150 protein-coding genes, 1 tRNA gene and 3 rRNA genes (1 of these 154 only partly in view) are annotated in these 184,362 nt (G+C 56.3%); 64 read left to right on the forward strand and 90 right to left on the reverse strand.

The features are described from left to right. Window positions 1-404, forward strand: the end of a protein-coding gene (locus tag B1C80_RS12965) for a flavin reductase family protein (protein ID WP_077921555.1). Its footprint begins 493 nt before the window's first position; only the last 404 of its 897 coding nucleotides appear in the window; the start codon falls outside the window, past its left edge; it ends in the stop codon at window positions 402-404. Between the two features lie 199 nt (window positions 405-603). On the opposite strand, the gene B1C80_RS12970 is transcribed toward B1C80_RS12965, so the two are convergent. Beyond that, the gene (locus tag B1C80_RS12970; RefSeq protein WP_139361650.1) at window positions 604-1,215 is read right to left on the reverse strand and encodes a hypothetical protein; all 612 of its coding nucleotides are present in this window, start codon (window positions 1,213-1,215) and stop codon (window positions 604-606) included. Between the two features lie 356 nt (window positions 1,216-1,571). On the opposite strand from B1C80_RS12970, the gene B1C80_RS12975 reads away from it, so the two are divergent. Together B1C80_RS12975 and B1C80_RS12980 are read left to right on the forward strand one after the other, a co-directional pair. Then, window positions 1,572-2,159, forward strand: a complete 588-nt coding sequence (locus tag B1C80_RS12975) for a DUF4142 domain-containing protein (RefSeq protein ID WP_161492759.1) — start codon at window positions 1,572-1,574, stop codon at window positions 2,157-2,159. Then, window positions 2,146-2,763 (forward strand): DUF4142 domain-containing protein, encoded by a 618-nt coding sequence (locus B1C80_RS12980; RefSeq protein ID WP_077921559.1) that lies wholly within the window; start codon window positions 2,146-2,148, stop codon window positions 2,761-2,763. Before B1C80_RS12975 ends, B1C80_RS12980 begins: the two co-directional genes overlap by 14 nt. An 81-nt stretch (window positions 2,764-2,844) precedes the next feature. Here B1C80_RS12980 and ggt read toward each other — a convergent pair whose 3' ends face one another. Then, a complete protein-coding gene (ggt, locus tag B1C80_RS12985; protein ID WP_077921560.1) occupies window positions 2,845-4,647 on the reverse strand; it encodes a gamma-glutamyltransferase in 1,803 nt (600 codons plus the stop codon). A 71-nt stretch (window positions 4,648-4,718) separates the two neighbouring features. Here ggt and B1C80_RS12990 point away from each other — a divergent pair, with 71 nt between their 5' ends. The 7 genes from B1C80_RS12990 to B1C80_RS13020 all read left to right on the forward strand — a co-directional run bounded on the left by B1C80_RS12990 (window position 4,719) and on the right by B1C80_RS13020 (window position 14,504). After that, a complete protein-coding gene (locus B1C80_RS12990; protein WP_077921562.1) occupies window positions 4,719-5,549 on the forward strand; it encodes an alpha/beta fold hydrolase in 831 nt (276 codons plus the stop codon). Window positions 5,550-5,672: 123 nt separating this feature from the next. After that, window positions 5,673-6,914 carry an ABC transporter permease gene (locus B1C80_RS12995; RefSeq protein WP_077921564.1) on the forward strand — a complete coding sequence of 414 codons (1,242 nt, stop codon included), beginning with the start codon at window positions 5,673-5,675 and terminating at the stop codon, window positions 6,912-6,914. A gap of 319 nt (window positions 6,915-7,233) precedes the next feature. Continuing rightward, window positions 7,234-8,826 (forward strand): response regulator, encoded by a 1,593-nt coding sequence (locus B1C80_RS13000; protein ID WP_077921566.1) that lies wholly within the window; start codon window positions 7,234-7,236, stop codon window positions 8,824-8,826. A gap of 20 nt (window positions 8,827-8,846) precedes the next feature. Next, entirely contained in the window at window positions 8,847-12,464 is a 3,618-nt protein-coding gene (locus B1C80_RS13005; RefSeq protein WP_077921567.1) for a response regulator, read from the forward strand. Window positions 12,465-12,729: 265 nt separating this feature from the next. Then, window positions 12,730-13,095 (forward strand): response regulator, encoded by a 366-nt coding sequence (locus B1C80_RS13010; RefSeq protein ID WP_077921569.1) that lies wholly within the window; start codon window positions 12,730-12,732, stop codon window positions 13,093-13,095. A gap of 9 nt (window positions 13,096-13,104) precedes the next feature. Continuing rightward, a complete protein-coding gene (locus B1C80_RS13015) occupies window positions 13,105-13,914 on the forward strand; it encodes a protein-glutamate O-methyltransferase CheR (RefSeq protein ID WP_077921571.1) in 810 nt (269 codons plus the stop codon). Next, on the forward strand, window positions 13,896-14,504 hold the full coding sequence (locus tag B1C80_RS13020) for a chemotaxis protein CheB (RefSeq protein WP_077921572.1): 609 nt from the start codon (window positions 13,896-13,898) through the stop codon (window positions 14,502-14,504). The genes B1C80_RS13015 and B1C80_RS13020 overlap by 19 nt, the downstream gene beginning before the upstream one ends. 3 nt (window positions 14,505-14,507) lie before the next feature. Here B1C80_RS13020 and B1C80_RS13025 read toward each other — a convergent pair whose 3' ends face one another. The 6 genes from B1C80_RS13025 to B1C80_RS13045 form a co-directional block, all read right to left on the reverse strand. Then, complete coding sequence (locus B1C80_RS13025) at window positions 14,508-15,644, reverse strand: DUF692 family multinuclear iron-containing protein (protein ID WP_077921573.1); 1,137 nt, start codon at window positions 15,642-15,644, stop codon at window positions 14,508-14,510. Window positions 15,645-15,653: 9 nt separating this feature from the next. Continuing rightward, window positions 15,654-15,818, reverse strand: a complete 165-nt coding sequence (locus B1C80_RS28415) for a hypothetical protein (protein ID WP_161492760.1) — start codon at window positions 15,816-15,818, stop codon at window positions 15,654-15,656. A gap of 184 nt (window positions 15,819-16,002) precedes the next feature. Beyond that, window positions 16,003-18,093, reverse strand: coding sequence for an alpha-1,4-glucan--maltose-1-phosphate maltosyltransferase (locus B1C80_RS13030; protein ID WP_077921575.1), 2,091 nt, complete (start codon window positions 18,091-18,093; stop codon window positions 16,003-16,005). Window positions 18,094-18,283: 190 nt separating this feature from the next. Then, a complete protein-coding gene (locus B1C80_RS13035) occupies window positions 18,284-19,792 on the reverse strand; it encodes a phosphatase PAP2 family protein (RefSeq protein WP_077921577.1) in 1,509 nt (502 codons plus the stop codon). Between the two features lie 63 nt (window positions 19,793-19,855). Further along, window positions 19,856-20,758: a hypothetical protein gene (locus B1C80_RS13040; RefSeq protein WP_077921579.1), complete on the reverse strand. Its 903-nt coding sequence runs from the start codon at window positions 20,756-20,758 to the stop codon at window positions 19,856-19,858. A 300-nt stretch (window positions 20,759-21,058) separates the two neighbouring features. Beyond that, the gene (locus B1C80_RS13045) at window positions 21,059-22,141 is read right to left on the reverse strand and encodes a YafY family protein (protein WP_077921581.1); all 1,083 of its coding nucleotides are present in this window, start codon (window positions 22,139-22,141) and stop codon (window positions 21,059-21,061) included. A gap of 135 nt (window positions 22,142-22,276) precedes the next feature. Between B1C80_RS13045 and B1C80_RS13050 the strand changes: the two genes are divergently transcribed. The 4 genes from B1C80_RS13050 to B1C80_RS13065 all read left to right on the forward strand — a co-directional run bounded on the left by B1C80_RS13050 (window position 22,277) and on the right by B1C80_RS13065 (window position 24,218). Next, the gene (locus tag B1C80_RS13050) at window positions 22,277-22,669 is read left to right on the forward strand and encodes a hypothetical protein (RefSeq protein ID WP_077921583.1); all 393 of its coding nucleotides are present in this window, start codon (window positions 22,277-22,279) and stop codon (window positions 22,667-22,669) included. Window positions 22,670-22,972: 303 nt separating this feature from the next. After that, window positions 22,973-23,221: a hypothetical protein gene (locus B1C80_RS13055; protein ID WP_077921585.1), complete on the forward strand. Its 249-nt coding sequence runs from the start codon at window positions 22,973-22,975 to the stop codon at window positions 23,219-23,221. A gap of 236 nt (window positions 23,222-23,457) precedes the next feature. Further along, window positions 23,458-23,910 carry a hypothetical protein gene (locus B1C80_RS13060; protein ID WP_077921586.1) on the forward strand — a complete coding sequence of 151 codons (453 nt, stop codon included), beginning with the start codon at window positions 23,458-23,460 and terminating at the stop codon, window positions 23,908-23,910. A gap of 59 nt (window positions 23,911-23,969) precedes the next feature. Further along, a complete protein-coding gene (locus B1C80_RS13065; protein WP_077921587.1) occupies window positions 23,970-24,218 on the forward strand; it encodes a hypothetical protein in 249 nt (82 codons plus the stop codon). A 131-nt stretch (window positions 24,219-24,349) separates the two neighbouring features. Here the strand turns inward: B1C80_RS13065 and B1C80_RS13070 are convergent, their stop codons facing one another. The 7 genes from B1C80_RS13070 to B1C80_RS13100 all read right to left on the reverse strand — a co-directional run bounded on the left by B1C80_RS13070 (window position 24,350) and on the right by B1C80_RS13100 (window position 36,615). After that, window positions 24,350-25,261 (reverse strand): PD40 domain-containing protein, encoded by a 912-nt coding sequence (locus B1C80_RS13070; RefSeq protein WP_077921590.1) that lies wholly within the window; start codon window positions 25,259-25,261, stop codon window positions 24,350-24,352. Window positions 25,262-25,292: 31 nt separating this feature from the next. Then, entirely contained in the window at window positions 25,293-27,131 is a 1,839-nt protein-coding gene (locus B1C80_RS13075) for an SLC5 family protein (RefSeq protein WP_077921592.1), read from the reverse strand. 39 nt (window positions 27,132-27,170) lie between these two features. Further along, window positions 27,171-27,530, reverse strand: coding sequence for a four helix bundle protein (locus B1C80_RS13080; protein WP_077921593.1), 360 nt, complete (start codon window positions 27,528-27,530; stop codon window positions 27,171-27,173). Window positions 27,531-27,569: 39 nt separating this feature from the next. Then, window positions 27,570-28,739 carry an LLM class flavin-dependent oxidoreductase gene (locus B1C80_RS13085; RefSeq protein ID WP_077921746.1) on the reverse strand — a complete coding sequence of 390 codons (1,170 nt, stop codon included), beginning with the start codon at window positions 28,737-28,739 and terminating at the stop codon, window positions 27,570-27,572. Then, the gene (locus B1C80_RS13090) at window positions 28,732-30,579 is read right to left on the reverse strand and encodes an alpha-glucosidase (protein WP_236648751.1); all 1,848 of its coding nucleotides are present in this window, start codon (window positions 30,577-30,579) and stop codon (window positions 28,732-28,734) included. Before B1C80_RS13090 ends, B1C80_RS13085 begins: the two co-directional genes overlap by 8 nt. A gap of 76 nt (window positions 30,580-30,655) precedes the next feature. Further along, window positions 30,656-33,529: a TonB-dependent receptor domain-containing protein gene (locus B1C80_RS13095; protein WP_077921594.1), complete on the reverse strand. Its 2,874-nt coding sequence runs from the start codon at window positions 33,527-33,529 to the stop codon at window positions 30,656-30,658. Between the two features lie 230 nt (window positions 33,530-33,759). After that, window positions 33,760-36,615, reverse strand: coding sequence for a TonB-dependent receptor (locus B1C80_RS13100; RefSeq protein ID WP_077921596.1), 2,856 nt, complete (start codon window positions 36,613-36,615; stop codon window positions 33,760-33,762). Between the two features lie 200 nt (window positions 36,616-36,815). Between B1C80_RS13100 and B1C80_RS13105 the strand changes: the two genes are divergently transcribed. After that, window positions 36,816-37,553, forward strand: coding sequence for a DUF2490 domain-containing protein (locus B1C80_RS13105; protein ID WP_077921597.1), 738 nt, complete (start codon window positions 36,816-36,818; stop codon window positions 37,551-37,553). Between the two features lie 18 nt (window positions 37,554-37,571). Here the strand turns inward: B1C80_RS13105 and B1C80_RS13110 are convergent, their stop codons facing one another. From B1C80_RS13110 to B1C80_RS13160, 11 genes are all read right to left on the reverse strand, one after another. Beyond that, window positions 37,572-38,165: a YbhB/YbcL family Raf kinase inhibitor-like protein gene (locus B1C80_RS13110; protein WP_077921599.1), complete on the reverse strand. Its 594-nt coding sequence runs from the start codon at window positions 38,163-38,165 to the stop codon at window positions 37,572-37,574. 141 nt (window positions 38,166-38,306) lie between these two features. Continuing rightward, window positions 38,307-39,008 (reverse strand): hypothetical protein, encoded by a 702-nt coding sequence (locus B1C80_RS13115; RefSeq protein WP_129606996.1) that lies wholly within the window; start codon window positions 39,006-39,008, stop codon window positions 38,307-38,309. Between the two features lie 191 nt (window positions 39,009-39,199). Continuing rightward, entirely contained in the window at window positions 39,200-41,365 is a 2,166-nt protein-coding gene (locus B1C80_RS13120; protein ID WP_077921602.1) for a xanthine dehydrogenase family protein molybdopterin-binding subunit, read from the reverse strand. Window positions 41,366-41,367: 2 nt separating this feature from the next. Beyond that, window positions 41,368-41,847, reverse strand: coding sequence for a (2Fe-2S)-binding protein (locus tag B1C80_RS13125; protein ID WP_077921604.1), 480 nt, complete (start codon window positions 41,845-41,847; stop codon window positions 41,368-41,370). Between the two features lie 108 nt (window positions 41,848-41,955). Next, window positions 41,956-42,066, reverse strand: a 5S ribosomal RNA gene (gene rrf, locus B1C80_RS13130). Between the two features lie 120 nt (window positions 42,067-42,186). Continuing rightward, window positions 42,187-45,023 (reverse strand): 23S ribosomal RNA (locus B1C80_RS13135). Between the two features lie 121 nt (window positions 45,024-45,144). Then, window positions 45,145-45,218, reverse strand: a tRNA-Ala gene (locus tag B1C80_RS13140). Window positions 45,219-45,388: 170 nt separating this feature from the next. Further along, a 16S ribosomal RNA gene (locus B1C80_RS13145) occupies window positions 45,389-46,729 on the reverse strand. The 16S, 23S and 5S rRNA genes sit together here with 1 tRNA gene alongside, the layout of an rRNA operon. A 434-nt stretch (window positions 46,730-47,163) precedes the next feature. Continuing rightward, on the reverse strand, window positions 47,164-48,462 hold the full coding sequence (tyrS, locus tag B1C80_RS13150; protein WP_077921606.1) for a tyrosine--tRNA ligase: 1,299 nt from the start codon (window positions 48,460-48,462) through the stop codon (window positions 47,164-47,166). Between the two features lie 94 nt (window positions 48,463-48,556). Further along, window positions 48,557-49,771: an S-adenosylmethionine:tRNA ribosyltransferase-isomerase gene (locus B1C80_RS13155; protein WP_077921608.1), complete on the reverse strand. Its 1,215-nt coding sequence runs from the start codon at window positions 49,769-49,771 to the stop codon at window positions 48,557-48,559. After that, window positions 49,764-50,273 (reverse strand): hypothetical protein, encoded by a 510-nt coding sequence (locus B1C80_RS13160; protein WP_077921610.1) that lies wholly within the window; start codon window positions 50,271-50,273, stop codon window positions 49,764-49,766. Before B1C80_RS13160 ends, B1C80_RS13155 begins: the two co-directional genes overlap by 8 nt. A gap of 150 nt (window positions 50,274-50,423) precedes the next feature. Here B1C80_RS13160 and B1C80_RS13165 point away from each other — a divergent pair, with 150 nt between their 5' ends. Together B1C80_RS13165 and B1C80_RS13170 are read left to right on the forward strand one after the other, a co-directional pair. After that, on the forward strand, window positions 50,424-50,975 hold the full coding sequence (locus B1C80_RS13165; RefSeq protein ID WP_077921612.1) for a cob(I)yrinic acid a,c-diamide adenosyltransferase: 552 nt from the start codon (window positions 50,424-50,426) through the stop codon (window positions 50,973-50,975). 105 nt (window positions 50,976-51,080) lie between these two features. Then, window positions 51,081-52,151, forward strand: a complete 1,071-nt coding sequence (locus B1C80_RS13170) for a branched-chain amino acid aminotransferase (protein ID WP_077921614.1) — start codon at window positions 51,081-51,083, stop codon at window positions 52,149-52,151. Between the two features lie 70 nt (window positions 52,152-52,221). Here B1C80_RS13170 and B1C80_RS13175 read toward each other — a convergent pair whose 3' ends face one another. Continuing rightward, the gene (locus tag B1C80_RS13175; protein ID WP_077921616.1) at window positions 52,222-52,815 is read right to left on the reverse strand and encodes a hypothetical protein; all 594 of its coding nucleotides are present in this window, start codon (window positions 52,813-52,815) and stop codon (window positions 52,222-52,224) included. Between the two features lie 126 nt (window positions 52,816-52,941). On the opposite strand from B1C80_RS13175, the gene B1C80_RS13180 reads away from it, so the two are divergent. Further along, window positions 52,942-53,397, forward strand: coding sequence for a DUF2147 domain-containing protein (locus B1C80_RS13180; RefSeq protein ID WP_077921618.1), 456 nt, complete (start codon window positions 52,942-52,944; stop codon window positions 53,395-53,397). A gap of 54 nt (window positions 53,398-53,451) precedes the next feature. On the opposite strand, the gene B1C80_RS13185 is transcribed toward B1C80_RS13180, so the two are convergent. Then, a complete protein-coding gene (locus tag B1C80_RS13185; RefSeq protein ID WP_077921620.1) occupies window positions 53,452-55,416 on the reverse strand; it encodes an SPFH domain-containing protein in 1,965 nt (654 codons plus the stop codon). A 244-nt stretch (window positions 55,417-55,660) separates the two neighbouring features. Beyond that, the gene (locus B1C80_RS13190) at window positions 55,661-57,097 is read right to left on the reverse strand and encodes a BamA/TamA family outer membrane protein (RefSeq protein ID WP_077921622.1); all 1,437 of its coding nucleotides are present in this window, start codon (window positions 57,095-57,097) and stop codon (window positions 55,661-55,663) included. Between the two features lie 122 nt (window positions 57,098-57,219). Between B1C80_RS13190 and B1C80_RS13195 the strand changes: the two genes are divergently transcribed. Next, window positions 57,220-58,605, forward strand: coding sequence for an MFS transporter (locus B1C80_RS13195; protein WP_077921623.1), 1,386 nt, complete (start codon window positions 57,220-57,222; stop codon window positions 58,603-58,605). A gap of 69 nt (window positions 58,606-58,674) precedes the next feature. Beyond that, on the forward strand, window positions 58,675-59,610 hold the full coding sequence (locus tag B1C80_RS13200; RefSeq protein ID WP_077921624.1) for a carbohydrate kinase family protein: 936 nt from the start codon (window positions 58,675-58,677) through the stop codon (window positions 59,608-59,610). A gap of 107 nt (window positions 59,611-59,717) precedes the next feature. Here the strand turns inward: B1C80_RS13200 and B1C80_RS13205 are convergent, their stop codons facing one another. Next, window positions 59,718-60,335 (reverse strand): transposase, encoded by a 618-nt coding sequence (locus B1C80_RS13205; RefSeq protein WP_077921626.1) that lies wholly within the window; start codon window positions 60,333-60,335, stop codon window positions 59,718-59,720. Window positions 60,336-60,501: 166 nt separating this feature from the next. Then, window positions 60,502-61,335, reverse strand: a complete 834-nt coding sequence (gene lgt / locus B1C80_RS13210; protein ID WP_077921627.1) for a prolipoprotein diacylglyceryl transferase — start codon at window positions 61,333-61,335, stop codon at window positions 60,502-60,504. Between the two features lie 98 nt (window positions 61,336-61,433). Between lgt and yidD the strand changes: the two genes are divergently transcribed. From yidD to B1C80_RS13225, 3 genes are all read left to right on the forward strand, one after another. Then, window positions 61,434-61,643, forward strand: a complete 210-nt coding sequence (gene yidD / locus B1C80_RS13215; protein ID WP_206445598.1) for a membrane protein insertion efficiency factor YidD — start codon at window positions 61,434-61,436, stop codon at window positions 61,641-61,643. 103 nt (window positions 61,644-61,746) lie between these two features. Then, window positions 61,747-62,124: a co-chaperone GroES family protein gene (locus B1C80_RS13220; protein ID WP_077921631.1), complete on the forward strand. Its 378-nt coding sequence runs from the start codon at window positions 61,747-61,749 to the stop codon at window positions 62,122-62,124. A gap of 68 nt (window positions 62,125-62,192) precedes the next feature. Next, on the forward strand, window positions 62,193-62,594 hold the full coding sequence (locus B1C80_RS13225) for a DUF4174 domain-containing protein (protein WP_236648752.1): 402 nt from the start codon (window positions 62,193-62,195) through the stop codon (window positions 62,592-62,594). 75 nt (window positions 62,595-62,669) lie between these two features. Here B1C80_RS13225 and B1C80_RS13230 read toward each other — a convergent pair whose 3' ends face one another. Further along, window positions 62,670-64,628: a sialate O-acetylesterase gene (locus tag B1C80_RS13230; RefSeq protein ID WP_077921635.1), complete on the reverse strand. Its 1,959-nt coding sequence runs from the start codon at window positions 64,626-64,628 to the stop codon at window positions 62,670-62,672. A 111-nt stretch (window positions 64,629-64,739) separates the two neighbouring features. Here B1C80_RS13230 and B1C80_RS13235 point away from each other — a divergent pair, with 111 nt between their 5' ends. Beyond that, window positions 64,740-65,645 carry an SDR family oxidoreductase gene (locus B1C80_RS13235; RefSeq protein WP_077921636.1) on the forward strand — a complete coding sequence of 302 codons (906 nt, stop codon included), beginning with the start codon at window positions 64,740-64,742 and terminating at the stop codon, window positions 65,643-65,645. 5 nt (window positions 65,646-65,650) lie between these two features. On the opposite strand, the gene B1C80_RS13240 is transcribed toward B1C80_RS13235, so the two are convergent. After that, window positions 65,651-66,517, reverse strand: coding sequence for a hypothetical protein (locus tag B1C80_RS13240; protein ID WP_077921748.1), 867 nt, complete (start codon window positions 66,515-66,517; stop codon window positions 65,651-65,653). Window positions 66,518-66,733: 216 nt separating this feature from the next. Then, on the reverse strand, window positions 66,734-67,267 hold the full coding sequence (locus B1C80_RS13245) for a DUF2911 domain-containing protein (protein WP_077921637.1): 534 nt from the start codon (window positions 67,265-67,267) through the stop codon (window positions 66,734-66,736). Window positions 67,268-67,418: 151 nt separating this feature from the next. On the opposite strand from B1C80_RS13245, the gene B1C80_RS13250 reads away from it, so the two are divergent. The 7 genes from B1C80_RS13250 (at window position 67,419) to B1C80_RS13280 (ending at window position 75,057) form a co-directional block, all read left to right on the forward strand. Beyond that, complete coding sequence (locus B1C80_RS13250) at window positions 67,419-69,224, forward strand: acyl-CoA dehydrogenase (RefSeq protein WP_077921639.1); 1,806 nt, start codon at window positions 67,419-67,421, stop codon at window positions 69,222-69,224. A gap of 290 nt (window positions 69,225-69,514) precedes the next feature. After that, window positions 69,515-70,504 carry a YheT family hydrolase gene (locus B1C80_RS13255; RefSeq protein WP_077921641.1) on the forward strand — a complete coding sequence of 330 codons (990 nt, stop codon included), beginning with the start codon at window positions 69,515-69,517 and terminating at the stop codon, window positions 70,502-70,504. 7 nt (window positions 70,505-70,511) lie between these two features. Then, a complete protein-coding gene (locus tag B1C80_RS13260; RefSeq protein WP_077921643.1) occupies window positions 70,512-70,799 on the forward strand; it encodes a nucleotidyltransferase family protein in 288 nt (95 codons plus the stop codon). Next, the gene (locus B1C80_RS13265; RefSeq protein ID WP_077921645.1) at window positions 70,792-71,163 is read left to right on the forward strand and encodes a DUF86 domain-containing protein; all 372 of its coding nucleotides are present in this window, start codon (window positions 70,792-70,794) and stop codon (window positions 71,161-71,163) included. Before B1C80_RS13260 ends, B1C80_RS13265 begins: the two co-directional genes overlap by 8 nt. A 3-nt stretch (window positions 71,164-71,166) precedes the next feature. Beyond that, a complete protein-coding gene (serA, locus tag B1C80_RS13270) occupies window positions 71,167-73,101 on the forward strand; it encodes a phosphoglycerate dehydrogenase (protein WP_077921646.1) in 1,935 nt (644 codons plus the stop codon). Window positions 73,102-73,208: 107 nt separating this feature from the next. Further along, the gene (locus tag B1C80_RS13275; protein ID WP_077921647.1) at window positions 73,209-74,285 is read left to right on the forward strand and encodes an aminotransferase class V-fold PLP-dependent enzyme; all 1,077 of its coding nucleotides are present in this window, start codon (window positions 73,209-73,211) and stop codon (window positions 74,283-74,285) included. Between the two features lie 79 nt (window positions 74,286-74,364). Then, complete coding sequence (locus B1C80_RS13280; RefSeq protein ID WP_077921648.1) at window positions 74,365-75,057, forward strand: hypothetical protein; 693 nt, start codon at window positions 74,365-74,367, stop codon at window positions 75,055-75,057. 360 nt (window positions 75,058-75,417) lie between these two features. Here B1C80_RS13280 and B1C80_RS13285 read toward each other — a convergent pair whose 3' ends face one another. Then, window positions 75,418-76,119 carry a LytTR family DNA-binding domain-containing protein gene (locus B1C80_RS13285; protein WP_077921649.1) on the reverse strand — a complete coding sequence of 234 codons (702 nt, stop codon included), beginning with the start codon at window positions 76,117-76,119 and terminating at the stop codon, window positions 75,418-75,420. Between the two features lie 922 nt (window positions 76,120-77,041). Between B1C80_RS13285 and B1C80_RS13290 the strand changes: the two genes are divergently transcribed. From B1C80_RS13290 to B1C80_RS13325, 8 genes are all read left to right on the forward strand, one after another. After that, a complete protein-coding gene (locus tag B1C80_RS13290) occupies window positions 77,042-86,137 on the forward strand; it encodes an SdrD B-like domain-containing protein (protein ID WP_161492761.1) in 9,096 nt (3,031 codons plus the stop codon). A 439-nt stretch (window positions 86,138-86,576) separates the two neighbouring features. After that, window positions 86,577-87,335: a Fe-S cluster assembly ATPase SufC gene (sufC, locus tag B1C80_RS13295; RefSeq protein WP_077921651.1), complete on the forward strand. Its 759-nt coding sequence runs from the start codon at window positions 86,577-86,579 to the stop codon at window positions 87,333-87,335. Window positions 87,336-87,405: 70 nt separating this feature from the next. After that, window positions 87,406-88,731 (forward strand): Fe-S cluster assembly protein SufD, encoded by a 1,326-nt coding sequence (gene sufD / locus B1C80_RS13300; RefSeq protein ID WP_077921652.1) that lies wholly within the window; start codon window positions 87,406-87,408, stop codon window positions 88,729-88,731. A gap of 134 nt (window positions 88,732-88,865) precedes the next feature. Continuing rightward, window positions 88,866-90,104 carry a cysteine desulfurase gene (locus B1C80_RS13305; protein ID WP_077921653.1) on the forward strand — a complete coding sequence of 413 codons (1,239 nt, stop codon included), beginning with the start codon at window positions 88,866-88,868 and terminating at the stop codon, window positions 90,102-90,104. A gap of 283 nt (window positions 90,105-90,387) precedes the next feature. After that, window positions 90,388-90,531 carry a hypothetical protein gene (locus tag B1C80_RS29000; protein WP_369822700.1) on the forward strand — a complete coding sequence of 48 codons (144 nt, stop codon included), beginning with the start codon at window positions 90,388-90,390 and terminating at the stop codon, window positions 90,529-90,531. A gap of 3 nt (window positions 90,532-90,534) precedes the next feature. Next, window positions 90,535-90,963, forward strand: coding sequence for a SufE family protein (locus B1C80_RS13315; RefSeq protein ID WP_077921655.1), 429 nt, complete (start codon window positions 90,535-90,537; stop codon window positions 90,961-90,963). A gap of 11 nt (window positions 90,964-90,974) precedes the next feature. Then, the gene (locus B1C80_RS13320; protein ID WP_077921656.1) at window positions 90,975-91,289 is read left to right on the forward strand and encodes a DUF59 domain-containing protein; all 315 of its coding nucleotides are present in this window, start codon (window positions 90,975-90,977) and stop codon (window positions 91,287-91,289) included. A 72-nt stretch (window positions 91,290-91,361) separates the two neighbouring features. After that, window positions 91,362-91,793: a BrxA/BrxB family bacilliredoxin gene (locus tag B1C80_RS13325; protein WP_077921657.1), complete on the forward strand. Its 432-nt coding sequence runs from the start codon at window positions 91,362-91,364 to the stop codon at window positions 91,791-91,793. Between the two features lie 200 nt (window positions 91,794-91,993). On the opposite strand, the gene eboC is transcribed toward B1C80_RS13325, so the two are convergent. The 11 genes from eboC to B1C80_RS13380 form a co-directional block, all read right to left on the reverse strand. After that, on the reverse strand, window positions 91,994-92,869 hold the full coding sequence (gene eboC, locus B1C80_RS13330; protein ID WP_077921658.1) for a UbiA-like protein EboC: 876 nt from the start codon (window positions 92,867-92,869) through the stop codon (window positions 91,994-91,996). 9 nt (window positions 92,870-92,878) lie between these two features. After that, entirely contained in the window at window positions 92,879-95,218 is a 2,340-nt protein-coding gene (locus B1C80_RS13335) for a metallophosphoesterase (RefSeq protein WP_077921659.1), read from the reverse strand. Between the two features lie 83 nt (window positions 95,219-95,301). Next, complete coding sequence (locus B1C80_RS13340) at window positions 95,302-95,712, reverse strand: hypothetical protein (RefSeq protein ID WP_236648753.1); 411 nt, start codon at window positions 95,710-95,712, stop codon at window positions 95,302-95,304. A gap of 765 nt (window positions 95,713-96,477) precedes the next feature. Next, window positions 96,478-99,960 carry an isoleucine--tRNA ligase gene (gene ileS / locus B1C80_RS13345; protein WP_077921661.1) on the reverse strand — a complete coding sequence of 1,161 codons (3,483 nt, stop codon included), beginning with the start codon at window positions 99,958-99,960 and terminating at the stop codon, window positions 96,478-96,480. A 157-nt stretch (window positions 99,961-100,117) separates the two neighbouring features. Further along, on the reverse strand, window positions 100,118-101,428 hold the full coding sequence (locus B1C80_RS13350) for an Rpn family recombination-promoting nuclease/putative transposase (protein WP_077921662.1): 1,311 nt from the start codon (window positions 101,426-101,428) through the stop codon (window positions 100,118-100,120). Window positions 101,429-101,487: 59 nt separating this feature from the next. After that, complete coding sequence (locus B1C80_RS13355; protein WP_236648754.1) at window positions 101,488-101,946, reverse strand: hypothetical protein; 459 nt, start codon at window positions 101,944-101,946, stop codon at window positions 101,488-101,490. A gap of 154 nt (window positions 101,947-102,100) precedes the next feature. Next, window positions 102,101-102,658 (reverse strand): hypothetical protein, encoded by a 558-nt coding sequence (locus tag B1C80_RS13360; RefSeq protein ID WP_077921664.1) that lies wholly within the window; start codon window positions 102,656-102,658, stop codon window positions 102,101-102,103. Window positions 102,659-102,697: 39 nt separating this feature from the next. Further along, on the reverse strand, window positions 102,698-104,086 hold the full coding sequence (locus B1C80_RS13365; RefSeq protein WP_077921665.1) for an alkaline phosphatase family protein: 1,389 nt from the start codon (window positions 104,084-104,086) through the stop codon (window positions 102,698-102,700). Window positions 104,087-104,129: 43 nt separating this feature from the next. Then, a complete protein-coding gene (eboE, locus tag B1C80_RS13370) occupies window positions 104,130-105,359 on the reverse strand; it encodes a metabolite traffic protein EboE (protein WP_077921749.1) in 1,230 nt (409 codons plus the stop codon). Window positions 105,360-105,440: 81 nt separating this feature from the next. Continuing rightward, window positions 105,441-106,604, reverse strand: a complete 1,164-nt coding sequence (locus B1C80_RS13375) for a 3-dehydroquinate synthase (RefSeq protein WP_077921666.1) — start codon at window positions 106,602-106,604, stop codon at window positions 105,441-105,443. A gap of 114 nt (window positions 106,605-106,718) precedes the next feature. Next, a complete protein-coding gene (locus tag B1C80_RS13380) occupies window positions 106,719-107,705 on the reverse strand; it encodes a glycosyltransferase family 2 protein (protein WP_077921667.1) in 987 nt (328 codons plus the stop codon). 389 nt (window positions 107,706-108,094) lie between these two features. Here B1C80_RS13380 and B1C80_RS13385 point away from each other — a divergent pair, with 389 nt between their 5' ends. Together B1C80_RS13385 and B1C80_RS13390 are read left to right on the forward strand one after the other, a co-directional pair. Continuing rightward, on the forward strand, window positions 108,095-108,841 hold the full coding sequence (locus B1C80_RS13385; protein ID WP_077921668.1) for an SDR family NAD(P)-dependent oxidoreductase: 747 nt from the start codon (window positions 108,095-108,097) through the stop codon (window positions 108,839-108,841). Between the two features lie 16 nt (window positions 108,842-108,857). Next, window positions 108,858-109,553: a hypothetical protein gene (locus B1C80_RS13390; RefSeq protein ID WP_077921669.1), complete on the forward strand. Its 696-nt coding sequence runs from the start codon at window positions 108,858-108,860 to the stop codon at window positions 109,551-109,553. Between the two features lie 26 nt (window positions 109,554-109,579). Here the strand turns inward: B1C80_RS13390 and B1C80_RS13395 are convergent, their stop codons facing one another. The 8 genes from B1C80_RS13395 to B1C80_RS13430 form a co-directional block, all read right to left on the reverse strand. Beyond that, window positions 109,580-111,151, reverse strand: coding sequence for a HAMP domain-containing sensor histidine kinase (locus B1C80_RS13395; protein WP_161492762.1), 1,572 nt, complete (start codon window positions 111,149-111,151; stop codon window positions 109,580-109,582). Window positions 111,152-111,153: 2 nt separating this feature from the next. Further along, the gene (locus B1C80_RS13400; protein ID WP_077921671.1) at window positions 111,154-111,954 is read right to left on the reverse strand and encodes an alpha/beta fold hydrolase; all 801 of its coding nucleotides are present in this window, start codon (window positions 111,952-111,954) and stop codon (window positions 111,154-111,156) included. Between the two features lie 229 nt (window positions 111,955-112,183). After that, on the reverse strand, window positions 112,184-112,858 hold the full coding sequence (locus B1C80_RS13405; RefSeq protein ID WP_236648755.1) for an alpha/beta hydrolase: 675 nt from the start codon (window positions 112,856-112,858) through the stop codon (window positions 112,184-112,186). 80 nt (window positions 112,859-112,938) lie between these two features. Next, a complete protein-coding gene (locus tag B1C80_RS13410; protein WP_077921672.1) occupies window positions 112,939-113,469 on the reverse strand; it encodes a DUF4442 domain-containing protein in 531 nt (176 codons plus the stop codon). Further along, the gene (locus tag B1C80_RS13415) at window positions 113,466-113,939 is read right to left on the reverse strand and encodes a DinB family protein (protein WP_077921673.1); all 474 of its coding nucleotides are present in this window, start codon (window positions 113,937-113,939) and stop codon (window positions 113,466-113,468) included. Before B1C80_RS13415 ends, B1C80_RS13410 begins: the two co-directional genes overlap by 4 nt. 35 nt (window positions 113,940-113,974) lie before the next feature. Then, window positions 113,975-114,391, reverse strand: a complete 417-nt coding sequence (locus B1C80_RS13420) for a MarR family winged helix-turn-helix transcriptional regulator (protein WP_236648756.1) — start codon at window positions 114,389-114,391, stop codon at window positions 113,975-113,977. 78 nt (window positions 114,392-114,469) lie between these two features. After that, window positions 114,470-115,465 (reverse strand): bile acid:sodium symporter family protein, encoded by a 996-nt coding sequence (locus B1C80_RS13425; RefSeq protein ID WP_077921674.1) that lies wholly within the window; start codon window positions 115,463-115,465, stop codon window positions 114,470-114,472. Window positions 115,466-115,601: 136 nt separating this feature from the next. Then, complete coding sequence (locus B1C80_RS13430; protein ID WP_077921675.1) at window positions 115,602-116,549, reverse strand: phosphatase; 948 nt, start codon at window positions 116,547-116,549, stop codon at window positions 115,602-115,604. 57 nt (window positions 116,550-116,606) lie between these two features. Between B1C80_RS13430 and rpsU the strand changes: the two genes are divergently transcribed. From rpsU to B1C80_RS13445, 3 genes are all read left to right on the forward strand, one after another. Then, a complete protein-coding gene (gene rpsU, locus B1C80_RS13435) occupies window positions 116,607-116,804 on the forward strand; it encodes a 30S ribosomal protein S21 (RefSeq protein ID WP_077921676.1) in 198 nt (65 codons plus the stop codon). Window positions 116,805-116,988: 184 nt separating this feature from the next. Then, window positions 116,989-117,888: a tyrosine-type recombinase/integrase gene (locus tag B1C80_RS13440; protein ID WP_077921677.1), complete on the forward strand. Its 900-nt coding sequence runs from the start codon at window positions 116,989-116,991 to the stop codon at window positions 117,886-117,888. Window positions 117,889-117,949: 61 nt separating this feature from the next. Continuing rightward, on the forward strand, window positions 117,950-118,624 hold the full coding sequence (locus B1C80_RS13445) for an EboA domain-containing protein (RefSeq protein WP_077921678.1): 675 nt from the start codon (window positions 117,950-117,952) through the stop codon (window positions 118,622-118,624). Between the two features lie 22 nt (window positions 118,625-118,646). Here B1C80_RS13445 and B1C80_RS13450 read toward each other — a convergent pair whose 3' ends face one another. Both B1C80_RS13450 and B1C80_RS13455 read right to left on the reverse strand, forming a co-directional pair. Beyond that, window positions 118,647-119,318, reverse strand: coding sequence for an OmpW family outer membrane protein (locus B1C80_RS13450; protein WP_077921679.1), 672 nt, complete (start codon window positions 119,316-119,318; stop codon window positions 118,647-118,649). 109 nt (window positions 119,319-119,427) lie between these two features. Further along, the gene (locus B1C80_RS13455) at window positions 119,428-120,096 is read right to left on the reverse strand and encodes a DUF4136 domain-containing protein (RefSeq protein WP_077921680.1); all 669 of its coding nucleotides are present in this window, start codon (window positions 120,094-120,096) and stop codon (window positions 119,428-119,430) included. Between the two features lie 150 nt (window positions 120,097-120,246). Here B1C80_RS13455 and B1C80_RS13460 point away from each other — a divergent pair, with 150 nt between their 5' ends. Then, entirely contained in the window at window positions 120,247-121,179 is a 933-nt protein-coding gene (locus B1C80_RS13460; RefSeq protein WP_077921681.1) for a TatD family hydrolase, read from the forward strand. A 269-nt stretch (window positions 121,180-121,448) separates the two neighbouring features. Here the strand turns inward: B1C80_RS13460 and B1C80_RS13465 are convergent, their stop codons facing one another. From B1C80_RS13465 to B1C80_RS13480, 4 genes are all read right to left on the reverse strand, one after another. Then, complete coding sequence (locus B1C80_RS13465) at window positions 121,449-122,357, reverse strand: 1,4-dihydroxy-2-naphthoate polyprenyltransferase (protein ID WP_077921682.1); 909 nt, start codon at window positions 122,355-122,357, stop codon at window positions 121,449-121,451. A gap of 79 nt (window positions 122,358-122,436) precedes the next feature. Continuing rightward, a complete protein-coding gene (locus tag B1C80_RS13470) occupies window positions 122,437-123,057 on the reverse strand; it encodes a glutathione peroxidase (RefSeq protein ID WP_077921683.1) in 621 nt (206 codons plus the stop codon). A 23-nt stretch (window positions 123,058-123,080) separates the two neighbouring features. Next, a complete protein-coding gene (argS, locus tag B1C80_RS13475; RefSeq protein ID WP_077921684.1) occupies window positions 123,081-124,895 on the reverse strand; it encodes an arginine--tRNA ligase in 1,815 nt (604 codons plus the stop codon). Window positions 124,896-125,028: 133 nt separating this feature from the next. Then, on the reverse strand, window positions 125,029-126,501 hold the full coding sequence (locus B1C80_RS13480; RefSeq protein WP_236648757.1) for an MFS transporter: 1,473 nt from the start codon (window positions 126,499-126,501) through the stop codon (window positions 125,029-125,031). A 102-nt stretch (window positions 126,502-126,603) separates the two neighbouring features. Here B1C80_RS13480 and B1C80_RS28420 point away from each other — a divergent pair, with 102 nt between their 5' ends. Together B1C80_RS28420 and tnpA are read left to right on the forward strand one after the other, a co-directional pair. Beyond that, a complete protein-coding gene (locus B1C80_RS28420) occupies window positions 126,604-126,759 on the forward strand; it encodes a hypothetical protein (protein WP_161492763.1) in 156 nt (51 codons plus the stop codon). 840 nt (window positions 126,760-127,599) lie between these two features. Beyond that, window positions 127,600-128,061: an IS200/IS605 family transposase gene (gene tnpA, locus B1C80_RS13485; protein WP_077921686.1), complete on the forward strand. Its 462-nt coding sequence runs from the start codon at window positions 127,600-127,602 to the stop codon at window positions 128,059-128,061. A 225-nt stretch (window positions 128,062-128,286) separates the two neighbouring features. On the opposite strand, the gene B1C80_RS13490 is transcribed toward tnpA, so the two are convergent. Continuing rightward, a complete protein-coding gene (locus tag B1C80_RS13490; protein ID WP_077921687.1) occupies window positions 128,287-128,565 on the reverse strand; it encodes a hypothetical protein in 279 nt (92 codons plus the stop codon). Window positions 128,566-128,643: 78 nt separating this feature from the next. On the opposite strand from B1C80_RS13490, the gene B1C80_RS13495 reads away from it, so the two are divergent. From B1C80_RS13495 to B1C80_RS13505, 3 genes are read left to right on the forward strand one after another with little or no spacing between them, the layout of a single operon-like run. Continuing rightward, window positions 128,644-129,801 (forward strand): cysteine desulfurase family protein, encoded by a 1,158-nt coding sequence (locus tag B1C80_RS13495; RefSeq protein WP_077921688.1) that lies wholly within the window; start codon window positions 128,644-128,646, stop codon window positions 129,799-129,801. A gap of 48 nt (window positions 129,802-129,849) precedes the next feature. Next, window positions 129,850-131,022, forward strand: a complete 1,173-nt coding sequence (locus B1C80_RS13500) for an ATP-binding protein (RefSeq protein WP_077921689.1) — start codon at window positions 129,850-129,852, stop codon at window positions 131,020-131,022. Window positions 131,023-131,044: 22 nt separating this feature from the next. After that, complete coding sequence (locus tag B1C80_RS13505; RefSeq protein WP_077921690.1) at window positions 131,045-131,299, forward strand: DUF2442 domain-containing protein; 255 nt, start codon at window positions 131,045-131,047, stop codon at window positions 131,297-131,299. Window positions 131,300-131,306: 7 nt separating this feature from the next. Here B1C80_RS13505 and B1C80_RS13510 read toward each other — a convergent pair whose 3' ends face one another. The 3 genes from B1C80_RS13510 to B1C80_RS13525 all read right to left on the reverse strand — a co-directional run bounded on the left by B1C80_RS13510 (window position 131,307) and on the right by B1C80_RS13525 (window position 133,473). Continuing rightward, window positions 131,307-131,717, reverse strand: a complete 411-nt coding sequence (locus B1C80_RS13510; protein ID WP_077921691.1) for a PIN domain-containing protein — start codon at window positions 131,715-131,717, stop codon at window positions 131,307-131,309. Continuing rightward, a complete protein-coding gene (locus B1C80_RS13515) occupies window positions 131,717-131,986 on the reverse strand; it encodes a hypothetical protein (RefSeq protein WP_077921692.1) in 270 nt (89 codons plus the stop codon). Before B1C80_RS13515 ends, B1C80_RS13510 begins: the two co-directional genes overlap by 1 nt. Window positions 131,987-132,507: 521 nt before the next feature. Further along, the gene (locus B1C80_RS13525) at window positions 132,508-133,473 is read right to left on the reverse strand and encodes an HNH endonuclease (protein WP_077921693.1); all 966 of its coding nucleotides are present in this window, start codon (window positions 133,471-133,473) and stop codon (window positions 132,508-132,510) included. A gap of 105 nt (window positions 133,474-133,578) precedes the next feature. Here B1C80_RS13525 and B1C80_RS13530 point away from each other — a divergent pair, with 105 nt between their 5' ends. From B1C80_RS13530 to B1C80_RS13550, 8 genes are all read left to right on the forward strand, one after another. Then, window positions 133,579-135,048 carry an amidohydrolase gene (locus tag B1C80_RS13530; protein ID WP_077921694.1) on the forward strand — a complete coding sequence of 490 codons (1,470 nt, stop codon included), beginning with the start codon at window positions 133,579-133,581 and terminating at the stop codon, window positions 135,046-135,048. Window positions 135,049-135,169: 121 nt separating this feature from the next. Continuing rightward, window positions 135,170-136,951, forward strand: a complete 1,782-nt coding sequence (aspS, locus tag B1C80_RS13535) for an aspartate--tRNA ligase (protein WP_077921695.1) — start codon at window positions 135,170-135,172, stop codon at window positions 136,949-136,951. A 566-nt stretch (window positions 136,952-137,517) separates the two neighbouring features. Beyond that, a complete protein-coding gene (locus B1C80_RS13540; protein WP_077921696.1) occupies window positions 137,518-140,499 on the forward strand; it encodes a sialate O-acetylesterase in 2,982 nt (993 codons plus the stop codon). 169 nt (window positions 140,500-140,668) lie between these two features. Beyond that, a complete protein-coding gene (locus tag B1C80_RS28710) occupies window positions 140,669-141,550 on the forward strand; it encodes a sialate O-acetylesterase (protein WP_236648758.1) in 882 nt (293 codons plus the stop codon). Window positions 141,551-141,838: 288 nt separating this feature from the next. After that, the gene (locus tag B1C80_RS28715; protein WP_236648759.1) at window positions 141,839-142,138 is read left to right on the forward strand and encodes a hypothetical protein; all 300 of its coding nucleotides are present in this window, start codon (window positions 141,839-141,841) and stop codon (window positions 142,136-142,138) included. Then, window positions 142,056-142,532, forward strand: a complete 477-nt coding sequence (locus B1C80_RS28720; protein WP_236648760.1) for a hypothetical protein — start codon at window positions 142,056-142,058, stop codon at window positions 142,530-142,532. The genes B1C80_RS28715 and B1C80_RS28720 overlap by 83 nt, the downstream gene beginning before the upstream one ends. Then, entirely contained in the window at window positions 142,522-143,628 is a 1,107-nt protein-coding gene (locus B1C80_RS28725) for a DUF11 domain-containing protein (protein ID WP_236648761.1), read from the forward strand. Before B1C80_RS28720 ends, B1C80_RS28725 begins: the two co-directional genes overlap by 11 nt. 181 nt (window positions 143,629-143,809) lie before the next feature. Further along, a complete protein-coding gene (locus tag B1C80_RS13550) occupies window positions 143,810-146,293 on the forward strand; it encodes a CotH kinase family protein (protein WP_077921697.1) in 2,484 nt (827 codons plus the stop codon). Window positions 146,294-146,352: 59 nt separating this feature from the next. On the opposite strand, the gene galU is transcribed toward B1C80_RS13550, so the two are convergent. The 8 genes from galU to B1C80_RS13590 all read right to left on the reverse strand — a co-directional run bounded on the left by galU (window position 146,353) and on the right by B1C80_RS13590 (window position 160,160). Continuing rightward, window positions 146,353-147,219, reverse strand: coding sequence for a UTP--glucose-1-phosphate uridylyltransferase GalU (gene galU, locus B1C80_RS13555; RefSeq protein WP_077921698.1), 867 nt, complete (start codon window positions 147,217-147,219; stop codon window positions 146,353-146,355). 36 nt (window positions 147,220-147,255) lie between these two features. Beyond that, window positions 147,256-148,251, reverse strand: a complete 996-nt coding sequence (locus B1C80_RS13560) for a mevalonate kinase (protein WP_077921699.1) — start codon at window positions 148,249-148,251, stop codon at window positions 147,256-147,258. A 161-nt stretch (window positions 148,252-148,412) separates the two neighbouring features. Further along, entirely contained in the window at window positions 148,413-148,889 is a 477-nt protein-coding gene (locus B1C80_RS13565; RefSeq protein WP_077921700.1) for a hypothetical protein, read from the reverse strand. A gap of 117 nt (window positions 148,890-149,006) precedes the next feature. Further along, window positions 149,007-150,776 carry a RagB/SusD family nutrient uptake outer membrane protein gene (locus tag B1C80_RS13570; RefSeq protein ID WP_077921701.1) on the reverse strand — a complete coding sequence of 590 codons (1,770 nt, stop codon included), beginning with the start codon at window positions 150,774-150,776 and terminating at the stop codon, window positions 149,007-149,009. A gap of 18 nt (window positions 150,777-150,794) precedes the next feature. Next, window positions 150,795-154,322: a TonB-dependent receptor gene (locus tag B1C80_RS13575; RefSeq protein ID WP_236648763.1), complete on the reverse strand. Its 3,528-nt coding sequence runs from the start codon at window positions 154,320-154,322 to the stop codon at window positions 150,795-150,797. A 276-nt stretch (window positions 154,323-154,598) separates the two neighbouring features. Next, window positions 154,599-156,386, reverse strand: coding sequence for a RagB/SusD family nutrient uptake outer membrane protein (locus tag B1C80_RS13580; RefSeq protein ID WP_077921702.1), 1,788 nt, complete (start codon window positions 156,384-156,386; stop codon window positions 154,599-154,601). Window positions 156,387-156,422: 36 nt separating this feature from the next. Beyond that, the gene (locus tag B1C80_RS13585) at window positions 156,423-159,572 is read right to left on the reverse strand and encodes a TonB-dependent receptor (RefSeq protein ID WP_236648765.1); all 3,150 of its coding nucleotides are present in this window, start codon (window positions 159,570-159,572) and stop codon (window positions 156,423-156,425) included. A 222-nt stretch (window positions 159,573-159,794) separates the two neighbouring features. After that, window positions 159,795-160,160: a helix-turn-helix transcriptional regulator gene (locus tag B1C80_RS13590; protein WP_077921704.1), complete on the reverse strand. Its 366-nt coding sequence runs from the start codon at window positions 160,158-160,160 to the stop codon at window positions 159,795-159,797. A 242-nt stretch (window positions 160,161-160,402) separates the two neighbouring features. On the opposite strand from B1C80_RS13590, the gene B1C80_RS13595 reads away from it, so the two are divergent. The 5 genes from B1C80_RS13595 to B1C80_RS13615 all read left to right on the forward strand — a co-directional run bounded on the left by B1C80_RS13595 (window position 160,403) and on the right by B1C80_RS13615 (window position 164,504). After that, entirely contained in the window at window positions 160,403-161,056 is a 654-nt protein-coding gene (locus tag B1C80_RS13595; RefSeq protein WP_077921705.1) for a hypothetical protein, read from the forward strand. 66 nt (window positions 161,057-161,122) lie between these two features. Next, window positions 161,123-161,917 carry a PD-(D/E)XK nuclease-like domain-containing protein gene (locus B1C80_RS13600; RefSeq protein ID WP_077921706.1) on the forward strand — a complete coding sequence of 265 codons (795 nt, stop codon included), beginning with the start codon at window positions 161,123-161,125 and terminating at the stop codon, window positions 161,915-161,917. A 43-nt stretch (window positions 161,918-161,960) separates the two neighbouring features. After that, window positions 161,961-162,308 (forward strand): hypothetical protein, encoded by a 348-nt coding sequence (locus B1C80_RS13605; protein ID WP_077921707.1) that lies wholly within the window; start codon window positions 161,961-161,963, stop codon window positions 162,306-162,308. A 126-nt stretch (window positions 162,309-162,434) separates the two neighbouring features. Next, a complete protein-coding gene (locus B1C80_RS13610; RefSeq protein WP_077921708.1) occupies window positions 162,435-163,202 on the forward strand; it encodes a pentapeptide repeat-containing protein in 768 nt (255 codons plus the stop codon). A gap of 111 nt (window positions 163,203-163,313) precedes the next feature. Then, on the forward strand, window positions 163,314-164,504 hold the full coding sequence (locus B1C80_RS13615) for a DUF748 domain-containing protein (protein WP_077921709.1): 1,191 nt from the start codon (window positions 163,314-163,316) through the stop codon (window positions 164,502-164,504). A 74-nt stretch (window positions 164,505-164,578) separates the two neighbouring features. On the opposite strand, the gene B1C80_RS13620 is transcribed toward B1C80_RS13615, so the two are convergent. From B1C80_RS13620 to B1C80_RS13705, 18 genes are all read right to left on the reverse strand, one after another. Continuing rightward, window positions 164,579-164,893 carry a hypothetical protein gene (locus B1C80_RS13620; RefSeq protein ID WP_077921710.1) on the reverse strand — a complete coding sequence of 105 codons (315 nt, stop codon included), beginning with the start codon at window positions 164,891-164,893 and terminating at the stop codon, window positions 164,579-164,581. Window positions 164,894-164,932: 39 nt separating this feature from the next. Next, window positions 164,933-165,214: a hypothetical protein gene (locus tag B1C80_RS13625; RefSeq protein WP_077921711.1), complete on the reverse strand. Its 282-nt coding sequence runs from the start codon at window positions 165,212-165,214 to the stop codon at window positions 164,933-164,935. Window positions 165,215-165,263: 49 nt separating this feature from the next. Continuing rightward, window positions 165,264-166,445: a CaiB/BaiF CoA-transferase family protein gene (locus B1C80_RS13630; RefSeq protein WP_077921712.1), complete on the reverse strand. Its 1,182-nt coding sequence runs from the start codon at window positions 166,443-166,445 to the stop codon at window positions 165,264-165,266. A 102-nt stretch (window positions 166,446-166,547) separates the two neighbouring features. Then, a complete protein-coding gene (locus tag B1C80_RS13635; protein WP_077921713.1) occupies window positions 166,548-167,249 on the reverse strand; it encodes a DUF1080 domain-containing protein in 702 nt (233 codons plus the stop codon). Window positions 167,250-167,364: 115 nt separating this feature from the next. After that, the gene (locus tag B1C80_RS13640; protein WP_077921714.1) at window positions 167,365-168,447 is read right to left on the reverse strand and encodes a hypothetical protein; all 1,083 of its coding nucleotides are present in this window, start codon (window positions 168,445-168,447) and stop codon (window positions 167,365-167,367) included. Window positions 168,448-168,568: 121 nt separating this feature from the next. After that, window positions 168,569-171,565: an FAD-binding and (Fe-S)-binding domain-containing protein gene (locus B1C80_RS13645; protein ID WP_077921715.1), complete on the reverse strand. Its 2,997-nt coding sequence runs from the start codon at window positions 171,563-171,565 to the stop codon at window positions 168,569-168,571. Window positions 171,566-171,730: 165 nt separating this feature from the next. After that, entirely contained in the window at window positions 171,731-172,798 is a 1,068-nt protein-coding gene (locus B1C80_RS13650; protein ID WP_077921716.1) for a DUF4097 family beta strand repeat-containing protein, read from the reverse strand. Window positions 172,799-172,865: 67 nt separating this feature from the next. Next, complete coding sequence (locus B1C80_RS13655) at window positions 172,866-173,804, reverse strand: winged helix-turn-helix domain-containing protein (protein WP_077921717.1); 939 nt, start codon at window positions 173,802-173,804, stop codon at window positions 172,866-172,868. 12 nt (window positions 173,805-173,816) lie between these two features. Then, a complete protein-coding gene (locus B1C80_RS13660; protein WP_077921718.1) occupies window positions 173,817-174,275 on the reverse strand; it encodes a hypothetical protein in 459 nt (152 codons plus the stop codon). Between the two features lie 22 nt (window positions 174,276-174,297). Next, window positions 174,298-174,705, reverse strand: a complete 408-nt coding sequence (locus tag B1C80_RS13665) for a hypothetical protein (protein ID WP_077921719.1) — start codon at window positions 174,703-174,705, stop codon at window positions 174,298-174,300. Window positions 174,706-174,950: 245 nt separating this feature from the next. Beyond that, window positions 174,951-177,368 carry an ABC transporter permease gene (locus tag B1C80_RS13670; protein ID WP_077921720.1) on the reverse strand — a complete coding sequence of 806 codons (2,418 nt, stop codon included), beginning with the start codon at window positions 177,366-177,368 and terminating at the stop codon, window positions 174,951-174,953. Window positions 177,369-177,400: 32 nt separating this feature from the next. Then, window positions 177,401-177,961 carry a hypothetical protein gene (locus B1C80_RS13675; RefSeq protein WP_077921721.1) on the reverse strand — a complete coding sequence of 187 codons (561 nt, stop codon included), beginning with the start codon at window positions 177,959-177,961 and terminating at the stop codon, window positions 177,401-177,403. A gap of 439 nt (window positions 177,962-178,400) precedes the next feature. Further along, a complete protein-coding gene (locus B1C80_RS13680) occupies window positions 178,401-179,228 on the reverse strand; it encodes a DUF4097 family beta strand repeat-containing protein (RefSeq protein WP_077921722.1) in 828 nt (275 codons plus the stop codon). Between the two features lie 5 nt (window positions 179,229-179,233). Further along, window positions 179,234-180,100 carry a hypothetical protein gene (locus B1C80_RS13685; RefSeq protein ID WP_077921723.1) on the reverse strand — a complete coding sequence of 289 codons (867 nt, stop codon included), beginning with the start codon at window positions 180,098-180,100 and terminating at the stop codon, window positions 179,234-179,236. Between the two features lie 71 nt (window positions 180,101-180,171). Further along, entirely contained in the window at window positions 180,172-181,014 is an 843-nt protein-coding gene (locus B1C80_RS13690; protein ID WP_236648766.1) for a HEAT repeat domain-containing protein, read from the reverse strand. After that, the gene (locus B1C80_RS13695; protein ID WP_077921753.1) at window positions 180,998-181,528 is read right to left on the reverse strand and encodes an RNA polymerase sigma factor; all 531 of its coding nucleotides are present in this window, start codon (window positions 181,526-181,528) and stop codon (window positions 180,998-181,000) included. Before B1C80_RS13695 ends, B1C80_RS13690 begins: the two co-directional genes overlap by 17 nt. A gap of 186 nt (window positions 181,529-181,714) precedes the next feature. Then, complete coding sequence (locus B1C80_RS13700) at window positions 181,715-182,401, reverse strand: LytTR family DNA-binding domain-containing protein (RefSeq protein ID WP_077921724.1); 687 nt, start codon at window positions 182,399-182,401, stop codon at window positions 181,715-181,717. A gap of 79 nt (window positions 182,402-182,480) precedes the next feature. Then, on the reverse strand, window positions 182,481-183,431 hold the full coding sequence (locus B1C80_RS13705) for a sensor histidine kinase (RefSeq protein WP_077921725.1): 951 nt from the start codon (window positions 183,429-183,431) through the stop codon (window positions 182,481-182,483). On the opposite strand from B1C80_RS13705, the gene B1C80_RS13710 reads away from it, so the two are divergent. Continuing rightward, on the forward strand, window positions 183,430-184,206 hold the full coding sequence (locus tag B1C80_RS13710; protein WP_236648768.1) for a hypothetical protein: 777 nt from the start codon (window positions 183,430-183,432) through the stop codon (window positions 184,204-184,206). The two genes, B1C80_RS13705 and B1C80_RS13710, sit on opposite strands and share 2 nt — an antisense overlap. Window positions 184,207-184,362: the final 156 nt, after the last annotated feature.

A 184,362-nucleotide genomic window follows, 5' to 3' on the forward strand; every position in this document is an offset into this window, starting at 1 on the left:
TGGCCCACGTACAGGACGGCTTTTTGAGCGCAGCAGGCGCCGTTGACCCGCACCGAATGGACCTCGTTGGTCGGCTGGGGGGCGACTGGTACGTTCGGGCGCAGGGCGATGCTCTCTTTGAAGTAAGTCGTCCGCAGATGGGTATCGGTATCGATCAGCTGCCAGCCGCCGTACGAAACAGCGCTATTCTGACCGGTAACGATCTGGGCAAACTGGGCAGCGTTCTCAGCCTGCCCACGCCCGACGAGGTCAACGAGTACCGCCTGTCGGGCACGCTGACCGAGCTTTTCAACGAAGCCCGAACCGGTTGCCAGTACCTGCCCGACCTGCTTCACCTCCGCGCCAGACAACTTCTCGCCCAGAACAACGTCCGCGAAGCCTGGCTAACCCTGTTGTCGGCCTGACCCACCCGATCAGTGGCCGCAGGCCCTGATCGTGGTGGAGCGGGGTGATCGGTGCGACGCAGGTCCTGATCGTGGTGGGGCAGTGGGAAAGTGCAACGCAGGCCCTGATCGGGGTGGTAGGGGTGAGAGAGAAAGTGTGAGTTGGTCTCTCTAACCACGGGCAGGGCCTGCGGCCACTGGCCGGGTTAGAGAGACCAACTCACATTTTCTCGTCCAGGAAATCAGAAAACGCTTCGCGGGTCATACCGGTGTGGAAGTCGATGTATGATTGGTGCCCACCGAACCAGTCGAGTACAAACTGGCGCTTTAGCAGAGTTGGTTTTGTTGACAGATGCGACTGGTAAGACGAATGTGGGTACGTGGTAAAATCTGAGACAAAACCGTGCTTCAGCGGGTTGCTGTGGATGTAAAAAACGAGCTGACTGAAGTACGTATCCCGATCGACCCACTCCCGATGAAAAGGCCCCTCAAATAAGCCGCCTGTCCGGCCCGTCAACGCGTTGACCGTTTGAGCGTGACTGTTGAACGCATGCCCCAGCAACCGGGATGGCTCCGATAGCTTCGTCCAGCCGCGCTCCGTGCGCCATCGTTGGCTATCTACTTCGTGCGGTTCTTTGATGCGGACCAGTATATGAAAGTGATTGTTTAGCAGGCAGTAGGCGTATGTATCGAAGAGTGGCTCCGTGAAATAGGCATAATCGTTCAGGAAAGACCGGTACAACTGAGGCCTCGGGAAGAGTGACGTGCCGTTGATACCCCGGTTGTAAATATGGTAGAACCTGCCTGGCTCCAACGGAATAACTTTCTCCATGTGTCGCAGTGAAGGAAAAGGCTTGGCAGTGCATACGAGCCACTGTCAGGACCTGCGGCCACTGGCAGGGCTCGTATGCACTGCCAGTGGCTCATATGGCCCCGCCAAAAAAATGACTCCAAACTGAGTGGACTACCCTGACAGGGCCTGCAGCCACTGTCAGGGTAGTCCACTCAAGACATCTTACCGTACTCAGACGGTGCGCTGACTGCTGAAGTTACCGAGCGTATGACTTTTGCCGGCTTATGACCCGAGCGCTGGGCCAGTAGATGGAAGGTTGGCGGGTGGCACAGTGTCTTAAAACCAAACAAGCGTTGACCAATCGGGTTCTGTTAGGTAGAGAATCTATGAACGCTATGAAACCAACGCTTATATCTGCCGCACTCCTGGCAGTTCTTTTGATAAACGTAGGCTGCGCATCCGACGACAGCACCAGCAAAGCCAATAAAGTCAACGAAGAACGCATCGATAAACAGGCGATTGCCATCAGCGAAGACGATAAAGACAAGGCGAAAGACGTCTCAAAAAGCCTCGTCGATCTGGCCAGTATGAGCATGACCGAATACGAGCTGAGCAAGGTAGCTTTTCAGCGAGCCACCAATCCGCAGGTCAAAGCGCTGGCCCAGCAGGCCATGAACGAACATCAGCAGTCGGAGCGGGACCTGCGGGCGCTGGCCCGTCAGCTGAACGTCACCCTGCCAACGGCTATGGCCCGGGAAGGCAAGAACCGGATCGATGACTTACAGGATGCCCAGGCAGGTACCGCGTTCGACATCGACTACCTCTCCGAAATGGCCAAAGTCAACGATAAGGCCCTCGACGTGGCCGACGATCTTGAAGATAACGCCCCCAACGACGCGGTAAAGGAGCTGGCCAAAAAGGTCCAGACCAACGACGGGAAGCATAAGGACCAGGCCAAACAGCTCAAAAATGTACTGGAATAACCACGCCCTGCGAAGACTGGCCTGTCTGCTGCTCACGGCGACGGTCCTGTGGCTGGGGGGCTGCTCGGCCCGGAAAGATAGTACGAAAGTGGCCGAAGCCACCAACGACAGCCTGATCGAACAGGTGAGGCCCGATCAGGAATCGCGTTTGCCCGCCGACTCCAAAGCCAATGCCAAAGACGTAGCTGAATTTATGGGAACCGTCGCAAACGCCAGCCAGACGGCCCGAACGCTCAGCGAACTGGCGCTGAAACGGACTACCGATCCAACCATAAAAGCCCTGGCCCAGCGGTCTGTCGATCAGGAACGTCGACACAAGGCCAGCCTCGACAGCGTGGCCCGGACCTACGCCATTGTGCTGACCCAAGCGTTATCGACGGATAGTGAATCGATGGTCAATGCGCTGCGGGACGAGAAAGCCGGTGCCGATTTCGACAAGCGCTACCTGCGCTACCTGGCCGATCTGTACGATCAGCTGGTTAGCAAAACCAAGAACCTCAACCAGAACGCCAGCAGCCCGACGGTTAAGAACCTGGCCCTCAGCATCTCCGCCCACGCCGACGACCTCATGACCGAAGCCGAAAAAGCGAAGAAGCAAGAATGATAAGCGATGAGTGGCGTAGCCCCCCATGTCCGTGAGGACAGTGACACGGGCAACTCCCCCACTCATCGCTCATCATTAAAATCAATATCCTCGGGCGGTGTTGTCGGCGCGGGGGTCGGATGCGCCTTCGTAGCTGCCATCGGGCCGAATCAGGACGCAGTCCATGCGTCCGAGGGTGTTGGTCATTAGTTCGAGCACGTAGCCCCGGTTTTGTAGCGACTGAACGGTGGCGTCTGAAAAAGCGCCATTCTCGAAGGTCGTTTTGTCGGGGAGCCACTGGTGGTGAAATTTCAGGGCGTTAACGGCCTGCTGCATCGTCATACCGTGCTCGATCACGTTCAGGATGGTCTGATATACCGATGTGATGATGGTAGACCCGCCGGGCGTACCGACAACCATAAACAGTTTACCGTCTTTTTCCAGAATAGTGGGGGTCATGCTCGACAGCATCCGCTTGTTGGGCGCAATGGCGTTGGCCTGATTGCCGATCAGCCCGAACATATTGGGAACGCCCGGCTTTACGCTGAAGTCGTCCATCTCGTTGTTCAGGAAGAAGCCGGCTCCTCCCACGACCACACGGCTGCCATACCCCCCGTTCAGGGTCGTCGTGATACTGACCGCACTACCGTCTTTGTCAACGACCGAGAAGTGGGTGGTTTCGAGGCTCTCGTAGCCCGGAATCGTGCCGCCCCGTACGGCTTTGCTGTCGGTTGCTTTGGCAAACGAGAAGTCGGTCCAGCGGCTGCGCAGGTAGTCAGGGCTCATCAGCTGCTGGGTTGGCACTTTTATGAAATCAGGATCACCCAGGAATTTGGCCCGGTCGGCATACACGCGCCGTTCGGCTTCGATCATCACCTGCACCGTGCTGTCGCGGTTCCAGCCCCACCGACGCAGCGGAAACGGCTCCGTAAACCGCATCAGCTGCACCAGCGCTACCCCACCACTCGACGTAGGCGGCATGGTGATAACGGTATACTGTTTATAGGCTGCCTTGATGGGCTCGCGCCAGACCGAGTGGTAGTTGCGCAGGTCGGCTTCGGTAATCAGGCCACCCCCGCGCTGCATCTCTTCGGCAACCAGCCGGGCCGTTTCGCCTTCGTAGAAACCCGCCCGCCCCTGCGCCTGTATGCGTTGCAGGGTTTGGGCCAGATCGGCCTGCACCAGCCGGTCCCCTTTGTGCCAGGTGAGGGTATCGGTCGGAACGGTGCTTTTCAGGAAATAGGTCTTACCGGGATTGATCCGGTTCAGGTCGTTTTTGATCCGATTGAGTCCCAGCGCATCGCGTTCGGTAAGTGCGAAACCCCGGGCCGCCAGATCGATAGCCGGCTGGAGCACCTGCGTCCACGACAGTTTGCCGAAGCGTTTGTGGGCTTCGACCATACCATCTACCGAACCCGGTACCCCGCTGGCCAGATGACCACTGATGCTCAACCCCGCCCGTACGTTACCGAGCGAGTCGAGGTACATGTTCTGCGTGGCCTGGCCCGGCGCTTTTTCGCGGTAGTCGAGCGTGTAGGCCTTGCCGTCGCGGTCGCGGTAAACCATGAAGCCGCCCCCGCCAATGTTGCCCGCACCCGGATATACCACCGCCAGCGCAAACTGCACCGCCACGGCTGCGTCGACGGCGTTGCCCCCCGCCTGCAAAATAGCCAGCCCGACCGCCGACGCTTCGGGATGCGCCGACGCCACCATGCCGTTACGCCCAATTACTCCCTGCCGATCCGAATAGAACGGCCTGACGGTCGGGTCTTCGTCGCGGTACTGGTAAACGCCCTGGCTTTCCTGAATACGGGTTGTCGATGCAGTCGTACCGGGCGACTGGGTTTTACAGGCCGCCAGCGATACAGCCAGCAGTAGAGCATGGGGTAGGATACGTTTTATCATGGAGCCAACAGGTTGTATGAGCATATTGGGACAATAACAAAAGAAACCACAGAATCCGTAGAAACCAAACCATGCCCTATTTCACAGCAAACGGCGTTCGCCTGTATTACGAAGACAGTCAGGAAGGACAAACGGCCTCCCCGGCGGAGACCCTGGTTTTTTCGCATGGTCTGCTCTGGAGCGGCCATATGTTTCACAAACAGGTAGCCGCCCTGCGCAGCCAGTACCGGATCATCACCTACGATCATCGGGGGCAGGGCCGCAGTGAGATAACCGCCGATGGCTACGACATGGATACGCTTTATCAGGACGCGGTAGCCCTGATCGAGGGGTTGTCGCTGGGCCGCGTTCATTTTGCGGGGCTGTCGATGGGGGGCTTTATCGGGATGCGGCTGGCGGCTCGCCGGCCCGACCTCATCCGGTCGCTGCTGCTGCTCGAAACATCGGCCGAGGGAGAACCCCTCGAAAACGTGGGCAAATACCGAACGCTCTGTACCGTAGTAAACTGGCTTGGCACCTGGGCCGTAGCAGGTCCGGTCATGAAGATCATGTTCGGCCAGACGTTCCTGAACGACCCCGCCCGCGCCGACGAACGACTGTACTGGACGAAGCAGCTGCGGCAAAACAAACGAAGCATCACCCGGGCCGTCAACGGGGTTATTGACCGCAACCCCATTCTGCCCGAACTGGGCCAGGTAACTGCCCCGACGCTGGTGGTTGTGGGCGACGAAGATGTAGCCACCAGGCCGCCCAAAGCGCAGCGTATCCACGAAGCCATTGCCGGATCGCAGCTGGTCATCGTTCCGCGCGCGGGCCACAGTTCGAGCGTCGAAGAGCCGGAAGCGGTTACCCACGCCATCCGCTCGTTCCTGGAATCGGTCGGTCCGGACGGCTCCCGATGAACCACTTATCCGCCCAGGCTGCGCATCCGTCCGAAAACCGTTGGTAGTCGGCTAAAGACGCCGTATATTCATACACTCGTTTTTTCCATCCGGCCCGCTCCGGCGGTTTGTCCTCTATACAACGTGCAGTTTATTCGCCAGACGTTCGAAAGTTTCCGGTTTGCGTGGCAGGCGCTACGCTCGAATCTGCTTCGTACCACGCTCTCTCTGCTGGGCGTTACGATTGGCATCTTTGCCATCATTGCCGTTTTTACGCTGGTCGACTCGCTGGAGCGTAACATCAAAGACAGTCTGTCGTTCATCGGCGACAAAGTCGTTTACGTAGAAAAATGGCCGTGGTCGTTCGGGGGCGAGTATCAGTGGTGGAAGTATTTCCAGCGGCCCGAGCCGAGCATGAACGAATACAAATTTCTGGCCGAGCGACTCGAAACCGCCCAGGCCGTTGTAGCGCTCGACTTTAAGGGACGCGTAACCATAAAGCAGGGGAACAACAGCATGTCGTCTCTAATTCAGGGCACCACCTTCGATTACAACAAGATTTCGGACGTGCCTATCGAACAGGGCCGTTATTTTACCCAGCAGGAGATAGACAACGCCCGCAACGTAGCCATTATCGGGTCCGACGTAGCCGACAATCTGTTTCCGGGTCAGGAGCCGGTTGGCCAGTCCTTTAAACTGAACGGACTCAACTACGTGGTCATCGGGGTTCAGGAGCGTAAAGGCGAAAGTATTCTCAACGTGGGGGGCAATCCGGATATCAAATGCCTGATTCCGATCGGCGCGTTTGCCAAGATGTTCCACTCCATCAACCCGAGTATCAGCATAGCCATTAAAGGGTACGACGACGACCAGGGACTGCTCGAACTGGAGAGCGAAATTCGGGGACTGATGCGTACCCGCCGGGGTGTGCGGCCTACGCAGGATGATAACTTCGCCATCAACCGGCCCGAAGCGCTGGCCCAGGCGATCGGCGGTATTTTCGGCGTACTGACCGTAGCGGGCTGGGTCATTGGCGGGTTCTCGATCCTGATTGGCGGGTTCGGCATTGCCAACATCATGTTCGTCAGCGTACGGGAGCGGACCAATATTATCGGCATCCAGAAATCGCTGGGCGCCAAGAACTACTTTATCCTCTTCCAGTTTCTGTTCGAAGCCGTGCTGCTGAGCCTGGTGGGCGGACTGGCGGGGATTTTCTTCGTGTATCTGCTTTCCTTCATGAATCTGGGCAGCCTGGACCTTCAGCTAACGGCTAGCAACATCATTCTCGGCCTGGGCGTATCGAGCGTGATCGGGATTCTGTCCGGTATCATTCCGGCCTTTTCGGCCGCCCGTATGGACCCCGTTATCGCCATCCGGGCCAAGTAAGCCCGGTTACCTGTTCGTCACGACCACGGTCAGCTCCTGTCGGCGGCCGGCGTCCTGGCAAAGCCAGGCATGCAGAGCCGGGACCTAGTGCTTTATTAATCAAAACCTTACCAATGTGGTTTAGGTCTATATGGGCTACCGATTTGGAAGCACCTGACTTTGGCTTTTATCTTCACGCCGGAATTACACAGCCGCATTCGGTTCAATTGGCTCTTTGATAGATCCGTTGGATATAAGCCGTCTGGACTTACCTACCGTATACACCGTAACGTAATGACTAAGCGCCTTCGATATCCTCGTTCTAACTAGTAGCTTTTACATGATTCTCATCGTTGATGACAGGCCAGAAAATATTCTCCCCCTCAAGAAGATTCTCGAACTGCATCGTTTTTCGGTCGATACAGCCGGTTCGGGGGAAGAAGCCCTGAAAAAAGTGCTTAAAAACGCCTACTCTGTCATCATCCTCGACGTTCAGATGCCAGGGATGGACGGCTTCGAGGTGGCCAATGCCATTGCCGGTTTTAGCAAAGCCCGCGACACCTCCATCATTTTTCTGTCGGCGGTCAACACCGAGAAGCGGTTTATCACCAAAGGCTATACCGCCGGGGGCGTCGACTACCTGACCAAACCCGTCGACCCGGATATTCTGGTGCTGAAAGTAAAGACCCTCCGCAAGCTGTACGAACAGCAGCAGGAGTTACGCACCATTCAGGATTCGCTCCGCAAAGAAGTCGACGTTCGCAAGCGCGCCCAGGAAGAGCTGGCAGCCCGGGTTCAGGAACTACAGACCGTGCTGGCCACTCTGCCGCAGATGGCGTTTACCATCACCCCCGACGGCCAACTCGAATACGTAAACGAACACTGGTTCCGGTACGCAGCCAGCCCAACCACCTTCCCCGACATCCACGCCGACGATGACATCTGCCCCGGCTGGGAATCGTGCCGCGATGCGGTTACCGAGTTTACCCGCGAGGTACGGCTCAAAAACGTCAGTACCGGCGACTACCGCTACCACCTGCTGCGCATTCTGCCGATCCGGCAACAGGACGTGCTGACCCGCTGGATCGGGACGTTCACCGACATTCACCCCCAGAAGCAGGCTGCCGAACTGCTCGAACAACAGGTCGAAATCCGGACAAACGAGCTGCTGCTCAAGAACGCCGAGCTGGAACGCACCAACCACGAACTGCAGCAGTTTACGTGGGTGGTGTCGCATGACCTGAAAGAGCCGCTCCGGAAAATTCAGCTCCTCAACGATACGATCAAGGAGAAATACCTCAAGGACAACGACGAAGCGGTTTCCTACCTCGACCGCTCCATTCGGTCGTCGGCGCGGATGTCGGCGCTGATCAACGACCTGCTGGCGTACTCGCAGCTGTCGGCCCCCGAACCGTTTCAGCCTACCGACCTCAACGACCTGCTCGACGACCTGCTGCTCGACTTCGACGATGTGATCAGCCGCCGGTCGGCGCTCGTTACGGTGGCGCCCCTGCCCGTTCTTGAGGTCATACCGACCCGCATCCGGCAGGTTTTCCAGAACCTGATCAGCAACGCGCTCAAGTTTTCGCAGCCCGATCAGCCGCCCGTCATCAGCATCTTCGGCGAGCGCATCGACCGGAAAGCCATCGATGCCGACCCGGCCGACGAGGGTCCGTTCTGCCGGATTGTCGTCCAGGATAACGGCATCGGCTTCGACGAGAAATTCCTCGACCGGATCTTTGTTATTTTTCAGCGACTCCACAGCCGCACCAGCTACGAAGGCACGGGCATCGGGCTGGCCATTGCCAAAAAGAACATCGACAAACACAACGGCCTGATCTCGGCCCGGAGCCGCCCCAACGAAGGCACGCGGTTTATCCTGGTCCTGCCGGTTAACCAACCCCACCGGCTCTCTGATTCCAGTTCACTGTAAGTCCCTTTTTATTTGCACACATGCCACCAACCTCAACGTCGAACTCGGTAATCCGGCAGCTACAGCTCGTTTTTTCCTTATCAACGCTGCTGCTGCTGATTAGCCTGACCGCTTCGTTCTACAGCATCCAGAAACTGATCAGCAACTCGCAGCTGGTCAACCGCACCAACCAGGTCCTGATTGAATCGGAGAATATTATCTCGTTCATGAAAGACGCCGAAACGGGGCAGCGTGGCTATCTGCTGACGCTCGACCCCCTGTTCCTGCAACCCTACGAGGGCAGCCGGCAGAAAGTACTGGCCAGCCACGAACGACTCCGCGACCTCACCAGCGACAATCCCGCGCAACAGAAAAACCTGACGCAGGCGAAAGGGCTGTACGAGGCCAAGTTTGCGCAGATGCAGCGGATTATCAACATGGTCGTTCGCAACAGAGAGTTCAGCCGGGATACCGTAGCCCGCCATCGGGAGATGGTACGCGGCAAGCAGGTGATGGATGAACTACGGGTCGTTGTGGAGCGGATGAAAGCCGAAGAAAACGCCCTGCTGCGCAACCGCACCCAGCAACAGCAGGTCTACATTACCTATACGCCCTTCCTGCTGGTTATATCGGCCATTATCTCCATGCTGATTACCGCCTTCACCTACGTCCGTATCAAAAAAGATATGGACGACCGGATTACCCGGCAGCAGGAGGCCGAAGAGAAATACATTGAAACGGCCGGGCGAATTGCCGTCATGGAAGACATTACCGAGAGCATTGCGGCTGGTAACTACGCCGTCAGAAGTCAGGATACCAAAGACGATGAGCTGGGCCGTATTGCGCGGGCGCTGAACCAGATGGCCGGCGCCCTCGAACAGACCTTTACCGACCTCAACGCCAGAAACTGGCTGCAGAGCGGAGCCGTCCGCATCAGCGACGCCATTCGGGGTGAACGCGACATCAACCGGCTGGCTACCCGCCTGATCGATACCATGGCCGACTACCTCCGGGCTCCGCTGGGTACGATCTACCTCCTCGATAACAACCTCACCTTCTCGCTGGCCGGCAGTTTTGCCGCCAAAAACGTGCCTGTCACCGTCAAATCCGGCGAAGGGCTGATTGGCCATGTTATCGAGCGCAAGAAAACGATGGTTATCGACAACGTACCCGCCGACTACAGCCGGATCAGCTCGTCGCTGGGCGAAGCGGTACCCAACACGCTGGTGCTGACTCCGCTCGTATACGGCGATACCTGCCTGGGCGTGCTGGAACTGGGCCTGCTGGACAAACCCGACCCGCTGACACTCGAATTTGTAGAAGCCAACCGCGAAGCAATGGCCATGGGCGTCAATGCCGCACTGGATTACGTCAAACTCCAGAATTTCCTCGAAGAAACCCAGGCCCAGGCCGAGGAACTACAGGCGCAGCATAGCGAGATGGAGAACCTGAACGCCGAGCTGGAAATGCAGGCCCAGAAGCTGCAGGCGTCGGAAGAGGAGCTGCGGGTCCAGCAGGAAGAGCTCCAGCAGACCAATACCGAACTCGAAGAGCGGGGCCTGCTGCTGGAAGAAAAGAACAACGACATCCAGAAAAAAGCCGACGAGCTGGAGCTGGCTACGCGCTACAAATCCGAATTCCTGGCCAATATGTCGCACGAGTTGCGGACGCCCCTCAACTCGATTCTGCTGCTGAGCCGCCTGCTGGCCGAAAATACCGAAGCCAACCTGAACGACGATCAGGTCGAGTACGCACGGGTCATCCAGTCGTCGGGCAACGGGCTGCTGGGGCTGATCGACGAAATCCTCGACCTGTCGAAGATCGAAGCCGGGCAGATGAAACTCGAATACCAGGAGGTAGCCCTGACCGACATCACCGACGAGCTGCAGGCCCTGTTCGGTATGCTGGCCCGCGAAAAAGGGCTCGACTTCACCATTACGACGGCGCCCGACGTACCCGCCCTGATAGAAACCGACCGGACCCGACTCGGGCAGATCCTGAAAAACCTGCTGTCCAACGCCCTCAAGTTTACGGCTACGGGCAGCGTGTCGCTGTCTATCGAGCGGGAAACGTCGCGGTCCAACGCGCTCTGTTTCGTGGTAACCGATACGGGCATTGGCATACCTGCCGAGAAGCAGCCGCTGATCTTCGAAGCCTTCCAGCAGGCCGACGGGTCGACCAAGCGCAAGTACGGCGGCACCGGACTGGGTCTGTCGATCAGCCGCGAGCTGGCCAAGCTGCTGGGTGGCGAGATCACCCTCCGGAGCCAGGTCGACGAGGGCAGTACCTTTACCATCCACCTGCCCATTTCGCCGAACCAGCCGGTCGGTTTGGCCAGCCCATCACCGGCCCAGCCCGAGCCAATGCCCAGCCCGGTAGCGACCCCGGCCCGACGCCCGGCCGCGGAGCCTGGCCGGTACATCAGCACCGTTATTCCGGAAGCCATCCCCGACGATCGGCACACCATTACGGAGCAGGACAAAACCCTGCTGATCGTTGAAGATGATACCAGCTTCGCCAAATCGCTGCTCGACTACACCCGCAAGAAAGGCTACAAGGGGATTGTGTCGGTGCGGGGCGACGAGGGCCTCCAGCTGGCCATCACGTACAAACCAGTGGGTATTCTGCTCGATATTCAACTGCCCGTTATGAGCGGCTGGGAGGTGATGGACGCGCTGAAAGCCAACCCGCAGACCCGCCCCATTCCGGTACATATCATGTCGTCGCACAAGCTCAAAAACGAGAGCCTGATGAAAGGGGCCATCGATTTTGTCGATAAGCCGATGGCGTTTGAACAGATGCAGGACGTGTTCAAAAAGATCGAATACGTCCTCAACCGCGACCCAAAAAAGGTACTGATCATCGAAGATAACCCCAAACATGCCAAAGCTCTGGCCTATTTTCTGGAGACCTTCGATATCAGCTCGGAACTGAAGAGCAACGTGACGGAAGGGATCGATGCGCTGAAGCGACGGGAAGTCGACTGCGTCATTCTGGACATGGGCATTCCCGACCATAAAGCCTACGAGACGCTGGAAGAAGCCAAAAAGAACCCTGGTTTCGAGAACCTGCCCATCATCATTTTCACCGGCAAAAGCCTGTCCATGGCCGAGGAGCTCCGAATCAAGCAATATGCCGACTCGATCATTGTCAAGACGGCCCACTCGTACCAGCGCATGCTCGACGAGGTGTCGCTGTTCCTGCACCTGGTCGAAGAGAACAAAGCCGCCAGCGGCTCCAACGGCGCGGGCAAAAAGCTCGGGGGCCTAAGTCAGGTGCTGACCAACAAAACGGTGCTGGTCGCCGACGATGATGTTCGGAATATATTTTCGCTGTCGAAAGCCCTGGAGCAGTACAACATGACCGTCATTGCCGCGCTGGATGGCAAAGAAGCCCTGCAGAAGCTGGCCGAAAACCCCGACGTCGACGTGGTGCTGCTCGACATGATGATGCCCCAGATGGATGGTTACGAAACCGCCCGCCAGATTCGGGAGCAGTATCAGTGGCGTAACCTGCCCGTCATTGCCGTAACGGCTAAAGCCATGACCGGCGACCGGGAAAAATGCATTCAGGCGGGCGCATCGGACTACATCACCAAACCCGTTGACATCGACCAGCTCGTCTCCCTGCTGCGCGTCTGGCTTTACGACCGGGCCTAGATGGGTCGATTTGCTGACGCGGAGGAGACGCGAGGGCCGGGGCGCCGGAGCGGTCGCGTCTCTACACACCCTGGTGCGTGCGGTCGGCGCCCCGATCCTGTCACCGTGGTGCGTGTCCTCACGGACCACTTATCCGGATGGTGTTGCTGACGCAAATGTGGTCCGTGAGGACACGCACCACGGTGACGAAGAGATGTACCGCCTGGCAGTAAACCCCCGCTACACACATAAACTCAACTAGCTTTTCCCTCAAACATCCTGTTACATGCCGAAAAAACGAATCCTGATTATTGACGATGACGCCCGAAATATATTCGCCCTGACCGCTACGCTGAAGGCCAGATCGTTCGAGTGTGTGTCGTGCCTGAACGCCCACGACGCCCTGGATATCCTGAAAACCGACACCCCGATCGATGCCATCCTGATCGATATGATGATGCCCGACATGGACGGTTACGAAGCCATTCCACGCATCAAAAACCTCGACAGCCGACGCCACACCCCTATTTTTTCGGTGACGGCGCAGGCTATGGTCGGCGATCGGGAAAAATGCCTGCGCGCGGGCGCTACCGACTACATTGCCAAGCCCATTGATGTAGACCGGTTACTACAACTGCTGTCGACTATCTGATGAATGACTATGATTGAGGAGGAAGAAATCGATTTGTTGTTGAAAGACCTGTATGAAGTATACGGTTATGATTTTACGCAATACGCCCGGGCGTCGCTGAAACGACGCATCAACCGCCTGTGGACGCTGGACAAGTTTCCGAGCTTTGCCGAACTGCGCTACCGGGTCCGCTCCGACCCCGATTACCTGAAACGGTTCGTGGAGGAACTGACCGTAAACGTAACCGAGATGTTCCGCGACCCCACCTATTACCGGACCCTGCGCACCGAGGTACTGCCAACCCTGACGGCCAAGCCTTTTATCCGGATCTGGCACGCGGGCTGCTCAACGGGCGAAGAGGTGTTCTCGATGGCTATTCTGTTGAAAGAGGTCCGGCTGCTGCATAAGTCGATTCTGTACGCCACCGACCTCAACCCGGAAGTACTGGAATCGGCCCGCAAAGGTATTTTCTCGATGAGCGCCATGAAGCAGTACTCCGAAAACTACATCCTGTCGGGCGGCACGACCGATTTTTCGACCTACTACACGGCGCATTACGGACGGGTGAAGTTCAACGAAGAGCTGGCCGAGAAAATGGTTTTTTCGACGCATAACCTGGTATCTGACCGGTCGTTCAATGAGTTTGACCTGATCCTGTGCCGGAATGTGCTGATCTATTTTACAAAGACATTACAGGAGCGGGTGCTTACGCTGTTTGATGAGAGTCTGGCCCCGCTCAGCTACCTGGGCCTGGGCAGCAAGGAAACCCTGAAGTTTTCCAGCATCCAGTCCCGCTACAAACAACTCGAAGGCGAAAAAATATGGCGAAAAATAGGCTAAACGCGGGTCATTCTGTCGACTGTAGTGTTGTCGTTATTGGCGGCTCTACCGGTAGCATCGATGTGCTGCTGCGGTTGCTGCCTGCTTTACAGCCCCCCCTGTCGTTTGCGCTCATCATTGTGGTGCATCGCCGGAATACGGCCGACTCCACGCTGGCCCATCTGTTCTCCCTCAAAACGTCCGTTCCGGTCAAAGAAGTAGACGACAAAGACGTTATCCGGCCCGGCACGATCTACCTGGCCCCGGCCGACTATCACCTGCTGCTCGAACGCGACGGCACCTTCTCGCTCGACGATTCCGAGAAAATCAACTACAGCCGCCCGTCCATCGACGTTACCTTCGAGTCGGCAGCCGATGTATGCGGGTCGCAGCTGGTAGGGGTGCTGCTGTCGGGGGCCAACGCCGACGGGACCGCCGGGCTGAAGGCCATCAAAAGCACGGGCGGTTTTACGGTTGTTCAGGAGCCCGACACGGCTCAGGTTGGGTTCATGCCGCAACAGGCTATATCGGGCGGAGTGGCGGATAACGTGCTCGACATTCCGGGCCTGATCCGGTTCATCAACGACCTTAACACGACTCGTAGTCGCTGAGAGTCAGTCGAAGCCGTTTTTCCACGTCTGCGCAATGGCCAGGGCCGTTTCGAGCATGGCAGGCTGCCACGTTTCTACCGCCCAGTCTGACCGGGCCAGCCCCGACCCGGCCAGCCGTTGCTGCGCCTGGGCGTAACTCACCGACGTTTCCAGAATGTCTGACAGTTCGAGTTGCTGCGCATACAGCAGCGGGTCTTCCAGTGGGCTGGGGTCGGGCACGTGGAACCGGCGCGGCAGGAACGAGTGATTGATCAGGGGGTTACGGATCTGGTTGGCAGCCTGTACGATATGGTCCATCCACAGAAAATCCTGCTGAAACTGGCTCTGCTGCCCGTCGGTTTGCAGGCCCGCGCCCAGCTGCTCCAGCACGACATACTGGAGGTTCGGGCACAGGTCGATGGCTTGTTTCAGCAGCCGGAAAACGTCGGCCGGCACCGCATCGTCGTGCGTATCGCGCCGGATGGTTCGACCCGGCTCAACCGCCGACGGCGCCCAGCTCCCGCCCGAGAGGTGAATTTCGCGCACCCGATAGAGCGGGTACAGCGACAGCAACCCGTCCGGATCAACGCCAAAATTCCGGCTCTGGCAGTAGAGGTTGTGTAAGTCGAGGATGATGAACCCGTTGACGGGCTCGATCAGCTGGTTCAGAAAAGCACCGTGCCGGTCAACCTCATCGACCGTATAGGCGAACGCCAGATTTTCGAGGCCAACCGGGCAGTGGCAGGCATCCTGCAAGCGCAGCAGCCGGTCGCGGCCGATGGCCAGTGTCGACTCGGTAAACGAAATACTCATGGGTGCCCCCTTGTGGAAGTCGGCCCCGGTCATGAACCCGAAATGTTCGGTAACATGGTCAAACCGGTAGGTCCGGCTAAGCGATTTCAGCTGATCCAGCCATTGCTGCTGCGCCCCCGTCCACCGGCCCGAAAACAGGGAATAGAAAACGCCATGGCCCAGCAGTCGGCCTGCTCCGCTGTAGGTGCGCAGCAGCTCGGCAAACCAGTCAGGCATGGACCGCGGGTTAACCAGCGCATCGAACGACCACTCGATGGCGCCTACTTTTTCGTCGGCAAAGAGCGGCAGCGCAGCCCGCAGTATATGGCTGTCGAGGTTGCAGGCTACCGATGAGCGAATGTCGGTCATAGTTGGGGCTTATCCCATGCCGCAGGCCGGGCAATTGTCGGGCAGTTTCCGTTGCTGCTCTTTCTTCGCTTCTTCTTTTTTGGGTTTCACAAGGCCGTCTTTGCAGCTGCTGCCAACGGTCGTTACGGCCACGGCCAGCGCCATAGCCTGCAGAAGTGGTTTGGAAATTTTCATACGTCCAGGAACAGGAATGGGTGAAACAACAGGCCACCTGCCCATCGGCAAGCGGTTCTGTTCTCCAGACCCGCTTGCCGGCTCCGCGGTTGGAAAAGCAACCGTTTTTTTTACGGAGACGCGCCAAAAAAAGCGCCGACAACCCGAAGTCGCCGGCGCTTTGGACGTTGTACAAAAAATCCGTTTACCGTTCAATGCGGAAGATGTGCATGGGCAGCACGTAAGGGTCCAGCTCCACGTAGTTCCATTCGCCCTTCCAGGTGTAGTAGGCGCCCGTCAGCAGATCGTGGACCTGATACGACTCGTCGCCACCGATGCCCAGCTGCCAGATCGGCACCTGAACCATGCCGGCCCGGCGCTGGTACGCATCCGTATTGACCACGATCAGCAGGCGGTTGCTGGCGGCCGTTTTCAGATACGCCATAATCGCATCGTCGCTAACGGTGCAGAAGGTCAGGTTGTTGGTCTGCTGCAGGGCGGCATTCTCGCGCCGGATGCGGTTGGTTAGCCCGATGAGGTAGGTCAGCTTGTTGGTTTTGTTCCAGTCCCAGTACCGGATTTCGTACTTCTCGGAATTCAGGAATTCTTCCTTGTTGGGGAACGGCACATGTTCCATCAGCTCGAACGACGGGCCGTAAATACCGTAGTTGCTCGACAGCGTAGCCGCCATGAAGTACCGGATCAGGAACTGCGGCTCGTGGCCTCCCTGCAGGCTGTACGGGTTGATGTCGTGCGTGGTTGGCCAGAAGTTAGGCCGGAAATAATGCCGCATCTCACCCTGGGTCAGCTCCGTCAGGTACTCCTGCATCTCGGCTTTTGTATTCCGCCAGGTGTAGTAGGTATACGAATGGGCAAACCCGCGCTTGGCCAGCTCCTGCATCACTTTGGGCTTGGTGAAAGCCTCGGACAAAAACAGCATATCCGGGTACTCTTTCTTCACTTCGGCAATGAGCCACTCCCAGAACGCAAACGGCTTGGTATGTGGATTATCGACGCGGACGATGCGCACGCCCCAAGACCCCCACACGAGCAGTATGCGTTTCAGTTCCAGCCACAGGTTCTGCCAGTCTTCGGTTTCGAAATAAACGGGGTAGATATCCTGGTATTTCTTGGGCGGATTTTCGGCGTACTGGATACTGCCGTCGGGCCGTTTTTTGAACCACTCGGGGTGCTCCTTAGCCCAGGGGTGATCGGGCGAACACTGAATGGCGAGGTCCATGGCTACCTCCATGTCGTAGTTGGCAGCAATGGCAATCAGGTGTTTAAAATCCTCGACCGTACCCAGTTCGGGGTGGATGGCGTCGTGCCCGCCCAGCTCCGATCCGATTCCGTACGGTACCCCCGGCTCGCCCGGCTGGCAAATTACCGAGTTGTTTTTGCCTTTGCGGTGCGCCATCCCGATCGGGTGAATGGGCGGCAGGTACAACACGTCGAAACCCATGCCGGCAATGCGCGGCAGCAAAGCCTCTACATCGCGGAAGGTGCCATGCTTGCCTTCTTCCCGCGCGGCCGAGCGGGGAAACAGGCAGTACCAGGTGCTGAATCCGGCCCTGGCCCGGTCTACCTCAACGCCCAGCTCGGGACTGTAGCGCGTAGGGTGCTGGCGCTCGGGATATCGTTTGGCGAAGAAAGTAAACTGGTCGCTTTCGGCTACCGACACCGCTTCGTCGTAACGGCTCTCGTCGCGGAACAGGGCGGCCATCTCGCGCAGCGCTTTCAGGTCGGCTGATTCGTCGGCGGCTTTGCCCCCTTTCCGGGCGGGTTTCGTGTCGCCACCGGCCCGCCGAATGAGCCCGTCTACGTACTGCGCGCCCGCCAGCAGTTCGCTCGTGATGCGCTGGCCGTCGGCTACTTTCAGGTGTATTTCGTGCTGCCAGGAGGCCAGGTGGTCGACCCAGCCTTCGATGGTGTAGGTATAACGGCCCTGCTTCTCAACCACAAACGACGCTCCCCAGCGGTCGTTGCCCAGCAGCGCCATGGCCGTTTCGCGGTAGCTTTCGTCGTCGGTATGTTTATAAAGCAGCCGGACCGACAGGTAATCGTGTCCGTCGGCAAACACATCGGCCTCTACCGCGATCACATCGCCCGGCACGGCTTTGATGGGGAAGCGCCCCCCGTCGAGTTCAGGGCTGACGCGTTCGATCACCACTCGCGATTGTCCGTCGATGAGCGGCAATGCGACAGTTACGGGTAGTGTCGCATCGGCAGATACAGTTGGAGCCACGGCCGACGCTTTACTGCGCGAACGGGCAGGGGCTGTTTTGGGACTATTCATTCGTGATACACGTAAGTTAGTTGACGTACAAAGTGGTTTTTCAGGCCAGAACCGTGCTGCAAAGAAACAGTGCAGCCGCCGTTTTATGCTAAAAACCCGGCGTCCGAATTTACGGACGGGAACAAAACGGCCTTACTTCGTAACGCACAACACCCGGCAATTGTCACGAACGATCGCCAACTATTCAAACTTATCGGGCTCCATCGGCACTGGCCCAGCCAACGGCCAACTGCCCTACAGCCACCCCCGAGCGAGCCCCCGCATCAACATCGAACCGGTACTGAACGCCCCCGTAGAGTTGCGAGAGGGTAGCTTCGGCCGCCTGGGCTTTCAGCACCTCGGCTTCGTTCGGAAAAAGATACACCAGCACCGTAGTAGCCGCATTGGCCAGCAGGGCATGGGTAGACGGATAGCCCGGCATGTTCGGAATCCGTACGGCCGTTTTAATGGTTGGGTCAACCTGCGACGGGCGGGGTACAAAATAGGTGAAGCTGGTTCGCCAGCCTACGGTAGCGCCATCCTGCATGGCCCGGTTCATGAGCGCATACGTCCGCGCCGAGCGCAGTTCGTTCTGCCCATACTGCCGTACGAGGTCTTCGGCAATGCGGTTCCAGTGGCCGGGGGTGGTGTAGGTACCGCTGCCATCGGACCAGAACTCGGCTATTCGCCACTGGTCGCGGGTGCGGGTGTTGGCCAGGTCGCGCACGTCGGCCAGCGCCTGCTGAAAAGCGGGGGTCGTGGTGGCGGGAGGAGCAGCGGGCAGCGCCCGGACTATGGCCGTCGAGTCGAACCAGGTTCGGGTTGTACCGGCCAGCGGGAGCATGGGCGACCGGGCCGGTATGTCCAGACTTTTCCAGGTCAGGTCGTAAGGCGCGCGGCTCCGCAGGCTTTCCCAGGTATTGTTGGGGTCACGAGCCCGATCGAACCGGTCGGTGCGGGCGTAGGTGATGGCTTTGGCGGCTACCGCAGCGGCCAGTTCTTCACCGGCTTTAAGATCGCTCGGTACGCAGGCGCCCGCCCAGACCCGGCTCTGTTTGTGTTCTGCCGCTTTGGCTTTCAGCCAGGCCGTTTCGGCCGGAAAGAAATACGCCAGCACCTGACACGAGGCTTCGGCTACGGCCGCATCTTCTGACGGATACGACGGCACGTCGAGAATCGGCACCCGCGCCAGGATTCCCTGCCGCTCCAGCGACGGGCGGTTGTAGCGAAACTTGGCCCGCCACGATACGACCAGCGCATCGTACTGGGCTACGCTGAGCAGGGCATAGAGCCGGGCGGCATAAGGCGCACTGGCCACCGGTTTCGTGGCATCGTAGGGCGCATACTGGCCCGTAGTTTCGTCATAAGCCGCATCGACATTGTACTTGGAAACCAGCAGTCGGGCAATCTGATTCCAGCGCTGCACACTCCCGGCAGCCCAGTAGTTGACAGCCGTATTCTGCTCGGGTGTGGCGCTGAGCAGTCCATTCTTAACCGCCGTCAGCTCACTCTGGTAGGCGTCGGAAGTGATGGCGGCTGGTTGCGGGACGGCAATCTCAGCCGCTGACGTCAGGAGTACCGTTCGCCAGGTACCGCCCGTCGAGTCGGTCGAGGTGGGGGTTACGAATGGCAGAATACCCTCATCGATGGTTGGCTCCTTACAGGCCGACAGTCCCGTGAGCAGCGAGAGGGTAACGAATAGACAGGCGTATGTTTTCATCGGTCGCGTTCGCCCGGTGGGCCGGGTGAGGTTATAGAAAAGCCGAAAGGCCGATTGGTCTGGTTATAATCCGATAATAAAACCTCCGCTGAGTCGCGTCGATTTTCCGACGTTGCGGCCGTCGAGGGTGGTGCTGTAGGCGCCCGTCAGCCCAAACTTCCGAATCAGCGGCATGTAGAGGCTAGCCCCGGCCCGCGTAAACCCAACGGCGTTGGTTGGATAGGGAATACCGGGCGCAATGTCGGTTCCTTTGCTGTAGGGCGACTGCTGCTGCCACCACCCGTCAACGTAGAAATACTTCGTGGAGAAGCCCGACCGAACCACGATGTCTGTCACGTCGGGCACGTTGACTTTCGAACCGCTGTTGGGGTTGAGGTTGTCAGGCTGGTAGTAATTGGCCACCCGATCGAGGGAAACCGCTCCCCGCCGGATGTAGCCGTACTGGCCGGTCAGGAAGAACGCACCGGCTTTGAAATGCAGCATGGTGCGGCCGTCGAGGTTCCGGGACCCGTGGCCGATGGTGACGGGGGCGTCGATGACGTAGTTCTGCAAGGGAAGCGAATACCCCAGCGCGAAGAGCCACGACAGCCGGGTTTTTCCGAACTTATAATCGTAGGCTTCCCAGCGGAGCGCAGCCGTAAGATCCTGAAATCCCTCCTGTTTGGGCCAGTAGCCCGCGCTGGCTTCGGTGCGGACGTAGGGGGCATTGACGATCAGGTCGAGGTCATAGCCCAGCCCATAGGTGGCGTAGAGGTTCAGCGACTGGGTGCTGACGGTACCGAGGTTCGGATCGCGGATTTCGCGCGTGCCTACGTAATACCGATCGAAGGATTCCTGCGAATAAGTCAGGGCCAGACTGGCTTTGCGCTGCCCGCGCATGAACCCATCTACCAGCCCCTGGGCACGGACAAACGGATCGACAAAAAGAGTGAGCAGAAAAATTGCAATGGGTACGATTCGACGCATGGCTACGGTTTAGTATCGTAAAGATAAACGGCCAGTCCCCCCGCCCATTGTAAAAATCGATATTCCGCGTCAACGGCCAGCCCATTTTTCGACTATCCGGCCTACCGAATTAACGTTTTGCGCTTCCGGTTATCTGTAGAGACGCGACCGCCCGGCGACCCGGCCATCGCGTCTCCTGTGCGTCAGCAACAAACCATCCGAATAGGTGGTCCAACCCATCGCGTCTCCTGTGCGTCAGCAATAAACCGTCAGGATAGGTGATCCAACCCATCGCGTCTCATGTGCGTCAGCAGCGAACCGTCAGGTTGGGGAGCTATAACGGGCCAGCATCGCCACCAGCGATGCCTTCATCTCCTCGACCAGGCTGGCGGGTTGCAGTACGGTCAGGTGTTCGCCGTACGAGCGCAGGTGCATCAGCAGATCGCGGTTGGGGGCCAGCCGGAGCCGCACGACGCAGGCCTCGTCGGTATCGCTGATCACCTCCTGAGTCTGGTGGATAGGCTTGGCTTTTACGTACCGACCAAACAGCGGACTAAACGACAGCACGATATTCTCGACCGGGCCGTGACTGTCGGTGATGCCGTAGATGTGTTCGAACAGGTCGCTGACACTGGCCAGCACGGCGGGCGGCACATCGCAGGGATCGTCGAGGAGTTCGAGATCGCTCATGCGGTCGAGGGCAAACGTCCGCTCGCTGCCGCTGGCCGCGTCGTAGCCGATAACATACCAGCTGTCAGCCACTTCGCGCAGCAGAATAGGGTGCAGAATACGAAGTTTGGGCCGCTCGGGTTCGGTCATGCGCGCCCCCCGCCGGAGCCGCGCTGGAGTGCCGCGCTGGGCCGATACAGCCTCTTCGTGTTTGAGATACCGGAACGCCACCTGCCGGTTCTGGTTCACGGCCCGAATCAGCATGGGTACGTACTGGCGGTTGCCGCCAAGAATCTTTTCTTCGACGTATACGATCCGGCGCGACGGTGCCGGGGCACTGCCGTCGCTCTTCACCTCGCGGATAATATCCAGACTTTGCCGGACTTTCTGGAGGGCGTTGGTCAGTTCATCGGCCACGGTAGCGCCCTGGGTAGCGGCCAGCACCTCGCGGGCGTAGTCGAGCGCTTCCATATCGTCGGGGCTCAGCATCAGGTTCAGGAGCCGGAACTGCGGGTTGCTGTAGTAATAGCCGTTGGCCCGCTTGTCGTATTCGATGGGTGCGTCGTGGTCTTCGCGCATCCGTTGGATGTCTTTTTCCAGCGACGAGATGGACCGGATGCCGCACTTATCCTGACAGAGTTCGAAAAGTTGCTGTTTGGAATACCGGCGGGGGTACCGGCTGATTACCTCGTCGATGAGTCGGTAGCGTTGAAAGGCAGAACGGGTTATAGGCATATCGGAGTCGTTGGCAGCAGGAGCGCTGATATAGCGACAAAGCAACCAAAACATTTTTTCAGAAAAAAGAGAGAACGTAAATAGTTTACGTTTACGGTACAGCAACTTTGAGTCGGACAATCACATACGACGATCATGAACCATACGCAACGTCCTCGCTCAAACGCCCCCGCTTACCACCGCCCGTCGCTCTCGACCCGGCAACTCGTTGACCTCGAACTAGGCCTCTACCTGCTCGGTCAGTTACGTCCGTCAGCCCCGCCAACGGCGCTCCCCGCCCTGCTCTCGGCCGACACCAGCACCCGCGCCAGCCTCACCCCGCAGCAGCATAAATACCTCAACCGGGCCCGGCTGCTGCTGGCTCATTTTGCCAACCCCAGCCACTGGCAGGACCTGCTCGACGCCTACGCGACCGCCCCCACCCACCGGCTCGCCTACGACATCAGCCGTGACCTGAGCCGCTTCACAGAAAAGACCGTTGGCTTCTCGCGCAACCGCATCGGCGTACTTCGGAAAATGCTGGCCTGACCCTGAGTCATCATTCATGACTCAACGGCTCCAGCAGGCGCTGGGCTGGTTTTATCGTGCCATCATGCGCTGATCACTGCGCCCGTCGGCCCACCTGGCTCCGTACCGGAAACAGCACCAACCGTCTCGCCCCGATGCTGGTGAAACTCATTATGGTGACGGCCGTAACCAATCCTGCTGGCGACGAAATACGGGAGCACGATGCCCCCATGTTGTCATGAGTTATATACAGAAGAACGAATACACAGTTTATCACCCGGCCCCGTGTACGATCCGGTACAGGGTCCGCATCAAAACCCACGCATGAACGCCACACTCCGGCAATTGACCCCCGCGGCTGTACGGCTGGCCGCTACGACGCTCATTCTGGCCGAGGGCTATACGACGACCCTTTGCGTGAAGCAGTTTCTGCGCAACCGTGGGTACCGGGCCTATCAGGCTGAAGTTTCGCAGTGGCTGTTTGTGATAGCCGGCCAGCAGGGCTGGTCCGTTCACGACAATGGCCTGTTTCGGGTCTATTATTTTCCGAGGCTACCGCTGCTGCCGCAGTAGATCGACCGGCGCTCGCTGGCTTCCATCAGCTCGCTTACCCACCCCCACAGCCGCTCCTGTCGACCCGTACGGAGCCGCTGTGGGGGCTTCGGTTTGTGGCCCCTGTGCGCCCAGGCCGCATGGCAGGTGTGGCCGGGGCGGGTTCACCGAAAATAAATTTCACAAAAAATGTACAACGTAAAAAGATTACGTTCTTCTAGTGTGAAATTTGATATGAACAACGAACAACGATACTAATGAACGCTCTTTTGACCACCGCTCCTGTTGCCCGCCCGGTTCTGGCCAGTCAGCTTCGCTGGCAGGAGCCGCTAGCCACCCGGCTTCGCTTCCGTCATGCCCTGCCGGGTATGGTTGCCAACCGGTTGCTGAACATCGAACTGGGCTTATTTCTGATGGCCGAGCTGCTGCCGCTGGCTCCGCCGGAGTCATTGCCCGACCTGCTGAACGGGCAGGGAGCTGCTTTCCGGCAGCGGCCCATCTGGTCGCCCCGCCAGCATCGGATGCTGAGCCAGGCCCGGATGCTGCTGGCCCCCTACCAGAACCGCAACGTCTGGTACAACGCCCTGATCAAGTACGCCGGTCTGCGGTCCGATCTGCGCGCTTTCACGCTCAAAGGAAACCTCAACGCTCAGGTCGGCAGCACGATCCTGCGTGAGCGTGTTACCCTGTTTCGGCAGGCGCTGGGCTAGTCCAACTCCCCATTACATCGGGTACTTACGATGTACCACATAACCAAACAACCTGACTAATGAACGTAACGCATCGAAAACTAGACCAGCAGGCCGTACGGATGGCCGCCACCACGCTGATCCTGGCCGAAGGCTGCACAACCACCCTGATGGTACAGCAGTTTCTGCGTAACCAGGGTTACAGCACCTATCAGGCCGACATTTCGGACTGGCTGAACGAGGTAGCGCAGCAGGAAAACTGGAACGTCGATCAGAACCCGCTCTTCCGGGTCTACCATTTCCCGACGTTCAGCACCTTGCCACAGTAAGCGCCCATACATCAGTAAACACAGCGGAGCCGCTGACCCATCTCTGGGTTAGCGGCTCCGCTGTATATAGGCTGTTTCAGCGAATAGGCTGCAACCAGAAGCGTCGAGCCAGCCGATTCGCCCCGCGCTTCTCACTGACCTACAAACACCAGCGTTTTGCCCCGAGGGTCTATGGCCAGACGGGTAATCTGGGTGATGCCGGCCGCGCTGAAGTCGGCCAGTTTTGTCCAGCCGGTGCCGTTGCCCGGCCGACACTGATACAGCGCGGCTCCCTGGCCCATCAACAGGGTACCGTCGGGTGTCCAGACAAAGTCTTCGCTACCCGGCAGAGTCGGCACCATGGGGCTGATCTGACGGGTTTGCCGATCGAGCTGGCTGATGGTCCAGTCGGTGGTGGTTCGCTTGTGTACGAAGCTGACCGCTTTTTTGCCCGGCACGTTGTGCAAAGACCGGCCGATGTTTCCTGCCAGCCGGACCGTATCGCCGGTGCTGACGCGGGCCAGTTGCCGCGAATTGGGTTTACCCAGGATGAACAGTGCCAGCGAGTCGGGCGTGAGCCAGCAGTGAAAGCCGACGGGTTTTACATTCCCGAGTACCAGCACCGGGTTGCCCGCGCCCGAGATCGGGAATTTCCACAGCCGCTGCGTCTGGTCTTTCTCGACCCGAATGACGGAAAAATAGTTCCGATCGGGGGTAACGGTAGGTGAGTATTCGCTTTCGGGCGTCCGGGTGAGCGGGGTGTTTGTTTGCTGCCGGAGATCGTAGCGGTAGATGTCGGTCTGCCCATCTTCGCGAGCCGATGTATACAGCACCGCCCGACCATCGGGTGTAAACGAGGGCTGATTGTCGTAGCCCTTCCGCTGGGTAATGTTGCGGGGAGAACCGACCTGAAGCGCCTGCCCGCTCCGGGTCAGGTCGACCAGAAACAGTTCCGTATCGGGCGGGGCCTGCCCCCAGGCCATCAGATGGCCGGATAGCGTAAGCACAGCCAGCCAGGCCGCGAAAAACAGAGGACGAAAAGCAGCGCGATAGAGCCGTGGCATACAGGGTGGGATAGTCCGGGAGTAACAGACCTCACGCAAAATAATACAATATGCCCACACTACCGGCGGTTAAAGCGCCCGCCCAGCGCAGATCCCCCCTGAGCGATAACGACGGCTTTGTACCGGTCTCGTCGGGGCCAGCCGCTGCCGGCTCATTTACGGCCTGATTGGGCAGCAGGAACAGCCCCAGCGTAGCCAGAGCCGCCCAGGGCGCCAGGCTTTTCGGCGAGAAACCGCCCCAGAAAACCAACCCGACAAACACCGCCTGCACAAGCAGAAACAACCCCACCGCCCGCGCCAGCTGTCCGGCGTTCAGGTTCACGCGCAATCGCTCGAAACCCGCCAGATTCTGGTTGGGGAACAGCGTCCGGCTGAGTGCAACGAGCGTAGTCAGACTCAGTACGAAGGTCAGAAAGACCCGATGCATGAAGTTGAGTTTCTGGCCAAATACCGCTGCCACGGCCGGGCTGGTACCCAGAAAGTTATCGTAGATAAACTCGGCCAGCAGGCCGTAAAAGGGAGCCATCGCCATAGCGATTACAGCCGCCCGCGCGGAAGCACCCCGCCACAACACCCCGACAAAAAACGCAACCATAATGCCCGGTGTGAAGTACGACAGCTGCGCCGATACCTTCAGCATGAAGTTGTTCGTTCGGTCGGGCGTGTAAGTATAGAGCGCCAGCGCGATGCTGGCCACGACCATCACCACGATCATCAACCGGCCGAACCGCACAATCTGCCTGTCACTGGCCCCTGGGTTCACGTATTTCTGGTACACATCGACCGTCAGCAGAGTCGTCGCGGCATTCATCATCGAGTCGACGGACGAAAACGTGGCGGCCGTCAGCCCGGCCAGAATCATGCCAACCAGACCGGTACCGGGCGGGATAACGGTTTCGACCAGTTTCAGAAACGCATTGTCTGAGTTGAAGTCGATCGTACCGAAGCGGGCCCGAAACAGGTAAAAGGCCGCCACGCCCGCCGAAATGCTGAAGAACGGAATGGTCAGTTTCAGAAAGCCGCTGGCAATAACTCCCCGCCGGGCGTCGTGGTCGGAGTTAGCCGCCAGGACGCGCTGCACCAGAAACTGGTTGGTGCTGAAGTTGAAACAGTGCTGCAGCAGCAGGCCCGTAAAAATACCCGTCCAGGGCAGGTTAGGGTGATTACTGGGCAGGTAGAGATGCATTTTCTGGACCTCGCGGGGCTGGGCCGCATCCAGGTCGAGCAAACCCATGAACCCGCCAATTTCGGGCTGGCTCAGGGTGAAATAAGCCACCGCAGTGCCGGCCGCGAGCATCATAACGGTCTGGATGGTGTCGGTCACGACGATACTTTCCATACCGCCCCAGATGGTATAGGAGCAGGTAATGAGGCCGATCAGGAGGAGGCCCGCCGGGTACGACATGGCAAAACTGGTGCCGCCGAAGAGCCATTGCAGGGTAATACTTCCGACATAGAACGAGCCGACCAGCTGGACCAGAATGATCAGGATCAGCAGGATGGTGTACAGCAGTCGCGCTTTGTCGTTGTAGCGTACTTCGAGATACTGCGAGAGGGTAAAGACATCCAGTCGCCGGTACGAACTCAGGAATACGAAACACAGCAGCAGTATGGCCGGAAATACAATCTCGTAATGGGCCTGTACGAACCCGATGGAGTAGCCGATACCCAGCATGCCGATCAGGTGAAACGACGAGATATTGGTACCAAATACCGACCCCGCCACCGCCCACCAGCGAATGGACCGCCCGGCCAGGAAATAATCTTCAGCCGTTTTTTTACGCAGGGCAATGATGATACCGGCGGTGGGCATGATGGCCAGCATCAGCACCAGCACAACGACGTCGATGGTTTCGAGTTGACTTAACAAGTGATTAGTTATTAGCGATGAGCGATGATCACGCCAGGCTCATTTTAGGTTACTCTTCGTGTTCAGAATAATAGTGCGGATGATCTTCAACAGTTTATCTGCATCAGCATGCATGCTGGTAAACTCTTTTTCAGCCAGGTAACCCGTTTCTTTCATTAACTCAAGCCAGTAGAGCGTTTCGTCAGTTTCTTTCTGCGCTACACCCATTTTGTGTATAAAGTCGGCCTTGCTCTCGGCATTATCTGCCTCGCGAACATTAGCTCCTACTGATGTACCTGATCGAAGCATCTGTTTACTCAATACGTATTCCTTCTGCCCATCACATATGTATTGGTAAAGGCGGATAGCACGAACCGCAAATCGGAAGCTTTTCTCCCGAACAACATTTTCCTTTTTCATCGTACAAGTCGGTTTAGGTTTTTACAAATCATTCATCATTCAATAAGCTAACGTTCCAAAAGTTAACGGCGTTTCGGGGGTTGTGGCGGGGCGACGGCCCTGTACGTCGGCCAGGCGAACGTTGGGGAGGTGCGGCAGTACGAGTCGGCCGAACAGTTCGCACTCGTCGAGCAGCGGGTAGCCGGAAAACACAAACGACCGGATGCCCATGTCCATGTAGCGATTGAGTTGCCGGATGATTTGATCGGGTGTGCCGACCAGCGCCCCACCGGCTCCCGAGCGGGCCCGGCCGATGCCGGTCCAGAGAATCGGCTCGACAAAGCCTTCGTCGTCGGCTTCCTGACGCATGGCGTCCTGCCGCAATACCCCCAGCGACTTTCCATCCTGGGTGCGCTGCTTGAGCGCTTCGGCCTGATCGGCATCGAACCGGCTCATCAGATGGCGGGTCCAGGCGCGGGCTTCCGCTTCGGTTTCGCGCACCACGACGTGGATACGCAGGCCGAAATCGATGGTACGTCCGTGGCGGGCCGCCCGGGCCGATACGTCCTGCATGGTCGCGTAGAGGCTTTCTTCTTTCTCGGGCCACATCAGAAACACGTCGCACTGCCGGGCACATACCTCGCGCGCGCCATCGGCAATACCCCCAAAATACAGCAGCGGACCGCCGTTTTGCTGGTAGGGTTTGACGGGTTGGCTAGACAGGTTAAGCGGCCCGTAAACGGGGCCATCGTGCACAACGCGGTCCTGGGTCCAGCCCTGCCGCAGTATCTCGATCGTCTCGCTGCACCGCTGGTAGCGCAGGGGCCCCTCTTCCTGGTAGCCGGGCAGGTCGGAGTTGATGATGTTGATCGTCAGACGCCCCTCCAGCAGATGATCGAGCGTGCTGATGATCCGGGCCAGCATTGGCGGATGGTATTCGCCGGTTCGAATCGCTACCAGCAGGCTGATGTCGGTCGTTAGCTGCGAGAGGGCCGACGCGAAGGACAGCGGGTCCTGCCCCACTACGTAAGACGTGGGCAACAGTATGTTTTTGAACCCCTGCCGCTCGGCCATGAGCAGGATGTCGCGGCAATGGGCAAAGCTGCTGCGCCGGGTTGGGTCGAGCTGACCCAAGAATTCGGTATCGCCCCCGCAGAGGTCACAGAACCAGGCAATTTCGGCTACCCGGTCGGTTGTTCGGACGGGCACAGCCGTTATGGAATCAAGCATGGTATAATCGGGCTTCAAAGGGCCGCAATACATCGGCCGTATCTGGATAATTTGATAAGATAACCGGTCCGGGCGCCGGCCGGTCAATGGCTACGGGCTGATCCGAAAAATTGGCCCATACGACCCTGACCTCGTCGCCCAGCCGGCGTTCGTATACCCACACCGTCGGGTGCTCGGGCAGCCAGTCCTGGTACGAACCCGTGTGCAGCGCGGGGGTTTGCTTCCGCAGCCGAAGCAGCTGTCGGTAGAAAGTCAGCACCGACCGATCCTGCCCCTCCTGGTCGGCTACGTTGATGGTTCTGTAATTAGGGTTCACCTTCAGCCAGGTTTGCTCCCCCTCGGTAAAGCCCGCGTTGGCCGCGCCTGACCACTGCATCGGCGTCCGGGCATGGTCTCGGGCAATGCGGTTGGCCGTAGCCAGGAATCGACCTGCTCTTGATGCCTGATCGGAATGTTGCCCCGGCATCAATGCCGGAGCTACGCATGGATCGTATGAGGAGGATGCATCCGGTTTTTCTACCAGGTCAGCAGACGTCCCACTACCTCCGGCCAAATCCTGATCTGGTCGATCCATGACTCGCGTCGGCATTGATGCCGACGAATCCCATTCACCCGAATCCGGTCCACCCGCAACTAATCCACCTGCCCTCGGTTCGACCAGCGCCTGCCAGGCATTTTTCACCTGGATATCGTCATACTCATCGATGGAGTCGAACGGGCGGTTTGTCATGCCGATCTCATCGCCCTGGTAGATACTGGGCGTGCCGCGCTGGGTCAGCAGGACGGTTGCCAGCATCGTGGCCGACTCGTAATGATAGCGGTCGACGTTGCCGAAACGGGACAGACAGCGGGGGTTGTCGTGATTGCCGAAATAAATATTCTGCCAGCCGGGGGCGTCGGGTCCGCTCGCCAGCGCTACATTCCATTTGGCGAAAACGGCTTTCAGCTGCGGCAGGGTAAACTCGGGTGCGGGGTCCAGAAACCGGTATTCCTCGCGAGGTACGGCATGATCGAAGTGGTAGATCATGTTCAGTTCCTGCCGGGCTTCGCCTACGTAGAGGTTGGCCTGTTCGGCCGATACACCGAAGCCCTCGCCGATGGTAATGACGTCAGGATAGTGAGCCAGCACCTCCCGGTGCATTTCCTGCAAAAACTCATGGATACGAGGCCCGTTGGCATGAATGGTCAGATCCCCGAAGCGCCCCGCCGGATAGTCGGGAAAAAGCGGGTCTTTTGACAGAAACGGGATCACATCCATCCTGAACCCGTCTACGCCCTTGTCGAGCCAGAAGCGCATCATCCGGTAAATCGCCTGGCGCAAGGCCGGGTTTTCCCAGTTCAGGTCGGGTTGTTTTTCCGCGAACAGGTGAAGGTAGTATTCATCCGTAGCGGCATCGTAAGTCCATACCGATCCCGAGAAGAACGACTGCCAGTTGTTGATCATACCAGCAGGCCGCCAGATGTAATAATCGCGGTAGGGGTTGTCCTTGCTTTTCCGGCTTTCCTGAAACCAGCGATGCTCGTCGGAGCTGTGGTTAACGACCAGATCGAGCACGATTTTCAGACCGCGATTATGCGCCTGGGCCAGCAGCTCGTCAAAGTCGGCCATCGTTCCGAATTCGGGCATGATGGCTTCGTAGTCGGAGATGTCGTACCCATTATCGGCGTTGGGCGACTGAAAAACCGGACTGATCCAGAGAATATCGACGCCCAGGTCGACCAAGTAATCGAGTTTGCCCGTAATACCCCGCAGATCTCCGATGCCGTCGCCGTTGGCATCGGCAAACGAGCGCGGGTAGATCTGATAAATAACCTTGTCTTTATAACCCATAGTTTCCATAAAACACAAAGGCACAGAGCGCACAGAGTTAGTAAATTTCTGCTGTGTCTCCGTGCCCCCATGCTAAAAAAACCCGTTACCGCATCAACTCATCGAAGGTGATGCTGAGGTAGTATAACCCACCGATCCGGGCCAGACCGTAGCCCTGCGCGTAATACTGGTTGAAGATATTGGTACCGCCCAGCTTTACGACCGACTTAAACGCAGGCACCCGGTAGCTGACCTGCGCGTCGACGCTGCTCCACGAAGGCAGCCAGACATCGCCCGCTGTAGTCCCCTGCTCCACCCACGTCCGGTCGGTCCAGCGGTAGGTAAGCGTAGCCCCCAGCCGATCGGTCAGGCGGGGGTTGGCCAGGCTGATGTTATACCGGTTCTCGGGCGAGATAAAGAAGTTACGCCCCAGCTGCGACACTTCCGGGTTACTCATCTTCCGCTTTACGACCGGCACCCCTGCCCGGTCGTTGCGGATAGCACCGCGGGCGTCGCGTAGCGTAATCAGCCCGGTCTGGTAAGCGTAGTTGCCGCTGAGGGTATAGCCCCGGCCAAGCCCGTATTCGAGACCAATACCGGCCCCGCGCACAAAGATTTCGTTCCTGTTGTTGAAGTTGACCTGCAGCGTCCGGTAATTGGTCGGCGTCAGTAAGGCGCTGACATCGGCACCCGGCGTCAGAAGCTGGAATACGTTCTGGGCGGCAATGAAGTCAGAGTAGCGGCTCGAAAAGTAGAAAGCATCGACATAGAACCGATTGCTGATCAGCGTTTTGTAGCCAACCTCCCAAGTCTTGATTTTTTCGGTCGTAAACTGCGTTGGGTCGATGATGAACGGCTGCGGCACGGCGGCTCCCGTAGTGCTCTGATAGGGCGTTACTTCAACCTGCAGATAGCCGGGGTTGGTGTTCAGTCCGGCTCCGTTATAGGCCTGGGGTAATCCACCAACCTCACCCGCCTGCCCCGTTGGCGGAATGGCGAACAACTGCCCCGGGGCGGGGTTCCGGAACGCCGACTGCCACGACGCCCGTACGTTATGTACGCCAGCACTCACCACCGCCGACGCTCTGGGCGTAAAACCACCCTGCAGGTACTGGTTCTTATCATAGCGCACCGCCACCGTAGGCTTTATCGTCAGCCGGTCGGGGCCTGTTCCAAAGCCCACCTCCTTCGACGCCTGCACGTAGGCACCGAATTCGTTGATGGTATATTCCGATCCGTCGGGCCGGCGCGGGAAAGCCGTACCACCCGATTCGAGCAGGAACCGGCGCAAACTCGACCCGGCAATCACGTCAACGACGCCGTTTAGCAGTTGGGAGAAGTTGTACATGCCTTCGTAGTGGAACAGCTGCGAGTTGTCCCGGAAGCGGGTCCCGGTCGTGTTCAGCAAGGCGATACGCTCGTTATTGTAGACGCTGGTAATGCCGTCGCGCACAAACCGAAAGTCCGACGAACCCGGCAGATACCGGCCCCGGTCAGCCACCGCCCGCGCTTCCTGGATGCTTACTTTGTTCTCGACATAAGCCTGCCCAAACTCATCGGCCCACTGGCTGATCGGTTTCCAGATGGTATTGATGATCCGGGCCGTTTGACCAATGTTCCAGCCTTCGGCGCGCTGCTGGGTGGTATAGGCCCGCAGAAAGAAGTTGTCGCCCCGCAGTTCGGCCTTGAACTGGTGCCGCCGGTAATCCGGGAAGTATTCGCGGAAACCAGCCGTCCGGATAAAGTTGCCGTTGCCGTAGTACCAACCCACCGACGCTTCCATATTCCGGCCTACTTTGTAATGCAGCGATATGTTGGCCCGGTTGTTATAAACGAGACCGTAGTTACTCAGCAGATCCAGCTCGGTATAGCCCGTTCGGGTAACCAGTTTGCCCTGCAGGGCCGCGTTTCCGTAGTTGGCCGGAAACCGGAAAGCGCCCGCGTTGTTGATGTCGTCGCCGTATATATTGACTCCGTCGTATTCGAAGTTTGTGTTAGGGTTATTGTTGGGCACGTAGGCAATCCCCGTGGCAACGCCCCCCTGTCCGGCATCGGTGCTGAAGAAGCCGGTTCGGGCGCTGGTTGATCGGTCGTCGTAATCGTCGGCAATGAAATCGGTGCCGCTCACCCGCTGAAAATTCACCTTGTAGGCAAACCGCGTTCCGACCTGTTTCGCGTAGCGGACGGCCATGTCGATGTAGCCTTTGGGGCCGAAATTGGATTTGCCTACGTTATTGAGGCCTACTTTCATCTGTGCACTCAGTCCCTGGTAGGTAAACGGGTTCTTGCTGGAGGTCAGCATCAGCCCCTGGAGCGCATCCGGCCCGTACAGGGCCGACGAGGCCCCCGGAATCAGCTCAATGCTTTCGATATCGAGGTCAGAAATGCCGGCTACACTGCCAAAGCCAAACCCCAGCCCCGGCGATCGGTTGTCCATCCCATCGGTGAGCTGCACGAACCGGTTGTTATTGTTAGCCCCGAACCCGCGCACGTTGACCGACTTGAACGTCAGACTTTGGGTAAGCAGGTCCACGCCTTTTACGTTCTGGAGCGCATCGAAGGGGTTGGCAGCGGGCGAGTTGGCAAACTGCCGCGCCCCCAGCTTCTCGACCGTTACGGGCGCTTTGCGGATGTCTTCAGGCACCCGACTGGCCGATACCACTACTTCATCGGCCGTGATGGCTTCCTCAGCCAGTTTTACGTCGATAGCTCTGAAGTTATTTCCACGAACAACAACCTCTTCGCGCCGGTAGCCAATGAACGAGACACTCAGGGTAAAGGGAAGCTCCTTATCCGTCGAAAGCGAAAACCGACCGTCGGCCTGGGTTACGGTTCCGGTGGTGGTACCCCGAATCAGCACAGTCACCCCAGCCAGGGGCTGGTCGTTGGCATCGGTAACCTGCCCCGACAAAATCGTTTGTGCCCAGCTAGTTACCGACAAAGCCAGTATAAGTATAAAAGAAAAAGAAATGTGTTTCATATAGATGCGTTGATAAAGCTTTACTTCCGTTTGACACAAGCAAAGTTAACTAGTTAGACGCTGTTTAAGCTAACGGAGCTACGAAGCCGCATTTTTTTGAACCCGATCAGGGGACAAAACTGGGTCCTGTAACCGGATTAAGTACCTCACCCGGCAGCACGAAAACAAAAAAGCCCCGGATGTCTGTTCTCAACAGACAAACACCCGGAGCCCCTCTGGCAATCAGTCAGCTAGAAACGTGTTACGTCGTAGGTAATAGCCAGATAATAGAGTCCGCCAATAGTTGGTCCGGCCGCGTACTGAATATACCGGTTGTTAAAAAGATTCGATGCGCCCAGCTTGAACGACAAAGCGGGTTGAGGCACTTTATAGGTCATCTGCGCATCAACCGTATGGTAGGCCGGTATGGTACCGTTGGCCAGCGGACTTTGCCACAGGAAACTATCCTGCCAGCGCCATACCACGTTGAAGCCTAGGTTCTTAGCCACTTCCCGGTTTCCGATACTGACGTTGGCAACGTACCTGGGCGTGTTAAAGCCCGTCACGAAAATATCGGGGTTGTCGTTGCCAGCAATATTGTTGTAGTTCACATTACCCGACGACGTGAATTTACGGTAGAAGTTGTAGGTAATGCCCAGCGCTGCGCCGTAGCTGCGGTAGGTGTTCTTGGCATTCGTATACACGCGGTACCGGACCTGGTTGGCGCGAGTCAGCATATCGAGCACCGATGCATCGGTACCAACCCGGCCGGTAGTCGGTACCGCCACCTCAACCTGTCCCAGAAAATCCTGGTACGAGTTGTAGTAAGCCTCCCCATCAATGGCCAGCCGGTTGTTGAGCAGTACGCTCTTGTACCCTACTTCTAACGAGTTGATATGTTCAGGCTGCGACGGCGACAGGTTGGCCACCTGAAGCAATCCCCGATTTCTCAGCGCTGCGGCATTTCGCGTTGAGCCGGCAGCCACATCGGTATTTACGGCTGCATTGAAGTTGTTCAGCGATGCCAGTGTATACGAGTTTTCCAGGAAGCCCAGTCCTTCGTTAACCCGGGCCAACCCGCCCACGCGCCGAACGTTGCTGTTGTTTACGTAAGACAGTGCTTCGAATAACGACGGAAAGCGGAACCCATTCTGGTACGTAAACCGGAAATTATGCCGCTCGGCAGCCGTATAAACAAGGGCCAGCCGTGGATTCACCTTTGGCGAAAATTCCGGATTGTTATCGACCCGCAGGGAAGCGGCTACTTTCAGCCGGTCGGCCAGCAGCAGTTTGGTGGCCGATACGAACGCGCCGTATTTCGTATAAATCTGGTTCGCTCCGCCGGGTGTTGTCCGCTGCTCGATCGGCTTCGAGAAATCGACAAAGTTGTTACCGTCCGGAATGACTTCATAACGCCGGTAATCGGCTCCAACCAGTACCTCCGCAAATTTGATGCGCTGGCTTAGGTTGTACTGAATATCGCTATGGTAGGTGCGGCTTTGCTGCCAGAGTGCGGCCCCACCCGTTGCCGGCGCTCCCGGAATGATAGAGCCTATATCCCAGTTGTTGGTATTGACAATGGTTTGCTTCAGCGACTCGAAGGCGGCTGTTCCGGGTTCTACGCGGCCCCGGTCGGCGGCTACGCGGGCCAGTTGCATAGCCGTTGCCAGGTTGGTACCGCTGTTGACCTGTGCCAGCAACTCCGTTCGGAATTTGGCACCCCAGACGGCGTTGGTGCCGTTGTTCAGGTCCAGGTTGTAGGCCAGCGGGTTCAGGTTATACGACTGTCCCGTGTTTTCAGACAGCACATACGCCCGAACCACCAGATCGGTACTGCGTAGCTCGAGCTTGTGGTTTTGTACCGTTACGCCCGTCAGCTGAATACGGTTGCCCCGCTGAAAAATCCCATCCATCAGCCCGTACCGATAGCCGTACTGAACCTCTACCCGGTCGTTGAGCCGGTAATGCAGACTCCCGTCAAATTTCAGGTTACGCACCCGGGGGTTCACCAGGTCCCGCTCCAGATAACCAGTCCGGCTCACGTTGAAGGTTTCGTTCCGACCGTTATAGGGAATCGTAATGGCTACCCGGGCTTGTCCGTCGTCTCCATACTGATTCCACAAGTCGCGGGCGGGGTTGCTGGCTCCCGATAGCTCCGGGAAACGGGGATTTGCCGTATTGAGCGGTTGAGGATTCTGGTCGGTCTGGTTATTAGCCAGCCAGTCGGTTCCCTGCAAATAGCTGAAGTTCAGCTTAAAGGCGAAGCGATTATTAAATGCTTTGGCGATCCGCACGGCCGATTCGGTCAGGATCGAGGGGTCCCGATCGATTCCGTCGATATGGTTGACCCCTGTTTTTTGATACAAACTCACGCCCTGGTACTGAAAAGGGCTTTTGGTCAACAGGTTGGCTAGCCCGTTAATGGCGTTCATGCCGTACAGAGCCGAAGCCGCACCGGGTGTGATCTCAACACTTTCGATATCCAGCTCCGTTGGCCCGATGGCGTTACCGAGCGGCACCCCCAGCGTGGCGGCCTGCATGTCGACGCCATCGACGAGCTGCATGAACCGGAAATTGTTCGGAATATTGAAGCCGCGGGTGTTCGGCACTTTGAACGTCAGACTGGAGGTAGTCATCTGTACGCCTTTTACGTTTTCGAGCGCATCGTAAAAGCTCGGAGCAGGGCTTTCTTTCAAAACCCGCAGATTGAGCTTCTCAACCGCCACGGGCGACTTCAGTATGCTTTCTTCGATCCGGGAGGCCGTTACGACCACCTCGTTCCCCAGTATCGCCTGCGTATTGAGGGATACGCTGATCTTATCCGTGGGCCGTTCAACAACAATTTCTTTGGGGGCATAGCCAATCACCTGGAATACCAGCGTAAACGGAAACTTTACTCTTGTTTTGAGCGTAAACTCACCCTGATCGTTGGTAATAGTACCAGCAACGGTGTTCTTGATCAGTACGCCAGCACCCGGTATAGGCTGCCGGGTGTCGCTGTCATCGACCCGCCCCGACAGCAGAATAAGATCGTCCTGAGCAACAGCCCGGAACGATGCCAGCACGACCAATATGATAAGGTGCGCAGCTAATAAACGATTCTTCATGCTTGATACTATGTGTCTTGCTGTATTCTCCTACTACTCCCGGTTGTAGATAGACTATTAGTGCTTATAATCTATTGGATTAGTGGATTTATACAAATAAACTAGTAACTTACCCACCCTTCCAAATGGGGGCCTTTAAATCTTTATTAAAGGATAGATTGAAACGGAATCAGTCAATTCTATTCATTGCCTGTTTTTTTATGAAGAAATCAGTACTACTTGTATCACTCTTCTTTTTGTACACCATTGCTACCGGTCAGTCAGTTAAGATCGTCAACCCGCAGCAGGGCACCTGGCTCGGCTACTTCAACCAGACCCGCTTCAGCACCCATTGGGGACTTTGGGTCGATCTTCATCATCGCCGTACCGATTTTGCGGATCGTGCGAACCAGAATCTGGTGCGGGCTGGTGCGACATACTTCCTCGCTGACAACCTGCGGCTGACGGCTGGCTACGCCTATGTGGGGTCTTATCTGTCGCCCAGCGGTATTATCCGCCCCGAACATCGGCCCTGGCAGCAAATCTGGTGGACGGGCCGTTCGGGCCGGCTAAATCTACTGCAATGGATACGGGCCGAGCAACGGTACAATCACCGCATCAACGGCGATCAGCTAGGCGACGGATACGGTTTCAACTGGCGCCTGCGGTATAACCTCATGCTACAGATTCCGCTTAAAGGCGAAACCATCCAGCCACACGTACCTAACTTCGTTGTTCAAAACGAAGCGTTTCTCAATTTCGGCAAGCAGATTGTAGCGAACACCTTCGATCAGAATCGGTTCTTTGTGGGCATGTCGTACCCGTTTAGCAAGCATCTGCTGGGTCAGTTGGGCTATATGAACCAGTTCATTCAGCAACCCTCGGGTAATACGTACGTAAACAACCACACGCTACGGCTATTTGTCTTCCATACATTGGATGTACGCAGGCAGCCGTAGGGCCGTTCGAGGAGTGAACTACTGGAAATAGCCGGTCAATTCGCCATAGGCCAGCACATGCCCCTTCATCGCGTTCAGCACCGCCTGTTTGTCAGGAGTCTCCTCGAACGTCAGGGCCTGATCGAGGGCGTATACCCGGAAAATGTAGGCATGGCGGCCCACTGGCGGACAGGGACCAATGTAGGCGAGGGCACCTGCGCCGTTTTTCCCGGTTTTTCCGCCCAGCATACGCATCTGCTCGGCGCTAACCCCCTCGGGCAGGCTATGCACCACGTCTGGCAAATTATACACTACCCAGTGCGATAGGTTGAATAACGGAAAAGCCGGGGTCGGCACGTCGTAGTCGGTGGTAAGAATAACGTAGGATTCTATGCCGGGGATATCACTGTCCCAGTTTAGTGCTGGCGATACTTCCTGTCCTTTACAGGTGCAGTTAACGGGCATATCGCCCCCGGGCGGAAATGAACTACTGGTTACGGTCAGCGTCTTCTTGAGAGTCAGATGATAGTCCGTTTCCTGAGTCCGCTTACTTCTGGCATAAAAATGGAGACCAATAGCCAGGAGCCCTGACACAACAACGACTCCCAATAAGATCCGTAACAGAAGGCGCATAAAAATGCCGGTTAAGTACGTTCACGTATCTAACCGGCTAAATAAAGTAAAGTTTGTTAATTTTTCGGTCTGACCACCACGAATACAGGCATTTATCCAGCGTACCTAACCGCCGTTTTTCGGTCTGAACAAGGACTGTACCTATGCAGCCCGGCTGCTCTGCGGCCGACGCAGGGGCCCGGACCGAACCGACTGCGTATTGCTTCGGGTCTCTTCCATGACCTGCTCCGATACCAGATCCAGGTGATTGGCCCGTTTCAGTACGTAATCAAAAGGCAGGTTGAAGTAATTCGACACCTCGCTGCGGAACGAGTCCGGAAATTTGGAAAGCCGAAGTCCGAAAAATTTGCGTACTTCTTCTTCCGGCAGCAGGGCCGCCAGCGCCACACGCTCGGCTTCTGCCAGCAGGGCCGTACGCGACGGGAACAGGTGCTCCAGCCCGATAGAGGCAGTAAGGATATTCAGAAACAGATTTTTGTACATGGCCGACAGCTCGGCGGGCAGAATGACCCAGCCCTGATCACGAAACTTGGCAGAAAAGCCCGTTAGCCCCTGCTCACCCCGAATCTCGCCGGCAATCAACTCATCCGGAAAACGGAGCCTGTTCGTTCCGTTGTCACGATCCAGCTTTTGTAAACGAAAGACAACGGCTTCGACCGGGCTCTTCCGGAACAAAAGATCGGCGGGTATTACCCGGGTACTTTCCCATTGATCAGTCATCCGCATGAACAAACTCTCGTTCACGGGCAGGTTATCGACACTCCCGAGACTAATCAGCGTCTGCCGGTAGGCCGCCAGAAAATCAATCTGAAGTTGGTTTGGATTTAAACGTCCTCGCTTCATGCGGTTGAGAAGCCGTTTCCCTGACGCTGAGTCAGTTAACGACATTCATTAGTAAGGTTGTTGATTGAAATAAGGAAGGTAAATATACAGACTAAGCCGCTGAAAACAAAGCTGGTAGACGAATAAATTCACTCATCCGACAGCCTTGTTTTCAACGGCTCAATACTGGGGGTACTCCTCCTTTTCCGGGATCAGGAAAGCCCTTTCAGTGCTTCTTCCTCTACGAATGGCTGATTACGGAGTCGCTTGCCTGTAGCCTTGAATATAGCATTGGCCACCGCTGCCCCGGCCGGGGGCAGCGAAGGCTCTCCCAGGCCCGTCGGCTCGATGGTATTATTGACAAAATGGACTTCTACTTCCGGAATTTCGTTCAGCCGAATGATCCGGTATTCATTGAAGTTCTTCTGCTCCGGAACGCCCTCCTTAAAGGTCAGGTTGCCATACATGGCATGGCCTATACCATCAACGATACAGCCGGTCACCTGCTGCCGGGCTCCGCTCTGGTTCACGACAATACCGCAGTCGGCGGCTGAATAGATCTTCTGTAGCACCGGGCGGCCTTTCTGCATGACTACTTCGCCCACCTGGGCTACGTAGGACCGGTGCGAAAAATACACGCTGAAACCCTGGGCGACGGGTTTACCATCGGCGCCCTTCTTCTTGCCCCAGCCGGATTTCTCGGCGGCCAGTTCAATAACCCCCTTCATGCGGTCGATGTCGTACTTAATGGCACCAGCCGGTTTTTGCTTTGCCTTCTCCAGCAACGCCAGCCGGAACGCTACCGGATCTTTTCCGGCAGCCTGGGCCACCTCATCCAGAAACGATTGCTCTGCAAAGGCCAGGAAGTTGGTAATGGGCGCCCGCCACGGGCCTGTCGTTATCGGCGACTTTACATAATCGACACTATCGATCAGCAGATTGTCGACCGCCCCCGCCGGGAAGTTATCCTCACGGGTAGGATTACCGGCTTTGATACTAACGCCCCGCAGTTTATAACCGATCATAGTACCCTGGGCGTCCAGAGCCGCTTCAAAACGATACCGAACAGCCGGGCGGTAGCTGCCGCCCGTCATATCGTCTTCACGCGTCCAGATCAGCTTGACAGGGGCTTTGACCTGCTGGGAAACCTGTACGGCTTCGAGCACGTAATCGGCTTTCAGCCGACGCCCAAAGCCGCCCCCCATCCGGGTAAGCTGAACACTGACGGCGTCGGGAGAAATACCCAAGAGCTTGGCGGTTTCATTACGAGCCAGTTCCGGCGTTTGCGTAGGTCCTACCAGCTCAGCCCCATCCGGGCGCACATGCGCGAAAAAATTCATCGGCTCCAGGGGGCTGTGCGGCAGAAACGGGCACTGGTACTCGGCCTTCACCACTTTGGCGGCTGAAGCAAAGGCGGCATCCACATCGCCGTCCTTCCGCCGAACGGTTGCCTCCTTGCTATCCAGCAATTCCCTGAACAACCGGTTATGATCGGCTGTGCTTTCCACACTATCGGTCTTTTCCCAGTCGATCTGCAGAGCGTCTTTCGCCTTGCGAACCTGCCAGGTTGATTTCCCAACAATAGCCACCGTATCGCCAATGGTTAGGACATCGGTAATGCCGGGCATGGCCTTGATGGTGGTAGTGTTACGTATCGACTTCAGCTTGTGGCCGAAACCGGGCCGCTGCATCATAGCGAACAGCATACCCTCCCGGTAGAAATCCATACCGAACAAGGGTTTTCCCGTTATGATACCCGGATTATCGACGTTTTTGACCGTGCTTCCAATAAGTTTGAAATCGGCCGGGTCTTTGAGCTTCACTTCGGCAGGTACAGGGAGCTGTGCGGCTTCATTGGCCAGCTCACCGTAGCTTAGCTTCCGTTTCGTGGCCGCGTGCAGAACAAACCCTTTTTCGGTCGTGCATTCGGCAGCAGGCACATTCCAGCGTTTGGCGCCAGCCTCGAGCAGCATCTGGCGGGCCGTAGCGCCGGCCGTACGCAGTCGTTTCCACGAATGCGGAATAGACCCGCTTCCGCCGGCCACCTGCCGTTCAAACTTTTTCGTATCCAGGGGCGCCTGCTCTACAACAACTTTTGTCCAGTCTGCGTCCAGCTCTTCGGCAACGATGATCGGAAACGCGGTTTTTATGCCCTGCCCAACCTCGGGGTTTGGCGATAAAATGGTAATGGTACCCTGCGGGTTTATGGACAGGTAGCTGTTGAAGGTATTTCCAGCCAGCCCGCTTCCGGTAGCCGTCTCTACAGCAACAGCCGCTCCTTCTGACTCGAACCAGTTGAAACCAACCAGCACCCCCCCCCCGGCGGCTGCGGCTATCTTCAGGAAATTTCGTCTGCTTTTATTGGTTGATGCGGTCATAACTATTTCTTGGTTTTAACCGTGGGGGTCATTCGGGCAGCCACGCTGACAGCCTCCCGAATCCGATGGTACGTGCCACACCGGCAGATGTTTCCAGACATCGTAGCATCGATGTCGGCCTGAGAAGGGGTAGGGTTACGCTTCAGCAACGCAGCCGCGGTCATGATCTGCCCTGCCTGGCAGTAGCCGCATTGGGGCACGTCAATCTCGTTCCAGGCTCGTTGCACCGGATGGTCGCCCGTGGGCGACAAGCCTTCAATCGTTGTTATTTTAGCCGTAGCTACTGCCGAAACGGGCAGCACACAGGAACGCGTTGCTTCACCATCAACATGAACGGTACAGGCTCCGCATTGAGCAATGCCACAACCGTACTTAGTACCGACCAATCCGAAAGAATCGCGCAATACCCATAGTAATGGAGTATCGGGATCAACGTCAGCGCGATAGGCGCGACCATTGATTTTAAGGTTGAAGACAGCCATTGATTGAGATAACTTAGATGAGTGCTCCAAGTTACAAAATGTAGGCCGTATAAACATGCAAAAAGCCGTCACCCGGATCGGGTAACGGCTTTCGCGTTTAATAACAGCAGGTGGCACCTTCCTACTCTCCCACTTGTGACAGCAGTACCATCGGCAGTACGGGGCTTAACGGCTCTGTTCGGAATGGAAGAGGTGTTCACCCGCCTTACCAGCACCAACCTGCTTGTTGTTCCTCGATCGACACCATCCCCTCACGGGACCGGCTCGATCAGATAGCTCAAGTCTTTTTCCCCACAGGAAAACCAGAAAACAATAGCCACTATAGTACCAGACAAAGCGAAGCACACGCGTCCGGGGCCATTAGTACGGCTCAGCTCAACACATCTCTGTGCCTACACCTGCCGCCTATCAACGTCGTCGTCTCCAACGCCCCTTTATACCGGATGACTCATCTCGGGGCCGGTTTCGCACTTAGATGCCTTCAGCGCTTATCCTATCCCAACGTAGCTACTCGGCCGTGCCTGCGGCCAGACAACCGATCCGCCAGCGGTTGGTCCATCCCGGTCCTCTCGTACTAAGGACAGATCCCCTCAGTCATCCAACGCCCACCACAGATAGAGACCGAACTGTCTCACGACGTTCTGAACCCAGCTCGCGTGCCACTTTAATCGGCGAACAGCCGAACCCTTGGAACCTTCTCCAGCCCCAGGATGTGACGAGCCGACATCGAGGTGCCAAACCTCCCCGTCGATGTGAGCTCTTGGGGGAGATCAGCCTGTTATCCCCGGCGTACCTTTTATCCTTTGAGCGATGGCCCTTCCATGCGGAACCACCGGATCACTATACCCGACTTTCGTCCCAGATCGGCCTGTATGCCTCACTGTCAAGCTGGCTTCTGCTATTGCACTCCCCTGCCGATTACCGTCCGGCATGAGCCAACCTTGGGAAACCTCCGTTACCCTTTCGGAGGTGACCACCCCAGTCAAACTACCCACCAAATACTGTCCCCCAAAAGAGGTTAGATCACCAGTCAGCCAAGGGCGGTATTTCAAGGTTGGATCCAGAACGCCTGGCGACGCCCCTTCAACTCCTCCCGCCTATCCTACACATGCCTGACCAGCAACCCATATTAAGCTGTAGTAAAGGTGCACGGGGTCTTTTCGTCCCGTGGCGGGTAAGCGGCATCTTCACCGCTACTACAATTTCACCGAACTCATGGTTGAGACAGTGCCCAGATCGTTACACCATTCGTGCAGGTCGGAACTTACCCGACAAGGAATTTCGCTACCTTAGGACCGTTATAGTTACGGCCGCCGTTTACTGGGGCTTCAGTTCAATGCTTTCCCTTGCGGGTAACATCCCCCCTTAACCTTCCAGCACCGGGCAGGTGTCAGACCCTATGCGTCAACTTTCATTTTGGCAGAGTCCTGTGTTTTTGGTAAACAGTCGCCTGGGCCTCTTCTCTGCAGCCTCCCATCACTGGGTAGGCCCCCCTTATCCCGAAGTTACAGGGTCATCTTGCCGAGTTCCTTAACCATGATTCTTTCGCGCACCTTAGAATATTCTTCCCAGCTACCTGTGTCGGTTTACGGTACGGGTATCCATACGCTTGACGCACCCTCACTTTTCTTGGAAGCCCCTTCAGTGTTTCGTGTTGGCCGAAGCCGCCACTCAGCGCCCTATTCCGTCAGGACCCAACACCCCCGGCACTCCGTCATGAGACTACCTGCATGGATAGTGTGGGACTATTAACCCACTTCCCCTCAGAACCCGCCATTCGGCTGCCCCTTAGACCCCGACTAACCCTCCGATGACTGCCATCGCGGAGGAAACCTTAGCTTTTCGGTGTGAGGAGTTCGCATCCTCATTCTCGTTACTTATGCCTACATTTGCTTTTCTGTGCGGTCCACCAGCGGCTCACGCCCCAGCTTCACCCCCCACAGAATGCTCTCCTACCACATCATGCTCTTGCATGAGTCCACAGCTTCGGTGAAATACTTGATGCCCGGTTATTATCGACGCCCGCCCCGCTCGACCAGTGAGCTGTTACGCACTCTTTAAAGGAATGGCTGCTTCCAAGCCAACCTCCTGGCTGTCTCAGCAGCCGGACCGCCTTTGTTCAACTTAGTATTCACTTGGGGACCTTAGCTGGTGGTCTGGGTTGTTCCCCTCTCGGAGCAGGACCTTAGCACCCTGCCCCTCACTGCCCCGCACCCCTCTGCGCATTCGGAGTTCAATAGAAGTTGGTAGGATGTGACTCCCCCGCATCCTGTTGGTCGCTCTACCTCACAGACGGTAACACGGAACGCTGTTCCTAAAAACATTTCGGAGAGTACGAGCTATTTCTCAGTTTGATTGGCCTTTCACCCCTACCCGCAGCTCATCCGGAAGCTTTTCAACGCTTATCGGTTCGGCCCTCCACGGTGTGTTACCACCCCTTCAGCCTGGCCACGGGTAGATCACCAAGTTTCGCGTCAACCCCTGCTGACTGCACGCCCTGTTCAGACTCGCTTTCGCTTCGGCTGCGTGTGTCCACACACTTAACCTTGCCAGCAACGGTTACTCGTAGGCTCATTATGCAAAAGGCACGCCGTCACCCCCATCACGAGGGCTCCGACCGCTTGTAAGCGTCTGGTTTCAGGTTCTATTTCACCCGGGTACACCCCGTACTTTTCACCTTTCCCTCACGGTACTCTGCACTATCGGTCTTCTGAACGTATTTAGCCTTACCGGATGGTGCCGGCTGCTTCAGAGGGAATTTCTCCGGTTCCCCCCTACTCAGGATCCCCAACCCACCAACGCACGGACCAGAACGGGACTCTCACCCTCTATGGTCGACCTTCCCAGATCGTTGCTGTTAGTTTGCTGGCTTGATGTCGGGTCCTACTACCCCAGCCTGGCCGTAACCAGACTGGTTTGGGCTGTGCCCCTTTCGCTCGCCACTACTCAGGGTATCACGTTTGTTTTCTCTTCCTGCGGCTACTTAGATGTTTCAGTTCACCGCGTTCGCCCCACGACTAGCGTGGTCCTTAGTCTTCAACTAAGGGGGTTGCCCCATTCGGATACCAGTGGATCAGCCCCTGCCAGCGGGTCCCCACCGTGTTTCGTCGCTTGCCACGTCCTTCATCGCCGTCAGAAGCCTTAGGCATCCCCCAGACGCCCTTTGCTGCGTATGCTTATAGCATTCGCCTGTTCAATTATCAATGCCTGATGTCCATACAACAGCGCTATACGCGTTGCAGACTACTCTCTTTCTTCCTGTAAGTCAAAGAACGTATGAACCACGTTTGGTTCATGTGGAGAATAACGGATTCGAACCGTTGACCCCCTGCTTGCAAAGCAGGTGCTCTAGCCAGCTGAGCTAATCCCCCAGGTATGTTAATCAGTTTTCAGTTGTTAATCAGCAACTGCCGAACTGACGGTGGGCCTGCGTGGACTCGAACCACGCCTTGTCCGGTTATCACTCCGAACTTCAGGTCCCCCCAACTCCCATGGCTTGACGGGCGGTGTGTACAAGGTCCGGGAACGTATTCACCGCGCCAAAGGAGGTGTTCCAGCCGCACCTTCCGGTACGGCTACCTTGTTACGACTTAGCCCCAGTCGCCGAGTTTACCCTTGTCCGGTTGTGACCCCGAACTTCAGGTCCCCCCAACTCCCATGGCTTGACGGGCGGTGTGTACAAGGTCCGGGAACGTATTCACCGCGCCATGGCTGATGCGCGATTACTAGCGATTCCAGCTTCATGGGGTCGGGTTGCAGACCCCAATCCGAACTGTGACCGGCTTTACAAGATTGGCTCCCCCTTGCGGGATCGCGACCCGCTGTACCGACCATTGTAGCAGACGACAGCCATGCAGCACCTTGCTTTGTGTGTATCACTACACGGTACCATTTCTGATACCTTCACGCGCATTCTAGCCCAGGTAAGGTTCCTCGCGTATCATCGAATTAAACCACATGCTCCACCGCTTGTGCGGACCCCCGTCAATTCCTTTGAGTTTCACCGTTGCCGGCGTACTCCCCAGGTGGATTACTTAACGCTTTCGCTCAGCCACTCACCCCAAAAGGCAAACAGCCAGTAATCATCGTTTACGGCATGGACTACCAGGGTATCTAATCCTGTTCGCTACCCATGCTCTCGTGCCTCAGTGTCAATCACGCCGTAGTAGCCTGCCTTCGCAATCGGTGTTCTGGGTCATATCTATGCATTTCACCGCTACATGACCCGTTCCGGCTACCGCCAGCGCATTCAAGAATCCCAGTTTCCAGCCACATCCAACGGTTAAGCCGCCGACTTTCAAACCAGACTTGAGACCCCACCTACGCACCCTTTAAACCCAATAAATCCGGACAACGCTTGCACCCTCCGTATTACCGCGGCTGCTGGCACGGAGTTAGCCGGTGCTTATTCCTCAGGTACCGTCAAATAATCCCGCAGGACTACAGTTCTTCCCTGATAAAAGCAGTTTACAACGCTGAGCGCCTTCATCCTGCACGCGGCATGGCTGGGTCAGAGTTGCCTCCATTGCCCAATATTCCCTACTGCTGCCTCCCGTAGGAGTCGGGTCCGTCTCTCAGTACCCGTGTGGGGGCCAATCCTCTCAGAACCCCTACTGATCATCGCCTTGGTGGGCCGTTACCCCCCCAACTAGCTAATCAGACGCAAGCCCCTCCTCAACCCATAAATGTTTACCCAAAAAGCCAGGTGACTCTAAGGGACTATGCGGGTTTACCCCCGCTTTCGCAGGGCTATCCCCCAGTTGAGGGCAGGTTGCTTACGCGTTACGCACCCGTTTGCCGCTGGTCTTGCGACCCGCTCGACTTGCATGTATTAGGCCTGCCGCTAGCGTTCATCCTGAGCCAGGATCAAACTCTCCATCGTAAATAATTGTGTGAGTCAGTGACTCACTGTCTTGTTCAACCGGCTCACCGAAGTGAGCAGGACTGAATGATAATGTGCTGCCCGTTTGTCAAAGAACTGTTCGCCTGGCCCGTTGGCCGAAGCGTGGTGAGAAGTGGGTTGCTCGGTGGCCGCTCCGTGTCTCGTTGTTTGGGAGTGCAAAGGTACGTCTTTTTTCCCGGTTGTCAAGTAAAAACTGAAAATATTTTTGGGTATTGATTGTCAGTTTGTTACTCGTAACTCGCTGACCGTTAGCGTGTTGCTTTGGATCAGCGCCCTGTTTCTCTCGATTTGGGACTGCAAAGGTAGGGCGCTTTTTGGCCTCTGTCAAGCCCTGGCGGAAAAATAGTTGGGAGCTCTGGCCCCGCCCATCGGATAAGTGGCCCAACCTCAGCCACTTATCCGACGAAAAAAGTTTAAACTTTTTTTAGCAGGTGGTTCTTCTTGCCTTTCGAAACCAGTAAATACCGGTCCTGAAGCCACTCGGCAGGCACCGGAGCACCCGGATCGGCCAGTTTTGTTTTGTTAATGCTGACTGCATTCTGGGAAATAGCCCGACGTGCTTCGCCTTTCGATGCATAGACTTCGCCCCGACTGGCTACCGATAACAGGTCGGTAATGTCTTTGGTATTGCTCAGCTCTTCCTGCGATACCTCCGTTTGGGGCACCCCTTCGAAGATGACGTCAAATTCATCGACCTGGATAGAACGTAGTGTATCGAGCGTGGCCTTGCCAAACAACACCTCCGACGCTTTAACGGCCAGTTCGTAACCAGCCTGTGAGTGTACCCGAATCGTTACGTCCTTAGCAATGGCTTTCTGTAGTATCCGCAGGTGCGGGGCTTCGGCATGCTGACGTTCCAACTCCTCGATCTCTTCGCGGGAGAGCAGGGTGAAAACCCGGATCAGCCGGGCACAGTCGGCATCGGCGGCATTGAGCCAGAACTGGTAGAACTGGTACGGTGAGGTGAGCGCAGGGTCGAGCCAGACGTTACCGCTCTCCGACTTGCCAAATTTGGTTCCGTCGGCTTTGGTGACGAGTGGCGTGGTCAGGGCAAATGCCTGATCATCGGATGGGTTGCCGGCATCGCTTTCCTTACGCCGGATCAGTTCAGTGCCGGTGGTTATGTTTCCCCACTGGTCTGACCCGCCCATCTGCAAACGAATCCCTTTGTTCTTATACAGCCAGTAGTAATCGTAGCCCTGTAAGAGCTGGTACGAAAACTCGGTGAAGGAAAGGCCGGTCTCCAGCCGCTTCTTTACCGAGTCTTTCGCCATCATATAATTTACGGTCAGGTGCTTCCCGGCTTCGCGCAGAAAGCCAAGGAAGGAAATTTCCCTGAACCAGTCGTAGTTATTGACCATTTCGGCCGAGTTCGCTCCACTATCGAAGTCGAGGAACTTGGTCAGTTGATTCCGGATGCCTTCCTGATTGCGTCGGAGTGTATCCTCGGCCAGGAACTCGCGCTCGGCCGATTTGCCCGAAGGGTCGCCGATCATACCGGTAGCCCCCCCCACCAACGCAAACGGTTTATGCCCGGCCCGCTGGAAATGGACAAGGAGCATGATGGTGGCCAGGTTTCCGATGTGTAAGGAAGCCGCCGTTGGGTCGAAGCCAATGTAGCCAGCGGTCATTTCCTTACTAAGTTGCTCTTCGGTGCCGGGCGTCATATCATTGAGCATGCCACGCCAGCGCAGTTCTTCAATAAAATTCATAAACAATCAGCGAATGAGTAGACGAGCGGATGGAAGGCGATCGAATCCTCCTCTTCCCTGGTCTCGTTCCTTTTAAGTTTGCAAAATTAGTGGTTTATGGCAACAGCAGCGATGAGTCGCCATAGCTCAGAAAGCGGTACTCGTTGGCCAGAGCTTCCGTATATACGGAACGCCAGTCATCACCAATCAGCGCGGAGATCAGTAGGATAAGCGTCGAACCGGGCTGGTGAAAGTTGGTGATAATGCCTTTACAAAGTTTCATCTCGTAGCCAGGGGTGATGTAGATGCCCGTGTGCGCGACAATACTTTCCTGGTTTGTACGGATCATACAGTCCAGCACGGCTTCGAGCGCATCGGCCACCGGCGGATGGTCGGCCACGGGTAGGCGGTATGCATACTGCTGATCGAGCCGAAACGGATCGGACTCGTTCCGCAGGAGCTGAACACCCATCCAGTACAGACTCTCGAGCGATCGCATAGAGGTAGTGCCAACCGGAATCAGATGGTCGCGATGAGCCAGGACTTTCTGGACGATAGTTCGCGTGTATACTACCTGTTCGGTATGCATATGGTGCTGGCGTACGTCGGCTACCTTGATAGGCTGGAACGTACCCGCTCCTACGTGCAGGGTCAGGTAATCGTGCTCAATACCCCGCCGGGCCAGAGCGTCGAACACCGCCGGGGTAAAATGGAGTCCGGCGGTGGGGGCGGCAACAGCCCCTTCTTTCTCGGAATAGATGGTCTGGTAGGTTACCCGATCGGCCTCGATGCTGTCTCGCTTCAGGTAAGGCGGCAGCGGTATATCGCCCGCGTACTGGATCAGCTGGGCAAACGTAAGTTCGGCCGGCTGCCAGCTCAACTGAACGGCCGACTGCCCGGCGTCATGCCAGGTTGCGGTAAGCCTGACCGGGCCCGACGGAGTTGGTATATCGGCCTCAAGAGCTTCGTCGGGTTTCCAGCGTTTCCGGTTACCGATCATTCCCTGCCACACGGCCGAGCCGGTTGCTTCCATGGCAGCGGTGATGGGCTGATCGGCTGGAAATGGGTTCAGCAGAAACAGTTCGATCACGGCCCCCGTTTGTCGGGTAAAGTGCAGCCGGGCCGGTATAACTTTCGTGTTGTTAAATACCAGAAAACTGTCGGCAGGCAGCCAGTCGGTCAAATCCCTGAATGTAGCGTGGCTGATCTGACCCGGCCGGTAGACGAGCAGTTTCGACTCGTCGCGCCGAGCCAGCGGGAAGCGGGCAATTCGGTCGTCGGGCAGATCGTACTGAAACTGGCTCAACGACAGGGGGTTATTTTCAGTCATCGGCGGTGGGTTTCATGAACAGACGAACCGGCAAGGCAGCCAGCACAACGATCAAAATAACGGTGCTCAGTGGCATCAGCCACGCGTAGTCCATGGCCAGTTGACCGCGGTCAGACCGGTTGAGCAGGGATATGACTAGCAGCGACAAGCCCAGTATGGTATTTATAGCCGCCATAAGGGCGTAAAACCAGTTGACAACAACCTCATTGAGCTGATCTCGGTGGGCGGCCCAGAGAGCCTGGTTGGGAATGGGCAATTTGCTGGCGGGTACGCGCGGAAACAGGCGGGCCACCGCGTTGATCAGCGTATTGTTGATCAGGAAAATAGCAACGGCTATGTAGAACAGCGTTTCCCGGTCCAGGTACTGAACAGCCGTTCCTAATTCATCGAAACGAACGGCCACTTCGGCAGGATACGATATATAGCTGTTGAACAGCGCAAACAACAAACCGAGAATGGACAGGATGCGCCAGACGCGGACGAAAAAAGTACCGGCTTTCATTACTAAAGTACAGATGAGTGAACGAGCCAGCCAGTGAATGATCTATGCAGATTTGGCCAGCTCTATAAAATCAGGGCGCAAAGGTACGGCCCGGACGGAGTAAATCCGTTAGCTTAGCCGTTTGTGGAAGAATTTGGTTTATAGAACTGTATGAAGATTTACACGAAAACAGGGGACAAAGGGCAGACGGCCCTGATTGGTGGCCGGCGGGTGAGCAAAGCCGATTTACGAATCGATGCCTATGGTACTGTCGATGAATTGAATGCCTGGATTGGCCTTGTGCGCGATCAGGCCGTTAATGCGCTCCGGAAAGACCTTCTGAAAGAAATACAGGACCGACTGTTTACGATTGGAGCCGAGCTGGCCACCGATCCGGAAAAAGCACCGAAGCAGGCCATGCCAGCCATCGTGCCCAACGATGTTACGCTCCTCGAAGAGGCCATGGATGCGATGGATGCCGAGCTGCCTGAGTTGCGGGCGTTCGTGTTGCCGGGCGGTCACGAAGCGGTATCGTTCTGCCACCTGGCCCGAACCGTTTGCCGACGCGCCGAACGGCTGACCATTGCGCTGAACGATAGCAGCCCCGTTGATCCACTGGTTATTCAATACCTCAACCGCCTGTCTGATTACCTCTTCGTACTAAGCCGGAAAATGGCACAGGAATTGGGAGCGGAAGAAGTAGCCTGGAAACCCCGGAAATAAACAGGAAAAGAAAGTTGTCTTAACAACTAACTTTCCTCAATCTAATTTTTTAGCTTTGTCGCAGAAGACAATTCGTCTTCTAACTCATTAACCAACACGCTGATTATGACGACGGACGTCTTGCAGATTGAATTGCGGAAAGCGGAACGCTCTCGCATTCAGGAGGTGGATTTCAATCACCTGCCCTTCGGTAAACATTTCTCGGATCACATGTTCGTGGCCGACTTCATAGATGGTCAGTGGCAGAATCAGATGATTGTGCCCTTCGACAATTTCACGCTAAGCCCGGCTCTATCGTCGCTTCATTACGGTCAGTCGATTTTTGAGGGTATGAAAGCGTACAAGAACGAAGCGGGCGAGGTGCTGATGTTCCGGCCCTACGCCAACTTCGAACGGATGAACGAATCGGCCCGACGCATGTGTATGGCAACCCTGACCGAAGAAGTATTCATGGGCGGTCTGGAAGCACTTTTACGCGTCGATGCCGACTGGGTACCCTCCCAGCCCGATAGTTCGCTCTACATCCGGCCGTATATGTTTGCTACCGACACGTTCCTGGGTGTGGCTCCGTCTAAAACGTACCGGTTCTGCATTTTCACCTGCCCCGTTGGTGCGTACTACACGACCCCGCCCAAGCTGAAGGTAGAGACGGAATACATCCGGTCGGCACCGGGCGGTGTTGGCTACGCCAAATGCGCCGGTAACTATGCCGGTTCGTTATACCCCACGCTCCTGGCTCAACAACAGGGCTACGATCAGCTGATCTGGACCGACGCCCGCGAGCATAAATACATCGAAGAGTCAGGCACCATGAATATCATGTTCATGATCGATGGCAAACTGGTAACCCCTGCCACCTCAGACTCGATCCTGAAAGGGGTTACGCGCGATACCATTTTGCAGATTGCCCGCTCGTGGGGTATCACCGTCGAAGAACGGCCCGTGTCGATCGACGAGGTAATTAATGGGATTGAAACCGGTCGGCTCACCGAAGCGTTCGGGGCAGGAACCGCTGTGGTCGTATCGCCCTACGCCCTGATCGGCTACAACGGCAAAGACCATATGCTGCCCGAGTTCGCTCCCGAAGATTCGTTTGCCGTTCGGGTGAAGAACCACCTGACCGATATTCGCACCGGCAAAATAGCTGATGAGTTTGGCTGGGTGCATAAGATTTAGTCAGCCTGTATAAACAAATTGGCCCCGCTTTACACTGTGTAGAGCGGGGCCGGCTTATTTGTAGCTATACCTATCTCCTGGCCGACACCGGGGTTTGCCCGGCGGGGGCTATGGTAATTTTGAGGCCAAAATCTTTGCCTTTCGAGACATCGCGGAGGGAGACCTGCTCGCCAGTCGGCCCGTTCCAGTTCGTGCTGCCGTTGCTTAGTCTGGCCGCCCCGTAGCGGGCTGTGAAGTACGTAGTCAGCTCTTTGCTATACCCATCAACCGATACGCGGTTGTTCAGGAACAGGTCGACGGTAATGGTCGACACCTTTCCATTCTGCTGGTAGTATAGCACATCCATACTTTCCAGACTCGGAAACTCGACCGTGTACCCTACGTGTCGGGCGTCGTTCTCAAACGCTTCGCCTTTCTCGGTCGTTTTCACCGAGGAAAAATCGTCACCGAGGCTGATGCCCCGCCAGTGGCTGTCGCGGGTGAGGCCAAGGCTGGCCAGTCGACCCGTTATGGGTTCGGCCGCGTAATCGACAGCCGGATTGGGCTGGGTTTGACCGGCCGTTGCCGAATCGGCCGGCTGGCTGGTGGTTTTCTGCCCGTTATTGCAGGCTTGTAAGGTGGCAAACAGTGTGGCTATGCCAATATGAAGAATAAACCGGATCATTCGACTGGGCTATTAATTGATCGACACAAAGGTACGTCCACGAACCCGGTAATGGGCCTCTGTATAGCAAGTGTCCTTTTTTTTTCGTTTAGTAGTCAGTCACCCATTTTTACTCGACGCCGGTTCATGAACACAGTACGCTTACGGTTTCTATTCGTTCTTCTGGTCATTCCTGCTCTGGCGTTTGCCGCCCCGGCCGATAACCCGGATGCGGTGGTCGGGCGCTGGCTCAGTTCTAAAAAGAAAAACCAGGTTCTGATCTACAAACACGGAGACCGCTACTTCGGCAAACTGGTCTGGATGCTCGAGCCTACCGACGTCTCGACCAGCAAACCTAAACTCGATAAGCTCAACCCGCAGGTTCATCTTCGGCATCGGCCGCTGCTGAACCTGCCGATCATGACCAACCTGCTTTACAAAGGCAACAATGTCTGGGGCGATGGCCAGATCTATAACCCCGAAGATGGCAAAACGTACGGCTGCGAACTAACCCTTCGCGATGCCAATACGATGGAAGTACATGGCTACATGATGGGCATGCGGTTTTTGGGCAAAACCATTACCTGGACGCGGGTTCCCTAAAAAACACGGCCACCGCCGGTTGTGTATCAACAGTGGCCGTACCTTCACCCGGGTTTACTCGCCCGGTTTATCTGCTGCATCCTGGTTAGGAACGATGTCTACGATTCGGGTGGGCGTACCGGTTTTACGTTCTTCGATCTGTTCGAGGAGTTTCAGGCCCATGAGCCCGTTCAGCGAGCCATCGGTGCCGGAGCCGCTACCGTTGATAACAATGTCAGGAATGATACGAATCTGGCCTTTGCCGATCTCTTCCGTAATCTTGAAGCGGGTGAAGTTCTCGTCGCCCATGGCCCGAACCTGTAGTTCGTAGGCTTCGGCCGTTGACCGGCCAATGGCCAGAATTTTTTCGGCTTCGGCGGTACCGGTTTTGGCAATGCGTTCGGCTTCGGCATCGGCGGTTAGTTTGGTCGCTTCGGCATCGGCCGCGGCCTGACGGCGCCGGGCTTCGGCATTGGCTTCGGCCCGGATCTTGGTGGCTTCCGACTCGGCCCCAACCTGCAGCTTAAGACTACGGGCCTCCCCTTCTGACTTCTTAACGGCGGCATCGGCCGTACGCTGCGCAATTTCAACACTTTGCTGCGCCTTTACGACCTCGCGCTGAATGTCGGCCAGGGCGGTTTCCCGCTCCATACCCTGCCGTTTTTCCTGCGCCATCCGCTGTGTTTCGTAGGTCTTTTCTTCTTCCTGCGCGATTTTACGGTCGGTCAGCGTTTTCATCAGGCTGTCGGGCGGCACAATATCACCGATGAGCGTATCGACGGCGTTGACGTTGTAGATTTCCAGTACCTGCTTGATATGATCGCGGGCGGCTTCCTGTCGTTCTTTCCGGGTGCTCAGGAACGCAATTACATCCGAATCCTGAGCCGAGTTGCGGAAGTAGTTGCCAATGGTCGGCTCCAGCACCTGCGATACGAGGTTATTCATACTGCCAAAGCGGGCAATCACTTTCGGCGCTTCATTGGCCGGAATATGAATGATCTGCGCCACGTCGAGGTTGAACGGGAACCCGTCTTTCGACCGTACCGTAATAGTCGACAGGTTGCGGTCGAGGTTGTGCGACTCCGAGCGGGCGTTAGCCCAGTTCAGCACCAGGTTCGTGGTTGGCACCCCTTCTACCTTCATGGTATAGGTATTGATCGGGTACTTGCCCGGTCCCAGTGGCTCCATCCAGACCCCCCGGAATCCTTTCCGAACAATATTGCCGTGCTTAAACGCAGCGCCGGTGAGGTCTTCGCCGTCTTCGCCGATGTATGAAATGACCACGCCTACATGGCCAATGGGCACTTCGGTCATGGGAATTTCTTCGATCTGCACCGCCCAGGGGTTGATGTAATACGAACCAGCCAGAACCACTTGCGGCTGAAGCCCCCGGTTACCACCGCTTTGCAGGAATGAGTCGATGTTCTGGAAGTTGTTATGTCCCTCAATATTCCGGCCGGCAATCTGGCCCGGTTGCAGCGGAGCGCCATCGAGGGTGGTTATGATACCGACCATATTTTCCCGGATGACGGTCATGTCGGCAATCGTAACCGTAAATGCATACGTGTTGATCCGGTAGGTACCGGGCGTCAGCACCGACGTTTGCCGCCCCTTTTGCCCTCCGCCCGACAAAAATCGCTCTGTATCCTGGAAGTTGTCAGAATCCACACGGCGGGCCAGGATGTTTCCCGTTGGCAGCTCGGCCCCGTCGTTTGACAGAACCAGGCCAATTTTCCCTTCCGGCACCACCGTAAATGGCTGCATGTCGATCCCGTACTGCCAGGGCCAGAGCCACCAGTACAGACCAGGCGCCAGCGTTTGGGCCTGGTAGCCAGCCTCGCCTTTGGTGGCAATGATCCGACCATCGGGCAGCCCACGGTCGTTACCGACCAGCACGTATTTTTTGGTTACGAGACCAATCCGGTTTTCGGGCACAATGACCATCCCGAACAGAAAGCGCAGTACCCACTTGTACAGCACAACGGCTATAACAAGCACAACCAGCCAGCTCCAGCCGGCTAAAAACGGTAGAAATTCCATCGATCAATGATGTGTTAACTGGTTAAGAAATAAACAGAGAACAGGAAGCGAATCAGGCGCTTCGATCGCCCTGGCCAGACAGGTACGGGCGGCAGAAATGAAGACGGGGCGTCTACATGGGAGTCAGAAATGAGTGTCGATTTGACTCCGTAAAGGTATCTATACCACCTAATCAGGCACAGGCAAACTGGATGATCGGCCGCGACATGGCCGGACTGGATAGGGACCTGGATGAATGGAATGCCTACAGCTCCTGCGCCAGGTTGAAGAAGAACCCGGTTCTGCCCTGCGCATTAAGGGTGCCGCTAAACCGCAGGACCATGTTGTAATAGGTAACAATATCGAGGCTCATACCCGTACCGAACAGCATGCGGTTGGCCAGCTGGCTCTGGTATTGTTCAGCCACCGTACTGCTGACATAGCCCGCATCGGCAAAGGCCGTAACGTAAGCGGCAATGGGCAGCGTATTGAACTGCCTGATGTGCAACCAGTTCAGCTGTTTCACCGTGTTGAACAGCTGGTACCGAAAGCTGTTGCGCCATATACCGAACCGCTGGCCATCAACCACATACAACTCATACCCACGTACCATATCGTAGGCGCTGCCGAGTCCGCGCAGTACCGCGTAGGGCTGCCGGTTGGGCCATGCCGAGCGCCCGCGGAGGTTGGTTGCGGCATAGAACTTCCCCCCCATCGGCCAGTAGTGCGTAAGCGAACCCAGCGTTTCGAGGTAGTGAAAATTATCGTTGGGCAGCAGCCCGCTTGCACCGATAGACGCGGTAAACAGCGTTCCCCGCAGTGGATAGGCTACATTGTCGCGCCGGTCGTAGCGGTAATTGTAGCTCATGTTGAGGAAACGCTGATGCGTGCTACCATCGAGGTAGTAGTCGGGATTGAGCCGGGCCACGGTATCGCTGATGGTATTGCGTGTGTAGCGCGTCTCGATGGTATGGTAATGGTAAAGACCACGCCGGTAGGTCATCACAAGGGCAGCAAAAGCCCTTTCGCGCAAGACGTCTTCCGAACGGGTGTACACCCACTTATCGGCCAGTGTCCGATACGGTATTTCCTTGTTTGTCTGGTAGCTGAGGTCCAGGCGAAGGCCTATTTTCTGCGCCCGGTCAACGTAGGGCATGGCGTAGGATAATACCGTTCGGGACAGAAAGCCGCGCTCCAGAATGAGCTGTAGCCGGTCGTTGTTGCCCGTCACGTTACGGTAGCTGAGCCGACCGCCGTAAATAACCCGCCGAAAATCGCGCCCCCGGTCGTACCACCACTCGTTGAAATTTCGGTCGGCAATATCGAAGACCGGGTAGGCAATGAGATACCAGCGCTCTTTCATGACCACCGTCAGGTCGAGTCGGGCCGGTTGGGTCGTGTCGGACGCGGGGGTAAGCCGGGGCTGTATCTCGACCGTGATGAACAGGTTGGTATTACTGATATTACGCTGATCCCAGGTAATACGGCCGGGCAGGCTGGACAGCTGGAGGGTGTCGCCAATGTGCAGCGTCATTTCGCGCCGTATGATCCGATCGCGGGTCCGCTCGTTTCCCTGCAGTACGATCGACTGTACAACGACCGATTGGGTTGAGTCGGTAGCTGGTTTAGCCAGGGCCATCTGCCCGATCAGAAGGAACCCCGTCAGCATCATGACAACAGGCAGCCACACATTCGGAATCATTATCAAAAGTACATCAATTCAAAAAAATAAGACAAGATTATCTGCCTATCCTGCAAAACCCTGCGTATAATTGTTGCCCATTCATTAAAACTACGACGCTTACTTCAAATCCTGCATTGTAAATGGAAACCGAAAAAATCCAGCGGTCGACACAGGCTACAAAACCCCGGCTAACTTTTTGGCAAATCTGGAACATGAGTTTCGGCTTTTTCGGCATACAGTATGGCTTCGGGCTGCAACAGGCAAACATGAGCCCTATTTTCCGGTACCTGAACGCCGACGAAGCCAACATTCCGATCCTGTGGCTGGCTGGTCCTGTAACCGGCCTGATCGTTCAGCCCATCATCGGGTCGATCAGCGACAGAACCTGGTCGCCACGCTGGGGCCGCCGGAAACCCTTCTTCCTGATCGGTGCTATTGTAACGAGCCTGGCCCTGTTTCTGATGCCTAATTCATCGGCTTTGTGGATGGCGGCCAGCCTGATGTGGATTCTGGACACCGGCCTCAACATCACGCAGGAGCCGTTTCGGGCGTTTATCGGCGATAAGCTCAACGAGGACCAACGGGGGCTCGGCTTTGCGATGCAGAGCTTTTTTGTCGGTTTCGGACAGACCCTGGCCAACCTCATGCCGTATATTCTGCCCATTTTCGGCATTACCCTGATGCAGACCAGCAATGGGGGCAGCATTCCGGACTTCGTAAAATACTCGTTTTACATCGGTGGCATTGCGGTTATTGCAGCTGTAATCTGGACGATCTACACCACCGACGAGTACCCGCCCGACGATATGGCGGAGTTCGAAAAGCAAAAGCAGGAAGGGGCAGGCATCAGCGGGATGTTCACGGAGCTGGCTCACGCGTTGCGCGATATGCCCAAAACCATGCGCCAGCTGTGGTGGGTTAAGTTCTTCACCTGGTATGCGCTGCCGCTCATGTGGCAGTTTCTGTCGCTGGCTATTGCGCGCCACGCCTTCAACGCGCCCGACGCCAAAACCAATCCGCTGGGCTTCGCCGAAGGTACGCAGTGGGGTAGCCTTTGCTTCGCTATTTTCAACGTAGGCTGCTTCACGATCTCATTCCTGCTTCCGGCCATTGCGGACAGGATAGGTCGGCGGGCCACCCATGCGCTCTTCCTGAGCATTGGTGGGCTGGGTTTTCTGTCAATGTTGTTATCAGAAGACAAAATGATCTTCGCCTTTGGTATGGCGCTCGTGGGACTGGCCTGGGGCTCTATTCTGTCGATGCCTTACGTGCTGTTGGCTAACTCCGTTCCCAAACAGCGCATGGGTGTTTATATGGGTATCTTCAACGGGTTCATCGTAGTGCCCCAGATCATCAACAACGTCACGGTTAAGTTTATCTATGGGCCGCTACTGGGCAGTGACCCGCGTAACGCACTGGCACTGGCGGGCGTACTGCTGTTGTGCGGGGCAGGCGCCTGTTTTCTGGTAAAAGAAACCCGCGCCAGCGAACAAGCTGCGTTCCCACTTGGCCCCGGCGGGCATTGATTTTTCAAACTCTTCTTTACATTTGCGATTGCGGCCGGGAGCGCTTCCTGGCCGCAATCCGTTTGTTACATGACTACCCCGCCCCGTCCCTACGCTTTGCTTTCTGTCGGTGAACTGCTGGCCGACTTTATTGGTCACCATGTATCAACCAGCCTGCTCGATACCCAGGATTTCAGACGGTACCAGGGTGGAAGTCCGGCCAATATGGCTGCCAACATGGCCCGGCTTGGTAATAAAGTGGCGCTGGTTGCCTGCGTTGGCAATGATAACATTGGCCGGTATCTGACGCGGGAAGTAACCGAAGCGGGCGTAGATACGCAGTACGTTGTTGCCGATCCGTTCGAACCGTCGAGTATCGTTGTGGTATCCCGTACGGCAGGAACACCCGACTTTGTAGCCTACCGCATGGCCGATCGGTGTATACAGCCTGCTCAACTTCCCGACTCGTTGCTGGCCCAGGCCGACATTTTTCATACTACCTGCTTTGCGCTCAGTCGCCAACCTGCCCAGGATGCTATCGTCGATGCGGCTCGGCGAGCCCATGCGGCTGGTTGTCAGGTTAGTATCGACGCCAACTACGCCCCCTCCATCTGGCCCGACCGCGATCAGGCCTGGCGCATCCTGACCGACTATTTCAAAACTGGTCCGCTGGTAAAGGTCAGCGAAGACGACGTAACCCGGCTTTATGGAGGACCTCAGTCGCCCGAGACGGTACTGACTGATTTTCACCGGATGGGCGCGTCGTTAGTCTGCCTGACCCTGGGTGCCGATGGCAGTCTGGTCTCGTATGACAAGGGAGCGAAGCAGGCCAGAGTCCCCGGTCGTAAGGTCGATGTAGTCGATGCTACGGGCGCCGGAGATGCATACTGGGCCGGTTTCCTGACCGCTTACCTCGACGGCTATGCCCCCGCCAACTGCGCCCACGTAGGAGCGGCCCTCGCCAAAATGAAACTGACGCGGCAGGGTCCCCTTCCCGAACACATCAACCGGGAGGATCTTTACTAACCAACTGCGCTTTTGGGCTTAGCCTGCCTCGATCCAGGTCCAGCATTCCATACCAACGAAAAAAGGGGCACTGGTCGCAGGCCCCTTCGCTTTTCAGGCTTTTCGGGTTATTTCAACGACGCCAGTTTGGCGAGGTCGACGTCGTCCAGCGTGGCTTTGAGCTTCTCCATGCTGACGCCCCGGCCTTTGGCCGTGACGATAAATCGTTTGTTGACCAGCATCGCTATTTCGCCCGACTTATCGGCATTGTCGTACTTCTCGTACGTTTTATTGCCACCCATCGTGCTGGTTTTCTCGTAGCCATTTTCGGTTTCCTTATCGACCTCAATCATCGACCAGGCGGCCAAACCCATCATCATGGCGGAGCCACCGCCATCGACCAGGCTTATCTCGATCGTTTCGCTCTCGTCGCTATTGGCGTATTTTCCATTTGCCGTCGAGACCGTGAAGCCAGCGGCTCCGTTTTTCTCACCGGTTGCTTCTTTACGGGTCAGTCCGTCGGCCTCTTCGGGAAGCAACTCTTTCAGCGAGCGGAAATCGACCGTTTCTACGGGTCCGTTTTTCCCCATTTCTTCGGCCTGTGCCGCCATTTCTTTCATAGCGTCCATCGCGCCCATGGCCGATACGGAGGCTTCGTCTTTCTTTTCTTCTTCCTTGTTACCGCATCCGGTCAGCGAAACGGCCAGCACCAGTACGGTCAGCCCTGCGTACGAGTTAATTTTCATGGACAATCAGATTTAGGAATCAATGAACAAATTATCGGTCAGCAATATACCGGAACCCTGAACCGGCGTTTACATACTTTTTAGTAAACGTAAGATCCGTTTGCGCGAATCAATAAAAAAGGGCCCTGAGGCCCTCTTTCTTGCGTATATCTTCCTGTCGACGATTCTATTTTACACTGACCGTATCGCGATGAGTAGTCTTTTGCTGGTAGCTCCTGAACAGGAAGTAGATACCCATCAGGACCACCGGAATGCTCAGAATCTGACCCATGTTCAGGGCCATGTTGTTCTCGAAAGCCACCTGGTTTTCTTTCAGGTATTCGTAGAAAAAACGGAGCGTAAATACCCAGATCAGAAAAATACCCAGCAGACTGCCTCTCGGCGTCCGCTCTTTGTTCCGGTTCCAGAACCAGAGCAGGATGAAGAAGAGAATCAGACACGAAATCGACTCGTATAGCTGAGCCGGATGCCGCGGTATCTTTTCGTATTCGGCATTGTTCATGAAGATAAACGCCCAGGGGGCGTCCGTTGGCCGACCTACGATCTCGGAGTTCATCAGGTTTCCGAAACGAATGCAGGCGCCCGCCAGCGCCACGGTAATGGCGATCCGGTCCGTCACCCAGAAAAACGTCTGTCCGGTAGCCTGGCTATTTTTCCGACGCGAGTACAGCCACAGTCCGGTCAGAATACCGACCGCAGCGCCGTGACTGGCCAGACCGCGGTAGGGCGGCAAAATGACTTCGAGTGGATTTTTCAGCAGGATTTCGGGTTCATAGAAAAGGAAATGACCAAGCCGGGCGCCCAGAATGGTTGAAACGACCATGTAAATCAACAGCGTGTCGGTATCCGTTACGGGCTTGTTTTCTTTTTTGAAGATGTAGGTCATGATCTGCATCCCGATCAGGAAACCCAGGGCAAACAACAGGCCATACCAGCGCACCGAAAAAGAACCGATGTGAAATAGTTCGGGGTCAACGTCCCAAATAACGTATTGGAGCATAACGAATTGAAGTCAAAGCCGGCCTGACACAAGCGACGGTGGGCAAAGATACAGATTGCCGGAAAGTTTTTGCCCGTTTTGCTGTTAACGAATCAATGATGAAACGTATTCTGATCGGATCGGTAAAGGTTTACCAGGCCATGGTATCGCCCTACTTCCCCAACGCCTGCCGCTACACCCCCACCTGTTCGCAATACATGATTGAGGCCATTCAGAAACACGGGCCTGTTCGGGGGGGCTGGTTAGGTATTCAGCGCATCGGTCGGTGTCATCCCTGGGGGGGACACGGACATGATCCGGTGCCCTGACGGTCGCCACATTGACGCAGCGGGCTGTCATTTTGACACGGTTGATCTGAATTGCCTGATTGTTGTTCCCCTATTTTTCACACATGTAGCAACGAATGATGCGATGATTGGAATCACTGCCGACAATAAACTCAAGCGCCTGATTGTAGTCGGTGATCGGGTGCTGATCAAACCGAAAGACCCCAGCGATCGCACCGCCAGTGGGCTTTACCTGCCGCCAACCGTTCAGGAAAAAGAACAGGTTCAGTCGGGTTACGTTATTAAGGTAGGGCCCGGCTATCCCATTCCGGCTCCGACAGACGATGAACCCTGGAAACAGACCGAAGAAAAAGTAAAGTACATGCCGCTTCAGGCTCAGGAGGGCGATATAGCACTATACCTGCAACGCAACGCCGTTGAGTTACAGTACGAAGGCGAGCAGTATGTCATTGTGCCCCAGTCCTCCATCCTGATGCTGGAACGATCTGAAGATTTACTGTAGTGCCAAACACTATGCAAAACCGCTGGTTAGTGAGTCTGACAGCACTGCTAATAGTGCTAACCCTTGTTATGGAAAGCGTAGCGAATCAACGGAAGTCGCTTAAGGCGATACTGAACGAAAAGAAAGACCACCGGCGTGTGTTGTTGCTGTATGGGCGCGATGCCAGCAGCGGTAGCCCCGGCCAGCACTACCTGATTGACCAGCAGGAGGCCCTGCACGAACATAAAGAAGCCATGGCCGAACGGGATCTGGACGTCATTGTCCTGATAGCCTCCGATCTTCAGGAGCCGGATCGGCAATTTCTGATGCAGAGCGAGTTTAAACTCGTTCCCCACGAAGATTACATGGGCTGGCTGATCGGGAAAGATGGTGGCATTAAGCAGACCTACAAAAAGCCCGTTCCGGCCGAAGAGCTTTTCAACCTCATCGACAGCATGCCGATGCGCAGGCAGGAAGCGAAGAAACCTTAACAGCCAGCCGGTTGTCGATCCAGGGTGGCTGACATGTGAGATTCACGTGGGTCAGCCACCCTCACTTAAACTCTCCTACTGATTCTCGAACTTTGCCGCTTCGGTAATGCCTTTCCAGGTGTCGGTGCGGAAAGGCACGGCCGGGAAGCCCTCCCGATTGTAGAGATTGACATCGCCGTTGTCATCGGCCCAGCCGTACCGAACGGCGACGGGCACCGCTACCGAATCGCTCTGAACGATAACTGCGTTACCCTTTATCTCCGCTTTGGCATAGTAGAACTTCTGATCGGCACCGGCCACTTCAAATCCACGAACATACCCGTACCGATCCTTTGCCATCAGGCCAGCGCCCGTATTCCGGAAGGTTAGTTCAGCCCGATTTCCGGCTACGGTCATCCCCTCGACCATCGGTCCCTGCGATACAGCACGAGCATCTCCGTACGCTACCCGCATCGCTTCAGCCGCCAGGCGGAGGCCTACATCCAGTTTATTACGGGGGTGAATATCATCCCGGTCGCCGATGTCAGACGTGACCGCCATCCCGGTTTTGGGTAGCTTCAGCGCCATGGTTTGTGCCTCGCGCAGTTCGGCCCAGGTACTGCCCTGCCGACTGTTGCCGTTGGCCGAGTTGAAGCTGGCCAACTGAACGAACAGGAACGGAAACTCATCGCCCCAGTGTTGTCGCCAGTCGCGTATCATCAGCGGAAACGACTTTCGGTATTCATAGGCCCGCCCCGCGTTCGACTCGCCCTGGTACCAGATAACCCCCTGAATGGCGTACGGAATGAGTGGGTTCAGCATGGCATTGAAAAGCTGGGTCGCGTGTGAGTTCGGGCCGGGTTTATACGACGACGCAAACACATGAGCCACCCGATATTGCCAGGCGCCCTGTAACGGCAGATCCGTATTGCCGATAGAGAGCCGCATTTTCTCGGGATCACCCATAAAGCCACCCGCTCCGCCCTCGTCAACGACCCGCACGGCAATAACGTTACGCCCCGGCTTCAGCAAACCCTCGGGAAGTACATAGGCGCGCGGGTCCAGGCCTTTACTGCTGCCAACCAGCTGGCCGTTCACGTAGGTAGAATCGCGGTCGTCGACCGAGCCGAAACGCAGGGTTGCTTTTGCCAGCGGAGTCCCCTCCGGAACGATCACCTCACGCCGAAACCAGACTACGCCGTCGAGTACCGGTAACCCCCGCCCTGCCCAGTCGGCCGGAACGTTCATCGACTTCCAGGACGAAGCATCCAGATCGGGTTTGGCCCAGATTTGCTCGTCAGCGGCCGTTGGCAAGCCCCCCTGCCGGTCCTGAATCAGCTTAAGAAGCCGGTCTCGTCCCCGTTGGGTTACTTCTTCGTAGGTGGCCGGCAGCCTGGAAGCGATCACTCGCAGGCTGCTGTCCTGCTCAAATGCGGCCCGGCTGGTCCAGGTTTCGGAATGGGTACCGCCCCAGGATGTATTAATCAACCCAATGGGTACGTTTAGCTCTTTCTGCAGCTGCTTGGCAAAAAAGTAGCCCACAGCCGTATAGTTTGGCACCGTTTCCGGGCTGCACACCGTCCATTCGGCTTCCAGATCAGCCTTGGGCGTCAGGCTCATTGCCTTTTTGACACCCAGCTGCCTGATTTGCGGGAAGTTGGCCGTTCGGATTTCTTTTTCGCCGTTGGCGGCCATGCGAAGTGGCCATTCCATGTTCGACTGGCCCGAGCAGACCCATACTTCGCCCAGCAGCACATCATCAAACGCAACCGTATTTGTAGGCCCTTTCACCACCAGCTGGTACGGCCCGCCCGCTTCCATCGGATCCAGCGTAGTACGCCAGCGCCCATCTTTTCCCGCCTTTACGGTTTTTGTCTGACTAGCCAGCGTAACCGTAATTTTCTCGCCCGAGGTTGCCGTTCCCCAGACCGGTACGGGCTTTCGACGTTGCAAAACCATATGTGAACCAAATACGGCTGGTAAGCGAACCTCCGCAAAGGTTACCTGCACAAGTAGCCAGGCCAGTATTGTCAGGCCACCTTTAAAACCTTTCATTCGTTTCAGCATTTTATAGATATAATCGTGCAGCTCCCGGACAGAAAAGCGAAACTGACGCTTTTATCCTCATCAGACAAGCCGCTTGTTCAGTAATTTCAACGAAACGCAATGACTGAAACAACGAATCAGACGCCGGCCGAACGAATCCTGATCACCGGAGCCAGTGGGAATGTCGGTTTGGAGACCCTTCGCCTTCTGATGCTGCGTCCCGATCGGACCACGCGCGACGTGGTAGCGGGCGGGCGTAGTCGCGTCGACGCGGAAACCGATACGGCTGTACAGCCCGACGGGTTTGTTCGCCTTGATTTTACCGACCCCGGTACGTTTGCTCCTGCTCTGGCCGGCGTTAGTCGCGTACTCCTTGTCAGGCCCCCTCAACTGGCTGATGTCGATCGGTATTTTGCCCCGTTCGTACAGGCCATGAAGCAGGCCGACGTACGCCATGTGGTGTTTCTGTCGCTGCAGGGGGTTGAGAATAATCCGGTCACGCCCCACCACAAAATCGAGCGACTTATTGTAGAGGCTGGTTTACCTTTTACTTTTCTGCGGCCCAGCTTTTTTATGCAGAACCTGAGCACTACCCATCGTGACGAGATCAAGGACCGCCACGAGATTTTCATACCGGCCGGTCGGGGGCGTACCAGTTTTGTGGACGTGCGGGATATTGCCGCCGTGGCGGAGCTGGTGCTGACAAACCCGACCCAGGCCTACCAAAACAGGGGTTATGAGCTCACCGGCTCCGAAGCGCTGACTTATGATGAAATAGCCGGGATATTGAGCCGGGTAGTAGGGAACAGAATCACCTATCGCAACCCGTCGATTATCCGGTTTATCTGGCAAAAGTGGAGGAGAGAGAAGAACCCGCTGGGCTTTACGCTCGTGATGACGGCGCTCTATACGGTTTCGAAACTGGGCAAGGGAGCGCGGCTTACCGAAGAAACGGCCCAGTTGCTGGGTCGCCCTCCCATCACGTTCAGGCAGTTTGCCGACGCCTATCGGTCGGTCTGGCTCTGATACGTTCAGCGAATTCGTGGCTTGCCCTGTACATCGAGCACGTCGGGTACCGTGCGCCGGATAGCGAGCGTGTACCGCAGGGTAAGGCCGTAGTTCATACCGGATCCCCGGCTGATCAGCTGAGCCTCCTGAGGAGCCGACTGGTTAACCGTATAACGAACATCCGTTGTCAGGGCCGGATTTAAACCCCAGCGTTTGCGAACCGAAAAACCCAGGTCCAGGCTGTTGCTGAGCCGAACGTTATACTCGGCCCCCAGTTCGGCAACGGCGGTTGGGCGGCTGGCGGCATTGGTATTGCTAACCAGGCGCAGGGTGTCGGGCGTTTCGCTGCGGCCCCGGTACCGGTATCCCAACAACGAAAAACGGCCTTCCTGCTGGCCACTGTTAGGCAGCATCCAGATTCCTCCGCTCAGCCAGAAGCCAGAACGAAGCCAGGGGCCACTAGTTGACAGCACGCGCCGTTTGCCGCGCAGCATAAAGGCGTCACCAATGGTCTGATAACGAAAGTTGATCGGGTAAGATGCGTTGCTGATCGATACCTGCGTCTGAATAGGCATGCGGGCGTAGCCAGCTTCAACAGCCCAGCGCTCCCGATGCGACCAGCCAATAGCTCCGCCCATGCCAGCCCGGATAATGCGATCACTTTCGATCAGGCCACCAAACGAATTATCGAGTTGAGCGCGGTTGGTTGTCAGAAACCCGTCGAGGGCGACGTACCAGCGGTCACGCACCGTTGGACCGCCGTATTTCAGCAGAAGCCGGTCATACTGATGAACGCGATCCGGCAACCGGTAGTAATCCGTAATGCCCTGGCTGTAGGCGGGTAATACGGCCAGACCGAACAGTATATACATTAAGTAGCGTTTCATCATGCGGTTGTGGTTAGCGTTTCGCAAAGTAACACGATAAAGGATTGTTTGTTAACTATTTACGCTACTTTTTATGCATATGTCGCAAAAAAAGCTACCTATTTATCCACTGCTCAGTTTTTCAAGCAATTTCCCCCCTAAACGTAGCGAACCCCGCTCGTTTCGGAACGGGGTTCGCTTGAGTAGTTTCTACGGAATTACCACCCCGTCGGCCACGGCTTAACTACCGTGTTTCATGACCGGTACCGATACGGTTACGTTGTCCCAGGCAATTGTAATGCTGCTATTAGAAGGCGTAATGGTTAGCTTCTCGATGGGCGTCTTGGTGGACGACACCGGCACTTTTACCGAAGCGACATCAGTGGCTTTGGTCTTTTCGTATTCGTAAGCGCCCCACTGACCCAGCGTGCTGTTCAGGATAACGCTCCACTCTTTTTCGCCCGGAATGGTAAACAGGGTGTACGTGCCCGCCTTCACCATTTTACCGCCAAACATGACATCGTTTTTGAACGTCACCTCCGTGGCATTGTTAGCGCCCGTGCGCCATACTTTGCCGTATTTTTCCAGGCTGTTCGAGCCGTCTGCGCCGAAGATTACCCGACCCTTTTTAGAAGGCTGGCCATATACAACGGTAATGTTTTTGTCCGGACTTTCAGCCGTTATTTTGGGGCTTGCGGGTGGTTTTTTATCCTGCGCCTGGACCTGAAAAACGGCGGCAAGCAGAAGCGCGCAGGCAACAATTAAATTTTTCATGTGTGACATGTTGGTTGGTTTAATGTACTGCAATGTAAACTGCACAAAGTAAACGATAGTTTTTGGGCATCGGTATGAGGATTACCGCAAAACTTGGTATTTTTACCCCATAAACAGTATGCACGCATACCAATTTCAACTCTCTTTTGGCATGGCAACTACTTATTTCAGCAAACGTAACCTGCATTTTTTGCTCCATGAGGTCTTCAACGCTGACGAGTTAACTCAATACGAGTATTTCAGTGCGCACGATCGTGAAACATTCAATCTCGTTATCGACTCGGCCACCTATATTGCCGATACCCTGATGTACCCCTACCTGAAAGAGGTAGATCAGAACCAGCCTGAGCTGAAGAACGGGCAGGTAACCGTTCACCCAAAGGTAAAAGAGTTCATGCATGCTATGGGCGAGGCAGGGCTGATCGGCGCTGGTTTCTCCTTCGAACAGGGCGGTCAGCAGTTGCCACAGATGATCAGCTCGCTGGTAGGATTCATCCTGATGGCTGCCAACAACGGCATGATGTACTCCGGATTGACCTCGGGAGCCGCTCACCTGATTACGTCGTTTGGCTCGCCGGCACTGAACGAGTTCTACGTTCCCCAGATGCTGGCCGGCAAATGGCAGGGTACCATGGCACTAACCGAACCCCAGGCCGGTTCATCGCTGTCCGATGTGACGACTTCGGCCACCCCACAGCCCGACGGTACGTACAAGATCAAGGGACAAAAGGTGTTTATATCGGCTGGCGACCACGATGCCGCCGAAAATATCATCCATCTGATGCTGGCCCGCATCGACGGTGCGCCCAAGGGGACGAAGGGCATCTCCCTGTTTGTAGTTCCGAAGTACCGCCCCGACGAGACCGGCGCTTTCGTCGATAACGATGTGCAGTCAACGGGGGTTTACCATAAGATGGGGCAGAAAGGCGTACCGGCCATGCACCTTACCATGGGCTCTAACGACAACACCCTGGGGTACCTGGTTGGCGAGCCGCATCAGGGACTGCCTTATATGTTCCAGATGATGAACGAAGCCCGCATTGGCGTTGGCATGACAGCAGCGGCTATTGCAACGGCGGCTTATTACGCAGCCCTCCAGTACGCCAAAGAACGTCCGCAAAGCCGTCGGCTGAACGAAAAAAACCGGCTCGACGCACCCCAGACCCCTATCATCAACCACCCAGACGTACGACGGATGCTGCTTTTCCAGAAGTCGGTAACCGAAGGGTCGTTGTCGCTGCTGCTCGAAGCAGCCCGGCTCTATGACATCAGCCGGGTGGCCGAAGGCGAAGAAAAGGAAAATGCGTTCCTGCTGCTCGATCTGCTCATGCCGGTCGCCAAATCCTTTCCGTCCGAGATGGGCGTGCAGTCGGTTAGCCAAAGCTTGCAGACCTTTGGCGGGTACGGATTCACAGAAGATTTCCCGGTAGAGCAACTGTACCGCGATATCCGCATTACACCCATCTACGAAGGAACAACGGGTATTCAGGCGCAGGATTTGCTGGGTCGTAAAATGACTATGAAGGGCGGGAAAGCTCCGCAGCTGCTCTTCGCCGAGATCAGCAAAGTTATTGCCGACGCCAGCCTGTTCGATGACCTAAAGCCCTACGGCGACCAACTCGCCGGTGAGCTGAAACGGACGCAGGATGTTTTCGTGAGCCTGATGCCCCACGCCATGAAAGGCGATACCGAACGCTACCTGGCCGATGCTACCCTGTTTCTGGAGTTATTCGGCATTGTAGTAGTAGCCTGGCAGTGGCTCAAGCAGGCCGTAGTGGCCAGACAGGCTCTGCTTACCAAGAATCCGGAGGGCGACGATCTGGCTTTTTACGAAGGCAAGATTCATACGATGAAATTCTATTTCCATTACGAGGTTCCCAAAACGCTGGGACTGGCGCAGCGACTCAAAGACCCCGAAGTCTTAACGATCGTTTCGGAGAAAGAACTGGCGCTGTAACGCGCAATCGTCAGCCATACCACTTCGGCCAGTCTGAAATAGGTCACCCCTGTTTTTAGCTGGATTTAGCTATAAGTCATGCCCATTTGTACAGCCGCTGAATGGTCCATCAGCAGGGCGTATCGACTGACTAATATGCCAAAAGAACCTGTAGGTAAGGGTTCTTTTGGCGTTTTCAGACCTGTCTGATAGACGTTTTTTAGGCGTCAATCATTTATTACGTTAGCAATCAGGCTGTCCACTGCTGAATTAAATGCTACCTTTGCGGCTTCAATCACCCGCGTTTGCCAATGCCGCTGATTGCCCAGTCGAGTTATGTACCGCCCGCACGTCTGTGGAGTGGTCACCTGCAAACCATCATTCCCTCGCTGTTCCGCAAGGTCACGGTCCCTTACGTCCGTGAGCGGATCGATACGCCGGATCAGGACTTTCTGGATTTGGACTGGGCCTTCGCTACGAACAGACCGCAATCCGACTTGCTGCCTCCGCTGGTACTTCTTTCGCACGGCCTGGAAGGCAGCTCGTCAAGTCAGTATCTGGCGGGTATGGTGCAGCACCTGACCCGAAACGGGTTCGACTGCCTGGCCTGGCATTACCGTTCGTGCAGTGGTGAGCTGAACCGGCAGCAGCGGTTCTACCATATTGGCGAAACCACCGACCTGCATTTTGTACTCAACTACGCCACCGCAAAAGGATACGCTGCGATTCATCTGATGGGTTTCAGCGCGGGGGGGAGCGTGACCTTAAAATACCTCGGCGAACAAAGCAGAGCGCTGAATCCGGTTGTGCAGCGAGCTGTCGTTTTCTCGGTTCCGCTCGACCTGATGGGATCAGCCCGGCGGCTCGAACAATGGGACAGCCGGGTCTATAACTACCGGTTCAACCGAACCCTCAAACGAAAAGTATTGCAAAAAGCCGCGCTGATGCCGGGCGTTTTTCCGACCGATGCCGTTATCAGATCCCGCAGTGTACGGGAGTTTGATAATTTGTTTACGGCTCCGCAGAATGGCTTTCGCGACGTAACCGACTATTATACCCGCAGCAGTTCACTTCAGTACGTGCCGGCTATCTGCATTCCGACGCTGATTGTGAACGCAAAAAACGACCCGTTTCTATCGCCCGAGTGCTTCCCCGAAGCCCTGGCGCGGGAACTACCTACCGTCTGGATGGAGTTCCCGGAAGCAGGAGGCCACTGCGGGTTTCCACCCCGGCAGGGCGGCATTAACGGTACGTACTGGTCCGAAAAGCGGACCGTGGCGTTTTTACAGGATTCTGACTAGCAAAACCATGGACGCACAACACATCAAGCAAGTGCTGAAAACCCACAAAGAGCGGCTATTCACGACGTATCCTCTAACGTCAATAGCCCTGTTCGGTTCGTATGCCGATGGAACAGCTTCTGAAGAAAGTGATATCGATATCATGGTCGAGTTTAGCAGACCTGTTGGTTTTGAATTTATCGACTTAACGATCGAGCTGGAAAATCTCCTCCACAAAAAGATAGACATCGTTACCCGGAAAGCGGTGAAGCCCTCGCTCATGTCGTATATACAACCGCAATTGCAGTATGTCTAAACGATCTGTTCGTTACTTGTTATACGATATGCTTGATGCGATTGAGGCAATCCGATCGTTTATAGATGGCTATTCATTCGAGCAGTTCGTCGACGACAGAAAAACACATGATGCTGTTATTAGAAATGTACAAGTGTTGGGAGAAGCAGCGAACCGGGTTCCTGTAGACTTTCGGGAAACACATCCGCAAATAGAATGGCTGAAGATTATCCGTTCACGACACATTCTTGTTCACGACTATTTCGGAGTCGATTACGAAATAGTATGGCGCATCGTCATTACGCATTTACCGCCCCTGCAATTGGCTATTGAAGCCATCTTCACGAATGAGTTTCCAGATGATCTGGAAAATGAACCTGCATAGACCATGCTCACCAAAGACCCCAGCGTTGACCGCACGGCCGGCCTGCCCGCCGAACAGACGTATTACATCATCGATTTCGACAGCACCTTCACCAAGGTAGAGGCTCTGGACGTACTGGGCGAGATATCGCTCATTGGCCGTCCCGACCGCGATGATGTGCTGGCCCAGATCCAGGCCATTACCGACCGGGGGATGTCCGGCGAGATCTCCTTCACCGAATCGCTCGAGCTGCGCCTGAAGCTTCTTCACGCCCACCGCGATCATCTGCCGGCCCTGGTCGAAACGCTCATGGGCAAGATTTCGGATTCGTTTCAGCGCAACGCCCCTTTCCTGACCGAACATGCCGAGCATATTTATATCGTCTCGAACGGATTCCGGGAGTTCATTGTCCCCATCGTAACGTCGCTTGGCGTACGGGCCGAACATGTGTTTGCCAATACCTTCGTGTTCGGCGAAACCGGCGAGATTATCGGTTTCGATCCGGAAAACCCGCTGTCGGCCAACGGCGGCAAATCGCAGGTGATCCGGCAGCTCAACCTCGACGGCGAAGTGTACGTCATCGGCGACGGCTATACCGATTATGAGATCAAGGCATCGGGGCTGGCCAACCGGTTCTACGCCTTCACGGAGAATGTTATGCGGCCGCGCGTTGTGGAGAAAGCCGACCACATTGCCCCGTCGCTCGACGAATTTCTGTACCACAATCACCTCAGCCGGAGCCAGTCGTACCCCAAGAGCCGGATCAAGGTTCTGCTGCTGGAAAACGTTCACCCGGTGGCGGTTCAACTGTTCGAGGAAGAAGGTTTCAACGTCGAGATTCACAAAGGCGCGCTGGACGAAGATGAACTGATCGAGGCCATCCGCGATGTGTCGATCCTGGGTATCCGTTCCAAGACCATGGTTACACGCCGGGTTCTGGAGCACGCCAACAAGCTGATGACCGTTGGCGCGTTCTGCATCGGTACCAACCAGATCGATCTCGATGCCTGCACCGAAAAAGGCATTGCCGTCTTCAACGCACCCTATAGCAACACCCGCTCGGTAGTAGAGCTGGCCATCGGCGAAATCATTATGCTGATCCGGGGTATCGTGCCCAAGAGCAACGCCATGCACCAGGGCGTCTGGGACAAGTCGGCCAAGAACAGTTTTGAAGTACGGGGTAAAAAACTCGGACTGGTTGGCTACGGCAACATTGGTACGCAGCTATCGGTCGTGGCCGAAGCGCTGGGTATGGAAGTGTATTTCTACGATGCCGTTGACAAGCTGGCGCTGGGTAATGCCCGCAAATGCAAATCGCTGGACGAGCTGCTGGCCATTGCCGACATCATCAGCCTGCATACCGACGGCCGCAAGGAAAACAAGAACCTGATCAGCTACCGGGAGTTTGCGCTGATGAAAACCGGGGTTATTTTCCTGAACCTGTCGCGCGGCCACATCGTCGATATTCCGGCCCTGGTCGATGCCATCGAGCGCGGCAAAGTGGTTGGCGCAGGCCTCGACGTATTTCCGCAGGAACCTAAAACCAACAACGAAGAGTTCGTCAACGCTCTGCGCGGTCTGCCCAACGTAATCCTGTCGCCCCACGTTGGCGGCAGCACGGAAGAAGCTCAGGCCAATATTGGCAGCTTTGTACCGGGCAAACTGCTCGAATACATCAACAACGGCAGCACCTACGGCAGCGTCAACTTTCCCGAACTGCAGCTGCCGCTGCTGAAGGGCGCTCACCGGCTGCTGCATATTCACGCGAACGTACCGGGTATTCTGGCCAAAATGAACACCATTTTTGCCAAGTACCACATCAACATTCACGGCCAGTATCTGAAGACCAACGAGCAGATCGGCTATGTGATTACCGACGTAGCCAAAGAGTATGCCGACGACGTGGTACAGGAATTGAAAGGGATCGACAACACCATCAAGTTCAGACTTTTATATTAGTTAATGAGTGATTGAGTGGATTAGTGATTGGGCAAACTGGTTCGGATAAACTACTTTTTTTGACTCGCTCATTCACTCAATCACTAATTCACTCAATCTCTGCTCTCATGAAAAACACCTACTTTACCCCCGGCCCGGCCGAGTTATATCCTTCGTTTTATACGCATCTGCAAACCGCCCTCGACGAGCAGATTGGGTCTATCTCGCACCGAAGCCGCCGGTTTCAGGATATCTACCGACATACCGACGAGCAGCTGCGGCTGTTGCTGAATATTCCGGCCACCCACCGGATTTTCTTTACCGGTTCGGCGTCGGAAGTATGGGAACGGATACTACTTAACTGCGTGGAGCACGAAAGCTTTCACGCCGTCAACGGCTCTTTCTCGCGCAAGTTTTACGACTACGCCCAGAGCCTCCACAAGTTTGCGCACCTGTTCGAAAAGCCGTTTGGTCAGGGGTTCGACGCTGCCGACATCGACGTACCCGAATACGCCGAAGTGGTTTGCCTGACCCATAACGAAACCTCGTCGGGGGTGCAGATGAAACCGGCCGACATGCACAAGCTAAAGCGGAAATACCCGAAAAAGCTGTTCTGCGTCGATATGGTCTCGTCAGCCCCGTATCCCGACCTGGACTTTGGCCTGATCGATTCGGCCTTTTTCTCGGTGCAGAAAGCTTTTGGTATGCCCGCCGGTCTGGGCGTCTGGATCGCCAGCGAAGCCTGCCTCGAAAAAGCCGAGCGGCTTCAGCAATATGATTCGCTGACCATTGGGGCGCATCATACGCTGCCTACCCTCTGGAAAAACGCCCAGACATTCGAGACCCCCGCCACCCCCAACGTACTGTTCATCTATATTCTGGGGAAACTGGCGGAAGACTTCAACCAGATCGGCATCGCCAACATTCGGCGGCAGACCGAAGAGAAGGCCAAAGCTATTTATAAATTTCTTGAAGGTTCCGAAGCGTTCGAGCCTTTCGTTAAAGAAGAGCGTCACCGCTCGCAGACCGTGATTGTGGCCAACACCCGGCGGTCGTCGGCCGATGTGATTGCCTCGGCCCGGATGGCCAACATGGTGGTAGGCAGCGGCTACGGTAAATTAAAAGACTCACAAATCCGCATTGCCAACTTCCCGGCTACGTCGGCTGAGCAGGTAGAGCAGTTACTGAGGCAGTTAGCCCGGTAACACGCTATAGCAAACCTTATCGTAGGTTGGCGGTTAATTAGTCGATGTCTCTTTCGGCATGATTAAGCACTCAACGACGATGAAAAATTTACTTCAAACAACAACCCTGCTAGTTGGTCTGTCAGTAGCGGCTTATGCACAGAACAACGCCGACTCGACGGGTCGGAACCGGCCTCTGATCAACGACGAGACCAAACAGGAGGCCCGGCAGAAAGCGGCCGAGGTAGAAGAAAAGGTAAGCGAAGAGGTTGATCGTTCTATATCGTATCAGCAGCGAAATCAGCTCAGTTGGTTTCAGCCGGGTAATGCCTTCGTGGGTGGAGGGCTGGCCTTCGGTGTTGCCAACGAGCAGGTTTATCTATCCATCAATACCCGGGCGGGCTATTTCTTTCAGCCTGGCTTTGCGGCTGGTCTTCGGTACGATAATGAGCGGCTGGTTGGTAATCAATACCGGGCCCGCCAGTTCGGTCTGTTTACCCGCTATTATCCATTCCGCACCCGCATCAGCAGCTTTATCGGCGCCAGCCTGAACAGCGGCCGGGAGTTTTCAGAAACGATTGGTGCCAATGAAAAATCGCGCTACACCAGCGTCGGTCTGGAGATCGGCGCTATGGCCTGGATCCTCCGCCGACTGGGGGCCGAAATTTCGTACGAAGGCAACTTCTATAACCGGATCGACCCTACCGCCAGCCAGGGACGGGGCGGTCGGCTTAAGGTTGGCGTCAACTATTATCTTGGCCAGTTCGGCGGCCGCGGCCAGCGCAATCGGTAGAAATCAATTTTTACAACAAGCCCCGGCATGAATGCCGGGGTTATTTATTCATCGGATATCGGTCCAGATTTCGGTTGTTTAGATTGATGAGTAGCCCCGGTACATAGACCGGGGCTACTCATTTGCTGGCCAACGGTCTAGATCTCAACTTGTTATATTTATGAATAGCTCCGCTATTCATACCGGAGAATTCATTTGCCTATAAAAACGCCCCGGCATAAATGCCGGGGCTATTCATTTACCGGATATCGGTCCAGATCCCAATTGGTTAGATTGATGAATAGCTCCGACATTTATGCCGGCGTCACTAAATACAATAGGCGCCGGTATTTATATTGGGATTCTATCAAATACAGGAATTTATTTAATCAGACCGCTCAGGTTTTTACGATACGACCGGCCAATCGGCACAACGTCTTTATCAACAAGCAGGGTCGATGCAGCCACTGATTTCAGATAATCGATATTAACAGCGTAGCTATTATGTACCCGTATGAAGCGGGAGTCCAACCCGCCGAGCATTTTACTGAGTGACCGCTTGATGGTATGTCGTCCGTGTATAGTCTTGATAAAGGTGTAGTTTCTTTCTGAATACAGATACATGATATCCTGAAAATCTACCCGCACTTGTTTGTTTTGTGCTCCTCGGATAAACAGATGCGTTTTCTCCGTCGATGGGAGTTGCGGCAGGCTTGTCAATACAGTGTCTATCGTTGATTGAAGTGTGATCGGATGAAACGGTTTGACGAGATGAGCGCCAACTCCAATAGACCGGGTCTTTTCATAAAACGATCCGTCGATGGAACTGGTAATCATGATAAACTGACTGCCCCGTTCGGCAAACTCCTGCAACAACATTAGCCCTTTCGGCAACTTGTCGAAAAACAGATCGCAGATAATGAGCTGGGGCTGATGGTGCCTGATCACCTCCTTTGCCAGGTCGGTAGAGTGTACAAGAAAAGGGGACGAGAATCCCATAGCTTCTACGGTTTGCCTGAGCCAGATACCCTCAACGATATCATCTTCAACCAGCAGAATGGAAGCCGATCTGGACGCTTTCATATAGAAAAAGAATTAACACCCCTACGTATTGATTCTCAGAAAGGAACAGTAAATCGTAACGCCGATCACTCCCGGTTGGCGAAATAACCATCGATACGGCCTGGCACCTGCTCATACGTACTCTTTTGCAGGAAATTACAGTCAATCGGAAGCATACGCTATAAGACACCTGTCTTGATATTTTGTCACTTATCCTTCAGCAACTTTATTGAGAGCCTGTTTTCAGCAATCGGTTTTACTGCCGCTCTACTCCCGAAAAAAAGCTGGTAGCTTCGAGAAAGAGACTGAAAGTACTGCGGGAAGGCTTAGGGAGAAAGCATAGTTTATAGGGATTAAAGCCTCCAATAGCTTATTGTCGATAAACAAATATCATAGAGTGCGCGTGCCTGCCCGAATGAAACGGAGAGCTTTCTCTATACCGCTTACGTATATACGTGATACAGCGCTTCTGTAAAAAAAGTAAACCTATTCATTGACCTGATTCGTCAGGTACGGGAGCTTCCAGCCCTTCGGTTTTGGCAAATCCTTTGCAAATCGACTTGCCTACTCCATTCATTGACCAGATTCTACGGTCTTGTCTTATCTCGATCTACGATTGTCCACCATTTTTTGCTGTTCATCACCACATTCCTGCAAACTGCAGCGAGTGCCTTCATTTTTGCTTGCATTAGTGGCAGTCAGTCTGCCGCGGGACTTCCATCCGTGATGCACAAATCTTTTTGGCTACATGAAGCTATTGTCTACGCATTCGGCACCGCCGGTTTCTTATTCCAAGCCCCAACCAGCCACCTGGCGATATCCAGCTAATTCATCCCATAGGGCTATAGAAAGTCCCCCAGGGCAACCAGGTCGCCTACCCCGACTGCATGCGGATACTCGGCCTTCATTACGCTATACCCCCCGATTCAACATCTCAATAACTATGCGAAATTTTACCAGATTCATTGTTCTGTTCTGGCGGTGGCTTTCGCCGGGCTTCAGCATAATAAACGTAGGGCAATCCCTAAACCGGGTGCTACTATCAATGCTCGGCTGGCTGCTGATGCTGGTAGGCTGTAGAAACAGCCAGCATAATCTGGCTACCCAACGACTGAAAAACACTGGCCATAGTCTGAGTTTTTTCAGACTGCATAGGGTCAGCTGGCGGCTTTCACTGCCTTTATTTATTGCGTTCTGTGCGCTGCTCATACCGGAGCAACTACAGGCCCAACTTCATACAACGACGTCAAACGCACCGCTGCTGGCTCGAAATCAAACCGGGCTGAAGCCACTGGCCAACCAGCCGAGCGACGCAACCCGGCAGCGGGTCGGTAAAACGATGACCCGCGAACGCGCCCTGCTTAAATTTGAACAAAACCAGGGGCAGGTAGCCAACTCATCGGTGCGCTACCGGGCAAACGATGCGCAGGCCACTTACTTCTTCACGCCGACTGAAATTCGGTCGGTGGTGCGGAGTGCCAGGACCAAAGACAGTACGCAGGCTGGCTACGCAATTCAGTTTGTGAACCCCAATCCGGAGGTGGCCTTACTGCCCGCCGGGCGCGTGGGTGGCAAGCATGGTACGGTAAACTACATCACCAGCGAGGGTGCCTTTTCTGATGTGACCTACTTCCAGAAACTCAACTACGAAAACATCTGGACGGGTATTCGGGCCGATTTCTACGAAGGAGACAACGGTACCCTAAAATACGACTTTGTGGTGCAGCCCGGTGCTGACCCCGCTCAGATCCGCTTCCGCATGGCGGGCGTGACCGACCTGCACGTGACCGACAAGGGCGAACTCGCCTTTACGACACCGTTTGGTACGCTCCAGAAAGGAAAGCCGTACACCTACCAGACGATTAATGGTAAGCGTGTCGAGGTGGCGGCTGCCTATGTAGTGAAAGACGGTGAGGTAAGCTTCCAGTTGGAAGCATATGACCCGGCCGTAGCGCTGGTGATCGACCCCATCGCCCTGAAGTGGAGCTCGTTTCTGGGTGGAACCAACTTGGACATTTCCCTTAGTATTTACGTACACCCGACCACCGGCCGTATCTACGTCTCAGGCTATACGGGATCGACTAACTTCCCCAATACCCTGGGTAGGGTATATGGCGGAGGGCAGGATGCCTATGTTACCTGCATCGAGAAAGACGGAACGAGTATAGTATGGAGTACCTACCTGGGCGGTAGCGGTATTGATAAGGGCTTTGCTGTTTCGGCCGATGCCGCAGGGGATGTGTATCTGGCCGGGGTAACGAACTCCCCCAACTTCCCGACCAACGGCAGCACCGCTGCCTACGACGCTACCCACAACGGAGGGTTCGATCTGTTTGTACTTCGGTTGAACAGCACCGGCACTACACTCAAGTATAGTACATATCTGGGCAGCTCTGGTGCTGATGGCGATCAGAGTAACTCGGCGAATACTCTGGTACTGAACAACGGAACGGTGTACTATGCTTCTTACGGAAGTACCGGGTTTCCGCTTACGGCTGGTAGCACCTCGGGGAGTAGCGTAATTTTTGGTATAAACACCAATGTGGCCGGGGCTGCTGGCCTGGCAATGTCTGTGCCTTCGAATGGTTATGGATTTACTGATATAGCCGGTGATAAAGATGGCAATCTCTGGGCGGTTGGTATAACAGAATCAACCCAGAATCCGCTTATTTCTTCGAATGCGGTTCAACCCACCGTACCGACAACCAATAATGACTATCGTTACGTGGCTAAGTACTCGCCATCCGGTACATTTTTATACGGCTCTTACATAAATCCAATCATTAGTACAGCATCTACATTTGGTCCATTTGCAACCGAAATTGCAACCGATGCGCAGGGCAACGTATATGTAACAAGTTCGGTATATTATGAAATCAATAACAACACAGGGCTGTTGCAGAAGGTGTCGAATACCGACGCGTTCAACGAAATAACACCCATCTCGTCTTCGCTTCGGCTGGGTGACTTCTACGGGACGTACATCGTTAAGATACCGTATGACCTTAGCCCCAAATACAACTTCGTCACCCTGATGCCGGGGGCGATGCCGGTCGATAACTTTGAGGACCCTGAAATAGCCATTGACAAAAAGGGGAATATTCACTTTGTTACCTGGGGGGGTAATTTTTATTTGAATCAGTATCACCCTGTAACGCCGGGCGCAATTTTGCCAATTACCAGCAGTGAGCGTCATCCCGAATATTATGTCCTTTCGCCTTCGGGTGCCAGCGTACTGTATGGTACGGCCTTATCCAAAGATATTTCAACGAACGGTATTGCTCTGTTTGTCAACGACAAATGTGAAGCCTATATAACCATAGAGGCTTCAAGTCAAAATAAAACCCCCATCACGCCCACCTATCGGGACCAGGCTACAAATAGCCAGAAATCGGTTTTTCAGCCTACCTACGGGGGGGGGACTGATGTCGCCCTGCTGGTATTTCATGAGCCAGTACCCAACAATAACACCATCCCGAATTTTGCGGCTGGCAACAATACCTTCTGCATAGGCGGGGCCATCTGGCAGAACCCCAATGATGGGCCTATTCTGGGCGCTACGCCCACCTACCAAAGCGGTAGTGGCTCATCGGCTACAGACAACCTGCCCAATATCCTCATCGATGGTGCCTTATCTGCACACCCAACGCCAAAGTCGCCCGCGTTTAGCTACCAGTGGCAGAAGCGCATCAACGGCGGTGCCTGGACAAACGTCGGCAACGGTACGTATGATGTGTATAAGCCCTCACCGGAGCCAGCCGCCGGTACGGTAGATTACCGCCGTCTGATTATCGGCTTCTGCTGCGATACGCTCAGCATTTCCAATCTGGCCACAGCAACCATTACCGGTACGTTCAACCTCAGCATCAATGCCCCTACCAAGCCGGTTTACTATTGCCCCGGCACGACCACCAACATGGGCATTACACTGTCGGGAGCATCGGGTAATGTATCGTGGCAGTGGTACGATGGCTACGCACCCGTGAGCAGCACCACCATCAGTCCGGCCAGCGGTTCGGGCGTTGCGGCTTCGAGTTTTGCGGCTTCCATCGAGTCGGGCGTAACAGGCAGCGGATTTTACCGGCTGGTTGTTATTGATGCCGGAGGCTGCCGGCGCGAAACCTTCGTGGCCATTGCGCCAAAAGTTGCCAGCGCCGGTACCGCTGCATCGGTAGCGCTCTGCCCCGGCACATCGACCACCGCAGTACTTGGGCCACCGGCGGTAAATCCGGACTTTGATTACAGCTGGACAGGCCCCGGTGGATTTACTTCCAGTTTGGCTAATCCGGTAGTGACCACAGCCGGTGTTTATACCCTTCAGGTGAAGGTGAAAACCGATGCGGCCTTCTGCGCACCCGGTACCACAGTAACGGTAACGGCGGCTACTCCGCATAGTACCGCCTTAACGACCTTGTCCAGCCTGACCGTTTGCCAGGACGACGCCCCCGTCAGTATCGGAATGACCGGTACGGCTCCATCGGGCTATGCATTCCAGTGGGTACCGGCAACGAGCCTGGACAATGCCCAGGCCTTTAATCCTACCTTCGACCCAGGGGTAATCAGTGGCGGCTTCCCGATCGGTACGACAACCTATACCTTTACGGCTCTGCGTTTGAGCGATGGCTGTATTTACGAAACAACGAAGACTGTAACCGATGTAGCGCTTGGCTTTGCATCGGCCGGTAACGACCTCATTGGCGATGGTTGTACAACCGGCACACGTGATGCCGTGGGTGCCCCCGAAACCACCGGACAATATTTTCAGTGGACGGCTATTGGCACAGATTTCAGTGCGGGCCTGTCGTCACTGAAAGCCAATGCGGCCTTTGGTATGGATGCGCTCGGACAACAGGTTGGTACCAACAAGTTCCTGAACGCCAAATTCCCGCTTTGCTCGGCAAACGGCAGCACGGGCTACTACATCGATTATGAATTACGGGCTTCTTATCTGCCCTTCCCGAATACCTGTTATACGGTCGATACGGTACGGGTGTACATACCCTGCTGTGGTCAGGGACCTGCCTGCCCCATTCCGACGGCTTCGCTGAAAGGAACGAACGGAGCCTGTAGCACACCAACCACTCTTATGAGTGTGTCGCCCCTCCAGGGTGCTACCTATACCTGGCGTACATACAGCGTAAATGGCACCATCCAGCCCGCCAATACGGCTCCCCGAGGACTTTTTGTCAGCAACAACGGCGTAAAAGGAGCCGCTATTTCGGCCAGCGGTCCTCACCCCACCTCGGTCATTGTCGATTTCGACGATGCCACCTGGGGATGGTCGGGCAACAACGTGGTGGTGTATGAAGTAACGCAAACCATCGATTTAGGCAATGGCCCGGTATCGTGTTTTGCCCGGCTTCAGGTATTCTCCGGCCGCAACGCCTTACCCGTTATCGGCGTTAAAGATGTCAGTATCTGTAGCATTGCTTCTCCGGGGGTTCGGTTTGGTACCGCAGGGAACGCGGGACCCTATACGCTTTCCGGCCTGGATTATACGCAGGCACCCAACTCGGCCTTCAACTGGACCTGGACGGGGCTGAATGGCTCCACACCGGCCAGCATGACCAACACGACCTCGCCGTTCCCAACGGTGAATCCGGCCGGTACTACCGCTTATATCGTGCAGGTGCAGGACCCCGCCACCGGCTGTATTGCAAAAGATACGCTGAACGTGAAAGTAAATGTGCTGACTGCCAATGCCGGAAGCGTTCAGAACAATATTTGCCCCGGTTCGCTGGTGCAACTTGGCTCACCGGCCTCCAATACGGCTATTACCTACTCGTGGAATCCGACGGCCGGGTTGAACTTCCCCGTTGGAACGCCCAACAGTACGGTAGCCCAGCCCTATCTGGCCGTACCGAACGTACCGACGCCACCGGCTACACTGAGCTATACCCTGACGATAACGGACGTAGAGTCTGGCTGTCAGGCTGTTCATTCGGTGAATGTGAATACCACCACGACGGCCCCTGCTGCCCTGGCCAGCGCCAGCTATAGTGCCTGTGCCGGCTCGTCGTTTGCTATAGGACCCTTTTTGGATTCCGATGCGGGGTCTACCTATGTGTGGACCGTTCAGAGTGGTACGGCCGATGTGTCCTGGTTGAGCTCCACCACGGCCCTGCGGCCAACGGTGACCCTGCCTGCCAACTTTGCCGGGCCGGTGGTGTTCCTGCTGACCAAAACAAAAGGGACCTGCGGCTCCGTAACCGCTACGTTTACCATCAATGATAGCAACCCAGCCATTAATCTGGGTGGTCCGCTGACGGCCAACTGTACCTCACCGTATCTTCAGATTGGCGAGACAGCTTTGAGTGGCTACACCTATACATGGACACCCGCCACAGGACTCTTTACCAATAGCGGCCTGACTACCGCCTATAGCGGAGGTAATACAGCCCGGCCCTGGGTTGGCCTGATCACGGCTCCGACAACCTACACGGTATCGCGCCGGAACAGCGCATCGGGCTGTATTCAAACAGCTTCGGTGACGGTCAATCCGCCGGCAGGCCTTGCGCTCAATGCCGGTGCCGATAAAAGCTGGTGTCCGGGCAGCCCGGCCGTTCAGCTAGGGTCGTCCGGCTCAGGAACAATTACCTGGACGGCACTAGCCTATTCAGCCAGCACGACAACCCCTTCATCGCCAACGGCCATTGCCTCGCCCATGACGTCGGCGCAGATGCTGGGCTACCTCAGCACCACCAGCGGAGCCGTGGCCTCGTTCAATCAATCCTCGGCAGTACCCGGTACGTACGTCTACCGGCTGACGGCTACCAATGGTAGCTGCTCCATTACCGATGATGTAGTGGTGAAGGTGCCTAATTTCCAGACGAACCTAACAGGTTTGCCACAGACGATTTGTAAAGGAAGTTCCGTTCAGCTTGGGGTTACCAATGCGCCAACGACGTACAATTATTCGTGGGCAGCGGTAAATCCAACAACGCTCAGTAATACCATTACGAACGCATCGTCATCGCGACCTATCGTTAGCCCGGCGGTAACAACTACCTATCAGCTGGTCTATACGGAGACCGCCACCGGATGCCAGGCCGACGAGCAGGTAACGGTGGTTGTGAACCCTGGTCCGAGTCTTTCGGATGTCAGCACGGCCACGGTCTGCGCCCCTGTCACGGCGGTAAACCTCACGGCACTGATTCCGAACTACGCTACCTTCACGGGGCAGCAGTGGTATCGCGACCAGTATCCGGGCGGGGTAGCGGTATCGACCCCGACGGCCGTCACGCCGGCTTCGACGACTGATTATTTTGTGGTACTGGCCGACAACCTTGGTTGCCAGGACACCGTGCAGGTAACGGTGAATGTGGGTAATCCGCAAACCCCCGTTATTGCCGCTTCGGCCTCGGTCGACTGCGTAACGAAGACGTTTGACCTGGCTACGGCGCAGGGTAACCCTTCGCAGACGGGTTATACGCTGGAGTGGTACACCACGCCCAACCGGGCTTCCGGCACGCAGGTGACCAACCTGGTCGTGGGTGTAGGCACCTATTACTTATTTGAAAAAGCACCGTCTCCCGCCGATTGTTATTCAGGCAGCGCCGTTATTGCGGTAACGAATACGTGTCCGTGCGTAACGCCCACCAGTGTATCGGCTACGGCCGCGCCCAACCTTGTAACTGCCAATGCAACCATTACACTAGGTGTCTCGGCCAGCAACACTACCCCTGGCAGTACGACCTATACCTGGAGCGGTTCAGGCATCAGTAGCCCCACCGCCACTACGGTCGCCAGCCGTACAGTAAGCGCACCAGCTACGGCGGGTACGTATACCTATACGGTGGTTGTCAGCAATGGATCGAGCTGTACAGCCACGGCCACGGCGAGTGTGACAGTGCAGGCCACTGCCAGCCTGGGCAACTTTGTCTTCGAGGATGTCAACGCCAACGGTATTCAGGAACCCACCGACAAGCCCATCCCCGGCGTGACCGTCAGCCTGCTCTCCTCGGGTACGCTGGTGGCCTCCACCACCACCAACGCCAGTGGACTCTACAGCTTCACCGGCCTGACCCCAGGAGTGCCCTACAGCGTCAGCTTCACCGCCCCGGCCGGCTTCACGGCCACCAGCCAGAACACGGGCAGCGATGACGCCCTCGACTCGGATGGGGCACCCGCCACCGGCCTGACGGGGGTCTACAACCTGACGGCTAACGAGAACAACACCACCGTCGACATGGGCTACTACAAGCCCGCGTCGCTGGGCGACAAGGTCTTTGTCGATGTCAACAAAGACGGTCAACAGGACAGTGGCGAGCCCGGCCTGCCAAACGTGACGGTCACCCTGCTCAGCAACGGCACCCTGGTGGCCTCCACCACCACCGATGCCAGCGGCCTCTACAGCTTCACGGGTCTGACCCCAGGGGTGCCCTACTCGGTGAGCTTCACCAGCCCGACAGGCTACACGGCCACCACGCCTAACGCGGGCAACGACGCGACCGATAGCGATCCGGTCAACGGCCTCACCGCACCGGTGAGTCTGACCTCGGGCGAAAACAATCCCACCCTGGATGCAGGCTTCTACGTGGTACCGGCCATGAGTGTGACGCTCACCAGCGCGCCGGTCTGTAACTCGGCCACCAACAACTACACGGCCACCGCCACGGTTAGCCTGACGGGCGCCACGGCGGGTACGCTGACCATCACCGACAACGGTGTCAGCATCGGCACGGTGAGCGTGACGGCGGGGCAGGCCACGGCCACGGTGAGTGTGACGGGTCTCAGCGACGCGGCCAGCCACACGCTGGTGGCCAGCCTCAACGGCCTCTCGGCCAGCACGGTCTACACCGCGCCGGTCGCCTGCACGGTCTGCTCGCTGAGCCTGACCGTATCCCCGGGACTCTGCCAGACCGCTACCAACACCTATACCCTCAACGGTAGCCTGCGCATCCTCAACAACACCAGCGGAGGTACGATCACTGTCTCCGACGGCCTGCGCAGCACTACCCTGACGGCCACCAGCACGACTACCAGCCTGCCCTTCAGCCTGACGGGACTGCCCTCCGATGGGACAACCCATACCCTGGTGGCTACCCTCAGCGGCTGCGCCAGCGCCAGTGCCACCTACACCGCCCCAGGCTCCTGCTCTCAGCCTGCGGGTACGCGGTTAGTGGTCGACAAGTATGTCAGCGCCAGCCGGGCCAAACTAGGCGATGTGCTGACCTACACCCTGGTGCTGAGCAACGTGGGCCAGACGACGGCCACCAACGTGGTGGTCAAGGACTCCACTACAACAGGCCTGAGCTACGTCGCTGGATCGGCCTCCGTGCCGACGGGTACGAGCTTCACCCCGGGTGTTCCGGTCAGCTACTGGTCAGTAGCCGCCATCAGCGCCGGACAGAGCCTGAGCCTCACGCTGCAGGCCCGCGTCGACAGCAGTGGCATCCTCTACAACCAGGCCTCCATACCTGGTGACACCGCTACGGTCTGTACCAGCGTACCGGTGAAGGTGTGTGTGGGTGAAGTTTACACCTTCCGGCTGACGGTAGCCCCGGGCCGGGCCAGCTACCAGTGGTACAAAGATGGCCTGGCCATGGCGGGGGCCACCACCAACGTCCTGGATGTGAGCAGCCCCGGCAGCTACAGCCTGGCCGTCGATAACACCGCTGGCCAGTGTCCCGACTTCAGCTGCTGCCCCTTCATCGTGGAAGAGGATACGCTGCCCACCTTCCAGGCCGTGGCTCTGCCCGCCACCTGTGTGGGCGCCACGGCCCAGGCCAACGGCCAGATCGTGCTGAGGGGCTTCCAGCCGGCTTATACCTACCAGTACTCGGCGGGGGCGAGCTTCAACCCGGCCGCGTCGCTGTCGGGGGCGGCTAAGGGGATTCCGGCCAGCGGGGTGATCGTCAACACCCTGGCCAATCCGGTTTCGTCGGCCTCGTACACGGTGCGGGTCTACAACGGGTCGGGTTGTTATCAGGACGTGACGGTGCAGCTAAGCAGTACAGCTTGTACTTGCCCACCGGATGTATGCACCCCGTTTGTGATCAAACAAACCAAGCGAAGGGCCCGTATTGGAGATAAGTAAGGAATTAGGCTAAACACGTGTATACTCGCTAATACGAAAAGCGGTGCTGGGAGAACCTGACACCGCTTTTCGTATTTAATTTTTAAAGTAGTGACTGTTTGACAACCTACGATCTCTCTTCAAGGGTTTATCAAGAAGGTGCAGGACTACAACCTATCCGACAACGTCTTACTGGACGTCAACACATGGAGGGAGTTTTAAAACTATTACCGCCCTCAAACACTAACCGGGAAATTAGGGCTGATGCGTACCTGTATCTCGTTTAACAGCTCTTTGTCACTACCAGAATACAGTCAGATCAGATATGACCCTGATCTTTTGGGGCTATCTGAGCGGAGCGTCAACTTTTAACTCCCTGATTTTGTTAAGCTACCAGGACAGATACCAATCAGTCTGTTAACTTTGCGGCTTCATCTGAGCTGACACGAACCAACCTATTATGTTATCCATCAGTAATTTACATGCCAGGATTGGCGAAAAAGAAATATTAAAAGGATTAAGTCTGCAGGTCAATCCCGGTGAGGTTCACGCCATTATGGGACCCAACGGCGCCGGTAAGAGTACGCTGGCTTCGGTATTGGCTGGCCGTGAAGAGTATGAAGTAACAGGTGGCAGCGTACTTTTTGAAGGGCAGGACCTCCTGGAAATGGCCCCCGAAGAGCGGGCTGCCGAAGGTATATTTCTGGCATTTCAGTACCCGGTTGAGATTCCGGGCGTCAGCACGACCAACTTCCTGAAAACAGCCATGAACGAAATTCGGAAACATCGGGGTCAGGATCAGCTCGATGCCGTTCAGTTTCTGAAGCTGATGAAGGAAAAAATGAAACTGGTCAACATCGATCAGTCGCTGCTGAGCCGGTCGCTCAACGAAGGGTTCTCGGGTGGTGAAAAGAAACGGAACGAGATTTTTCAGATGGCCATGCTGGAACCCAAACTGGCTATTCTGGACGAAACCGATTCGGGTCTGGATATCGACGCGCTCCGTATTGTGGCCGAGGGGGTTAACCAGCTGCGGTCGCCCGAGCGGTCAACCATCGTCGTTACCCACTACCAGCGCCTGCTCGATTATATCGTACCTGATTACGTGCACGTACTCTACAAAGGGCGCATCGTGAAGTCGGGCCCCAAAGAACTGGCGCTGGAACTGGAAGAAAAAGGATACGACTGGATCAAAGCCGAAGCTGAAGTAAACCAATGATCCATGATCAATGATCAATGATGCCTAGTTGTCATCTGTCATTCGTCGTTCATCATTCATCATTAACACAATGAATCCTTCTTTCTCATCATACAATCAGTTTAAAGACCAGCTGCTGGCGGCTTTTCAGACTAACGAAGAGCGCATGAACGGCGAGTCCCGGACCCCCGTGCACCAGGTTCGGCGGGCTGCGCTGAAACAGTTCGACCTGCTGGGCTTTCCGACAATCCGGCACGAAGAATGGAAATACTCGAACGTGAGCGGGCTGTTTAAAGAGGCTTTCGAGCTTGATGAACAGAGCCCCATCACCAGCGACGATCTGGCTTCGCTGGAAATTCCCAATCTCGATGGCAATATTCTGTACTTCGTCAACGGCAAGTACCATCCGGAACTGTCGCGGATCGTTAGCCCCGCCAGTCAGGTTCAGATCTCCAGCCTAGCCGATGCGTTAAAGGCCGACGCCGATTTTATTGGCTCCCACTTCGCCCGCTATGCCGATTATCAGGACAACGCCTTTACGGCACTGAACACGGCCCTGGCCACCGATGGAGCCGTTATCCGGATTCCGGACAATACCACGGTTGAGCAGCCCATTATTCTGCGCTTCATTACCGACGGTCGTCAGAAAAATATTGCGTCTCAGCCCCGAAACCTTATTCTGGTAGGCCGAAACGCCGAGGTAACCGTGGCCGAGTCGTACCGGACCCTGGGCGATCGGGCCAGCTTTGTCAACGTAGTGACGGAAATCGTGCTCGAGCGCGACGCCCGGATGCAATACTACAAAGTGCAGAACGAAACCGAGCAGTCGTATCATATCGGTACCACCCAGGTTAACCAGACCGATAACACCCACTTTTATTCGGCTACTGTTACCCTCAATGGCAACTTTGTTCGGAACAACCTGAACATCGTGCTCAACGGCCAGCATGCCGAAGCCTTTATGTACGGCCTGTACATGCCAAACGGAAAACAGCATGTCGACAACCATACGCTGGTTGATCACGCCATGCCCAATTCATACAGCAGCGAGCTTTACAAAGGTATTCTGGACGATAATGGTACGGGTGTCTTCAACGGAAAAATCTACGTTCGGCCCGACGCCCAGAAGACCAATGCCTACCAGTCGTGTAAGAACGTAGTGCTGGCACCGGGCGCATCGATGAATACGAAGCCGCAGCTCGAAATTTTTGCCGACGACGTAAAGTGCTCACACGGCACCACGACCGGCCAGCTGAACGACGAAGCCCTGTTCTACATGCGCTCGCGGGGTATTCCGAAAGATGAAGCCCGCACCCTGCTGCTCTACGCATTCTCGCAGGATGTGCTGAGCCAGATTAAAATTCAACCCATCCGCGAGTACCTCGAAAACGTGGTAACCCAGAAGCTGGGAAAGTAAGCGTATTAGTCAGTGGTGAATGATGAATGGTGAACGGTTTGATAAAAATCAGTCATCGTTCATCATTCATCATTTTTAAAGCACCTTTCCCCCATCTGGCTTGTTGTTTTAGTACAACCCATCTTGCAATGCTTATGCAATCGGCTCCCGTTACAACCCTCGATATTCAGCAAATCCGGCAGGACTTTCCGATCCTCGATCAACAGGTCAACGGTCGGCCGCTGGTGTATTTCGATAACGCGGCAACCAACCAGAAACCGCGGCCGGTCATCGATGCCCTGACCCAGTATTACGAAGGCTACAATGCCAATATTCACCGGGGTATTCATCACCTGGCCGAGCAGGCTACGGCCGCTTTTGAAGCGTCGCGCCGGGCTATCCAGCAATTTCTGAATGCCAGACATTGGGAAGAGATCATCTTTACCTACGGCACTACCGACGGCATCAATCTGGTAGCCCAAACCTATGGCCGCCGGTTTCTGGGCGAAGGGGATGAAATCATCATCTCGACCATGGAGCACCACTCCAATATTGTGCCCTGGCAGATGCTCTGCGAAGAGCGCGGTTGCGTGCTGAAAGTGATCCCGGTCGATGATAACGGCGAACTGATTCTGGAGGAGTACGAGAAGCTACTCTCGGCGCGTACCAAATTCGTTTCCTGCGTACACGTGTCGAACTCGCTGGGAACGATCAACCCCGTCAAAACCATCATCGACATGGCCCACCAGGTTGGCGCCGTCGTGCTGATTGACGGCGCGCAGGCTTCGTCGCATATCGATCTCGACGTGCAGGCGCTCGACGCCGATTTTTACGTCTTTTCGGCTCACAAGCTGTACGGCCCGACCGGCATGGGGGTGCTGTACGGCAAAAAAGCCCTTCTCGACGCCATGCCACCTTACCGGGGCGGGGGCGAAATGATCAAGGAAGTTACCTTCGCCAAAACTACCTACAACGAAATTCCTTACAAGTTCGAAGCGGGTACGCCTAATATTGCCGATGTGATTGCGGTGAAAACGGCGCTGGAGTATATGGCAGGCTTAGGCAAAGAGAATATTGCAGCCCACGAACACGAGTTGCTTCAGTACGCTACCGAGCAGCTGAGTGAACTCGACGGGCTGCGCATCATTGGTCAGGCCAAAGAAAAAATCGGCGTCGTGTCATGGGTAATGGATGGCATTCACCACCAGGATACGGGCGTCATTTTGGACCAGCAGGGCATTGCCGTTCGGACGGGTCACCACTGTACCCAGCCCCTGATGCAGCGTTTCGGCATTGCCGGAACTACGCGGGCCTCGTTTGCCGTTTACAACACGAAAGACGAAGTTGACCGGCTCATCGTGGGTCTGCGCCGGGTACAGAAAATGATGTTGTGATCATTAAATGCCAGTCATATGACAACAGCCGCAACCGGAACCTTGCTGAGTAAGACTCAGGTTCTGGACAGTTTTAAAGACTTACCAGAGCACGTGTCAGCGGATGCGTAATAGAACACATTCTGTTTATTCAGAGTGTGATGAACGGAATTAGTCAGGCAGAACGTGGTCAGACCACTCCGCATAAAGAAGCTATGCAGGAAATCCGTTCATGGAAGAAGTAACACTCGTATGGGCTGATGAGGTTGAGCGTAAGTTAGATAGGCTGATCAGGTTTCCCGAGATGGGCCGGATTGTACCTGAATTTAATAGTTCATTCATTCGGGAGATATGTGCAGGTCAGTATCGAATTGTATATACGTTTCAAAACAAAGTAATTACTGTTGTTAGTATACGTTCAATGCTGCAACCATTAGGAAAACTGTAACCAATGACCATCAACGAGAAACAGGACGAGATTATCGAAGAATTTGACTTGTTCGATGACCAGCTGGACAAGACACAATACATCATTGACCTCGGCAAAAAGCTGCCACCCATGCCCGAATCGGCCAGAACGGATGAGAACCGGATCATGGGCTGTCAGTCGAAGGTGTGGGTCGATGCCGAACTAAAAGATGATCGGCTCTATTTTTACGGCGACAGCGAACCAACGGCCCAGATATCGAAAGGGCTGGTTGGCCTGCTGATTCGGGTACTCTCGGGCGAAAAACCCGAAGATGTAGCCAATGCCGACCTTTACTTTATTCCGCGCGTCGGTATGGGCAACCTGATCACCTCATTACGGGCGGGCGGGCTGGCCTCCATGATCGAGCGCATGAAAGCATACGGACGTACCTACGCGAACCAAACCGCCTGACGGGTAAACCCATGAACGACGAAGCAGCACTGAAAGAACAGATCATCCTGGCCCTCAAAGGCGTATACGACCCCGAAATTCCGGTCGATGTATACGAGCTTGGGCTCATCTACGATATCAAGATATTTCCGGTCAACAACGTCTATATCCTGATGACGCTGACCTCGCCCTCGTGCCCATCGGCCGGGTCTATACCGGGCGAGATAGAAGAAAAAGTTCGGTCGGTGCCGGGTGTGAATGATGTGAGCGTTGAGCTTACATTTGATCCGCCCTACTCTACCGAACTAATGTCTGAGGTAGCGAAGCTGGAATTGGGCTTTATGTAAACCAACGACCAACCATGGCGCTTCGGGCCGTGGCTGTTAACCAAACTGTAAACTAAAACTGTACACTTACTTATGTATCCTCCTCATTTGCTTGTTCCCATGCGGGAAGACCTGACCAGCGTTGGGTTTCAGGAGCTGACGACTGCTGCCGACGTTGACGCGGCTTTGACCAATCAACAGGGGACCATGCTGGTGGTCGTTAACTCGGTATGCGGATGCGCAGCGGGTGCGGCTCGTCCCGGCGTTAAAGCAGCCCTGGCCGCCAGCACCGTAAAACCGGATCAGCTGGTAACCGTTTTTGCCGGTGGCGATGTTGATGCTACCGCCCGGATGCGGGAGTACCTGCTCCCCTACCCGCCATCGTCGCCCGCGATCGGTATCTTCAAAGATGGCGAACTGGTACATTTCATCGAGCGGCACCACATCGAAGGCCGGTCAGCGCAAATGATTGCGCAGCACCTCGAAATGGCACTGGAAGAATTCTGCACACCGGCCAACGCCTAAGCATAGGTTACAATACTATAAACTCCGGTTTTGGAAGCAACAAAGCCTGCTGGCTCTGCTTCCGAAACCGGAGTTTTTGCGTCTGATGGTTTGGGGATGGTAGTGACGTCAACCGGGAGACAATCCGTCGCGGTGACCTAGGCGTTTTCGCCCACCCACTGTTAGGGTCTGCGACCACGAACAGGGGTGGACGAAAACGCCTAGGTCACCGCAAACACCTTAGCCAGCAGGCGGGAAAGCGGCAGCAGGCAGAACACCAGCATGGCCAGCGGAAACGATGCGAAAGCCGCCACCCAGGCCGCGTTCATAACAATCAGCGATAGCACCCCGGCCCTGACGGCCATACCGATATTGGGGCCTATCGGATTCCGGACAGCTCGCCATAAGGGCGGGAAAATATAGTACCCGAACAACAGCAGAAACGGCAGGGCTGTACCTAACTGCCCGCGCTGTTGCGCCAGCGCAGCAACGCAGCCGATAACCAGTGCATAGAGCAACCCGGCCGCCCGCATCGTTCCGGACTTGCCGCCATGAACTTCACCCCGGCTGATCATGGTGATAGCGGCAATATAAGCTACCGGTACCAGACCGACCCAGGCCCAGGGGCCCAGCTGCTCAGGGAAGATACTTACGCCCAGCAGCAGGTTCAATCCGCGGCAGAGCCCCATATTCAACGGACCCAGCAGCGCATGGTGTTTCCCGAACCGATCGTAAACCAGCGAGGCTACCGCTATGCCAACGGCGATCAATCCGGCCGTTTGATTGGCCAGGAACGCAGTAACGATACCCAGCCCCAGCAGCGCAGCTCCCAATCCCGTAGCCGCCGACTTGCTGACCAGCCCACTCGGAATGGCCCGCTCGGGACGTTCAACGGCATCCAGCTCGGCATCGAAAACGTCGTTAAAAACAACTCCTCCCCCATACAGGCCCAGCGTGGCCAGACAAAGCCAGCCAACCGGAGCCGGGTCAGGCGCCGAGGTCAGAAAATAACCGGCAATGGCCATACCAGCCAGCACATCTGCAATAGCCGTAACCAGATTGGCTGGACGGGTAAGGCTCAAAAAAGCGCGAAACATCGATAGTCTTTACTGTTTAACGACCTTTTGGGTACGTACTTCCTGACCAGCCTGTACCGATAGCAGATAAACCCCTGCCGCCGGTAGAAGAACTGATTCAGTAAACGAAGCCGCCTGGCCAACTCGTTTCTGATATACGACGCGCCCCTGCCCGTCAATCAGGCTCAAAGTTACATCCTGTTGCCGGCCCGGCAGCCATTCTACGATCACACGGTCCTGAACCGGATTAGGATAAACCCGTAAACGGCTGTCGATCACCGATTGCGTGGCCGTTGGCAGTAATACCGTAATCGTGGCCTGACCAGCCGCGGCACCGGCTCCACAGACATTTTCGACAGATCTGACCGTATAGGTGTTCGACTGCATCGGTTTTACCGACACCAGAAACGGGCTGGTTGTAGCCGTGAAGGCGGTGCCATCCGACAGCACCCCTCGCCAGGGCGCATCGCCGGTAAACGTGAGCGTTAGCGAAGCCGGTTCGCCAGCCAGAACCGTGGCAGAACCGCCCAGACTGACGGTTGGCTGGCTCCGCACGGCGAAGGCCGGACTGGCAATCAGCGTAGCGTAGGAAATGCCGCGCGGCCGCACCCGGAGCCGATAGCCCGCCCCGGCCGGTAGCGATGTCGGCAGGGTAGCCCGAAGCGCGTTGAGGGTTCCCGATCCAACCACCTGTTCAGCCGCAAAATTCCCGGCCGCGTCGGAAAGCAGCACATCGTACTGCCAGCCGTTCGCCTTGGTCGTATTCTCGGGCGTTGCGGTCACGGGCAGAACGGTGCCTACACAGGCCGTGGTTATTCCGGACAGGATTGCGGTAAGCCGGGGCGGCTGTGGCACCGTTATGGTAAACTGATCGGCCAGGCACTGTTTGTCGTCGCTGACCGTGAGCGGAAACGTACCGGCTCTATCGGCTACGTAGCGAATACTCCGGCTCGTTTGTCCACTGGTCCATCGATAAGCTCCCGGCGAATCGCCGGGCCATGAAGCCGCCAGCTGGAGCGTATCCGCAAACTCGGTGGTCAGCGTGGCGGTTTTATTCACCTGCTTCAGAATGGTGAATTTATCCTGCACCGAACCGTCGTACGCTATGAACTGCGCATCGAGCCGATTGTCGTTCAGGTCGAGCAGCATAGACCCGCCCCAGGTATCGCCCCGGTAGCCAGCTACCATTCCTTTATGCGGGTAATCGGGCGATACGCCCCCCTGCGCGCCCCCCGAACCGTTAACAACATAGACCGTTCCTATGCCTTTGGTCAGAATCGGGCAGGAATTTGGCGAGCCATCGTACCGGGCCGTTGTCGGTTCGGCAATATGTCTGGCCGGATCGAAGGTATTGGCTGATCCTGTTTGGCCACGCATCCGATAGTAACGTTCGTAGCCGTGACTGTGTCCATTCAGCACCAGATCGACGCCGTAACGTTCCAGTATAGGTGTCAGGTTCTCGCGAAGGAGTCGCATCTGCTCTTCCGTATCGGAGTTATGCGACCCTTTGCTGTAGGGTGGGTGGTGGAAGATAACAATGGTCCAGGGAAGCCGGTTGGCCGCCAGATCGCGCTTGAGCCACTGCACCTGGCTACCGGTCGTATCGTACAGTCGCTTCTGATCATCGGGCTGCTGGGCCTGCGAGTCGAGCGAGATCAGGTGTACGTTGCCGTAGTTGGCCGAAAAATACGTCTTGGTACCGGAAGCTACCCCACCGGCCTCGCCCCGCTCCGGAAAAGAGAAAAGACGGTAATAAGCAATGTCGAAGTTAGTGCGGCTATCGGCATAATCATGATTGCCGGGTGTCGGAAAGATAGGGATGTTACGCAGACTTGGCCCATACACGTCGAATACGTATCGCTGGTACTCATCGTCTTTTCCGCAGCAATACGCATTATCGCCCAGCCAGACCCACAGGTCAGACGGCCGGTTGGTTGTAGCGGCCCGGTAAGCCCGATACACCTCCCGCTGGTTATCCGTCCCGTTTCCGAAATCGCCCAGTACCCATAATCGAAACGGCTGGGCACTACCGGATAAGGGAGCCGTTTTGATGTAATAATCGGGTCCTGCGGCCAGTTGGGTGTCGTCATAGCCAACGGCATAGGCATAGCGCGTGGCGGGTTGTAGTCCCGTCAGCGTTAGCACATGGTCCGTTGACGGCTGTGTTTCGCGGATAGTGCCGCTTAGCGAGTTGGCGTTAGTCCCGAACCAAACCCGGCCGGTAGTGGGCTGGCTCGTCTGCCAGCGTACGATGGCCGACGTAGGCGTAACGACCTGCCAGTAAGGCCCCCGGGTCAGAACGGGCGACTGCGCTACCGCCTGATAGCCAGCGAGAAATAAGATCAGTAAAATGCGGAGAGGAGTAATCATACGGTGTCTTTAGGTCACCGTAAAAGTACATATGCCGACAGGACATTCCTATCGGCATATACGAGCTACAAATCTGTCAACTTCTATTGGCTGGAATCTACCAATGCCTGCTGAATACGGAGCAGGTGACGTACGGGCCAGTCGCTTCGATTGTAGGTCTCCAGCTGGGGTACTTTAATCGCCATCATCCGTTCAATACGCCGACGTTCAGCGGCTGGCATTGTCCGGAGCCGGTCGGGCAGTTCGTGTAAAAGCTGATTCAACTGGGTGCAGGCTGTTGTCGGCAGGGAGAAATGATCCGCTAGCCGCTGAACGTCAGACAATTTCCACAGGCTTGGTTTGGCCCGCCGGTTCCGGATCGCGTTCCCGCTGACCCCCAGGGCTATTCCCAATTGCTCATCATTGAGTGAGCACTCGCGCAGCCGCCACATAACGGCCTGGTAATTATTGACAAACGAGCGAAGTGAGTTAAGTAAATGATCTGTCAAAGCCATGAGAGGATTTAATGAGGTAGCAGATGTATCTGCTATACGAGTTACGGAATGTACTTACATGGGTACGCGAACTGGTCGCGTTAAGCACTGATGACTGGTAAAGCCGGTGCTCTTGTGATCCTGCCACGCTGACCGCCCCGCTCCGACGCTCTACATACCCGCGAAGAGACAGGCAGAAGCCGGCTGGTCCAGCATATCCAGATGTTACTTATCAGCTAAGGCTTTACGAAAACTATGCCACCTGTATAATTTATTTTTTTAGGTGGGCAAGGGCCGGTGTCAAAAGAATCGGGAAGGCATTTATACAGCCAGCAGAGTCTATTTCTGTAGGCAAAAAGCGATATGTATTAGCGACATTTTCCCTATATGTATTTACTTATATTGGTTTTATAGATTTATGTAAGGCATAATTTTTGTTACTTCATACACCTTTTGTTTATATACACTATACGTATTTTATGTACACAAAAAATAACCTCTGCACCCTACGTTGTACTTGCTCTATCAAACTAATCAATTGACAAAAGGAGTAATCCGGTCATTTTCGTAAAAGACGCCGTTCTATGGTATTTCGGTAACTCTCTAACCGCCCAACCTCAAACTCAACCATTTTAACGTACGCCAAAGGCGATCAGCTGAGCAAGAAAAAAGCTTCCATCTGCTTTTGAGACATTCTCCCAAAACAAACCCCGCTTCGCTAACCAGCCAAAGGCGTGTGGTCAACGAAGCGGGGTTTGTGATGAAACCCGTATTTTACGTGGTCTTCTAGCGGGCCACCTCTACTTTCACGCGCAGAACGAACTCGTCCATCTCGATCTCGGCCGCCGACCCGTTCAGGTCGCTGACCAGCTGGAGCGAGACGGCCTGAACCTCCTGCTGAATATACAACCGGTTGGCCTCCACGGCTTCGGCCAGCATCGCATCGTTCCGCTCGAGTTCGATACTGATCTTGTCGGTCACCTCAAAACCACGGTCTTTACGCAGGTTCTGGATGCGGTTAACCACATCGCGGGCAATACCCTCCCGGCGCAGGTCGTCGGTTACGGTTACGTCGAGCGCAACGGTTAAGCCGCCTTCGCTCGCTACGAGCCAGCCCGGAATATCTTCGGTTACAATCTCAACGTCGGCCAGTGAGATCGTACCCACCGACGCCTGCCAGCTCCCGACAGCTTCCAGCTCTTTCAGTTGCTCTTCGGTCATGGCTGTAATAGCGGCAGCCACCTCTTTCATCTGCTTCCCGAACTTGGGCCCGAGGGCTTTAAAATTCGGTTTGACACGCTTTTTCAGGATCCCGCTGGCATCGTCGACGAACTCGACGGCTTTCACGTTGACCTCCGACATAATGAGCGGACTGACGTGCTCGACCTGCCGACGCGTATCGGCGTTCAGAACCGGTATCAGGATGCGGCTCAGCGGCTGGCGTACTTTCAGCTTATGCCCTTTCCGCAGCGAGTGGACCAGCGATGATACCTGCTGGGCCAGCTCCATCGAGCGCTCCAGGTCAGTATCGATCCAGTCCTCATCGACCCGGCTCCAGTCGGTCAGATGCACCGAATCAGGCCCGAGTAGCGGGTTGCTGGCTCCTGACTCCGCCCGCTGGGCATCGGTCAGGCTCCGGTACAGCCAGTCGGCAAAAAACGGCGCAATGGGCGACATCAGTTGGGCTACTGTTGTCAGACACTGGTGCAGGGTCTCATAAGCCGCCTGTTTGTCGACCGAAACAGACCCTGTGTTAGAGGCTCCGGCCCAGAACCGCCGACGCGACAGGCGGACGTACCAGTTTGAGAGCTGATCACTCACAAAGTCCTGGATCAAACGCCCGGCTTTGGTGGGGTTATAGGCCTCGTATTGCTCCGTAATCTCACGGATCAGCGTGTTCAGCTTCGACAGAATCCAGCGATCGAGTTCGGGCAGTTGCTCGCGCGGCACCCGGCCGGCCATCGTGTAGCCGTCCAGATTAGCGTAGAGCGCAAAGAAACTATAGGTGTTGAACAGCGTACCGAAGAACCGGCGCTGCACCTCGCCGATGCCCTCAATATTGAACTTCAGGTTGTCCCAGGGCTCGGCGTTGGTGATCATGTACCAGCGGGTGGCATCAGGACCGTACTGCGCCAGGGTAGCAAACGGATCGACGGCATTACCCAGCCGCTTCGACATCTTGTTGCCGTTTTTGTCCAGCACCAGGCCCGTTGACACTACGTTCTTGAACGCAACCGAATCGAACAGCATCACGCCGATGGCATGCAGGGTAAAGAACCAACCCCGCGTCTGATCAACGCCTTCCGAGATAAAGTCGGCCGGAAACGCTTTTTCGAAGACGTCTTTGTTCTCGAACGGATAATGCCACTGCGCGTAGGGCATAGCGCCACTGTCGAACCAGACGTCGATCAGGTCCGTTTCGCGCTGCATCAGCTGCCCCGTCTCCGATACGAAATAGATCTCATCTACATACGGGCGGTGCAGATCGAACGACGCCCCATCGGGATTCAGTTGGCTAGCCTCTACGGCGGCAACAAAGGCTTTGTTTTTAGCCAGCTGCTCCTCGTTCAGTTTGCCCGTTTCAATCGCCTTTTTCGCGCGTTCGAGCAGTTCGGCTACCGACCCGATGCATAGTTCTTCGCCGGTTTCGCTGCGCCAGATCGGCAGTGGCGTTCCCCAGTAGCGGCTGCGGCTGAGGTTCCAGTCGACCAGGTTTTCGAGCCAGTTGCCGAAGCGGCCGGTACCGGTGCTTTCGGGTTGCCAGTTGATGGTTTTGTTCAGTTCAACCAGCCGGTCTTTCACCGCCGTTGTGCGGATAAACCAGCTATCGAGCGGGTAATACAATATGGGCTTATCGGTCCGCCAGCAGTGCGGATACGGGTGCTCGTATTTTTCGACCCGGAACGCCCTGTTCTCTTCTTTCAGCTTGATGGCAATGAGTACGTCGGTCGGTTTAAAGTCCGGATCGGCCCGCTCGTCATCGCTGTAATATTCTTCTTTCACATACCGGCCCGCGAAGTCGGTGATCTCGGCGACGAACCGACCCTGACGGTCTACGATCGGCACCTCCTTACCGGTTTCATCGTTGACCATGATGGGTGGAATACCCGCCTGCTGCGCCACCCGGAAGTCGTCGGCCCCAAACGTCGGCGAGGTATGCACGACCCCGGTTCCATCTTCGGTTGTCACAAAATCGCCCAGAATCACCCGGAATGCCGACGATCCGGCGGGCTGTACGTACGGCATCAGCTGCTCGTATTCGACTCCTTCCAGGTGTTCGCCCTTGAAGCCGGGGATGTCGACTACGGCCCAGGGTATTACCTTATCGTTTGGCAGATAAGCGTCGAACGCCGGACTGTCGACCGTATCCTGCCGTCCCTTTTCATTAAACCACCGGCCTACCAGCGCTTTGGCCAGCACGGCGTGCATCGGCTGGAACGTATACGGGTTAAACGTTTTGATCAAGACATAATCGATGTCTTTCCCAACGGTCAGCGCCGAGTTAGCGGGCAGGGTCCAGGGGGTAGTGGTCCAGGCCAGGATGAAGATATCATTCTGCACGCCGTTAGAAGCTTCATAAGCCGCATCGAACAGATAGAACGCCTTACCGCTGTGTTTGACTTTGAACTGCGCCACGATGGTGGTATCCCGAACGTCTTTATACGTACCGGGCATGTTCAGTTCGTGCGAGCTTAGACCTGTACCGGCTTTGGGCGAGTAAGGCTGTATGGTGTAGCCTTTGTAGAGCAGATTCTTGTCGTACAACTGCCGCAGCAATGACCAGACCGACTCGATGTATTCGTTTTTATAAGTCACATACGGATTGTCGAGGTCGACCCAGTAGCCCATTTTTTGGGTCAGGTCGTTCCACTGATCCGTAAACCGCATAACCGTTTCGCGGCACCGGCGGTTGTATTCCTCCACGCTGATGCTCTTCCCAATATCGTCTTTAGTAATACCGAGTTCTTTCTCAACCTGTAGCTCGATGGGCAGGCCGTGGGTATCCCAGCCTCCTTTCCGCTCGACCTGAAAGCCCTGCAGCGTTTTGTAGCGGCAAAAGATATCCTTGATGGTCCGGGCCATGACATGGTGAATACCAGGCGCTCCGTTCGCCGATGGCGGACCTTCGTAGAACGTGAACGTAGGGTTTCCGTCGCGGGTGGTTACCGACCGATCGAATACCTGATTTTGATTCCAGTAAGTCAGAACCTCGGCCGCAATCTGGGCGTAGTCGAGGGATTCGTATTGAGGATATGTCAAGCCGGGCATATGAGAAAGCCGCCGGAGCGGTTCGAAAAAAATAAGTGCAAAGATACGGAAAACGTCTGCTCTGGACGTCAGTTCGTTACCATACCCTCTATTTTAGAGCAACAAAAAAGCGAATCCCGTAGGTTCGCTTTTCTCTGTATCCTGCGTAGCGTTACCGTCAGGCGGTTCCCGTGCGGTTAATTTCAGCGACAATCGCTTCTACGTCGGTCAATGGTAATTCTGCTGCCGATGCAATCGTTACCACGTCCAGGTTCAGTTTCAGCATCGCGCCAATGAATTTAACCGAAGCCTCCCGCTCTTTCTGGCGTATAAGGTCTTCAGCAGCCTTCATAGCGTGCTCTTCCTTCTGGCGCACCAGTTCTTCAGCCGCCTTCATGGCTCGCTCTTCTTTCTCACGGACCAGTTCTTGAGCAGCCTTCATAGCACGTTCCTCTTTCTCACGGACCAGTTCTTCAGCGGCCTTCATAGCTCGTTCCTCTTTCTTACGGACCAGTTCTTCAGCGGCCTTCATGGCTCGTTCCTCTTTCTCACGGACCAGTTCTTCAGCGGCCTTCATGGCTCGTTCCTCTTTCTCACGGACCAGTTCTTCAGCGGCCTTCATGGCTCGCTTTTGACCTTCGCGGATCAGCTCCTCGGCGACTGTTATGGCTCTTTTCTCACCTTCGCGGATTAATTCTTCGGCGACTGTTATGGCTCGTTTCTCGCCTTCGCGGATTAATTCTTCGGCGACTGTCATGGTCGTTGTATCGGTTTGTGATGAGATACGGCTAAAAATAGTGAATAGTTCAACCCGGGTCAAGGCCGATGTGTAGGTCAAATACAGAAAGCCGGTGCCCACAAACCGTTGGCCAGCCGGCGTTTCGACCAACCGCCTGACCACATCGGCAAATGTATCGAGCAGGCGGGCCAGTTCACGCTTACGCCGACTGTTCTGCAGGAGTATGGCTGTCAGCCGGGCATAGTCAGACCGCAGCAGGGGTAACCGCTCGTCGGCCAGGGTCGATAAGTCGATGAGCAAATAATCAAAATCAGGCAGGTAGACGCGCAGCGACTCATCGACCGGAGCAAAATAATCTGCTACCCGACGCTGCTTCCAGCGCCGTTTGCCGTGGTAAACAATAACGGGCAGTACGGGGGTAAGGGGTTGCTTCTGTTTAAGCTGACTCTCCCATACGTTGAGCAGATACCGGTTGATCTGAAAATGCGGATGCTCTTCGGTGTAGCTTTTGTGTTCGAGCAGCAATACGAGCCGGATTGACTGCTCGCCGTATTGGGCCGAAAAGACCAGATCGGCAAAATGCTCGGCCAGCTGATCGTCTGTAAACGAGTCGGCCTCCCGAACCAGCGTTGCATAATCAATACGCTCACAAACGGCTTCTGGCGCGAACACGTGCAGAAAGTCGATCAGCACCTCGGGCTGCGAAAACGCTTCCTTGAAAAATTTGTCGTGTGGATTGTCGGGTGACATAACGGACTACGGCTCAGGTCAACCCGACAATATATCTACATTTTTTTCAATTTAATGACTTACTGATCTTTTTCTTCTTTCTTCTTCAGCGTCTGAACCACGCGGCCGTTCTCGACCAGTTTGGTCCGCAACACGGTCTGTTTTGGAATCGCAATCAGTAGCATGGGCTGCGACATAAACGCCTGGGGGTTATTGATCATGGAGCTGTCGACTTGCCGGATGTAGCGAACAGTCAGCGTTGAATCCTGCACGAATACCCGGCTGACACTCAGGCGCGGAGGCTTGTTGGTAGCGGTAATGGTGACGCCAACGACCATTTCTTTACTGAAATTAGGCTGGTCGGGACGTTTGGTCGATGTAGGAGCGGCTTTGAATACCTGCTCGAACGTTTCGGCCTGTTCGAACACAAATAAGGTAGGCTTTCCCTTATTGACGGTGGCCTCTGTACTCAGCGAATAGCCGTTGAGCAGCCGATATTTGAGGTTAACCTGAGCCAGCGCAAACAGGCTTAGTGACAAAAAGAGAGAGATAATGATTAAAGAACGGGAGATGCGAAAACGTTTGTCTGATAACGAGAAAGAGGACATAATTACACTAAGTCTACTAAGCAACAATATAATTCTAACGCCTGCTCACCGACTTCGTTGTGCGGGCAGTTCGAAAAATATATACTTAGTTTGACCGGGTGGAGGTAGACTGTGGATTGTTTTCGACGTTGATATCGGCCACGTTGAAGCACGAATTGTTGCTATCGCTCTGGCACTCAAACAAGTCGAACTGGTTCACGTCAGGATCGATCCGTTCAAAATACAGCACGAACGGCACGCGCTCGTCGTTCCGGATTTCGCGGGTTTCGGGCGAGAGCGGGATGCCGGTTGTCTTGACGAGCTTGTATGTCCGTTTACCGTCGCGGGTGGCCAGCACGGCCTTGGGGTTGAACGAAATACTGCTTGCTCCGAAGAAGTTGCTGTTCCGATCGTTGCGGTCTTTGGCAAAGGTCATATACACAACCGTGTAGCTGGCCGTTAGCCGAACGTCAGTAACGCGGATGTCGGGGTCCTGCGAATGGCCCATTCCGCCCTGCGGGTCAGGATAGAGCCGTTGCTGCCCTCCGTACGTGGGCTGGCCAGGCTGGTAATATTCAGCCCCGTCGGCCGGAGCGTTCACGGCGGGCGGGCGGTTGCTGGTACAGGCCGCAGCCAGGAGGAGAAGGGCGACGCAGGCTTTCATAGAATTAAATTACGTCTTTTCGCTCTAACAACCAAGAATTCAGTCTGTCTGTTTTGCCAGAACGTCGGCCGTCAGTGTTTGCCAGATTTGGTCGTACACCTCGGTGGCTGTCAGCCGTTCCGACACCGGATGGCTCCCGACAAATACCGGATGGTAGCGCGGATCGGCCTCCAGCCGCCCGTGCGATCCTTTTATGAGCGTAGCATCCAGCGAAATCACGTTCATCAGGTAGCGGAACCCGAGCTTTTTCCGGGCCAGCTTGTACCCCGCCTTCAGCTTGATGAGCGGATTTGTCTGGTCCATAAACAGCTCTACGGGGTCGTAGCCGGGTTTCTGGTGAATGGCCACCAGGCGGGCAAAATCGGGCGCGCGCGCATCGTCGAGCCAGTAGTAATACGTAAACCAGCTCTCGGCATCGGCCATGACCACGAAATCGCCCGAGCGCTCATGGTCAATGTGATAAGCTTTCTGCTGCTCCCGGTCGAGCACGAGCTCGATACCCGGCGTTTTTTCGAGAATCGACCGGACTTTGTCGTACACCGACGGGTCGTTCACGTATACGTGAGCAATCTGGTGATCAGCGGTTGCGAAAGCGGGCGACGCTCCCCCATCGAAAAGCTCCAGGCCTCGCTCTTCGCGGTACCGGATCATACCGGCTTCGCGCAGAATCCGGTTGATATGAATCGGTTTATGCACGTTTGTGATGCCGTACTCCGACAGTACGATGACCTCGGCCCCCTGTTTTTCGTAGAACAGGATCATATCCCGGCATACGTCATCGATCTCGCGCAGATCAGGGGCAATTCGGGCCAGGTCCTGACCGAACTTCTGCAGGCAGTAGTCCAGGTGCGGCAGGTAAACGAGCGTCAGGGTTGGGTTATGCCACTGGTCGACCAGCATCGTTGCATCGGCAATCCAGCGGGTACTTTTGATGGTCGTCGACGGGCCCCAGAACTGAAACAGCGGAAAGGTGCCCAGTTCGCGCTGGAGCCGATCGCGCAGGTCGCCGGGCTGGGTGTAACAATCCGGGAACTTGAGCCCATCTGACGGATACTGCGGCCGGGGCGTGGCCGAAAAATCGGCGGTCGAGTACATGTTGTACCACCAGAACATTTTCGAGACCGTAAAACCGGGGTCGAGTTTACGGGCGCGCTCCCAGATCTTCTCGCCGGCCACGAGTTTGTTCGACTGTTTCCAGTACTTCACCTCCGCGTCGGTGCGGTCGTACCAGCCGTTGCCAACGATGCCGTGTTCGGATGGCCACTGGCCGGTAACAAACGTTGACTGCACCGAAGTCGTTACGGCCGGCAGCATGGGATCGATGGTAGCGCGTTGCTTACCGGCTATCCACTGTTTCAGAAAAGGCATGTGTTCGCCAATCAGCGAATACGATAGCCCTACTACGTCGAGTACTACGGTCTTTTTCATAAGCAACAGGATGAACGAGTGAAGGGGTGCCTGCCGGGTGGCGTCACTCGTTTGTTACATCTTTTACCCACTTTACTTCCCGCTCAATCGAGTCCACGAGATCGGCTTTCAGCTCGACGGGCAGCACGTCCCAGGTGTAGGTTTCTACCTCCAGCTGATTGGTAAAGGCCCGTTCGGTCTGTAGCCGTAACACCTCCCGAATATCGTCCTGCGTCGATTGCAGCAGTCCATAGTCCGAAACGAAGATAGGCACGTGAAAATGAGACCGCCACTCGGTGTGCGTATCGTCAAAAGCCGCCAGTGCTTCGGGCAGATCCGGGAACCGCGCCAGCTCGCCCGAGCTAGTCCGGGCCACGACCTGGTGCAGATAAGTTGGCTCATTAAACGGCTCAAAGGCTTTCCGTACGGCTTCGCGGCCGGCCAGATCGGTTGGGAACTCAGCTTTCAAAGCCGCGCTGATCTGGATTTTACCGACCCGCAGGCCATATTGTTTCAGTTTATCGAGCACCTCGGCCGGGCGTTCGTACCCGACCGCAAAGTGGCATACGTCATAACACAGCCGAACGTGCTCGCAGATGGCGGCTTCGGCGGCTTCGTCGGTCAGCCCAAACTGCTCGCTTAGCTGCTCGATACCCATTGGCAGCAGATAATCCGTAAACCAGGCAATGAACTCATCGGCGGTTTCGATCACGCCATCCGGTTCGGGTTCCAGATCGAGGTGCATCAGCCGGTCGGTCTGCTGCCGGAGTTTGATCAGCTCGGCCACGACTTCGAGCACATTCTGCGTAGTCTGCGAAAATATATAGTCGCGGGCGGCTGGCTGCTCCCACTCGAACCAGTGCCGATACGACAGCGGAGAGGTCGACACCCCACCCGGTATACCGTTGGCCAGCTCATCGACGGGGAGCAGTACGGACAGGATCCGGAACAGTCGCTTGGTGTATTCGACCCGGGCTTCGGTAGTCCAGTCCGGCGCGTGCACCTGGTCCTTCACTCTGGTATGATGAAAGCCTCCGAACGGAAACCCGTTCATGGTGAAGATGTAACAGTCGTTTTCAGCCAGCCACCGCTGAAACGCCACCAGGTTTTCGGGTTGCTCGAGCTCTTCGCTGGCTTCGTTCGACAATCGGAGGCCAAGGCCGAAAGGCGCATCGGGCGACAGTCTTTGTTTCAGCTCTGGAAGGGCCTGTCGCAGGGCGGCAAAGTGATCGGCCCACGACTCGCCGGGGTGAATATTGGTGCAGTAACCGAGATGTCCGAGGGGTGTTTTCATATGTACTGACAAAGCAAATACCTCCATGATGCCCACAGCACGGACCATACCGGCTGCTGGCCCGCTCATGAGTAAACCGGGTTAGACCGTAGCCGACAATTCGCTTTCGCGCAGGGAGGCAATGGCTTGCCGAACCCCATCCGTTTGTATTTCGTGAACCTCAACGCCCTGCCCCAGCACCTGCAGCAGCATGATGGTAAGCTGACCGCCCAGGTGCTCCCGAAACTCTGACAGCCCTTTCAGGATACCCGCGCTATGATCGGCGTCGAGCATGGGGTGATACAGCGAAAAACCGAGCGTCCGGAGGGTCGTCAGCACTCGGTTGGTATCGGTCTCCGAAAGCCAGCCCAGCTGGTTGGAATAGAGGGTGTCGATAGCAATCCCGATGGCAACGGCCTCGCCATGACGGAGGGTAAAGTTGGTGAGTTGTTCCAGTTTATGGGCACTCCAGTGGCCAAAGTCCAGCGGGCGCGACGATCCCTGCTCAAAGGGGTCGCCCCCGGCAATGTGCTGAAGGTGCATATCGGCGCAGCGATGGATCAGGTACTGCATAGCCGACAGATCACGGGCGGCCAGCAGGGCCGCATTCGCTTCGATCCAGTCGAAGAAGAGTTGGTCCTTGATCAGCGCCACTTTCAGCGCTTCGGAGATACCCGCCCGCCAGTCGCGATCGTCGAGCGTAGCCAGGAAATCGCTGTCGTTGAAGACCGCTACCGGCGGAGCAAACGTACCCAGGAAATTCTTCTTACCCCGGTAGTTTACCCCATTTTTAACGCCCACTCCCGAGTCGTTCTGCGAGAGGACCGTTGTAGGAATCCGGATATGACGAATACCCCGGTGCGAGATGGCCGTGGCATAGCCCACCAGATCGAGAACCGAGCCCCCGCCAACGGCCACGATGTACGAATGCCGGTCAATACCGTATTGGTCAACAGCGTCCACAATCCGTTCAACCAGCGCCGGGTCGTTCTTGGCCGCTTCGCCACCGGGTATGACCAGCAGGTCGGGCACCAGCGCAACCGGCATACCTGGCCGATCAACATACTGCCGAATAGCCGACAGCAGAGTCGGGTGTGCCTCAACCACCCCCGAATCGAGCACAAAGAGCAGCTTTTTGGGTGTTTCAGAAACTGTCGGCTGGCTGAAGTAGTCGGCAAAAAGAGGATTGGCCGTATCAAAAAGTCGTTCGGTAAAGAATACGGTATACGAGAACCGAACCGCGAACGATTGGTGTAAATGATCCATGAACGGACAAAAGCGGAGTAAAATAGGGCCGCTTTCATCTCTCAAAAATACAATCAAATCGAGAATGATTCCCCGAATTCGGCATTCTGGCAAAAAAACAGCATATATTGGTTATTACCAGTACAGAACCCGGTATTTAATAGCGCCGTACAGACGCCAGTAGACGGCCAGAAAAGGCGTTGCCAGCGAGGTGAGAATGGTCTGCTGAACCAGCGGGCGACTGGGCTGGTCGGGCCAGCGACGCCGGATCAGGTTGACCGACAGTACACCCCAGATGCCGAAACCAACTACGGATACTAATGAACTGCTGATCAGCGCGCCCAGCACCCCCATCAACACGCCCAGCACCGATGCATAGTACTCCAGCACGAGCGCCCGGTCGGTTTCGATCCGTTGCCGGAAAAGCTCGGGGTGGCGCTTGTACAACAAGGCATCATACCGGCTTTTCTGCTCGTTGGCCAGCGGAGCGTACCAGGGCGTCTCCCGCATGGGGTGCACCACGACGGCTTCGGGACATTTGCTGATCGGGATACCGGCCTGGATAAACTTGAACTGAAGGTCACTGTCTTCGCGCCACGATAAATCGAACGCTTCTTCAAAACCGCCTACCCGCTCCAGCGCTGATTTTCGACAAAAGCAGTTGGCCGAGATCAACTCGCTGGAGTCCAGGTACAGACTCTTGGGGCTGTAGGGTGCTGTTCCGTCGGGTAATGTGAGGTGCATCTGCCCCGTAATAACCTGCGCCCCCCGCTCGAAGCTGGGCAGTACCGAGGCCAGCCAATTGGCCTGGGGCAGACAGTCTTCGTCCGTAAACGCCACCACCCGCCCCCGGGCCGCGCGCCAGCCCCGGTTGCGGGCGGCTGCGGGCCCCCGCTCGTCGGGCTGAGCCAGATAGCGCACCTCCAGCGGACCACCCGCCCGCGCAATCTGCCGCGTAAACAGCGCTACGGCAGCCGCGGTTTCGGGCGAGTTGGCATCGTCTACGACAATCAGTTCGAACTGATCGCGCGGGAGCCGCTGCCTACCCAACGCATCGAGGCATTTGAGTAATAGGGCCGGCTGCTGATAGGTCGGTATGACTACCGAAAAATGCGGGATCATGGGTAAAACGGTGTGTACCAAACGGGCAGGCCGGTTTCCTGTCCGAAACGACCGGGGCAGGCTACCCGTGTGATTGTGAATGGCTGTCTATCAGGGACCTATAACGCCGGTTATCATCCTGTCAGTTTACAAGGCCGGCCTATACTGAGCGAACGGCCCGAAGTAATATCCATCAGAAAAATAAGTAAATTTATCAATAAAAAAATATTGATAAATCCCCATTATCGGTAACATGCAAAATCCAGGCCGAAACCGCCTGTTCCTATACGTTCACTGAATAAAAACTGTTTTCACGGGCTTGTAACCCCCTTTATCTTCCGGAACCGACAACAAACGTGCTGCGGTTTTCCTGTAGCTTTGCAGCATCTACATGCGTTAACTGCTTTTTTATGATCGCTCTTATTACCGGCGCCACGTCAGGCATTGGATACGCCACCGCCCTGGCCTTTGCTGACCTCGATTTCCAGCTCATTCTGTGCGGCCGTCGTCAGGATCGGCTCGACGCGCTGAAAGACCAGCTCAGCGAACAGACACGGGTAACGACACTGGCTTTCGACGTACGGGACCGAAACGACGTAGAAGCCGCTATCCAGTCGCTGCCGACCGAGTGGCAGGCTATCGATATTCTGGTCAACAACGCCGGGAATGCCCACGGCCTGTCGCCCATTCAGGACGGCGACCCGGCCGACTGGGACCAGATGATCGACGCCAACGTACAGGGATTACTCTACGTATCGAAAGCCGTCATTCCGGGTATGGTAGCGCGCCAGCGGGGTCATATCGTAAACCTAAGCTCTGTAGCCGGTAAACAGACCTATGCCAACGGCGCCGTTTACTGCGCCAGCAAAGCCGCCGTAGAAGCACTCAGCACCGGCATGCGCCTGGACCTTACCCAGCATGGCATCAAGGTGACCAACATAGCACCGGGAGCGGTCGAGACGGAATTCTCGATGGTTCGCTTTAAAGGCGATGCCGAACGGGCGGCTAAAGTATACGAAGGCTTTACGCCCCTGACGGCCGACGATATTGCCGACACCATCGTATATGCGGTAACGGCTCCGGCCCATGTTACCATTGCCGATCTGACCATTCTGGCCAGCGCGCAGGCAGCCGCTACCACGATTGTCCGGAAATAGCCAACCTGATTTGCTGATGAAAGTAACTACCCGCTGGCCGGGATTTCTGTGGCTGGTCAGCCTGTCTCTTATTGGACTGGTAACGGGTTGCCGGGTGAGTGCGCCGACCGAAACGCTTGATGCCGGTTATTACTCGGTGCGCCGGTCGCCGGAGGCTGGCCTGCTCCATAAACGCGTGTACCTGACCGACAGCCAGGATAGCATGCAACTGATTCTACCCCATACGGACGGGCGCCGGCAGATTACCGGAAAAGCCTCCGCGGACTGGACCTTTGCGCAAACGGAAGTGGACATAGACGTATTCACGCTGCCGTTCAAGATCAGACCGGCCAAAGGCGCGTTACCGCCCCAGCTCAATTCGAACTTTAACGCGGCCGTGTATCTGGGTCGGCGTCTCGATTTTCATCGGTACGGCTACCGGTCTGTTACGCCCAGCTTCGGCACGCGCACGCTGAAAAGCCAGGGGTTTGGCTATGGTCTGTTCATGGGCATCGGTTCGGCCACGATCAATGACCTCGTTACCAGCAGCCAGATTCCCTATGAGTACGAAGGGGTTGTGATCAACGCGGGGGTGGCCACGATCTTCGACGCGCACATTTTCAACGTCGGGCTGGCCATTGGTGTCGACAGCCTGATGGACAGTAACCGCCGGTCGTGGCTGTATCAGCACCGGCCCTGGTTCGGGGTTCTGTTCGGGCTTAACCTGAACTAGGCCTGGGGTCGGCTCAGCAAACGATCTTACGCCCGATCGTTACCGACTTCTTCTTCGTCACCAATGCGTACGTATTCGGCCGGGAATACCAGTCTGAACACCGTACCCACGTTGAGTGTGCTGTCAACTTCAACCGAGGCTCCCATCTTCTCGGTCAGCGATTTCACGATGGATAACCCCAGCCCCGACGAGCCTTCATTGTTGGTAGGCTGAGCCGACAGACGCTGAAAACGCCGGAATAGCTTGACCCGATCGTCGGGCGAGATGCCGGGGCCTTCGTCGCGGATGGCAATGGTCAGCTCCGGGCCTCGCCATTCGGTTTCTACATATACCTGCCGCCCAAACGGCGAGAACTTAAGCGCATTACTGATCAGGTTGTCCAGTACCCGCACCAGCGACTCCGGGTCGGTATGCAGCAGCACCGGCTGGTCGGTTCGCTGGCGGTGAATGGTAATCTCCTTCTGGTAAGCCTGAGCCGCAAATCCGTCCACCACCACATCGATCAGATCATCCAGCTCGACATCGTACATGGTCAGCGGCTGGTTCGAGCTAATCAGCTTGTTGAAATAAACGATACTATCGATCAAATCGAGCCCCCGCTTGATGGTTTTCTGGCCGTATTCGATGTTCTCCGTCTGCTCGTCGTTCAGCGGGCCGTGCATCGGCAGAAAATTAAAGATAAAGCTGAGCGTAGCCAGGGGCGACTTCAGATCGTGGGCAATAACGCTGATCAGGTTTTCAATTTCGCGGTTGGCCTCCGTCAGTTGCTGCGTTTTGGTATACAGCTCCGACACATCGTTAAAGAGCCAGATACGACCTTTGAAATACGGCGAGTGAATGGGTCGCGTCAGCACCGACAGTACCTGCTCCGGAAACGTCCATATCCATTCTTTACTCATGAAGTTGGGATTGCTCAGCAACTGGGCGGCCGTTTCCTGGATCGCTTCTTTGTTCAGGGTCCGGTTACGCAGGGCCAGCATACCCGCCGACAAAGCAGCCGCCGGGGGGCGCAGTTCATCGGGTTCCAGGTTCAGCAATTCGATGGCCGCCTGGTTTACCCAGCCCACATCGTCCAGCTCGTTGATGAGCACAATGGCCTGTGGCACCACCGAAAACAGAAACCGGTACTGCTGCTCCAGGGCTATGCGTTGCAGCGAGAGGTAGTTGATCAGCACTTTGTCGCCGAAGCGAAACAGGGCGTTCTCGATATCGAACGTGGTGTGCTCTACGGGTTCTATCCAGCCAATGAGTATCCAGCCTTTGAAGGTGTAATGTTCCAGCCGGAAGCCCGATACCTGTTTACATGTACCGAAGAGACTTTTCAGAGCCCGTCGGGCCACAAAGGGCTGTTGATGAAAAAAAGGGCTTTCGCCCGTCATTTCGGTTAGCTGAACCGGATTGAAGGCTGGCAATGACTCGGCCGACGCGGTTGAAAACAGCACCGTAGCGGTCCACTCGTCGCGCTCCTGAACAACGTAACAATAGTCAGCATCCAGATGAGCCACCACTTCGGCAGCATAGGCCTCCAGTCGTTTAGGACCAATCACATCGGTGGCAATTCGTTGAAAGTTTCGTTCGAGTATACGGCAATCCAGCATGATCATGAGAACAGAAATGGCCGTATGGCCTGCACGACTTTATCGGCATGACTGATGTGAGGCAGATGGCCTTCTGCATCAATGAAGGTCAGCCAGGCATTGGGCATATGGTTCTCCATATAGTGCCCGACTGCATGGGGTACGGCCAGATCGTGCGTACCCTGAATGAGCAGGGTTGGATGCTGGAGCTGCGCAATATCGGCCCGGTGATCAGACTGAAAGATAACCCGCGCAATGGCCAGCGCCACATCCGGACGCATGGCCGAAATGGTTTGAATAAATCCGTTAGCCAGGTGAGGTCGATCGGCATTGGCCATAATCCGGGGCGCAAACCCACCGGCCCAGGCATGAAAATCACGCTGCATCTGCGCAAACAGTTCGTCGAGCGTTTGCTGGTCGAATCCACCCTGATAGTCGTTGTCATTGACGTAGCGGGGCGACGCGTTGACCAGAATCAGTTTGGAAAACCAGGATGGCTCCTGAATGGCCGCCAGCGCGCCAGTCATGCCGCCTACCGAATGGCCAATCAGGGTTACCTGACGAAGAGCCAGTTCTTCCAGCACGTCCAGTATGTCATCCGCATACGCCTGCAGGTGCTTGTATTTTCGGGTATTGAAGAACGGAGTAGTCTTCTCATTGGCCCCTACATAATCAAATAATACAATTTTGTACTTATCTGCAAAGGCTTCTGCAACGTCCTGCCAGGCGGTTTGGTCGGTGCCAAATCCGTGCGCAAAAACAAGAGTTTCCGCAGCATCAGGTTTGCCCAGCACCTGAACATTGTTGCGTTTTACAACCGACATAGGTATAGTTTTATCGATACTTCACAGGTTAATAAAAAGCAAATTAAGCCAATTTTAATGTCAAAACAGACACCAAATAGCGGATATATGAAATAATGCTATATGATTTATGAGAAGTATATACGAAAAGAGTAACAATTTAGATGTAGCTATCCATACTTTCTCCAAATAATACCATTTGTTCTAAAATCGCTTCATAAGTCTACCAGGCATTTTGCCCCGGCAGTTATTACGTTGACCCGCTTAGGAGTACTTCTTTCAGCACAGCCGGCTCGACCCTGTGGCCGCCTTCGTACGCGGTTATGCGAAGCCCCGGAGCATGACGCTGTATCTGATCGATATAGACCTGCGGGTCGGGCATGTCGCGGATGTATTCATCCTGCCGTCCGTATACGTAGTGCGCATCGACGGTAGCCAGCCGGGCCGGATCGATCATATCCGCGAATCCATTGGGAAAGAAGCCAGCCCATAACACCAGCCGGTCGACCCGGATGTGCTCGTTTGCCAGCCAGCGGCAGGCCGTAGCGGCCCCCTGCGAGAACCCCAGCAGGGTTATCTGAAGCGTCTCGGGCGAGCGGCCAGCCAGGATGTGGTCGTAGAGCCCGTTCAGATACGCAAGAAAATCCTGTATTTCGACATCGCGGTCTTCGCGGGTCAGCCACGACGCCCCTACCCGATCGTAGGCGCCGTTCAGGTACAGCCGCGACAGTCCCTCGGGCACAACAATATAGGTTTCTTCGTTGGCAAAGTCGGTAAATTTGCGGCTGAAATACCGGGCCAGCTGCCCGAACCCATGGAGGCAGAACCAGACATGCCGGGTCTTGCTGGTCAGTTGGCCAAGCGTATAGTAGCGGGCCGTTCGTTGTACCGTGAAGTGATGCTCAGTCATGTTCTGTAAGGCCATCTGGCCGGGTAGATGGTTGGTTGGGTTAGCAGCAGAAAAAGCCCGGCCCGCTCGTTGACCGGGCCAGCGTACTGGCCCCTTCACCGCTGAAACCGGGAGCGCTGCCGATCTCCCTTCCGCTGTTCATAGTGGGTTTTATCGGCCATATAACACAGCCGCTCCAGCTCCGCATGAACAGTACCGGCTTCGTCGACCCACTGCAGCCTGAAGGTTCGCTCAGTCTGGCCGTGAGCCGCCACGTCGCTACGGATCGAGTCGATCAGCTCGTCGGTCAGTTCATACCGCATGTAGAGCGTCGTGCGGCCCGGCTTCCGAAACCGGATACTGGCCGACTTGTCCCAGACTACGTACTCGCGCCCCAGTACGCGCAGCAGCATCAGCATATAGAACGGGTCCGACGCAGCAAACATACTGCCTCCAAAAATGGTACCGACGTAGTTGTAGGTCCATATATTCCGGCGCAGGCGCAGATGCACCTCCCGCGAATCGGCCGACCAGAACAGGATTTTACCTCCCGTACCGACGTACATCGGGTACCAGTTCATCAGGGTCCGGAACCGCCAGGAGCTGAACGACTCGGTCCGGTTCGTTTGCAGAAAAGCAGGTTTCATACCGTTGGGCGGGGTTCGCTCACCAGGGATTGGCCTTTTTTAACGGCCTGCGCAATCTGACCGGCATGGTACGAATTATGGTGCATCAGGAAGGCCAGTACACCCATGCGGGGAGTATCGCCAAACGGAGTCGGAATTACCTCCGCCCATTGTTCGTCGGGTGTTTCCAGAATATAGGCCGCAATCATCGCGTAGGCATCCGCAACGGCCTGTTGAATAGCCGCCAGGTCGAGCGGGCTGCCATCGTCCGAAACGCCCCCCGAAGCCCGCATCTCGAGAGTGGTCTGGTGACCGAAGAGCATAGCCGCGAAGCGATGCATCGACTCGGCCGTATGCAGCGCAATAAAACCCGCCGAAGCCGTTTGGGGGGTTAGCCGATGACGGTAGGTTTCGGGGGTCAGTTTCTGAATAGCCCCGGCCGCCGAAGCCTGGTTGATGCGCCAGAGATTAGCCAATAGTTTAGCAGTCATAGTCAGTAGAAGCACCGCAAGGCTTCGGTGCTGGTTTATGGGATTGGGATCATTTTTTCGGAAAGCAGGGTCAGGCCGTCAACGACCTCGGCCCCGAGTTCATCGTGGACCTGGGCGTTCAGCACTTTCCACCGTTTATGACATCGCTTAGCGAGTATGGTGCCCGCTTCGGTCAGAAACAGGCCCTTGCGCCGGTTGTCGGTCAGCCAGCCGTTTTTCTGGAGCAGCTGCACATCGCGACTCATGGCCGACTTTTCGATCTGCAACTGGCGGGCGAGGACGTTCTGCCGAATACCGGGCTGGGCGAAGATGCGCATGAGTAACCCCGCTTGGGCAAACGTAACCCCCTCGGCCGCAAACGCTTCGTTGTAGCGCCCCGTGATTAAGCGCGCCAGCATCCGCAGCCGCCCCGCAATACAATAAGTACCAGCCTCCATACCGTAAACATGCATACCAAAAGTTGTATATGCAACTTTATAGACAAAAAATAACCGGACTCGATAAAGTCCGGTCAGAACGGGCTTATTCGCTCATGCTTTCTGGGCAGATATGGGCTGGGATACCGGATCGGCAACCGACCTGGGCGGGCGCTGGCTCCAGTACGTAGCCAGCAGCGATCCCGTTGTGTTCATGATCGGTCCGAACAGGGCCGGAGCCAGGCCTACCGTTGCTACTTTACCCATCTGAACGGCAATACCCGAAGCCAGTCCGCCGTTTTGCAGGCCAACTTCAATGGCTACCGTTCGGCAGCTCTGCTCATCCATCCCGAACAGCCGGGCACTCCAGTAGCCCAGCACGAACCCGGTCAGGTTGTGAATCAGGACGCAGAGAGCCAGGGTCCAGCCGACGGCCAGCAGGCTGTCGCGCCCGGCGGCCGTAATAATGGCCACGATCAGGACAATACCAGCCATCGACACCAACGGCATCACCCGATTGATCATAACCGCCGATTTTCGGAAAATCCGGTTCAGCACCAGCCCAACGACAACGGGCAGGATAACGATCTGCATGATCTCGATCATCATTTTCCAGAACGATATCTCGATAAACTGCCCGGCCAGCAGCTTCATCAGCGCAGGCATCAGAAAAGGCGCCAGCAACGTAGCCAGGGTGGTAATGGTAATCGACAGCGGCACGTTGGCTTTGGCAATAAAGCACATTACGTTACTGGCCAGGCCGCTCGGCGAGCAGCCAATGAGCACCACTCCGGCCGCAATCTCAGGGGGAAAATTAAACGTATTGGCCAGGGTATAGCCCAGCAGCGGCATAATCACAAAATGGCAGGCCACGCCAATAAAAACCGCCCGGGGCTGCTTGATGACGCCTTCAAAGTCGGCCAGCGACATGGTTGTACCCATGCCCAGCATGATGACCTGCAGCAGCGGCACGATCAGTTTTTTTAGCTGAAACCCATTGATCTCTCGAAACGGGTCGGGAAAGGATAGCGCGACGACAACAGCCATGATGATCAGGGCCGTGTAGATCAGGTTCTGGTAAGAGGATCGGGCGTTGGTTTCAGACTTCATAACCAATAAGGAATGTACAAAGAAGAATGAGTTATGTACAATACGCATTCAGATTGCCTAGTAAAGCACCTTTTCCCTAACTCATACCCGTTTGTGACTGAGCTACTTCACTCCGTCGTTACGCATCGCTACGCATTCAGCGTTGCTCCCCGATCACTCCCAGGGCCATTACACCTTCTTTCAGCGAATAAGTCGATGTCCGAATCTGGTTGATCCCGTAGGCTTTCAGTACGTAGTCGATCAGGCAGACAGCCACAACGATCATGTCTACACGCAACTCGATCATGCCTGGCAGCTGCATCCGTTCGGCATGGTTGCGGCTGATGAGCAGTTCGTAGGATCGGTAAAACTCGGCTATGGGCAGGTCGAAAGCGGTATGGTTGGGCGGAGGCAGGTAACCCCGCTCCTGCTTGTACCACATATCGACCAGCGTATCGAACGAACCCGACGACCCAACCAGCACGGCCGGCTGATACTGATGAACGGCATTGGCCAGCGGCAGCAGCTTTTCCTGAAAGAAATCGTTGAGCCGGCGAATGCTGCCCGCGCTGATAGGCTCGGTACCGTCGCCGGGCATAAACCGTTCGCGCAGTCGCTGGCCGCCGATCTCGAAGCTCTGTTTCCAGAAAATACGCTGCTGATTACCCAGGATGAACTCAACGCTCCCCCCGCCAATATCGATTACCAGCGCCATCCGGTCATCGAGGGCCCCGGCCGCCCGAACGCCGTGGTAGATATAGTCGGCTTCCTGCTCGCCCGAAATAACCCGAATCCGGATGCCGGTTTCCTGCCGGATTCTGTCTATAAATTCGGCCTGATTGCGGGCTACGCGAATGGCACTGGTACCGATGGCCACGACCTGCTCCGGCGCCACGCCATACTGATCGAGCACCTCCCGGAAGTAACTCAGCACATCCAGCGCCCGACCAATGGCTTCGTCGGTGATAATTCCCTGATTGATACCGGCCATGCCAATTTTGGCCGGTCGGCTCTCGCGAAAAAGAGTCTGGTGGTCCGTATCGCTTTTGTCGGCAATAAAGAGATGAAACGTATTGGTGCCTAAGTCGATAATCGCTTGCTTCATACCAGCAAAACTACTACCTTTGCCGTCCGGTTTTAGCTAAAACACAACATTTAGAACATGCTTATCATTAACGTTAAAGACAACGAGTCGATCGACAAGGCCCTGAAGCGCTTCAAAAAGAAGTTTGAGAAGACGGGCGTGTTGCGGCAGTTGCGGGCGCGGACGGCTTTCCAGAAACCGTCGGTAAAACGTCGCACCGAGATCATCAAAGCCACGTACAAAGAGCGGATGTACGGCAACCACACCGAGCAATAGGCCATAGGCCGCCGGTGGTGCGCAGTAGACCGCTATCTGTTGAATGCGCAGTCAGCAGAGGAGGTCACTGACCCGAGAACAGGAGCAGCAAGCAGGGATGTTTGCTGCTTTTTTGTTGGCCCGTTCGTTAGCCTGCCTCGGCAAAATGCTGTAGCTTTGACGGTATACGCATCGTCTGACAACTATGAGCCTCGGTTCCGACGACTTCCTCCAGCATATTCGTTACGAAAAACGGCTGAGTCATCATACGCTCACCGCCTACGCCAAAGACCTGGAGCAGTTCAGCTCCTTTCTCGCTACAGAATGTAACGTAAGCCAGCCCGACCGGGCCGATTTCCGGCAGATCCGGTCCTGGATCGTCAGTCTGGTCGAGAGCGGCCTCGACAAATCGTCGGTGAACCGTAAGATTGCGACCCTGCGTAACTTCTACGGGTTCCTGCTGCGCCGGAAGCTGATCGAGGCCGACCCCATGGCCAAAATTCAGGCGCTCAAAACCAGCCGAAAATTGCCGGTCTATGTGGAAGAAAAACCCATGGAAACGCTGCTCACGGACGTCGATTTTCCGGATACCTTCGACGGCGTTCGCGACAAGCTGGTTCTTGAACTGCTCTACGGCACCGGTATCCGCCTAAGCGAGCTGATTGGCCTCAAAACAAACGACGTCGATCTGTACAAACAGAGCATTATGGTGCTGGGGAAACGCAACAAGCACCGCATCATTCCGCTTACCCAGCCCCTGCTGGACCTGATCCGGCACTACAGCCAGCTGAAAGAAACCGAGTTTGGCGGTAAAGCCGACGGGTCGGTGCTGATCGTGAGCGACAAAGGCGTTGCGGCCTACCCGGTGCTGATTCAGCGGATTGTCAAACGGCACCTGACGCTCGTCACGACCTTATCGACCCGCAGTCCTCACGTACTTCGGCATACCTTCGCCACGCACCTCCTCAACCGGGGGGCCGACCTGAACGCGATTAAAGATCTGCTGGGTCACAGTAGTTTGGCCGCTACCCAGATTTATACCCATACCAGCCTCGAACAACTCAAAAAAACCTACGACCAGGCCCATCCGAAGGCTAAAAAGTGATGCGGGCGCACACTGGTCGCAACAACCCCACCAGCGGATCGCATCTGCGCTGTATTGTATTATGAATAGTCTCCAGCTTAGCCAGACCTTATTTTACCTAATCGAACAACAACCCGACTCGGCCGCTTCGGTCAACTACCTCCGCCAGCAGGTCGATGCGTTTCATACCAGCCCCCAGAAGAGCGCGTTCTACCGGGTCTTTACGGCGCTCCCCCGCTTTGTTGGCAAACAGCCCCTTACGGTTCCGGCCGATATGGCGTTTGCGCTTCAGCAAGCCCGCCCGGGTTTCACCGTATCGGGCTGGACGCGCGACCGACTGGCGCGGGTGTGGTGGCTGCTGCAGCTCCCCGCCGATGAGCAGTCGACCTACGTCAGTACCATCACGGAGTTGTTCAAAGCCGGGGAGTTGAACGAGCTAGTGGCGCTGTACTCGGCCCTGCCCGTGCTGGCCTACCCCGAAGCCTGGCGGTTTCAGGCTACCGAAGGCATCCGGAACAACATTGCCGATGTGCAGTCGGCCATCATGCTCCATAACCCCTACCCCGCCGACTACCTCGACGAAGCCGCCTGGAATCAGCTTATTCTGAAAGCTTTTTTTACCGACAAAGACGTAACGCAGATCATCGGTCTGGACGAACGCAAAAACGCCCGGCTCGCCCAGACGCTGGCCGACTATGCCGCCGAACGCCGGGCTGCCGGGCGCAGCCTGCCGCCCCATATCGAGCGGCTTATGTAATCAAAAAAGTTAAACCATCCGGCTAATAGAACCGGTATACGATACCCGCCGAGAGCATCACCGACGACGCATTGCCGGGCAAGCGGTCGTAGTTGAAGTTGATGCGCTGGTACTGGGCCTGCAGCTCAGCCCCGAACCCCTGTTCGCGCTGACCGTAATACTTCACGCCAACCGCCGGCGCAAATGCCGTTCGGAAACCGGTTTTCTGATCCGACAGCGACCCGAAGAAGTTGACGTAATCGACATAGGCGCCCCCCCCGGCTACCTGCACATACGGACGCAGGGCCGCGGAGTTTTCGGCGAAATAATACGACAGAGACGCCATGGCTGGTATAACGGTCAGCGTGCGCGTCTGCACAGCCGAGACGTCCTGTACGCTGTTGCCGTCGGTAAACGACACCAGCTCACGGGGTCGTCGCTGCTGGCTGTACTGGTAGCCGGTTTTCAAACCGATAGCGAACCGCTGCGGAAACAACCACTCCCCGTCAATGGCGAGGTTGGCTGGCGATACCTGATCGATGTAGGTTTTCTGCCCACCCAGCGGCATCGCCACTCCATAGCGAGCCGATATATTGAACGACACGTACCGGTCGAAAGGCGACGCAAATACATCGTTGTTGCGGGGTGACGTCTGCTGCGCCCAACTCGCCACACTCAGCAGCGACAGGGTTACTATACTTAAGATGCGTTTCATGATAACTCTGATGAGATAAGTTTTCGGTCTTCGGTAATGCAGTTGATTACCAGACGGTTTTGCTGACACAAGAGTGATCTCCCTAACCCACCGCAGACCGTGAACCGGTTTACTGGTTAGCCCGCAGGAATGGCGACTGGTTGAAAATGGTGGTGATCGCCGTATCGACATCGGCCGTTTCGGTGATATCGGCCCCGCGGATGGTAGCGTCGAAGATCACGTTCAGCTGTACCTGGTCGGGACCATTGGAGACTGGCCGGTTTTTCAGGTCGACGATCTGCACCTGCCAGTACTGCTCACTCACCTGATACGTATAATAGCTCGGATAATATGGATTTAAACCGTATCCACCCAGGCCGCCATACCCCAGCCAGTAGTTGGAGTAATACGAGTACGGGTCTACTCCCACGCCCGTAAAGCGGTTATTGACCCGCACGACAGCTACGCCCAGATCGGCCGGCTGGGCCTGCGCCACCCGCTGGTAACCACGGCTCGCCAGCGCGCTGGCTACGTTAGTGACAAATCGATTTTCAACACTGCCCGTCGATGTAGTAAACCGGTCGTTCGACTGAATCACGACCGAATCGGGCAGGCTAAAGGTGCGATACTGGCTGAAATTAACAGAGCGGTCGTAGTTCGTAATGTATACCTGACTATCCTGCGGAGTCAGGCCGTTCAGTGCATTATCCCGACAGGCAACAAGCCCACCGCTGAGGGTTAGCAGTAGCACTGCATAGATTCCCCATGTTTTTCCATTTATCTGTTGGAGCGCTTTCATACTTGTATGTTATCCTACTTATCATCTTAACGAATAGACTAAGCTGAAGTTTACAGAAATGTAGTTAGAATCGGATTAGAAATAGCCCGGTACGGTGTTTCTATAAGCCGTACTTTTGCGACGACAGATTACAACGAACCCTATACACTCATGGATTTTCTGGACTCGATACGTGGCATGTCCTTTTTCGACATGCACGTCCATATGATTTCCCGTACTACCGATGACTATCAGGCTATGGCCGACGCGGGTGTAGTGGCGGTTATTGAGCCGGCCTTCTGGATGGGCCAGCCCCGCACCGGCGTCGACTCGTTCCGCGATTATTTTGCGACGCTCGTTGGCTGGGAGCGGTTTCGGGCGTCGCAGTTTGGCATCCGGCATTACTGCACCATTGGCCTCAACTCGAAAGAAGCCAATCAGGAAGCCCTGGCCGAGCAGGTCATGGACATCCTGCCGCTGTTCATTTACAAGGAAGGCGTGGTCGGTATCGGCGAAATCGGGTTCGACGATCAGACGCCGGCCGAGGAAAAATACTACCGGGCGCAGCTGGGACTAGCCCGCGAAGCATCCCTGCCGGTACAGATCCACACGCCCCACCGCGATAAGAAACAGGGCACCAGCCGCAGCATGGATATCGCTATCGAACACGGCCTTGCACCCGGTATGGTTATCGTTGATCATAACAATGAAGAAACCGTTCGGGAAGTGCTGGATCGGGGGTTTTGGGCTGGCTTCACCATTTATCCATTCACGAAGATGGGCAACGAGCGCATGGTCGAGATCGTGAAGCAATACGGTCCCGAACGCATTATGATCAACTCAGCCGCCGACTGGGGTATCAGCGATCCGCTCGCCGTCCCTAAAACCGCGGCTCTGATGAAGCAGCACGGCATATCGGACGAGGCCATCCGGCTCGTTACGTTCAAAAATGCGGTAACGGCCTTTGCCCAGAGCGGCCAACTCAGCCTCGACGATCTGACGCAGCCCCTCACCATCGACCAAAGCCAGCGTTTTAATGGTAGCTCGGTCCTGCGTGGTGGACAGGCCCCGCGCGTCGATAAAGAATCGACCATTATCCGGTAAACGCCAATACAGTACTGGTTATACAGAAATCATATTTGGTCCGGGCCACCGTCCATTCGACCAGAGCCGGCGGTGCGGCATGTCCATAGCTATAGCAGGTCATGGTGTAAAAAAGCGCCGTGCGTGCAGTATGTAAATCGATTCACATACTGCACGCACGGCGCTTCTGATTAATGTGCCATCGAGCGGCTATTGGCCTGCCAAACCGCCGGTGTTTTGGATTGCGCTATGTCTCGCTCTTGCGGGCTTTGGAATGGGCTGTCCTTTTTTTAGATCACCTGCCCGATGCCGAATAGGATCACAAACAGCAGGGTAGTAAGGGCCAGCTGACCCAGTCGGGGGTTTAGCTCGGCAGCCCGTTTGTGCGTGGCTACCGCTCGTCCGTTCAGTATGAACAAAGGGAACGAGAGCAGGTAGAGGTAAGCCGTTGGGGGCGCATCGACCAGAAACGAATAGGCCACCGCACAGGCCATCCCGGCCAGCAGCAGCCCCCAGTGGTATCGAATAGCCAGCGGCAGCCCCAGCCGGGCCGGAATCGACTTTTTACCCGTCATAGTATCGGTTTCGATATCGCGGATATTGTTGATATTCAGTACTCCTGTAGCAAACAAACCAACGGCCGTAGCGGGTAACAGCAACAGGGGCCGGAACTCCAGCGTGTGCAGGTAATAGGTACCCAGCACCCCTACCCAGCCGAAAAAAAGCAGCACGGCAATATCGCCGAAGCCGGCATACCCGTACGGCCGCTTCCCATTGGTATACCCCACCGCAGCCGCAATACAAAGGAGCCCCAGCGCCAGCAGCGTATAGAAAGCCCGCGACCCCGCGCCGAACAGGGCTACCACCAGCAGCCATACGCCCGACACCAGCGACAGCACCGCCGTAACGATAATCCCCCGCAGCATGGCTTCTTTCGAGATATCGCCGGTAGCTACGGCCCGGCGCGGCCCCACCCGCAGTTCAGTGTCTTTACCTGATACCGCGTCGCCGTAATCGTTGGCGAAGTTGGACAGGATTTGCAGAAAAATGGTGGTCAGAACAGCCAGTCCGGCAATCTTCCAGCTGAAATGGCCCGCAGCCAGCGGATCGTTGGAAGCCGCCAGAAAACTGCCCAGAATAATACTGGCCAGCGCCAGCGGCAAGGTGCGCGGCCGGGCCGCAGCAATCCAGGACTTCATGAAAATGATGAATTATAAATGATGAATGATGAACGATTGGCTCAGTTGACGAATGATCCCAATCGTTCATCATTCATCGTTAGAGATTGACCGCTTTGCGGAATTCGGCGTCGTCGGGTTTTACGCCCGATGCGAAGAAATGGGTAAGCTCCCCTTTTTCATTGACGACATATTTGCAGAAATTCCAGGTGGGTGCCTTGTCGTTCCAGCCGTTCAGCGATTTGGTCGACAGCCATTTGTACAGCGGAGCCTGGTCGTTACCTACAACAGATACCTTCTCGAACATCGGGAACGAAACCCCGTAGTTTTTCTGGCAGAAGGTTGCAATCTCTTCGTTATTGCCCGACTCCTGGTTAGCGAAATTATTGGCCGGGAAGCCCAGCACCACGAACTTGTCCTTGTGGGCTTTGTAAAACTTCTCCCAGTCGGCATACTGGGGTGTATAGCCACATTTGGAGGCTACGTTCAGGATAATCACTTTTTTGCCCCGGTACGCATTCAGCGCAACGGGCTTGCCATCGATGCTGTTGACGGTAAAATCGTACAGCGATTTGGTGGGAGCACTGGCATTGGCGGGCGCGGCAGCGGCTTCTTTCTTGTCGCTGAAAAGCCCCTTTACGAGCGTTGTTAAGGACATAAAACTGGTAAGCGCTACCACGAGGGTGACGCCAATTAAGGTGAAAACAATGGGTTTCTTCATGATTGTCTGCCGGGATCAGGACGTTACATTTTTTCGGGCACTTCGATACCCAATAAACCCATTGCTTTACAGATAGTTTCAGCCAGTAACGCCGATAGAATTAAGCGATTTTTCAGTTTAGTAGTGTCGCTCTCTTTCAGGATCGACAGTTTATCGTAGAACTGGTTGAAGGTCTTGGCCAGCTCATACGCATATTGGGCAATATACGAGGGCGCATAGTCGGTACCGGCCTCCTGAACGCGCTGTGGGTACTGACTTAGCAGGAAGATAAGTTGCTGCTCGATCGGGTCCAGCTGACCGGCGGCTTCAACGGTCAGGTCGGCCAGATTGACCGATATTCCTTCGCTGGCTGCTTTCCGCAGTACCGACCGGATGCGGGCGTGTACGTACTGAATATACGGCCCCGTATTGCCGTGCAGATCGACCGACTCGGCCGGGTTGAACTGCATCCGTTTCTGCGGGTCTACCTTGAGCAGATAGTACTTCAGCGCGCCCAGCCCCAGCATACGGAACAGATCGGCTTTTTCGGTATCGCTGAACTCATCGAGTTTCCCCTTGGCAGCTTCGTCGGCGGCTGTGGCAGCGGCTTCGGTGGTTTCGGCAATCAGGTCGTCGCCATCGACAACGGTACCTTCGCGGGATTTCATCTTGCCCGTCGGCAGATCGACCATGCCGTAGCTGAGGTGATACAGCCCGTTGGCATAGGGACGTCCCAGCCGGCGCAGAATGGCGAACAGCACCTTGAAGTGGTAGTCCTGCTCGTTGCCTACCACCCAGATCTGCCGATCGGTACCGAAATCGGTGTGCTTCATATCGGTCGTGCCGAGGTCCTGCGTCATGTAGACCGAGGTTCCGTCGGACCGCAGTACGAGTTTCTGGTCGAGGCCTTCGTCGGTGAGGTCGATCCAGACGGAGCTGTCGTCTTTGCGGTAGAACACGCCTTTGGCCAGCCCCTCTTCAACGATTTCCTTACCCAGCAGGTAGGTATTCGATTCGTAGTACGTCTTGTCGAAGCTCACCCCGATGTTGCGGTAGGTTTCGTCGAAGCCGGTATATACCCAGCTGTTGAGCTGCCGCCAGAGCGCTACCGTTTCCGGATCGCCCTGCTCCCAGAGCCGTAGCATCTGCTGCACTTCCTGCATGAGCGGAGCCGTCTTTTCGGCTTCTTCTTTGGGCGTACCGGCCGCTACCATCTCCTCGACCTGTGCTTTGTAGGCTTTGTCGAAGAGTACGTAATATTTACCGATCAGGTGATCTCCTTTCATTCCCGACGAGGCCGGGGTTTCGGGTTGTCCGGACGCGTCGGTACCAAACATCCGGTAGGCCAGCATCGACTTACAGATATGCACGCCCCGATCGTTGACAATGCAGGTTTTGGTTACGCGATACCCGTTGGCCGCCAGAATCCGGCTGACCGAGTCGCCCAGAAAATTATTACGCAGGTGGCCCAGATGCAGCGGTTTATTGGTGTTGGGCGACGAAAACTCAACCATGACCGACGCGCCGTCGGGCTGGCTAAGGGTGCCAAACGCGGGATTGCCGGCCATGTCGCGCAGCACATCGAGCCAGGCCGCATCGGCCACGCTGATGTTCAAAAATCCCTGTACTACGTTGAAACCACTCACTACGGTCGTATGATCGACCAGCCACGTACCAATGGCCTGCCCGATCTGTGCGGGCGCCTGGCGAAGGGCTTTGGTCAGCGGAAACGTGACGAAGGTGTAGGTTCCTTCAAACTCTTTCTTGGTTGGCTGGAGCGGCACCTCCGTTACGGTCTGCTGATACAGTTCGGTAACGGCGCGCTGAATGGCACTTTGTATTTCTTCCTGAATATTCATCGACGATAGCCCGGACACGCAAGCCCGGTTTTGCGGGGGCAAAAGTACGAAGAAGGGGACATCTATCCCATGCCACCCGAATGGCCAGGCCGCGTTTGTTGCGATACTAAGCCGGGAAGTTGGTATAATTCGACTAACCCGCCAGGGGCGATACGCCTTCGCCGGCCACTTCGGGTTCGCGGGTACGGGTGTTGACGCTCCCGCGCGAGAACGAAACAGCGGCTGCGGTCACAATCAGCGCCGTCATGGCCCAGTACACGTAGCGCATACCGACCAGCTGCGCAGCCGGACTGGCCGGATCGATCTGGTGCGATATCGCGTACTGGTTTCGGGTGCTGTACCAGACCGCTGCCGCCAGCGCAATGCCAACGACCAGCCCCATGTTGCGCATGAAGGCAATTACGCTGCTGGCCACCCCCCGTTGCGCCAGCGGAGCCGCGTTGAGCGCGCTGCTGCTGTTGGGCGACTGAAAGAGAGCAAACCCGAAACTGACCAGCGAGCTCCGCCAGACCACATCCTGCCAGACCCAGTCGGCCGACAGAAACGAAAACGAGAAATACCCCGCAGCGGTCAGCATCAGCCCCGTACTGGCCAGCCAGCGCGTGCTGACCCGGCTCGACAGGTAGCCGCCAATGGGAGCAATGATACTAAGGGTCAACGGCCCTGATAACAAAACCAATCCGGCCATCTGGGGCGTAAACCCGAGTAGCTGCTGCAGAAAAAACGGGATAATGAACAGATTACCACCCGACGCGACGAAGCCCAGCCAGGCCGCCAGAATGGCCGAGGTGTAGGGCCGAATCCGGAACAGGCTCAGTTGCAGCATGGGGGCTGGCGTGCGGCCTTCCCAGAAAAAGAACAGCACCAGCAGTACGACTCCCGTACCCAGCAGCCCCAGTACCAGCGGATGGCCCCAGCCGTAGTCGGGCTCGGGACCGAAATCGAGCCCGGTAAGCAGCGTCGTTACCCCAACCAGAAACAGGCCCGCCCCAACCAGATCGAACGGTTGCCTCGGTTGTTTGGGACTCGCGGGTAGCACGACCGACGCCCGCCAGATGGCAATCAGGCCAATGGGCACGTTGACGAAAAAAATGCTCGACCAGCCGAACTTCCCCAGCAGCAGCCCGCCCACAACGGGCCCGGTACTGGAACCGGCCGCAACGATGGCGCCCATGAGCCCCAGGGCCTGTCCTCGTTCGGCGGGGGTAAAGGTATCGGAGATAATAGCCGGCGCAATAGCAAAAATCATGGATGCGCCCAGCCCCTGCACTACCCGAAACCCGATCAGCGACGCGCTGTTCCACGACAGTCCGCACAGCAGCGACCCCAGCACGAAAATGATAAACCCGGTTATGTACATCGGCCGGCGACCGAGCCAGTCGGACAGTTTACCCATGATCAGCAGTGTGCTGGTTGTCGTCAGCAGGTAGCTCAGCACCACCCATTCCACACTGTCGCCGGCATTCAGTTCACGTCGGATGGTCGGGAGGGCAATGTTGACGATGCTGCTGTCGAGCGTAGCCATGAACGTCCCAAAGGCCAGGGTGGCCAGAACGAGCCATTTGTTGGGTGCAGCCGGGGGAGAAACCGTCGAATTAGCAATCACAGAATTACCGGAAAGGAGTCGTTTTGATAACTCCTCCCCTGCCGGGTTGTTTGCAAAGATGATCGTCGATTCGCCCGGCCCACGCGCCACGGATTGGGATCATTGGCACGTGTGTTGGCTACCGACGCTGCGCTGTTGCGTCCCTACGGGACGATGGATGTGAGGTGGGGCGTGGTGTTTGGGGAGGAATGGGTTACCGACGTGTTGGCTACCGACGCTGCGCTGTTACGTCCCTACGGGACGGTGGGAGACGCCTAGGCGACCAATATGCTACCGACGCTGCGGCTGTTGCATCCTTACGGGACGATGGATGTGGGATGGGAGGCTACCGACGCATTCGCTACCGACGCTGCGGCTACTGCGTCCCTACGAGACGAAGATTCTGGGCAGTGCAATATTCCTCAGAGGCACGACGACACCATATAGCAGATAATCCTTTCTCCCGCAGAAATATAGTAACTTACTATCGCCTGTAACGAGCGTTCCCCAACCCATCGTCCTATAGGAACGTAACAGCCGCATCGTCGGCACCCACCAAACGCCCCAATCCATCGTCCCGTAGGGACACAACAGCGCAGTGTCGGCACCCACCAAACGCCCCAATCCACCGTCCCGTAGGGACACAACAGCGCAGTGTCGGTAACCAACGCGTCGGTAACCCATGCTTCCCCGAACACCACGCCCCACCTCACCTCACATCCACCGTCCCGTAGGGACGCAACAGCACCGCGTCGGTAGCCAACGCGTCGGTAACCTCAACGCCCCAAACGCCACATCCCTGCCAAAACCCACCGTCCTGTAGGGACGTAACAGCTAGCCCCGCTGGCGTCGGTAGCCAGCACGCCCGCCCCATCCATCGTCCCGTAGGGACACAACAGCGCAGCGTCGGTAGCATGTCGGTAGCATGTCGGTAGCGAACGCGTCGTTGGAATAAACCCCGCTGGCCGTGGCCGAATATGATTATGACGTATTCGGTCACGGCGCCGATACATATAACCGGCCCCAACCGGCATCGTGGCTGGTGAAACCGGGTATACAATCTATCGTCAAACGGGCCCGAAACAACTGTACTTCTGCTCACCTGCTCCGTTACCAACCATGGCCAACACCTATACGCAAATTCACCTTCACCTTGTCTTTGCGGTCAAACACCGGGCCGCCGTTATCGCCCCCGACTGGAAATACGATTTGTATGGCTACATGACGGGCATCATCCAAAACCATTCGCACAAAGTAGTCGCCATCAACGGCATGCCCGACCATGTTCACATCCTGATCGGCATGCGCCCGACCCAATCAGTTTCCGACCTGATGCAGCAACTCAAGCAGGAATCGTCCGGATGGATCAACGACAACCGGCGGACAAGCCATCGATTTGCCTGGCAGGAAGGGTACGGCGCATTCTCCTACAGCAAAAGCCAGTTACCGGCGGTTATCCGATACATCGACGCCCAGGAAGAGCATCACCGAACCCGATCGTTCATTGATGAATACAGCCGGATTCTGGATACCCTGGGCATCGACTACAACGAACGATACATATTCAAGCCCCTGGCCTGACCGATGCGGGTGGCGACCGATAGGCTATCCCTTGCTACCGACGCTGCGCTGTTGCGTCCCTACGGGACGATGGATTGGGGCGTTTGGTGGGTACCGATGCATTCGCTACCGACGCTGCGCTGTTGTGTCCCTACGGGACGATGGATGGGGCGGGGGTTTTTACGGTGCGGGCGATGCGTTTTCGGGATAGATGGCCGTTGACTAGCGGAGGACGGGGCAGGTTCGTCATCGCTTTTCGCCCTGCTGTATCGACTCGAAATCTCCCTGAATCCAGCGTGGTTTGCCTATGTAGCTGGGCGAAATAAGAAAACGGCCTGTCTTTGTGTCGAGGATAATGGACTCGCGCTCGCTGGATACGGCCTGAAACCGACGCGTATCGATCACGTCCGGCTCCGGCTGACGCTGGCTGGCGGGCGTGAAGTTGGCCAATACAAGAACACCCCCCAGGGTGAGTACGCCCAGGCAGAACGATTTCAGGTCAATCGAGAATGTGATGGTTTTCATGACTATCGAGTGGTTAATGACGTACCAGAATGAGCCGTCTGGCTGGAGAAACTACTCGGATCTGCGTAACTTCACCCAATGATTTACCTCGACAATAACGCCACAACCCGTCTTGATCCGCGCGTGCTTGACGCCATGATGCCCTTCCTGACCGATAACTTCGCCAACGCGGCCAGCACCCACCCGTTCGGTGTGTCGGCCCACGAAGCCGTGAAGGGAGCCCGGCAGCAACTGGCTGATCTGCTCCGCTGCGAAACCCACGAACTGGTGTTTACCTCAGGCGCTACCGAAGCCATCAATCTGGCCATTAAAGGCACTGCGGAGAGCTATCAGCACAAAGGAAAGCATATCGTTACCGTCCAGACGGAGCACAAGGCGGTGCTGGACGTTTGCCAGTACCTGGAGAAGCGTGGCTTTGAGGTGACGTACCTCCCCGTTCAGCGCGACGGACTGCTTGATCTAAACGACCTAAAAGCGGCCCTTCGGCCAGATACGATCTTGGTGTCGGTGATGTGGGCCAATAATGAAACGGGCGTCATTCAGCCGATTGAGCAAATTGCCCAACGGGCTCACGAAGCCGGTGCCCTGTTCATGACCGATGCTACGCAGGCGGTGGGTAAGTTGCCGATTGATGTGGATAAGTCAGGTATCGATTTACTTACCGTCTCGGCACACAAATTTTACGGCCCGAAAGGCATGGGTGGCCTGTTTGTTCGCCAGCGACGTTCCCGGGCTGGACTGCCAAATAAAGTGAAATTGGAAGCCTTATTGCACGGGGGCGGTCACGAGCGCGGTTTGCGGAGTGGCACCCTAAACGTGCCGGGTATTGTGGGCATGGGTATGGCAGCCGAACTGGCCCCCGTGGCTGACGCAAAGGAGACGCGAAGGCTCGCGTCTCTACGTGATCAACTCGAAACCGCACTCCTCGCCATTCCGGGAACGCGAATTAATGGCAGTCGTGAGCATCGGCTTTATAACACCACCAACATTTACTTCGAAAACTGCGACTCCGACGCGCTGATTATGGGCCTGGAAGGCATGGCTGTTTCGAACGGTTCGGCTTGTACGGCGGCTTCGATTGACCCGTCACACGTGTTGCTGGCGATGGGTCTGAACGAAACCGAAGCCTTTTCCTGCCTGCGCTTCAGTCTGGGGCGCTTCAACACCGAAGCCGATGTTACTACTACTGTGAAAGCCGTTAAGGAGGTAGTAGAAAGCTTGCGGGCGCTGGTTTAGCGGGTTAATCAAGTAAATTTATATCTTCGTTGGAAATTTACTTGATTAATGTTCACCCGTCACCTTCAAAAGTTACTCGAAACCAGTATAAGCTATTTCCCAGCTGTGGCTGTATTGGGTCCACGTCAGGTAGGCAAGACTACACTGGTCAAAACACTGCTAAGTACTTCCGAAAAAGAAGTTATTTATCTGGATTTGGAATACTTTGCCGATCAAAATCGGCTGCGGGAGCCCGATCTTTTTTTTCAGGCTAATCAGGATAAGGTGGTCGTGCTGGATGAAATTCAGCGGATGCCCCAGTTGTTCCCCTTGTTGCGGTCCTTGATTGATCCGCACCGGATTCCCGGTCGGTTTGTCCTGCTGGGGTCTGCGTCGCCGGATCTACTCAAGAACTCATCCGAAACCCTGGCGGGCCGGGTTGTTTACCTGGAACTTGCTCCTTTACATCTGCTGGAAGTAGAAGCGCAATACAACTACCGCGATCATTGGATACGGGGCGGCTTCCCCGATGCGCTGCAAGCGCCGACTGAACCGATTTGGCAACTCTGGATGGATAGCTTTATTCAAACGTATGTACAGCGCGACCTGCCCGACCTGGGTTTGTCGGCTCCGGCTTCTACCGTTCGTAATTTGCTGACTATGCTGGCAGGTATCCAGGGAGGGCAACTGAATTACAGCGATATAGCCCGCTCGCTTGATTTGTCCGTATCAACCGTTCAGAACTACATCAGTTTTCTGGAAAATGCGTATTTGGTTCGTCGGTTGCCGCCCTTCTTTGTCAATATCGGCAAACGATTGGTGAAGGCTCCCAAAGTCTTTGTGCGCGATAGCGGCCTGGTACATCGGCTAACGGGTATCGATGATTTCAATGCATTATTGGGTAGTGTGTTGTTAGGCGCTTCGTGGGAAGGCTATGTTGTGCAGCAAATTGTTTCGCGGCTGGCCCAGAACGTAACGCCCTATTACTACCGGACGCAAAATGGAGCCGAATTGGATTTGTTGCTGGTGAAAGGCGTTAAGCCGGTTGTTGCGCTGGAAATTCGGTACTCCAACGCCCCCAATTTAACACGCGGAAACACGCAGGCTATTATGGACCTCAGCCTGGAACAAACCCTGATTGTTACGCCCGAAGCCGACGGCTACTGGTTACGAAAAGATGTTCGCGTATGCAGCATTACCAACGTTTGGGAGGTTCTGGCGGAGTCAGGTGTGTTGGCTTAAATCTTAAAAAACTAGGAGAACGATGGCAGTAACAGGAGCCGAACACGTAGAAAAGCACCGTTTGCGGTTAAGTTTCTCAGATGGAACTACGCAAGTCGTTGACTTTGGGCCTTTTCTATTGAACCATCCTTACCCGCAGCATAACAAATACCGCCGTTTGGCCAACTTCAAGCGCTTCCGCATTGAGCGGGGCAACGTAGTCTGGGGCCGCGACTGGGATTTGATTTTCCCCGTCTCGCAATTGCATCAGGGGTATGTGGGGCCAGCGGTGTATTGATCGAGCATTATAATACGGTAATTTTCAATTTGGTGTGATGGCGAATGAGGTTAAACTCAGAGCCGTTAAATGTGATAAGCTCATCACAATATTGTTCGGCAATGGCTGTATGCAAACAGTCGCTGGTGTGATAAAAACTCACCTTGTAAGCTATCTGAGTTGCTCGTTTTAAATGATCTAACGTAACGCTTACTGGATCGGCGGCATACAAACCTGATACATAACTGGCTATGGCGTCGCGGTTTTCGCCACACTTAGCAAGTGCAAAGCCGAGTTCATTGAGCGAATGGATGGAAATAAAAAACAGGCCCTTATCGGTGGCCTGCTTCACTGCCTTTATGGCTATTGGGTGGAGTTGTGGTGCCTGCTTCTGGATGACAAAGAAGTTGACCAGCACATCAGTATCAATATAGATCATCAATGATTACCTTGCCAGTACATTTCATCAATAAGTTTATTGATGTCCACATCGGCATCTATAGTTTTGGGTGGGTGTTGCATTTGCGTCTCCTGCAATTGTTTAAACATGTTCTGTTGCGTGATAACACGTTGCTCTTCAACCGACAGCCGTTTTTCGGGACCATTCACTGTGATTATGATAGTTCCGTCTTCAGCAAACTGACTCTTGAGCTTCTCTAACCACCCAGGAGTTAGTTCCTCTTTTTTCACTACAAACGTTGCTTCCATAGTCGTATGTTGTTGACTGTTGGCAAGATAACGAAATTTCGACCTGCTTTGTGCTGGTATAAACGCTGGAGAGCTATCAGAGCGCTGGCAGTAACAAGAGCAGAACACGTAGAAAAGCACCATTTACGGTTGCGTTTATCAGCTGAAACTACGTAAGTCGTTGATTTTGGGCCTTTTCTATTGCACCACCCTCATTCTCAGCACAACAAATACCGCCGTTCAGCCCACTTCAAGCGCTTTTATATCGAGTGCGGCAACCTAGCCTGGGGCCACCATCGAGATTTAATTTTCCCCGTAGCGCAGTTGGATCAGGGGTATGTGGCATCGGCGGTTTATTGAACTATCCTTGGGGTATCGTTAGTAGAAGTCAGTGAACGAGGCCGACCGACACAGACTTCACGCCACAATTATTCTTCCAGCCGGAATTTTACTTTGTGTTTTTATATATCCAGTTGACCACCATTATAAATAGCTGTGTCTGCATGAGTCGTTCAAAAACTCGGCGTGTACCCACGACAGCATTACGCCCTGAACCGCTCTTTCAGGTGCCAATCGAAACCTTCTCGGTTAGGATAATGCACCGCCCCAACTGGTAATCGAAGCGGCTGACCGTGAAACTGACGGAGGTTGTACGGACTGGCTATATTGTCGGTCAGCAAAGGAGACACGATTACCCTGAATTGATCATCTACCCCGATCATACCCCGGTCGAAAGCGGTATGTAATGTCGGGCATAAGGCAATGCCGTTCGTGACCCTATCGTCACCAGAAATACTGATCGGAACAATATGGCAGGCCTCAACCAGTGACGAGCCACCTACAGCAATGACTTTCATGCCCGAGATAGCGCAGGTAAAATCATATACTTTGGGCACCAGCCTCTTGAACAGGCCCCCGCGTACAAAACGTGTCTCTTCGTCGTCGGTGGTTGGTTGCAGAGTTGTCTGATACGCCACCGTCCGCTCGTTTAGCAGATAGGTTTCGAGATCCTGCACATAGCTGTGCCCAGCCTGCTTAACCTGTATAAATTCGGCTTTGCGAGTTGGGAAGTACGTGTCCAGAAGTGCATTTTTCAGAATCTGCCGCGGCATATCGGTCGTCAGCAACCGGTAGAGATCATCGGTAAAGCAGGCGTAATCGAGTCGATCACTAAGTACCTGCACACTTTTGATATGGGAGTCGATGGTGGCCCCTGCTTTCGGACTCAGTAGCCAGAACCCTTCGTTTTTGAGGTAGAAGAAAGGCTGCGTAAAGTCATCTGTATGAGCGGTGTTGACCAGCAGGGCGAAGTTCTCCTTAAAGGTAGCCACCAGTTCAGGCGTGATGCCAATTCGATTCTCTGTGATATGCTGCTGCTCGATCAACTCCAGGAGCGTTAGCAGAAAAACCGGCTTGTGCGGGGCTTTGCCATAGGGAGTCCCCCCCTGCCTGAGTGTGGTAAATTTTCGTTTATAAACCGCCAGACGTTGAGTTTCGGCTGTATTCATGAGTCAGGACATTGATCGTCAAATATGCAGAAACTACCGGATTGACGATACTATCGGACAAAATCCTATTTTTAAACGCCCAATCATTTTTAACAGACAACCTGCATGAAAACACCACTCCTGGCACTTACCCTGCTGCCCCTGCTGACGCTGGCCCAGCCCAAACCGAAAAAGGCCGCCCTGCCCACCCCTGACAAAGACAAACAGACCGTACTGGCCAACCTCGACAATCGATTCGGCGAGTACGCGGGTATTTCGAAACAGATCTGGGATTTTGCCGAACTCGGGTACCAGGAAGAAAAAAGCTCGCTGCTGCTGCAGGAACAATTGAAAAAAGAAGGGTTCGACGTTCAGGCGGGCGTGGCCGGTATTCCAACGGCTTTCGTGGCTACCTACGGCAGCGGCAAACCCGTAATCGGTATTCTCGGCGAGTACGATGCCCTGCCCGGTCTGGCTACCGAAGCCAAACCCGAGTTTACGCCCATTGCCGGCCAGAAAGGAGGCCACGGCTGCGGCCATAACCTGTTCGGTACGGCGTCGATGGCCGCGGCCGTTGAGGTCAAAAACTGGCTAAAATCGACGGGACGGCCGGGTACGGTCAAGATCTACGGGTGCCCGGCCGAAGAAGGGGGCTCCGGAAAAGTGTATATGGTGCGCGAGGGCCTCTTCAACGGCGTCGACGTGGTGCTGCACTGGCACCCCGGCTCGCAGAATGCCGCCGATGCGGGTACGTCGCTGGCTAATAAGAACGCCAAATTCCGGTTTCGGGGCATCGCGGCCCACGCAGCAGCCTCGCCCGAACGCGGCCGGTCGGCCCTCGACGGGGTAGAAGCGATGAATTACATGGTGAACATGATGCGAGAACACATCCCGTCCGATACGCGGATTCACTACGTCATCACCAAAGGGGGCGAAGCACCCAACGTCGTACCGGCTTTCGCGGAGGTATACTATTACGCCCGCCACAAAGATCGCGAGGTGCTGCAAAGCGTCTGGAAACGCATCGAAAACGCAGCCGAAGGAGCCGCCAAAGGAACCGGCACCAAAGTGGAGTGGGAAGTGCTGGGGGGCGTTTTTAACCTGCTGCCCAACGTAACCCTGGCCGAGGTGATGCACCAGAACCTGAAAACCGTTGGCGGGATTACCTATACCCCCGACGAAACGGCTTTTGCTCAGAAAATCAGCGAAACCTTCGGCGAAGGCCAGAAAGTACCCATCACCAACGCAGCCCTCGTCAAAGACTTCCGCGATGCGTCAGAAAGCGCGACCAGTGGCGGCTCTACCGACGTGGGCGATGTGAGCTGGACCGTGCCGACGGTAGGCCTCTCAACGGCCACCTGGGTACCCGGCTCATCGGCCCACAGCTGGCAGTCGACGGCGGCCAGCGGGATGAGCATTGGCCAGAAAGGTATGATCGTAGCGGCCAAGACCTTAGCGCTAACGGCCCTCGATTTATACAAAACCCCGGCCCTGATCGAGAAAGCCCGCGCCGAGTGGGTACAGAAGCGCGGCCAGGATTTCAAATACGAAGCCCTGCTTGGCGACCGGAAACCCGCGCTGGACTACCGTAAATAAGCCGGAGTGTGTACCTTTGGAGCAAATTTTATGGAGTGATTACGTGATTGAGTGATTGAGCGAATAGCTACGCTATGAACCAACTACTCAATCACGTACTCGCTAACTTACTACTCGTAAAATGCTTCGAACGCACACGTGCGGAGAACTCCGCCTTTCTGACGCCAGCACGACCGTTACCCTGTCGGGTTGGGTACAAACCATCCGCGATAAAGGAGGAGTCCTCTGGATTGACCTTCGCGACCGCTATGGCATCACCCAGTTAATCCTTGAAGAAGGCGTAACAGCCGCCGACCTGTTTGCTACCGCCCGCACGCTGGGCCGCGAGTTTGTGCTACAGGCAACCGGGCAGGTTGTGGAACGGAAATCGAAAAACCCAAATATCCCCACCGGCGACGTTGAAGTACGCGTATCGGCCCTGACGGTGCTGAACCCCGCCAAACTGCCGCCTTTCCTGATCGAAGACGAAACCGACGGGGGCGACGACCTCCGCATGAAGTACCGCTACCTCGACCTGCGCCGGAATCCGGTACGCCGGAATCTCGAACTGCGGCACCGGATGGCCCAGCAAACGCGGCTGTATATGGACGGGCAGCAGTTTATCGAGGTCGAAACGCCGGTTCTGATCAAGTCGACACCCGAAGGAGCGCGCGATTTTGTGGTGCCCAGCCGCATGAATCCCGGCGAGTTTTATGCCCTGCCGCAATCGCCCCAGACGTTTAAACAGCTGCTGATGGTATCGGGCTTCGACCGTTACTACCAGATTGTGAAGTGTTTTCGCGATGAAGACCTGCGCGCCGACCGCCAGCCCGAATTCACCCAGATCGACTGCGAAATGTCATTCGTCGAGCAGGAAGATATTCTGCAGATGTTCGAAGGGCTGGTGCGCCACCTGTTCAAAACCGTGAAAGGCATTGACCTGGCCAGCGTACCGCGCATGACCTACGCCGACGCCATGCGGCTCTACGGCTCCGACAAACCCGACACCCGGTTTGGCATGGAGTTCGTTGAACTGAAAGCGGTCCAGCGATCCGAAACTTTCGACACCGTTGACCTTACTTCGGGCAAAGGATTCGGCGTCTTCGACTCGGCCGAGATCGTTGTCGGCATCAACGCGCCGGGCTGTGCGTCGTACACCCGCAAGCAGCTCGACGAGTTGACCGAATGGATCAAACGGCCTCAGATCGGCGCCAAAGGCCTGATTTATGTTCGCTACAACGAAGATGGCAGCCTGAAATCGTCGGTCGACAAGTTTTATACCGAGAGTGAGCTGAAGGCCTGGGCCGAACGGTTCGGGGCCAAGCCGGGCGATCTGATGCTGATCATTTCGGGCGATGCGGCCAAAGCCCGCAAGCAGCTGAACGAACTGCGGCTGGAGATGGGAGCCCGGCTGGGCCTGCGCGATCCGAACGTGTTCAGCACGCTCTGGGTACTCGACTTTCCGCTGCTCGAATACGGCGAAGAAGAGGAACGCTGGTTTGCCATGCACCACCCCTTTACCTCGCCCAAACCAGAAGATATCCCGCTGCTGGAAACCGACCCCGGCGCCGTACGGGCCAACGCCTACGACCTGGTCATCAACGGCACCGAAGTTGGGGGCGGTTCTATCCGGATCTTTAACCGCGACCTCCAGGCCCGGATGTTCAGCCTGCTCGGCTTCTCCGATGAAGAAGCCAAAGCGCAGTTCGGTTTCCTGATGGATGCGTTCGAGTTCGGCGCTCCCCCACACGGTGGCATTGCGTTCGGTTTCGACCGGTTGTGTTCGCTCTTCGGCGGGGCCGACTCGATCCGCGATTTCATTGCGTTCCCGAAAAACAATTCCGGCCGCGATGTTATGATCGATTCTCCCTCAACGATTGCCGACAAGCAGCTCGACGAACTGAAAATCAGGACGGTTGTCTAACCCCAGCCCTGTACTTTATACGAACCCCTGGTAGTGGCCAAAGCCCTGCCAGGGGTTTTTCAATGAATGACCCGGCTGCTCTTCGCTCATTTACATCGAATGATAAAACCACTGTTGCTTCGTCGATAAACGAAAGCCGGACACGCTCTAGTAAACCCGCTCCGCTCCAACCAGGCCCAACGACCTGTTTCTGTCATGCTGAAGCAGGAAGCCTCTCAAAGCAGTCGGCCGAAGATGCTTCCTGCGCCAGCATGACAAATAACTCAATGAAGTAATGCGCTTCTACAGCGTAATTCCTGTACTTATTTTAGGCTACGTTCAGAAAAATAATACGCAAAGCACACTGTCACACCCAATCATTAGGTTAACATATATACAAAAATTAGCTACTTGTATCGCTAATAAATTTACGTTTCATCAAAAACAAAAATTATTTATAGTCGTTTAGGCCTAATTATTGCTTATCGAGAATCAGTACCCAACCATATGGCCATACTGCACTGCCTTCCTAATAGACACTAGGAATAGTAGATTTGTAAGTACCCATCTGATTCCGTCCAACGCCCTTGAAGAAATATTACGTTTGCTGGATATGGCTCTTTCTGGCCTGTCTGTCGTCCGGTACAGTTTTCGCCCAGCTGAGTATCAGCAGCCCGGTGGCCCGCATGGTCGTCCAGCGCAACCTCTACAACGAAGCCAACATCCTGGTGGCCGGACTCGCCCCCGCCAACGCCACCGCCGTCGAAGCCCGTCTGGTGCCCCTCGCCCTGGGGCAGGGACAGCTCACGGCCTGGACCAGCCTGCCCTTCCTGGCCACCACCAAAGCCTTTCGGGGGCCGCTGCTGGCGACCGGTGGCTGGTACCGGCTGGAGGTGCGGGCCCGAAACGGTGGCACCCTGCTGACCCAGACCAGCGTAGACCGGGTGGGCGTGGGCGAAGTCTTCGTCATTGCCGGCCAGTCGAATGCCGTAGGGGGGTTTGAGCGCGAGCCCGGCGCCGACGAAGACCGGGTGTCGTGCGTCGATTTCCGGCAGGACGCGCTCGATGAGCAGTTGCTCCCGCTCCGATTCAGTCACGTCAGTTACGGCAGCAGCATCGGACCCAGCCATCCTCCGCATATCTGGGGTATGCTGGGCGATATGCTCGTTCGGCGGCTCAACGTTCCGGTTCTGTTTCTGGGTGGCGGCCAGCCCGGCACCTCCAGCGACCAGTGGCGACAGTCGGCGGCAGGCAGTACCGACGCCCAGGGAAGGCCGTACCCCTATCGGCGGCTGGGGGTAGCCTTGCAGCACTATGCGTTGCGAACCGGTGTACGGGCTATTCTGTGGCATCAGGGCGAAGGCGACATTGGCAGCAGCAACAATACCTATTTCTCTAACCTTCAGTACGTTATTCAGAAAACCCGCCAGCAGGTCGGTTTCAACCAGCTGCCCTGGCTTATGTCGCGGGTGAGCTACACTCAGGGCCAAACCAACCCCAACGTCATTGCTGCGCAGAACCGGCTCATTGCCGAAGTCAACAACGTATATCCAGGACCCTCGACCGACGACATGATCGGCCCGGACAATCGGCTGGGCGACGACGTACACATTGGTGGCAACGGCCTCCGACGCTTTGCCGACCGCTGGAACCAGGCACTGACCGACGATTTTTTCTATCAGACAGCGCCCTTTACCCCCACCGACGAGTCGGCCCTGCTCACCAGCAGCTACACACTTCCACTCACCCGCCGACCCGGCGAAACGGTACTGGCTCCTTCGCTCCGGGCCGACCCTAACGATGCGTCCAGCCAGTATTTTGCGCAGCTCCTGCGGGCGTCGGACAATAGCCTCGTCACTGAATCGGCCCGGACCACTGCCAATCCTATTCCCCTGACCCTGCCCGGCAACCTACCCGATGGGCAATACCGCCTGCGTACGCTCTCGACCCTGCCCGGTGCGGCCGGTACTCTGAGCGAACCGTTCACCGTCAACTTCTTTGCGCCCTCATTCAGCCCGCCTACCCCCACCGCGCCGAACGTGCGGGGTGGTACGCCCGACCCGGCCATTCGGCGGATGGGCTACCGCTACGAAGCCGTTGTGCCGGCTTTCTGGTTCATGGCCGAAGCCACCACCGCCGTTCAGTGCCGGATCGAACGGATCGACGGCGGCAGCTTCTCCGATACCGGCTGGTATACCGTTCCGCCCAGTTCGCAGGGGCCCGACTATACCGACTTTGCTGATTATAACTACCTGCGCAACTACCCGCCCATTACCTTCGGCGTGGGCGGGGTTCCGCCCGGCCGCTACCGCATCTCCGTCCGGAAGCAGGGCGACAGCGGAGCGGGTATGTGGATTGAAACGACATTACAGGAAGGCCGGAATACGCTCTTCATTGGCAACGAACCCGTTTCGAACATTCCTACCGTTATTACGCCAACGGTTTTGTCGCCAGCGGTACCCTGCCGGGGTAATGCATTTACGGTCGCGTTCGATCTGACCGAAAGCCCGGTCAACAGCGGCAATGTTTTCTCGGTGAAATTATCGGACGCCGACGGTTCCTTTGCCGACGAAACGACCATCGGTACGGGTACCAGCAGCCCCCTGACGGCTACCCTACCCGCATCTCTACCCGGCTCAAATTACCGCATCCGGATTGTGGCGAGCAACCCGGCGGTTGCCAGCGCTCCCCTTCCCATCGATCTGTGTACACCCCTGGCCGACCTGTCTTTAGCGCTCAGCGTCAGCACCCGAACCCCTCGGATCGAACAGCCCGTCACCGTCACGGCTGCGGTTACCAATACCGGGCCGTTTGCGGGAGCCGGTATCGTAGTGGCGTCTATGCTGCCTACGGGCCTCTCTTTTGTCGATGCCGGGTCGGCCGAGGTGAGCGTAGCCAACAATACCGTTACCATCAATACCGGATCGCTCAACAGCGGGTCAACACGCCGGTACACCTTCCGGCTCAAGCCAACCCAGCCAGGACGGTTTATCACCACCGCCCAGCTCACCGCCAGCACCATTACCGATCCCGACAGCCAGCCCAACTCCGGCACCGGCGACGGCCAGGACGATACCGCCCAGCTCGACCTGCGCACCCCCGACAGTTCGACAGCCGTATACGTGTCGCCCAACCCCAATCAGACACCGCTACCGGCCGTTCAGTCGAACCAGCCGCCAACCGACCCGGCCAAAGCCGATTTAAGCCTGCTCATGGCCAGCAGTACGCTGACGCCAAAGTCGGGCCAGGCGTTTAGCCTCAGTATCACCGTCGGTAACCGGGGAGGTACTATTGCCAGTGTGGCAACGGTACAGATTCAGCTCCCAACCGGCTGGCAGCTAACCAACAACGCGGGTCTGGTCGTAAGCGGGCAGACCGTCACGGCTACCCTGAATAACATCCTGATCAACAGCGCCAATACTGTCGTTTTATCCGTTCAGGCCAACACCTCCGGCACAGTACGGTCGCAGATTCAGACGTCTACCCAGGCCGACCCGGACTCCGTTCCCGGCAACGGCTACCAGACTGGCGAAGACGATGAAGCTTCACTAAATCTGCGTACTCAATAGCTTTCAGTATTCTTATCGACCTACTCAATACTCAATTCCTACAGGTATACTTTTTATATATACGCAAATACGCCGTTCAGTTACTTTATTTTTCGCTACTGGCCCAAGCCCTTTCATTTGTGTACAATGTGAGTTGTAAAAGACCCACCGTTCTTATTTGTACACCTTCATGGCTTTATCCCGCTATAGATGGCTGCTGGTCGGCTGTCTGCTTCCTACTATTGTATCCGCCCAGCTGAGTATCAGCAGCCCGGTGGCCCGCATGGTCGTCCAGCGCAACCTCTACAACGAAGCCAACATCCTGGTGGCCGGACTCGCCCCCGCCAACGCCACCGCCGTCGAAGCCCGTCTGGTGCCCCTCGCCCTGGGGCAGGGACAGCTCACGGCCTGGACCAGCCTGCCCTTCCTGGCCACCACCAAAGCCTTTCGGGGGCCGCTGCTGGCGACCGGTGGCTGGTACCGGCTGGAGGTGCGGGCCCGAAACGGTGGCACCCTGCTGACCCAGACCAGCGTAGACCGGGTGGGCGTGGGCGAAGTCTTCGTCATTGCCGGCCAGTCGAACGTATACGGCGGGTTTCAACGAGCGACCAGCGCTGCTGAAGACCGGGTATCGTGCGTCGATTTCCGGCAGGATAGCCTGAGCGAGCAGTTGCTCCCGCTCCGGTTCAGCCGGGCGAGTTACGGCAGCAGCATCGGACCCAGCCAGCCGCCCCACATCTGGAGTACCCTCGGCGACCGGCTCGTACAACAGCTCAACGTACCGGTCCTGTTTCTGGGAGCAGCCCTCGGCGGTACGTCCAGCAGCCAATGGCAGCAGTCGGCCGCCAGGAATATTGGCCCGACGCAGAACACCGCCGTCTATCGGCGGCTGGGGGTAGCGCTGCTGCATTACGTAAGCCGCACCGGAGCGCGGGCTGTTCTCTGGCACCAGGGCGAGAGCGACTCCTATACCGATACGCAAACCTATTTTGATAACATCCGGCAGGTGATTGAAAAGAGCCGCCAGCAAACCGGCTTTACGTTACCCTGGGTCATGTCGCGGGTGAGTTAAATCAATGGGCAAACGTTTCCCAATGTCATTGCCGCCCAGAACCGGCTCATTACCGAACTACCCGCCGTTTTCCCCGGCCCGGCCACCGATAGTCTCGTCGGCTCCGCCAACCGGCCCGACAACATTCATCTGGCAGGTGCGGGCATACCCAAATTTATCACCACCTGGCTACAATCGCTGACTCCTGCTTTCTTTCAGCAGGCCCAGCCCTACCTCCCCCCCGCCGACGCCCCCCTGATCACCAGCGGCTACACCCTGCCGCTGGCCCGACGCCCCGGCGAAACGATCATGGCAGCCTCGGTACGGAGCAATCCACAACTGACGGATAACAGCTATTTTGTTCAGCTGATCCGGACCAGCACGGGTGAAGTCGTAACGGAATCGGCCCGAAGCACCGCCAACCCCATTCCGCTGACCTTACCCGGCAACCTGCCCGGCGCTCATCGGAAAAGCGGGAGAACCATTTATTGTCAACTACTTTGCGACGCCAACGCCGACCCAGTCTGTGCTTACCCAACCCGTTGCGAGCGGAAGCCCGGCGCCTATCCTGCAGCGGGTTGGCTACCGCTACGAAACGGCCAGCCATAGTTTTTACCTGATGGTACAGGCAACCGCGGCCGTAGAAGTACGGCTGGAGCGGATCGACGGCGGTAATTTCGGCGATTCGGGCTGGACCCTGGCCCCGCCCAGCAGCCAGGCCCCCGACTACGAACAGTTTGCCGATTTCAACTACCTCCGCAACTACCCGCCTATTGCCGGGGGCGTGGGTGGGGTCGAACCGGGCCGGTATCGGGTGTCTGTCCGGCAACAGGGCAGTAGCGGAGCCGGACTTTTCTTCGAAACTCAACTGCTCAACGGCCGTGTCATCCTCTACGCAGCCCCGGAGCCTATAAGTTCTATTCCGCCGGTGTTGAACATAGGCATGGCATCGGCCAGAACCCCCTTGCGTCAGCAGCCCGCTGCTGGTCGAGATGCTGGTTGAAGGCGGCCCGATGAACAGCGGCAACCTATACCGGCTTCAGCTGTCCGATGCGAGCGGATCCTTTGCCAATCCCATCACCCTGCAGGAGTTCAGTTCAGCCGCCAGCAACCCGGCAACGATGTCTGTGCCTATACCGGCGGCAACGCCAGCGGGCAATCAGTACCGGTTGCGGATAACGGCTACCAACCCGGCCGTGAGCAGCGCGCCCAGCCCTTACTTCTCGCTCTGTAGCCAGGCCGACCTGTCGCTGTCAATGACAGGCAGTAGCCGCACGGTAGCGGTTGGAGAGCCGGTCACTTTTACGCTGACGGTAGCTAACGCCGGTCCGGCCAGCGCTGCGGATGTGGCCGTTCAGAGCCTGCTGCCCGCCAACGTAGAGATTGTCGAGATCCTATCGCCGGCCATTCGCGTAACCGATCAGACGCTTACTGCCAGTGTGGCCAGCCTGCCGACCGGCTCTAAGGCCGACTTTGTATTTCGGTTACGCCCTACCCAACCCGGCAGCTATATAACAACGGCTCAGCTAACCAGCAGCAGTGCCCCCGACCCCGACAGCCAGCCCAACTCCGGCACCGGCGATGGGCAGGACGATACCGCCCGGCTCGACATGCGCACCCCGGACCACAGTACCAGCCGGTTCGAATCGCCCAACCCCAATCAGACGCCCCTACCGGCTGTACTGCCCAACCAGCCGGCGCCCGATCCGACCAAAGCCGACCTGAACCTGTCGATCGTCAGTGACCGCCTGCTGATGCAGCCCGGCCAGATTGTAAGCGTAAGTATTACCGTTACCAACCAGGGTGGGCTACCCGCAAACTCCGTACGGGTTGGGTGCTCTTTTCCGCCCAGCCTTGCCTTTCTGGACAGTCCTGCGCTGAGTGGCGGATACGGATTCGTAGCGGGTACGTTTGCTTCCATTGCGCCGGGACAGTCGGGTACCTTCTGGTTTAGAGCTACCGCTACGCAAGCCGCTCAGGCCCTCGTTCAGGCTCAGATCATAGCCGCATCGGCAGCCGATCCCGACTCCCGCCCTGGTAACGGATACCTCACTGGCGAAGACGATACGGCCAGCCTGTTTCTAACTATCCCTTACTAGGACAACCTATATATCATTTTACAAATAAATAATAGATCTATTATAAGCAAAGTAAGCATACCGATTAATAAAATGACGTAACGGATTTGAGGCAGATTGTTTACTTTACCTAGTGTAATCCAGGTCGGTTTTGTGAGCCGACCTGGATTGTCATCATCTATACTACACCTCTTTATTAACCATGACCACACCAAGCCAGATAGCCACGCTGGTGGTTACGCTACTATGCCTGTCAGGCCTTCAGAGTAACGCACAAACCTTAACCACCTCCAACCTGCCTGTCGTCATTATCGACACCGAAGGGCAAACCATTAACGACGAACCAGGTATCGTTACCAGCCTGAGTATCATCAATAACGCCAGTGGCATCAACTCCATTACCGATATACCCAACGAGTACCAGGGAAAGGCCAAAGTCGAGTTCAGAGGGTGTTCCAGCCAGAACTTTCCGAAAAAACCGTACGGAATCGAACTCCGCAATTCCACGCTGGTAACGGAATCCATCGACAGGGCGCTGTTCGGCTTTCCGGCCGAAAGCGACTGGGTACTCAATGCCTCCTATACCGACAAATCATTCGTCCGCGACCCGCTAACCTACTACATGGCCAACCAGTCGGGGCGTTATGCCTCCCGGGTCAAATACGTCGAGCTGATTATCAATGGTGCCTACCAGGGTATTTATATTTTTCAGGAGCGGGTGAAGCGTGACGCCAACCGGGTCAATGTCAGAAGCCTCAACCCCGACGATACCAGCCCCGCCCGCATTACCGGTGGTTATATTGTTAAGGTCGACAAAAACTGTGGCGACTTCGATCCGAACCATGTCTGGTCATCGAACTACATGAGTCCGGGCGGCACTATTCCCCACCAGTGGGCCACCCATTACCCGAATGATGAAGACATTACCGCCCAGCAGTTCAACTACATACAGGGCTACATCGACGAGTTCGAAACTACGGTCAACAGCACCTCCTGCTGCAACGCGACCAACGGCTACTCGAAATTCATCGTTGAAGATACCTTCATCGATTATTTCCTGCTTCAGGAAGCGACCAGCAATGCCGACGGGTTTCGCATCAGTGCCTACCTGTCGAAGCAGCGCGACGCCGACGGGGGCAGGCTATCGGCCGGACCAGCCTGGGATTTCAACCTGGCCTACGGGTTTCTGACAACCCCGTTCGACGGCAACACCCAAACGTATCAGGGCTGGCGCTATTCGGCGCCCGGCGACGGCACCTTTCCGGTACCGTTCTGGTGGGCCAAGCTGCTGACCTGCTGCCAGTATGCCAATAAACTGGTGACCCGGTATAAGCAACTCCGCCAGACCGTCTGGCAGACGAATACGTTACTGGCTTATATTGATACGCAGTACGCGCTGCTGAACCAGGGCTCGCTGAACCGCAACTTCACCAAATGGCCTATCATCGGCGTACAGGTCTGGAATGACCAGCCGTCCTACGTGGGGGCCACCCAGCTCGATGAAGTCAATCAGGTAAAAACGTGGCTGACCAACCGACTGGCCTGGATGGATGCCAACATCAACTCCCTGCTGGTGGAGCCACTGGCAACGGGCGCCCTGTCTACAACGGCCTCGGCCATTGGCCAGGGACAAACCGCCCAGCTGACGCTGGCCTTTACCGGTTCAGGACCGTGGTCGTACACCCTCTCGCCGGGTTTGAGCGGCTCGGCCGTCAGCAGTCCGGTCACACTGACCGTACAGCCCACTACTACGACTACCTACACCCTGACGGCTATACGCAACGGATGCGGAACGGGTACGGCTTCGGGTACGGCCGTTATAACTGTCCTGATGCCCGCTGATCTGTCGCTGGCGTTCTCGAGCGACCGGCGGACAGCTTCGGTTGGAGAACCGATCCAGTTTCAGCTGGCCGTGACCAACAGCAGCCCCGAGTCGGTCAGTCTGGTTCAGCTCGAGAACCGCCTGCCTCCGAACCTTACCTTTACAGGCAGTCCGACGCCGGGCGTAGCGGCTGTCAGCGAGGTAGTATCCATGACCGCTACCAATCTATCAGCGGGTCAGACCATGCTGTTCAGCTATACCGTACAGGCTACCGCGGAGGGAACGTTCCGCAATGCGGCTCAGATTGTTTCGGCCAGCCTGCCCGACGCCGATAGCCAGCCCAACTCCGGCACCGGCGACGGGCAGGACGACATGGCCGAAACCGACCTTCGGGTGGGCAGTTCGGTTAGTCTGTTCGTTTCGCCCAATCCCAATCAGACCCCACTCCCCCCCGTTCTGTCCAATCAGCCGCCCACCGATCCCGCCCTGGCAGATTTGAGCGTGGCCCTCGTCAGCAGTCAGCTGGCTGTACTGCCTGACCAGCCTTTTAGCCTCAGCCTGATTATTAGTAACCGGGGTGGTGCCGCTGCGGGTAATGTGGGGGTGCAGGCCGAGCTCCCCGTCGGCTGGCAACTGACCAGTAATGCGGGCCTAAACGTTAGCGGCCAGGTCGTATCAGGAATCGTATCAACGCTGGGAGCGAATGCGCAGGCTGTGGTAGTGTTACCGATTCAGGCCAGTACGGCAGGCACTGTACAAGTCCAGATTCAAAGCAGCACCCCTGCCGATCCGGACAGCACGGCCGGCAACGGCTACACCAACGGCGAAGATGACACGGCCAGCCTGACGCTTCGGGTTCGCTGACAGAAACGAGAGGCAACGGCAGGGCCCGGCGTATGAATCGCCGGGCCCTGCTGTTGCAATCAGCCTTTTCGAACGATTTCTTCCAGGAAAGCCCGGAATTTGTCGGCAAACTCGGGGCGCTTCAGCGCAAACTCAACGGTGGTTTTGAGGAAGTCGAGTTTATTGCCGATGTCATGGCGTTTTCCCTCGATATGGTGAGCGTACAGGTTTTCGCGCTTGAGCAGCAGCAGCATGGCATCGGTCAGCTGAATTTCGTTGTTCTTACCGGCTGGTGTCTGTTCGAGCATGGTAAAAATATCGGGCGTCAGAATGTAGCGACCCGCAATGGCCAGGTTGGAAGGAGCCTCGTTCAGCGCCGGTTTCTCGACCAGCGTATCGATAGCCAGAATCCGGTCGCTCATCGAACGGCCGCCCACAATGCCGTAACGGTTCACTTTGTCGTGGGGAACCTCCTCAACGGCAATGACCGATCCGCCGTATTGGGCGTAGGTATCGATCAGCTGCTGCGTAACCGGAATGACCGAATCCATGATGGTGTCGCCCAGCAGCACCGCAAACGGCTCATTGCCTACGTGATGCCGCGCGTACCGGATGGCGTCGCCGAGTCCGTTCAGTTCGCGCTGGCGAACATAGTGCAGGTTGGCCATGTCGGACAGTCGGCGCATCTCATCGAGCAGCAGCTGGTCTTCTTTTTCTTCGAGCCGGGTTTCCAGTTCGAAGTTGCGATCGAAATGGTCTTCGATGGCGCGTTTTCCTTTTCCGGTAATGATGAGAATATCTTCGATTCCTGAATCGACAGCTTCCTGCACCACATACTGAATCGTAGGCCGGTCAATGATCGGCAACATCTCTTTGGGTTGCGCCTTGGTGGCAGGCAGAAACCGGGTTCCCAGCCCGGCAGCGGGTATAACAGCTTTTTTGATCATGATTTCTCTGGTAGAGACCGGTAATCGGTGGCGTCGCTATACGACGTATGGTTTTATGACGCGGGCATTAATAGCTTTCAGGGCAACGAAGAGTCGGTTCAGCATGGCATCGTCGCGGTATATGCCAATGATCGACCCGCCCGAACCGGTAAATGACGCCGACGCCCCGCAGGCCCGCGCGGTGTTGATCAGCGCCCGGTTCCGATCACTGATGGAATAGATCTGGCTCCGCAAATCGAAGTTGCGGTTAACGAGTTCGTGGAGAGCCTCGGTATCGCGCCGAAGCAGGGCGTCGTGGCCTTCGCGGGCTACGTCGGCAATGGCGCTCATGGTGTCGATCACCAGTGGTTCGCCAGCCAGCCAGCGGGCCCGTACGTCGTTGTGGATACGACCCGACTGTTTACCCAGGTCGGTATTGTAGGCAATGTAGAGTTTGGGGAGCAGATGCGGGTCGAGCGGGTCGTACTGTCCGTAGCCATACTGTTCCATAATCGGCCGGTCGAAGTTCATGTACACGCAGCCCTCGTAGCACTGAATAACCCGATCCTGAAGGCCAGCCGCAATACCAAGCTCTTCGGTTTCGGTAGCCATGACCAGATTGGGCAACACCGGCTGTGGAATCTCGACGTTGTAGAACTGCATGAGCGCCCGGAAGGTAGCCACAATGATGGCGCTCGACCCCGACAGACCCACCTGACGCGGAATGGAGGTGCTGTACCGAATCGAAAAGTTGTGGTTCGGTAGCCGAATGCCTTCGTTCTCGCAGTACTCGGCAAATTTTTTGATGGCCGCCTTCAGCAGCGGAACACCACCATGGTACCCCAGCGTGCCCACCGCATCGCGCAGGTGATGCAGGCTCCGAAATACGTTAGTATCCTGCAGCTGCGGCTCGATGGTCAGCTCCGGCGACGGATACAGGGTAACAGATGCGCCGAAGTTGCGGACGCTGATGGCAATGGTTTTGCCAAAAAAGCCGTCAGACGGGTTGCCAAGCAGCCCCGCCCGGGCATAAGCACGGGTTTCAATAAGCAAGGTTGTAACGCGATAGGAGTACTAGCCCAACGAATGATGTGGGGCAAGTTTACGAAAGAATCGCACACACCCTGCAGAAATCCAGCTGAGTGGTACAGACAAAAAAAGCGACCGCGTTTCTCCGACGCGGTCGCTTGCCATAAAGTATGGTATAGAACGAATTACTGGGCCGATTCTTTGTCTTTGCCGTCGTACCCTTTGTTGTGCGGATCGTAGCCTTTACTCGGGTCATCGCCTTCTTCGAGGTAGGTGGCGTCGCCCCGGTGAAAGAGCGCATCGTCGGACGGGTTTTCGGCCACCTGATCCAGTTTACGACCGGCTTCGTCGCTCATCATTTTTCCTTTCGGCAGGTCGGTATCGTTTACCGAATCAGCCTCGACGTCCCAGGCCTGGGTAGAGCCGTATGACTCGCCTTTGGGTTCTTCGGCCTTGCCAACATTGACATTGGCTTCGCGGGACTCCCGTGTTTCTTCCCGGTTTTCGTCTTCCATGTCTATACCCGAGGTAGAAGCGGAAAACGTATTTGTACCGACGCCCTCCGACTCGCGACCGAAATCAGAATCGCCGTGCTGGTTGGGGTCATTCGAATAAAACTCAGGGTCAACTTTATCGGGATCGAATGGTGATGTAGTAGCCATAACGTTGTGTGTTTTTACCAGCTATAACTCGCAAACAGGACGGGTTGTTTGCATCTAAACCAAGCAGGCACCCCGGTAAAGGGTGCCTGCTTTTGTGCCGTATCTGCCGACAGTTGGCTATTGATACCCCTGGTTCTGCGTCAGCGTGGGCCGACCGTTCAGGTTGCTGTTCAGGATTTCCTCGAACGGAATTGGGAAAAACTCGTTCCGGTTCTTCACGAACGTAGCCCCGGTGAGGTAGGTCCGTTTGGTTCGCTCAGTGGTCAGGTAAGCATTTAGGGTGGGTTCGGCAATACCCCAGCGTACCAGCTCGAAGAAACGGTGCCCCTCCATGGCAAACTCCAGCCGGTTTTCGAACCGCACCGCCTGCCGGGCCGCTTCTTTGGTGGCGAAGGCCGTTGAGGTAGCCGGGTATTCCTTGATTACGTAATTGGCAGCCGGCTGACCCGCAGCGGTTTTAACGAAGCCGTCGGGGTTGGCGGCCCGGCGCCGGATCTGGTTCACGTAGTCGCGGGCTTTGGCCAGACTCCCGATTTCGACCTCGACTTCGGCGGCCCACAGCAGAATATGATCGTACCGCAGATACCGATAGTTGTTGGAGTGAAGCCGGTTGTTGCCGGGGTTTACGCCAAAAAACTGCCGCTCCGGAATGTGCTTGATCGGCGAGTACGGCCCCGCATAGGCCTGATCCCGAATCCAGGCGCGACCCGGATGAACGCCCCAGTCCTTGAACGGAATACCCCGGCGCCCTACCGTATGATCCAGACGCGGGTCCAGCGGGCCGGCATAGGGCGTAAACGGCTGGTCCGACGTAATGCCCTGGTCGCTGGTAACGTCGGTGTTATTAAAGGTAGCTGGCAGCGGCAGGCCGTTAGCATCGGTTTTATAGGCATTGACCAGGTTCTGCGAGGGCTGATAGAATCCGCAGCAGCCCCCCGGCCCGGTATTGTAAGGCCAGGCCAGCTCATCGCCCAGCCCCCCGCCCCCACCGGCCGACGACGTAACCGAGTACTGCACCTCAAACAGCGATTCGCGGTTATTCCGATTGGCCGGAGCCGCCGAGAAATTGTCGCCGAAATTGGGCATCAGCGCAAACCGCCCGCTGGCTATAATCTGATTCAGCAGGGTTTGCGCCTGCTGCAGCTTGGCGTTGTTGGGTGCTCCCGTATACGGATCGAAAGCCTGATGCATGTAGCATTTGGCCAGCATACCCATGGCAGCCCAGCGGGTAGCCCGGCCCGGCTCGCCCGAAAACTGATCGGGCAGGTTCTGCATGGCAAACTGAAAGTCGGCTTCGATCCGCGGCCAGGCGTTTTCGGTATTGGGCACCTTGGCGCTATCGGGCACTTCCTTGTTGTAATCCTGCTCGTCGATATACGGAATGTTGTTCCACATCTTTTTGGCTTCGAAGTGGTAGAAGCCGCGCAGGAACCGGGCTTCGGCCGTAATGACCCGCCGACGGGCCGTATCCAGATTCTGGACCTGGGCCAGGTTATCCAGCACGTCGTTGGTCCGCGACACCCCGTTGTAGAGGGTTCGCCATTTGCCCCGCACGTGTTCGTTGGTAACCACCCACACGTAGCGTTCGAGGGCGGTCTGCTCGGGCTGGTCACCGGCGTCCGTACCTTTATAGGCATCGTCGGACGTGACGCCCCCGAACACCCAGTTCGAAACCGCCCCGTGCCAGGTTGACCCGCTGGCCGGAATACCATCCAGCAGGCCGTAGGCGCCCGTCAGCAAGGTTTCGATACCGCGGGCATCGGTTACGGCATCGGGACTGAAGGTGCCCTGTGGCGTACGGGTCAGAAAATCTTCACCGCAGCCGTTCATTGTCATGACTACTACCGATAGCATACCGGCATAGCCCCATTTCTTTATGTTTTTCATGAGTATGTGCAGCAAGAGTTAAAAAGCCAGATTCAGACCCACCAGAAACTGCCGGGGTGTTGGGTAACGACCTTCGTCAACGCCAAGCTGGCGATCTTCGCCGGTGGCCGATGAGTTCCGCAGGGTGATTTCGGGGTCCAGTCCGCTGTATTTGGTAATGGTAAACGCATTGGTGGTTTGCACGTAGAGGCTGCCACCGTTGAGGCCCAGCCGGCTCCCGAACCCTTTGGGCAGCGAGTAGGTCAGCTGGATGTTACGCATCCGGAAGTACGACCCTTTTTCGATGAAATAGCTCGATGCGCGGCTGCTGATGGCATCGTTCTCGTCGAGAATCGGCAGCTTGGCACCGGGATTCTCGGGCGTCCAGGAGTTGTAGAGCACGTCTTTCGTCCGGTTGCCCTGGAAGGTGTTGAAGTCGGTCCAGTAGCGCACGTAGTTGAAGACATCGTTGCCGGCAACCCCCTGCCCAAACACCGTCAGATCGAAGTTCTTATACCCGACCGAGACGTTCAGACCGTAGTTGAATTTGGGGTGCGGATTGCCGATAAACGCCTGGTCGTCGGCCGTAATCTGGCCGTCGTTGTTGATGTCGCGGTATTTGAACTTACCCACACCCTTAACGCGCTGGCCGTTGATTACTACCTCGGCATCGTTGTAGCCCGGGAACTGCGGGGCCGCTGCCGCTTCTTCGGCCGTCTGGAAAATACCGTCGATGATATAGCCGTAGAACAACGAAATCGGCTGTCCTACCACCGACCGGGTTACGGCGGGCAAACGCGACCCAAGTCCCAGCAGCGGCTCGTTCGGGCTGGCGGGGTTCAGCTCCAGCACCTGGTTCCGATAGGTAGAGAAGTTCCCCGTCACCGTGTAGCGAATGTTGTTATCGAGGGCTTTACCGCGGTAGCTGACCTGCAGGTCGACACCCCGGTTCCGGATGGCAGCTACGTTCTCGGCGGGCAGATCGCCCTGCCCTACCGTTGCCGGCCGGGGGCGGGTATAGAGGAGTCCGGTTGTCTTTCGTTCGTACACGTCGAGGTTTACTTCGAGCGCGTTGTTGAACAGACCGGCGTCGAGTCCCACGTTGATAGAAGTCGTAGTCTCCCAGCGGGCGTTAGGGTTCCCGAAGCGCTGAATCGCAAAACCGGTGTTATAGGCGTTCGGGTTGCCGTTGAGGCTGTAGCCACCCCGGTCGAAGTCGGCCGCGTAGGTGGTGTAGGCGTTGTAATCGCCAATTTCCTGGTTACCCGTCTGGCCCCAGCCCGCCCGCAGTTTGAGGTCGCTGATGGTCGGAATCCCTTTCATAAACGGCTCGCCCGTAATGCGCCAGCCCGCCGATACGGCCGGGAAGGTAGCATAGCGCTGAGCCGCCAGGAAGCGCGACGAAGCATCCCGACGCAGGGTAGCCTGGAAGAGGTATTTATCGCGATACGAATAGTTGGCCTGCCCGAAGTACGAGAACAGCCGGTAGTCGTTGAAGGCGTAGTTCCGGTTCGTCTGGGTAGCCTGGTCGCCTATGTCGAGGTACAGCAGCGAGGGATCTCCGCTGTAATACCGAGCGCGGAAGCCTTCGATGAATTCGCCAAAAGCCGAAATGGACTCAAGCCCTACGAAGGCGTTGACGTTGTGTACACTGGCGAAGGTCTTCTTGTACGAAAGGGTATTGGTCCATGTCCACGAATACCGGTACTGACCGTCTTTCCGCACGCTGTAGGTTCGCACCGGCTCCGAGGCTTCGGGCTCGGGAATACCGTAATAGGTGCCGTAGGCAATGGTGCCGTCGAGTCCAAAACTGCTCCGGAGGGTGAAGTCCTTCAGGATGTCCGCTTCGGCATATACGTTGCCCAGCGCCCGCAGATCGCGGTAGCCGTTCTGCCCGGCCCGTTCGAGCAGGGCTACCGGGTTTTTTGCATTACCCAGGTTGCTGCCCAGCGTACCGGCGTAGTTACCGGCCACATCATATACCGGAACGATAGGCTGCATCCGGATAGCCATCAGGATTCCGTTACCCTCGGTACCTTCGTTCCGGAAACCACCCGTCCGCTGCGCCAGTACCAGCTGCAGGTTTTCGCCGACGCGTACTTTGTTCTTGATGGTAAACTCGGTATTGGCCCGCAGCGTGTAGCGCTTGAACCCGTTGGCCCGGATAATCCCTTCCTGGTTGAAATACCCTACCGAGAGGGCGTAGCGCCCTTTTTCCGTACCGCCCGACAAACCAATGTTGTAGTTCTGAATGGGCGCCGACGTCATGATCTCACGCAGCCAGTCGGTCCCTTCGGCATTGGCCTGGGTGATCTGGAACCGCTGCGACCCGAAGAGCGGATCATTGAAGCGATCGATGCTGTAGTTTCGATAGGTCCCGTCCGGATTGCGGGCTACGCGCGGATCATCGGCCGAGGCTCCGTCCGGAACGATAAAGGCCGGAATGACAGGCTCGGGACCGTTACCGTACTGCGCCTGCTGCGGATTTCCGTTGGCCGGGTTAACGACCCCCGCATTCCGTTTGCTGGCCCACAGATACTCGCCATACTCGCGGGTGTTGAGCAGGTCGAGGTAGCGGGTTGGCTGCTGGGTTCCGTAGTAGGAATCGAACGTCAGGCGCGGCTCGCCCGATTTCCCTTTCTTGGTCGTGATGATAACGACGCCATTCCCGGCCCGCGATCCGTAAATCGACGCCGAGGTGGCATCTTTCAGAATCTGGATACTCTCAATGTCGTTCTGGTTTAGGTTATTTAAATTTTCGCGGGTTGGCACGCCATCGATCACGTAGAGCGGGTTATTGTTACCCAGCGTTCCGAACCCACGGATTCTGATACTGGCTCCTCCACCGGGCGAGTTATCCTGCAACACCTGCACCCCGGCCGCGCGCCCCTGTAGCTGCTGCCCCAGGTTAGCCGCCGGCACCGACAGCAGCTCCTTGGTCTGGATCACCGTTACGGCGCTGGTGATGTCTTTTTTCTCCTGGGTAGCGTATCCGGTAACGACGACTTCATTCAGCGTCGACACATCTTCGACCAGCGTCACATTCAGGCTGGTTTGTCCGCCAACGGCCACCTCCTGGGGTCGGTAACCAATGAACGAAAACACAAGTACCGCATCGTCGGGTGCCTGGAGCCGGAAGTTGCCTTCCGCATCGGTCGATACGCCCCGTGTAGTGCCTTTGATGGCTACGTTTACGCCGGGCAGGCCCGTTCCCGAAGCGCGGTCAATCACCTTACCGGTTCGGTTGCCGCCGGGCCCGGGCTGAGTAGCGCCCGTTCCCTGACCCGGGGCGGGTGCCGGAGCGGCAGGTTGCGGAGCCGGAGTCGCGGCCGAGGGTGTGGTAGCGGTGCTGGTGATAGGCGTACTGCTTTGCGGAGTTGATGGTTCTCCGCCCATGATAGCTCGCTCGGCGGGTGTGGGTGTGGTAGCTGGCGGCTGCGCTGTACCCTGCGTAGCGGTTGTACTGGGCTGGCCAGTAGGTGTTCCCTGCCCCAGGGCGGTAAGACCAGCCAGTGGTAGCCCCATCAGCACCCCCAGACGGACAGTAGTCCTCAAGAAGTTTTTCATTGAGCAAACGGTTTAATAGGTTGACGTATAATTACTTAAGTAGCATAGCTAACTATGACAACTTATTGGTAAATCTGAAATACGCCAACAATTGACCCGATTTATACGCTCTTAATGAGTCCTAATTCATCTTATAATTATCCTGTAGTCCTATAAATATATACACCCTATATTATTAATATACAAAATGACACCTATATGCGTATACAAGACCAAAAGGGGCTCTCCTGTTAACAGGAGAGCCCCTTTTGGTAAAAACTAACTAAGTAGTGTATACTATTTGTAAGCCGGGTTCTGCACCAGCGTTGGCTGACCGCCTTTGAACGCGTTATCGATCGCTTCCTGCGGCACCGGGTAGTACTCGTGTTTGCCTTTGGTAAAGCGGGCGCCTTTCAGGTAAGTCCGTTTGTCACCTTCTTTTGTAACGTACGTATTCAGCACGTCGGCAGCGATACCCCAGCGCACCAGGTCAAAGAAACGGTGGCCTTCCATAGCAAACTCCAGGCGAGTCTCGAAGCGAACGGCTTTGCGAGCCGACTCTTTCGAGGCAAATACGGACGCCGGATATTCCTTAATTACGTAGTTAGCGGCCGGCTCCGCCGTTTCGGTATACGCGTCGCGGGTTGAACCCTGAATCGCTTTCTTCACGAAATCAGCCGGGTTGGCGGCCCGTTTCCGAACCAGGTTTGTCAGGTCACGAGCGCGCGACAGGCTACCGATTTCAACCTCAGCTTCGGCCAGCCACAGCAGTACGTGGGCATAGCGGATAAGCCGGTAGTTGTTGGCGGTCAGGTTCTGCCAGCCAACGCCCAGCAGCGTGTTTTTCTTCGAAGCCACGTGCTTTTTCGGCGAGTAAGGACCGGCATAAGTCTGATCGCGGATGAAGTCGCTGTTATGGATTTTGAAATCCTTATACAGAATTCCCCGGCGACCAACCGTCCAGTCAAGACGCGGGTCAAAGGTACCCGCATCGGGCGTGAAGGCACCATCGAGCGGGATACCCTGGTCGTTTTTCACGTCCACATTGTTGAACGTGTCGAACAGCGGCAGGCCATTGGCATCGGTTTTATAGGCGTTAACCAGGTTCTGCGAGGGCTGATAGAACCCGCAGCAGCCCCAGGGCGACGCATACGGGTGAGCCAGGCCCATACCACGGGTCGACGCGCCATCGTCCGAAGCCGACTTGGCATACTGTACTTCAAAGATCGACTCCCGGTTGTTACGCGTATCAGAATCGAAATTCTGCGAGAAGTTGTCGATCAGGCTGAACTTACCGCTGTTCACGACCTGGTCGAGCACCGTTTTGGCCTGCTGCAGTTTAGCTGCGTTGGGCGCACCCGTAGCAATGTCGAAGCCCTGGTACATATAGGTCTTTCCGAGGTGAGCCAGTGCGGCCCATTTGGTTGGACGACCGGGTTCTGCCTGCGTTTCGGGAAGGGTGGCAGCGGCAGCGGTGAAGTCAGCTTCGATATTTGGCCAGATCTCGGCGGTGTTGGGCAGCTTGGTCGAGTTCGGGTCGTTGGCATCGTACGCTTTCTCATCGATATACGGCGCATAGCGGAAAATCTTACGGGCTTCGAAATGGTAGTAGCCACGGAGGAATTTCGCTTCGGCTTCGATCTGCTTCTTGCGGGCGTCGCTGATATCCTTTACGTTGGTCAGGTTGTCAAGCACGTCGTTACAACGGGCAACGCCTTCGTAGAGACCCCGCCATTTGTTACGGATGTGGCCGTTGGTGGCCTGAAAGTCATAGCGCTCGATAAACGTCTGCTCAGGCTGGTCACCCGCGTCAGTACCTTTGTAGGCATCGTCGGACGGAATACCGCCGAATACCCAGTTCTGAACTTCGTTTTCCCACGATGCCTGGCCTCCAATTCCTTCGCCATCGAGCATCCCGTAGGCTCCGATCAGGAGGCCTTCAATTCCTTTGCCGTTGGTCAGCGACGCCGGACTGTACTGGCCCTGTGGCTCCCGCGTCAGGAATTTGTCGTTACAAGCGTTCAACACCAGCACACCAGCAAGTGTCAGGGCCGTCGTAGCTATTCTTTTATGAATTGTCTGCATGGAATCTATGCGTTTTTTCGAATGGTAGTAGTTGAATTAGAAACCTAAGCTCAGGCCGAACAACAACGTTCTCGATACGGGCAGGTAACCACCATCGAAGCCAAGGTTGCGGTTTCTATCCGCATTGAAGTTGTTGGAGATACTGATCTCCGGGTTCAGGCCTTCGTACTTGGTGAAGGTCAGCAGGTTCTGGCTCTGGATATACACCTGAGCGCTGCTCAGACCGATTTTAGACAGCAGCGTCGTTGGCAGCGTATAGCCCAGTTGCAGGTTTTTCAGGCGGAAATACGAACCATCTTCGATGAAGTACGACGAAGGGCGGCTGCTAACCTGGTCGTTGGCATCCGGGATGGGCACCGTACCACCGGGGTTCGTTGGCGACCAGGCATCGTACAGCGCCCGGCGTGAGCGGTTACCCTGGAAGGTATTGAAATCCGAGAAGTAGCGCGTATAGTTGAAGATATCGTTCCCCTGCGAACCGCTGCCGAAGATGGTCAGATCGAAGTTCTTGTAGCCAAGGTTCACGTTCAGACCATAGGTGAAATCGGGGTGCGGGTTGCCAATAACCGTCCGGTCAGCATCGGTAATTACGTTATCACCGTTGATGTCGGCAATCTTGAATTTACCGGCCCGGTTGTAGTCACCATAGGGAGCCCAGGCTTTTGCTTCTTCTTCTGACTGGAAGATACCCAGCACTTTATAGCCGAAGAAAGACGAGATGGGCAGACCGGCCTGCGTTACCGTTACAGCCGGTACGCGCGAGCCGTAACCGAAGTAGCGGGTGTTATCGCTTTCGTCCAGTTTCAGCACCTTGTTCCGATAGGTAGCCACGTTAGCGCTGACCCCGTAGCGGAAATCACCAACCCGGTCCCGATAGCTGATCGCCAGATCGACACCGCGGTTCTGCATACTACCTACGTTGAAGGCGGGTACTTCAGCATCGCCCGCCGTGAAGGTAAAGGGCGTCGTGAAGAGCATGTCGGTTGTTTTGCGGCTCCATACGTCGAAGTTCACCTCCAGTTTGTTCGACAGCAGGGTTACGTCCAGACCGATGTTGGTCGAGGCCGTAGCTTCCCATTTGGCATTGGGGTTACCGAAACGACGAATATCGAAACCGGCCGTTGCGGTGCTGGTGCTTCCGTCAATCGGATAGCCCGAGTTGAAGGTGTTCGACTGGTAGGTCGTATACGCGTTGTAGTCACCGATAGCCTGGTTACCCGTCAGACCGTATCCAAAACGCAGCTTCATGTCGTTAACGAAGGCCACGTTGTTTTTAAAGAAATTCTCCTGCGAAATCCGCCAGCCTGCCGATACAGCCGGGAACAGAGCACTGTTCGAAGCCGACAGGAAGCGCGACGATTTATCCTGACGGATGATCCCCTGAATCAGGTACTTATCGCCGAATGCGTAGTTGACTTTACCGAAGATCGAGAACAGCGTATAGTCCTGCTCCAGGCGACCTTCGTTACTGGCCGACGACTGGGTACCCAGATCCAGGTAGCTCTGAATAGCCAGCTGCTCGTTGAAGAAACCGCTCCGGGCCGCGCCGAAGAACTCCTGGTACTGACGGATGGCTTCGGTACCGATGTAGGCATCAACTTTATGAACGGTGTTAAACGTACGCGAGTAGTTCAGGGTGTTGGTCCATACCCACTGGTAGGCATAACGATTCTGGTCGGTCAGGCTATTGTTGAAGCTACCCTCGATGTACTCGGGGTTAGCCCGGCCCAGGTACTTGGCGCGGTCACCATTGGCGTCGATACCAATGGTTGTGCGGGCCGTCAGACCCGAGCTCAGGTCAACTTCTGCGTAGGCATTACCGAATACGCGTAAGCTGTTGTAGCGGTTGTCCTGCTCCCGAAACAGCGTTGCTACGGGGTTGGAGTTGTTACCCAGGTTCAGACCACGGCTACCGGCGAAGTTACCAGCGATATCATAAACCGGCAGCAGCGGGTGGTGCTTGTACGAACCCGATACGGCGTTCTGCTCTTCATTGTTGTTGAAACCACCCTTCCGGCTGCTGTAAGCCACCGTCAGGTTTTCGCCCACGCGAATCCGCTTCTTGATGTTGAATTCGGTATTGGCCCGAACCGAGTAGCGGTCATAGCCGATATACCTAACCGTACCCTGCTGGTTGAAATAGTTGACCGACAGTGCGTAGCGGCCCGTCTCTGAACCACCCGTAGCGCCCAGCTGATAGTTCTGGATGGGCGCCGTACGCGATACCTCATCGAACCAGTTGGTGTTGGCAGAACGGGTAATCGGATAGATGTTGCTCGGCGTGAGCGAGTACAGGTTCGGGTTTACACCAGCCGACCCTTCAGCCCCTTTGCTGGGGAATACATACGCCGGAATCGTTACCTGACCGTTGGTTCCGTAGGTATACTGACCGTGAGACGGTGTTTTGCCAGCGTTTATGTCAGCTAAGTATAAATACCGGCCCAGCTCCTCGGCGTTCAGCACTTCGCCTTTCTTAGCCCACTGCTGCGACCCGTAGTACATATCGAAGGTAACCTTCGAAGCACCGGCTTTTCCTTTCTTGGTCGTGATGATCACAACGCCGTTGGCAGCCCGCGATCCGTAGATCGATGAAGCCGACGCATCCTTCAGCACCTGGAAGGTTTCGATGTCGTTCTGGTTGATCGTACCGAGGTTCTGGGTGGGTACACCGTCAATGATATAGAGTGGATCATTGTTACCAATCGTACCGAATCCACGGATACGTACGGTAGCGCTACCGCCCGGTGTAGCATCGTTGACAACCGTTACACCCGCCACGCGACCCTGCAGCTGCTGGGCCACATCCGTAGCCGGAATAGACAGTAACTCCTTGGTATTCACGGTAGCGACCGCCCCCGTAATGTCGCGCCGTGACTGAGCGCTGTACCCTGTAACAACGACTTCACTCAGCGTCGAAACATCTTCGGCCAGTGTTACATTGATCGTTGTCTGGTTTCCAACCGCCACTTCCTGGGCTTTGTAGCCGATAAACGAAAAAACCAGCACCTGCCCATTGTTGACCGGAATGCTAAATTCCCCACTGGCGTTTGTAGTTACCCCCCGGGTCGTTCCCTTTACGGACACGTTGACACCGGGAATCCCCCCGCCATCGGCCTGGCCGGTTACCCGACCTGTTCGGACGGTGCCTTGTCCGTATCCCACTGTCCCGATGAGTAATAAGCTCATCAGCAGACACAATCTTACTGTAGAACAGAAGATGTTCATCATAAGTGTAGCAATAGTTTAGGTTAAGAATGCGTATTTGTACTTACGCAAAATACCGTATAATTTTCAGTTATATCAATTATAGCTAATTACATATCAGAATAATCTTATTCATAAATAGAAAAACTTTAAAAAATCTTTGATTAGTTCAATAAAATAGTATATATATAGACAATACCTAATTTATAGCTTTCCCCCCAGTCTGCGTAATTCTACCAGCAGCTGGTCGTTGGTTTCCTGGAGGAGCGAAACCCGCTCCGTTAGCTGAAACAGCAGAAATTCCATGTTCCGCAATCGCTCTTCTGTCGTAATGGCAGCCGACGGCGAGTTTAGCTGTTTGAACATAAGTCCTTCGCCCCGGAGTAGCCAGTCGGCGTTGACCTGCGGGTAGGCCAGGAGTATTTTCTCGATCGTATCGTAGCGGGGTTTCAGCCGGCCGTGCAGGATATGGTATACTTTTTCGCCCCGGCGTTCGCCTAGCTGGCGGGCAAATTCAAGAACGCTCACGTTCAGAGCATCGATTAATTCCTGCAGACGCGAATGAATCATAGACGGGCAGTGAAAGGAAGAGATACAACCTGGCAGGCCCCTGCCAGGAACGCATAAACACGGGTAAGGGTAACGATCTTTATTTTACCTATTTACCTGTAAAATTAGACCAACAAATCGCCGGAATGGCTTGGTATTATACGTAAAACTGTGTAAATTTAATGCTATAAACAACACCCTTATAAAAGGCAAAAGGGACCGCAAAATGGGCCCCCTGCTTGAACAGTAAACAACAAATACTAATGAACACACAAAACAAAACCCAACTTTCGACAATTCAAAGCGAAACCGCTCTGAAAGCGAATCAAAAGGTACACGAACAACCAGACGAAGTAACTACTGCGGCCCTGCCCCGGCGTTACAAATACCTGGAAGGACACCCGCGTCAGTATCGCTTCGATGCGAAAGAAGGTGTGTTCAATATCAACGGCACCGAAAAAGTAGGACGGACCCTGACGTTTCAGCCCATTGCCTGGCGGATTTTTACCGATAATATCCTGAATATGGGCACTAAAAACTGGGCGGAGATCTTTTTCATCGACGATAAGAACTGCGTGTCCGCGATCCTGTTCCATGGCTATTCGGTCGACAATATATTCCGGCTGATCGAACCGTTGTACTACGATGATCTCACGCTGGCCGATGTGGTCATCACCGCCGTAGCTGAGAAAAAAGAGAACACCAAAATTCAGCCGCGGGGTGTTTATTACATCGCTACCTTCTCCTATAAGATGGCCGATCCCGCGCAAACGGCTCCGCTGAAACAGTTTGCCCAGGAAACCAAAATCTTCAGGCAGGAGACGCTGACCGACATTGCCAACATCAAAACGGCGATGAACTACTACAATCCGTTCCTGATTACGGCCGACGAACCAGACCTGCTGGCAGCAGGCTAAATCAGTAGGGCGGCTTCAGAAGCTGCCCTATTTGCTTTCCGTATTCTTTCTCTCTCCCCTTCGTTTATGATCATACAACCTCAGGTCAGTACCGATGACGACTACCGGGCGCTGGCGCGGGTGTCGAACTCCGATCTGACACGCCTGAAAGAAGAACACCTGGGCTATGGTACGGGGCATCCGATGCGTATTCCGGCGGCCCAGGCCAATTTTGAGAAAGCGAAAGTGTTTGGCCGGGCGTTTCATCAGCATCTGCTCGAACCTGAAACGGTAGGCTCGGTGCTGACGCAGTTGCTGCCCGATCTGGTGCCGGGTCTGTTCGATGCCCACTCGCCCGAGCTGGCCCTTCAGCAAACCGACAAGCTGGCAACGCTGATGCAAACCATCCGGCGGGATACGTTCTGCCGACGCTACCTGCGCCTGTCCGAACGCGAACGGGTAATCCTCTGGGATGATCCGACAACGGGGGTTGGCTGCAAATCCCGCCTGGATATGGTATATACCAGCCCCAAACGACGCAACGCCCTCGTCATCGATATAAAGACCACTTCGGCCCGAACGCAGGCCCAGTTTCTGGAGTCCTGCTATACCTACGACTACGACCGGCAGGCTGCCTTCTACATCGATAGCCTGCGGCATGCGGCAACGGCCGAGTGGGCCGATACCCGCCAGTTCAGGTTTGTCTTCGTAGGCGTGATGAAACAGCGACCCCACCGGTTGTTTGCGGTCGATGCCACGTCTATTCCCGGCTTCATCGACTATGGCCGCAAAAAATACCGGTTCTGGCTTCGTAAATGGCGCGAGGAGCAACAACTCCCCCAGCCGGCAGGCAGAACAGCCTGGCAAAGCCTGACCGCTTAGCACACAACAGACGCGTTCAGTCGCGTTTTAACCCAACAACTCTATGAATGCATCCGTAATCACCCTGACAGCTACTCCGCTTCAGTTCGACTGGGGTACCGACGGGCTTGTTCTGTGGATTGAAGAACTCGACGGGGCCGACAGCCTGGCCAACCAGATGGACGATGTGCTGGATCGGATCGGGTTTGCTATCGAGCTGCAAACCGGTTGGGACCATCGCACCGATCAGAAAACGCTGCATCCGCTGTACGGCTATAAACTACTGCTGCGCGACGCGTCGGGTCTCTGGAACGCCGTCCAGACCGATGAGCACGGGCGATTCAGTGGGCTGCTCCCCCTCCAGGAGATGGACTACGAAATCGCTTACGATAAGGTTATGTGGATGGACTAATAGCAGCCGACAGGCGGCCGAACCCGCTGGCGCCGAATCTGGAAACGGATTCGGCGTTTTTGTTGGTTGCCGGCGCAACCTTCGTGCGACCGTCTGCATCTTTACCGCAAACGCAACACAGACTCCATGAAAACCATCCTGACCTCCTTCCTGCTGGCGCTCGTACTACTGACCCCGGCGCTGGCCCAGCGTACCGTCTCTGCTACAGAGATCATCGATAAGATCAACCGGAAACAAACCGTTTCGTACGAGAACGTCACCGTAACCGGCGACCTCGACCTGACCAGCCTTGCCAACCGGCGCGAAGTTCGGGATGGTAACTGGCGGGGCGAGTCAGAAGAGTACCTGAGCACGGTGGAGGTACCGCTTACGTTCCGCAACTGCCGGTTCGATGGCAAGTTTCTGGCCTACCGGAGCGAAGAGGGCCGGTTCATGAAGATCAGCAACCGGGTTTACAATGCCGATTTCAACGAAGCCGTCACGATCGAGAACTGCACCTTCAGCGATGACGCGGCCTTCAAGTACTCAGCCTTCCGGCAACAGGCGCAGTTTACCGGCAACACCTTCCGGAACGAAGCCCTGTTCAAATACACCAAGTTTAACTCGGCGGCCGACTTCAGCGGTTCGAACTTCCGGGGCTATGCCGATTTCAAATATACCAAATTTGACGAGCAGGCCCTGTTTGCCAAAGCCCATTTCGACCGCTCGGCCGATTTTAAATACACCAAATTTGACGAAGGCGTAACCTTTAAGTCGGCCCGTTTCGACGGCAACGCCGATTTCAAATATGTTCACTTTCCGCGGCAGACCAACCTCGACGACGTAGCCTTCAACGGAGGCACCGACTTTAAATACACCACCCTCAACGGCCGGCGTTTCTCGCTCGACCGGTAGGCCTCCATCGCCCTGGCCCGGTACGTGATCAACTGGTCTATTCACGTACTGGGCTAAACACCAGTTCTTTTTTATGTGTTAACAAAACGTTACACCAATTCACGCAACGTTTTGAAACGCACAACAAAGATCGTACTGGCCCTGGTCGCCCTGCTGATTATAGCCCGGCTGCTACTGCCTTATTTCGTACTCAAGTATGTGAACAGGACGCTGGCCGATATGGGTGATTACACAGGCCACGTCGACGATATCGACATCCAGCTGATTCGGGGCGCTTACCAGCTCGACGGTCTCCGCATCAGAAAGGTAAACGGCAAAATCAAAGAGCCTTTCCTGTACATGCCCAAGACCGACCTGTCTGTAGAGTGGAAATCGCTCTTCAAGGGCAAACTGGTTAGTGAGGTAGAAGCGTACGAACCGGAGCTGAATTTTGCCTTCAGCGACGATGAAGCCAGTAATCAGACGGGTGCCGAAGTCGACTGGACGGCCTATCTCAAAAAGCTTCTTCCGATCAACATCAACCGGTTTGCGGTCATCAACGGCAAAATCGATCTGACCAGTCTGGTTACCCAGCCCCGGGCCGATCTGTCGCTCCAGCATTTCAACGCCGAAATCCGGAACATCCGGAACGTAGACGACGCCAACAAGAAGCTACCTTCGCCGGTAGTCGCCACGGCCGATGCGCCGGGCTATAGCGGCAAAATGGACTTCTCGGCCAATATGAATCTGCTGAAAGCCGTGCCTGACTTCGATTATAACATGCGCTTCACCGACGTGCAGCTGGTCAAAATCAACAACCTGGCCCGCGAATACGCCAACATTGATTTTGAGCGCGGTACCGTAAGCATTTATAGCGAGATGGCTATGCTCGACAGCAAGCTGAACGGCTATCTCAAACCCCTGACCAAAGACATGAAGATCTTCAAGCTGAACGAGCACGAAGGTCGGTCGGTGGGGCGGTTCTTCACCGAACTGCTGGCGCAGGGCGGAACGGCGGTCCTGAAAAATCAGCGGCTCGATCAGGTAGCTACGCGCATCCCGCTCAACGGCACCATCGATGATGTAAAAACGGCGGTCTGGCCCACGATCTTCGGCGTACTCCGCAACGCGTATATCGAAGCCTTCCGGGGCGAGTTCGACAACAATATTACCCTACAGGATGCGCTCAAGGACTTTAAAGACGATTTTAAAGCCAAACGCGCAGAGCGAAAGGCCGAGCGACAGGAAAAGCGTGAGGAGCGAAAAGCCGAGCGCAAAGCCAAACGGGAGGCCCGCAAGGAAGAACGACAGAAAGCGGACTAACCCCAGCCTGACTAACGAAGCATGGCGCTAACTACACCGGTTCGTGTGGCCAGCGCCATGTTTCGTTACAGGCCTTAGGGTCGGCGCTGGTTCATGGTGTCTTTCCGGGTACCCGATGCGGTTCGGCGGGGGGTGTACTCCCGCTTGGTACCCCGGCCACTCGCTTTTTCCTTCCGGTAGTAGGGGTTACTGTTGTTCTCATCCTGCAACTTGGTAGACAGCGGATGGTCGGGAAGCGGGCGCGCTGGTGCCGTGGCCGATGCGGGCTTTGCCGTTGCGGCAGTGGCTGATCCTGAGGCAGCCTTCGTAGAACCCGTTTGTTTAGGCGATTGCGGGTCAGCCTGCGCCAGCGATACGGCCAGGCATGCCCCTATCAGATACGTAATCATAACGTGTTGGTTGGTTGTATTCTCAGATGCTAATGCGTATTACCGTATGGTATCGACCCGGGTAGCTCCGCCACGACGGAGCGAGTCGGGCCGGAGCCTGCGTTGTTTCCGGTTTTTGGGCAGAGTGGTGTCCAGACCGGTTTCCATCTGCATGCGTTCCTGGCGGGTTCGGCGCTGCATCTTCGGCCGAACCGGGTTAGCCGGTCGCGTTTCTTCGGTCGAGGTCGACTGCTGCATGGTAGGCGACTGGTTACTCTGGGCCGAAGCAGCCCCCAGTACAGCCAGGCTAAACAGGGTGGTGAAAAACAGGGTGCGTTTCATAACGTTGATCGTTGCGTATACCTGTTTAACGAACGGCCCGGCTATAAGGTTATTCGTCCGGGCGGGTGGCTCCCAGGATCGCTTCGGTATCGGCACCCAGCTGGGGCGCGGGCCAGGCCGGCCGGGCGGGCGTGGCCGAAAACTTGAGCGGAACGCCGATGCTCCGAAACGAACCCGCTACCGGATGCTGCTGCGTCACGATCATCTGCCGGGCCGACAGCTGCGGATCGCGGTCGAGTTCGGCCAGCGTATAAACGGGGGTGATCAGCAGGTCGTTGTCCAGCCCGAAACGGGCCCAGTCGTCGCGGTCTTTCTCCCGAAACAAAGCCCCGATCCGGGTTTTGAACGAATGGAGCTGCTCCTGGTCCGATGGCAGCAGAAAACCCAGCCAGTCGGGCTTATTGACCAGCCTGCAGAATTTTTGCCAGAACTTCGGCTCCAGCGTACCGAGGGCTACGTACCCACCATCCCGACAGCCATATACGCCGTAGTTGGGTAAGCCCCCCGACAGCGGCAGCTGCCCGCGCGCCACCGGCCCGGACGTCTCGTGGTCGGCACCGCCCGACTGAAGCGCGTAAGCCGCCGACAGCAGCGGCATCACCGCATCGGTCATCGAGACATCCACGTGCTGCCCCTCGCCGGTTCGCTGGCGGGCGTAGAGCGCGGCCAGGGTAGCCATGACGCAGCCGTACGAACCGCCCGCGATATCGGCCAGCTGAACGCCGGGAACGACGGGTGGCTCGTCAGGATGAAGCCCGGTCAGGCTCAGTACGCCCGACAGCGCCAGGTAGTTAAGATCGTGCCCAGCCAGGTGAGCGTACGGGCCGGTCTGGCCAAAACCGGTAACGGACACGTAGATAATCCGTGGATTTTCGGCGCGGGCGTGGGCGTACCCAAGACCCAGCCGGTCGAGATAGCCCGGCCTGAACTGTTCTACCACCACATCGGCCGTCTTGACCAGCTCCATAAACCGGGCCTTCCCGTCGGGCGTCTGGTAGTCGAGCAGGACGCTGCGCTTTGATCGGTTATAAGCCAGGTAATGAGCCGATTCGCCGTTCAGATAGGGCGGAAACGACCGTACGTAGTCGGGAGCGTCGGGTAGTTCTATCCTGATCACCTCGGCGCCCATATCGGCCATCAGCATGGTACCGAGCGGTCCCGGCAGCAGGCGCGTCAGGTCCAGAATCCGCAGACCCAGCAGTGGTCCGGTAGTCGGTTTTCGATCAGTCATGGGTAGGTATCAACAGAGCGCCCCGGCGGGTATCGAGCGGTGTAGACGCGTGCTACAACCGCTGCTCCTGCCGGGGCGCTCCACGTAATAACGATCAATGGGTTATAACTCCCGGATTTTCACGTCGCGGTACCATACCTTCTCTTCGGGGCTATGGTTTTGCAGGGCTATTTTTCCTTTGGCATGGGGCGTTGCATAGGGCCAGCTGGCAAATTTGCTTTTAGCCAGCCGGGCTTTCCAGTCGTCGGAGCCGTATTCATACTCGACAACTTTTTTGCCGTTCAGGTAATGCTCCACGTGATTGTTGTTGACCAGAATCCGGCCTTTGTTCCACTCGCCTATGTTCCTGAGCGTGTTTTTATCCGCCGGCGGCACCATGTCGTAGGCGGCTCCGCTGAGCTGCTTGTCATCGAGCTTCATGAGCTTACCGTCTTTGTCTTTCCACTCATAGCCGCGATCGTCGATGACCTGGTATTCCGGGCCAGACATGTAGGTGCTTTTGATGTCGGGGCTGTCGATCACTTTATAGATCACCCCGCTGTTCGATCCTTTCGGAATCTTGAACTCAAACTCCAGCTCGAAATTTTCGTATTCCTTGTCAGTTACCAGGTCGCCCCCGGTACCGTCGGGGGTGAGGGCGCCGTCTTCGACGTACCAGCCCACCACACCCGTTTTGTGGTAGCTGTGCCAGCCTTTGATGGCTTTTCCGTCAAAGAGCGATGTCCATTTACCGGGTTTTTCGGCAGGAGGGGTAGCTGCCAGCATGGTTCCCAGCAGCAGCGATGAGATGAATAAGGTTTTCATAGGCATTCACGAGTTAACCGGGTAAAGGTATAAAAAAAGGGAGTGGGCACTGGCGCTTTGCAGGACCGTTTGATCGTACAAAGCACCAGTGCCTACTCCCTTTACTTCTCCGGGCCTAGCTCGCCATGTCGCGGGCGGCTTCCGGATCGTTGTAGGTACGATCGAGGCCGTCGGTCGATTTCTGATCCGAGCGATCGGGGCCAGACACCATGTCCTGGGCCGTAATGCTGCTCTCGTCCATCATTTCGCGGGGTTGCTGCCGGGCTTCCTGGCCTTCTTCGGGCCGCTCACCGGGCTGGTATTGATCGGCATCGCGGGCGTTTACGTCGTAGGGATGCGCCGAATCGCCGGTGTCGGGTTTTTCGTCCATGCCTTCGTCGTTCGGTCCCGCCGACATACCTTCATACTGGTTGCCGGGAACGGCTTCGCCGGGGGCAACGTCATCGGCCGACAGGATACCAGCGGCTCCCGACGTGAACGTGACGAAGCCAGCGCGGGCGTTGATTTCGTGCGATCGGTCGGGTTGGTCCGGCTCCTGGATTTCGGGTTCGTCGGGCGAGGGCTGGCCGGGCAGATCCGGAATTTCGGGGCCCGGCACCGGATTGTAGGGCGGGGTTTCCGGAATACCCGGTACGGGCTGCATCGGGTCCGGCGTACCCGGCGTTGGCGGAACCATGTCGGCCCGCACGCTGTAGGTTTCAGCTTCGTACCCATGAATCGGGAATTGACTCTTGGGCATATAGCTGCCGTTACCTACCTGCCACATGCCGAACGCATGGGTTGGCGTAGCGTCCTTTCCGGCGTCGGTGCGGTCATTGTCAGGCTCGTCTTCTGACGACAGGCCCGTGTTGACCGTTGATCCGGCGTCGGGATTGCCGGTGATGTTACCTACGGCAATCGGGTCGTTGGGCATCACGCTGGGGTCGATGACATTACCCGCCCGCAGCGCAGCTTCCGAGTTCTCGTATTTCTTTTTGTCGTCGCCCATCAGTGCCCGTTCTTCGTCGGAGCCGACCCGGATGCGGGGCATATCGTCGGACACATCGTCTTCGGTGTCGCCCATGGGCGTCAGTTTGCCGTCAACGAGTTTAACCATATTGGTTTCGGCCTGATCGGCACTGAACATGGTTTCGGCATGTTCGCTCGATACGATATCGGCCTGTTGCGCACCATCGCTGAGATTCGCGTTGTTTTCCATACCCGTTGTGAATGTTTAAGGTCTATGGAAAACCAGCGGGAGCGGAAAAGGTTTGGGCCGCATCGCCGGGTGGTCCGATCGGCCCCGAAAACCAGTTGCCTAGCCGCCGTTGTATCGAACTCTATGCCAGGGCGTCGAACAGAATCTCAGCGGGGTGCTGGGCGTGCCGACCCGTTCCGTCTTTAATCTGGTGCCGACACGAGGTACCGGCGGCCGAAATAATAACCCGGTCGGTCGTTTGCCGCACCGCCGGAAACAGCACCAGTTCGCCAATCTGCATCGACAGCTCGTAGTGCTCTGTTTCGTAGCCGAATGAGCCTGCCATACCGCAACAGCCCGACGGAATCAGCTCAACGGCATAGTTGGCAGGCAGCGACAGTACGGTCTTCACCGGCTCCATGGTCGAGAGGGCCTTCTGATGGCAGTGGCCATGCACTTTCACCTGCCGGGCATCGGTCGTGAACCGAGTCCGGTCAACGCGACCCGCTTCGGCTTCGCGGGCGAGCCATTCCTCGAACAGGAATGTATGCTGAGCCATTCGCCGGGCATCGGCCTTCAGTTCGGCGGGCACCAGATCAGGGTATTCGTCGCGGAAGGTCAGGATGGCCGACGGCTCCAGCCCAACGAGCGGGGTATCGGCCGAAACGAGGTCGCGCAGGCCCGTCACGTTCCGAACGGCAAGGGCCCGGGCGTCTTCGACCAGTCCTTTCGACAGATAGGTCCGCCCGCTTTCGGCGTGGTCCGGCAGGGAAACCGTATAGCCCAGTCGCTCCAGCAGCTGAATGGCTTTCTGGCCAACCGACAGATCGTTGTAGTTCGTAAACTCGTCGAGAAACAGGTGCACAACGCGGGGAGCTGTCGTGCCGGCGGCAAGAGCCGATTGGGTGCGCCCTACCGCCTTTTTGGCCCACGCCCGTACGGTGGTATGGCCCAGCTCCGGCATGGTACGGTCCGGATGAAAGCCTACGGTGCGGTTGGCCATCCGGCGCAGGGCTGGTGTGTTATAGATAGCGTTGTAGGCCCAGGGCGCCAGACTGGCCAGCGACATCAGCCGGGAGAAATTTCCAACCAGCCGCGCCCGCATCGGAACGCCTTTTTCCCGATACTGCTGCTGGGTAAACTCGGCCTTCATCCGGGTCATGTCGACGCTGCTGGGGCACTCCGACTTGCAGGCCTTACACGACAGACAGAGGTCGAGCACGTCTTTTACGGCTTCGTAGTCATGATCCGTCGGCTTGCTCTGCCGGCTGTAGAAATGCCGGAGCATGTTGGCGCGGGCCCGGGTGGTGTCGCGCTCGCGCCGGGTAGCCATGTAGCTCGGACACATGGTGCCGCCCGAGAGGTGGGTTTTGCGGCAGTCGCCGGAGCCCGAGCATTTCTCGGCCAGTTCGAGCAGACCGCCGTCTTTCGAGAAGTCAAAAATGGTTTGGGGCTGCGGAATAGGCGTATCGGCTTCCGACCGCAGCGACTCGTTCATAGCGGGCGTATCGACCACCTTGCCGGGGTTGAACGTGTTATGCGGGTCCCAGAGTGCTTTTACGTCTTTGCAGAGCTGGTAGTTTTCGGGGCCCAGCATGAACGCAATACACTCGCCCCGCAGCCGACCGTCGCCATGCTCGCCGGAGAGCGAACCGCCGTATTTTTTCACGAGCTGGGCCGTATCCATCAGCAGGGCGCGGAACTTCTGCCGTCCTTCGCCCGACTTCAGGTTGATGAGCGGCAGCGCATGAATCTCACCCGCCCCGGCATGGGCCGAATACTCCAGCCTCAGGCCGTGCTGCTCCCAGGCCATCCGGTCCAGCTCATCGATGTAGTCGGGCAGGTCGCGCACGTCAACGGCCGTATCTTCAATAACGTTGGCCGGCTTATCGTCGCCGGGAATGTTGTACATGATGCTCAGCCCCGCCTTGCGCAGCGCCCATGGCTTTTTGGTGTCGGCATCGAACAGAATTGGGTAGGCATAGCCGAGCCCCTTCTGCTGCAGCGCCTTCACGAAGGCCGTTGCCTGTTGCTGCACCCCCGCTGCCGTATCGTCAAAGAACTCGACCATCAGAATCGCCTTGGGGTCGCCCTCAACGAACGCCCGGTTCTTGGTTTGCTCGATGTTGGTTTTGGTCAGTTGCAGGATATAATCATCGACCAGCTCGGAAGCCGCGCACCGATGGTCAAGGGCCACCAGGTTGGCTTCCAGCGACTGCCGGATGGTGTCGAAATGGGCGCAGACCAGGGCCGTTTCGGCGGGCGGCAGCGGCAGCAGGTTCAGTTTGGCTTCGGTAATAAAGCAGAGCGTTCCTTCCGATCCGGCAATGAGTGGCGCGAAGTTGAAATAGGGCGAGGGCGCAGACGCCCTGTCGTTCTCCTGTTCCCACATCGACACCAGCGCATCCAGCGCGTAGCCGGTATTTCGGCGCGTAACGGTTGGTTTGGGATACCCATCGCGGATGTGCTGACGAATGTCGGGCTGGCTGAGCCAGTCGCGAAACTGGGTATACAGGCGCTGTTCGAGCGGGCTGACCACGTTTTCGCCCCGGCACTTGGCCTCGAAGGCATCGCGGCTGAGTGGGCCGAAGGTAACCTCGGCTCCGTCGCTGAGTACGGCGCGGACTTCGAGGAGGTGATCCCGGGTGGTGCCCCAGATGATGGAATGCAGGCCACACGAGTTATTGCCGATCATGCCACCAATCATGGCCCGGCTGGCGGTGCTGGTTTCGGGGCCGAACAGCAGTCCGTGCGGGCGAAGCTGGGCGTTGAGGTCATCGCGGATCACCCCCGGCTGTACGCGGACCCACCGCTCGGCCGCGTTGATCTCCAGCACCTGCCCGAAGTATTTGGAGATATCGACCACGATACCACTGCCGACAACCTGCCCGGCCAGTGAAGTACCGGCCGCCCGCGGAATCAGGCCCAGGCCGTTCGTTTGCGCAAACCGCAACAGCCGCTTAATGTCGGCCGGGCTTTTGGGCAGCGCTACCGCCACGGGGATTTCCTGATAAACCGACGCATCGGTGGCATACAGAAGCCGCTGGGCCGTATGCGCCGGCGATTCATCGAAATACAGGTCGCCCTCGAAGCTGGGCAACAGACTGGCAAAGGGCACTATAGACGGAAGACGGAACATGCGTAACGGGGATCAATCGACCCCTAAAAGTACGAAGAAACTGACGTTGAACGGTTGCCTGGCCTACGCATCAACCCTAGTTACACCAAACGCGCGCCGGCCGGATACGAGGCTGTTACCTGTATCCGGCCGGCGCGCGTTATCAGAAAAACCAGCGGTCGCCTGTTAGTGGATCGACACGCTACCGCTGCTGGCTGAAATATTGACGGGAATACCGCCCCCGTTGAGTTTGCCGCGCACCCGGTCCTTTTCGATGTCTCCTTCAAAGCGGGCCAGCCGCTCGGGCATGTTGACCCGGTTACCGCTCAGGTTCAGGTCCAGTCCCTTATCCAGTGGCATCTGTACCCGAACGCTGCCGGCCGTGGTGTTCAGCCGAACGTATTTACCGAGCTGGCTTATGCTTACTTCTACACTGCCGGCGCTGGTACTGGCGTCGATACTGCCGGCCACGTTGGCCAGCCGAATCGAACCGCCCGACGTGCCGGCTTTGATGTCGCCGTCGAGGTCGCGGCCCCGTACGCTGCCTCCGCTGGTCTGGGCGTCGATATCCCCCTTGAGGCCGTTGAGTTCAATGCTGCCACCCGACGTATGCAGCCGCATATCGCCCGACGATTCGCTGGCGTGGATGCTGCCGCCCGAGGTTTGCAGGTCGAGGATGCCCGCCGTACTCCGGCAACGATCGAGGTGGATGCTGCCACCCGAGGTCTGACCATTGATATCGCCCTGTACATCGTTCAGGTGCAGGCTGCCGCCACTGGTCCGGAAGCGCTGTTTGCCGCTGATGCCCGCCAGCCGGATGCTGCCGCCCGACGTACGCAGGTCCGTTGTTACGTTGCGGGGGGTGTAGAACTTGAAGCCGATGCTGAGGCTCCGGTTCCAGCGGTCGCGGTCGTTATTCCGGCGCTTGGCGATGGCCACGATGGTGCCGCCTTCCTGCGTAATGGTTATGTCATAGTCTTTCAGGCGTTCTTCGATTTCGGCTTTGTCGAGGTTGTTGCGGCCGTTCCAGTTGTTGGGGCGCACGTACATTTCTACCTTGGCGTTCCGGTCGGTACCGCCTTCGATCGTCAGGCTTCCGCCCGATGTTTCGGCCCGTACGGCGTTGATATTACCCGAAAACGTTTTGATCTGGAACGGCTCTTCCCGATCCTCGCGGTGGGTATCGAGAGCAAAGGTGGGTAGACTTAGGGTGGCTGCGCTGAGCAGGGTCAGGAAAAACTGGCTGCGTTTCATGGCTGATGGTTTGTTTTCGAAGGAAAGATGCGTTTCGGTAACAGAAGGTTGCACGGCTACTTACCGATTATTCACCGGTGCGGACTTCCAGCCGGTACCCGACCCCGTGTACGGCTACGATGCGCACCGCCGGGTCGGCCTGTACGAGCTTCCGCAACCGCGAAACAAATACATCGACGCTTCGCCCAACGGTAATGCCTTCGTCTTCCCAGACCGCTTTCAGGATAGCGTCGCGCTCCAGCACCCGATTGGCATGTTGTACGAGGAGCCGCAGCAGCTTGGCCTCGCGGTAGGTCAGGTTCTGCTCGGTACCGGCCGTCCGGAGCGTCTGCCGCCCCAGGTCGAGAACCGTGTTGCCGAAGTGTACCTGATCGGGGTTTACGTCAGTCGGTTCAGCGGGTCTCGTTTGTGTCGATACGGTGGTCTGCGGAGCCACGGCGCGTTGCCAGGACATATACAGCAGACCAACCAGCAGCCCCCCGACCGCGAGTAGCCAGCCCGTATGGGTAGGCGGGGCGGGCGCGGGCGGAGGAGCCAGGGTGACCTGTAAGGTATAACAGCCGGCCCGCCTGGCCCGGCCGCTACAGGGTACCGGTTGGTTATCCATCAGATCGGTGACGCTGTAGCCCAGTTGCACCTGGCCCGTAGTACAGTCCAGCACCGCTACGTCGTAGGCCTCGGTGATCCGGTGCAGCCGGAACGACGCCTGCAACAGGGCGGGCAGGGTGTCGTAGTCAAACGCCTGGGTCAGCTGGAGCCGAAACGTATGCGGGCCCGTCCGCTGTACCGGCAGGATGCGCGAGGTCGAGTCGCCGGCCGCGCGCAGCAGATGATGCGCTGTCCGGCGCAGGGCCAGGTTTACGTTATCGTCCCGGCTGCGGGCTTCCGAGGGTGAACCATCGGGGGTAGCGCCGATAAACTGCGCAAACAGCAGCGCCAGGCCGAGCAGGCAGGCTCCTCCTGTCAGAACGCGCCTAAGTGGGGCAGCAATGGATAACCCTTTCATGGCAGCACTAATCTAGCAATTGTCGTTCCGCCTGAACCAGCTTATTAAAGGGTCAAACGGTTTTAATCGTATTACCTGCTGCGTACGCCGACCACCAGCCTGGGCTTTCGCATCGCCCGCCAGATCGATGACCAGTTCGTCGCCCGCCCGGGCCACCGGCATCAGCTCCTGCAGCTGAACCGAATAGACATCGTGGGTGTCGTTCGATGCGCCCTGCCGGATGATGGTGCCCGCCCGCCGGAGGTAGACCCGAAACGGCAGCGGTTTGTGGTTGGCGCTGGCTGGGTCGCCGTGCACAACGGCCAGCACCCCACGGGTATACATGGTGAACGACTCGATGTTGAGCGGGTGGCCGTTCAGGGTGATTGGGTTGCAGTACAGACCCGCCGGTTGCTGCTGCGCCCAGACAGCCTGAGCGCAGATAATCAGGCCCAGCAGCGCAACTCTAAAAGGGGTTGTTACAGACTTCATGGGGTGAGTGTTATCCAGACAGTTATTGAACCAGAATTTCATTATGGGGCAGCGCATACCGGTTGTCGACGGTGAGCAGCACGATACGATCGCCTTTCCGGCAGCTGGCCAGCACCCGCTGGAGGGGCAGTTGCTGAAACGTATGGCCGGCATACATGCGCAGGGTTCCCGTCGATTTGTCGCGGATGGCTACCTTGAACCCGATTTTATCGATGGCCCGGGTTGCTGTCGGCGACAGGGCTACGGTGCGAACGGTCAGCTCGCCCGTGGTTTTGGCCGACAGGCGGCACCTTCCGGTCGTTGTGTACTGATCGACCAGCATGCGGTTGCCCACGAAAGCGGCCGAGCAGGTGTTAGGTTGTTGAGCAAAAGTCAGGCCAGGCGCGGCACACGCCAGCCCGATGAGCAGTAAGCAAGCTGTTGTCTTCATCGGTCTTGTCCATTGGGTGATGAAGCAAATGTAGCCCACCGTACTCCGCACGCTGTCAATAGGCTGTAAAACCTTGTAAAGGAAATGTAAAAGTATATTTTATTGCTGATTTCCAACGGGCTGCGGCACTAGTCTCGGGATGGGAGAGGCCAGACTACAGATGGGTGAGATAGTGGCCTCCGGGCGACATCAGCCTCCGGACAGGAGACGCAATGGCCAGGCCGCCGGGCGGTTGCGTCTCTACGTTAGTCAGATTTCAGGGACTGGACGGGGTTGGTCAGGGCGGCTTTCAGGCTTTGGAAACTGACCGTCAACAGGGCAATGCCAACGGCGATGGCGCCGGTCAGGGCAAACATCCACCACTCGATCTCGATCTTGTAGTCGAAATCCTGGAGCCACCCGCTCATGATATACCAGGCCAGGGGCGATGCAATGAGCAGCGCGATGAGCACCAGCCGAACAAAATCCGCCGAAAACAACCCAACAATATGGCGGGTCGAGGCACCCAGTACTTTACGAATGCCGACTTCTTTTGTGCGCGACTCGGCCATGAACGCCACCACCCCGTATAACCCCAGGCAACCGATCAGGATAGCGATACCGGCCAGCAACCGGAACAGCAAAAACAGCCGCTCTTCGTTGCGGTAAAAATCATCGATGGCTTCGTCGACGAACTCGTAGGTGAAAACAAAATCCGGGAACGTGGCGGTCCATGCCTTCTCAACGGTGCTTACCAACCGACTGATGGCTTCCGTTCCGCCGGCCTGGGTCGACAGCTTGATGCTCAACTGGCCATAGGTGTCGCGGAGGGTCGTTATCGCGCAGGGCTGCGTTCGCTGATGCAGCGAGAAGGTGTTGAAGTCTTTGACGACGCCGACGATCGGTTTTTTGGTGGAGCTGCCGCCCAGGGTTATGAATGTGCCGATCACCTGCTGCGGATCGCGCAGACCCAGCTTGTTGACGAACGATTCATTGACAACCACTTCGCGTATGGTATCGGCCGGCTGATGAATACGGCCTGCCACCAGGGTTAAGCCGTAGGTACTGAAGTAGGCGGTATCGGCCGGACGCATCACCAGCGAAAAATCAGCCTCCTTATCGGCATTGCCATACCGAAAGCTGGTCCACCAGTTCCCGACGGCCGACGGTGTCGACAGGCTGTAACTCACCGACTGGATAGCGGGCTGACCAGCCAGCCGGGCCTTCAGCGTTTCGAGTTGCCCCGTTTTAGGCCCGTCGGGTAAGGGTACCGTCAGCACGGCGTCTTTGTTATACCCCAGGTCGGCCGACCGGAAATATTGCATCTGGCTGTAGGCCACGATGGTACCGATGATCAGCAGCTGCGACACGGCGAACTGCCCTACAATCAGGCTCCGGCGCAGCGTTAGCTGGCTGCCCCCCACCGATCGTATGCTTCCTTTCAGCGCCAGCACCGGCTGATAGCCCGACAAGACCAGCGCCGGATAGAACCCGGCCAGCAGGGTTGTGCAAACCGCCAGGCCGGCCAGAAACGCCAGGATGACGGGCTCGAACAGCACCGCCTGCGTGAGCCGGACGTCGAGCAGCCCGACAACGTAGGGCAGCGACAGGTAGGCCACCAGCAGCGCCAGCAGCACCGCCAGTCCCGTCAGCAGACCCGTTTCGCCCAGGAACTGCCGCACGAGCTGCGCCCGTGAACTACCCAGCACTTTCCGCACTCCGACTTCTCTGGCGCGACGAATAGCCTGCGCCGTAGCCAGATTAACGAAGTTGATGCAGGCCGTAACCAGAATAAACAGCCCGATCAGCGTCATGGCCCAGATGGTTTGTCGGCTCACGGTCCGGTTGGCAAAGTTGCCGGTGCGGGTGTCGACATGGATCTGGGTGAGGGGCTGTAGCTCGTAGCGAAGGCGTTTGGCGTCGTCGGGTTTGTGGTATTTGTTGGTGAACCCGACCAGTTGCCGTTCCATAGCCGCCGGTGTCCGGGTCTCGGGCAGCATCAGGTACAGCTGCGCCTGGCTCGAGTTCGATCCCCAGTCGTCCCAACGGGTGTTGGCGCCAAACGTTTTCAGCGAGGCCAGTGACAGCATCAGCTCGAAAGGAAGGCTGCTGGTAGCCGGTGGTGCCTGTACGATGCCCGTTACCACAAAATCCATCCGGTTACTCAACCGAATCGTCTTGCCCATCGGGTTGGCCGTACCGAAGTATTTCTGCGCCATCCGCTCCGACAGCACTACCGTATTGGGATTCGAGAGGGCGGTTTCTGCGCTTCCATTTTTCCAGCGGTAATCAAACATCCGAAAATAGGCTGGTTCGATAAACGCCATGACGCCAGCGGGTTCGTCGAACTTGTTGCCATTCGCGGCCCGAACCACCCCTTCAACTTCGTGAACCAGGGTAAGCTGACGACCTATGTCCGGGAAGTCCGTTCGCAGAGCCGCCAGTATGGGCAGCGGCACCCCTACGTTACGCTGGTCGTCTTCCGCATCGGTATAATACGTGATGAGTCGGTACAGGCGGTCGGCCTGGGTATGATGCCGGTCGTAGCTCAGCTCATACCGGATGGCCAGAAACAGCAGCAGGCAACAGGCCAGCCCCAGCGTTAAGCCGACAACGTTGATGAACGTATAATTCCAGTTGCGACGCAAAGCCCGCAGAGCCGTGGTTAGGTAGCTACGCAGCATAGTGGTAAAAGAGAGGAAGGCAACGAGAAAAGCTATACGTCGGACAACGCCACGAGTTCTTCCATTTCGGCTTTCAGTTGCCGCTTCACGTCTTCCAGCAGTTTCCGGAGGCCGCGCTCGCTGTTATCGCGAATCGTAGCCGAGCGTTCCACGCTGCTGTCCTGTCCGTCGGCTTTGAAGGTAAACCGCACTTTAAGCCGTCCTTCGGCCAGGTCTTCTTCAACCGTTTCCTGATACGGAATCCGGTTGTTGGCCACCAGGGCTACGGTATTGGTCCGACCGGAAGCGGACGGTTGCCGTACTTCCGCCACCGCCTGGCTAAACCGACTGTCTGATGGGCTACGCTGATCGGGGTCTTGCATGGCCACGTCGAGCGAGTCGAGCACGTGCTTCTCCAGCGCCTGCACCTCCGCCCGGCTCATGTGACGCACATCGAACGAACGGCTGTAATGGACCGATCGGTCGTCATCCCGAATGTCTACCCGAATCTGTAAGCGCCGACCGTCGGTCGTTACGTTTTTGTTGTAGGAACTGCGTTGTGCCAGGGCTCCGAAACTGACCGTAGCAAAGAAGAGAAGTAGCAGCGTTCTCATGGGTATCAATTAATTAGAGTCGATTTACGGAACAGAAGCGAGCATGTAGGCCATTCACCGCCACGATCATGCCACACCTGATAAATAGCTGTTGGACAGATCATTAGCAAAACTCTACATCCCCAAAACGTCCGATATCGGACAGTTTCGTACGACAGCGGACAACCAGCCAGCACTCCTCAACAAGGCCACCCATCGACCTGATAACCAGTCACGTAGAAACCGTTGTTTCGAACGCGACAGCCTGGCAATTTTTGAGGTAGTTGTTTACGAGCCCTTGTTGCAGCGCCAAGGTACGGATATCACTAGCGCACAGCCTGTTAAAAAAAGTTAAGCTGACCAGAAGGCTACATTCACTCGATACCGATGCGGGCCAACAAATCCGGCCACAGCGTGGTGGCGCGACTTTAAGTTGTGCCACCACGCTGCTACCAACGGCTCACTTCGCTTTGCGGACGTAGATGTTGCCGTGCATGTTTTTCATCATGACTTCGGGGCCGCCGTTGTTGATCTTACCGTACACCCAGTCCTCGACCGAAACCCGGTACATGCCGCCCTGGCTGGTGCGGGTAGCTTTGGGCTGGCTTTTTTCGACGTCGATGTCGAAGTCGCTGAACACCTCGCCCATGTCTGATTTCAGCTTTACGTTGGCTTTCATCGAAGCCGGAAACGTAACGTCGACGCGGCCATTCAGCGTCGAGAACGCCATCGGAGCATTGGCGCCGACCTCCCGGAAGGAGGCTTTCAGCTCGCCGTTGACCGTATGCGCCACGGCCGACCCGCTGATGTTGGTCAGCGTAATAGGTCCGTTTACGTTATTGATCTCCAGCTCGCCGTCTACGTTTTCGACCGTGATGTCGCCGTTGTTGACGGTGTGCAGCTTGAGCGAGCACCGCTGGGGCACCCGAATGGTCAGGTCAATGGCTTTGTGGTGGCTGCTGCCGCTGACCCGAACGCGGTTGTTCCGTTCTTCGGCCGTCAGGTCGAGCGAGTTGCCAGTCGGGATCCGGCGCATCCCGTCGGCGCCGGATCGGTCGCTGCTGCTCCGGCCCGACGACCGGGTACCGGATGCGGCCTCAATAACGACGTCTTTGCCCGAAGCGCCGACTACGTGAATGAACCCGTTGATCAGGTTAACCTCCAGCATACCCGGTTTGCCCGGATCGCTCAGCGGCACCACCAGCCGCTCTTTTACGTCGGTCTGGGCCAGGATGGGTGCCGTTCCGGTCAGGAGCAGGACCAGGAGGATGTTTACTAGCTTATTCATACAAATCAGGATTGCTTTTTGATGTATACATTACCGTTGAAGGTCTCGAACCGAAAGACTTTGCCACCGTTGCCCAGCCGGATGGCGGTTGTCCGGCTGAGTTTGTAGACCGTTTTGTCGCCCCGTCGTTCTTCGTTTTTGGTGACCTGTGCGGGGAGTATCTCGGCGTCGGGGAAGTCGGTATAAAACTCGCCCTGAAACGTCTTGAACTGAAGATCGGCCGACAGATTGGCCGGGTAGTTTACCCGGATATTGCCGTTCAGGGTATAGTACGACGACTCGTCGGGCGGGCTGGCGAGGTAGTTGATGTCGACATTGCCGTTTACGGTATGGGCGTCTGTAGCACCACGCACATTGGTCAGCGCAATAGCCCCGTTTACGTTACGAACCCGCAGCGCACCCGCCACGTCCTGTACCGTTACGTCGCCCCGGTTTATGGTCGATACCCTGATGTTCATCTGGCGCGGCACCTTAACCGTGAAGTCGAGCGTGAAGTCATACTCGAGGTGCTGATTGTTGCGATTATCGCGGTTGAGTCGGTTGGGCCGCGAATCGAACGGTTCCGCTATGTAGGCCATGATGGTATCGCCCTTCTGCTCGAACTGAAGTTTCAGCTCCCGTTTGCCGGTGGCCAGCTCTTCTTTGTTCTTCGCCGTGATGCGCTTATCCACCTCGAACGTCACCTTGTCGCCCGTTGTACCGTCGACCTTGATGAAGCCGTGGATGTTGTAGATCACCAGCGTACTGGCGGCTGCCCCGCCGGGCAGGCTAAACTCGCGGCTGATCCGCTCCGTGTCTTCCTGTGACTGCGCCACCGATTGGGCACAAGACATCACCAGCCCCGCCAGAACGGGGAGCAATAGTTGTTTCATAGTTTGATACGAGTTAGTGACTGAGCGAACGAATAACCGGGGCCTGGGCACCCGCTCACCGGCCCGTTGGTTTACGATAATTCGCGGATTGTTTTTTCCAGCTTGGTTTTCACCAGATCGTCGATGCCTTCCTGCCGGAGCATCTGGCGGAGTGGCTTCAGCGATCGTTTTTCCTGCAACTTCACCATCACATCGGCCAGGGCTACCTGCACCAGGGGCGACTCCTGCCGCGTCAGCGACTGCACCAGCCCTTCGCGCACCCTCGGATCGTGGGCCCGTTCGGCCAGGGCCTCCAGCGTCACCAGCCGTACGTTCACATTGGGGTCGTTGTTGAGCGTTGTCAGCAGGGCCTCGACCACCCGGCTGTCGGCCTCACCGATGTCTTTGGTGTAGCTGACCGCCCGCAGCCGCTCCGTAGCCGACGGGTTTTCCAGCAGCGAGAGCATCATCATTTCGCGCATTTCCTGCATCTGCACCGACAGCGTATCAATCCGCTGCTGGTACGCTACATCGGCCGACCGGCCATTCGGCAGCCAGTACCCGATGCCCACCCCAACGCCGAGCAGGAGTAGTCCGTAGGCCAGCCGCGGCCCCACGCCACCCGACCCCATCGTTGGCACCCACGACCGGAGCCGGGCCCAGATGGTAGGTGGCGCTACCGGCTCCGTAGCCTCAAAGGTGTCGAGCATGGCGTAGAACCGGGTACGCATGGCCGGGCCCGGCGCAGGCGTAGGTACGGCCTTGAGCTGCTGCCAGAGCTGCTGACTGGCAACCAGCTCGGCCCGGCAGTCGGGACACTGGGCCAGGTGGGCGTCGAGGGCGGCCCGGTCGGTGATCGACAGCTCGTCGGTCAGCCAGCCGGGCAGGCTCAGGCGGGCGCTCTCGCAGGCTATGGATTTATCGGTTGTACTCACTGTTCAGGTATATCTTTTTCAATTCGTTCATGGCCCGGTGAACCCGCACCTTCACGGCGCCTTCCGTACAGCTCAGAATCCGGGCAATCTCCTCGTACTTTAACTCCTGGTACCGGCTCAGCACCAGTACTTCGCGATGTTCGGCACTGAGCCGGGCCAGCGCGTTTTCCAGCATGGCCAGTTCCTGCTCTTTTTGCAGCGGCTCGTCGGCCATCGGGCCTCCGCCGATTCGTTCGGCATAATCGGCCAGGTCGTGGTGGCGGGCCGCCCGTTTGTGCTGCTGCGCCGAATCGATCACTACGTTGCGGGCCAGGTGGTACATCCAGGTTCGGAACGAGCCCTCGCCGGTGAACGTATGGCGGTATTTGAGCATGCGGTAAAACACCGTCTGCACCATGTCTTCACTGGCGTCGGGGTTGCTGCTCATGTGATACAGGAAGCCGAAGAGTTCGCGATGGTACCGCTCGAACAGCAAGCCCATCTTGTTCAAATCGCCCGCCTTGACCTTAAGCATCAGGGCATTGTCCGTCAGTGCGTTCAAGCGTTTGTGAAAAGAGGTTCAGGAATTTGGCGTGAAAACCGCCGATCTGGATCAAGGTTACCGTAAAAGTCAGATTTTTTTTGGCGGGCCGTACGGAACCTGGCGCAAAAGGTGGTACTTGACCAGTAACGCCCCCGACGCCCGGCTATCAACTACACACTACAGCCGGCTTCGGATCAGGGCCAGGGCATCTTCGTACGAGGCTCCGATCGGAATAACGTGGTTCCCTACCGTAATCTCCTGACGGGCCAGCCGGGTGATCTTGGGGATGGCCACGCAGTACGACCGGTGAACGCGCACAAAGCGGTCGGGCGGCAGCTGCTGGAGCAGGTCGGCCATGGTCTGGCGGCTGAGCAGCTTCCGGCCCGCCAGCACCAGCGACAGGTAGTTGCCCTCCGCTTCAACATACAGGATCTCGTCCAGCAGCACTTTTTCTTCTTCGTACCCGGTTTTGACGAATATAAACTCCGGCGCGGCCCCCGCCCGCAGCGTGTGTATATCGAGCGCTTTGGTACAGGCTTTCAGAAACCGGGCCAGCGAGAACGGCTTCAGCAGATAATCGACGGCATCCAGCTCGAACCCTTCGACGGCAAAGTCGGAATAGGCGGTGGTGAAAATAACCATCGGCACTCTGGGCAGGCATTTGACCAGGTCGATCCCCGAAATGTCGGGCATTTTGACGTCGAGGAACAGCAGATCGACGCGGTTCGTCTGGAGCCAGGCAATGGCATCGAACGCATCGGTGAAGCTGGCCTTCAGATCCAGAAACGGAACCCGGGCCGCGTGGAGCCGAATGACATCCAGCGCCTGGGGCTCGTCATCAACAGCAAGAGCAGTCAGGGACATAACAGGCTAGTTTATCACTGTTTCGGGATATGACCAACAAGATACAGTTTTTGCAATCGGGGCTAACAATCCGACGGCTCTACCAGTACACCAGCGTCAGCGAGACGAAGTAATCCTGGTCCGACTGCTGAATGTCGAGCTGGTGGCGACCGGGGTAGATCAGGTCGAGCCGTTTGCGAACGTTATCGAGACCAACGCCCGAGCGGTCTTCTTCCGGGTCGTGTCGGTCGGCCGATGCTGGGTCGGTCGACCTGACAGGCCGGGAGTTGTGAACTTTAAAGTACAGCCGGGTATCATCCAGCGTCAGGGTGATGTAAATCCAGGACGACTGCCGCAGACTGATGCCGTGCTTGAAGGCGTTTTCGACAAAAGGAATCAGCATCATAGGCGCCAGATAAATAGCCCGGACCGGCTCCTGAATGGTAACCCGAATGTCGATGTCGTGGGTCGGGTCGATCCGCATGCGCTGCAGCTCGATGTAGTTGCGCAGGTACTCCACTTCCTTATTGAGCGGAATGCGGTCGCGGTTGTTTTCCTGCAACATGAACCGCATCATATCGCCCAGTTTCTGGATACCATCGGCCGTTTTTTCGCTGTTTTCTTTCAGGGCTGTAGCATACAGGCTGTTGAGTGCATTGAACAGAAAATGCGGGTTGATCTGGGCCCGCAGGCTCGCCAGCTCGGCCGATTTCGCCGATACCTGCGTCTGTAACAGCTGATTTTCCCGGGTCAGCACCCGGCGCAGGTAAGCACTCGTTACGGCCCCCACCACCACGACCGCCGTAAACGAGACGATGGTATCCGGCGCGTAGTAGTAGAAGTTTGTGCTGGCGCCCCACAGTATCGTCGTTGCCGCTGCCGCCAGGAGCAGTACGGCCGCTATGTGAACAAACAGACCCGACGACTGGGGGGTCTTCAGCGCGGGCAGCACGTACCGGTAGATATAGGCCTGCAGGAAAAGAATCGCCAGCACGAGGCCCAGCATCAGCAGCCCATCACGAAGCCCGGCGCGCCACAAGACCGGCGGCATGCTGACTACGGTCTTCAACCCCCACGCCACAACCCACTCGATGCTGGTCCTGAAGCTCACCGCCGACTTCGACGGAACCTACTATAGCTGGAACAACACCAAACAGAAATACAAAGGCGAACGCCCGTATTACCTCTGCCTGATTGGCCGGACCGAAACCCTGCAACGGCTGTATACCGACCCCGCTTACCAGACCATCCGGCAGTTTGAGCGGCTGCCCGGTTTCGAAGATTCGTGGTTCTTCGGGCGCGACGCCAAAGCAGTGGAGCCGTTCTATACGGTACTGGTCACCGACCCGGCGCGCAAAGGCCGGTTCAAACGGGCCGCCGAAGAGGTGCGCGCCCGCACCAAAGCGGTTCACGCCCTCGACGATGTGCAGCCCGACGTAACCGACAAAAGCCTGGCCATTCCGGTAGCGGTCGACCTGTCGGCGCTGCGCCTGCCGGCCTCGCTGCTGACCGACGTCAGCCAGTACGACGTATCGGGTAAAGACAACTTCAGGGTATCGGCCGTACAGACCTACTCGGGCGCCAACGGCACCACCCACAAGCTGTTGCTGAGCACCGATAAACCGGCCCGGGGCGCCCGTACGGCCGTAATCCGGCTCCGTCGGCAGTTTCCGCCCCGCTGGATCAGCCAGACCAACACGACCAACGATATCCCCGTCGACGCTACCTCTACCTTTGGCCTCCAAAACCTCTTGCAGGGCGTCGAACGAGCCTATAACCCCAACAACCAAACCGAGTATTTCACGCTAACGATAAATCTGAATTGAGTGAATGGTTTGCGTAAACCGGTATTCACTCAATCACTCATTCGCCATTCGCTCAATAAACAACATGGAAGAATCACTCTATAATTTCTACAATCTGTTTGTCAACAGCGCCTTACTCGAAGATTTGTACCAGGAGGAGCTGCTGTCGCCCATGAC

It is taken from the genome of Spirosoma sp. 209, assembly GCF_002006735.1.
In the GTDB taxonomy this organism is placed as follows: Bacteria; Bacteroidota; Bacteroidia; order Cytophagales; family Spirosomataceae; genus Spirosoma; species Spirosoma sordidisoli.

Excerpts from the sequence above, each read along its gene's own strand:
- B1C80_RS12970 (WP_139361650.1), bottom strand. The coding sequence starts at position 1,215 with ATGGAGAAAGTTATTCCGTTGGAGCCAGGCAGGTTCTACCATATTTAC.
- B1C80_RS12975 (WP_161492759.1), top strand. The coding sequence starts at position 1,572 with ATGAAACCAACGCTTATATCTGCCGCACTCCTGGCAGTTCTTTTGATA.
- B1C80_RS12980 (WP_077921559.1), top strand. The coding sequence starts at position 2,146 with ATGTACTGGAATAACCACGCCCTGCGAAGACTGGCCTGTCTGCTGCTC.
- ggt (WP_077921560.1), bottom strand. The coding sequence starts at position 4,647 with ATGATAAAACGTATCCTACCCCATGCTCTACTGCTGGCTGTATCGCTG.
- B1C80_RS12990 (WP_077921562.1), top strand. The coding sequence starts at position 4,719 with ATGCCCTATTTCACAGCAAACGGCGTTCGCCTGTATTACGAAGACAGT.
- B1C80_RS13000 (WP_077921566.1), top strand. The coding sequence starts at position 7,234 with ATGATTCTCATCGTTGATGACAGGCCAGAAAATATTCTCCCCCTCAAG.
- B1C80_RS13005 (WP_077921567.1), top strand. The coding sequence starts at position 8,847 with ATGCCACCAACCTCAACGTCGAACTCGGTAATCCGGCAGCTACAGCTC.
- B1C80_RS13010 (WP_077921569.1), top strand. The coding sequence starts at position 12,730 with ATGCCGAAAAAACGAATCCTGATTATTGACGATGACGCCCGAAATATA.
- B1C80_RS13015 (WP_077921571.1), top strand. The coding sequence starts at position 13,105 with ATGATTGAGGAGGAAGAAATCGATTTGTTGTTGAAAGACCTGTATGAA.
- B1C80_RS13020 (WP_077921572.1), top strand. The coding sequence starts at position 13,896 with ATGGCGAAAAATAGGCTAAACGCGGGTCATTCTGTCGACTGTAGTGTT.
- B1C80_RS13025 (WP_077921573.1), bottom strand. The coding sequence starts at position 15,644 with ATGACCGACATTCGCTCATCGGTAGCCTGCAACCTCGACAGCCATATA.
- B1C80_RS28415 (WP_161492760.1), bottom strand. The coding sequence starts at position 15,818 with ATGAAAATTTCCAAACCACTTCTGCAGGCTATGGCGCTGGCCGTGGCC.
- B1C80_RS13030 (WP_077921575.1), bottom strand. The coding sequence starts at position 18,093 with ATGAATAGTCCCAAAACAGCCCCTGCCCGTTCGCGCAGTAAAGCGTCG.
- B1C80_RS13035 (WP_077921577.1), bottom strand. The coding sequence starts at position 19,792 with ATGAAAACATACGCCTGTCTATTCGTTACCCTCTCGCTGCTCACGGGA.
- B1C80_RS13040 (WP_077921579.1), bottom strand. The coding sequence starts at position 20,758 with ATGCGTCGAATCGTACCCATTGCAATTTTTCTGCTCACTCTTTTTGTC.
- B1C80_RS13045 (WP_077921581.1), bottom strand. The coding sequence starts at position 22,141 with ATGCCTATAACCCGTTCTGCCTTTCAACGCTACCGACTCATCGACGAG.
- B1C80_RS13050 (WP_077921583.1), top strand. The coding sequence starts at position 22,277 with ATGAACCATACGCAACGTCCTCGCTCAAACGCCCCCGCTTACCACCGC.
- B1C80_RS13055 (WP_077921585.1), top strand. The coding sequence starts at position 22,973 with ATGAACGCCACACTCCGGCAATTGACCCCCGCGGCTGTACGGCTGGCC.
- B1C80_RS13060 (WP_077921586.1), top strand. The coding sequence starts at position 23,458 with ATGAACGCTCTTTTGACCACCGCTCCTGTTGCCCGCCCGGTTCTGGCC.
- B1C80_RS13065 (WP_077921587.1), top strand. The coding sequence starts at position 23,970 with ATGAACGTAACGCATCGAAAACTAGACCAGCAGGCCGTACGGATGGCC.
- B1C80_RS13070 (WP_077921590.1), bottom strand. The coding sequence starts at position 25,261 with ATGCCACGGCTCTATCGCGCTGCTTTTCGTCCTCTGTTTTTCGCGGCC.
- B1C80_RS13080 (WP_077921593.1), bottom strand. The coding sequence starts at position 27,530 with ATGAAAAAGGAAAATGTTGTTCGGGAGAAAAGCTTCCGATTTGCGGTT.
- B1C80_RS13085 (WP_077921746.1), bottom strand. The coding sequence starts at position 28,739 with ATGCTTGATTCCATAACGGCTGTGCCCGTCCGAACAACCGACCGGGTA.
- B1C80_RS13090 (WP_236648751.1), bottom strand. The coding sequence starts at position 30,579 with ATGGAAACTATGGGTTATAAAGACAAGGTTATTTATCAGATCTACCCG.
- B1C80_RS13095 (WP_077921594.1), bottom strand. The coding sequence starts at position 33,529 with ATGAAACACATTTCTTTTTCTTTTATACTTATACTGGCTTTGTCGGTA.
- B1C80_RS13100 (WP_077921596.1), bottom strand. The coding sequence starts at position 36,615 with ATGAAGAATCGTTTATTAGCTGCGCACCTTATCATATTGGTCGTGCTG.
- B1C80_RS13105 (WP_077921597.1), top strand. The coding sequence starts at position 36,816 with ATGAAGAAATCAGTACTACTTGTATCACTCTTCTTTTTGTACACCATT.
- B1C80_RS13110 (WP_077921599.1), bottom strand. The coding sequence starts at position 38,165 with ATGCGCCTTCTGTTACGGATCTTATTGGGAGTCGTTGTTGTGTCAGGG.
- B1C80_RS13115 (WP_129606996.1), bottom strand. The coding sequence starts at position 39,008 with ATGAAGCGAGGACGTTTAAATCCAAACCAACTTCAGATTGATTTTCTG.
- B1C80_RS13120 (WP_077921602.1), bottom strand. The coding sequence starts at position 41,365 with ATGACCGCATCAACCAATAAAAGCAGACGAAATTTCCTGAAGATAGCC.
- B1C80_RS13125 (WP_077921604.1), bottom strand. The coding sequence starts at position 41,847 with ATGGCTGTCTTCAACCTTAAAATCAATGGTCGCGCCTATCGCGCTGAC.
- tyrS (WP_077921606.1), bottom strand. The coding sequence starts at position 48,462 with ATGAATTTTATTGAAGAACTGCGCTGGCGTGGCATGCTCAATGATATG.
- B1C80_RS13155 (WP_077921608.1), bottom strand. The coding sequence starts at position 49,771 with ATGACTGAAAATAACCCCCTGTCGTTGAGCCAGTTTCAGTACGATCTG.
- B1C80_RS13160 (WP_077921610.1), bottom strand. The coding sequence starts at position 50,273 with ATGAAAGCCGGTACTTTTTTCGTCCGCGTCTGGCGCATCCTGTCCATT.
- B1C80_RS13165 (WP_077921612.1), top strand. The coding sequence starts at position 50,424 with ATGAAGATTTACACGAAAACAGGGGACAAAGGGCAGACGGCCCTGATT.
- B1C80_RS13170 (WP_077921614.1), top strand. The coding sequence starts at position 51,081 with ATGACGACGGACGTCTTGCAGATTGAATTGCGGAAAGCGGAACGCTCT.
- B1C80_RS13175 (WP_077921616.1), bottom strand. The coding sequence starts at position 52,815 with ATGATCCGGTTTATTCTTCATATTGGCATAGCCACACTGTTTGCCACC.
- B1C80_RS13180 (WP_077921618.1), top strand. The coding sequence starts at position 52,942 with ATGAACACAGTACGCTTACGGTTTCTATTCGTTCTTCTGGTCATTCCT.
- B1C80_RS13185 (WP_077921620.1), bottom strand. The coding sequence starts at position 55,416 with ATGGAATTTCTACCGTTTTTAGCCGGCTGGAGCTGGCTGGTTGTGCTT.
- B1C80_RS13190 (WP_077921622.1), bottom strand. The coding sequence starts at position 57,097 with ATGATTCCGAATGTGTGGCTGCCTGTTGTCATGATGCTGACGGGGTTC.
- B1C80_RS13195 (WP_077921623.1), top strand. The coding sequence starts at position 57,220 with ATGGAAACCGAAAAAATCCAGCGGTCGACACAGGCTACAAAACCCCGG.
- B1C80_RS13200 (WP_077921624.1), top strand. The coding sequence starts at position 58,675 with ATGACTACCCCGCCCCGTCCCTACGCTTTGCTTTCTGTCGGTGAACTG.
- B1C80_RS13205 (WP_077921626.1), bottom strand. The coding sequence starts at position 60,335 with ATGAAAATTAACTCGTACGCAGGGCTGACCGTACTGGTGCTGGCCGTT.
- lgt (WP_077921627.1), bottom strand. The coding sequence starts at position 61,335 with ATGCTCCAATACGTTATTTGGGACGTTGACCCCGAACTATTTCACATC.
- yidD (WP_206445598.1), top strand. The coding sequence starts at position 61,434 with ATGAAACGTATTCTGATCGGATCGGTAAAGGTTTACCAGGCCATGGTA.
- B1C80_RS13220 (WP_077921631.1), top strand. The coding sequence starts at position 61,747 with ATGATTGGAATCACTGCCGACAATAAACTCAAGCGCCTGATTGTAGTC.
- B1C80_RS13225 (WP_236648752.1), top strand. The coding sequence starts at position 62,193 with ATGGAAAGCGTAGCGAATCAACGGAAGTCGCTTAAGGCGATACTGAAC.
- B1C80_RS13230 (WP_077921635.1), bottom strand. The coding sequence starts at position 64,628 with ATGAAAGGTTTTAAAGGTGGCCTGACAATACTGGCCTGGCTACTTGTG.
- B1C80_RS13235 (WP_077921636.1), top strand. The coding sequence starts at position 64,740 with ATGACTGAAACAACGAATCAGACGCCGGCCGAACGAATCCTGATCACC.
- B1C80_RS13240 (WP_077921748.1), bottom strand. The coding sequence starts at position 66,517 with ATGATGAAACGCTACTTAATGTATATACTGTTCGGTCTGGCCGTATTA.
- B1C80_RS13245 (WP_077921637.1), bottom strand. The coding sequence starts at position 67,267 with ATGAAAAATTTAATTGTTGCCTGCGCGCTTCTGCTTGCCGCCGTTTTT.
- B1C80_RS13250 (WP_077921639.1), top strand. The coding sequence starts at position 67,419 with ATGGCAACTACTTATTTCAGCAAACGTAACCTGCATTTTTTGCTCCAT.
- B1C80_RS13255 (WP_077921641.1), top strand. The coding sequence starts at position 69,515 with ATGCCGCTGATTGCCCAGTCGAGTTATGTACCGCCCGCACGTCTGTGG.
- B1C80_RS13260 (WP_077921643.1), top strand. The coding sequence starts at position 70,512 with ATGGACGCACAACACATCAAGCAAGTGCTGAAAACCCACAAAGAGCGG.
- B1C80_RS13265 (WP_077921645.1), top strand. The coding sequence starts at position 70,792 with ATGTCTAAACGATCTGTTCGTTACTTGTTATACGATATGCTTGATGCG.
- serA (WP_077921646.1), top strand. The coding sequence starts at position 71,167 with ATGCTCACCAAAGACCCCAGCGTTGACCGCACGGCCGGCCTGCCCGCC.
- B1C80_RS13275 (WP_077921647.1), top strand. The coding sequence starts at position 73,209 with ATGAAAAACACCTACTTTACCCCCGGCCCGGCCGAGTTATATCCTTCG.
- B1C80_RS13280 (WP_077921648.1), top strand. The coding sequence starts at position 74,365 with ATGAAAAATTTACTTCAAACAACAACCCTGCTAGTTGGTCTGTCAGTA.
- B1C80_RS13285 (WP_077921649.1), bottom strand. The coding sequence starts at position 76,119 with ATGAAAGCGTCCAGATCGGCTTCCATTCTGCTGGTTGAAGATGATATC.
- B1C80_RS13290 (WP_161492761.1), top strand. The coding sequence starts at position 77,042 with ATGCGAAATTTTACCAGATTCATTGTTCTGTTCTGGCGGTGGCTTTCG.
- sufC (WP_077921651.1), top strand. The coding sequence starts at position 86,577 with ATGTTATCCATCAGTAATTTACATGCCAGGATTGGCGAAAAAGAAATA.
- sufD (WP_077921652.1), top strand. The coding sequence starts at position 87,406 with ATGAATCCTTCTTTCTCATCATACAATCAGTTTAAAGACCAGCTGCTG.
- B1C80_RS13305 (WP_077921653.1), top strand. The coding sequence starts at position 88,866 with ATGCAATCGGCTCCCGTTACAACCCTCGATATTCAGCAAATCCGGCAG.
- B1C80_RS29000 (WP_369822700.1), top strand. The coding sequence starts at position 90,388 with ATGGGCCGGATTGTACCTGAATTTAATAGTTCATTCATTCGGGAGATA.
- B1C80_RS13315 (WP_077921655.1), top strand. The coding sequence starts at position 90,535 with ATGACCATCAACGAGAAACAGGACGAGATTATCGAAGAATTTGACTTG.
- B1C80_RS13320 (WP_077921656.1), top strand. The coding sequence starts at position 90,975 with ATGAACGACGAAGCAGCACTGAAAGAACAGATCATCCTGGCCCTCAAA.
- B1C80_RS13325 (WP_077921657.1), top strand. The coding sequence starts at position 91,362 with ATGTATCCTCCTCATTTGCTTGTTCCCATGCGGGAAGACCTGACCAGC.
- eboC (WP_077921658.1), bottom strand. The coding sequence starts at position 92,869 with ATGTTTCGCGCTTTTTTGAGCCTTACCCGTCCAGCCAATCTGGTTACG.
- B1C80_RS13335 (WP_077921659.1), bottom strand. The coding sequence starts at position 95,218 with ATGATTACTCCTCTCCGCATTTTACTGATCTTATTTCTCGCTGGCTAT.
- B1C80_RS13340 (WP_236648753.1), bottom strand. The coding sequence starts at position 95,712 with ATGGCTTTGACAGATCATTTACTTAACTCACTTCGCTCGTTTGTCAAT.
- ileS (WP_077921661.1), bottom strand. The coding sequence starts at position 99,960 with ATGCCCGGCTTGACATATCCTCAATACGAATCCCTCGACTACGCCCAG.
- B1C80_RS13350 (WP_077921662.1), bottom strand. The coding sequence starts at position 101,428 with ATGTCACCCGACAATCCACACGACAAATTTTTCAAGGAAGCGTTTTCG.
- B1C80_RS13360 (WP_077921664.1), bottom strand. The coding sequence starts at position 102,658 with ATGAAAGCCTGCGTCGCCCTTCTCCTCCTGGCTGCGGCCTGTACCAGC.
- B1C80_RS13365 (WP_077921665.1), bottom strand. The coding sequence starts at position 104,086 with ATGAAAAAGACCGTAGTACTCGACGTAGTAGGGCTATCGTATTCGCTG.
- eboE (WP_077921749.1), bottom strand. The coding sequence starts at position 105,359 with ATGAAAACACCCCTCGGACATCTCGGTTACTGCACCAATATTCACCCC.
- B1C80_RS13375 (WP_077921666.1), bottom strand. The coding sequence starts at position 106,604 with ATGGATCATTTACACCAATCGTTCGCGGTTCGGTTCTCGTATACCGTA.
- B1C80_RS13380 (WP_077921667.1), bottom strand. The coding sequence starts at position 107,705 with ATGATCCCGCATTTTTCGGTAGTCATACCGACCTATCAGCAGCCGGCC.
- B1C80_RS13385 (WP_077921668.1), top strand. The coding sequence starts at position 108,095 with ATGATCGCTCTTATTACCGGCGCCACGTCAGGCATTGGATACGCCACC.
- B1C80_RS13390 (WP_077921669.1), top strand. The coding sequence starts at position 108,858 with ATGAAAGTAACTACCCGCTGGCCGGGATTTCTGTGGCTGGTCAGCCTG.
- B1C80_RS13395 (WP_161492762.1), bottom strand. The coding sequence starts at position 111,151 with ATGCTGGATTGCCGTATACTCGAACGAAACTTTCAACGAATTGCCACC.
- B1C80_RS13400 (WP_077921671.1), bottom strand. The coding sequence starts at position 111,954 with ATGTCGGTTGTAAAACGCAACAATGTTCAGGTGCTGGGCAAACCTGAT.
- B1C80_RS13405 (WP_236648755.1), bottom strand. The coding sequence starts at position 112,858 with ATGGCCTTACAGAACATGACTGAGCATCACTTCACGGTACAACGAACG.
- B1C80_RS13410 (WP_077921672.1), bottom strand. The coding sequence starts at position 113,469 with ATGAAACCTGCTTTTCTGCAAACGAACCGGACCGAGTCGTTCAGCTCC.
- B1C80_RS13415 (WP_077921673.1), bottom strand. The coding sequence starts at position 113,939 with ATGACTGCTAAACTATTGGCTAATCTCTGGCGCATCAACCAGGCTTCG.
- B1C80_RS13420 (WP_236648756.1), bottom strand. The coding sequence starts at position 114,391 with ATGCATGTTTACGGTATGGAGGCTGGTACTTATTGTATTGCGGGGCGG.
- B1C80_RS13425 (WP_077921674.1), bottom strand. The coding sequence starts at position 115,465 with ATGAAGTCTGAAACCAACGCCCGATCCTCTTACCAGAACCTGATCTAC.
- B1C80_RS13430 (WP_077921675.1), bottom strand. The coding sequence starts at position 116,549 with ATGAAGCAAGCGATTATCGACTTAGGCACCAATACGTTTCATCTCTTT.
- rpsU (WP_077921676.1), top strand. The coding sequence starts at position 116,607 with ATGCTTATCATTAACGTTAAAGACAACGAGTCGATCGACAAGGCCCTG.
- B1C80_RS13440 (WP_077921677.1), top strand. The coding sequence starts at position 116,989 with ATGAGCCTCGGTTCCGACGACTTCCTCCAGCATATTCGTTACGAAAAA.
- B1C80_RS13445 (WP_077921678.1), top strand. The coding sequence starts at position 117,950 with ATGAATAGTCTCCAGCTTAGCCAGACCTTATTTTACCTAATCGAACAA.
- B1C80_RS13450 (WP_077921679.1), bottom strand. The coding sequence starts at position 119,318 with ATGAAACGCATCTTAAGTATAGTAACCCTGTCGCTGCTGAGTGTGGCG.
- B1C80_RS13455 (WP_077921680.1), bottom strand. The coding sequence starts at position 120,096 with ATGAAAGCGCTCCAACAGATAAATGGAAAAACATGGGGAATCTATGCA.
- B1C80_RS13460 (WP_077921681.1), top strand. The coding sequence starts at position 120,247 with ATGGATTTTCTGGACTCGATACGTGGCATGTCCTTTTTCGACATGCAC.
- B1C80_RS13465 (WP_077921682.1), bottom strand. The coding sequence starts at position 122,357 with ATGAAGTCCTGGATTGCTGCGGCCCGGCCGCGCACCTTGCCGCTGGCG.
- B1C80_RS13470 (WP_077921683.1), bottom strand. The coding sequence starts at position 123,057 with ATGAAGAAACCCATTGTTTTCACCTTAATTGGCGTCACCCTCGTGGTA.
- argS (WP_077921684.1), bottom strand. The coding sequence starts at position 124,895 with ATGAATATTCAGGAAGAAATACAAAGTGCCATTCAGCGCGCCGTTACC.
- tnpA (WP_077921686.1), top strand. The coding sequence starts at position 127,600 with ATGGCCAACACCTATACGCAAATTCACCTTCACCTTGTCTTTGCGGTC.
- B1C80_RS13490 (WP_077921687.1), bottom strand. The coding sequence starts at position 128,565 with ATGAAAACCATCACATTCTCGATTGACCTGAAATCGTTCTGCCTGGGC.
- B1C80_RS13495 (WP_077921688.1), top strand. The coding sequence starts at position 128,644 with ATGATTTACCTCGACAATAACGCCACAACCCGTCTTGATCCGCGCGTG.
- B1C80_RS13500 (WP_077921689.1), top strand. The coding sequence starts at position 129,850 with ATGTTCACCCGTCACCTTCAAAAGTTACTCGAAACCAGTATAAGCTAT.
- B1C80_RS13505 (WP_077921690.1), top strand. The coding sequence starts at position 131,045 with ATGGCAGTAACAGGAGCCGAACACGTAGAAAAGCACCGTTTGCGGTTA.
- B1C80_RS13510 (WP_077921691.1), bottom strand. The coding sequence starts at position 131,717 with ATGATCTATATTGATACTGATGTGCTGGTCAACTTCTTTGTCATCCAG.
- B1C80_RS13515 (WP_077921692.1), bottom strand. The coding sequence starts at position 131,986 with ATGGAAGCAACGTTTGTAGTGAAAAAAGAGGAACTAACTCCTGGGTGG.
- B1C80_RS13525 (WP_077921693.1), bottom strand. The coding sequence starts at position 133,473 with ATGAATACAGCCGAAACTCAACGTCTGGCGGTTTATAAACGAAAATTT.
- B1C80_RS13530 (WP_077921694.1), top strand. The coding sequence starts at position 133,579 with ATGAAAACACCACTCCTGGCACTTACCCTGCTGCCCCTGCTGACGCTG.
- aspS (WP_077921695.1), top strand. The coding sequence starts at position 135,170 with ATGCTTCGAACGCACACGTGCGGAGAACTCCGCCTTTCTGACGCCAGC.
- B1C80_RS28710 (WP_236648758.1), top strand. The coding sequence starts at position 140,669 with ATGGCTTTATCCCGCTATAGATGGCTGCTGGTCGGCTGTCTGCTTCCT.
- B1C80_RS28715 (WP_236648759.1), top strand. The coding sequence starts at position 141,839 with ATGGCAGCCTCGGTACGGAGCAATCCACAACTGACGGATAACAGCTAT.
- B1C80_RS28725 (WP_236648761.1), top strand. The coding sequence starts at position 142,522 with ATGCTGGTTGAAGGCGGCCCGATGAACAGCGGCAACCTATACCGGCTT.
- B1C80_RS13550 (WP_077921697.1), top strand. The coding sequence starts at position 143,810 with ATGACCACACCAAGCCAGATAGCCACGCTGGTGGTTACGCTACTATGC.
- galU (WP_077921698.1), bottom strand. The coding sequence starts at position 147,219 with ATGATCAAAAAAGCTGTTATACCCGCTGCCGGGCTGGGAACCCGGTTT.
- B1C80_RS13565 (WP_077921700.1), bottom strand. The coding sequence starts at position 148,889 with ATGGCTACTACATCACCATTCGATCCCGATAAAGTTGACCCTGAGTTT.
- B1C80_RS13570 (WP_077921701.1), bottom strand. The coding sequence starts at position 150,776 with ATGAAAAACATAAAGAAATGGGGCTATGCCGGTATGCTATCGGTAGTA.
- B1C80_RS13575 (WP_236648763.1), bottom strand. The coding sequence starts at position 154,322 with ATGAAAAACTTCTTGAGGACTACTGTCCGTCTGGGGGTGCTGATGGGG.
- B1C80_RS13580 (WP_077921702.1), bottom strand. The coding sequence starts at position 156,386 with ATGCAGACAATTCATAAAAGAATAGCTACGACGGCCCTGACACTTGCT.
- B1C80_RS13585 (WP_236648765.1), bottom strand. The coding sequence starts at position 159,572 with ATGAGCTTATTACTCATCGGGACAGTGGGATACGGACAAGGCACCGTC.
- B1C80_RS13590 (WP_077921704.1), bottom strand. The coding sequence starts at position 160,160 with ATGATTCATTCGCGTCTGCAGGAATTAATCGATGCTCTGAACGTGAGC.
- B1C80_RS13595 (WP_077921705.1), top strand. The coding sequence starts at position 160,403 with ATGAACACACAAAACAAAACCCAACTTTCGACAATTCAAAGCGAAACC.
- B1C80_RS13600 (WP_077921706.1), top strand. The coding sequence starts at position 161,123 with ATGATCATACAACCTCAGGTCAGTACCGATGACGACTACCGGGCGCTG.
- B1C80_RS13605 (WP_077921707.1), top strand. The coding sequence starts at position 161,961 with ATGAATGCATCCGTAATCACCCTGACAGCTACTCCGCTTCAGTTCGAC.
- B1C80_RS13610 (WP_077921708.1), top strand. The coding sequence starts at position 162,435 with ATGAAAACCATCCTGACCTCCTTCCTGCTGGCGCTCGTACTACTGACC.
- B1C80_RS13620 (WP_077921710.1), bottom strand. The coding sequence starts at position 164,893 with ATGATTACGTATCTGATAGGGGCATGCCTGGCCGTATCGCTGGCGCAG.
- B1C80_RS13625 (WP_077921711.1), bottom strand. The coding sequence starts at position 165,214 with ATGAAACGCACCCTGTTTTTCACCACCCTGTTTAGCCTGGCTGTACTG.
- B1C80_RS13630 (WP_077921712.1), bottom strand. The coding sequence starts at position 166,445 with ATGACTGATCGAAAACCGACTACCGGACCACTGCTGGGTCTGCGGATT.
- B1C80_RS13635 (WP_077921713.1), bottom strand. The coding sequence starts at position 167,249 with ATGAAAACCTTATTCATCTCATCGCTGCTGCTGGGAACCATGCTGGCA.
- B1C80_RS13640 (WP_077921714.1), bottom strand. The coding sequence starts at position 168,447 with ATGGAAAACAACGCGAATCTCAGCGATGGTGCGCAACAGGCCGATATC.
- B1C80_RS13645 (WP_077921715.1), bottom strand. The coding sequence starts at position 171,565 with ATGTTCCGTCTTCCGTCTATAGTGCCCTTTGCCAGTCTGTTGCCCAGC.
- B1C80_RS13650 (WP_077921716.1), bottom strand. The coding sequence starts at position 172,798 with ATGAAACGCAGCCAGTTTTTCCTGACCCTGCTCAGCGCAGCCACCCTA.
- B1C80_RS13655 (WP_077921717.1), bottom strand. The coding sequence starts at position 173,804 with ATGAAAGGGTTATCCATTGCTGCCCCACTTAGGCGCGTTCTGACAGGA.
- B1C80_RS13660 (WP_077921718.1), bottom strand. The coding sequence starts at position 174,275 with ATGAAGTCTGTAACAACCCCTTTTAGAGTTGCGCTGCTGGGCCTGATT.
- B1C80_RS13665 (WP_077921719.1), bottom strand. The coding sequence starts at position 174,705 with ATGAAGACAACAGCTTGCTTACTGCTCATCGGGCTGGCGTGTGCCGCG.
- B1C80_RS13670 (WP_077921720.1), bottom strand. The coding sequence starts at position 177,368 with ATGCTGCGTAGCTACCTAACCACGGCTCTGCGGGCTTTGCGTCGCAAC.
- B1C80_RS13675 (WP_077921721.1), bottom strand. The coding sequence starts at position 177,961 with ATGAGAACGCTGCTACTTCTCTTCTTTGCTACGGTCAGTTTCGGAGCC.
- B1C80_RS13680 (WP_077921722.1), bottom strand. The coding sequence starts at position 179,228 with ATGAATAAGCTAGTAAACATCCTCCTGGTCCTGCTCCTGACCGGAACG.
- B1C80_RS13685 (WP_077921723.1), bottom strand. The coding sequence starts at position 180,100 with ATGAAACAACTATTGCTCCCCGTTCTGGCGGGGCTGGTGATGTCTTGT.
- B1C80_RS13695 (WP_077921753.1), bottom strand. The coding sequence starts at position 181,528 with ATGCTTAAGGTCAAGGCGGGCGATTTGAACAAGATGGGCTTGCTGTTC.
- B1C80_RS13700 (WP_077921724.1), bottom strand. The coding sequence starts at position 182,401 with ATGTCCCTGACTGCTCTTGCTGTTGATGACGAGCCCCAGGCGCTGGAT.
- B1C80_RS13710 (WP_236648768.1), top strand. The coding sequence starts at position 183,430 with ATGCTGACTACGGTCTTCAACCCCCACGCCACAACCCACTCGATGCTG.
- B1C80_RS13705 (WP_077921725.1), bottom strand. The coding sequence starts at position 183,431 with ATGCCGCCGGTCTTGTGGCGCGCCGGGCTTCGTGATGGGCTGCTGATG.